The sequence below is a fragment of the Nocardioides sp. GXQ0305 genome, assembly GCF_050880345.1.
In the GTDB taxonomy this organism is placed as follows: domain Bacteria; phylum Actinomycetota; class Actinomycetes; order Propionibacteriales; family Nocardioidaceae; genus Nocardioides.
This window is the reverse complement of record NZ_JBNYXG010000006.1, coordinates 1-227181: the sequence shown is the minus strand read 5'-3', so window position 1 is coordinate 227181 and position 227181 is coordinate 1. Positions and strand designations below refer to the sequence as shown.

211 protein-coding genes, 4 tRNA genes, 1 rRNA gene and 1 riboswitch are annotated in these 227181 nt (G+C 72.7%); of the genes, 153 read left to right on the top strand and 63 right to left on the bottom strand.

Annotated features, from left to right (window positions below):
* Positions 1-133 precede the first annotated feature (133 nt).
* Positions 134-736: a CBS domain-containing protein gene (locus tag ACQ1X7_RS16340; RefSeq protein ID WP_432479285.1), complete on the top strand. Its 603-nt coding sequence runs from the start codon at positions 134-136 to the stop codon at positions 734-736.
* Between the two features lie 10 nt (positions 737-746).
* Here the strand turns inward: ACQ1X7_RS16340 and ACQ1X7_RS16335 are convergent, their stop codons facing one another.
* The 4 genes from ACQ1X7_RS16335 to ACQ1X7_RS16320 form a co-directional block, all read right to left on the bottom strand.
* Positions 747-1967 carry an MgtC/SapB family protein gene (locus ACQ1X7_RS16335; RefSeq protein WP_432479284.1) on the bottom strand — a complete coding sequence of 407 codons (1221 nt, stop codon included), beginning with the start codon at positions 1965-1967 and terminating at the stop codon, positions 747-749.
* A 27-nt stretch (positions 1968-1994) separates the two neighbouring features.
* Complete coding sequence (locus ACQ1X7_RS16330; RefSeq protein WP_432479283.1) at positions 1995-2888, bottom strand: universal stress protein; 894 nt, start codon at positions 2886-2888, stop codon at positions 1995-1997.
* Between the two features lie 121 nt (positions 2889-3009).
* Complete coding sequence (locus ACQ1X7_RS16325) at positions 3010-4038, bottom strand: class I fructose-bisphosphate aldolase (RefSeq protein ID WP_432479282.1); 1029 nt, start codon at positions 4036-4038, stop codon at positions 3010-3012.
* A gap of 35 nt (positions 4039-4073) precedes the next feature.
* Positions 4074-4364, bottom strand: coding sequence for a DUF1876 domain-containing protein (locus ACQ1X7_RS16320; protein ID WP_432479281.1), 291 nt, complete (start codon positions 4362-4364; stop codon positions 4074-4076).
* Positions 4365-4545: 181 nt separating this feature from the next.
* On the opposite strand from ACQ1X7_RS16320, the gene ACQ1X7_RS16315 reads away from it, so the two are divergent.
* The 3 genes from ACQ1X7_RS16315 to ACQ1X7_RS16305 all read left to right on the top strand — a co-directional run bounded on the left by ACQ1X7_RS16315 (position 4546) and on the right by ACQ1X7_RS16305 (position 7102).
* Positions 4546-5469 (top strand): universal stress protein, encoded by a 924-nt coding sequence (locus ACQ1X7_RS16315; RefSeq protein WP_432479280.1) that lies wholly within the window; start codon positions 4546-4548, stop codon positions 5467-5469.
* Between the two features lie 167 nt (positions 5470-5636).
* Complete coding sequence (locus ACQ1X7_RS16310) at positions 5637-6494, top strand: universal stress protein (RefSeq protein ID WP_432479279.1); 858 nt, start codon at positions 5637-5639, stop codon at positions 6492-6494.
* Positions 6495-6517: 23 nt separating this feature from the next.
* Positions 6518-7102 carry a hypothetical protein gene (locus ACQ1X7_RS16305; protein WP_432479278.1) on the top strand — a complete coding sequence of 195 codons (585 nt, stop codon included), beginning with the start codon at positions 6518-6520 and terminating at the stop codon, positions 7100-7102.
* On the opposite strand, the gene ACQ1X7_RS16300 is transcribed toward ACQ1X7_RS16305, so the two are convergent.
* Positions 7055-8092, bottom strand: coding sequence for a hypothetical protein (locus tag ACQ1X7_RS16300; protein WP_432479277.1), 1038 nt, complete (start codon positions 8090-8092; stop codon positions 7055-7057). The genes ACQ1X7_RS16305 and ACQ1X7_RS16300 overlap by 48 nt on opposite strands.
* 180 nt (positions 8093-8272) lie before the next feature.
* Here ACQ1X7_RS16300 and ACQ1X7_RS16295 point away from each other — a divergent pair, with 180 nt between their 5' ends.
* A complete protein-coding gene (locus ACQ1X7_RS16295; protein WP_432479276.1) occupies positions 8273-9985 on the top strand; it encodes a SulP family inorganic anion transporter in 1713 nt (570 codons plus the stop codon).
* 16 nt (positions 9986-10001) lie between these two features.
* On the opposite strand, the gene ACQ1X7_RS16290 is transcribed toward ACQ1X7_RS16295, so the two are convergent.
* Positions 10002-10670 carry a GAP family protein gene (locus tag ACQ1X7_RS16290; RefSeq protein WP_432479275.1) on the bottom strand — a complete coding sequence of 223 codons (669 nt, stop codon included), beginning with the start codon at positions 10668-10670 and terminating at the stop codon, positions 10002-10004.
* A 126-nt stretch (positions 10671-10796) separates the two neighbouring features.
* Here ACQ1X7_RS16290 and ACQ1X7_RS16285 point away from each other — a divergent pair, with 126 nt between their 5' ends.
* Positions 10797-12674, top strand: a complete 1878-nt coding sequence (locus ACQ1X7_RS16285; protein WP_432479274.1) for an alkyl/aryl-sulfatase — start codon at positions 10797-10799, stop codon at positions 12672-12674.
* 28 nt (positions 12675-12702) lie between these two features.
* Here the strand turns inward: ACQ1X7_RS16285 and ACQ1X7_RS16280 are convergent, their stop codons facing one another.
* The 6 genes from ACQ1X7_RS16280 to glnA form a co-directional block, all read right to left on the bottom strand.
* Positions 12703-12972: a DUF6510 family protein gene (locus tag ACQ1X7_RS16280; protein WP_432479273.1), complete on the bottom strand. Its 270-nt coding sequence runs from the start codon at positions 12970-12972 to the stop codon at positions 12703-12705.
* Positions 12965-13726 carry a ferredoxin reductase gene (locus tag ACQ1X7_RS16275; RefSeq protein WP_432479272.1) on the bottom strand — a complete coding sequence of 254 codons (762 nt, stop codon included), beginning with the start codon at positions 13724-13726 and terminating at the stop codon, positions 12965-12967. Before ACQ1X7_RS16275 ends, ACQ1X7_RS16280 begins: the two co-directional genes overlap by 8 nt.
* Positions 13719-14318: a sulfite oxidase-like oxidoreductase gene (locus tag ACQ1X7_RS16270; RefSeq protein WP_432479271.1), complete on the bottom strand. Its 600-nt coding sequence runs from the start codon at positions 14316-14318 to the stop codon at positions 13719-13721. Before ACQ1X7_RS16270 ends, ACQ1X7_RS16275 begins: the two co-directional genes overlap by 8 nt.
* 40 nt (positions 14319-14358) lie before the next feature.
* Positions 14359-15150 carry an MBL fold metallo-hydrolase gene (locus ACQ1X7_RS16265; protein ID WP_432479270.1) on the bottom strand — a complete coding sequence of 264 codons (792 nt, stop codon included), beginning with the start codon at positions 15148-15150 and terminating at the stop codon, positions 14359-14361.
* Between the two features lie 70 nt (positions 15151-15220).
* Positions 15221-18328, bottom strand: a complete 3108-nt coding sequence (locus tag ACQ1X7_RS16260; protein ID WP_432479269.1) for a M6 family metalloprotease domain-containing protein — start codon at positions 18326-18328, stop codon at positions 15221-15223.
* Between the two features lie 328 nt (positions 18329-18656).
* Positions 18657-20075, bottom strand: a complete 1419-nt coding sequence (glnA, locus tag ACQ1X7_RS16255; protein WP_432479268.1) for a type I glutamate--ammonia ligase — start codon at positions 20073-20075, stop codon at positions 18657-18659.
* A 186-nt stretch (positions 20076-20261) separates the two neighbouring features.
* On the opposite strand from glnA, the gene ACQ1X7_RS16250 reads away from it, so the two are divergent.
* Positions 20262-20633, top strand: a complete 372-nt coding sequence (locus ACQ1X7_RS16250; protein WP_432479267.1) for an RDD family protein — start codon at positions 20262-20264, stop codon at positions 20631-20633.
* Positions 20634-20712: 79 nt separating this feature from the next.
* Positions 20713-21537: an LppX_LprAFG lipoprotein gene (locus tag ACQ1X7_RS16245; protein ID WP_432479266.1), complete on the top strand. Its 825-nt coding sequence runs from the start codon at positions 20713-20715 to the stop codon at positions 21535-21537.
* Positions 21538-21542: 5 nt separating this feature from the next.
* Here the strand turns inward: ACQ1X7_RS16245 and ACQ1X7_RS16240 are convergent, their stop codons facing one another.
* From ACQ1X7_RS16240 to lipB, 3 genes are read right to left on the bottom strand one after another with little or no spacing between them, the layout of a single operon-like run.
* Positions 21543-22247 (bottom strand): DUF4191 domain-containing protein, encoded by a 705-nt coding sequence (locus ACQ1X7_RS16240; protein WP_432479265.1) that lies wholly within the window; start codon positions 22245-22247, stop codon positions 21543-21545.
* Positions 22248-22294: 47 nt separating this feature from the next.
* Complete coding sequence (gene lipA / locus ACQ1X7_RS16235; RefSeq protein ID WP_432479264.1) at positions 22295-23236, bottom strand: lipoyl synthase; 942 nt, start codon at positions 23234-23236, stop codon at positions 22295-22297.
* Between the two features lie 59 nt (positions 23237-23295).
* Positions 23296-24009 (bottom strand): lipoyl(octanoyl) transferase LipB, encoded by a 714-nt coding sequence (gene lipB / locus ACQ1X7_RS16230; protein WP_432479263.1) that lies wholly within the window; start codon positions 24007-24009, stop codon positions 23296-23298.
* Between the two features lie 71 nt (positions 24010-24080).
* On the opposite strand from lipB, the gene ACQ1X7_RS16225 reads away from it, so the two are divergent.
* Positions 24081-24632: a hypothetical protein gene (locus ACQ1X7_RS16225; protein ID WP_432479262.1), complete on the top strand. Its 552-nt coding sequence runs from the start codon at positions 24081-24083 to the stop codon at positions 24630-24632.
* Here ACQ1X7_RS16225 and ACQ1X7_RS16220 read toward each other — a convergent pair.
* The 3 genes from ACQ1X7_RS16220 to lpdA are packed head-to-tail and all read right to left on the bottom strand — an operon-like array spanning position 24578 to position 28795.
* Positions 24578-25468, bottom strand: coding sequence for a TIGR01777 family oxidoreductase (locus ACQ1X7_RS16220; protein WP_432479261.1), 891 nt, complete (start codon positions 25466-25468; stop codon positions 24578-24580). The genes ACQ1X7_RS16225 and ACQ1X7_RS16220 overlap by 55 nt on opposite strands.
* A 9-nt stretch (positions 25469-25477) precedes the next feature.
* Entirely contained in the window at positions 25478-27361 is a 1884-nt protein-coding gene (gene sucB, locus ACQ1X7_RS16215) for a 2-oxoglutarate dehydrogenase, E2 component, dihydrolipoamide succinyltransferase (RefSeq protein WP_432479260.1), read from the bottom strand.
* A 54-nt stretch (positions 27362-27415) separates the two neighbouring features.
* Positions 27416-28795: a dihydrolipoyl dehydrogenase gene (gene lpdA, locus ACQ1X7_RS16210; protein ID WP_432479259.1), complete on the bottom strand. Its 1380-nt coding sequence runs from the start codon at positions 28793-28795 to the stop codon at positions 27416-27418.
* A 120-nt stretch (positions 28796-28915) separates the two neighbouring features.
* On the opposite strand from lpdA, the gene ACQ1X7_RS16205 reads away from it, so the two are divergent.
* Positions 28916-29272: a hypothetical protein gene (locus tag ACQ1X7_RS16205; RefSeq protein WP_432479258.1), complete on the top strand. Its 357-nt coding sequence runs from the start codon at positions 28916-28918 to the stop codon at positions 29270-29272.
* Here ACQ1X7_RS16205 and ACQ1X7_RS16200 read toward each other — a convergent pair.
* Entirely contained in the window at positions 29269-30777 is a 1509-nt protein-coding gene (locus ACQ1X7_RS16200; RefSeq protein WP_432479257.1) for a leucyl aminopeptidase, read from the bottom strand. The genes ACQ1X7_RS16205 and ACQ1X7_RS16200 overlap by 4 nt on opposite strands.
* Positions 30778-30819: 42 nt before the next feature.
* On the opposite strand from ACQ1X7_RS16200, the gene gcvT reads away from it, so the two are divergent.
* The 6 genes from gcvT to ACQ1X7_RS16170 all read left to right on the top strand — a co-directional run bounded on the left by gcvT (position 30820) and on the right by ACQ1X7_RS16170 (position 35947).
* On the top strand, positions 30820-31941 hold the full coding sequence (gene gcvT, locus ACQ1X7_RS16195) for a glycine cleavage system aminomethyltransferase GcvT (RefSeq protein WP_432479256.1): 1122 nt from the start codon (positions 30820-30822) through the stop codon (positions 31939-31941).
* The gene (locus ACQ1X7_RS16190) at positions 31941-32195 is read left to right on the top strand and encodes a hypothetical protein (protein ID WP_432479255.1); all 255 of its coding nucleotides are present in this window, start codon (positions 31941-31943) and stop codon (positions 32193-32195) included. Before gcvT ends, ACQ1X7_RS16190 begins: the two co-directional genes overlap by 1 nt.
* A gap of 91 nt (positions 32196-32286) precedes the next feature.
* Positions 32287-33810, top strand: a complete 1524-nt coding sequence (locus ACQ1X7_RS16185; RefSeq protein ID WP_432479254.1) for a hypothetical protein — start codon at positions 32287-32289, stop codon at positions 33808-33810.
* A 16-nt stretch (positions 33811-33826) separates the two neighbouring features.
* Entirely contained in the window at positions 33827-34654 is an 828-nt protein-coding gene (locus ACQ1X7_RS16180; protein ID WP_432479253.1) for a PhzF family phenazine biosynthesis protein, read from the top strand.
* Between the two features lie 9 nt (positions 34655-34663).
* Positions 34664-35458: a thymidylate synthase gene (locus ACQ1X7_RS16175; RefSeq protein WP_432479252.1), complete on the top strand. Its 795-nt coding sequence runs from the start codon at positions 34664-34666 to the stop codon at positions 35456-35458.
* A 6-nt stretch (positions 35459-35464) separates the two neighbouring features.
* Positions 35465-35947: a dihydrofolate reductase gene (locus tag ACQ1X7_RS16170; RefSeq protein WP_432479251.1), complete on the top strand. Its 483-nt coding sequence runs from the start codon at positions 35465-35467 to the stop codon at positions 35945-35947.
* A gap of 3 nt (positions 35948-35950) precedes the next feature.
* Here the strand turns inward: ACQ1X7_RS16170 and ACQ1X7_RS16165 are convergent, their stop codons facing one another.
* From ACQ1X7_RS16165 to ACQ1X7_RS16155, 3 genes are all read right to left on the bottom strand, one after another.
* Positions 35951-36676: a class I SAM-dependent DNA methyltransferase gene (locus ACQ1X7_RS16165; RefSeq protein ID WP_432479250.1), complete on the bottom strand. Its 726-nt coding sequence runs from the start codon at positions 36674-36676 to the stop codon at positions 35951-35953.
* 123 nt (positions 36677-36799) lie between these two features.
* Entirely contained in the window at positions 36800-37267 is a 468-nt protein-coding gene (locus ACQ1X7_RS16160) for a WapI family immunity protein (protein WP_432479249.1), read from the bottom strand.
* Complete coding sequence (locus tag ACQ1X7_RS16155) at positions 37264-38898, bottom strand: CHAP domain-containing protein (protein WP_432479248.1); 1635 nt, start codon at positions 38896-38898, stop codon at positions 37264-37266. The genes ACQ1X7_RS16160 and ACQ1X7_RS16155 overlap by 4 nt, the downstream gene beginning before the upstream one ends.
* Positions 38899-39058: 160 nt before the next feature.
* Here ACQ1X7_RS16155 and dapA point away from each other — a divergent pair, with 160 nt between their 5' ends.
* From dapA to ACQ1X7_RS16115, 8 genes are all read left to right on the top strand, one after another.
* The gene (gene dapA / locus ACQ1X7_RS16150; protein WP_432479247.1) at positions 39059-39961 is read left to right on the top strand and encodes a 4-hydroxy-tetrahydrodipicolinate synthase; all 903 of its coding nucleotides are present in this window, start codon (positions 39059-39061) and stop codon (positions 39959-39961) included.
* Between the two features lie 13 nt (positions 39962-39974).
* On the top strand, positions 39975-41666 hold the full coding sequence (locus tag ACQ1X7_RS16145; RefSeq protein ID WP_432479246.1) for a ribonuclease J: 1692 nt from the start codon (positions 39975-39977) through the stop codon (positions 41664-41666).
* An 18-nt stretch (positions 41667-41684) separates the two neighbouring features.
* Entirely contained in the window at positions 41685-43472 is a 1788-nt protein-coding gene (locus ACQ1X7_RS16140) for a GAF domain-containing sensor histidine kinase (RefSeq protein WP_432479245.1), read from the top strand.
* Between the two features lie 86 nt (positions 43473-43558).
* Positions 43559-46144, top strand: a complete 2586-nt coding sequence (locus tag ACQ1X7_RS16135) for a DNA translocase FtsK 4TM domain-containing protein (protein ID WP_432479244.1) — start codon at positions 43559-43561, stop codon at positions 46142-46144.
* The gene (locus ACQ1X7_RS16130; protein WP_432479243.1) at positions 46144-47955 is read left to right on the top strand and encodes a helix-turn-helix domain-containing protein; all 1812 of its coding nucleotides are present in this window, start codon (positions 46144-46146) and stop codon (positions 47953-47955) included. Before ACQ1X7_RS16135 ends, ACQ1X7_RS16130 begins: the two co-directional genes overlap by 1 nt.
* Positions 47956-48010: 55 nt before the next feature.
* Positions 48011-49462 (top strand): 30S ribosomal protein S12 methylthiotransferase RimO, encoded by a 1452-nt coding sequence (gene rimO, locus ACQ1X7_RS16125; RefSeq protein ID WP_432479242.1) that lies wholly within the window; start codon positions 48011-48013, stop codon positions 49460-49462.
* A complete protein-coding gene (gene pgsA / locus ACQ1X7_RS16120; RefSeq protein WP_432479241.1) occupies positions 49462-50097 on the top strand; it encodes a CDP-diacylglycerol--glycerol-3-phosphate 3-phosphatidyltransferase in 636 nt (211 codons plus the stop codon). The genes rimO and pgsA (ACQ1X7_RS16120) overlap by 1 nt, the downstream gene beginning before the upstream one ends.
* A gap of 124 nt (positions 50098-50221) precedes the next feature.
* The gene (locus ACQ1X7_RS16115) at positions 50222-52984 is read left to right on the top strand and encodes an ExeM/NucH family extracellular endonuclease (RefSeq protein ID WP_432479240.1); all 2763 of its coding nucleotides are present in this window, start codon (positions 50222-50224) and stop codon (positions 52982-52984) included.
* Here ACQ1X7_RS16115 and ACQ1X7_RS16110 read toward each other — a convergent pair.
* Positions 52981-54756 (bottom strand): glycoside hydrolase family 15 protein, encoded by a 1776-nt coding sequence (locus ACQ1X7_RS16110; protein ID WP_432479239.1) that lies wholly within the window; start codon positions 54754-54756, stop codon positions 52981-52983. The genes ACQ1X7_RS16115 and ACQ1X7_RS16110 overlap by 4 nt on opposite strands.
* A 29-nt stretch (positions 54757-54785) precedes the next feature.
* Here ACQ1X7_RS16110 and ACQ1X7_RS16105 point away from each other — a divergent pair, with 29 nt between their 5' ends.
* Positions 54786-55268: a CinA family protein gene (locus ACQ1X7_RS16105; RefSeq protein ID WP_432479238.1), complete on the top strand. Its 483-nt coding sequence runs from the start codon at positions 54786-54788 to the stop codon at positions 55266-55268.
* 36 nt (positions 55269-55304) lie between these two features.
* Complete coding sequence (locus ACQ1X7_RS16100) at positions 55305-55592, top strand: helix-turn-helix domain-containing protein (RefSeq protein ID WP_432479237.1); 288 nt, start codon at positions 55305-55307, stop codon at positions 55590-55592.
* Positions 55593-55595: 3 nt separating this feature from the next.
* Here the strand turns inward: ACQ1X7_RS16100 and ACQ1X7_RS16095 are convergent, their stop codons facing one another.
* Together ACQ1X7_RS16095 and ACQ1X7_RS16090 are read right to left on the bottom strand one after the other, a co-directional pair.
* The gene (locus tag ACQ1X7_RS16095) at positions 55596-56390 is read right to left on the bottom strand and encodes a DNA-formamidopyrimidine glycosylase family protein (RefSeq protein ID WP_432479236.1); all 795 of its coding nucleotides are present in this window, start codon (positions 56388-56390) and stop codon (positions 55596-55598) included.
* The gene (locus ACQ1X7_RS16090; RefSeq protein ID WP_432479235.1) at positions 56383-60876 is read right to left on the bottom strand and encodes an ATP-dependent helicase; all 4494 of its coding nucleotides are present in this window, start codon (positions 60874-60876) and stop codon (positions 56383-56385) included. Before ACQ1X7_RS16090 ends, ACQ1X7_RS16095 begins: the two co-directional genes overlap by 8 nt.
* Before the next feature lie 84 nt (positions 60877-60960).
* Here ACQ1X7_RS16090 and ACQ1X7_RS16085 point away from each other — a divergent pair, with 84 nt between their 5' ends.
* The 12 genes from ACQ1X7_RS16085 to ACQ1X7_RS16030 all read left to right on the top strand — a co-directional run bounded on the left by ACQ1X7_RS16085 (position 60961) and on the right by ACQ1X7_RS16030 (position 72487).
* Entirely contained in the window at positions 60961-62085 is a 1125-nt protein-coding gene (locus ACQ1X7_RS16085) for a GNAT family N-acetyltransferase (RefSeq protein WP_432479234.1), read from the top strand.
* Positions 62086-62137: 52 nt separating this feature from the next.
* Positions 62138-62890 carry a phosphotransferase gene (locus ACQ1X7_RS16080; protein WP_432479233.1) on the top strand — a complete coding sequence of 251 codons (753 nt, stop codon included), beginning with the start codon at positions 62138-62140 and terminating at the stop codon, positions 62888-62890.
* A gap of 375 nt (positions 62891-63265) precedes the next feature.
* A complete protein-coding gene (locus tag ACQ1X7_RS16075; protein ID WP_432479232.1) occupies positions 63266-64516 on the top strand; it encodes an HNH endonuclease in 1251 nt (416 codons plus the stop codon).
* Between the two features lie 152 nt (positions 64517-64668).
* Complete coding sequence (locus ACQ1X7_RS16070; RefSeq protein WP_432479231.1) at positions 64669-65760, top strand: hypothetical protein; 1092 nt, start codon at positions 64669-64671, stop codon at positions 65758-65760.
* Positions 65761-65965: 205 nt separating this feature from the next.
* On the top strand, positions 65966-66904 hold the full coding sequence (locus ACQ1X7_RS16065) for an ABC transporter ATP-binding protein (protein ID WP_432479230.1): 939 nt from the start codon (positions 65966-65968) through the stop codon (positions 66902-66904).
* Positions 66904-67695 (top strand): ABC transporter permease, encoded by a 792-nt coding sequence (locus ACQ1X7_RS16060; RefSeq protein WP_432479229.1) that lies wholly within the window; start codon positions 66904-66906, stop codon positions 67693-67695. Before ACQ1X7_RS16065 ends, ACQ1X7_RS16060 begins: the two co-directional genes overlap by 1 nt.
* Complete coding sequence (locus ACQ1X7_RS16055; protein ID WP_432479228.1) at positions 67695-68489, top strand: ABC transporter permease; 795 nt, start codon at positions 67695-67697, stop codon at positions 68487-68489. Before ACQ1X7_RS16060 ends, ACQ1X7_RS16055 begins: the two co-directional genes overlap by 1 nt.
* A gap of 36 nt (positions 68490-68525) precedes the next feature.
* Positions 68526-69671, top strand: coding sequence for a class I SAM-dependent methyltransferase (locus ACQ1X7_RS16050; protein ID WP_432479227.1), 1146 nt, complete (start codon positions 68526-68528; stop codon positions 69669-69671).
* 21 nt (positions 69672-69692) lie between these two features.
* Positions 69693-69887, top strand: coding sequence for a DUF3046 domain-containing protein (locus tag ACQ1X7_RS16045; protein ID WP_432479226.1), 195 nt, complete (start codon positions 69693-69695; stop codon positions 69885-69887).
* Between the two features lie 186 nt (positions 69888-70073).
* Positions 70074-71126, top strand: a complete 1053-nt coding sequence (recA, locus tag ACQ1X7_RS16040; RefSeq protein WP_432479225.1) for a recombinase RecA — start codon at positions 70074-70076, stop codon at positions 71124-71126.
* Between the two features lie 49 nt (positions 71127-71175).
* Positions 71176-71766: a regulatory protein RecX gene (locus ACQ1X7_RS16035; RefSeq protein ID WP_432479224.1), complete on the top strand. Its 591-nt coding sequence runs from the start codon at positions 71176-71178 to the stop codon at positions 71764-71766.
* Positions 71767-71776: 10 nt separating this feature from the next.
* Entirely contained in the window at positions 71777-72487 is a 711-nt protein-coding gene (locus ACQ1X7_RS16030) for a GNAT family N-acetyltransferase (protein WP_432479223.1), read from the top strand.
* Positions 72488-72491: 4 nt separating this feature from the next.
* Here ACQ1X7_RS16030 and ACQ1X7_RS16025 read toward each other — a convergent pair whose 3' ends face one another.
* Together ACQ1X7_RS16025 and ACQ1X7_RS16020 are read right to left on the bottom strand one after the other, a co-directional pair.
* Positions 72492-73565 carry an S-adenosylmethionine:tRNA ribosyltransferase-isomerase gene (locus tag ACQ1X7_RS16025; protein WP_432479222.1) on the bottom strand — a complete coding sequence of 358 codons (1074 nt, stop codon included), beginning with the start codon at positions 73563-73565 and terminating at the stop codon, positions 72492-72494.
* A complete protein-coding gene (locus tag ACQ1X7_RS16020) occupies positions 73562-74251 on the bottom strand; it encodes an SDR family NAD(P)-dependent oxidoreductase (RefSeq protein ID WP_432479221.1) in 690 nt (229 codons plus the stop codon). Before ACQ1X7_RS16020 ends, ACQ1X7_RS16025 begins: the two co-directional genes overlap by 4 nt.
* A gap of 82 nt (positions 74252-74333) precedes the next feature.
* Here ACQ1X7_RS16020 and soxR point away from each other — a divergent pair, with 82 nt between their 5' ends.
* Genes soxR through ACQ1X7_RS16000 form a run of 4 tightly spaced genes read left to right on the top strand, consistent with a single transcriptional unit; the run spans position 74334 to position 76795 of the window.
* On the top strand, positions 74334-74813 hold the full coding sequence (gene soxR / locus ACQ1X7_RS16015) for a redox-sensitive transcriptional activator SoxR (protein WP_432479220.1): 480 nt from the start codon (positions 74334-74336) through the stop codon (positions 74811-74813).
* A gap of 7 nt (positions 74814-74820) precedes the next feature.
* On the top strand, positions 74821-75657 hold the full coding sequence (locus ACQ1X7_RS16010; protein ID WP_432479219.1) for a polyphosphate kinase 2 family protein: 837 nt from the start codon (positions 74821-74823) through the stop codon (positions 75655-75657).
* The gene (locus tag ACQ1X7_RS16005; RefSeq protein ID WP_432479218.1) at positions 75654-76418 is read left to right on the top strand and encodes a HipA family kinase; all 765 of its coding nucleotides are present in this window, start codon (positions 75654-75656) and stop codon (positions 76416-76418) included. Before ACQ1X7_RS16010 ends, ACQ1X7_RS16005 begins: the two co-directional genes overlap by 4 nt.
* Complete coding sequence (locus ACQ1X7_RS16000) at positions 76415-76795, top strand: DUF3037 domain-containing protein (RefSeq protein ID WP_432479217.1); 381 nt, start codon at positions 76415-76417, stop codon at positions 76793-76795. The genes ACQ1X7_RS16005 and ACQ1X7_RS16000 overlap by 4 nt, the downstream gene beginning before the upstream one ends.
* Position 76796: 1 nt before the next feature.
* Here the strand turns inward: ACQ1X7_RS16000 and ACQ1X7_RS15995 are convergent, their stop codons facing one another.
* The 6 genes from ACQ1X7_RS15995 to ACQ1X7_RS15970 form a co-directional block, all read right to left on the bottom strand.
* Positions 76797-77540 (bottom strand): sirohydrochlorin chelatase, encoded by a 744-nt coding sequence (locus ACQ1X7_RS15995; protein ID WP_432479216.1) that lies wholly within the window; start codon positions 77538-77540, stop codon positions 76797-76799.
* Positions 77541-77556: 16 nt separating this feature from the next.
* On the bottom strand, positions 77557-78300 hold the full coding sequence (locus ACQ1X7_RS15990; RefSeq protein WP_432479215.1) for a phosphoadenylyl-sulfate reductase: 744 nt from the start codon (positions 78298-78300) through the stop codon (positions 77557-77559).
* Positions 78297-78476, bottom strand: a complete 180-nt coding sequence (locus ACQ1X7_RS15985; RefSeq protein ID WP_432479214.1) for a hypothetical protein — start codon at positions 78474-78476, stop codon at positions 78297-78299. Before ACQ1X7_RS15985 ends, ACQ1X7_RS15990 begins: the two co-directional genes overlap by 4 nt.
* Complete coding sequence (locus tag ACQ1X7_RS15980; protein ID WP_432479213.1) at positions 78473-80203, bottom strand: nitrite/sulfite reductase; 1731 nt, start codon at positions 80201-80203, stop codon at positions 78473-78475. The genes ACQ1X7_RS15985 and ACQ1X7_RS15980 overlap by 4 nt, the downstream gene beginning before the upstream one ends.
* Before the next feature lie 256 nt (positions 80204-80459).
* Positions 80460-81839, bottom strand: a complete 1380-nt coding sequence (locus ACQ1X7_RS15975) for an FAD-dependent oxidoreductase (protein ID WP_432479212.1) — start codon at positions 81837-81839, stop codon at positions 80460-80462.
* The gene (locus ACQ1X7_RS15970; RefSeq protein ID WP_432479211.1) at positions 81836-82639 is read right to left on the bottom strand and encodes a calcium-binding protein; all 804 of its coding nucleotides are present in this window, start codon (positions 82637-82639) and stop codon (positions 81836-81838) included. Before ACQ1X7_RS15970 ends, ACQ1X7_RS15975 begins: the two co-directional genes overlap by 4 nt.
* Before the next feature lie 160 nt (positions 82640-82799).
* Between ACQ1X7_RS15970 and ACQ1X7_RS15965 the strand changes: the two genes are divergently transcribed.
* Both ACQ1X7_RS15965 and ACQ1X7_RS15960 read left to right on the top strand, forming a co-directional pair.
* Positions 82800-85718 carry a helix-turn-helix transcriptional regulator gene (locus ACQ1X7_RS15965; RefSeq protein ID WP_432479210.1) on the top strand — a complete coding sequence of 973 codons (2919 nt, stop codon included), beginning with the start codon at positions 82800-82802 and terminating at the stop codon, positions 85716-85718.
* Between the two features lie 27 nt (positions 85719-85745).
* Positions 85746-87182: a glycine hydroxymethyltransferase gene (locus ACQ1X7_RS15960; protein ID WP_432479209.1), complete on the top strand. Its 1437-nt coding sequence runs from the start codon at positions 85746-85748 to the stop codon at positions 87180-87182.
* A gap of 153 nt (positions 87183-87335) precedes the next feature.
* Here the strand turns inward: ACQ1X7_RS15960 and ACQ1X7_RS15955 are convergent, their stop codons facing one another.
* The gene (locus tag ACQ1X7_RS15955) at positions 87336-88985 is read right to left on the bottom strand and encodes an acyl-CoA dehydrogenase family protein (RefSeq protein ID WP_432479208.1); all 1650 of its coding nucleotides are present in this window, start codon (positions 88983-88985) and stop codon (positions 87336-87338) included.
* 17 nt (positions 88986-89002) lie between these two features.
* On the opposite strand from ACQ1X7_RS15955, the gene ACQ1X7_RS15950 reads away from it, so the two are divergent.
* The 4 genes from ACQ1X7_RS15950 to ACQ1X7_RS15935 all read left to right on the top strand — a co-directional run bounded on the left by ACQ1X7_RS15950 (position 89003) and on the right by ACQ1X7_RS15935 (position 95123).
* Positions 89003-89917 (top strand): YihY/virulence factor BrkB family protein, encoded by a 915-nt coding sequence (locus ACQ1X7_RS15950; RefSeq protein ID WP_432479207.1) that lies wholly within the window; start codon positions 89003-89005, stop codon positions 89915-89917.
* A 111-nt stretch (positions 89918-90028) separates the two neighbouring features.
* Complete coding sequence (locus tag ACQ1X7_RS15945; protein ID WP_432479364.1) at positions 90029-91024, top strand: potassium channel family protein; 996 nt, start codon at positions 90029-90031, stop codon at positions 91022-91024.
* Between the two features lie 130 nt (positions 91025-91154).
* The gene (locus tag ACQ1X7_RS15940; RefSeq protein ID WP_432479206.1) at positions 91155-94334 is read left to right on the top strand and encodes a M14 family zinc carboxypeptidase; all 3180 of its coding nucleotides are present in this window, start codon (positions 91155-91157) and stop codon (positions 94332-94334) included.
* A gap of 129 nt (positions 94335-94463) precedes the next feature.
* The gene (locus tag ACQ1X7_RS15935) at positions 94464-95123 is read left to right on the top strand and encodes a hypothetical protein (protein WP_432479205.1); all 660 of its coding nucleotides are present in this window, start codon (positions 94464-94466) and stop codon (positions 95121-95123) included.
* 4 nt (positions 95124-95127) lie between these two features.
* On the opposite strand, the gene ACQ1X7_RS15930 is transcribed toward ACQ1X7_RS15935, so the two are convergent.
* Genes ACQ1X7_RS15930 through ACQ1X7_RS15920 form a run of 3 tightly spaced genes read right to left on the bottom strand, consistent with a single transcriptional unit; the run spans position 95128 to position 98086 of the window.
* Positions 95128-95781 (bottom strand): hypothetical protein, encoded by a 654-nt coding sequence (locus ACQ1X7_RS15930; RefSeq protein WP_432479204.1) that lies wholly within the window; start codon positions 95779-95781, stop codon positions 95128-95130.
* Positions 95782-95807: 26 nt separating this feature from the next.
* Positions 95808-96296 (bottom strand): HEAT repeat domain-containing protein, encoded by a 489-nt coding sequence (locus ACQ1X7_RS15925; RefSeq protein WP_432479203.1) that lies wholly within the window; start codon positions 96294-96296, stop codon positions 95808-95810.
* A 14-nt stretch (positions 96297-96310) separates the two neighbouring features.
* Positions 96311-98086 carry a PLAT/LH2 domain-containing protein gene (locus ACQ1X7_RS15920; RefSeq protein ID WP_432479202.1) on the bottom strand — a complete coding sequence of 592 codons (1776 nt, stop codon included), beginning with the start codon at positions 98084-98086 and terminating at the stop codon, positions 96311-96313.
* Positions 98087-98428: 342 nt separating this feature from the next.
* Here ACQ1X7_RS15920 and ACQ1X7_RS15915 point away from each other — a divergent pair, with 342 nt between their 5' ends.
* A complete protein-coding gene (locus ACQ1X7_RS15915) occupies positions 98429-99853 on the top strand; it encodes a trypsin-like peptidase domain-containing protein (protein ID WP_432479201.1) in 1425 nt (474 codons plus the stop codon).
* 153 nt (positions 99854-100006) lie between these two features.
* A complete protein-coding gene (locus tag ACQ1X7_RS15910; RefSeq protein ID WP_432479200.1) occupies positions 100007-100285 on the top strand; it encodes a GlsB/YeaQ/YmgE family stress response membrane protein in 279 nt (92 codons plus the stop codon).
* A 34-nt stretch (positions 100286-100319) separates the two neighbouring features.
* Here the strand turns inward: ACQ1X7_RS15910 and ACQ1X7_RS15905 are convergent, their stop codons facing one another.
* From ACQ1X7_RS15905 to ACQ1X7_RS15890, 4 genes are all read right to left on the bottom strand, one after another.
* The gene (locus tag ACQ1X7_RS15905; protein WP_432479199.1) at positions 100320-100979 is read right to left on the bottom strand and encodes a LuxR C-terminal-related transcriptional regulator; all 660 of its coding nucleotides are present in this window, start codon (positions 100977-100979) and stop codon (positions 100320-100322) included.
* A gap of 454 nt (positions 100980-101433) precedes the next feature.
* Positions 101434-101508 (bottom strand) — tRNA-Val (locus tag ACQ1X7_RS15900).
* 28 nt (positions 101509-101536) lie between these two features.
* Positions 101537-101607 (bottom strand) — tRNA-Cys (locus ACQ1X7_RS15895).
* Positions 101608-101636: 29 nt separating this feature from the next.
* Positions 101637-101709 (bottom strand) — tRNA-Gly (locus ACQ1X7_RS15890).
* A 102-nt stretch (positions 101710-101811) separates the two neighbouring features.
* On the opposite strand from ACQ1X7_RS15890, the gene ACQ1X7_RS15885 reads away from it, so the two are divergent.
* The 9 genes from ACQ1X7_RS15885 to ACQ1X7_RS15845 all read left to right on the top strand — a co-directional run bounded on the left by ACQ1X7_RS15885 (position 101812) and on the right by ACQ1X7_RS15845 (position 109511).
* Positions 101812-102633, top strand: a complete 822-nt coding sequence (locus tag ACQ1X7_RS15885; protein ID WP_432479198.1) for an aminotransferase class IV — start codon at positions 101812-101814, stop codon at positions 102631-102633.
* A gap of 96 nt (positions 102634-102729) precedes the next feature.
* Positions 102730-103239: a PGPGW domain-containing protein gene (locus ACQ1X7_RS15880; RefSeq protein WP_432479197.1), complete on the top strand. Its 510-nt coding sequence runs from the start codon at positions 102730-102732 to the stop codon at positions 103237-103239.
* Between the two features lie 52 nt (positions 103240-103291).
* Positions 103292-103363, top strand: a tRNA-Val gene (locus ACQ1X7_RS15875).
* Between the two features lie 91 nt (positions 103364-103454).
* Complete coding sequence (locus ACQ1X7_RS15870) at positions 103455-103937, top strand: hypothetical protein (RefSeq protein WP_432479196.1); 483 nt, start codon at positions 103455-103457, stop codon at positions 103935-103937.
* Between the two features lie 76 nt (positions 103938-104013).
* The gene (locus tag ACQ1X7_RS15865; protein WP_432479195.1) at positions 104014-105348 is read left to right on the top strand and encodes an MFS transporter; all 1335 of its coding nucleotides are present in this window, start codon (positions 104014-104016) and stop codon (positions 105346-105348) included.
* Positions 105349-105404: 56 nt separating this feature from the next.
* Complete coding sequence (locus tag ACQ1X7_RS15860; RefSeq protein WP_432479194.1) at positions 105405-106169, top strand: hypothetical protein; 765 nt, start codon at positions 105405-105407, stop codon at positions 106167-106169.
* 84 nt (positions 106170-106253) lie between these two features.
* On the top strand, positions 106254-108269 hold the full coding sequence (thrS, locus tag ACQ1X7_RS15855) for a threonine--tRNA ligase (RefSeq protein WP_432479193.1): 2016 nt from the start codon (positions 106254-106256) through the stop codon (positions 108267-108269).
* Positions 108270-108292: 23 nt separating this feature from the next.
* Positions 108293-108832 carry an HIT family protein gene (locus ACQ1X7_RS15850; protein ID WP_432479192.1) on the top strand — a complete coding sequence of 180 codons (540 nt, stop codon included), beginning with the start codon at positions 108293-108295 and terminating at the stop codon, positions 108830-108832.
* A 133-nt stretch (positions 108833-108965) separates the two neighbouring features.
* Complete coding sequence (locus ACQ1X7_RS15845) at positions 108966-109511, top strand: hypothetical protein (RefSeq protein WP_432479191.1); 546 nt, start codon at positions 108966-108968, stop codon at positions 109509-109511.
* A 211-nt stretch (positions 109512-109722) separates the two neighbouring features.
* On the opposite strand, the gene ACQ1X7_RS15840 is transcribed toward ACQ1X7_RS15845, so the two are convergent.
* On the bottom strand, positions 109723-111714 hold the full coding sequence (locus tag ACQ1X7_RS15840) for an alpha/beta fold hydrolase (protein WP_432479190.1): 1992 nt from the start codon (positions 111712-111714) through the stop codon (positions 109723-109725).
* A gap of 67 nt (positions 111715-111781) precedes the next feature.
* On the opposite strand from ACQ1X7_RS15840, the gene pgsA (ACQ1X7_RS15835) reads away from it, so the two are divergent.
* Genes pgsA (ACQ1X7_RS15835) through ACQ1X7_RS15820 form a run of 4 tightly spaced genes read left to right on the top strand, consistent with a single transcriptional unit; the run spans position 111782 to position 114756 of the window.
* Positions 111782-112405, top strand: a complete 624-nt coding sequence (pgsA, locus tag ACQ1X7_RS15835) for a phosphatidylinositol phosphate synthase (protein WP_432479189.1) — start codon at positions 111782-111784, stop codon at positions 112403-112405.
* Positions 112406-112437: 32 nt separating this feature from the next.
* A complete protein-coding gene (gene pdxS, locus ACQ1X7_RS15830) occupies positions 112438-113370 on the top strand; it encodes a pyridoxal 5'-phosphate synthase lyase subunit PdxS (RefSeq protein WP_432479188.1) in 933 nt (310 codons plus the stop codon).
* Positions 113367-113963 (top strand): pyridoxal 5'-phosphate synthase glutaminase subunit PdxT, encoded by a 597-nt coding sequence (gene pdxT, locus ACQ1X7_RS15825; RefSeq protein ID WP_432479187.1) that lies wholly within the window; start codon positions 113367-113369, stop codon positions 113961-113963. Before pdxS ends, pdxT begins: the two co-directional genes overlap by 4 nt.
* Before the next feature lie 28 nt (positions 113964-113991).
* Complete coding sequence (locus tag ACQ1X7_RS15820; protein WP_432479186.1) at positions 113992-114756, top strand: YebC/PmpR family DNA-binding transcriptional regulator; 765 nt, start codon at positions 113992-113994, stop codon at positions 114754-114756.
* A 9-nt stretch (positions 114757-114765) separates the two neighbouring features.
* Here ACQ1X7_RS15820 and ACQ1X7_RS15815 read toward each other — a convergent pair whose 3' ends face one another.
* Positions 114766-116823 (bottom strand): PhoX family protein, encoded by a 2058-nt coding sequence (locus ACQ1X7_RS15815; protein ID WP_432479185.1) that lies wholly within the window; start codon positions 116821-116823, stop codon positions 114766-114768.
* Between the two features lie 211 nt (positions 116824-117034).
* Here ACQ1X7_RS15815 and ruvC point away from each other — a divergent pair, with 211 nt between their 5' ends.
* The 8 genes from ruvC to ACQ1X7_RS15775 all read left to right on the top strand — a co-directional run bounded on the left by ruvC (position 117035) and on the right by ACQ1X7_RS15775 (position 125445).
* Positions 117035-117559 (top strand): crossover junction endodeoxyribonuclease RuvC, encoded by a 525-nt coding sequence (ruvC, locus tag ACQ1X7_RS15810; protein WP_432479184.1) that lies wholly within the window; start codon positions 117035-117037, stop codon positions 117557-117559.
* Positions 117556-118152 (top strand): Holliday junction branch migration protein RuvA, encoded by a 597-nt coding sequence (gene ruvA, locus ACQ1X7_RS15805; protein ID WP_432479183.1) that lies wholly within the window; start codon positions 117556-117558, stop codon positions 118150-118152. The genes ruvC and ruvA overlap by 4 nt, the downstream gene beginning before the upstream one ends.
* 7 nt (positions 118153-118159) lie before the next feature.
* Positions 118160-119248: a Holliday junction branch migration DNA helicase RuvB gene (gene ruvB / locus ACQ1X7_RS15800; protein WP_432479182.1), complete on the top strand. Its 1089-nt coding sequence runs from the start codon at positions 118160-118162 to the stop codon at positions 119246-119248.
* Between the two features lie 67 nt (positions 119249-119315).
* The gene (gene yajC, locus ACQ1X7_RS15795; RefSeq protein ID WP_432479181.1) at positions 119316-119621 is read left to right on the top strand and encodes a preprotein translocase subunit YajC; all 306 of its coding nucleotides are present in this window, start codon (positions 119316-119318) and stop codon (positions 119619-119621) included.
* 3 nt (positions 119622-119624) lie between these two features.
* Positions 119625-121331 (top strand): protein translocase subunit SecD, encoded by a 1707-nt coding sequence (gene secD / locus ACQ1X7_RS15790; protein WP_432479180.1) that lies wholly within the window; start codon positions 119625-119627, stop codon positions 121329-121331.
* Positions 121331-122539: a protein translocase subunit SecF gene (secF, locus tag ACQ1X7_RS15785; RefSeq protein WP_432479179.1), complete on the top strand. Its 1209-nt coding sequence runs from the start codon at positions 121331-121333 to the stop codon at positions 122537-122539. The genes secD and secF overlap by 1 nt, the downstream gene beginning before the upstream one ends.
* Complete coding sequence (locus ACQ1X7_RS15780; protein ID WP_432479178.1) at positions 122536-123096, top strand: adenine phosphoribosyltransferase; 561 nt, start codon at positions 122536-122538, stop codon at positions 123094-123096. The genes secF and ACQ1X7_RS15780 overlap by 4 nt, the downstream gene beginning before the upstream one ends.
* 120 nt (positions 123097-123216) lie before the next feature.
* The gene (locus ACQ1X7_RS15775; RefSeq protein WP_432479363.1) at positions 123217-125445 is read left to right on the top strand and encodes a RelA/SpoT family protein; all 2229 of its coding nucleotides are present in this window, start codon (positions 123217-123219) and stop codon (positions 125443-125445) included.
* 289 nt (positions 125446-125734) lie between these two features.
* On the opposite strand, the gene ACQ1X7_RS15770 is transcribed toward ACQ1X7_RS15775, so the two are convergent.
* Complete coding sequence (locus ACQ1X7_RS15770) at positions 125735-126961, bottom strand: DUF349 domain-containing protein (protein ID WP_432479177.1); 1227 nt, start codon at positions 126959-126961, stop codon at positions 125735-125737.
* A gap of 71 nt (positions 126962-127032) precedes the next feature.
* Between ACQ1X7_RS15770 and ACQ1X7_RS15765 the strand changes: the two genes are divergently transcribed.
* The 4 genes from ACQ1X7_RS15765 to ACQ1X7_RS15750 are packed head-to-tail and all read left to right on the top strand — an operon-like array spanning position 127033 to position 132274.
* Positions 127033-127758 carry an MBL fold metallo-hydrolase gene (locus ACQ1X7_RS15765; RefSeq protein ID WP_432479176.1) on the top strand — a complete coding sequence of 242 codons (726 nt, stop codon included), beginning with the start codon at positions 127033-127035 and terminating at the stop codon, positions 127756-127758.
* A gap of 6 nt (positions 127759-127764) precedes the next feature.
* Positions 127765-129120, top strand: a complete 1356-nt coding sequence (hisS, locus tag ACQ1X7_RS15760; protein ID WP_432479175.1) for a histidine--tRNA ligase — start codon at positions 127765-127767, stop codon at positions 129118-129120.
* The gene (gene aspS / locus ACQ1X7_RS15755) at positions 129117-130916 is read left to right on the top strand and encodes an aspartate--tRNA ligase (protein WP_432479174.1); all 1800 of its coding nucleotides are present in this window, start codon (positions 129117-129119) and stop codon (positions 130914-130916) included. Before hisS ends, aspS begins: the two co-directional genes overlap by 4 nt.
* Positions 130913-132274, top strand: a complete 1362-nt coding sequence (locus ACQ1X7_RS15750) for a replication-associated recombination protein A (protein WP_432479173.1) — start codon at positions 130913-130915, stop codon at positions 132272-132274. Before aspS ends, ACQ1X7_RS15750 begins: the two co-directional genes overlap by 4 nt.
* Positions 132275-132276: 2 nt before the next feature.
* Here ACQ1X7_RS15750 and ACQ1X7_RS15745 read toward each other — a convergent pair whose 3' ends face one another.
* Positions 132277-133659: a flavin monoamine oxidase family protein gene (locus tag ACQ1X7_RS15745; RefSeq protein ID WP_432479172.1), complete on the bottom strand. Its 1383-nt coding sequence runs from the start codon at positions 133657-133659 to the stop codon at positions 132277-132279.
* A 273-nt stretch (positions 133660-133932) separates the two neighbouring features.
* On the opposite strand from ACQ1X7_RS15745, the gene ACQ1X7_RS15740 reads away from it, so the two are divergent.
* Entirely contained in the window at positions 133933-135141 is a 1209-nt protein-coding gene (locus ACQ1X7_RS15740) for a hypothetical protein (RefSeq protein WP_432479171.1), read from the top strand.
* A gap of 15 nt (positions 135142-135156) precedes the next feature.
* Here ACQ1X7_RS15740 and ACQ1X7_RS15735 read toward each other — a convergent pair whose 3' ends face one another.
* Entirely contained in the window at positions 135157-137880 is a 2724-nt protein-coding gene (locus ACQ1X7_RS15735) for a hypothetical protein (protein WP_432479170.1), read from the bottom strand.
* A 282-nt stretch (positions 137881-138162) separates the two neighbouring features.
* Between ACQ1X7_RS15735 and ACQ1X7_RS15730 the strand changes: the two genes are divergently transcribed.
* The gene (locus ACQ1X7_RS15730; RefSeq protein WP_432479169.1) at positions 138163-138732 is read left to right on the top strand and encodes a VOC family protein; all 570 of its coding nucleotides are present in this window, start codon (positions 138163-138165) and stop codon (positions 138730-138732) included.
* 423 nt (positions 138733-139155) lie between these two features.
* Here the strand turns inward: ACQ1X7_RS15730 and ACQ1X7_RS15725 are convergent, their stop codons facing one another.
* The 3 genes from ACQ1X7_RS15725 to ACQ1X7_RS15715 all read right to left on the bottom strand — a co-directional run bounded on the left by ACQ1X7_RS15725 (position 139156) and on the right by ACQ1X7_RS15715 (position 141327).
* A complete protein-coding gene (locus ACQ1X7_RS15725; RefSeq protein ID WP_432479168.1) occupies positions 139156-139692 on the bottom strand; it encodes a hypothetical protein in 537 nt (178 codons plus the stop codon).
* Entirely contained in the window at positions 139647-140510 is an 864-nt protein-coding gene (locus tag ACQ1X7_RS15720) for a DUF222 domain-containing protein (protein ID WP_432479167.1), read from the bottom strand. Before ACQ1X7_RS15720 ends, ACQ1X7_RS15725 begins: the two co-directional genes overlap by 46 nt.
* Before the next feature lie 118 nt (positions 140511-140628).
* Entirely contained in the window at positions 140629-141327 is a 699-nt protein-coding gene (locus ACQ1X7_RS15715; protein WP_432479166.1) for a dienelactone hydrolase family protein, read from the bottom strand.
* A gap of 61 nt (positions 141328-141388) precedes the next feature.
* Here ACQ1X7_RS15715 and ACQ1X7_RS15710 point away from each other — a divergent pair, with 61 nt between their 5' ends.
* The 17 genes from ACQ1X7_RS15710 (at position 141389) to ACQ1X7_RS15630 (ending at position 155472) form a co-directional block, all read left to right on the top strand.
* Positions 141389-141922, top strand: a complete 534-nt coding sequence (locus tag ACQ1X7_RS15710) for a hypothetical protein (protein ID WP_432479165.1) — start codon at positions 141389-141391, stop codon at positions 141920-141922.
* The gene (locus ACQ1X7_RS15705) at positions 141919-142212 is read left to right on the top strand and encodes a DUF6167 family protein (protein ID WP_432479164.1); all 294 of its coding nucleotides are present in this window, start codon (positions 141919-141921) and stop codon (positions 142210-142212) included. The genes ACQ1X7_RS15710 and ACQ1X7_RS15705 overlap by 4 nt, the downstream gene beginning before the upstream one ends.
* A complete protein-coding gene (gene alaS, locus ACQ1X7_RS15700; protein WP_432479163.1) occupies positions 142212-144923 on the top strand; it encodes an alanine--tRNA ligase in 2712 nt (903 codons plus the stop codon). The genes ACQ1X7_RS15705 and alaS overlap by 1 nt, the downstream gene beginning before the upstream one ends.
* A 12-nt stretch (positions 144924-144935) precedes the next feature.
* Complete coding sequence (gene ruvX, locus ACQ1X7_RS15695) at positions 144936-145394, top strand: Holliday junction resolvase RuvX (protein WP_432479162.1); 459 nt, start codon at positions 144936-144938, stop codon at positions 145392-145394.
* Positions 145391-146545: an endolytic transglycosylase MltG gene (gene mltG, locus ACQ1X7_RS15690; protein WP_432479161.1), complete on the top strand. Its 1155-nt coding sequence runs from the start codon at positions 145391-145393 to the stop codon at positions 146543-146545. The genes ruvX and mltG overlap by 4 nt, the downstream gene beginning before the upstream one ends.
* Before the next feature lie 3 nt (positions 146546-146548).
* Positions 146549-147364, top strand: coding sequence for a shikimate dehydrogenase (locus ACQ1X7_RS15685; protein ID WP_432479160.1), 816 nt, complete (start codon positions 146549-146551; stop codon positions 147362-147364).
* Positions 147361-148134: a prepilin peptidase gene (locus tag ACQ1X7_RS15680; RefSeq protein WP_432479159.1), complete on the top strand. Its 774-nt coding sequence runs from the start codon at positions 147361-147363 to the stop codon at positions 148132-148134. The genes ACQ1X7_RS15685 and ACQ1X7_RS15680 overlap by 4 nt, the downstream gene beginning before the upstream one ends.
* A 41-nt stretch (positions 148135-148175) precedes the next feature.
* Complete coding sequence (gene aroC, locus ACQ1X7_RS15675; RefSeq protein WP_432479158.1) at positions 148176-149354, top strand: chorismate synthase; 1179 nt, start codon at positions 148176-148178, stop codon at positions 149352-149354.
* Positions 149351-149860: a shikimate kinase gene (locus ACQ1X7_RS15670; protein ID WP_432479157.1), complete on the top strand. Its 510-nt coding sequence runs from the start codon at positions 149351-149353 to the stop codon at positions 149858-149860. The genes aroC and ACQ1X7_RS15670 overlap by 4 nt, the downstream gene beginning before the upstream one ends.
* Complete coding sequence (gene aroB / locus ACQ1X7_RS15665; protein WP_432479156.1) at positions 149857-150951, top strand: 3-dehydroquinate synthase; 1095 nt, start codon at positions 149857-149859, stop codon at positions 150949-150951. Before ACQ1X7_RS15670 ends, aroB begins: the two co-directional genes overlap by 4 nt.
* Positions 150948-151379: a type II 3-dehydroquinate dehydratase gene (locus ACQ1X7_RS15660; protein ID WP_432479155.1), complete on the top strand. Its 432-nt coding sequence runs from the start codon at positions 150948-150950 to the stop codon at positions 151377-151379. The genes aroB and ACQ1X7_RS15660 overlap by 4 nt, the downstream gene beginning before the upstream one ends.
* Before the next feature lie 77 nt (positions 151380-151456).
* Positions 151457-152206 (top strand): hypothetical protein, encoded by a 750-nt coding sequence (locus tag ACQ1X7_RS15655; protein WP_432479154.1) that lies wholly within the window; start codon positions 151457-151459, stop codon positions 152204-152206.
* Positions 152207-152225: 19 nt separating this feature from the next.
* Positions 152226-152759 carry a COG4315 family predicted lipoprotein gene (locus ACQ1X7_RS15650; RefSeq protein ID WP_432479153.1) on the top strand — a complete coding sequence of 178 codons (534 nt, stop codon included), beginning with the start codon at positions 152226-152228 and terminating at the stop codon, positions 152757-152759.
* A 57-nt stretch (positions 152760-152816) separates the two neighbouring features.
* Entirely contained in the window at positions 152817-153608 is a 792-nt protein-coding gene (locus tag ACQ1X7_RS15645; RefSeq protein ID WP_432479152.1) for an SIMPL domain-containing protein, read from the top strand.
* 34 nt (positions 153609-153642) lie between these two features.
* Complete coding sequence (gene efp, locus ACQ1X7_RS15640; RefSeq protein WP_432479151.1) at positions 153643-154206, top strand: elongation factor P; 564 nt, start codon at positions 153643-153645, stop codon at positions 154204-154206.
* A 9-nt stretch (positions 154207-154215) separates the two neighbouring features.
* A complete protein-coding gene (gene nusB, locus ACQ1X7_RS15635; RefSeq protein ID WP_432479150.1) occupies positions 154216-154626 on the top strand; it encodes a transcription antitermination factor NusB in 411 nt (136 codons plus the stop codon).
* Positions 154627-154662: 36 nt separating this feature from the next.
* Complete coding sequence (locus ACQ1X7_RS15630; RefSeq protein ID WP_432479149.1) at positions 154663-155472, top strand: DUF1206 domain-containing protein; 810 nt, start codon at positions 154663-154665, stop codon at positions 155470-155472.
* 1 nt (position 155473) lies between these two features.
* Here ACQ1X7_RS15630 and ACQ1X7_RS15625 read toward each other — a convergent pair whose 3' ends face one another.
* Positions 155474-156799 (bottom strand): aminotransferase class V-fold PLP-dependent enzyme, encoded by a 1326-nt coding sequence (locus tag ACQ1X7_RS15625; RefSeq protein WP_432479148.1) that lies wholly within the window; start codon positions 156797-156799, stop codon positions 155474-155476.
* Positions 156800-156851: 52 nt separating this feature from the next.
* Here ACQ1X7_RS15625 and ACQ1X7_RS15620 point away from each other — a divergent pair, with 52 nt between their 5' ends.
* The 5 genes from ACQ1X7_RS15620 (at position 156852) to ACQ1X7_RS15600 (ending at position 162404) form a co-directional block, all read left to right on the top strand.
* Positions 156852-158210 carry a dihydrolipoyl dehydrogenase family protein gene (locus tag ACQ1X7_RS15620; RefSeq protein ID WP_432479147.1) on the top strand — a complete coding sequence of 453 codons (1359 nt, stop codon included), beginning with the start codon at positions 156852-156854 and terminating at the stop codon, positions 158208-158210.
* Positions 158211-158281: 71 nt separating this feature from the next.
* Positions 158282-159502 carry a MinD/ParA family ATP-binding protein gene (locus ACQ1X7_RS15615; protein WP_432479146.1) on the top strand — a complete coding sequence of 407 codons (1221 nt, stop codon included), beginning with the start codon at positions 158282-158284 and terminating at the stop codon, positions 159500-159502.
* Positions 159503-159580: 78 nt separating this feature from the next.
* Positions 159581-160171, top strand: coding sequence for a bifunctional pyr operon transcriptional regulator/uracil phosphoribosyltransferase PyrR (gene pyrR / locus ACQ1X7_RS15610; RefSeq protein ID WP_432479145.1), 591 nt, complete (start codon positions 159581-159583; stop codon positions 160169-160171).
* Entirely contained in the window at positions 160168-161106 is a 939-nt protein-coding gene (locus ACQ1X7_RS15605) for an aspartate carbamoyltransferase catalytic subunit (RefSeq protein ID WP_432479144.1), read from the top strand. The genes pyrR and ACQ1X7_RS15605 overlap by 4 nt, the downstream gene beginning before the upstream one ends.
* Positions 161103-162404: a dihydroorotase gene (locus ACQ1X7_RS15600; protein ID WP_432479143.1), complete on the top strand. Its 1302-nt coding sequence runs from the start codon at positions 161103-161105 to the stop codon at positions 162402-162404. The genes ACQ1X7_RS15605 and ACQ1X7_RS15600 overlap by 4 nt, the downstream gene beginning before the upstream one ends.
* A gap of 55 nt (positions 162405-162459) precedes the next feature.
* Here ACQ1X7_RS15600 and ACQ1X7_RS15595 read toward each other — a convergent pair whose 3' ends face one another.
* Positions 162460-163086 carry a superoxide dismutase family protein gene (locus ACQ1X7_RS15595; protein WP_432479142.1) on the bottom strand — a complete coding sequence of 209 codons (627 nt, stop codon included), beginning with the start codon at positions 163084-163086 and terminating at the stop codon, positions 162460-162462.
* A 143-nt stretch (positions 163087-163229) separates the two neighbouring features.
* Between ACQ1X7_RS15595 and ACQ1X7_RS15590 the strand changes: the two genes are divergently transcribed.
* Complete coding sequence (locus ACQ1X7_RS15590) at positions 163230-163616, top strand: phage holin family protein (RefSeq protein WP_432479141.1); 387 nt, start codon at positions 163230-163232, stop codon at positions 163614-163616.
* Positions 163617-163629: 13 nt separating this feature from the next.
* On the opposite strand, the gene ACQ1X7_RS15585 is transcribed toward ACQ1X7_RS15590, so the two are convergent.
* The 4 genes from ACQ1X7_RS15585 to aqpZ form a co-directional block, all read right to left on the bottom strand.
* Complete coding sequence (locus tag ACQ1X7_RS15585; RefSeq protein ID WP_432479140.1) at positions 163630-164346, bottom strand: HAD family hydrolase; 717 nt, start codon at positions 164344-164346, stop codon at positions 163630-163632.
* The gene (locus ACQ1X7_RS15580; protein WP_432479139.1) at positions 164343-165272 is read right to left on the bottom strand and encodes an aminotransferase class IV; all 930 of its coding nucleotides are present in this window, start codon (positions 165270-165272) and stop codon (positions 164343-164345) included. The genes ACQ1X7_RS15585 and ACQ1X7_RS15580 overlap by 4 nt, the downstream gene beginning before the upstream one ends.
* Positions 165273-165562: 290 nt before the next feature.
* The gene (locus ACQ1X7_RS15575) at positions 165563-166195 is read right to left on the bottom strand and encodes a DUF3060 domain-containing protein (RefSeq protein ID WP_432479138.1); all 633 of its coding nucleotides are present in this window, start codon (positions 166193-166195) and stop codon (positions 165563-165565) included.
* Between the two features lie 57 nt (positions 166196-166252).
* On the bottom strand, positions 166253-166978 hold the full coding sequence (gene aqpZ / locus ACQ1X7_RS15570; protein WP_432479137.1) for an aquaporin Z: 726 nt from the start codon (positions 166976-166978) through the stop codon (positions 166253-166255).
* A gap of 154 nt (positions 166979-167132) precedes the next feature.
* Between aqpZ and ACQ1X7_RS15565 the strand changes: the two genes are divergently transcribed.
* Genes ACQ1X7_RS15565 through ACQ1X7_RS15555 form a run of 3 tightly spaced genes read left to right on the top strand, consistent with a single transcriptional unit; the run spans position 167133 to position 169724 of the window.
* Positions 167133-168044 carry a transporter substrate-binding domain-containing protein gene (locus tag ACQ1X7_RS15565; RefSeq protein ID WP_432479136.1) on the top strand — a complete coding sequence of 304 codons (912 nt, stop codon included), beginning with the start codon at positions 167133-167135 and terminating at the stop codon, positions 168042-168044.
* Between the two features lie 43 nt (positions 168045-168087).
* Positions 168088-168966, top strand: coding sequence for an amino acid ABC transporter permease (locus ACQ1X7_RS15560; RefSeq protein ID WP_432479135.1), 879 nt, complete (start codon positions 168088-168090; stop codon positions 168964-168966).
* On the top strand, positions 168966-169724 hold the full coding sequence (locus ACQ1X7_RS15555; protein ID WP_432479134.1) for an amino acid ABC transporter ATP-binding protein: 759 nt from the start codon (positions 168966-168968) through the stop codon (positions 169722-169724). Before ACQ1X7_RS15560 ends, ACQ1X7_RS15555 begins: the two co-directional genes overlap by 1 nt.
* Positions 169725-169747: 23 nt before the next feature.
* Here the strand turns inward: ACQ1X7_RS15555 and ACQ1X7_RS15550 are convergent, their stop codons facing one another.
* Positions 169748-170653, bottom strand: a complete 906-nt coding sequence (locus ACQ1X7_RS15550) for a hypothetical protein (protein ID WP_432479133.1) — start codon at positions 170651-170653, stop codon at positions 169748-169750.
* A gap of 182 nt (positions 170654-170835) precedes the next feature.
* Here ACQ1X7_RS15550 and ACQ1X7_RS15545 point away from each other — a divergent pair, with 182 nt between their 5' ends.
* The 23 genes from ACQ1X7_RS15545 (at position 170836) to ligD (ending at position 195744) form a co-directional block, all read left to right on the top strand.
* Complete coding sequence (locus tag ACQ1X7_RS15545) at positions 170836-172050, top strand: aminomethyltransferase family protein (protein ID WP_432479132.1); 1215 nt, start codon at positions 170836-170838, stop codon at positions 172048-172050.
* Positions 172047-173684, top strand: coding sequence for a phytoene desaturase family protein (locus ACQ1X7_RS15540; RefSeq protein ID WP_432479131.1), 1638 nt, complete (start codon positions 172047-172049; stop codon positions 173682-173684). The genes ACQ1X7_RS15545 and ACQ1X7_RS15540 overlap by 4 nt, the downstream gene beginning before the upstream one ends.
* 104 nt (positions 173685-173788) lie before the next feature.
* Positions 173789-174913, top strand: a complete 1125-nt coding sequence (gene carA, locus ACQ1X7_RS15535) for a glutamine-hydrolyzing carbamoyl-phosphate synthase small subunit (protein WP_432479130.1) — start codon at positions 173789-173791, stop codon at positions 174911-174913.
* Positions 174914-175037: 124 nt separating this feature from the next.
* Positions 175038-178343, top strand: a complete 3306-nt coding sequence (gene carB, locus ACQ1X7_RS15530; RefSeq protein ID WP_432479129.1) for a carbamoyl-phosphate synthase large subunit — start codon at positions 175038-175040, stop codon at positions 178341-178343.
* Between the two features lie 175 nt (positions 178344-178518).
* Entirely contained in the window at positions 178519-179565 is a 1047-nt protein-coding gene (locus tag ACQ1X7_RS15525; RefSeq protein ID WP_432479128.1) for a quinone-dependent dihydroorotate dehydrogenase, read from the top strand.
* Entirely contained in the window at positions 179562-180392 is an 831-nt protein-coding gene (locus ACQ1X7_RS15520) for a hypothetical protein (RefSeq protein WP_432479127.1), read from the top strand. The genes ACQ1X7_RS15525 and ACQ1X7_RS15520 overlap by 4 nt, the downstream gene beginning before the upstream one ends.
* Positions 180389-181210 carry a nitronate monooxygenase gene (locus tag ACQ1X7_RS15515; RefSeq protein ID WP_432479126.1) on the top strand — a complete coding sequence of 274 codons (822 nt, stop codon included), beginning with the start codon at positions 180389-180391 and terminating at the stop codon, positions 181208-181210. Before ACQ1X7_RS15520 ends, ACQ1X7_RS15515 begins: the two co-directional genes overlap by 4 nt.
* On the top strand, positions 181207-182043 hold the full coding sequence (gene pyrF, locus ACQ1X7_RS15510; protein ID WP_432479125.1) for an orotidine-5'-phosphate decarboxylase: 837 nt from the start codon (positions 181207-181209) through the stop codon (positions 182041-182043). Before ACQ1X7_RS15515 ends, pyrF begins: the two co-directional genes overlap by 4 nt.
* Complete coding sequence (locus ACQ1X7_RS15505; protein ID WP_432479124.1) at positions 182040-182486, top strand: hypothetical protein; 447 nt, start codon at positions 182040-182042, stop codon at positions 182484-182486. Before pyrF ends, ACQ1X7_RS15505 begins: the two co-directional genes overlap by 4 nt.
* Before the next feature lie 95 nt (positions 182487-182581).
* On the top strand, positions 182582-182911 hold the full coding sequence (gene mihF / locus ACQ1X7_RS15500) for an integration host factor, actinobacterial type (protein ID WP_432479123.1): 330 nt from the start codon (positions 182582-182584) through the stop codon (positions 182909-182911).
* Positions 182908-183498, top strand: a complete 591-nt coding sequence (gene gmk / locus ACQ1X7_RS15495) for a guanylate kinase (RefSeq protein WP_432479122.1) — start codon at positions 182908-182910, stop codon at positions 183496-183498. The genes mihF and gmk overlap by 4 nt, the downstream gene beginning before the upstream one ends.
* 29 nt (positions 183499-183527) lie before the next feature.
* Positions 183528-183881 (top strand): DNA-directed RNA polymerase subunit omega, encoded by a 354-nt coding sequence (gene rpoZ / locus ACQ1X7_RS15490; protein ID WP_432479121.1) that lies wholly within the window; start codon positions 183528-183530, stop codon positions 183879-183881.
* A gap of 12 nt (positions 183882-183893) precedes the next feature.
* On the top strand, positions 183894-185168 hold the full coding sequence (gene coaBC / locus ACQ1X7_RS15485) for a bifunctional phosphopantothenoylcysteine decarboxylase/phosphopantothenate--cysteine ligase CoaBC (protein ID WP_432479120.1): 1275 nt from the start codon (positions 183894-183896) through the stop codon (positions 185166-185168).
* Between the two features lie 72 nt (positions 185169-185240).
* Positions 185241-186443 carry a methionine adenosyltransferase gene (gene metK, locus ACQ1X7_RS15480; protein ID WP_432479119.1) on the top strand — a complete coding sequence of 401 codons (1203 nt, stop codon included), beginning with the start codon at positions 185241-185243 and terminating at the stop codon, positions 186441-186443.
* Positions 186444-186563: 120 nt separating this feature from the next.
* Complete coding sequence (locus ACQ1X7_RS15475; protein WP_432479118.1) at positions 186564-188582, top strand: primosomal protein N'; 2019 nt, start codon at positions 186564-186566, stop codon at positions 188580-188582.
* A gap of 28 nt (positions 188583-188610) precedes the next feature.
* The gene (locus tag ACQ1X7_RS15470; protein ID WP_432479117.1) at positions 188611-188772 is read left to right on the top strand and encodes a hypothetical protein; all 162 of its coding nucleotides are present in this window, start codon (positions 188611-188613) and stop codon (positions 188770-188772) included.
* A gap of 23 nt (positions 188773-188795) precedes the next feature.
* Positions 188796-189341, top strand: a complete 546-nt coding sequence (def, locus tag ACQ1X7_RS15465) for a peptide deformylase (RefSeq protein WP_432479116.1) — start codon at positions 188796-188798, stop codon at positions 189339-189341.
* Positions 189341-190267, top strand: a complete 927-nt coding sequence (gene fmt, locus ACQ1X7_RS15460; RefSeq protein ID WP_432479115.1) for a methionyl-tRNA formyltransferase — start codon at positions 189341-189343, stop codon at positions 190265-190267. The genes def and fmt overlap by 1 nt, the downstream gene beginning before the upstream one ends.
* A gap of 88 nt (positions 190268-190355) precedes the next feature.
* Positions 190356-191897, top strand: coding sequence for an OFA family MFS transporter (locus tag ACQ1X7_RS15455; protein ID WP_432479114.1), 1542 nt, complete (start codon positions 190356-190358; stop codon positions 191895-191897).
* A 31-nt stretch (positions 191898-191928) separates the two neighbouring features.
* Positions 191929-192357: an MmcQ/YjbR family DNA-binding protein gene (locus tag ACQ1X7_RS15450; protein WP_432479113.1), complete on the top strand. Its 429-nt coding sequence runs from the start codon at positions 191929-191931 to the stop codon at positions 192355-192357.
* The gene (locus tag ACQ1X7_RS15445) at positions 192354-193679 is read left to right on the top strand and encodes an RsmB/NOP family class I SAM-dependent RNA methyltransferase (RefSeq protein WP_432479112.1); all 1326 of its coding nucleotides are present in this window, start codon (positions 192354-192356) and stop codon (positions 193677-193679) included. Before ACQ1X7_RS15450 ends, ACQ1X7_RS15445 begins: the two co-directional genes overlap by 4 nt.
* A gap of 130 nt (positions 193680-193809) precedes the next feature.
* The gene (locus ACQ1X7_RS15440) at positions 193810-194754 is read left to right on the top strand and encodes a hypothetical protein (RefSeq protein WP_432479111.1); all 945 of its coding nucleotides are present in this window, start codon (positions 193810-193812) and stop codon (positions 194752-194754) included.
* A gap of 27 nt (positions 194755-194781) precedes the next feature.
* Entirely contained in the window at positions 194782-195744 is a 963-nt protein-coding gene (ligD, locus tag ACQ1X7_RS15435; RefSeq protein ID WP_432479110.1) for a non-homologous end-joining DNA ligase, read from the top strand.
* 12 nt (positions 195745-195756) lie between these two features.
* Here ligD and ggt read toward each other — a convergent pair whose 3' ends face one another.
* Positions 195757-197601, bottom strand: coding sequence for a gamma-glutamyltransferase (ggt, locus tag ACQ1X7_RS15430; protein ID WP_432479109.1), 1845 nt, complete (start codon positions 197599-197601; stop codon positions 195757-195759).
* Between the two features lie 96 nt (positions 197602-197697).
* Here ggt and rpe point away from each other — a divergent pair, with 96 nt between their 5' ends.
* The 8 genes from rpe (at position 197698) to ACQ1X7_RS15390 (ending at position 203800) form a co-directional block, all read left to right on the top strand.
* A complete protein-coding gene (rpe, locus tag ACQ1X7_RS15425; protein WP_432479108.1) occupies positions 197698-198369 on the top strand; it encodes a ribulose-phosphate 3-epimerase in 672 nt (223 codons plus the stop codon).
* 169 nt (positions 198370-198538) lie between these two features.
* A riboswitch (FMN riboswitch) is annotated at positions 198539-198682 on the top strand.
* Between the two features lie 79 nt (positions 198683-198761).
* Positions 198762-199823 carry a bifunctional diaminohydroxyphosphoribosylaminopyrimidine deaminase/5-amino-6-(5-phosphoribosylamino)uracil reductase RibD gene (gene ribD / locus ACQ1X7_RS15420; protein ID WP_432479107.1) on the top strand — a complete coding sequence of 354 codons (1062 nt, stop codon included), beginning with the start codon at positions 198762-198764 and terminating at the stop codon, positions 199821-199823.
* Positions 199823-200437, top strand: a complete 615-nt coding sequence (locus tag ACQ1X7_RS15415) for a riboflavin synthase (RefSeq protein ID WP_432479106.1) — start codon at positions 199823-199825, stop codon at positions 200435-200437. The genes ribD and ACQ1X7_RS15415 overlap by 1 nt, the downstream gene beginning before the upstream one ends.
* Positions 200434-201702: a bifunctional 3,4-dihydroxy-2-butanone-4-phosphate synthase/GTP cyclohydrolase II gene (locus tag ACQ1X7_RS15410; protein WP_432479105.1), complete on the top strand. Its 1269-nt coding sequence runs from the start codon at positions 200434-200436 to the stop codon at positions 201700-201702. Before ACQ1X7_RS15415 ends, ACQ1X7_RS15410 begins: the two co-directional genes overlap by 4 nt.
* Positions 201699-202184: a 6,7-dimethyl-8-ribityllumazine synthase gene (gene ribH / locus ACQ1X7_RS15405; protein WP_432479104.1), complete on the top strand. Its 486-nt coding sequence runs from the start codon at positions 201699-201701 to the stop codon at positions 202182-202184. The genes ACQ1X7_RS15410 and ribH overlap by 4 nt, the downstream gene beginning before the upstream one ends.
* A gap of 24 nt (positions 202185-202208) precedes the next feature.
* Positions 202209-202472, top strand: a complete 264-nt coding sequence (locus ACQ1X7_RS15400) for a phosphoribosyl-ATP diphosphatase (protein ID WP_432479103.1) — start codon at positions 202209-202211, stop codon at positions 202470-202472.
* Between the two features lie 49 nt (positions 202473-202521).
* Positions 202522-203364, top strand: coding sequence for an ATP phosphoribosyltransferase (gene hisG, locus ACQ1X7_RS15395; RefSeq protein WP_432479362.1), 843 nt, complete (start codon positions 202522-202524; stop codon positions 203362-203364).
* Positions 203348-203800 carry a PH domain-containing protein gene (locus ACQ1X7_RS15390; RefSeq protein WP_432479102.1) on the top strand — a complete coding sequence of 151 codons (453 nt, stop codon included), beginning with the start codon at positions 203348-203350 and terminating at the stop codon, positions 203798-203800. Before hisG ends, ACQ1X7_RS15390 begins: the two co-directional genes overlap by 17 nt.
* Here the strand turns inward: ACQ1X7_RS15390 and ACQ1X7_RS15385 are convergent.
* Positions 203790-204368, bottom strand: coding sequence for a uridine kinase family protein (locus ACQ1X7_RS15385; protein ID WP_432479101.1), 579 nt, complete (start codon positions 204366-204368; stop codon positions 203790-203792). The two genes, ACQ1X7_RS15390 and ACQ1X7_RS15385, sit on opposite strands and share 11 nt — an antisense overlap.
* A gap of 137 nt (positions 204369-204505) precedes the next feature.
* On the opposite strand from ACQ1X7_RS15385, the gene ACQ1X7_RS15380 reads away from it, so the two are divergent.
* Positions 204506-204967 (top strand): hypothetical protein, encoded by a 462-nt coding sequence (locus ACQ1X7_RS15380; RefSeq protein WP_432479100.1) that lies wholly within the window; start codon positions 204506-204508, stop codon positions 204965-204967.
* Between the two features lie 64 nt (positions 204968-205031).
* Here the strand turns inward: ACQ1X7_RS15380 and ACQ1X7_RS15375 are convergent, their stop codons facing one another.
* Positions 205032-206246 (bottom strand): amino acid deaminase/aldolase, encoded by a 1215-nt coding sequence (locus ACQ1X7_RS15375; protein WP_432479099.1) that lies wholly within the window; start codon positions 206244-206246, stop codon positions 205032-205034.
* On the bottom strand, positions 206246-206689 hold the full coding sequence (locus ACQ1X7_RS15370; protein ID WP_432479098.1) for a hypothetical protein: 444 nt from the start codon (positions 206687-206689) through the stop codon (positions 206246-206248). Before ACQ1X7_RS15370 ends, ACQ1X7_RS15375 begins: the two co-directional genes overlap by 1 nt.
* Before the next feature lie 111 nt (positions 206690-206800).
* On the opposite strand from ACQ1X7_RS15370, the gene ACQ1X7_RS15365 reads away from it, so the two are divergent.
* The 8 genes from ACQ1X7_RS15365 (at position 206801) to pheT (ending at position 214804) form a co-directional block, all read left to right on the top strand.
* Positions 206801-207313: an SseB family protein gene (locus ACQ1X7_RS15365; RefSeq protein ID WP_432479097.1), complete on the top strand. Its 513-nt coding sequence runs from the start codon at positions 206801-206803 to the stop codon at positions 207311-207313.
* Between the two features lie 266 nt (positions 207314-207579).
* Complete coding sequence (gene infC, locus ACQ1X7_RS15360; RefSeq protein WP_432479096.1) at positions 207580-208302, top strand: translation initiation factor IF-3; 723 nt, start codon at positions 207580-207582, stop codon at positions 208300-208302.
* 87 nt (positions 208303-208389) lie between these two features.
* Positions 208390-208584, top strand: a complete 195-nt coding sequence (gene rpmI / locus ACQ1X7_RS15355; protein ID WP_432479095.1) for a 50S ribosomal protein L35 — start codon at positions 208390-208392, stop codon at positions 208582-208584.
* A 58-nt stretch (positions 208585-208642) separates the two neighbouring features.
* Positions 208643-209026 carry a 50S ribosomal protein L20 gene (rplT, locus tag ACQ1X7_RS15350; RefSeq protein WP_432479094.1) on the top strand — a complete coding sequence of 128 codons (384 nt, stop codon included), beginning with the start codon at positions 208643-208645 and terminating at the stop codon, positions 209024-209026.
* 5 nt (positions 209027-209031) lie between these two features.
* Positions 209032-209844: a TrmH family RNA methyltransferase gene (locus tag ACQ1X7_RS15345; protein ID WP_432479093.1), complete on the top strand. Its 813-nt coding sequence runs from the start codon at positions 209032-209034 to the stop codon at positions 209842-209844.
* Positions 209845-209848: 4 nt separating this feature from the next.
* Positions 209849-210931 carry an ATP-binding protein gene (locus ACQ1X7_RS15340; RefSeq protein WP_432479092.1) on the top strand — a complete coding sequence of 361 codons (1083 nt, stop codon included), beginning with the start codon at positions 209849-209851 and terminating at the stop codon, positions 210929-210931.
* Positions 210932-211221: 290 nt separating this feature from the next.
* Complete coding sequence (gene pheS, locus ACQ1X7_RS15335) at positions 211222-212319, top strand: phenylalanine--tRNA ligase subunit alpha (protein ID WP_432479091.1); 1098 nt, start codon at positions 211222-211224, stop codon at positions 212317-212319.
* Position 212320: 1 nt separating this feature from the next.
* Positions 212321-214804 carry a phenylalanine--tRNA ligase subunit beta gene (gene pheT / locus ACQ1X7_RS15330; RefSeq protein WP_432479090.1) on the top strand — a complete coding sequence of 828 codons (2484 nt, stop codon included), beginning with the start codon at positions 212321-212323 and terminating at the stop codon, positions 214802-214804.
* A gap of 9 nt (positions 214805-214813) precedes the next feature.
* Here the strand turns inward: pheT and ACQ1X7_RS15325 are convergent, their stop codons facing one another.
* The 3 genes from ACQ1X7_RS15325 to ACQ1X7_RS15315 are packed head-to-tail and all read right to left on the bottom strand — an operon-like array spanning position 214814 to position 217484.
* The gene (locus tag ACQ1X7_RS15325; protein WP_432479089.1) at positions 214814-215680 is read right to left on the bottom strand and encodes a hypothetical protein; all 867 of its coding nucleotides are present in this window, start codon (positions 215678-215680) and stop codon (positions 214814-214816) included.
* Between the two features lie 7 nt (positions 215681-215687).
* Positions 215688-216656 carry an SDR family NAD(P)-dependent oxidoreductase gene (locus tag ACQ1X7_RS15320; RefSeq protein WP_432479088.1) on the bottom strand — a complete coding sequence of 323 codons (969 nt, stop codon included), beginning with the start codon at positions 216654-216656 and terminating at the stop codon, positions 215688-215690.
* A 24-nt stretch (positions 216657-216680) separates the two neighbouring features.
* The gene (locus ACQ1X7_RS15315) at positions 216681-217484 is read right to left on the bottom strand and encodes a maleylpyruvate isomerase family mycothiol-dependent enzyme (protein ID WP_432479087.1); all 804 of its coding nucleotides are present in this window, start codon (positions 217482-217484) and stop codon (positions 216681-216683) included.
* 99 nt (positions 217485-217583) lie between these two features.
* On the opposite strand from ACQ1X7_RS15315, the gene argC reads away from it, so the two are divergent.
* From argC to ACQ1X7_RS15265, 10 genes are all read left to right on the top strand, one after another.
* Positions 217584-218621: an N-acetyl-gamma-glutamyl-phosphate reductase gene (gene argC / locus ACQ1X7_RS15310; RefSeq protein WP_432479086.1), complete on the top strand. Its 1038-nt coding sequence runs from the start codon at positions 217584-217586 to the stop codon at positions 218619-218621.
* Positions 218618-219769 (top strand): bifunctional glutamate N-acetyltransferase/amino-acid acetyltransferase ArgJ, encoded by a 1152-nt coding sequence (argJ, locus tag ACQ1X7_RS15305; protein ID WP_432479085.1) that lies wholly within the window; start codon positions 218618-218620, stop codon positions 219767-219769. The genes argC and argJ overlap by 4 nt, the downstream gene beginning before the upstream one ends.
* Positions 219766-220695, top strand: coding sequence for an acetylglutamate kinase (argB, locus tag ACQ1X7_RS15300; RefSeq protein WP_432479084.1), 930 nt, complete (start codon positions 219766-219768; stop codon positions 220693-220695). Before argJ ends, argB begins: the two co-directional genes overlap by 4 nt.
* A complete protein-coding gene (locus tag ACQ1X7_RS15295; RefSeq protein ID WP_432479083.1) occupies positions 220692-221846 on the top strand; it encodes an acetylornithine transaminase in 1155 nt (384 codons plus the stop codon). Before argB ends, ACQ1X7_RS15295 begins: the two co-directional genes overlap by 4 nt.
* Complete coding sequence (gene argF / locus ACQ1X7_RS15290; protein WP_432479082.1) at positions 221843-222766, top strand: ornithine carbamoyltransferase; 924 nt, start codon at positions 221843-221845, stop codon at positions 222764-222766. The genes ACQ1X7_RS15295 and argF overlap by 4 nt, the downstream gene beginning before the upstream one ends.
* 2 nt (positions 222767-222768) lie before the next feature.
* A complete protein-coding gene (locus ACQ1X7_RS15285; RefSeq protein ID WP_432479081.1) occupies positions 222769-223302 on the top strand; it encodes an arginine repressor in 534 nt (177 codons plus the stop codon).
* 34 nt (positions 223303-223336) lie between these two features.
* The gene (gene argG, locus ACQ1X7_RS15280; protein WP_432479080.1) at positions 223337-224770 is read left to right on the top strand and encodes an argininosuccinate synthase; all 1434 of its coding nucleotides are present in this window, start codon (positions 223337-223339) and stop codon (positions 224768-224770) included.
* Positions 224770-226188 (top strand): argininosuccinate lyase, encoded by a 1419-nt coding sequence (gene argH / locus ACQ1X7_RS15275; protein WP_432479079.1) that lies wholly within the window; start codon positions 224770-224772, stop codon positions 226186-226188. The genes argG and argH overlap by 1 nt, the downstream gene beginning before the upstream one ends.
* A complete protein-coding gene (locus ACQ1X7_RS15270; protein WP_432479078.1) occupies positions 226178-226765 on the top strand; it encodes a DNA-3-methyladenine glycosylase in 588 nt (195 codons plus the stop codon). The genes argH and ACQ1X7_RS15270 overlap by 11 nt, the downstream gene beginning before the upstream one ends.
* 352 nt (positions 226766-227117) lie before the next feature.
* A 16S ribosomal RNA gene (locus ACQ1X7_RS15265) occupies positions 227118-227181 on the top strand; the annotation flags it as partial.

Here is a 227181-nt window from a genome sequence, read left to right as displayed (position 1 = left end):
CTCCACGGTCATCGTGGTCGGGGCGGGCACCCGTCAGACAGGGCCCTTGTGCCCGCCCGCGGGGCACCAAGGGCCCTGCCTCCGCCGGCGCGTCGGTCCGACACTGGGGGAACCGGCCGGTGAGGAGGCAGCGATGCTGGTACGAGACGTGATGAGTGCACCCGCGATCGGTGTCCGGGAGGAGACGAGCATCAAGGACGCCATCGAGCAGCTCGACCGGAACGACATCGCCGCGATGCCCGTGCTCGACGAGGACGGACAGCTCGTGGGCGTGGTCAGCGAGGCCGACCTCATCGGCGAGATGGTGGTGCCCGACCCGCGCGCGCACGAGGTCCCCGTCCGGCTGACCAAGGCGCCGCTGGGGGTCCGCGTCGCCGACGTCATGAGCACGCTGCCACTCACGGTCACCAGCGACACCGACCTCGCCCGGGCCGCGGACCTGATGACCAGCACGGCGGTGAAGAGCCTGCCGGTCGTCGACGGCGGCCAAGTCGTGGGCGTGGTCAGCCGGCGTGACGTGATCCGGCTCCTCGCCCGTCAGGACTCGCGGATCGAGGCGGACGTCGACGAGCTGTTCCGCCAGGCCGGACTCGACTGGTGGGTGACCGTGGAGGACGGGATCGCCACGGTGGACGGGCCGGCCGGGGACCGCGAACGTCGGCTGGCGGAGACCCTGGTCTGCACGGTGCCGGGCGCGATCGGGGTGCGCTGGGTGGAGGTCCCGGTCGCGGACTGATCCGGGCCGGTCAGCCGAGGGCGAGGCCCGCGGTGACCACGATCACCGCGGGCGTGAAGAGGAGCAGCAGGAGCCCGGCGAACCGCAGGCCTCCGGCGACGCCCGCGACCACCACCTTCCCCAGCGTGTTGGTGGCCAGTCCGGCGCCGATCGCCAGGAGGGCGGCCGACAGGGAGACCTCGCCCTCGTGGACCAGTGAGGCGAGGGCGACGCTGGCCCCGTGGACGTCGGCGAGCGCGGCCGTGGCCGTGGCCGCCACGGCGCCGCCCTCGCCGTACCGGTCCTGCAGCCAGATGGCCGCCGGCAGCACGAGCGAGATGACGCCCGCAAGCACCAGGGCCGGGACCAGGGCGAACGGACGCCCGCCCGGCGCCACGTCGCCCTCGGAGGGGTCGGAACGCCGCCCCAGCAGCCACGCCTCGACCCCGAGCACCGCGCCACCGGCCACGGCGGCCGGGACCAGCCGGATCGCCACGCGGGGCTCGGCGACGCCGGTGACCGCGACCAGCTGGACCAGGGTGGCGACGCTGGCGAGCAAGGCGCCCGCGAGGGCACCGCGGAGGGGTGCGGCCCCGTGACGCACCTGCGACGCCAGCACCCCGGTCGTGGCCGTGCCCGACACGAAGCCTCCCGCGAACCCGGTCACCAGCAGGCCGCGCCGGGCCCCGAGCATCCGGGTCGCGGCGTACCCCACCCACCCGATCGCGATGATCAGCACGACCAGCAACCAGATCCGCTGCGGCACCCAGACGCCGTACGGGCCGAAGCTGCCCTGCGGCAGGAGCGGGAGCACGATGAAGGCGGCGACGAAGAACTTCAGGGCGTCGGTGCGCTCCCGGTCCGTCACCGTCTCGCGCACGAACCGGTGCAGCGCGTCCCGTGACACCAGGAGCACCGTCATCGCGACCGCGAGCCCCGCCGCGAGCGCGGCCTGCCCGACTGCGAGCGCGCCCAGGCCGAGGGTGGCCACCGCCGCCGCCTCGCTGGTCAGGCCGGGGTCACGCGGGCGCGACCACCAGTAGCCCGCGACGACCAGGAGGGACACACTCGCGACCAGGGCCGCTGCGACGACCGGCTCGACGACGACCGCGAGCGCCCCGGTCAGGGCGATCAGGGCGAAGGTGCGGACGCCGGCGCTGCCACCGGGCTTGGAGCGCTCCCGCTCGGCGCCGACCAGCAGCCCGATGGCCAGGGCCACGGCGAAGGACTGCCAGAGGTCGATCTCGGCCACGACGCGCGACCGTCCGTGTGGAGACGATCAGCGGTCGGCCGTCGGCACCACGGCGACCGGGCACGACGCGTGGTCGACGACGGAGGTCGCGACCGATCCGAACATGACGGCCGACGCCGCACCACCGTGGTGGGCGCCGACCACGACGAGGTTCATCCGGTCGCCGAGCCGGACGAGGGCGTCGCCTGCGTGGCCGCGGGCCAGCTCGGTCCGGACGGCCACGTCGGGGTACTTCTCGCGCATGCCGGCCACGGCCTCCGCCATCAGCAGCCGCTGCTCCTCGACGGTCGGGTCGCGGTGGCTCACCAGGTGCGGGTCCGAGACCGCGGCGACCATGTCCTGGAACGCGTGCACGACGGTGAGCGGCAGGTCGCGCTGGGCGGCCTGGCGGAACGCGAACTCCAGGGGTGCGCGCGACCGCTCGGTGTCGTCGACGCCGACGAGCACCCCGCGGCGTACCAGACCGCGGTGGTGCGGACGGACGACCACCACGGGGCACTGGGCGTGCCGGGTGACCGCCACGCCCACCGAGCCGAGCAGCAGGCTGCGCACCGGTCCGCGGCCCCGGGAGCCGATGACGAGCATGGAGGCCTGCCCGGAGACCGCGAGCAGCAGGTCGCGCGGGTCCATGACCCGCATCAGGTCGTGCACCTCCAGGGCGGGGGCGTGCTGCCGGGCGGTCGCCCGGGCCTCGCCGAGCAGGCGCTGCGCGTCGGTCTCCACGGCCTCGAGGCCGATCCGGGTGTCGTGGCCCGCCTGGTCCATCCAGACCGCCCCCACCGGGTTGACGGCGTGGACGACGGTCAGGGGACGACCCTCGGTGCGGGCCTCGTCGGCCGCCCACGTGAGGGCCTGCTCGGCTCCCGGTGAGCCGTCCACGCCCACCGCGACGGTGCCGGTCGGGATGTCGTAGGTCTGCATGGCGCACGCCCCTTCGTCGGTTCGTGGCACCACGCTGTCGCAGCCTCGACGGGCGGGTCAGGGCTCAAGGGACCCACGGCGGGGGACCAACGTCCCGGTCCGCGGCCCCGCGGGCCACTGGTCACACGGTCGAGGCACTCGTCTCCATCGCGGACACGTAGCTGCCGTACCTCGCCGCTCCGTTGAGGCCCGCGCGGTGCAGCAACGCCGCCTGCGCCTCCTCCCGCCGGCCGTCGTCGCCGGCCCAGGCGCGGAGCACCGGGCCCTGGAGCGCCCGGCCGAAGGAGAAGCTGAGCTGCCAGGGCTGCGGCTGCTGACGGTTCAGGGCGTCGAGCCGCGCGGTCGCCTGCTCCTCGGTCATGCCTCCGGACAGGAAGACCACACCGGGAACCGCGGCGGGTACGGCGCGGCGGAGCACGTCGAGGGTCGCGGCGGCGACAGCGGTGTCGTCGGCCGGCTCGGGGCAGTCCGTGCCGGACAGCACCATGTTGGGCTTGAGCAGCGTCGCCTCGAGGACGACCCGGTGCCGGTCGAGGTGGTCGTAGACGGCATGCAGCACCCGCTGGGTGACCTCCGCACACCGGTCGAGGTCGTGGGTCCCGTCCATCAGCACCTCGGGCTCGACGACGGGCATGAGTCCGGCTTCCTGGGCGAGTGCGGCGTAGCGTGCCAGGGCGTGGGCGTTCGCCTCGATGCAGGCCGGCGAGGGCCGGCCGGGTCCGATCCTGAGGACGGCGCGCCACTTGGCGAACCGGGCGCCGAGCTCGACGTACTCCGTGAAGCGCTCGCGCAGGCCGTCGAGCCCGGCGGTGACGACCTCGTCCGGGAACCCCGCCAGCGCCTTGGTGCCGGCGTCCACCTTGATGCCGGGGATGATGCCCGCCTCGTGGAGCACGGCGGGGAACGGGCGCCCGTCGCCGGTGCGCTGGCGGATGGTCTCGTCGAAGAGGATCACGCCACTGACGAACTCGGCGAGTCCCGGGGTGGTGAGGAGGATCTCGCGGTAGCCCCGGCGTACCTCCTCGGTCGACTCCACGCCGACGGTCGCCAGCCGCTTGGCCATGGTGGGGGTGCTCTCGTCCGCAGCCAGGATGCCCTTGCCCGGAGCCACGAGAGCCCGGGCGGTGTGGCCGGTCGACCGGTTCGTCATCGATGCCGCCTCCGCCGGTGGGTCGCACATCCCCGTCAGGGGCCCTCGACCAGGTCCTCGGGAAGCACGGTCTCGTGGGTGACACCGCTGATGTCGTCCGCTGCGGCCATGAGGAGCTCATGGGCGAGGGCGGAGAGGGCGCGCGCGGTGGCGAGCTCGTAGCCGATCTCGGGGACGTCGTGGTCCCGCGGACTGAGCCGCGCGGTGCCCTGCGCGCTGAGGTCGGTCCGGGCATGCGCGTGCAGGGTGGCGGTCGCCGTGGACCGGCCGTCGACCTCGCCCACGAAGATGTCCACCCGCCACGTGTCCGCGGTCGCCTGTGTCATGGCCTGCTCCCTCCTGCTCGCGTTGCGCACGCGAGGAACCTCGTCACGATCCAGTGTCGACGTCCGGAGGCGGGAGCGACCGGGCCGGAAGGCCCGGACGCCCCTGTCGATGGGCCCTGCCGGGCCGTCGCGGGCCCTTCGACGATGAGGGGAAGCTGCCCCGTCGCCGAGGAGGCGCACCATGGTGAACCCTTCCAGCCCGGCACCTGTCGTGATCGGTGTCGACGGAGAACCCGGGAGCCTCCCCGCGATGCGCTACGGCACGGCCGAGGCACGCCGTCTGGGGGCCGCCACTCGCCTCGTGCACGTGGTGCCGGGGTACCTGCCGATCTCGACCTCGATGCCGTTCACCCCGGCCGAGCTCACGGAGGTCGGCGACCGGATCCTCCGGGAGGCGACCGCGACGGCTCGCGCCCTCGCGCCGGACCTGGCGATCGAGTCGTCGCTCCGGCAGGGCTCACGTACCCTCGAGCTGACTCGAGCCGCGGCCGACGCGTCGCTGCTGGTCGTCGGTCGTACCGACCGTTCGGTCCTCGAGCGGCTGGTCACGGGGACCACGGCCGTCTCCGTCGCGTCGCGGTCCGCGGTGCCCACCGTGTCCGTGCCGGGGTCGTGGCACGACGGCGCGATCCGGACCGTGCTGGTCGGGATCCGGTCGCACCACCACGCCGAGAAGCTCCTGGGTGACGCCTTCGACCTCGCCGTCACCCACGGAGCCCGGCTGCGCGCCCTGCACGCCTGGCGGCTCTCGAGCGAGTACGACGACGTCATCGCCAGCCGCACCCGAGAGCAGGAGTGGACCGAGCGGTCGCGCGAGGAGATGGAGCGCCTGCTGCGGCCGTGGCGGGAGATCCACCCCGACCTCCCGGTCGACGTGGAGGTGGTGCACGGTCACGCCGTCCATGCACTGGTGGCGGCCTCGCGCGACGCGGACCTGCTGGTCATCGTGCGGCGTCCGCGGGACATCCCGGCGCTGCGCCACCTGGGTGGCACCGGCCGGGCGGTGCTGCAGGCGGCCGAGTGCCCCGTGCGGGTCGTGCCACCCGAAGCCGCGGCTCCTCCCGGGTCGCAGCTGCGCCGGCGTGGCGCCCTGGCGACCCGCTGACGTCGAACCGGCGCCCGGGGGCCCGTTACGCACGGGGCGCGCCTCCCCGGGCGCCGGCCCGTCCGCGGCCCGTGAGCGGGACCATGGTCCCTCCGTCACCGCCCTCCGGCCCTGACCCGACCCGCGTCGCCACCGCGAGGCTGACCACAGGACGGAAGGAGCAGGCGATGAGGGAACAGACGATGACGCACCTGTGGACGGACCCGGACAGCGTGCCTGCAGGCACCATCTTGGTGGGTTGGGACGGGTCGTCCCCTGCGGCGCTGGTCTGGGCCGTGAGGCACGCCCGCGGCGAGCGCCGGCCGATCACGGTCGCCAAGGGTCTCGCCGCCCACGTCGCCGGCGACGTCGAGGTGTGGCCCGCTGAGGACGAGTGCCGAGCCGTCGCCGAGGGCATCCGGGCCGAGGCGCAGGTGGTGCTGGACGAGCACGGCCCGGGCACCGAGGTCCACGTCGTCGCGGCACCCGGGCAGTCGCGCGCCATGCTGAGGGCGCTGTCGCAGGACGCCGAGATGGTCGTCGTCGGGTCTCACGGACGGGGGCCGGTCGGCAGCAAGGTGCTCGGCTCCGTCAGTGTGGCCGTCGTCCGTGAGGCTCAGTGCCCGGTGGTGGTCATCAGGCCGCAGCACGACCCGGGCGAGCTCAGCCACGGCATCCTGGCGGCCGTCGACGTCGACGACGCGACGGCGTTGGCGGTCGTGGAGTTCGCGGTGCACGAGGCCTCGGTCCTCGGGCAGCAGCTCACGGTGGTGCACGCCGTACCCGAGGACGGGTCCGGCATCATCGTGGACAACGCCCGCCGCCAGCTCAGCGAGCTCCTCGCGGGAGTGCGCGAGAAGTACCCGGACGTGACCTGCCTGCCCGTCGTCCAGCGTGGACGCACCCACGACGTCGTGCTCGACCAGAGCCGTGACCGATACCTCACCGTGATCGGCAACCCGCGCCACCAGCGCCACCACGGGACCACCTCGGCCTCGCGCATCCTCGAACGCGCGACGGTGCCCGTGGCCGTCGTCCCTCTCTGACGGAGCTTCGGGGGAGCGTCGCCATGAGTAGCCACCGGACGCTCTGGCTCGTCGCCGTCGCCGGGACAGCGGGCACCGCGGTCGTCGGCAGCCTGGGGGCCATGGCCTGGGGCTCAGCGCTGCTGCTCGGCGTTCTGCTGGCGGTCTTCGGGGGCGCCTTGGGTCTGGCCCTGGGGCCTGAGCTGACGGGACGGGTCGGGCGTCCCGTCCTCGCCGGGGCCGCCCTGGCTGTCGCGACGGGGCTGAGCCTGGGGCTGGGGCACCTGATCGGCGGACTCCCGGCGCTCGGCGTGGTCGTCGCGCTGGGCGCGCTGTCTCCCTTCGTCACCTCTCGCGCCGCGCGAAGGCTGCGCGGTCGCGCCCTCCCCGGGCGGATCGTGGCGGCGGCGTCGGCCCCGCCGGGTGAGGCGCTGCGGCTTCAGTGGAAGGAGTCCGGCCGCCAGCTGGCCCTGGCCGCCACATCGTCGGAGCTGCTGCTCATCGTGCGGGTCCGGCAGCAGATCCTGGACGACCTCCTGGAGCGCTCGGGCGGCGTGCTTCCGGACTACGTGTGGAGCACCTCACCCGGCCGGGGTGGTGGTCCCGACATCGCCTCCCGGGGCTCCTGACCCGGCCCGACGTGTCGTCCGGTCCCTCCGGCGTCGCGACGTCCAGACGGCCGTCACCACCAGGAGGAGGCCGATGACGAGCAGCGCGAGCGGCGCGGCGAGTGCTCCCGGGAACCAGCGGTCGACGGCCTCCGGCAGGACGAGGAGGACGGCCACCGCGCCGACCGCGAGCAGGACCAGGTCGCTCAGCAGCACCGAGACCAGCACGACGAGCACGGCGCTCGCGAGGGCGAAGCCGACGCCGAGGTCGTACGCCATCGTGGTCGCCGCGCCGATCACCAGGGCTGCTGCGCCCAGGGCCATCGCGACCCGCGGCGGCCGCAGCGCGCCGCGCCACCCGAGCAGGGCCCAGCACGCGCCCACGCCCCAGATGCCGAGCCCCGGGAGCGCCTCGACGTTGCTCGCCTCGCTGATCAGGGCCACCGCGGTCAGCGCCAGGGCGACCATCATCGCGATCTGCTGCAGCAGGTGGGGGTGGACCCACCACAGGACGATCGCCAGCGCCGCGGCACCGCTGCTCGCGAGGAGCGCCACTCCCTCCTCGCGCAGCGACAGGGTCTCGTCGCCGAGGACCACCAGGAACCCGGCCGCCGCCCCGGTGGCGCCGACCCACAGCACCGACCGGAGCCGGGACGCGGCTCCGCCGAGACGCTGGGGAACCAGGGAGCCTCCGACGAGCAGCGCGACGGCCCCGGTGCCCGCGATCGCGAGCCGTGTCCCCGTGGGGAGGTCGGCCCAGTACAGGCCCGAGAGCAGGAGGGCGGCCACCACGACGATGACCCCGCCGAGGTAGCCCAGCGCCTCGATCGCGAGGGCCGTCGAGGGCGCTTCCGACCGGACGCGGACGAGGAGTCGGTGGTCGGCCCGCAGCATCGCCTCGGCCTGGTCGGCCGTGATCACCCCGTCTGCGCGCCACCGCTCCACCAGGGTGGCCAGCTCGACGGGCTCGGGGCGGGAGTCGGGCGACTTCCGTGCGTCCTCGGCCAGCACGGCTCCAGCGTGCTCGGCCCGGAGCCCCGGCCGCCACGGCCGGACGTCATCGCCGCCGGGTGACGTTGGTCCTCGGGGGTCGCCCGATCGGACCCTCTCCGGCGGTCGTGCACTCCACCCCGGACTGCCGCGACGACTAGCATCGAGGAGATTCGAGCCTCGAGCGTGCGGGAGGGTGGCGTGGCGGACGAGGGCGGGCTCGTGCGGACGCCACCGAGGTCGCTGGCGACGTTCCTCCCGATCACCGTCTGGATCCGTCGCTACCGGACCTCGGACCTGGGCCCCGACCTGACCGCCGGAGTCGCGCTGGCCGCGCTGCTGATCCCCGAGTCCATGGGGTACGCCGGCGTCGCCGGCGTACCTCCCGAGGTGGGGTTGTACGCGGCCCTCGGCGCCGTGCTCGCCTACGTGGTGACCGGGGGAACCTCCATCCTCGTCGTCGGACCGGCGTCCGCGGTGGCAGCGCTCTCGGCCTCGATCGTGGGGGACGTCGGAGGCGCGGACCCGGTGGTGCTGTCGGCGGCGCTGGCCCTGATGTCGGGCCTGCTGCTGGTCGTCGCGGGTGTGCTGCGGTTCGGGTGGGTCGTGAACTTCATCTCCGGGCCGGTCCTCCACGCCTTCGTGGCCGGACTCTCGATCTCGATCATCATCGGCCAGCTCGACGGCCTGTTCGGCGTGAAGGTCGACGCCGAGTCCGCCCTCGGCAAGCTGGTCGACGTGGTGCGCCACCTCGGCGAGTGGTCCGTCCCGACGGCGGTGGTCGGACTGGGTTCGGTCGCCACGATCCTGCTCCTCGAGCGCTGGCTGCCGCGGGTGCCCGCGGCGCTGGTCGTGGTCGCCGCGGGGGTGCTCCTGGTCGTGCTCCTCGACCTCCAGGACCGGGGGGTCGAGATCGTCGGGGAGATCCCGCGCGGACTCCCCGACGTCGGGATCCCGGACCTTCCGATCACCACCTGGCTGGAGCTGTTCGCCGGGGGCGCCGCGCTGCTGCTGGTCGGGTTCTCGGAGGGCTACGCGGCCGCGTCCAGCGTCGCGGCGGAGCGTGACGAGGAGGTCGATGCCGACCAGGAGCTCTACAGCAGCGGCATGGCGAACATCGCCTCGGGCGCACTCGGTGGCCTCGCGGTGTCGGGCAGCCTCTCGAAGTCCGCCGCCTCCTCGGCCGCCGGGGCCCGCACCCAGGTGGCCAACCTCACGGCGGGCGTCCTCGTCCTCGCCACCCTGCTCTTCCTCGGCCCGGTGTTCGAGCGGCTGCCCGAGCCGGTCCTTGCGGCCGTGGTGATCGTGGCGGTGCTGAGATCGGCGGATCCGCGGCTCCTCGTCGGAATGTGGCGGGTGAACCGGCTCGACTTCGCGGCTGCGTCGGCAACCTTCGTCCTGGTGCTGGTGTGGGAGACGCTGCCCGCGATGATCGTCGGCGTGCTGCTCTCCCTGGCGTTCGTCGTCCGGAGGGCCAGCTTCCCCGACGTCGTCGAGCTGCGCCCGGAGGCCGACGGCACCTACGGCCGGCTCGACGACCTCACGGGTGTTGCGCCGTCCCCGGGCGACGTCGCCGTGGTGCGCCTGGAGGCCCCCCTGATCTACGCCAACGCCGCGCGACTGAAGCGCGCCGTCCGCTCGCTCGTCCGGAGTCGTCCCCCCGTCCGTGTCCTGGTCCTGGACGGGGAGATGTTCTCCGACCTCGACACCAGCGGGGCCACGGCCCTCGAGGAGCTCGACGGCGAGCTCGCAGCAGCGTCGATCGAGCTGCGGCTGGCCCGCGTCCACACCCGTGCCCGCGACCAGCTCGAGCGCTCCGGGATCGCGGACCGCTTCCGCGGTCGGACGTTCCCGACGGTCCATGCGGCGGCCGGAATCGAGCCGCGCACCGGCGACGACGCCGCCGGCCCCTGAACCGACCGGCAACCCGTCACACGACCGTGAGCCCGTCGCCGACCAGCTTGGTGCCGATGACCAGCAGCAGCACCGCCATGATCGCGGCATTGTGCGCGACCATCCAGCCCTTGAGGTCGTCCAGGATCCCGGTGGCGCGGTCGCCGGTGGCCAGGTAGACGACGACCGGGGCGGCGACGCCCAGGCTGGCCACGACCGCGAACACGACCGAGGCCCCGACCGCGGCCCTGACGTCCCCCGGCGCGGCCGTGGCGATCGCGGCCCCGCCGGACACCGCCAGCAACAGGTTCTTGGGGTTGACCGCGCCGAGCAGTGCGGCCAGCCCGACCGCCTTCACGGGCGTGAAGGTGTCGACGGCCGCCATCCACGTCGGCGTCGGAGCCTGCGCGCCGTCCCGGGGCCGGCCCTGCCACCGCCGGACGGCGAGCAGCAGGAGCAGGGCGCCCAGCACGATCTTGACCCATCCGGTCCACGACGCAGGTGCGCCGTCGTCGTCGGCCGTGCCGGCCGCGAGCGCGACGACCAGGGCCACCCCGCCGACGGCGACGAACCAGGTGAGGACGAACGCGACGGCGTTCGCCCGCGCGCTGCCGCTCACCAGCATCAGCACCACGGCCACGATCGGCAGCGGGCTGACCATCACGCCCACCGCGATGGGCAGCGACTGTCCGATGGCCTCATTCACGCGGACCGTTCCTCCCGATAGCCGGGTCGCCCAGCAGGGGCGCCACCACCCTCGCGAGCGCCGCTGCTGCCGCTCGTCGCCCGAAATGGGTGATCGACAGCCGTGCTCAGGAGGAAGACTGCGAGCATGACGTCTCTCGCGGCCAGTCATTCCATCGTCGACCAGCAGCACGCCCTGCGCGAACGGTTGCCGTTCTCCGACACCCAGGACTTCGACGACGCCCGGCGCGGGCTCGTCGTCCCCATCGAGGAGCCGGTCCTCGCCGACGACGGGACGGTGCTCTGGGACAACTCCACCTACGACTTCCTCGAGGGCGAGTGCCCCGACACCGTCAACCCCAGTCTGTGGCGGCAGTCGCAGCTCTGCGCCATCGACGGTCTCTTCGAGGTCGTCGAGGGCATCTACCAGGTCCGCGGCATGGACCTGTCCAACACCTCGATCATCGAGGGCGACGAGGGCATCGTCGTCATCGACACCCTGCTCTCGGTCGAGACCGGGGCCGCCGCGCTCGCGCTCTACCGCAAGCACCGCGGCGATCGTCCGGTCAAGGCTGTCGTCGTCACCCACTCGCACGCCGACCACTTCGGTGGCATCAGGGGCTTCGTGACCCAGGAACAGGTGGACGCCGGTGCGGTGAAGATCTTCGCTCCCGAGGGGTTCACCGAGCACGCCGTCGCCGAGAACGTGTACGCCGGCACCGCGATGAACCGGCGCGCGGCCTACATGTACGGCGCGGCGCTGGCCCGTGGCCCGCACGGCGGCGTCGGTGCCGGTCTGGGCCAGACCATCTCGACCGGCACCGTCTCCCTGATGGAACCCACCGACGTCGTGAGTGAGACCGGCCACGAGGTGACGATCGACGGCGTACGCATGGTCTTCCAGATGGCCCCTGACACCGAGGCGCCCTCCGAGCTCCTTCTCTACCTGCCGGACTTCAGGGCGTTGTGCACCGCCGAGGACGCGACCCACAACCTGCACAACCTGTTGACCCTGCGTGGGGCTGTCGTCCGGGACCCGCACGGATGGAGCAAGTACCTCACCGAGACCATCGACCTGTTCGGAGCAGACGTCGAGGTCGCCTTCGCCTCGCACCACTGGCCCACCTGGGGCAACGAGCGGGTCGTGGAGTTCCTGGGTCTCCAGCGCGACCTCTACGCCTACCTGCACGACCAGACCCTGCGCATGCTCAACGAGGGTCTCACCGGCCCGGAGATCGCCGAGACCATCGAGCTCCCACCGGCGCTCGAGAGGGCCTGGTCCACGCGTGGCTACTACGGCTCGGTCAGTCACAACGTGAAGGCGATCTACCAGCGCTACCTGGGGTGGTTCGACGGCAACCCTGCCCACCTCTGGGAGCACACCCCGGTCGAGAGGGCGAGGCGGTACGTCGAGCTGGCCGGCGGCATCGACGCCCTCGTGGACGCTGCCCGGCGGGCCTTCGACGCCGGCGACTACCGATGGGCCGCCGAGACCGCCAACCACGCTGTCTTCGCCCAACCGGACCACGGCGGCGCCCGCGAACTCCTGGCCGACACCTACGAGCAGCTCGGGTACGGCTCGGAGAACGGCACGTGGCGTGACTTCTACCTCTCCGGCGCGACCGAGCTGCGCGACGGCCAGTTCGGCACTCCGACCGAGACGAACGCACCCGACGTGATCGCCCAGCTGACGCCAGACATGCTGTTCGATGCCCTGGCGATCCAGGTCGACGGGCCGGCTGCGTGGGACGAGGAGCTCAGCATCGACGTCGTGCTCACCGACACCGACGAGCGCTACCGGGTCCGCCTCGCCAATGGGGTGCTGACCTACAGTCCGCGCCCCCAGCGCGGCAGTGCCGACACGACCGTGACGACGACCCGTCGAGCCCTGCCGGCGCTGGCGAGCGGCAACCTGGCCCAGACGGGCATCGAGGTCACTGGCGACGAGTCGACGATCGGTCGCCTGCTCGGCGTCCTGCGGCCGGGTGACAAGAACTTCGCCATCGTCACCCCTGACGCTGACTGAGCCGCGCCGCTGCCCAGTGGACCTGGGCTCAGGAGGGCAGTCGCCAGGACGCCGAACCGGTGAGCTCGACCCAGGTGCTGTCGGGGGTCTCGACCACCCGCGCGAGCACCGTGTCGCAGCCGTGGCAGCGCACGACGACACCCGGGCCTCGCGCGTAGACGGCGAGGCGGGCGAAGACGTCCCGGTGGCCACACCCGGCACAGACCACCACGGCCGTGGTGACGTCGGCGGCGAAGACGGCGCCGAAGGCACCGGCGGCCGCGTTGCCGTCCAGGGCATCGGTCTCGCGGTCACTCATCAGCGCCTCCTGTGGGTCCGAACCGCTCGGTGCGGATCGTGGACGGGTCGTGTCCGAGCCCGACGAGCAGCGTCGCGACGGCCTCGACGAACCCGGTGGGGCCGCACACGAACGCACGCGCCTCCGGGGCAGCCTCGAGATCGGCCGCCGTCACCCGACCCGAGCCGCGGGGGTCCAGGGGAGGGGCCGAGCGGGTGTGCACGACCCGGACGTCGAGGGCGGGGTCCGCGCTGCTGAGCTCGTGCAGCTCGTGGGCGTAGAAGACGTGGTCCGGGCTGCGGACCGAGTAGACCAGCCGGAACGGCGTCCGGTCGCGGGCGGCACCACGGGCACGGAGCATCGACATCAGCGGGACGACACCCGAGCCGCCCGCGACCAGGAGCACCGGGCCGTCGCCGGGAGGCGACCAGACGAACCAGCCGCCCACCGGTCCCCGCAGCTCCAGGGCGTCGCCCGGCTCCATCACGTCGACCAGGTACGAGGAGACCTCGCCGCGGAGAACCCGCTGCACGGTCAGCTCCAGCCGCCCCGCCCGCGACGTCGACGCGACGGAGTAACTGCGCTGTGCGCTGTAGCCGTCCTCGGCCGTCAGCTTCACGTCGACGTGCTGTCCCGCCAGGTGGCCCGACCACCCCGGGACGTCCAGGACGAGGGTCCGGGCCCGCTGGGTCTCCCACCACGCGTCGACCAGTCGTGCCGGCAGCCAGCCCGTCGCGCGGCGAGCCGCCCGCGGCGCGGTGCCGGTCTCAGTCACCGACGTACCTCTGCTCCCGCCACGGGTCGCCGTACTCGTGGTAGCCGAGGCTCTCCCAGAAGCCGAGGCGGTCCTCGTCGTGCAGCTCGATCCGGTTGACCCACTTGGCGGACTTCCACAGGTACAGGTGCGGCACGAGGAGCCGTGCGGGGCCACCGTGCTCGGGTGGGAGGTCCTCGCCGTCGTGCTCGACGACGATCCACGCCTGGCCGTCCATCAGGTCCTCCAGCGGAAGGTTGGTGGTGTAGCCGCCGTACGAGTGCACGAGCGCGAAGTCGGCCTCGGTCTCCAGCTCGGCCAGCAGGGTGTCCAGCGAGACCCCTCGCCAGGTCGTCCCCAGCCGGCTCCACTTCGTGACGCAGTGGATGTCGGTGGTGAGCTCCTCGTGGGGGAGCGCCCTGAGCTCGGGCCACGTCCACGACGCCCGATCACCCGCGGGCCCGATCAGGTCGAGGCGCCACTCGTCCAGGCGGACGACCGGCGTCGGCCCGGCCGACAGCACCGGGAAGTCCTCGGTCAGGTACTGCCCCGGAGGCAGTCGGCTGTCCTCCGGCTCGCGTGACCGGCCGAAGCCCCGGCTGATGACCCCCATCGCTGCCTCCCCGCCCGCGCACCGGCGGGCCTCTCGCAACCTAGCGCGCCTGCTCGCGCGGCGGCACCTCGGCGGCCACCCCGCGGTCGAGCCAGTGGACCTGCGTGGTCGTCACGCCGGTGAGCGTACGGCGCGCCACGTCCTCCGGCTGGCTGAAGTGGGACCAGCCCTCGTAGTGCACCGGCACCGCCACGCGAGGGTTCGAGAGCGCGATCAGCTCGAGGGCGTCCCGGCTGCTCATGGAGTAGCGGAGGGGACCGGTGATCGGGAACCGGACGCACCCGAGGTGCACCAGCAGGACGTCGACGTCCAGGCCCGTCGCGGTCCGTCGTACGGCGTCGTGGAGGACGGTGTCACCGGTCATCCAGAGCCGGGTCGTGGTGCTGCTCCCGACGCCCAGGGCGAAGCCGATCACGGTGCCGGCGACCGGGCGGCTGAGCGGTGGCCCGTGGCGGCACGGCGTGGCGATCAGCGTCAGGTCGGGCCGTCCCGGTCGGGTGATCGTGGTGGCCTCGCCCGGCTCGAGACCGCGCACGTGCGGGTGCCCCAGGCGCCGGGCTCCCGGTCGGGTGGTCACCACGGTTCCGGCAGCCGTCAACGCCTCTCGCCCGAGGGCGTCCAGGTTGTCGGCGTGGTGGTCGTGGCTGAGCAGCACGACGTCGATCGGGCCCACCTCGTGGGGCTGCAGAGCCGGCCCCGCCGTCTTGGTCGAGGAGGTGCCCCACCCGAACCCGTACCGACGCCCCGGGGGGTCGAAGGTCGGGTCGGTCAGGATCCGCCAACCCTCCGTCTCGATGAGCACGGTGGGCCCACCGATGTGCGTGAGGCGCATGCAGGTGAGCCTGCCTGCCCGGCCGACCACGCGGACCACGTGGTCTGCGTAGTCGACGGGGAGGGACGTTCTAGCGACGGACGCGCAGCGAGTAGGCGTCGGACACCGAACGAGCGATCGATGTGCCCTCGAACTTCATCACCAGCGACTTCTTGCCAGGCGCGACCTTCGCCGCAGACACCCTGATCACGACCTTCCCGGACGCGACCGTGGCAGTGCCCTTCTTCTCGCCGGCCAGGACTGCGGTCACCTTGCCGCCGTCGGCCCACGGGCCGACCCCGAACTTCAGCACGATCGACGTGCCGCGCTTGACGCCGGCCTTCCGCTTCTGCGCGTTCTTGGCCGACTCGCTGAACGCGGGCACCGCCTTTCCGACTTCGCGCGCAGCGCTGGTGGCCGCTCCCGGCGACAGGCTGGGGCCGGTGCCGGTCACCCTGACCGTGAGCCGGCGACCGACGTCGGCCCGCGCCGGCGTGTACGTCGTCCCGGTCGCTCCCGGGATGGGAGCGCCGTTGCGGCGCCACTGGTAGTCAAAGTCGGTCACGCCGGGCCAGACGCCGGGGTTCGCGCGCAGCATCGAGCCGTACCGGGGCGTCCCCGTGATCGACGGCGGGGTGGTGGCCGCTGCGGGGGCGAACCCCCATCGCAGGGTGAACCCGGGCTCGCCGGCGTCGTACGGCTGGTGACCCACCGCGATGCGGTAGGTGGTGCCGGCGTTCGCGGTGAAGCTCACCCGGCTGCGCTTGTCGGTGCTGCTGACGTCGTTGTTCGACGCCACCTCGGTCAGCGACCCGACATTCGGGCCGGTGTAGACCGCGAGCACCGTGTCAGGCTCGGCGCTGCCCAGCGTGTCGAAGACGTACCTGCCCGCGGACGGGGCGGTCCACTCGTACCAGACCGACCCGGTGTAACGCAGGCCCGCGTGCTTCGGTTCGCCGTCATCGACGTCTGTCCACGAGTAGGCACTGTTGCCGGCGACGCTCCCACTTGTCCCGGTGATCGTCTCGGCGTCAGTGAAGAAGTCGTTGAGCGGGTAGGTGTAGATGGTCAGCCACATGTCGCCGCCGACGGGCGGCGCGGTGCCGGACCACCAGCCCCCGGCCTGGACGTAGTAGGTCTCGCCACCTTCGATGACGCGGGGCGTGAGGTAGGAGTACCCGGAGTTGTTCGCGGCCTCGTCGTTGCAGCCCCGAGCGGTGAGCGACGCGAGGTCCTCGCCCTGCCAGAGGTTGAGGACCGTGTCCAGGGGGCCGGTCGTGAATGCCTCGAACACCATGTCGCGCGGCGGGGTGACCTTGTACCAGACGGTCTTGCCCAGGTCGCAGTTTCCTTGGCTGGCTTCGGGTCCCTCGACGGTGGCGAGGTTGTTGTTGACCTTGTGCCCGAACTCGCCGAGCTCGGCGGTGATGGCGTCGGCGAACCCGTCGTTGCGGGGCGGTTGGTTGGCCGGGCCGGTGAACGTGGCCGTCATCGCCTGCCCGGGGTCACTGATGCCGGTGATGGACGCGCCGCTGGCGCTGCCGTCGTTCCAGTCGCTGTTCGGTGAGGTGGATGGACCGAAGCTGCGGTTGTTCTCGCTGCCGGGGAACAGGTCGCCGGGGTCGCCTTCGTTTCCGAGCTCGTCGAGCTGGTTCAGCCCGTCGGCTTCCTCGATGTCGACGATGCGGGCGCCGACGACGGTGTTGTCCTCGGAGGCTTCCTCGACGTGCATGACCATCAGGCCGGAGCCGGGCAACCCTGCGTCGTAGGTGCCGGGGGTCGCCTGCCGGTTCTCGATCAGGAAGTACTCGCCGGCAGCGGGAGCGGACCAGTCCCAGTCGTATCCGAACGGGTTCTGGCCGAGCGTGACCGCGTGGTCCGTCGTGGCGGTCCCGGCTGCGGCATTCAACGTGTGGGTCTGGGTTCCGGTCACCCTGGTCGGGGTGATCCAGCCCAGTGAAGCCCGGGACCAGGCGTCCATCATGATCGGCGTCTCACCGTAGAACTGGTCCCCTGGCACCTCTGCCCACTCGCCGGCAGCCATCAGGCTCCACATACCGACTCCCTCGGAGTCGTAGTCGTAGTCGTAGAGGTCGGGGAGACCGAGGTCGTGGCCGAGCTCGTGGACGATGATCCCGACGGTCGCCTGATGGTCGACGTGACTGGGGTCGCTGGCTCGGCGGTGGATCTCGCCGAACGTGGAGTACCCCCAGCCGCCCACGTAGGTGCCGTCCACCACGGGGATGTCGTCGTAGAAGAGGGTGCCGTTGTGCGCCCACACGTTCCTCGTCGGATCGGCGCGTCCGTAGGCAGCTTCGAGTCCGGCGGCCACCACCACGATGTGCAGCTCGGTGTTGTCGACCACGTCGTTGTTGTTGGTGTCGTAGGCGGCGTAGTCGACGTAAGGGTCGGCGGCGATGATCGCCTGCTTCGCCGCTTCCTTGTTGTCGGCGTTGTACTGAGATTGCTCCCAGCCGGGGTTGGGCATGTCCAGGTCTACCCAGCCGACGACGCCGTCGTCGGCGGTGCCGCTGGAGTCGTTGGCCGGGACGAAGTTGAGCTGGCCGAGGGAGGCTTGGTCGTAGTAGTCGCGCACGCTCCGGTCGGGTCCGAAGAACCGGTCGTGCCACTGGGCCGGGGTGGTGCCCAGGGAGTCGCGGTCGGTGAACTGGGTCAGGATCACCAACGTCGGTGCGTCGCCGAGAGCGGGAGCGGGCGCCGGCCCGCTTGCGGGCGCCATCGCCCGCGCGGGCACCCGCGTCTGCCCCGACAGCTCCCGGCCCCCGGGCGGCGTCGGGCGCGTCCCCTCATGCTGGGCCAAGGCCCGATTGATCTCGGCCTGGTCACGGAGGTGCTTCGCCACGGCGGGGGCGTCGTCTCCCGCGATGCGTGTGGACTTCGTGAGGGTGCCGTTCGGCCGCTGATGAGCGTAGACCCAGTACCCATCGGCGCGCTGGACGATGGTGTGGCCGGCCTTGGTCTCCAGTCCGTTGTAGTACTCATCGCCCCACTGTCGGGCGACGATCTTCTCGCCGTCAGGCTGGGTGAGGGTGACAGTGACGGGGGCGGCCTCGCCGGCGCTGGCAGGGCTCGAGGTGAGCGCGAGGGCGGCGAACGCCGCTCCGGCTGCGCTGGCGAGGTAGAGACCTGCTCTTCGTCGGTTCAGGCGGTGGCGTCCTTGGTCTCGACCGTCGGCCACTGTCGGGGCTGCCGTCGTTCCGCACATGCGCGCGTCCGTTCGTCCGAGGGCGCCCGTCGGGCTCCACAGTGGTCCGTCACGCAGTCCCGTCCAGCGCACGGAAACGCGTGCGTCCCGGCATCTTCACTCCGGATGCCGGTGAGGCAGCGGTGCGGTCGGGAAATCTCCCCCAGATTGGCGAAGCGCCTGCGACACCCTCATGACCGCTTCGTGCTGTGACGCGAGAGCAGGCGAACGTCCGCCTCCGCTCGCCCGGCGGCGATGACGAACGAGGCCCTCGCGTCATTGCGGGTCAGCGGCATGGCGGAGGCCTCGATCGACGGAGGTCCTAGATGTCGTAGTAGAGCTCGAACTCGTGCGGGTGCGGGCGCAGCTGCACGGGGGCGATCTCGGAGGTGCGCTTGAAGTCGATCCAGGTCTCGATCAGGTCGTGCGTGAACACGTTGCCCTCGGTGAGGAAGTCGTGGTCGGCCTCGAGGTTGTCGAGGACGGCGCCGAGGCTGGTCGGCACCTGGTCGATCTCGGCCATCTCGTCCGGCGGGAGCTCGTAGATGTCCTTGTCGATCGGCTCGGCCGGCTCGGTCTTGTTCTTGATCCCGTCGAGGCCGGCCAGCATCAGCGCCGAGAAGGCCAGGTAGGGGTTGGCCGACGGGTCGGGGAACCGCGTCTCGACCCGCTTCGCCTTCGGGTTGGCGCCGGTGATGGGGATCCGGACCGAGGCCGACCGGTTGCGCGAGGAGTAGACCAGCGAGATCGGCGCCTCGAAGCCCGGCACCAGCCGGTGGTAGGAGTTCACCGTCGGGTTGGTGAAGGCCAGCAGCGACGGGGCGTGCTCGAGGATGCCGCCGATGTAGTGACGCGCGGTGTCGGACAGGCCGGCGTACCCGGTCTCGTCGTAGAACAGCGGGTCGCCGTCCTTCCAGAGCGACTGGTGGACGTGCATGCCCGAGCCGTTGTCACCGAAGATCGGCTTCGGCATGAAGGTGACCGACTTGCCCGCCTCCCAGGCGGTGTTCTTGATGAGGTACTTGAACTTCATCACGTCGTCGGCGGCCTTGAGCAGCGTGTCGAACCTGTAGTTGATCTCCGCCTGGCCCGCGGTGCCGACCTCGTGGTGGGCCCGCTCGACGTGCAGCCCGCACTGCTCGAGGTTCTTGACCATGTCGGCACGCAGGTCGCTGTAGTGGTCGTAGGGCTCGACCGGGAAGTAACCGCCCTTGAACCGCGTCTTGTAGCCGCGGTTGTCGCCCTCCTTGCCGGAGTTCCACCAGCCCTCCGCGGAGTCGATGTGGTAGAAGCCCTCGTTCTCCGAGGTCGAGTAGCGGACGTTGTCGAAGATGTAGAATTCGGCCTCGGGAGCGAAGAACGCGGTGTCGGCCACGCCGGTCGAGGCGAGGTGGGCCAGCGCCTTGCGGGCGATGTTGCGCGGGTCGCGCGAGTAGGCCTCGCCGGTGATCGGGTCGTGGATGAAGAAGTTCACGTTCAGCGTCTTGGACCGGCGGAACGGGTCGACGTAGGCCGTCGTCGGGTCCGGGAACAGCGACATGTCCGACTCGTTGATGGCCTGGAAGCCGCGGATCGAGGAGCCGTCGAAGTTCAGGCCGTCGTCGAAGACGGACTGGTCGAAGGACGACACCGGGACGGTGAAGTGCTGCATGATCCCGGGCAGGTCGCAGAAGCGGACGTCGATCATCTCGACGCCCTCGTCCTGCACGTACTTCAGCAGCTCGTCGCTGTTTGCGAACATTCGTCCTCCTCGGCCGTCCCGATCGGGGGAGCGGCCACCAATTCTGTGCGGAACAAGATCCCGGTGCGGCTCTGCATCGGCTGGCCCGAAGGTAGGCAGGGCCGGTTTCCCGACCGTATCCCGTTTGTTTCGGCCGTGTTACGGGTGGCCGCCGCGGTCTCGCGGACCGGCCTCTAGGCTGGCGCGGTGACCGAGACCGCGAGCTGGCCGCGCCGCATGCTCGCACTCCTCGTCGACTGGGTGGCCAGCACCCTGGTGGTGGTGTTCGCGATCGGATGGGCCGGCTGGCTGGAGGACCGGGCCTCCGGCTTCTACGTCCTCGGCGTCTTCGCCCTGGAGTCGACGATCCTCACTGCCCTCGCCGGCGGATCGTTCGGCAAGCTGGCGACCCGGCTGCGGGTGGTGCGCGACGACGGGAGCGGGCGCCCGCTCGACCTGCTGCGCTGCCTGCTCCGGGCCGTCCTGGTGTGCCTGGTCATCCCGCCGCTGGTCTTCCGTCCCGACGGCCGCGGCCTGCACGACATGGCCGTCGGGTCACGCACGGTTCGGCTCGACTGACCACGGTGCCCATGGTCCGCGGGTTACGGTGGTGGCCAGTGCCGCGCACCCGACCCCGGCACCCGGAAACGGGGGAGACATGTCCGTCCACACCACTCTCGGCGTCGTACGTCGCCGCCTGGCCCTGGCGGCGATGCTGCCGGTCCTGGCGCTGACGGCGGCGTGCGGCGCGGACGAACCCGCCACCGACGCGGAGGGGTCCTCGGCGGAGTCGTCGGAGTCGTCGGAGTCGTCGGAGCCGGCCCAGAGCGGTGACCAGCCCTACGACGCCGAGTCGATCATCCCGGCCATGCAGGCGGCGCTCGGTGAGCAGACCTCCGCGCAGATGCGGATGCAGATGTCCGGTCAGGTCGAGATGTCGATCTCCGGCCAGATGGCGATGACCGAGGAGTTCGAGGACGGCGAGATGGAGCTCACCGTCGAGTTCCAGGGCCAGAGCCTCGAGATGAGGCAGGTCGACGGCCTGCTCTACATCTCCGGCGCGCCGATGACCCCGGCCGGCAAGTGGATCGAGATCGACCCGCAGGACGCCCAGAACCCGATGGCCCAGCAGTTCGCCGGCCTCACCAGGAGCGGCGACCTGAACACCACGTTCGACGCGTTCCGCGAGGGCCTCCAGGACGTCGAGTACGTCGGCGAGGAGGAGATCGACGGCGACACCACCCACCACTACGTGTTCACCGTCGACGCCGCGAAGGCCGCCGAGGCGCAGGGTCAGCCGATGCCGCCCGGTAGCCCCGAGCAGCTCACCTACGACGTCTGGCTCACCGAGGACGACCTGATGCGCCGCGTCTCCTTCGAGCTCGGCCCGGTGAAGGCCGTGATCGACGCGACCGACTGGGGCGCGCCGGTCGAGGTGGAGGCACCCGCGCAGAGCGACATCGTCGAGGGCCCCCAGGTCTGATCGGGTCAGCGACCGCGCATCTGGCCGCGCAGGCCCTTCATGCTGGTCGGTACCGGCCCCTTGGGGATCGGCATGTTGGAGCGGTTGGCGTCGATGGCGCGCAGCCGCCCACGGACGTCGGTGAGCTCGGCACCCTTGAGCGACTTGCCGAGCTTGTTGACGTGCTTGACCAGCTTGCGCAGCGGGACCTGGCCCTCGTCGTCGCCGACCACGACCAGGTGGATCGGGACCTCGGCGACCACGCGCTGGTGGCGGCGTTCCTCGGAGGCCATCAGGGTCTTCAGCCGGTGGGGGTTGCCCTCGCCGACGAGCACGATGCCGGGCGGCCCGACCACGCGGTGGACCATGTCCTGCTGCTTGGTGAACGCGATGAGCTGGTCGGTCTTCCAGCCCTTCCGCAGCGACGACAGCGCGCGGGCGGCGGCACCGGTCGTCCCCTCCATCTGGTCGTACGCCGACTTCTGGGCGCGGCGGCCGAACAGGATGACCGTGAACAGCAGGCCGAGCATCAGCGCGCCGACGATCGACATGATCAGGCTGAGCGTCCCGGACCCCGGCAGCACGGTGAACAGCCCGTAGCCCAGGGCCGCGCCCAGGACGAAGGCGCCGAGCAGCCACACCCCGATCCTCGGGTCGGTCCGCTTGGTCATCCGGTAGGTGGCCGCGATCTGCTGGCGGCGGGACATCTCCGAGGGGTCAGGCGTGGACATCGGTGCTCTCTGTGTCGTCCGGCGGGCGGCGCCGGGTCAGGCGGTTCTCAGGCGGGGGACGCAGTACGGGCGTCCATGGCCTGACGGTACAGCCGACCGGCCCGGTAGGACGAACGCACCAGCGGCCCCGACATCACGCCCGCGAAGCCGATCTCCTCGGCCTCGGCGGCGAGCTCGACGAACTCCTCGGGCTTGACCCACCGCTCCACCGGGTGGTGGCGCACGGAGGGCCGGAGGTACTGGGTGATCGTGACCAGCTCGCACCCGGCGTCGTGCAGGTCGCGCAGCGCCCGGGAGACCTCCTCACGGGTCTCGCCCATGCCGAGGATCAGGTTCGACTTGGTCACCAGGCCGAAGTCGCGGGCGGCCGTGAGCACGTCGAGCGAGCGGTCGTAGCGGAACGCGGGCCGGATCCGCTTGAAGATCCGCGGCACCGTCTCGACGTTGTGGGCGAGCACCTCGGGCCGCGACTCGAAGACCTCGGCGAGCAGGTCGGGCTTGCCGTTGAAGTCGGGGATCAGGTTCTCGACCCCGGTGTCGGGGTTGAGCTCGTGGATGGCACGCACCGTCTCGGCGTACAGCCACGCCCCGCCGTCGGGGAGGTCGTCGCGGGCGACGCCGGTGATGGTGGCGTAGCGCAGCTCCATGGTGCGCACCGACTCGGCGACCCGGCGCGGCTCGTCGCGGTCGAGCGGCTGGGGCTTGCCGGTGTCGATCTGGCAGAAGTCGCACCGGCGGGTGCACTGGTCACCGCCGATGAGGAACGTCGCCTCCCGGTCCTCCCAGCACTCGAAGATGTTGGGGCAGCCGGCTTCCTGACAGACGGTGTGGAGTCCCTCGGACTTCACGAGGTTCTGCAGGTGCTGGTACTCCGGACCCATCCTCGCCCGGGTCTTGATCCACTCGGGCTTGCGCTCGATGGGGGTCTCCGCGTTGCGGACCTCGAGCCGGAGCAGCTTGCGGCCATCAGGTGCGGGGGCGGTGGTCACGTCCGCCACCTTACGCGGGTGACCCAGCCCACCCGAATCGACCGGAGGGCCTGCCGAGGCTACGGAGAGACCAGCTGGATGCGCCCGGGCTCGGGGCGCGGGTCGTAGTCGGGGGTGGCGTCGTACGGCTCCCAGGCCAGGTACGACGACAGGTGCTCCTCGACCAGCGGGACCACCTCGGCCGGGGTGACGTCGCGGCCGAGCTCGGCGCTCAGCGTGGTCACGCCCGCGTCGGCGATGCCGCAGGGCACGAACCGGTCGTACCAGCTCAGCGAGACGTCGCAGTTGAGGGCGAAGCCGTGCATCGTCACGCCCCGGCTGACCCGGATGCCGAGGGCGGCGATCTTGCGCTCGGGACCGCGGTCGTCGGCGCGCAGCCAGACGCCGCTGCGCCCGGGGACCCGGGCGGTGGTGACGCCGAGGTCGGCACAGACGCGGATCAGCGCCTCCTCGACCCGGCGGACGTAGTCGACGACCTTGACGTGGTCAGGGAGCCGGACGATGGGGTACCCGACCAGCTGGCCGGGTCCGTGGAACGTGATCTTGCCGCCGCGGTCGACGTCGATGACCGGCGCCCCGCCCGGGTCGAGCGGTCGCTCGTGGGGCTCGGTGCGCTTGCCGCAGGTGAACACCGGCGGGTGCTCGAGCAGCAGCACGGTGTCGTCCCGGGTGCCCGCCACGACGGCCTCGTGGACCTCGCGCTGCAGGTCCCAGGCGGCCAGGTAGTCGACGGCGTGGTCGCCGAGGCCGGCGATGCGGTGGTCGAGGGGCACGCTGTGCAGCGTACCCCCGGGCCTGTGGACGACCGCCGACGCCGGCGCCCGGATCGGCCTACGTTGGCGGGGTGACGGCAGCCGCTCCCTCCCGGCGTCCCGTGGCCCTCGGGGTCGCGGTCGCGGCGCTGCTCCTGGTGGGCGCCGCGCTGTGGCCGGACGACGACCCGGCGCCCCGGTCGGCGGCCCCCGCGGCCGATCGCACGGCTCCGCTCGCGGTGCTGCGTGCCTGGGACGACGACCGCGCGGCAGCGTGGCGCGAGGGCGACCTGCGGGCGCTGCGCCGGCTCTACCTCCCCGGCTCGCGGGCGGGTGCGGCCGACCGCGCGATGCTGGCCTCCTACCTCGACCGGGGTCTGCGGGTCACCGGGATCCGGATGCAGGTCGCGGCGGCGGACGTACGCCGGGCGAGCGACGAGCGAATGGTGCTGCTGGTCACCGACCGGCTCGTGGGGGCCGAGGTCCGCGGCGGGGACGAGGCGGTGCCCCTCCCGGTCGACGGCTGGTCCCGCCGCCGGGTCGTGCTCGTCCGCACCGGGGATCGGTGGCGGGTCGGCGAGGTGACCGGTCAGGCCAGGGCCGACGCCATCACGGCGGCGGCGTCGGGGTCCTCGAACCGGTAGCCGAGGTCCAGCAGCGCTGCGGGCCGGAGGTCCATGGAGCGCAGCAGCTCCGGTGCGGCCGGCCCGGCGCCGACGGCCAGCACCCGGCGGGGGACCGCGAGGAACGCCGGCCGGTGAACCGTGCGGGCGAACGCCTCGGTGAACTCCGCGTTGGTGGGGGTCTCGGGGCAGCACACGTTGAACGGCCCGCTGGCCGTGTCGTGCTCCAGGAGCAGGGTGGCCGCGCCGACGAAGTCGCGCATCGACACCACCGGGAAGCGTTGCCCCCCGTCGCCGAGCCGGGTGCCGAGCCCGAGCCTGAACAGCGGCGTCAGGATCCTCATCGTGTCGCCGCCGCGCGCCAGCACCGGCGCGGTGCGCAGGACGCACACGCGGGCCCCCGCCTCGACGGCCGGGTCGGCGGCCGCCTGCCAGTCGCGGGTCACCCGGGTCATGAAGGCGTCACCGCGGCTCTCGCTGGCCTCGGTCACCACCTCCTCGCCGTGGTCGCCGTAGTAGGCGGTGGCGTTGTTCGCGAGGAAGGCGGGTGGCCGCTCGGCCCGGGCGATCGCCTCCGCCAGGACCCGCGTCGTCACGACCCGGCTGTCGTGGAGCGCGCGCTGCCACTTCTGCGTCTGCGGGATGCCGAACAGCCGCGACCCGGCCAGGTTGACGACCACGTCGGCGGCCTCGACGACCCCCTGGTCGAGCGAACCGGCGTACGGGTCCCAGGTCACCTCGCCGGGCCCCGGGTCCGGACGACGGGTCAGGCCGGTCACCGTGTGGCCGCGCGTCCTCAGCTGCGCGGCGAGACGAGTCCCCAGGAAGCCGGTCGCGCCGGCGATCACGACGTCCATGGCGCAGGCTCAGACCTCGAAGGTGCCGGTCTCCAGGCGCTGCTTGACCTCGCGGAGGAACCGGCCCGCGTCGGCGCCGTCGACCAGCCGGTGGTCGTAGGTGAGCGCCAGGTAGACCATGTAGCGCACCGCGATCGTCTCGCCGAGGTTCGGGTCGTCGATGACGACCGGACGCTTCACGACCGAGCCCGGCCCGAGGATCGCCACCTGCGGCTGGTTGATGATCGGGGTGTCCCAGAGGGCGCCCACGCTGCCGAGGTTCGTGATCGTGAAGGTGCCCCCGGACAGCTCGTCCGGACCGATCTTGTTGGTGCGCGTGCGCTCCGCGACGTCGGCGATCTTCTTCGCCAGCCCGGCCACCGAGAGGTCGCCGGCGTCCTTGACGACGGGCGTGAGCAGGCCCTTGTCGGTGTCGACGGCGAACGCCACGTGCTCGCGGTCGTAGTAGGTGACCTCGCCCGCCTCGGTGTCGATCGTCGCGTTCACCGCGGGGTGCTGCTTCAGCGCGTCGATCGCCGCCTTCGCGAAGAACGGCAGGTAGGACAGCTTCACGCCCTCGCGGGCCTGGAACTCGCCCTTCACCGAGTCGCGCAGCCGCGCGATGTTCGTGACGTCGACCTCGACGACCTGGGTCAGCTGCGCCGAGGTCTGCAAGGACTCGACCATCCGCTTCGCGATGATCTTGCGCAGCCGCGACAGCGGCTCGGTCCGGCCACGCAGCGGGCTGGCGGCGGCGGGTGCCTGCTCCGGCTGGGCGGCGGCCGGCTGCTCCGCCGGCGCCTCCTTCGCCTTCGCGGCGGCGTCGAGCACGTCCTGCTTCCGGATCCGGCCGCCCACACCGGTGCCGGTGACGGTGGTGAGGTCGACGCCCTGCTGCGCGGCCATCTTGCGCACCAGCGGCGTCACGTACGTCGACGGCTCCGACCGGTCCTTCGCCGGCTCCTCGGAGTGGCTGGGAGCGGCGGCGGTCGGCTGCTCCTGCTGGGGCTCCTCCTGCGCGGGCTCCTCCTGTGCGGGCTGCTCCTCCGCCTCGGGCTTCTCCGACTCGGGGGTGGAGTCACCGGGCGGAAGGTCTCCGGTCTCCTCGGCGACCTGCTCCTCCTGCTCGGCCTTCTTCTCGGCCTGCTCCTCGTCGGCCGGCTGGGCCTCGGGCGCGGCCTCGGCAGGCGCTCCCTCGCCGGACCCGATGACCGCGAGCTCGGCACCGACCTCGACGGTCTCGTCCTCCTGGACCTTGATCTCCTGCAGCGTGCCCGCCACGGGAGAGGGGATCTCGGTGTCGACCTTGTCGGTGGAGACCTCCAGCAGCGGCTCGTCGACCGCCACCTCGTCACCGACCTGCTTCAGCCACCGGGTCACGGTGCCCTCGGTGACCGACTCCCCGAGGGCCGGCAGCGTGACCGACGTACCACCACCGCCGCCACCCCCGCCGGACTGGCCGGAGTCGTCGGACCCCTGCTCGGCGGCCGGCTGCTCCTGCTGGGGCTCCTCCTCGTCGGGCTCCTCCTGGGGCTCCTCGGCTGCCGGCTGCTCCTGCTCCGGCTGCTCCCGCTCCTGCTCCTGCGACCCTTCGTCTTCGTCGCCCGCGTCGTCCCCCGACGACTCGGCCTCACCGGAGTCGGCGGACTCGCCGCCGGAGTCACCGGAGGACTCACCCTCGTCGCCGATCATCGCCAGGACGGCGCCGACCTCGACCGTGTCGTCCTCGCTCGCCTTGATCTCGAGCAGCGTCCCGGCGACGGGGGAGGGGATCTCGGTGTCGACCTTGTCGGTGGAGACCTCCAGCAGCGGCTCGTCGACCGAGACACTGTCGCCGACCTGCTTCAGCCAGCGGGTGACGGTGCCTTCGGTGACGGACTCCCCGAGTGCCGGGAGGGTGACTTCGGTGGCCATGATGGTGTCTGTCTTCCTTCGCGTCGGTCGGAGCAGTAGGTCGGTCGTGGGGGGTCAGGAGTGGGCGTGCAGTGCCTTCCCGGCGAGCGCCAGGTGCGCTTCGCCGAGGGCCTCGTGCTGGGTCGGGTGGGCGTGGACGAGCGGGGCGACGTCGTCGGGATGCGCCTCCCACCCGTAGATGAGCTGGGCCTCGCCGACCAGCTCGCCGACCCGGTCGCCGACCATGTGCACGCCCACCACCGGGCCGTCGGTGACGCGGACCAGCTTGACGAACCCCTGGGTGGCGAGGATCTGGCTCTTGCCGTTGCCGCCGAGGTCGTAGGTGAGCGACTCCACCGCGTCGGCGCCGTGGCGCTCCGCGGCCTCGGCCTCGGTGAGGCCGACCGAGGCGACCTCGGGGTGGGAGTAGGTGACCCGCGGGATGCCGGTCTCGTCGATGGCGGCGGGGTCGAGGCCGGCGATGTCCTCGGCCACGAAGATGCCCTGCTGGAAGCCGCGGTGCGCCAGCTGGAGCCCCGGGACGATGTCGCCGACGGCGTAGACCCCGTCGAGGTTGGTGCGGCACCGCTCGTCCGTGAGCACGAACCCTCGCTCCATGGCGACGCCCTGCTCGTCGTAGCCGAGGCCGTCGGTCACCGGGCCGCGGCCCACGGCCACCAGCAGCAGCTCGGCCTCGATCAGGTCACCGCCCTCGACGGTGACGGCGACGCCGTTCTCGGTGGTCTTGACGCTCTGGAACGGGGTGCCGGTGCGGAACGCGATGCCGCGCTTGCGGAAGGCCCGCTCCAGGGCCTTGGAGCACGCCTCGTCCTCGGCGGGGACCAGCCGGGGGAGGGCCTCGACGATGGTGACCTCGGCCCCGAAGCTGCGCCACACGCTGGCGAACTCGCAGCCGATCACGCCGCCGCCCAGCACGACCACCGAGCCGGGCATCCGGTCGAGGCGCAGCGCGTGGTCGGAGGTGACGACCCGCTCGCCGTCGACCTCGAGGCCGGGCAGGGAGCGGGAGTAGGAGCCGGACGCGAGGACCACGTGGCGGCCGGAGTACGTCGTGCCGTCGACGGTCACCTCGCGCCGTCCGGTGAGCCGTCCGGCGCCCTCGATGACGGTGATGCCGCGGCCCTTGATGAGCCCGGTGAGGCCCTTGAAGAGCCGGCTGACGACGCCGTCCTTGTAGGCGTTCACCCCGGTCATGTCGATGCCGTCGAGCGAGGCCTGCACGCCGAACTTCTCCGACTCTCGTGCAGCGTCGGCGACCTCGGCCGCGTGGAGCAGGGCCTTGGTCGGGATGCAGCCCACGTGGAGGCAGGTGCCGCCGAGGGGGCCTTTCTCGACGAGTCCGACGCTGAGGCCCAGCTGGGCCGCCCGGAGGGCACATGCGTAGCCGCCTGATCCCGCTCCGAGAACAAGGACGTCGAAGTCGGCCTGGGCCACGGGTCTCCCTCCGGTCGCGAGGGCCGCACGGTCGCGGCCCCGGCCCATCTTTGCACTCTTTCCGAGCGAGTCCACACCGCCCTACGGGCGACCCGACCGCCGATTGGGCACACTGGTCGCATGGGTCTCATGGACCGGTTCCGCCGACGGCCGAAGATGCGTCGTCCGTCCGGCGGCGCCCGCACCGGCTCGACCACAGTCCGCGCGTCCGACCGCATCGACGAGCAGCACCTGCACACCTGGGTGGGCGCCCGACGCGGCGTCGAGGGGTTCGTCGAGCCCCGCACGGCGGTCAGCGACGTCACCCTGCTGCTGGTCGCCCACGACGGCGAGTGGACCCGCCGCCGGGTGCCCTCGGTGCAGTGGGCCCACCAGTTCTGCAACAAGCACCACGTGCCGTCGTACGACGCGGCCGTGGTCGGCATCCCGCAGCGGATGCGCGACTACAACCGACGCAAGAAGGCCGGGGAGCCCTAGCGAGCCTTCGCGTCGGCGAGGGTTCGGGCGTACTCGACCAGCGTGGTGACGCCGAAGCCGGTCCCGCCGGGAGTGACGTGTCCGTACGCCGCGCTGGTGTGGAACGACGGCCCGGCGATGTCGAGGTGGGCCCAGGGGCGCCCGTCGGTGAACTCCTTCAGGAACGCACCCGCGTAGAGGCCCCCGCCCCACCGCACCCAGTCGTGCTGGAGCAGGTCGGCGATCTTGCTCGCCCTGACCCGCTCGGTGATCTGTTCGGGCAGCGGCATGTGCCAGTGGGCCTCGCCGGCGGTCGTGCCCGCGGCGAGCACGTCGTCGACGACGTCGTCGCTGCCCATCACGCCACCGATCCGGTCGCCGAGCGCCAGCACCATGTGGCCGGTCAGGGTGGCCACGTCGAGGATGACGTCGGGGTCGGCCTCGGTGGCCCGCACCAGGCCGTCGGCGAGGATCAGCCGGCCCTCGGCATCGGTGTTCATGATCTCGACGGTGCGGCCGCCGTACATGGTCAGCACGTCGCCGGGTCGGGTCGCGGTCCCCGACACCATGTTCTCGGCCATCGGCACGAAGGCGCTGACCTTCACCGGCAGCTTGAGGGCCGCGATCGCCAGCGTCGCCTGCACGACCGCCGCGGCTCCGGCCATGTCCGACTTCATGTCGGTCATGCTCTGGGCCGGCTTGATCGACAGTCCGCCCGAGTCGAAGGTGATGCCCTTGCCGACCAGGCCGAGGTGCGCCTTCGCACCGCGCGGCGCGTAGGTCAGCTCGACCAGGCGCGGGGGAGCGGAGGAGCCGCCGCCCACGCCGAGGATGCCGCCACACCCGAGCTCCGCGAGCTTCGCCTCGTCGTGCACGGTGACCTTCACGGTCGCCCTGCCCCGCCCCCTGGACGCCGTCCGGGCGGCGTCGGCGACCGCCTCGGCGAAGGCCGGTGGTCGCAGGTCGCCAGGAGGCGTGTTCACCCAGTCGCGGGTCTTCGCCACCGCTCCCGCCAGCACCTGTCCGACCTCGAAGGCCTCGGAGGCGGCGTCCTTGCGGGCGATCGGGCTGAGCACCGTCACGGTGCCGGGGGCGGTGTCCTTGGTGTCCTTCTTGTACGTCGTGAAGGCGTAGCCGCCGAGCGCGTAGCCCTCGGTCACCGCGCGCACCAGCCCGGGAGTGTCGGCGGGCAGCGCCAGCGCGACGGACGCGGCGTTGGTGACCGCCCGCGCCGCGGCACCGGCGGCGCGGCGCACGGACACCTGGTCGGTCTCGCGCCCGATCCCGACGAGCACCAGCAACGGCGACGACAGGGTGCCGCTGGTCGGCACCCGGTGCACGTCGCCGGCCTTGCCGGTGACGCCCAACGAGGCCAGCAGTGGCCGCAGCTTGCGGCCGTACGCCTTGCCGACGTCCTCGCCCCCGGGGGCCAGCACGGCCCCCTTGTCGCGCTGGAGGACGCCGACGACGACGGCGTCGGCCCGGGTCTTGGCGGGGTTCGCCGCGCGCAGCTGGTAACTCGTCACCGGGGCAGGATAGCCACCGGGGAGGACGGCTAGGGTCGGCCCATGAGCGATGCCGACCCGAGGGTCTCGCCCCTCCACGACCGCCACGTCGCGCTGGGGGCCAAGCTGGCCGGCTTCGGTGGTTGGTCGATGCCGCTGGAGTACGCCGCCGGAACCGTCAAGGAGCACACCGCAGTGCGCACCACCGTCGGACTCTTCGACGTCAGCCACCTCGGCAAGGCGATGGTGTCGGGTCCCGGCGCGGCCGCCCACGTCAACGCCACGCTCTCCAACGACCTCGGCAAGATCGCGCCCGGGCAGGCCCAGTACACCTTGTGCTGCGACGACGCGACCGGCGGCGTCGTCGACGACCTGATCGCCTACTACCACGACGACGAGCACGTCCTGCTGGTCCCGAACGCCGCCAACCACGCCGAGGTCTGCCGGCGGCTCCGTGAGGCCGCGCCGGAGGGCGTGCGGGTCGTCGACCACCACACCGAGTACGCCGTGCTCGCGCTGCAGGGCAGGCGGTCCGACGAGGTGCTCACCGCCGTGGGGCTGCCGGTCGGCCACGACTACATGACCTTCGTCGATGCGGCGTGGCAGGACGGCGGCAGCGACGTGGGCGTCGTGGTGTGCCGGACCGGCTACACCGGGGAGCGCGGCTACGAGCTGATCGTCCCGGCCGACGCCGCCGGGGCGCTCTGGGACGCGCTGCTGGCGGCGGGGGAGGAGCACGACATCCTCCCGTGCGGGCTCGGTGCCCGCGACACGCTCCGCACCGAGATGGGCTACCCGCTGCACGGCCAGGACATCACCCTCGACGTCACGCCGGTGCAGGCACGGCTCGGCTGGGCCGTGGGGTGGAAGAAGGACGCCTTCTGGGGCCGTGAGGTGCTGCTGGCCGAGAAGGAGAGAGGCCCCGAGCGGTTGCTGCGCGGCCTGCGCGCGGTCGGGCGGGGCATCCCGCGTCCGGGGATGCTGGTGTCGCTGACTCCGGACGTGCCGCTCTGCGAGATCACCTCGGGCACGTTCAGCCCCACGCTCCGCACGGGCATCGGGCTGGCGCTGGTCCCGACCATGGTGGACCCCGACGCCGAGGTCGGCGTCGACGTCCGGGGACGCCGCGAGGTGTTCCAGCTGGTCAAGCCGCCGTTCGTCGACACCAGCGTCCGGGAGGGCTGATGCTGCCCGAGCAACCGCCGACGTTCCGCTCGCCCGGTCCGTCCGAGCGCCCCTGGTGGTGGCGTCTCGAGGACTCCGTGGGCGAGGAGGTGTCGGTGCCCGGCGACCTCGCCGGCCAGCGCTTCGCCAGCCAGGCCGACGCGGAGTCGTGGGTCGGTGAGATCTGGGGCGAGCTCGCCGAGCACGGCGTCGACCAGGTCACGCTCTTCGAGCTCGACCGCCGGGTCTACGGCCCGATGTCGCTGCACGCGTGAGACTCCACGCATCCGGAGGCGCGTCGGCACCGAACCTCCGGTGGGTGCCGGCCTGCTGACAGCCGGCGGGAACGGCCGGAGGATGTGAGACATGCGCCGCGGTACCGAGTTCGCCACCTGGCTGGCCGCGCGCTGGCCCGCGCTGGTGCGGACGCTGGTGTTCCTCGGGCACCCGCAGTCGGAGGCCGAGCAGGTCGCCCGCGAGGCCGTGGCCCGGGTGCTGCCGGCCTGGGAGCGGGAGCGGCGCGACGGCGACGTCGACCTGCTCGCCTACCGGTCGCTGCTGGAGGAGCGGGGCCGCGTACGCCGACGCCGTGACGAACCCGGCGGCCCGCCACCCGAGGAGCCCGAGCTGCCGCCCGGCCTCGCCGACCGGCTGGAGCGGCGGCGCGAGCTGGAGGCCTACCTGGCGACGCTGCCCGAGCAGGAGCGGGTGCGGACGGTCCTGGTCCACGTGGCCGGTCTCGCCGACCACGAGGTCGACGACGTGGTCGAGGCGCCGGGCCCCACGCCGCCGCTCCCGTTCGGCGCGACGGACGTGCGTGACGCCTGCGAGGCGGTACCCGTCCCACCGGCGCCCGTGGCCGGCGTCCTGGCCCGCTCGCGCAGCCGGCGGCGTACGGCGTGGACCCGCGGTGCGGCGGTGGTGGGCGTGGTCGCGGTCGTGCTCGCCGCCACCACGTGGTGGACCTCCGGCGACGGCGGGAGCGAGCAGGGTGCGGTGACGACGGCGACCAACCCGATGCCGATCCCCTGGTACGCCGACGGCGTGCTCCACCTGGCCCGGGTGGAGGTCGAGGCCTCGGATGTGCAGACCCTTCTCACGGTGCCCGACGGGGTCGTCTACGGCGACGACGAGGGCCGGGTCGTCCACGTGGACGACTCCGGGCAGCAGCGCGAGATCGGCGAGACCGTGCCGGGCTCGCGGCTGGTCGTCGAGCCCGACAACGGCTGGGTCGCGTGGGCCGACCCGGGCGACGGCGACCCGGAGCTGGTGGTGCACGACACCCTCGCGCGGGCGGAGGTCGGTCGCCGGTCGCTCACGGCGCCGGGGGACAGCGGGGGCCAGCCCGTCGGCGACGACGGGCCGATCGCCATCGACGACGAGCGGATCTTCTACAGCTCACCCGACGGCGACTTCGCCTGGGAGCCGCTGATCGACGTGTCGTTCGCGCTGTCCGGGACCATGGTCGACACCGCCGAGGAGTCCCGGGTGACCCTCGCCGACGGCGTGCTCCGGGTGACGCCGCTGCCCTACCGGACGGGTGTCGCGATCGATGCCGACGACGCCCGCCTCACCCATGACGGCCGCTACGCGTTCGCGGTCCGCGAGTCCCAGTTCGACGTCCTCGAGATCTACGACGTCGAGTCCGGTCGCCCAGCCCCGCAGATGTACTCGCCCAGCGACCACGCCGTGGCCTGGTCCTACACCGACGGCACCTTCTACTTCGCGGTGCTCCACATGCTGCAGGACAAGACCTACCAGGACATGCTCCAGATGCCGTCGGAGGGCGACTACCGGCTCTACGAGTGCCGCCCCGACCGCGAGCCCGAGCCCTGCGTGAAGCTCGCGGAGGTGCCCGAGGAGGTGCCCGCGCCCGTCTTCCCGGGCTGAGACCTACGCTGCTGGGATGCGTGAGTTCCGGCAGGTCGACGTGTTCAGCAGCACCCCGCTCGGCGGCAACCCGGTGGCGGTCGTCCACGACGCCGCGGGCCTGGGCGACGAACGGATGCAGGAGTTCGCCCGCTGGACCAACCTCAGCGAGACGACGTTCCTGCTGCCGCCCACGACCGAGGAGGCCGACTACCGGCTGCGGATCTTCACCCCCTCGGTCGAGCTCCCGTTCGCCGGGCACCCCACCATCGGCTCGGCGCACGCCTGGCTCGAGGCCGGCGGGGTGCCGCGCTCGGGCGACCACGTGGTCCAGGAGTGCGGGGCGGGGCTGGTGCGGCTGCGTCGTACGGGCGGACGGCTGGCGTTCGCGGCCCCGCCGCTGACGCGGTCCGGGCCGGTCTCGGACGACGATCGGGCGGCGGTCCTGGGACCCCTCGGGCTCACCGACGACGACGTGCTCGACATGGCGTGGGTCGACAACGGCCCGGGCTGGGTGGGGGTGCTGCTCCGCGACGCCGACGCGGTGCTGGCGCTGGACCCCGACTTCTACTCCCTCCGCCACGACGTGGGCGTGGTCGGGGTCCGGTCCGGCGGCGACACGGCGTGCGAGGTGCGGGCGCTGTGCCCGATGGGCTCGGGCATCACCGAGGACCCGGTCACGGGCAGCCTCAACGCCGGCCTCGCCCAGTGGCTGGCCGGCTCCGTGCTGCCCACCTCGTACGTCGGGGCGCAGGGAACCGTGATCGGCCGGTCGGGCCGGGTCCACGTCGAGCAGGACGGCGACACGACGTGGGTCGGCGGCGACGCGCGCACGGTCGTCCGTGGCGAGGTGTCGCTCGACTAGGCTCGGCACATGCAGGTCTACCTCGATCTCCTCCGCCGGATCCTCGACGAGGGGGTCGAGAAGGGCGACCGGACCGGCACCGGGACGCTGAGCGTCTTCGGTCACCAGATGCGCTTCGACCTGGCCGCCGGCTTCCCGCTGGTGACGACCAAGAAGGTGCACACCCGGTCGGTCTTCGCCGAGCTGCTGTGGTTCCTGCGCGGCGACACCAACGTGAAGTGGCTGCAGGACCGGGGCGTCACGATCTGGGACGAGTGGGCCGACACCGACGGCGACCTCGGCCCCGTCTACGGCTACCAGTGGCGCTCGTGGCCGACCCCGTCGGGCGAGCACGTCGACCAGGTCGCCCAGCTGGTCGACAACCTGCGCCGCGACCCCGACAGCCGTCGCCACATCGTCTCGGCGTGGAACGTCGCCGACATCCCGCAGATGGCGCTCGCACCGTGCCACGCGTTCTTCCAGTTCTACGTCGCCGGCGGCCGGCTGTCGTGCCAGCTCTACCAGCGCTCCGCCGACGTGTTCCTCGGCGTGCCGTTCAACATCGCGTCGTACGCCTTGCTGACCCACATGGTCGCCCAGGTGACCGGCCTCGAGGTCGGCGACTTCGTGCACACCCTGGGTGACGCCCACCTCTACTCCAACCACCTCGAGCAGGCGCGGCTCCAGCTGACCCGGGACCCGCGGCCGCTGCCCACGCTGGTCCTCGACCCGTCGGTGACCGACATCGACGGCTTCGACCTCGACCACATCAGGGTCGAGGGCTACGACCCCCACCCCGGCATCAAGGCGCCCATTGCCGTCTGAGGCGACGTGACCACCCAGCGGGTCGTGCTGATCGCCGCCGTCGCGCGCAACGGCGTGATCGGCGCCGACGGCGCGATCCCGTGGCACCTCCCCGCCGACTTCGCCCACTTCAGGGCCACCACCACGGGCCACACCCTGGTGATGGGCCGGGCGACGTACGAGTCGATCGGTCGGCCGCTGCCCGGACGGACCACCATCGTGCTCACCCACGACCCCGCCTGGCGCGCCGAGGGCGTGCTGGTCGCCGCCTCGCTGCCGGCCGCCCTCGAGCTGGCCGCCGGCCTCCCCGGCGACGTCTACGTGGCCGGCGGCGCCCAGGTGTACGCCGCCGCCCAGGACCTCGCCGACGTGCAGCTCCTCTCCGAGGTCGACGCCGAGCCCGAGGGCGACACGTTCTACCCGCCCGTCGACCCCGAGGAGTGGCACGAGGCGTCCCGGGAGCACCACGACGGCTTCGACGTGGTGCGCTGGGAGCGGACTCCGCGGTAGCCCTCACCGTCCCCAGACGCTCACGTGGAGGGGCGAGGCGGGGGTGAACGGCTCGCGCCGCCAGCCGCCGTACCGCTCGCGCAGCGTCAGGCCGGCCACCCGGGCCATCAGGTCGAGCTCGGCCGGCGTGGTCAGCCGCTGCGCGATCGGCCCCATCCGGACGCCGTCCGCGGACAGCGTGACGTGGTTCTCCGACAGCAGCTGCGTGGTCGGGTCGAACCGGTTGACGTCGAGGACCACCTCGTCGCCGGTCACCCGCTCGGCCTCCACGAACTGGGTCCGGCCGAAGGTCTGCCACGGCACCGCGTTCTCGACGACGAACACGCCGTCGTCGTCGAGCCGGGAGGCGGCGTTGCGGAAGACGTCGACCTGGCCCTGCTGGGTGAGCACGTTCCCGATGGTGTTGAAGACGAGGTAGACCAGGCCGAAGGTCCCCTCGGGCGCCTCCGAGGCCATGTCGCCCCGGACGACCCGGACCCGCTCGCCCCCGGGCCTCGCGCGCAGCCGGTCGAGCATGGCCCGGCTCTGGTCGATGCCGCACACCTCGACGCCCGCGGCCGCCAGGGGGAGGGCGATCCGGCCGGTGCCGACGGCGAGCTCGCACGCCGGACGTCCGTCCGCGAGCGAGGCGAGGAACGCGACGGTGTCGTCCTCGTCCCCCCGCAGCTCGTCGTCGTAGCGAGCGGCCACGTCCGGGCCGAAGCTGCTCAGGGGGTCGAAGTTCTCCATGTGCGCAACCCAAAGGGCCCACGGAGCGTCGCCGCAACGAGTTTTCCGTCGCACCCGACGTCCGTGTCGTCGAAAAGACCTACCGGACGACCCAGATGTCGGGTACGACGAGGGGGCCGGGGGTCAGGCCGAGGCGGGCAGCGGGTAGCGCGCCGTGGCGTCCGCGCAGGCGTCGATCCACGCGTCGAGGTCCGCCGCGTCGAGCCCGCCGATGCGGAAGCGCAGCCGGCTGTCGCTGCCCGGCTCGTCGGCCAGGTGACCGACGGCGGCGAGCGAGCCGTCGACCTCGCGGGTGACGGTGAGGTCGATCCACTGCTCGCCGCTCTCGAGGACGGCGGAGCGGCGCAGGCCCGAGCGCACCGTCCGCAGCGCCTCGCCGAAGCGGTGCAGCTCCTCCACGCGCAGCGCCACCGCGACGTCGCCGCTGAAGCCGCCCACGTGGACGTGGACCGGGCAGACCAGCCACCCGGCGTCGGCGTCGACCGCGTGCGGGTGGAGTCGCCGGAGCACGTGCACCGAGAGGTGGTCGCCGCTCTCCGGGCCCAGGGCCAGGTGCGGTGACGTGGTGGGTCGGGAGGCCAGGAGGGTCACGATCGGTCCTTCGTTCGTCCGAGGGTGCGGCACCCCGCGTCGGGGAGGCACAGGGTGGGGCCGGCCGGGCGCGAGACCCACCGACCGTGGGGGAGCTTCCCGGGCAGGGCGCGAGGGCGCTCCCACTCGAGCCGGCGGACGTCGAGCGCGGTGCAGGTGGCCCGGCCGTCGACGGTGCGGCAGAACGACACGCCGCCCTCGGTGCCCACGAATGCCCGCGACAGCGGGTCGCCGGAGCTCGTGCGGGCACCGGTCGTGCGGGTGCGCCAGCCCTTCTCCGCCAGCACCGCGCAGCTGGCCTCGTCACCGACGGTGCCGCAGCGGACGGGGACCCCGGCGGTGGTCACCCAGCTGGCGTAGCCGGGCTGGGCGCGATCCTCGGACACGCGGTCGAAGCCCCAGCTCTGGGTGGCGAGGTCCAGGGGGAGGCAGGCGTCGGCGCCCGGGGACCCGGCCAGCACCCGGCAGAACCAGACCCGGCCGTCGTCACCGGCGAGGAACGCGCGGGTGTGGTCCAGGCCCCACTCGACCTGTCGGCCGGCCCTCACGGTCGTCCACCCGGCGAGGGTGCGCAGCCGGCAACCGACGCGCTGGTCGCGCTCGGAGCCGAGCCGCCCGCAGACGGCGGTGCTGTCACCGGCCGCGATCACCGACGCGCTGCCGGGAAGGAACCAGTCCTGCTGCCTGCGGGGCGGCGCGACGTGCTGGCTCAGCACGGTGGTCGCGGACGCCGAGACGTTGCCCGCGTCGTCCTGCGCGACGACCGAGTAGGTGTAGGCCTGTCCCGGCGAGGCCGTGCGGTCGACGTACGCCGCAGTGTCGGTGTCGGCGACCGGCACGCCGTTGCGCAGCACGCGGTATCCGGTGACGCCGACCTCGTCGGTCGACGCGCCCCACGCGAGCTCGACGTCGCCGTCCTCGCCGCGGGGCGCCGCGGCGAGACGGGTCGGCCGGGTCGGGGCGGTGGTGTCGGCGAGGTCCGTGACGCCACCGAGGTGCAGGAACCGGTCGGGCCAGCTGCTGTCACCCGGGTAGACGGTGTGCACCACGAAGCCGTTGTGCCCGTCGGTGTTCATCTCGGAGATCACGACGCTGCCGTCGGCGTTGACCTCCTCGACGTACGAGACGTGGCCCCGTGCGTACCAGCCGACGGCGCCGGTCGACGGCACCTTGTCGGAGGTGTAGCCGAGGCGCTTGGCGACCTTCGACCACTCCGAGGCGTTGCCCCAGTGCCGGCCCTCGAACCAGTTGCTGAACGCGATGCCGTTGCGCTGGCCGAGCCGGTAGGCGACCCACGAGGTGCACTGTCCCTGGAAGAAGCCGACGGAGTCGCTGACGCACCCGCCGGACGACACGTTGCTCTCGTCGCAGTCGAGGGCGGCCGGCCACGGGTAGCCGTAGGTGTCGTGCGCGAAGTTGGTGCCGGGGACGCCGGTCCACACCGGCTCCTTGTCGGGCTTCCCCGGCTTCCCGGGCTTCCCGTGCGCGCCCTGCGGGTCGGCCGGACCGGGGGCGGCGAACGTGGCCGACACCGGGACGAGCAGCGCAGCGAGCGCGACCAGGATGCCCATCGGCACCCGCCACCAGCCGGTGGTCGGTCGCGGCTCCGGCCGCAGCACAGCGTCGAACAACGTCGTTCCCCTCACGATGGAAGGCGCTCGAGCCCCCTGTGGAGGGGCTTCCCGAGCGCCGCGCGACCATGCTCAGGGAGCGGCGACGGCACGCGAGGCGGAACGGCGAAACATGGCCCAGACGGACTAGGAGGATCCCTCCAGCGGATACCCTGACCGCATGACCCGCCCTGTTGCCCCCGAGGCCCCGTTCGGCCGGGTGCTGACCGCCATGGCCACGGCCTTCGGCGACGACGGCTCGGTCGACCTCGACCAGACGGCGGCCATCGCCACCCACCTGGTCGACCACGGTCACGACGGCGTGGTCGTCAGCGGGACGACGGGGGAGTCACCCACCACCAGCCCGGCCGAGGCCGGTGACGTCCTCCGCGTGGTCCGCGAGGCCGTCGGCGACCGCGCCACGGTCGTCGCCGGCGTCGGCACCAACGTGACGGCCCACTCCGTGGAGCTGGCCCGGCAGGCGGCCAAGCTCGGCGCCGACGGGCTGCTCCTGGTCTCGCCCTACTACAGCAAGCCCGGACAGGCGGGGATGCTCCACCACTTCACCGAGGTCGCCCGCGCGACCGACGTGCCCGTGATGCTCTACGACGTCCCCGGCCGCACCGCCTCGCCCATCACCCTCGACACCTACGAGGCCGCGCGCGGGCTCTCCACGGTCATCGCGGTGAAGGACGCCACCGGCGACTTCGTCCGGGGCACCCGACTGGTCGACCTGGGCTACGCGGTCTACTCCGGCGACGACCACGCCAACCTGGGCTGGCTGGCCCACGGCGGCTGCGGGTTCGTGTCGGTCGCGGGCCACGCCGCCGGCGACGAGCTGGCGGCGATGGCGCGCGCCTGGTTCGACGGCGACGCCGCGGGCGCCCTGGAGGTCTACCGGAGGCTGCTGCCGGCGGTCGACGCGATGATGTCGGTACCCAACTACGGCGCGACCACCGCCAAGGCGGCGCTGCAGCTGCTCGGCGTGATCGACACCCGCGCGGTGCGGTCGCCGCTGCTCCCGCTGGACGACGACGAGGTGGCGACGCTGCGCGCCGGCCTCGAGACGTCCGGCCTGATCTGACGAGAGCGAGTACATGTCCCACCCCCACCCTGAGCTGTCCGTCCCTCCAGAGCTCGCCCCGGGAGCGCTGCGCGTGATCCCGCTCGGCGGCCTCGGCGAGGTCGGCCGCAACATGACCGTCTTCGAGTACGACGGCCGGCTGCTGATCGTCGACTGCGGAGTGCTGTTCCCCGAGGAGAACCACCCGGGCGTCGACCTGATCCTCCCCGACTTCGAGCCCATCCGGGACCGGCTCGGCGACGTCGAGGCGCTGGTGCTGACCCACGGCCACGAGGACCACATCGGCGCCACGCCGTTCCTGCTGCGCGAGCGCGGCGACATCCCGCTGGTGGGCTCCGAGCTCACCCTCGCGCTGCTCGACAGCAAGCTGCGCGAGCACCGGCTCAAGGAGACCGTCCACCACACGGTGTCCGAGGGCGACCGGATCGCCTTCGGGCCCTTCGACCTCGAGTTCGTCGCGGTCAACCACTCCATCCCCGACGCGCTGGCCGTCGCGATCCGCACCGGCGCGGGGATGGTGCTCCACACCGGCGACTTCAAGATGGACCAGCTCCCGCTGGACGGCCGGATCACCGACCTGCGGGCCTTCGCCCGGCTCGGTGAGGAGGGCGTCGACCTGTTCCTCACCGACTCCACCAACGCCGAGGTGCCGGGGTTCACCACCTCCGAGAAGGAGATCTCGCCGGTCCTCGAGCGGGTCTTCCACGAGAGCCGCGGGCGTCTGATCGTGGCCTGCTTCGCCTCCCACGTCCACCGGGTCCAGCAGGTCCTCGACGCAGCCGTCGAGCACGGCCGCAAGGTCGGGTACGTCGGCCGCTCGATGGTGCGCAACATGGCGATCGCCCGCGACCTCGGCTACCTCGACGTCCCGCCCGGTGTGGTGGTCGACGCCAAGGAGCTGGCCGACCTGCCGCCGGAGCGCCAGGTGCTGATCTCGACGGGCAGCCAGGGCGAGCCGCTGAGCGCGCTGAGCCGGATCGCCCAGCGCAACCACAACTTCGTCCACATCGCGGAGGGCGACACCGTCGTCCTCGCCTCCTCACTGATCCCCGGCAACGAGAACGCCGTCTACCGGGTCATCAACGGCCTGGCCCGCTGGGGTGCGCGGGTGGTCCACAAGGGCAACGCCCTGGTCCACGTCAGCGGCCACGCCAGCGCCGGTGAGCTGCTCTACTGCTACAACATCGTCAAGCCGCGCAACGTGCTGCCCGTGCACGGCGAGATCCGGCACATGCTGGCCAACGCGGCGCTGGCCCGGGAGACCGGCGTCCCGGACGAGCAGGTGGTGCTCGCCGAGGACGGCATCGTGGTCGACCTGGTCGACGGTCGGGCCCGGATCGCGGGGAAGGTCGAGTGCGGCTACGTGTTCGTCGACGGCTCCTCGGTCGGTGACATCACCGAGTCCGACCTGAAGGACCGGCGAATCCTCGGCGAGGAGGGCTTCATCTCTGTCATCGTGGTGGTCGACTCGGTCACCGGAAAGGTGTCGGGCGGCCCGGAGATCCATGCTCGGGGTTTCGCGGAGGACGATGCGACCTTCGACGAGATCAAGCAGCCGATCATCGATGCCCTGGACCGCGCGACGTCCGACGGTGTGGCCGACTCCTACCAGCTGCAGCAGACCGTGCGGCGGGTGGTGGGCCGGTGGGTCAGCAACACGCACCGACGCCGTCCGATGATCATCCCCGTGGTGGTCGAGGCCTGAACCCAGGGAAGGGGGAACATGACGCGGTCCGACACCTTCCACGCGGACGGCGTCCGGCGCCTCTTCGAGGTCACCCGCCGCGTCAGCGGCTCGACCGACCTGGCCGAGGTGCTCGAGGAGATCGCCACCGGCGTCGTCGAGGGCCTCGGGTACGGCGTCGCCGCCATCTCCCGTCTGGAGGGCGAGATCCTCGTGGTCACCGCCACCGGCGGGCCCGAGGAGCTCCGCGAGCAGCTGGTCGGACGGCGGACGCCGGCGTCGGTGATCCTCGAGGAGTTCAAGATGGCCGACCACTGGGGCATCCTGCGCTTCCTGCCCCACGAGCGGCTGTCGTCGGAGACGGCGGAGAGCCTGTGGGTCCCCGAGATGGAGGTCCGCGAGGACGACCCGGAGGCCTGGCACCCCCTCGACACCCTCTACGCCCCGCTGTACTCCTCCGCCGGGGTGCTGCTCGGCAACATGTCGGTGGACCTGCCCCCCGACAACCGGATCCCGGACCAGCAGGGGCGCGAGCTGCTCGAGATGTTCGTGGTGCAGGCCGGCCTGGCCCTCGAGCACGCGCAGCGCCGCGAACAGCTCAGCCGGCAGGTCCGGCTCGGCGAGGCGCTGAAGACGCTCGCCTTCGCGGTCCACCGCGACTTCGACGGTGGCCTGCGCGACGCAGCCCGCGCACTGTCCGAGGCGCTCGACGCGCCCCAGGTCTCGATCCGGTGCTTCCCCGACACGGTCGACGACCCCGCCGAGCACGCCGCGGGCTACCCCGACGGGCCACGGGCGCCGGCCCTCACCGTGTCCGGCATCCGGGCCGGGCTGCAACGACGGGCCACCCACGAGGTGCTCCGCCCCTTCGTGATCAACGTGGACCCGGAGCCGGGGGAGGCCGACGACGAGGCCGCCCAGCTGGTGCGCGACCACGTCGAGGGCCACGGCTGGGGCAGCTGCCTGCTGGCCCCGGTGGCCGTCGACCAGGAGGTCCTCGGCTACGTCGTGGTGCTGCGGACCGCCGAGCAGCCCCCCTTCGAGGACGACGAGGTCAACGCGCTGCACGAGGCCGGCCGCGAGCTCGGCCGGCTCGTGCTCGACGCCCGCGTACGCCGGACCGAGGTCCGCCTGGTCCGCGAGCTGCGCGAGCTCGACCGCTACAAGGGCGAGCTGATCGCCACCATCTCCCACGAGCTCAAGACGCCGCTCACCTCGATCATGGGCCACACCGAGCTGCTCGAGGACGCCGGCGTGCAGCCCACGTCGGTCGACGCGATCTCCCGCAACGCGGCCCGCCTCGACCGCCTGGTCTCCAACCTCCTCAACTACTCGCGGATGCAGGGGCGGCGGGAGCTGGAGCGGGCACCCGTCGACCTGGGCGAGATGTGCCGCGCCACCGTGGAGATGCTGAGGGTCCAGTCCGACTCCGCCGGCGTCGACCTGGTCCTCGACCAGCCCGACCACCCGGTGGTGGTGCTGGGCGACAAGGACGAGCTGCCCAAGGTGGTCGACAACCTGTGCAGCAACGCCGTGAAGTACACCCCGCGCGGCGGGCGGGTCGACGTCCGGCTCCACACCGACCAGGAGGCGGCCCACGTCGCCGTGACCGACTCCGGCCTCGGGATCTCGCGGCAGGACCAGGTCCACCTGTTCTCGGCCTTCCACCGCTCGACCAACCCCGACGCCCTCACCATCCCCGGCACCGGCCTCGGACTGGCCATCTCGCGGACCATCGCCGAGGCCCATGGCGGCACGATCTCGGTCGACTCCGAGCTCGGGCGGGGCAGCACCTTCACGCTGTCGGTGCCGTTCCCCGAGGACTGAGCCACCCGGCGGCGTCGCACCGATCCCCGAGACACGCACTCGTGTGATCCATGTGACTGGAGTGACCGTGGCCTAGCCTTCTCACCATGGCGACCCGTACGTCTTCCCCGCCGGGGTCGCGGAGCAGGAGCACGTCCTCGTCCCGGTCCTCCGGGAGCTCACGAGGGAGCTCCAGCTCCCGATCACGGAGTACCCGCAAGCCGACCACCAGCCGGAGCCGGACCACCAAGAGCTCGTCCCGCGGACGCAGCTCCACCCGGTCGCGCCGGCCCGCGCCCCGGGCCGTCCGCAACGGCACGGGTCCGGTCGCGCGCTCCTTCGGTGCGCTCGGGCGCGGCGCGGCCGCCACCTGGATGGCCACGGCCCACGGCGTGGGGGCCGGCGCCCGCAAGATCGGCGGCGCCGCGCGCGACCTCCAGCCCGAGCAGCGCCGTGACGGCGTCGGGCTGTTCCTGATCGGGCTGGCCGTCGTCGCCGCGGCCGCCGTGTGGTGGCAGCTCCCCGGCGGCGTCATGGACGCCGTCCGCACCGTCGTGTCGGGCTCGGTCGGGAAGGTCGGCTGGCTGGTCCCGGTGCTGCTCGTCCTCATCGGCTGGCGCAACATGCGCGACCCCGAGCACAACGGGCCGGCCGGCCGCCAGGTCATCGGCTGGCTCGCGTTCGGCTTCGGGTCGCTCGGCATCGTCCATCTCGCCAGCGGGAACCCGCAGCCCGAGCTCGGCGACGCCTCGCAGCTGCAGTTCGGGGGCGGCGCGATCGGGTTCGTGGTGTCGAGCCTGCTGCTCGACCTGCTCCGCTCGCCGTACGTCGTGGTGCCGGTGCTCGCCCTGATCGCGTTCTTCGGCGTGCTCGTCATCACCGCGACGCCGCTCTACCAGGTGCCGCAGCGGCTGGCGCACGCCCGCGACCGGATGCTGGGCCGCACCAGTGACCCCGCGGACGGCGCGGCCGACGTGACCCAACCGGTCCGCAGCCGACGCGGCCGGGCCGGGGACGAGGTCGACCCCGAGATGGGCGACCCGGCCTACGACTCCCCGGTGCTCTCCGACCGTGAGCTCAAGAAGCGTCGGAAGAAGGGCGAGCCGGTCGACGACGACCAGCCCACCGAGCCCACGCCCGTCGTGACCGACAAGGGCGGCGACCTCGAGCCGCCGCCCCACACGCCGATCCCGCAGCGGGTCGAGCAGCTCTCGCTGTCCGGCGACATCGCCTACTCGCTGCCCGCCAACGACGTGCTGCGCCCGGGCTCGCCCCACAAGGCGCGCTCCAAGGCCAGCGACGACGTGGTCGGCCGGCTCACCCAGGTGCTGGAGGAGTTCGGCATCGACGCGCAGGTGACCGGCTACACGCGAGGCCCCACGGTGACCCGCTACGAGGTCGAGCTCGGCCCGGCGGTCAAGGTCGAGAAGGTCACCGCGCTGTCGAAGAACATCGCCTACGCGGTGGCCTCCGCCGACGTGCGCATCCTGAGCCCGATCCCCGGCAAGTCGGCGATCGGCATCGAGATCCCGAACTCCGACAAGGAGATCGTCTCGCTGGGCGACGTGCTGCGTTCGGGCACCGCCCGCAGCGACCACCACCCGATGGTGTCCGGGCTCGGCAAGGACGTCGAGGGCGGCTTCGTGGTCGCCAACCTCGCGAAGATGCCGCACCTGCTGGTCGCCGGTGCGACCGGCTCCGGCAAGTCGTCGTTCATCAACTCGATGATCACCTCGGTGCTGATGCGCAGCACTCCCGACGAGGTGCGGATGATCCTCGTCGACCCCAAGCGGGTCGAGCTCAACGCCTACGAGGGCATCCCGCACCTGATCACCCCGATCATCACCAACCCCAAGAAGGCCGCCGAGGCGCTCCAGTGGGTCGTCCGCGAGATGGACCTGCGCTACGACGACCTCGCCAACTTCGGGTTCCGCCACATCGACGACTTCAACAAGGCGGTGCGCGCCGGCAAGGTCGAGGTGCCGGCCGGCAGCGAGCGGCAGCTGGCGCCGTACCCGTACCTGCTCGTCGTCGTCGACGAGCTCGCCGACCTGATGATGGTGGCCCCGCGCGACGTCGAGGACTCCGTCGTCCGGATCACCCAGCTCGCCCGGGCCGCCGGCATCCACCTGGTGCTGGCCACGCAGCGGCCGAGCGTCGACGTGGTCACCGGCCTGATCAAGGCGAACGTCCCGTCGCGGCTGGCGTTCGCGACGTCGTCGCTGGCCGACAGCCGGGTCATCCTCGACCAGCCGGGCGCCGAGAAGCTGGTCGGCCAGGGTGACGGGCTGTTCCTGCCGATGGGCGCCTCCAAGCCGGTGCGCGTCCAGGGCTCCTGGGTCACCGAGGCGGAGATCCACCAGGTGGTCGGTCACTGCAAGCAGCAGCTCGAGCCGACGTACGTCGAGGACGTGACCGCCGGGCAGCAGGCCAAGCGCGAGCTCGACGACGACATCGGCGACGACATGGACCTCGTGGTGCAGGCCATCGAGCTGGTCGTGTCGACGCAGTTCGGGTCGACCTCGATGCTCCAGCGCAAGCTCCGGGTCGGCTTCGCCAAGGCCGGCCGGTTGATGGACATCCTCGAGAGCCGCGGGGTCGTCGGACCGAGCGAGGGCTCCAAGGCGCGCGACGTGCTCGTGAAGCCGGACGAGGTCGACAGCGTGATCGCCACCGTGCAGGGGGAGGCCTGATGAGCAGCATGGGACCCGCGCCCGTCTTCGACGAGGCGCCGGACGAGCTCGACGACGACGACCACCGGGCGGCGCTGACCCTGGCCCCGGACTCCGTGGAGGTACGTCGCAACGCCGGCCTGGCCGCGCTGGTCGGCGGGCTGGCGTCCGCCGTCGCGATCGCCTACCTGGCCCGCGCGTCGGCCTCCGGCGCCGTGGTCGACTGGGTGCTCGCGGGTGGGCTGGCCCTGCTCGGGGTCGGTCACCTGGCCGCCCTGGTCGACGCCCGCACCCCGCTGCTGGTGGCCGACACCCAGGGCGTCCGGCTCCGGCTGGGCCGCGACTGGCGCGGACTGCCGTGGGGCGCGCTCAGCCGTGTGGAGCACACCCCGCGCCGCGGGCTGCTGCGCGACGGCCGCCTGGTGATGGTCGTCCGCAACCCGGCCCGCCTGGTGGAGGAGCTCGACCGCGCCGGTCGGCGGCAGTCGTGGCTGAGCCAGAAGCTGTACGGCGCGCCGTTCGCGGTGCCGCTCGGCCTCTCCACCCGCGTCCGCTGCGCCGACGGCGACCTGACGGCCGCGCTCACCGAGCTGGCGGCGGGCAGCAGCAAGGTCGTGGAGGTGCTGCCGGAGCAGGTCGACGACGAGGCCGAGGACGCAGCCGCGGAGCCTGTCGAGCCCGTCGAGGCCGTGCCCGCCGTGCCCGTCGAGGCCGTGCCCGTCGACGAGACCGACGACGCGCCGCGGCTGCGCGACCCGCGCCCCGGCCTGGCCCGGACGCTGACCCGGGTCGCCGGTCTCTGGCAGCGCACCCCGTCCGACGACCCCGAGGTGGAGGTGTCGGCCGCCGACACCGACGCCGACGACGCCACGCCGGCTCCGGAGCCGGTGAGCGACACGCCGAGCCCGCTGCGGGAGCCCTCGCCGGCGGTGCGGGCCGAGGTCCGCCGCGAGGCGGAGCCGGACGAGGAGGACCTGGAGGGCCGCGAGCTGCGGCGCCCCGGCAGCGTCAGCCTGGTCGAGGACACCGTGGTGTGGGGTGAGCGGGTCTCGCCGATCGCCCAGGCGGGTCACCCCGTCGAGCCGCTGCTCATCGACGACCACGCGATCCAGCCGGCCGACGACCCGGTCGTCGGGCCCGAGCTGCACGCGGCCCGGACCCGGCTCGGCCTGACCGTCGACCAGCTCGCGGAGCGCACCCGGATCCGGCCGCACGTGATCGAGTCGGTGGAGGTCGACGACTTCGCCCCGTGCGGCGGTGACTTCTACGCCCGCGGCCACCTGCGCACGCTCGCCCGGGTGCTCGGCATCGACGTCGCGCCGCTGCTGTCGGCGTACGACGAGCGCTACGCCGACGCCCCCATCAACCCGCGCCGGGTCTTCGAGGCCGAGCTGGCCACCGGCTCGCACGGCTCGATCCGCGGCACCCGTGGCGGGCCGAACTGGTCGGTCCTGGTGGCCGCCGTGATGGCGGTGGTGCTGGTCTGGTCGGTCGCCCGGCTGGTGATGGACGGCCCCGCCGAGGTGCGGGACACCCCGGTCCTCAACGGGTCCGCCGGGGTCGGCAACGGGCAGGGCAGGGCCGCACCCGAGGTGCCGGTCCGGTTGGTGGCCGAGGGCGGCGGTGCCCGGGTGGTCGTCCGCGACGGCACCGGCGCCGTGGTGTTCAGCGGCAACCTGGCCTTCGGGGAGACCCGGACCTTCCAGGTGTCGCCACCGGTGCGCGTGCAGACCTCCGACGGCTCGCTGACCGCGAACGTCGACGGCCAGGACCGCGGCACCCTGGGTGCCACGGGGGAGCCGGCGCAGGACATCTTCACCGTCACGGAGTGACGGTCTCCCTCCCGAATCGAGGCAGCCGCCCCCGACCCGGCATACTCGTCGGGTCATGACTGCACCCCTCTCCGTCGCCCTGGTGACCCTCGGCTGCGCCCGCAACGAGGTCGACTCCGAGGAGCTCGCGGGCCGGCTCGCGGCCGACGGGTTCCGGCTGGTCGCCGATGCCGACGTCGCCGACACCGTCGTGGTGAACACCTGCGGGTTCGTCGAGGCGGCCAAGAAGGACAGCGTCGACACCCTGCTCGAGGCCGCCGACCTGAAGGCCGAGGGCCGCACCCGGGCCGTCGTCGCCGTCGGCTGCCTCGCCGAGCGCTACGGCAAGGACCTCGCCGACTCGATGCCGGAGGCCGACGCCGTGCTCGGGTTCGACGACTACCCCGACATCGCGGCCCGGCTCCGCTCCATCGTCGCGGGCGAGGCCCACCACCCCCACACCCCCCAGGACCGCCGGCGGCTGCTGCCGATCTCGCCGGTCGAGCGGGCCACGTCGGTCGACGAGTCTGATCACAGTGTCCCCGGCCATTTCCTGAACAGCGGCCCCCGCGCCGTACGCCGCCGGCTCGAGGGCGGCCCGATGGCGCCGCTCAAGCTGGCCAGCGGCTGCGACCGCCGCTGCTCGTTCTGCGCCATCCCGAGCTTCCGCGGGTCGTTCGTGAGCCGGCGTCCGTCCGACGTGCTGGGCGAGGCGGCCTGGCTGGCCGGCCAGGGGGTCCGCGAGGTGTTCCTGGTCAGCGAGAACTCCACGTCCTACGGCAAGGACCTCGGTGACCTGCGGCTGCTCGAGACGCTGCTGCCGGAGCTGGCGGCCGTCGAGGGTATCGACCGGGTGCGGGTGTCCTACCTGCAGCCCGCCGAGACCCGCCCGGGGCTGGTCGAGGCGCTGGCCACGACGCCCGGGGTGGCGCCGTACTTCGACCTGAGCTTCCAGCACGCCAGCGGTCCCGTGCTGCGCCGGATGCGCCGGTTCGGTGACCCCGACTCCTTCCTGGCCCTGCTCGACCGGGTCCGCGACCACGCCCCGCTCGCGGGCGTCCGCTCCAACGTGATCGTCGGCTTTCCGGGCGAGACCGAGGCCGACCTGCAGGTGCTGTGCGACTTCCTGGTGGCCGCCCGGATGGACGTGACCGGCGTCTTCGGCTACTCCGACGAGGACGGCACCGAGGCGGCCGGCTTCGACGGCAAGCACGACGACGACGAGGTGCGCGCCCGGGTCGAGCACGTCACCGTGCTGGTCGAGGAGCTCACCGCCCGCCGTGCCGAGGAACGCGTCGGCGAGACGGTCGAGGTGCTCGTCGAGTCGGTCGCGGACGGTGACGACGGCGAAGTGGCCGGCAGCGGCGTCGTCGGCGTCGTCGGCCGGGCCGCCCACCAGGGCCCCGAGGTCGACGGCACCACTCTGCTGGCCGGGTCGTCGGCCCGCGTCGGCGAGCTGGTCCGCGCCGAGGTCGTCGCCAGCGACGGCGTCGACCTGGTGGCGCGCCCGGTGGGGGAGGGAGCCTGATGTCGGGCCTGACCGGGAGGAAGGGCAGCAACCTCAACCTCCCCAACGTGCTGACCGCCCTGCGCATCGTGATGGTGCCGTTCTTCGGCTACGCCCTGCTGCAGGACGGCGGCGACTCGATCACCTGGCGTCTGGTGGCGTTCGCGATCTTCGTGGGCGCGATGATCACCGACAAGATCGACGGTGACCTCGCACGCAAGCACGACCTGGTGACCAACTTCGGCAAGATCGCCGACCCCATCGCCGACAAGGCGATCACGGGGATGGCGTTCATCGGACTGTCGATCGTCGGCGACATCTGGTGGTGGGTGACGGTCGTGGTGCTGCTCCGCGAGTGGAGCGTGACGCTGCTGCGGCTCTCGGTCCTGAAGCACGTCGTCATCGCGGCGTCCGGCAGTGGCAAGCTCAAGACCGTGCTGCAGGCGATCGCGCTGTCCGGGCTGACCCTGCCGCTCCCGCACGGCGACGCCCACGGTGGCGCGTTCGACGTGTTCGGCGTCGTCGGCACGGCGCTCTTCTACCTCGCCCAGCTGGCCCTCGCGGGCGCGGTCGCGATGACGATGTGGTCGGGGTGGGAGTTCTTCCGTGACGTGTGGCGGCAACGGCACACCATGCGTGCGCGCACCGGCAACTAGGCACGAATTCGTCACCTGTTTGTCATCAACTGCTGCCCCGGATCTGCGCTGACCCCGGGTTAGGGTGTGGCCGCTTCCCTGCGCTCACACCCCCACCACCTCACCCGAAGGGCCGTCCGCCACCGTGTTCTCGACCGCCTCCCGTCGACGCGGAGGACTGATCTCCGCCACCGTCCTCGCGCTCCTGTCCACACCGCTCTCCGTGCTCGCCGCCCCACCGGCCGGAGCCGTCAGCCCGGACCTCGTGATCAGCGAGGTCTACGGCGCCGGCGGCAACTCCGGTGCGGTCTTCGACGCGGACTTCGTCGAGCTCTACAACCCGACCGCTGCTGCGGTCCCGCTCGACGGCCTGTCCGTCCAGTACCGCAGCCAGGCCGGCACCACCGGCAACGCGTTCCCGCTCAGCGGGTCCGTCGCGGCCGGCGAGCACTACGTGATCCAGATGAGCAACACCGGCGCCAACGGCGACCCGCTCCCCGGCGTCGACGCCACCGCGTCCCCGGCGTTCGCGATGAGCGGGAGCGACGGGCAGGTGCTGCTGCTGAACTCGACGACCGGCTTCACCGGCACCGGTGACGTCGCGGGCGACCCGGCCATCCGCGACATGGTCGGCTACGGCAACGGGGCCGCCACCTACGAGGGAGCCCCCACCGGCGTCGACCTGACCTCCGCCACGTCCGCCCAGCGTTACGACAACGTGGCCGACAGTGACGACAACGCGGCCGACTTCAGCGAGGCCGGCCCCACTCCGGGCGCGGGCATCGAGGCTCCGGACGACCGCACCGTCGCGGAGATCCAGGGCACGGGCGACGCCAGCCCGGTCGAGGGCGACTCCGTCCGCACCACCGGCGTGATGACCGCTCGCTACGCGACGGGTGGCTACCAGGGCGTCGTCATCCAGACCGGGGGCGCTCCCGCGACCCCGGACGCCTCCGACGCCGTCTTCGTCTACGCGCCGGACATCCCGCCCGGCGACCTGCCGCCGATCGGCACCTCCGTGGAGGTCGTCGGCGAGGTCGACGAGTACTTCGAGCTCACCGAGGTCAACGCCGAGAGCATCTCGGTCATCGACGACCTGGTGCCGGTGCAGCCGCTGAGCGCGCCGTGGTCCGACCTCGACTCCGACGTCGAGCGCGAGGCCCACGAGAGCGAGCTGGTGGCGCCGCAGGGGCCGTTCACGGTGACCGACTCCTACAACACCGACAACTACGGCGAGATCGGGCTCGCGTCCGGCACCGAGCCGCTGGTCACGCCCACCGAGGTCGAGGACGCCCAGACCGGTGACCCCGCCGGGGTGGCGGCCGAGAACGCCCGCCGCGCGATCACCCTCGACGACGGCGCGACGATCAACTTCCGCGACGCCGCCAACAGCGACACCCCCTACCCGTGGCTCACCCCCACCAACCCGGTGCGGGTGGGCGCCGCAGTCACCTTCCACGACGAGGTGCTGCTCGACTACCGCTTCGGCGAGTGGAAGCTCCAGCCCCAGCGGCGCGTCACGGGCGACGGCGCCGCGGTCGCCTCGTTCGAGAACACCCGGACCACCGCCCCGGGCGACGTGGGCGGCGACCTGCGCCTGGCGACGTTCAACGTCCTGAACTACTTCCCGACCACGGGTGTCGAGTTCGACGCGATGCCGGGAACGACGTGCACCTACTACCGCGACCGCGACGGCGAGCGGACGACGGTCAACTCGTGCACGCCCAACGGCCCGCGCGGTGCGGCCGACCCCGAGAACCTGGAGCGCCAGCAGGCCAAGATCGTGGAGGCGATCAACGCCCTCGGCGCGAGCGTCGTCTCGCTGGAGGAGCTCGAGAACTCCGCCAAGTTCGACAAGGACCGCGACTACGCCATCGGCCGGCTCGTCGACGCGCTCAACGCCGACGCCGGCGCCGGGACCTGGGACTTCGTGCCGACGCCGCCCCAGGAGGACCGGCCGACGGTCGACCAGGAGGACGTCATCCGCACCGGGTTCATCTACAAGCCGGCCGACGTCGAGCGGGTCGGTTCCTCGGAGATCCTCGTCGACGAGGTGAACTTCGACAACGCCCGTGAGCCGCTGGCCCAGGTCTTCCGTCCCGTGGGCGGCGCCGAGGGCAGCGAGTTCGTCGTGGTCGTCAACCACTTCAAGTCCAAGGGGTCGGGCGCCGACGACGGCACCGGGCAGGGCAACGCCAACCCCGACCGCATCGGCCAGGCCGAGGCGCTGAGCGCCTTCGCATCCGAGTTCGCGGCCGCCCGCGACGTCGAGGCCGTCTTCCTCGCCGGCGACTTCAACGCCTACACCATGGAGGACCCGATGCAGGTCCTCTACGAGGACGGCTACACCAACCTCGAGTCGACCACCGACCCGGGCGAGGCGTCCTACTCCTTCGACGGGATGTCGGGGTCGCTGGACCACGTGGTGGCCAACGAGGCGGCCGAGGCGCTGGTCACCGGCGTGGACATCTGGAACATCAACGCGGAGGAGGCGGTGGTCTACGAGTACAGCCGCTACAACGCCAACGTCACCCAGCTCTACGACGGCTCCAGCCCGTTCAAGGCCTCCGACCACAACCCGGAGGTCGTCGGGCTCGACGTGCCCGAGCCGGAGAAGGCCACGCCCACCATCGAGACCAGCCACGCGCCCCGGCAGGTGCGCGAGGACCGGACCCGGGCGACGCTCACGGCGAGGGTGTTCGCCGACGACGTCACCGGCACCGGAACGGTGACCTTCCGGTTCCGCCGACAGGTCCTCGCCACCCGGACCCTCGACGAGGCCGGCGAGGCCTCGGTGCGGCTCCCGACGTTCGGCCGCACCGGCAACAAGGAGATCAGGGTCCGCTACTCCGGCGACGACCACCTCGAGGCGGCCACGACGGTGCACGTCGTGCGGGTCGTCCGCTAGGAGGGTGAACGCAGCCGGAGGGCCGCCTGCACCAGCGCCAGGTGGCTGAACGCCTGCGGGAAGTTGCCCACCATCCGCTGCCCGGCGACGTCGTACTGCTCCGAGAGCAGGCCGACGTCGTTGGGCAGCAGGGCGCACAGCCGGTCCATCAGGGCGTGGGCGTCATCCGTCCTCCCGGCGGCCGCGTAGGCGGAGACCAGCCAGAAGGAGCACGCGAGGAACGGGTGCTCGTCGCCGCTGAGGCCGTCCACGCCCGAGGCGGTGCGGTAGCGCAGCAGCAGGCCGTCGCGCATCAGGTCCTGCTCGACTGCCGCGACGGTCCCGAGCACCCGCTCGTCGTCACCGGGCAGGAAGCCCACCAGCGGGATCATCAGCAGGCTCGCGTCGACCTCACGGGTGCCGTAGTGCTGGGTGAACGTGCCGCGACTGCTGTCGAAGCCCTTGGCGAGCACCTCGGCGTGGACCTCCTCGCGCAGGGAGCGCCACGTGTCGACCGGGCCGTCGAGCCCGTGCCGCTCCACTGCCTGCACGGCGCGGTCGAACGCCGCCCACACCATCACCCGCGAGTGCGTGAAGTGCTGCTGGGGGCCGCGCACCTCCCACAACCCGTGGTCGGGCGCGTCCCAGTGCGTCGCGAGGTCGTCGATGAGCACCCGCTGCAGGGCCCAGGCGTGCCGGTCGGCCGGCAGGCCGATGTCGCGCGCCTGGGCCAGCGCGATCATCACCTCGCCGAGCACGTCGGCCTGCCGTTGTGACACCGCGGCGTTGCCGACCCGCACCGGCCGGCTGCCGGCGTAGCCCGGCAGGTGGTCGAGCTCCCGCTCCGGCAGCTGCCGGCCGCCGTCGACGGCGTACATGATCTGCATGTCCTGCGGATCGCCCGCCACTGCGCGCAGCAGCCAGGCCCGCCAGTGCCCGGCCTCCTCGACGAAGCCGGCAGCGAGGAGCGACTCGAGGGTGAGGGCCGCGTCGCGGAGCCAGCAGTAGCGGTAGTCCCAGTTGCGCTCGCCGCCGAAGTCCTCGGGGAGGCTGGTCGTGGGAGCGGCGACGATGCCGCCGGTCTCGGCGAGCGTCATCATACGGAGCGTGACCAGGCTGCGCACGACCAGGTCGGCATGGGGGATGCCGGGCCCGCACCGCCCGGCCCAGCCCACCTGCTCGGTGCGGGTGGCCTCGATCGAGTCCTCCCAGCTGGGCGGTCCCGGGAGCTCGCGCCACGACTCGACCCACGTCGTCGAGAACGTCAGTGTCTCGCCCTCGTGCACCGTGAACTCGTCCGCGTGGCGGCCGTCGACGGCCCGGGGGAGTCGTGACCCGCTGAGCACCAGCTGGTCCGGACCTGCGACCGCGACGATGACCTCCTCGCCCTCCACCTCCGCCCGGCGGACCCACGGCCGCACCAGCCCGTAGTCGCAGCGCACGATCCACTCGTGGCGCATCCGCACCGACCCCGACACCCCGGTCACCCGGCGTACGACGTCGGCACGGTCGTCGCCGGTCGGCATCACGTCGAGCAGGGTGGCGGTCCCGGTGTCGGTGGTGAACGTGGTCTCCAGCAGCACCGTGTCGCCGAGGTAGCGCCGCGTCGACTCGTGGTCGCCGGCCGGTCCGAGCAGCCAGCGGCCGTGCCGCTCGTCGCCGAGCAGCGCAGCGAAGCAGGCGGAGGAGTCGAAGCGGGGCAGGCACAGCCAGTCGATGGAGCCGTCGCGGCCGACCAGGGCCGCCGTGTGCCGGTCGCCGATGACCGCGTAGTCCTCGATCGCCCCTGGCATGCCCCCCATGATGACCTACCGTCGGTGACATGGAGGTCGACGAGCTGCTGGGCGAGCTGCGGCGTCGGGGAGCGACGCTGGCGACGGCCGAGTCCCTCACCGGGGGTCGGCTCGCGGCCCGGATCACCACCGTGCCGGGAGCCTCCCGCACCTTCCTCGGCGGGGTGGTGGCCTACGCCTCCGACGCCAAGCAGCACTTGCTCGGCGTCCCGGCGGGGCTCGTGGCGCGTCATGGCGTCGTCTCGGCGGAGTGCGCGCGGGCGATGGCGGAGGGTGCCCGGGCTGCGCTCGGCGCCACCTGGGCGGTCAGCACGACCGGCGTCGCCGGGCCAGACGAGCAGGAGGGAAAGCCGGTCGGTACGGTCTTCGTCGGGGTGGCCGGCCCCACGGGGACCACCGTCGTCGCCCTGGAGCTGGTGGGTGACCGTGAAGCGGTGCAGGAACGCACCTGCCGGGAGGCCGTGTCGGCCCTCGGCGCCAGACTGCACGGGGAAGAACCCGGACTCCGGTAGCGTTGGGCTCAGACCACCCGGGAAGGAGAGACGCGCATGGTGCTGTTCCGCCGTCTGCTCGGCGACGTGCTGCGCGCCAAGCGGATGCAGCGCGGGCTGACGCTGCGCGAGGTCTCCGCCGAGGCCCGGGTGTCGCTGGGCTACATCTCCGAGATCGAGCGGGGCCAGAAGGAGGCGTCCTCCGAGCTGCTGGCGTCGCTGTGCGCGGCGCTCGACGTACCCCTGTCCGAGGTGCTCCACGACGTGTCGTCGCTGGTCGCCGTCGAGGAGACCGCGTCGCTGCCCGTCGAGGCGGGCCCGGAGGTCGTGGCCTCCGCGGCCTAGCGCCTACGCCGGCTCGGGCTGACAGCTCGGGCACCAGTACGACGCCCGCTCGCGGCCGGGCTCGCCCCGCATCGCGACCTCGATGGTGGTGCCGCACCGCAGGCAGGGCTGCCGGTCGCGCCGGTAGACCCACATCCGGCGGCCCTGCCGCAGGTCGCCGGTCGTGGACTGGTGGGGCCGCTCCTTGTTGAGGTCGAGCATCTGGTGAGCGCGCCGGACCAGGCGCAGCAGGTCGGGCACCTGCGCGACGGTGGTCTGGGGGTGCAACCCGCTCACGAAGCAGAGCTCGGCGAGGTACATGTTGCCGATCCCGGCCAGCCGGGTCTGGTCGAGCAGCGCCTCGGCGAGGGGGCGCGAGGGGTCCTCCTCGAGTCGGCGACACGCCTCGGCCTCGTCCCAGTCGGGGCCGAGCAGGTCGGGTCCGAGGTGACCGACCACGCCCTCCTCCTGGTCGCGCGGGAGCAGCTCGACGATGCCGAGGGAGAAGCCGACGGCGACCCGGTCACCGGTGGTGAGGACAACCCGTGCGGTGTGGCTGGGACGACGCCACCGCTGGCCGCGCAGGTAGCTGTGCCAGGACCCCTCCATCTTGAGGTGGGTGTGCAGCGTCCACGCGTGGTCGGTGTCGATCCGGGTGAGCAGGTGCTTGCCGCGGGACCAGGTGCCGAGCACCCGGCCTCCGCTGAGGTCGACGGTCGCGAGCTGGGGCACCCGGAAGTCGCTGTCGGCGAGCACGTGGCCGGCCAGCGTCCGGTCGAGGAGCCGGGCCGCGCGGTAGACGGTGTCGCCCTCAGGCACGCAGACGCAGCCCCCTCGGGGTGGCCACGAAGCCTGCGGCGGCGAGCGCCTCGCGCAGCGGCGTCGGCCCGGACCCGAGAAGCTGGGAGCCGTCTGCCTTCTCGACCGTGAGCCGCCCGAGCTGGCCACGCCGGGCCGCCGTCGCCAGCGCCTCGGCAGCGGGTGTGAGCAGGTCGGGCTCCTCGGACCAGGTCAGCAGCGTCCGACCGCCTCGCTCGACGTAGAGGACCAGCTCGCCGTCGACGAGGACGACCATCGCCCCGGCCTTGCGGCCCGGCCGGTGGCCGCCCTCGGCCGAGCCGGGCTCGGGCCAGCCGAGCGCGGCGCCGTAGGGGTTGGCCGGGTCGGTCGCGGCCAGGGCGACCGCGACCGGCTTGTCGTCGGGGCGCCGGTCGGAGAAGGTCCGGAGCCGGTCGACGGACCCGGCGGTCCCGAACTGGGCGGCGCCGAGACCGGAGACGAAGTAGCCACGACGGCAGCGGCCCGACTCCTCGAAGGCCGACAGCACCTTGTAGACCGCGGCGAAGCCACCGGGGGTGCCCTCGCTCTGCACCGCGCCGCGGGTGACCACGCCGTGCCGGTCGAGCAGCCGCTCGGCCAGCGCGTGGGCGCGCCGCGTGGGGTCGGTGTCGAGGTCGGGCAGCAGCGCCCACCGTCCAGCCGTGTGGGGCGGCCCGCTGCGGAGCACCCGTGGCCCGGGGCGACGGCTGCGGTGGCTGCCGCGCCCGCTGGTCGCCAGCGAGCGGAGCGGCGCCAGGGTGTCGTTGCCGATGCGCCCGGCCCACACCAGGTCCCAGAGCGCCGTGGCCAGGGCCGCGTCGTGGGGTGACTGCACGGCCTGGGCGAGCTGCCGGAAGAACCAGGCCCCGCCGGGGGCGAGGGCGTCGAGCACGGCCTGGTGCAGCTCGGAGTGCTCGAACGGGGCGTGCTCGGGCAGCGTGAGCGGCGCCTGGTCGGCGAGGTGGAGGGAGACCCAGCCGTCGGTGCCGGGGAGCGCGCCGTGGCCGGCCCACAGCACCTCACCGGTCGAGGTGAGCTCGTCGAGGTGGGAGGGCTCGTAGTCGGCCACCCGGGCCCCCAGCACCAGCGACTCCAGTGCGCTCGCCGGGACCGGGCACCCCGCGAGCTGCCCCACCACGGTGAGCACGCCGTCGACACCACGAGGCCTGCCGCCGACGTGTTGCCACGCGCCGAGGAACCGGGCCAGCGCCGGCGGCTCGACGGGCTCGATCTCCTGCCGGAGGCGCGCCAGGCTGCGGCGGCGGAGCCGGCGCAGCACTTCGGCGTCGCACCACTCGGTGCCGGAGCCGGACGGCCGGAACTCTCCGTCGAGCACCCGACCCTGGGCGGCCAGCCGCTCGAGGGTGAGCCGGACGACGGCGGTGCCGAGCCCGAGCCGGGTCGCGACCTGCTCGATGGTGAAGGGGCCGTGGGTCCGGGCGTAGCGCGCCGCCAGGTCGGCGAGGGGGTCGTCGACCGGGTCTGCGAAGACCTCCGGCGTCCCCGGCGGCACCGGCACGCCCAACGCGTCGCGGAGCCGGCCGACGTCCTCGATCACCGTCCAGTGCTCGTCGCCCGCGACCCGGACCTGCACCACCCGCCGGGTGTCGGCGAGCGTCTCCAGCCAGTCGTCGACGTCGGCGTCGTCGACGCAGCGGTCGCGGACCTCCGCGGTAGTGAGCGGGCCGAGCAGCCGGAGCAGGTCGGCCACCCCCTCCGCGTCCCGGGCCCGGCGGTCGGGCGCCAGACGCTGCAGCTCGGCCTCCACCTCGGCCAGCACGTCGGGATCGAGCAGCTCGCGCAGCTCGGCACGGCCCAGCAGCTCGGCCAGCAGCCCCTGGTCGAGGCTCAGGGCCGCGGCCCGCCTCTCGGCCAGCGGCGCGTCGCCCTCGTAGACGAACTGGGCGACGTAGCCGAACAGCAGGCTCCGCGCGTACGGCGAGGGCTGGGTCGTCGCCACGTCGACGACCGCGACCTCGCGCCGGTCGACCCGTCCCATCAGCGCCACCAGCCCGGGCAGGTCGTAGACGTCCTGGAGGCACTCGCGGACCGCCTCGAGCACCACGGGGAACGACGGGTAGCGGGCAGCGACCTCGAGCAGCGCGGCCGAGCGCTGGCGTTGCTGCCAGAGCGGGCTGCGACGGCCGGGGTCGCGCCGGGGCAGCAGCAGGGCGCGGGCCGCGCACTCACGGAACCGGCTCGCGAAGAGCGCGCTCGACCCGACCTCGCTGGTGACGATCTCCTCGACCTCGTCGGGCTCGAAGGTCACCACCTCGCCGGTGGGGGGCTCGGCGTCGGTGTCGGGGATTCGGACCACGATGCCGTCGTCGGAGGCCACCGCCTGGCCGTCGATGCCGTAGCGCTCGCGGAGCCGGGCGTTGATGGCCAGCGCCCAGGGGGCGTGGACGGGGGTGCCGAAGGGGGAGTGGACGACCAGCCGCCAGTCGCCGAGCTCGTCGCGGAACCGTTCGACCACGACGGCACGGTCGCTGGGCAGGGTGCGGGTCGCCTCGACCTGCTCGGTGAGGTAGGTGACCAGGTTGCCGGCGGCGTACGCGTCGAGGCCGGCCTCCTGCGCCGTCCGCTCGGCGTCGGCTGCCGGCATCGCGGCGAGCTCGCGGGTGAACGCGCCGACCGCCGCGCCCAGCTCGGCCGGGCGACCGAGGGCGTCGCCCTTCCAGAACGGCAGCCGGCCCGGGAGGCCCGGGGCCGGCGTCACGAGCACCCGGTCGTGGGTGATGTCCTCGATCCGCCAGCTGGTGGCGCCCAGCGCGAACACGTCGCCGACGCGCGACTCGTAGACCATCTCCTCGTCGAGCTCACCGACCCGGCGGCCCGCCCCGTCGCCGACGAGGTAGACGCCGAACAGTCCACGGTCGGGGATGGTGCCGCCGCTGGTGACCGCCAGCCGTTGCGCGCCGGGACGCCCGGTGAGCTGGCCGGTGACCCGGTCCCAGACGATCCGGGGTCGGAGCTCGGCGAACTCGTCGGAGGGGTAGCGGCCGCTCAGCAGGTCGAGCGTCGCGTCGTAGGCGCTGCGGGGGAGCGAGGCGAACGGCGCGCTGCGCCGGACCAGCGCGAACAGGGCGTCGACGTCGTGGGCCTCGACGGCCACGGCGGCGACGACCTGCTGGGCGAGGACGTCGAGCGGGTTGGCCGGGACCCGCAGGCTCTCGATGGCGCCCTCGCGCATCCGCTGCACGGCGACCGCGGTCTGGGCGAGGTCGCCGCGGTGCTTCGGGAACAGCACGCCGCGACTGGTCTCGCCGACCTGGTGGCCGGCACGGCCGACCCGCTGCAGCGCGCTCGCGACGCTGGGGGGCGACTCGATCTGGACGACGAGGTCGACCGCGCCCATGTCGATCCCGAGCTCGAGGCTGCTCGTCGCCACGACGGCCGGCAGCCGGCCGCGCTTGAGGTCGTCCTCGATCCGAGCCCGCTGCTCCTTCGACACCGACCCGTGGTGGGCCATGGCGAGCACCGGTGCGGATCCGTCTGATCTTCCCGACTGGGCCATGATCTCGGCGGGTGGGGTGCCGTCGTCGTCGGGCTCCACACCGGCTCGTTCGGCGGCGATCGTGTTGAGCCGGGCGGTCAGCCGCTCGGCCAGCCGCCGGGAGTTGGCGAACACGATCGTCGAGCGGTGGGCCTCGATCAGGTCGGCGACGTGCTCCTCGACGTGGGGCCAGATCGACTGCCCCCTCGATGGATCCCGCCCCGGGTCGTCGGTGGTGTCGTCGTACTCCTCGGGGGCGGACATGTCCTCGACGGGGACGACGACGCGGAGGTCCCAGGCCTTCTCGCTCGGCGGCGCGACGATCTCGACGGGCGCCTGCCCGCCGAGGAACCGCGCCACCTCCTCGTGGGGGCGGACAGTGGCACTCAGCCCGATCCGCTGCGCCGGCCGCTCCAGCAGGGCGTCGAGCCGCTCCAGGCTCACCGCGAGGTGGGCGCCACGCTTGGTGCCGGCCACCGCGTGGACCTCGTCGACGATGACCGTCTCGACCCCGCGCAGCGACTCGCGGGCCTGGCTGGTCAGCATGAGGAACAGCGACTCCGGCGTGGTGATGAGGACGTCCGGGGGCGCTGTCGTGAACCGTCGCCGGTCGGCCGCCGAGGTGTCACCGCTGCGGACGCCGACGGTCACTTCGGGCAGTTGTTCACCGAGCCGCTCGGCGGTGTGGCGGATGCCGGTCAGCGGCGCCCGCAGGTTGCGCTCGACGTCGACGGCCAGCGCCTTGAGCGGGGAGACGTAGAGCACCCGGCAGCGCTGCTTCCTCTCGGGCGGTTCGCTGGTGAGCAACCGGTCGAGCGACCACAGGAACGCGCTCAGCGTCTTGCCCGAGCCGGTGGGTGCCACCACGAGCGCGTGGCGGCCGTGGCTGATCGCCTCCCAGGCGCCCGCCTGGGCCGCGGTGGGCTCGGCGAACGCCGCCGAGAACCACTCCCGGGTGGGAGCGCTGAAGCGCTCGAGCGGCGACGTCACCCCGACATCCTCCCACCGCGCCCCGACAGCCACCCCAGCCGAAAGTGGGTTGGTCCCCGCGGACGCCGTCGGCAGACTGTGCCGGTGCGATTTCCCGACGACGTCCCGACGCTGACCGACGGCGAGGTGGTGCTGCGCGCCCACGGATCGGCGGACGTGCCCCGCATCGTGCAGCAGTGCCGCGACCCCGAGTCGGTCGCCTGGACCACGGTGCCCACGCCGTACGGCGAGGACGACGCCGCCGAGTGGCTCGGGACCGTGGTCCCGCAGGGCTGGGCCCGCGACACGACGTACTGCTTCGCCGTCGAGCACGCCGGCCGATTCGCCGGGTCCGTCGACCTGCGGATGCGCGGTGGCGGGGAGGCCGAGGTGGGGTTCGGGCTGCACCCGGAGGCGCGGGGGCAGGCGGTGATGCGGCGTGCGCTGGACCTGCTGCTCGACTGGGGGTTCGACCAGTGCGGGGTGGCGGTCGTCATGTGGCGGGCCTTCGTCGGCAACTGGGCGTCGCGCCGGACCGCGTGGTCGCTGGGCTTCACCTTCGGTCCCACGGTCCCGGACCTGCTCCCGCACCGGGGCGAGCGTCGCGACGGCTGGACCGGCTGGATCGGGGCCGGCGACCCCCGTCGGCCCCGTGAGCCGTGGCTGGTTCCTCCCGTGCTCGACGCCGGCCAAGTGGTGCTCCGGCCGTGGCATGAGGACGACGCCGCGGGGCTCGTCGAGGCGGCCGGCGACCCGGTGCTGCGCCGGTGGATCCCCGACTCACCGCTGCCGCGGTCGCTCGACGAGGTGCCGGCGTACCTACAGCGGGTGCGCCTCGGCGCGGCGACGAACCAGCGGGTGGCCTGGTGCGTCGCCGACCGGGTCACCGACGCCGTGCTCGGCAACGTCGCGGTGTTCGACTTCGAGGACGAGGCCGACGACCTGACCGCCCAGGTGGGCTACTGGTCCCACCCCGCCGGTCGGGGACGCGGTGCGATGACGGAGGCGCTGCGCGCTGCGTGCGACTGGGCGATGCGGCCCGCCGACGCCGGCGGGCTGGGCGCACGGCGGCTGTACCTGCTGACCTCGGGCCGGAACGACGCCTCACGACGCCTCGCCGAGCGTGCGGGCTTCGTCCACGTCGGCACCGAGCGGCAGTCCGCGCCCGTCGCCGGAGGCGGCTTCGAGGACAACGCGCTGTACGACCGGCTGCGCGGCGACGTGCGGTGACGCTCCCTGCGTGGCGCCGTCCGATCCGGCCGGGGGCGGGTCAGAATCAGCCATGGCCAGGGGCTGGGAGCTCGTCGACGGTGGCGTGACCCGGGTCGACGACCTGGTCCTGAAGCCGGCCCGACCGTGGACCGCGACGGTGCACCTCCTGCTGCGCCACCTGCGCGACGTCGGCGTCGAGCAGGTCCCCGAGCCCGTCGGCATCCGCGACGGTGTCCAGGCGTTGCGGTGGATCCCGGGCGACTGCGGCCCGGAGGCGTGGCGTCACCAGCGGGACGAGGCCGGCGTCCGGTCGGCGGGGGCGCTGCTCCGACGCGTGCACGACGCCACCGAGGGCTTCGAGGCGCCCGAGGGGGCCGAGTGGGCGGTGCGCCCCACGCCCGGCGCCACCGTCGTCACGCACGGCGACCCCGGGCCCTGGAACTTCGTCTGGCGCGACGGCGAGGCGGTGGCCCTGCTCGACTGGGAGTACGCCTCTCCGGCCCCGGCCTTGGACGACGTCGCGTACGCCGTCGACACCTTCGCCCCGTTCCGCAGCGACGAGGAGGCGCAGGAGGGCTACGGCTTCGACGGCCCGCCCGACCGGCTCGCCCGGCTCCGCTCCTTCAGCGAGGCCTACGGCCTGGGCGGCACGGCGGGCCTGGTCGACCGGGTGGTCGAGCGGCAGAACGCCACCATCACGCGGATCACCGACCTCGCCGAGCACGGCCACGAGCCCTGGGCGTCGTGGGTGCGTGCCGGCTACCTCGACGAGCTCCGCGGCCGGGTGCGGTGGACCCGCGAGCACCGGCACCTCGTGGAGTAGCGGACTGAACCCCCGATGGTGGGACTGGTCTTCCCGGGGTTGTGTGCCGGGCGCAGGTGAACTCACCGAGATCGGACGATCCTTGCGCCGCTGACTTGCTAGGGGGAGTAGGTGAAGCCCGCCGAACAGTCGGCGCACTGGAAGTGCTGGTCCTCGTCGACCCTTGCTTGGCCATGCCAGCCGTAGTTCCCACAGTTGGGGCACTCCATCAGGGTGCCCACACTGCCGTTGTCGTCCTGTCGCAGCATGTTGAGAACCCTAGGGAGGTATGCACCCCTCGGGCGCAAGTTTCCACAAGAAGGGGCGTCAGGTTGGCCGTCCACAGGTAACGAAGGACCATTGAGGAGCCGTTGACGTGGCGATACAATCGAACACGTGTTCGAGATACTCGACGCGGAGACGCTGCAGGGGCTGACGGTCGCCCTGGCCGCCGAGCCCGCGTGCTCGGACGACGCTGGGCGGGTCGCGGAGATCCGGGCGCTCGAGGAGCTGAAGAGTGCTGCCGAGGCCCGGCAGGCAGCCCTCGCGATCGAGCTGGCCGACTCGAGGGCGACGGCGCTGGAGGTGGCACTGGCCCGGCGCGAGTCCCACCACCACGGCCGCCGCCACCTCGGCCTCGCCCGCGTGGTGTCGGGGGAGATGCCGCACCTCTGGTCGGCCTGGCGGGCCGGTCGGATGAGCGAGTGGCGCGTCACCCTGGTCGCGCGCGAGACCGCGTGCCTGGCCCTGGCCGACCGGCAACGGATCGATGCCGAGCTCGCCTCCGACCCGTCCGGGCTCGAGGCGATGGGGGACCGCGAGGTCATCGGCTACTGCCGCGAGCGGGCCGCCGTCCTCGACACTGCTGCCGTCGTCGCCCGGCGCCGCCGGGCCGAGTCCGAGCGCTGCGTCACGATCCGGCCGGCGCCCGACTGCATGGTCTACCTGACGGCGCTGCTGCCCGTGGCGCAGGGTGTCGCGGCGTACGCCGCCCTGGCGCGGGCAGCCGACACCGCGCGCACGGCCGGTGACCCCCGAGGTCGAGGGCAGGTCATGGCGGACACCCTGGCCGCCACGCTCGCCGGCGCCGGACCCGAGCGTGTCGCAGGCCCAGCCACCGCCATCAACCTCGTGATGACCGACCGCACCCTGTTCGGCACGGCCGACGACCCGGCGCTCGTCGACGGCTACGGCGTCGTCGACGCCGACCTGGCCCGCGAGCTCGCTCACGGCGAACGGGTCTGGCTGCGCCGGCTGTTCGCCGACCCCGCGGCCGGGGTGCTCGTCGCCAGCGACTCCGCGGCCCGCCGCTTCCCGGCCGGGCTCCGACGGCTGGTACGGCTCCGCGACCGCCACTGCCGCACTCCCTGGTGCGACGCGCCGGTCCGCCACACCGACCACGCGATCCGCGACACCGACGGCGGGGCCACCAGCCTCCGCAACGGGCACGGGCTCTGCGAGTCCTGCAACCAGGCCAAGGAGACGACGGGCTGGAGTGCTCGCCCGCGGCCGGGGCCGGGGCACGTCATCGACGTCATCACCCCCAGCGGGCACGCCTACCGCTCACGGGCACCCGTTCCGCCCGCGTTCGTGAGCGGGAGGAGCCGCGCCGAGACGCTGCTCCACGAGGTAGCCCTCGCGGTGTGAGGGGGCTGGTCATCAATTCGCGGGATGTCTGACCCCCGGGGCTGGACCTAGCGTTGATCAGGGGGCAGGTGGCTGCCCGTTGGTCGCCCGGAAGGTGTCAGGACATGTACGTGCGTCAATCGATCCGTGCCGGGCGTAGGGCGGTGGTGCTCATGGCGGCGCTCGCTCTGGCGTTGCTCCCGCAGGCCGCTCAGGCCAGCGTGTCCGAGTCGACCGACTCGACGCCGCGGGTCAACGGGCCCGTCTACGCCATCGCCCAGGTCGGGGACCTCACCATCATCGGTGGGCAGTTCACCACCGTCGGTGGCAAGCCGCGGCTCAACGCCGCGGCGATCCGGGCGGACGGCACGCTCGATCCCAACTTCGTGCCCGACCCCGACGGGATCGTCCGGGCGGTGGCCGGATCACCGGACGGTTCGACGGTCTATCTGGGCGGGCGCTTCGACAGCGCTGGTGGAGCGGCGCGCGCCAACATCGCCGCGGTGTCCGCCACCAGCGGCGCCGTGCTGCCCGACTGGCAGGCCGACACGACCGGCGGCTCCCCGGGCATCCACGCACTCGCCCAGGCCGGCGACCGGCTGTACGTCGGTGGCTCGTTCAGCGGCATCGACGGCACGGTCCGCGCGTCGATGGTCGCGCTGGACACCGCTGGCAACGTGGTCTCCGGCTTCCGGTCGCGGGCCAACGGCCTCGTCCGCGCGATCCGGGTGTCGCCGGACACCACCAAGGTGTACGCCGGTGGCGCGTTCAGCAAGCTCGGTGGCGCCGACCGCCCGTACGGCATCGGGGAGATCCTGGCCACCAACGGCGACGCTACGGGCTTCAGCCCGAGCACGGGTGGGGCGCTCGCGATCACCCTGGGGCTGAGCCCCGACGGCTCGCGTCTCTACTTCTCGACACCGGACAACATGCTCTACGCGTACGACGTCGCCTCCAACGCACCGGCTTGGTCGCGCAAGTCGGCCGGAGACGTCCAGGCGATTGCGCCGTCTGCCACAGAGCTGTACGTCGGAGGACACTTCTCGCAGTTCACCATCGGCTCGGCCAAGGTCAAGCGGCACTTCCTGGCGTCCCTCAACCCGGGCGACGGCACCATGACGTCGTGGGACCCCGACCCTCAGGGCGGTGACAACGGTGTCTGGGCGATCACGCTCACGCCGACGGCACTGCTCGCCGGCGGCACCTTCACCACGGTGGACGGCGTCGAGCGGGTGCGGTTCGCACGGTTCCCCGGCACGCCCTGAGGGGAGGTGCCAAGTCGTCCTCGCACTGTGACGTCGCCGGGTTCAGCCCGGGCTCGGCGACTCCGAGGGCACCACCCCGGCCGGCCCCGGCGTACTGCTCGGGGGACCCGGAACCCCCAGATCCCGCTGCGGGCGGTGGCTGCCAGCCCGTCGCGTCGGCCGACGTCTGGGGCCGTGTCGGCGCCTCTTTGTACAGTCGACCATCGTGACCGACGCGATGATCTCGGCCGTGGGCCTGCGCAAGTCGTTCGGGGACTTCGAAGCCGTCAAGGGCATCGACGTCGACGTACGACGAGGTGAGGCGTTCGGCTTCCTCGGACCCAACGGGGCGGGCAAGTCCTCGGCGATGCGGATGATCGCCGCCGTGAGCCCGGTCAGCGGGGGAGAGCTGAGGATCCTCGGCATGGACCCCGCCGCCCACGGGCCGGCGATCCGGGGCCGGCTGGGCGTCTGCCCCCAGGAGGACACCCTCGACAACGAGCTCAACGTCTACGACAACCTCTACATCTACGGCCGCTACTTCGGCATCGACAAGGCCCTGGTGCGGGAGCGCGTCGACGAGCTGCTCGACTTCGTCTCCCTGACCGACAAGGCGACCTCGCGGGTCGAGGACCTCTCCGGCGGGATGAAGCGGCGGCTCACCATCGCCCGCAGCCTGGTCAACCGCCCCGACCTGCTGCTGCTCGACGAGCCGACGACCGGCCTCGATCCGCAGGCGCGTCACGTGCTGTGGGACCAGCTGTTCCGGCTCAAGCAGGCCGGGGTCACGCTGGTCATCACGACCCACTACATGGACGAGGCCGAGCAGCTGTGCGACCGACTCGTCGTCATGGACAAGGGGCTCATCGTCGCCGAGGGCAGTCCGCGCGAGCTCATCGACGCCCACTCCACCCGCGAGGTGGCCGAGCTGCGGTTCGGGGTGGCCCCCGAGGGCGACAGCAACGAGGCGATGGCCGAGAAGGTGGCGGACCTCGGCGACCGGGTCGAGGTGCTGCCCGACCGGGTGCTGGTCTACAGCGACGACGGCGAGGCCGTGATCGCCGGGGTCCACGAGCGCGGGCTCCAGCCCGCCGCCGTGCTCGTACGCCGTTCCACGCTCGAGGACGTCTTCCTGCGCCTCACCGGCCGCAGCCTGGTCGACTGATGTCCGCGCTCACCCTGACGGAGAGCCTCGGCCGCCAGTACGACTACTGGTGGACGGTCTACAAGCGGACCTGGAAGGCCAGCATCGTCGGCAGCTTCGTGAGCCCGCTGTTCTACGTGCTCGCGATGGGGGTGCTGCTCGGCGGCTTCATCGAGGGCGACCCCGACCAGCTCGAGGGCGCCACCAGCTACCTCGCGTTCGTGGTCCCCGGGCTGGTCGCCGCCCACGCCATGCAGGTCGCGGTGGGCGAGACGACGTACCCGGTCATGGGGATGATCAAGTGGCAACGGGTCTACGACTCGATGGTCGCCACGCCGCTGGCGATCCGCGACATCGTCGCCGGCCACCTGCTCTTCGTGCTGTTCCGGCTGGCCACGACGTGCGGCGTCTTCATGCTGGTGCTGACCCCGTTCGGCGTCTTCGCGACCTGGTGGGGGCCGGTCCTGGCGTTCCTCTCGCAGGTGCTGGTCGGGATGGTCTTCGCCTCCCTCGTCTACGGCTGGAGCGCGCGGCTGAAGAGCCCGTCCGGCTTCGGCGTGCTGTTCCGGCTCGGCATCTTCCCGCTCTTCCTCTTCTCCGGCGCGTTCTTCCCCGTCGCCAACCTCGGCGAGGTCGGCGCCTGGGTCGCCCGGCTCACCCCGCTCTGGCACGGCGTCAACCTGTCCCGGATGTTCTGCGTCGACGCCGTCGACTGGGGTCTCGCCCTGGTCAACGTCGCCGTGCTGGTGGCCCTGCTGGTGGTCGGGTGGTCCTGGTCGGTGTCCGGGCTGCAGAAGCGGCTGGTGAGGTGATGGCGACGACCGAGGTCGTCCGGCCCCTGGGGCCGTGGCAGGCGCTGCGGTTGCTGGTGCTGCGCAACTACATCACCTACCGCACCGAGTGGAAGCTGTTCCTGACCGGCTTCCTCGAGCCCGTCTTCTACCTCTTCTCCATCGGCATCGGGGTGGGTGCGCTCGTCGAGGGGTTCGAGATCAACGGCGAGCCCATCTCGTACGCCGCCTTCGTGGCGCCCGGGATGCTGGCCGCGTCGGCGTTCAACGGCGCGCTCATGGACTCGACCTTCAACGTGTTCTTCAAGCTGCGCTACGACAAGCTCTACGACCAGATGCTCGCGACTCCGCTCACCACCTCCGACATCGCGCGGGGCGAGATCGCGTGGGGCCAGCTCCGCGGCGCCAGCTACTCGGCCGCGTTCCTCCTCGTGATGTGGGCGATGGGACTGGTGCTGTCGCCGTGGGCGGTGCTGGCGCTGCCCGCCACGTTGCTGATCGGGTTCGCCTTCAGCGCGGTCTGCATGGCGCTCACCACCTACATGAAGAGCTGGCAGGACTTCGACAAGATCACCCTGGCCCAGCTTCCCCTGTTCCTGTTCTCGGCGACCTTCTTCCCGCTGTCCACGCTCCCGACCTGGCTGCAGTGGGTGGTCGAGGTGACGCCCCTCTACCGCGGCGTGGTGCTCTGCCGCGAGCTCACCACCGGGTCGATCACGTGGGCCAGCGGGGTGTCCGTCGTCTACCTCGTCGTCATGGGCCTGCTGGGCCTCGCCGTCGTACGTCGCCGGCTCGACTCGCTGCTGCTCACCTGAGCGCGACCGGTCGAACCCTGCTGGTTGGATGGCGCCATGACGATCGAGCCCGACACCAAGGACTGGACGTGGGTCCTCGACCGCCCGTGCCCCGAGTGCGGCTTCGACGCGCCCGGGCTCGACCGCGGCCGGGTGCCGCAGGCGATCCGCGACAACGCCACCCTGTGGGAGGTCGTGCTCGACACCGAGGACGCGGCGGTGCGGCCCTCGGCCAACGTCTGGTCGCCGCTCGAGTACGCCTGCCACGTGCGCGACGTCCACGAGTTGTTCCGCGAGCGGCTGGAGCGGATGCTGGGCGACGACGATCCGGCGTTCGACAACTGGGACCAGGACGACGCGGCCGTCCTCGGCGACTACGGCAGCCAGGATCCCGCCGCCGTCGCATCGGCCGTCGTCGCGGCGGCAGACCGCGTCGCGTCGGGCTACGAGGAGGTCGCCGACCAGCAGTGGCAGCGCACAGGCCGGCGCAGCGACGGGGCGAGGTTCACCGTCGACACCTTCGCCCGCTACCACCTCCACGACGTGGTCCACCACGCCCACGACGTCTCCCACATCACCAAGCGGGTGACGGTGGCGTCCTACGACGACTCGGCCGAGTCCTACCGCGACCACGCACCGGCGATGACCGAGGCGATCGAGGCCGCCCTCGAGCGGTTCGCCGCGGCGCTGCCCGCCGGCGCCCGGGTGCTCGAGGTCGGCAGCGGCGCGGGCCGCGACGCGGCCGCGCTCGAGGCACGGGGCCTCTCCGTGCGGCGAACCGACATCACGCCGGGCTTCGTCCGGCTGCTGCGCCTCGAGGGCCACCAGGCCGACGTGGTCGACCCGCTGACCGACGACCTCACCGACCCCGAGCGCGCCGACGACGCCGACGGAGGCCGGTACGACGGGGTGTGGGCCTCGGCCAGCCTGCTCCACGTGCGCCGCGAGGACCTCCCGGACGTGCTCGACAACCTCGCCTCGGCCACGCGCAGCGGGGGAGCGCTGCACCTCGCGGTCAAGGAGGGCGACGGGGCCCGCTTCTCGACCCACGGCAGCGTCGCGGGGCCGCGGCACTTCACCTTCTGGCGCGAGCGACCGCTCCGCGAGGTGCTGGCCGCCTCCGGCTGGGACGTCGTCGAGGTGGCCCGCAGTCCCGGGCAGGGGGGCGAGACCTGGCTCGACGTCGGCGCCCGGCGCCGGTGACGGCCCGATGAGGACGGCACGATGAGGCACACCGAGTTCTGGGCCCGGATGGACCGCGCGCTCGGCGCGGGGTACGCCCAGGTCTGGGCGGACACCCAGGTCATCGGCGCGCTCGAGGGACGCACCGTACGGGAGGCGCTCGACGCCGGGATCGAGCCGAAGCAGGTGTGGCGCGCGGTGTGGCGGGTGCTGGAGCTGCCGGACTCGGAGCGATGACCGGGGGCCCGCGACACGCGGGCGCGTCGTGCCGGTGATCGAACATCTGTTCGGCTAGCGTGTCGTCCACAGGTGCGACGCGGAGCGAGTTCTCCACAGCCCCCGGTCGGTCCGGGCCCGGTTGTCGGTGGCCCGCCCTAGCGTCGAAGGCGCACCTGCACCGACACGACACAGAGAGGCACCCACATGGCTGGTGGAGACCGCGAGAAGGCGCTGGACGTCGCCCTCGCCAACATCGAGAAGCAGTTCGGCAAGGGATCCGTGATGCGCCTCGGCGACGAGACCCGCGCGCCGCTGGAGATCATCCCGACCGGCTCCATCGCGCTCGACGTCGCGCTCGGCCTCGGCGGCCTGCCGCGCGGCCGGGTCGTCGAGATCTACGGCCCGGAGTCCTCCGGCAAGACGACGGTCGCCCTCCACGCGGTGGCCAGCGCCCAGCGTGCCGGAGGCATCGTCGCGTTCGTCGACGCCGAGCACGCGCTCGACCCCGACTACGCCAAGGCCCTCGGTGTCGACACCGACGCGCTGCTGGTGAGCCAGCCCGACTCCGGTGAGCAGGCGCTCGAGATCGCCGACATGCTGGTGCGCTCCGGTGCCCTCGACCTGATCGTCATCGACTCGGTCGCCGCGCTGGTGCCGCGGGCCGAGATCGAGGGCGAGATGGGCGACAGCCACGTCGGCCTCCAGGCGCGACTGATGAGCCAGGCGCTGCGCAAGATGACCGGTGCCCTCAACTCCTCCGGCACCACCGCGATCTTCATCAACCAGCTGCGGGAGAAGATCGGGGTCATGTTCGGCTCGCCCGAGACCACGACCGGTGGTCGGGCGCTGAAGTTCTACTCCTCGGTGCGGCTCGACGTCCGCCGGATCGAGACCCTCAAGGACGGCACCGACATGGTCGGCAACCGGACCCGGGTCAAGGTCGTCAAGAACAAGGTGGCCCCGCCGTTCAAGCAGGCCGAGTTCGACATCATGTACGGCAAGGGCATCTCCCGCGAGGGCGGCCTGATCGACGTCGGCGTCGAGGCCGGCCTGGTCCGCAAGGCCGGCGCCTGGTTCACCTACGAGGGCGACCAGCTGGGCCAGGGCAAGGAGAACGCGCGCACCTTCCTGCGCGACAACCCCGACCTCGCCAACGAGCTCGAGAAGAAGATCCTCGAGAAGCTGGGGGTCGGGCCCCAGGTCGACGCCCCGGGCGAGGAGCTGTCCGACGAGCCGATCGGGATCAATGACTTCTGACCGCGCAGCCGGCACGGAGGAACGACGGGCCGGTGTGGGCGCGGGCAGGTTGAGCAAGCGCTCGACCGAGCCTGCGAGGTCGGGACCGCGCGTCGAAACCGGAACGTCCGCCGGGTCTCCGGAGGACGTCGAGACGCTCGGTCCCGACGCTGACCCCGAGTCGGTCGCGCGGACCATCCTGCTCGACCAGCTCACCGGTCGCGCCCGCTCGCGCACAGAGCTGGCCGACAAGCTGCGCCAGCGGAACGTGCCCGACGAGATCGCCGCCCGGCTGCTCGACCGGTTCGAGGAGGTCGGCCTGGTCGACGACGCGGCGTTCGCCCATGCCTGGGTCAGCGGCCGCCACTCCGCCAAGGGACTGGCGCCGCGGGCGCTGGCCCAGGAGCTGCGGCGCAAGGGCGTCGACGACGACGTCGCCCGCGAGGCGCTCGACCGGGTGGACGACGACCAGCAGGAGGCGACGGCGCGGTCCCTGGTCCGCAAGAAGCTCCGCAGCCTCGAGCGGTTCGACGAGGCGACGCAGACGCGGCGGCTGGTCGGGATGCTGGCGCGCAAGGGATACCCGCCCGGTCTCGCCTTCCGGGTCGTGCGTGACGAGGTCGGCGCTGCAGACGACGACGTGGTGTCGCCCCTCGACTAGCCTCGCCGTCGTGGACGACGCCACGCACCTCACGATCCTCGACCGCGGGCACGAGCTGAGCGGCGTCGTCCGGGCCGGGGAGTCGTGGCTGGCGGCGGCCCGCCGTACCTGCGCGAGCCTCCACGTGGACCCGACGCCGATCGACCTCTCCGGTGAGGTCAAGCGGTTCCAGGTCGACCACGACCGCAAGGTGACCCTGCGGGCGATGGGGCGCGGCGACCTGCCGGACGTGGCCCGCTGGCGCGCCCAGGAGCACGTGGCGCGCTGGTGGGCCGCCGACGGCGAGCCCACCTTCGAGGCGGTGACGGCGCACTACGGTCCTGCCATCGACGGCATGGAGCCGACCCGGATGTGGGTCGCCGAGGCCAACGGGCGCTCGGTGGGCTTCTGCCAGGACTACCGGATCCGCGACCACCCCGACTTCGCGGCGCTGGTCCCCGACCCGGAGGCGGTGGGCGTCGACTACGCCGTGGGGGAGCCGTCCCTGGTCCACCGCGGCATCGGGACCGCCATGCTCTGGGCCTGGCTGATCAGCGCCCGGCGGCGCTACCGCGACGTCACCACCTACTTCTCCGCGCCCGACCACCGCAACGCCGTCAGCCTCCGGGTGCTCGCCAAGGTCGGGTTCGTCGAGGGGACCTGGTTCGACGAGCCGCAGCGCGACGGGTCGGCGGCCACGGTCGTGGGCTGCACCCTCGACGTCGCCCAGGTGGTCGGCTGACGGCCTAGGGCAGGAACACGCCGGCGTCGCCGAACTCGTGCCACCAGTAGCCTTCGCCCACCGCCTCGTCGTAGGCCCGTTGCGTGAGCTCGGCCCCCGCGACGGCCTCCACCAGCAGCAGGTGGCTGGCCTGGGGGTCGTGCCACCCGGTGACCAGGCCGGTCACGACCCTCGGCGGCTGCCGCGGCGTCACGACGCGCTCGGTCCAGCCGTGGCGGGCCTCCACCCGTCCGCTCGCGGCCACTGCCGACTCGAGGGCCCGGGTGACCGTCGTCCCGACCGCCACCACCCGGTGCCCGGCGTCGTGGGCGGCGTTGACCAGCCGGGCGGTGTGGTCGCCGACCTCGTACCGCTCCGGCTGCGGCGCCTCGCCCGCCTCCTGGGAGGACACGCCCGTGTGGAGGGTCACCGGCGCGACGGAGACGCCGCGCGCAACCAGCCGGGTGATCAGCGTCGCGGTGAAGGGCCGGCCTGCCGACGGCATCTCCGCGCTGCCGGGAACGGTGGCGAAGACCGACTGGTAGGCCTCCAGCGGATACGCGTGGTCGAGGTAGCCGTAGGCGATGGGACGACCGTGGGCATCCAGGTGCCGGGCCAACGGACCGGTGACGACGGCTCGCCAGAGCCGGGTGCCCTCGCCCGTGGGCGAGGACCCCGGCCGTGGGTACGGCGCCACGAGCTCGGCGGTGACACGCTCGGACGTCACCGGGACGGCTGTCAGCCGCTCGCCTCCGGGAGCGTCGAGCACGGCCCTCGACGCGTCGGGCGCCGTGCGCAGCTCGACCACCCAGCTGCCGTCGTCCAGCGGCGTCGCGACGTGCAGCACCCGGGCGCGACCGGCCGTGTCGACCACGTCGACCTGCCCCGCGACCGTCGCGGAGTTGTTGACGACCACGAGGTCGCCCGGCTCGAGCTCGTCGGCCAGGTCGGCGAACCGACGGTGCCGCACACCGTCCGGTCGGGCGACCAGCAGCCGCACGTCGTCGCGGGCAGCGCCGCGCTCCTCGGCGGGCCGGTCGGCGACGTGCTCGCCCGCCTCCGGGAACACGGTGGTGGGAGTCTCCTGGAGCAGCGTCACCGGCTCGCCACCTCCGTCGGGACTGCGAGGTCGGCGGCTCGGTAGCGCCCCGGGGGTGGCCGTCGGTCGAGGAGGGCGAGCAGGCTCGGGACGACCGTCTCCGGCTCGGGCCGGTCACTGATGTCCTCGCCCGGGAACGCGTCCTGGTGCATCCGGGTCCGCATGTCGCCGGGGTCGACGGCGTACGCCGTCAGCCCCTCCTCGGCCGCCAGCGTGAGCGTGAGGTGCTCGAGGGCGCTCTTGGTGGCGGCGTAGGCGCCCCAGGTGGGGTAGTGCTCGACGGCTGCGTCCGAGGTGACGCTGAGCACCACGCCGTCGCGGTCCCGCAGGGTCGGGAGCAGCGCCCGCGTCAGCTCCAGGGGCGCGGCCACGTTGACCTGCCACGCCGCGTGGAGGTCGGCGGCCGTGAGGTCTCGTACGGCGCGCATCGGTAGCGGACCCAGCGTGCTGGCGTTGTGGACCAGCAGGTCGAGGCCGCCGATCGCCCCGACCTCGCTGACCAGGGCGGCGCGGTGGTCCGGGTCGGCCACGTCGCCGACCACGGCCCGGACGCCGGGGGAGTCGATGCGGGCCAGGGTGTCGGGGGAGCGGCCGTCGGTGACGACGGTGACGCCGCGGGCGACGAGGGCGCGGGTCAGGGCCAGGCCCAGCCCGGCGGACCCGCCGGTGACGAGTGCGGTGTGCATGAGAGGTGTCTCCTCCTACGTCGGAATTCTCTCGTTGCTGCTAGTCTTCAAGTTGAAGTCAACTTGAAGTCAAGGAGAACTCGTGGACACGCGGGACCAGCTGACGATGAGCGAGGTCGTACGCCGGAGCGGGTTCGCCGCCTCGGCGCTGCGCTTCTACGAGGCCCAGGGCCTGGTCTCCGCCGGCCGCACGGGCGGCGGCCGACGCACCTACCAGCGCAGCGTGCTCCGGCGGCTGGCCTTCATCCGTGCGGCGAGCAACGTCGGGCTGACCCTGGCCGAGATCCGCGAGGAGCTCGCCCGTCTCCCGGACGAACGGACCCCGACCAGGGCGGACTGGCAGAGGATCTCCCGGCACTGGAGGGCGCGCCTCGACGAGCAGATCGAGGCGCTGGAGCGGCTCCGCGACGGACTGGACTCCTGCATCGGCTGCGGCTGCCTGTCGCTCCAGCGCTGCCAGGTCTCCAACCCCGGCGACGTCGCCGGGGAGTCGCGGACCGCGCCCGGCGCGGCGTTCCTGCCCGCGCTCCTGCGCCGGCCGGTCCCGGGCGATCCGACATGATGGGCGCATGAGTGACCTCCGCCTGCCCACCGGCCCGGTCGACCTCACGAGGCATGCGACCGACGCCACCCCCGGGTTCACGGCGGGCAAGTCGGAGGGGAAGCAGGCGCTGGCGGACCTCGGGGAGGAGCTGTCGGACCTGCAGGAGCGGCTCTTCGCGGAGGGTCGCTCGGGCTTCTCGCGCAGCGTGCTGCTGGTGCTCCAGGGCATGGACACCTCGGGCAAGGGCGGCGTGCTGCGCCACACCGTCGGCCTGATCGATCCGCAGGGCGTGCGGATCACCAGCTTCAAGGCTCCGACCGACGAGGAGCGGCGGCACCACTTCCTGTGGCGGATCCGGCGCGCCGTGCCGGAACCGGGGTACGTCGGCGTGTTCGACCGGTCGCACTACGAGGACGTGCTGGTCGCGCGGGTGCACTCCCTGGTCGAGCCGCGCACCGTCGAGAGCCGCTACGGGCAGATCAACGAGTTCGAGGCCGAGCTGGTGGAGTCCGGGACGGTGGTCCTGAAGTGCATGCTCCACATCTCGCCGGACACCCAGAAGGAGCGCCTCGCGGAGCGACTGGCGAACCCCGCGAAGCACTGGAAGTACAACCCGGGCGACCTCGACGAGCGGGCGCTGTGGCCGACCTACCGCGAGGCCTACGAGATCGCGCTGGAGCGGACCAACACCGAGGTCGCGCCCTGGTACGTCGTCCCGTCCGACCGCAAGTGGTACCGCAACCTGGCGGTCGGACGGCTGCTGCTCGACACGTTGCGCTACCTGAACCCGCAGTGGCCCGCCGCCGACTTCGACGTCGCGGCCGAGCAGCGCCGACTCGCCGAGGAGGAGCCGGTCCGGTGATCCCCACGGTGTCCGTCACGCGGTACGTCACGCCGCTGCGCGAGGGCGGCTCGCTGCCCGGCGTCGTCGAGGCCGACGACCTGGGCACCTACGTCTGCAAGTTCCGGGGTGCCGGCCAGGGGGTGCGGGTCCTGGTGGCGGAGGTCGTCGTCAGTGGGCTCGCCGAGCGCCTCGGCCTGCGCACGCCACGGCTCGCGGTGCTCGACCTCGACCCCGAGATCGCCCGGTACGAGGCCGACGAGGAGGTCCAGGACCTGCTCAAGGCGAGCGCCGGACGCAACCTCGGGATCGACTTCCTCCCGGGAGCCTTCGGGTACGACGGCTCCCACCCGCTGGCGCCCGGCGAGGCCGCCGGCGTGGTGTGGCTCGACGCGTTCTGCGCGAACGTCGACCGGAGCTGGCGCAACCCCAACCTCCTGGTGTGGCACGGCGACCTGTGGCTCATCGACCACGGGGCGTCGCTCTACTTCCACCACGGCTGGGGAGCCGGGGTCGGAGATCCTGTCCGGTTCGCTGCCCAGCCCTGGGACGGGTCCGACCACGTGCTGCGCCGGCACGCGGGCGACCTCGCCGAGGCCGACCGCGCGGCCCGCGCCCGGCTCGACGAGGCGACGCTCGTGGACGTGCTCGCCCAGGTGCCCGACGAGTGGCTGGAGCCGGTGCCCGGCGCCCACTCGCCCGAGGGGGTGCGGGCGGCGTACCTGGCCTTCCTCCTCGCCCGGCTCGCCTCGACGACCTGGCTGCCCGGAGCGGCCCGATGAGCCGGCTGGCCTACCAGTACGTCGTGCTGCGCTGTGTCCCGCGGCCAGATCGCGAGGAGTTCCACAACGTCGCGGTCGTGCTCTACTGCGAGGAGGAGGCCTTCCTCGACCTCGCCTGCCAGGTCGACGCGGGCCGGCTCGCCGCGCTCGACCCCCGGCTCGACGTCGACCAGGTCCGGGCCGGGCTCGCCCACGCGGCGGCTGTGTGCGCCGGCGAGGCCACGGCGGGCGACGCAGCGGGGGCCCCGCTGGGGCAGCGGTTCGGCCTCCTCACGGCGCCGCGCAGCACCGTGCTCCAGCCGGGGCCGGTCCACGGGGGCCTGACCGACGACCCGGCACGCCAGCTGGAGCACCTGCTCGAGCGGCTGGTGGGATAGGTCAGACCGGGACCAGCTCCACCGCGCCGACGGCGTAGCGGGCCAGCACGGTCCGCGCCAGCTCGGGGTGGGCGCCGAGCGGCTCCGACACCGCGACCGCGCCGGCCTCGAGCGCCAGCTCCCGGGCCCGGTCGGGCAGGAACCCGGGGGCGAGGAACAGCGATGCCACCGCGATGTGGCGGCGTCCCTCGACGCGGAAGGCCCGGACCGCCTCGCCGGTGGCCGGCGGCGCGGCCGACGCGAACGCCGCGGTGACGGGAAGCTTGTGGCGGGTGCCCCACAGCCGGGCCAGCCGGGCCACGGCCTGGTTGGCCAGGGCGTCGGAGGACCCGGCGGCGGCGACGACGAGCGCGTCGAGCTCGCGCACCCGCGAGGCCCTCAGCGCCTCGCGCATCCGCAGGTCGAGGATGTCGAGCAGCTGGGTGCCGAGCCCGAGGACGTCGGTGGCGCGGATCGAGAGCCCCTCGTGGCGCTCGGCCGCCTCGGCCACGGCCCGGGGCACGTCGACCTTCGCGTGGTAGGCCTCGCTGAGGAGCAGCGGCACGACCACGATCTCGTCGTGCCCCTTCCTCACCAGCCGGTCGACCACGGTCTGGAACGACGGACGGGACAGCTCGAGGAAGGCCTTCTCGATGGTGAGGTCGGGGCGCAGCGCCTTGACCTCGTCGACGAGGGTGCCGATCGTGGCGGCCGAGCGGGGATCGCGGCTCCCGTGGGCCAGGGCCACCAGTGCTGGTGCAGCCATGTCTGTTCCTTCTTCCTCAGTGGATTCCGCACTCGGTCTTCGACGTGCCGGCCCAGCGCCCGCTGCGCGGGTCGTCGCCGGCGGCGACCCTGCGGGTGCAGGGCCAGCAGCCGATCGACGGGTAGCCGTCGTGGACCAGGGGGTTGACGAGGACGCCGTTGTCCGCGATGTACCGCTCCACCTGCTCGTCGGTCCAGCGAGCGAGGGGAGACACCTTCACCTTGCCCTTCCGGGCGTCCCACCCGACGACCGGCGCCACCACGCGGTTGCGGGTCTCGGCGCGCCGCAGCCCGGTCGCCCAGGCGTCGTAGCCGGCGAGCGTGCGCTCCAGCGGCTGCACCTTGCGCAGCTGGCAGCACAGGTCCGGGTCGGTCTTGTAGAGGTCCTTGCCGTAGGTCGCGTCCTGCTCGGCGACCGACTGCTCCGCGGTGGCCGTGACCACCTCGAGCGGGAGCGTCGCCGCCACCGCGTCGCGCGTCCCGATGGTCTCGGCGAAGTGGTAGCCGGTGTCCAGGAACACCACGTCGGTGCCGGGGGCGACCTGCGACACCAGGTGCGCGAGGACGGCGTCGCCCATGGACGAGGTGATGCAGAACCGGTCGCCGAAGGTGGCCGCGGCCCACTCGATGATGTGCTCGGCCGGTGCGAGCTCCAGCTCGGCGCCGACGTGGGAGACCAGGTCGCGCAGCTGCTCGGGCGAACGGCCGTCGGTGTGCGTGCCGCGGGCGGCCAGCGCCTCGCGGGTGGTGGCGGCGGTCATGACACGCCCCCCGCCTGCTGCGGGCGCACCAGGCCGAGCATCTTCAGGCTGAACGCGCGCAGGCAGCCACGGCACTCCCATGATCCGGGAGGGCAGGACCCGTCGGGACCCTCGTGGGGCCAGAGGTCGGTCTCGCCGCAGTAGGGGCAGTGGAACGGCACGGCTCGTTCGCTCACGAGGCCACCTCCAGCGCGCGTTCGCCGCGCAGCAGCTCCTCGTCGGCCCGCTGCACCCAGTCGACGAAGGACTCGCCCTCGTGGCGCTCGGCCAGGAAGTTGCTGACGACGGTCGTGACGTAGTCGTCGAGCCCGGCGCTGGTGACCTTGTGGGCGCGCAGCTTGCGGCCGAAGTTGGCCTGCAGCCCGGTCGCGCCGCCCAGGTGCACCTGGAAGCCCTCCACCTGCTCGCCGTCGGACATGACCAGCTGGCCCTTGAGCCCGATGTCGGCCACCTGGGTGCGGGCGCAGGCGTTGGGGCAGCCGTTGACGTTGACGGTGATGCCCTCGGGAAGGACCGTGTCGAGGTCGGGGAAGCGGCGCTCCAGCTCGGCGACCAGGTCGCGGGCGCGGTTCTTGGTGTCGACGATCGCGAGCTTGCAGAACTCGATGCCGGTGCAGGCCATCGTGTTCCGGCGGAAGCCGGACGGACGGCCGGACAGCCCGATCGCGTCGAGACGGTCCAGCAGCGGGGCGACGTGGTCGGGGTCGACGCCGATCAGCACGATCTTCTGGTACGGCGTCAGCCGGGCGCCGGCGACGCCGTAGAGGTCCATCAGGTCGGCGAGCCGGGTCAGCATCGACCCGGACACCCGGCCGGCGGTCGGGGCGACGCCGACGTACCGCCGGCCGTCACGCTGTGGGTGCACGCCCACGTGGTCGCGGTGCCCGACCGGGGACCCCGGCGACTCGCAGCGGACCAGCTCGCGGCCGAGGTACTCGTTCTCGAGGACCTCGCGGAACTTGTCGGCTCCCCAGTCGGCGACGAGGAACTTCAGCCGAGCGCGGGAGCGCAGGCGGCGGTAGCCGTAGTCGCGGAAGATCGCGGCCACGCCCTCCCAGGCGTCGGCGACCTCGTCGATCGGGATCCAGACCCCGAGCTTCTGGGCGAGCATCGGGTTGGTCGAGAGCCCGCCGCCGACCCACAGGTCGAATCCGGGGCCGTGCTCGGGGTGGACGGTGCCGACGAAGGCCACGTCGTTGGTCTCGGGCGAGACGTCGTGGCTCGGGTGACCGGTCAGCGCCGTCTTGAACTTCCGCGGAAGGTTCGAGTACGCCGGGTTGCCCAGGATGCGCCGCTTGATCTCGGCCAGCGCCTCGGAACCGTCGATGATCTCGTCGGCGGCGACGCCCGCGACCGGGGAGCCGAGGAACGGTCGCGGGGAGTCCCCGCAGGCCTCGAGGGTGGTCAGGCCGACCGCCTCGAGCCGCTCCCAGATCTCGGGGACGTCCTCGATCCGGATCCAGTGGTACTGGATGTTCTCCCGGTCGGTCACGTCGGCCGTGTCCCGCGCGAACTCCTGACCGATGGTGCCGAGGGTGCGCACCGCCTCCGGCGTGAGCAGCTGCCCGTCGGAGCGGACGCGCATCATGAAGAACTCGTCGTCGAGCTCGTCCTCCTCCAGCATCGCGGTCTTGCCGCCGTCGAAGCCGGGTGCGCGCTGGGTGTAGAGGCCGAGCCAGCGGAACCGACCCCGCAGGTCCGCCGGGTCGATGGAGGCGAAGCCACGCTTGGAGTAGACGTGCTGGATGCGGGCCTGCACGTTGAGCGGGTCGTCGTCCTTCTTGGACTGCTCGTTCTTGTTGAGCGGCTCGGAGTAGCCGAACGCCCACTGGCCCTCGCCACGCTTGGGGCGCGGGACCTCCGTGCGGGTCGCCGGCTGCGCTGCGTATCGCAGGTCTGACATGGGGGAGTGGTCCTTTGACTGAAGGGCCCGCGCGCTGGTCCGGAGGGGATCGAGCGCGGAACGAGAGGTGCTGGGGCGGCGTTCAGCGGGGCCAACAGATCATGGCGTGCGTACGCATCAGGTCCACGTGGCGTCGTACCACGAGGTGCGCGTGCGTCGCAGCGGAGATCATGTCAAGAAGTCTCAGGGGCTGGACCACCTGCCCACAAACCGACATCTCGTGATGTGAGACGTGCGTCCAAAATACGGACAACCCTCACCCCGAGCCCGACCCCACAGGCTCAGGGCTCCTGGACCGGTCGGAGTCCCGCCCCCCGGCTGCGGGACCCCGCACGACGCTCCGGAGGACCCGGAGCACCACCCGCGGCCGCTGCAGGTCGGCCGGGGCGTCGACGAGGTGGTTGACCCGGAGGAAGGCGGTGGCCAGCTCGCGGTCGTGGGCCGCCGCCCCGACCAGCCGCCGGAGGTACCCGCTCGCCAGCCGCGCCCGCAGCGACGGGCGCCGGTCGGGCGTCGGACCCGCCGCGATCGCCCACGGCGTGTCGATGATCGCGGCGGCGCCCTCGTGGAAGCGCCGGGCGAGGCCGGTCACGCCCTCGGCGAGGCACCGGCCGAGGAGCTCGGCCTCCAACGCGGCCACGGACATGCCCTGGCCGTAGACCGGGTCGAACGCGCACAGCGCGTCGCCGGTGACCACCAGGCCGCGCGGGAACCGGGTCAGCTGCTCGTAGTGGCGGCGGCGGTTGGCCGGGAAGCGGTAGGCCAGCCCCTCGTCGAGCGGCACCAGCCCGTCGAGCAGGTCGGCCAGCACGGGAGAGGCCAGGGTGCGGGCCCAGGCGCGGTAGGCCTCGAGCTCCAACGGCGGGCGCTCGCCGTCACGGCCCACCAGGCACGTCATCAGGACGTCGTCCTCGTGGGCGATGGCGAGCCCGCCGCGGGGGAGCACGGGCGAGGCGGGCACCGCCGTCACCACCGGCTCGTCGGCGCCGCGCGGGTGCCGGAACGTCCGCGTGGCGTACCGCTTGTCGATCCGCCGCACGTCCTCGTGGGGCGCGAGGTAGCCGCGACGCTCCAGCCACTCCGGGGTCCGTGAGGTCCGGCCCGAGGCGTCGACCACGAGGTGCGCCGGCAGCAGGTGGGGCGTGCCGGAGTCGCGGTCGGTGACGATGACCCCGTCCACCCGACGCTCGTCCGCCGTGAAGGCGAGATCCAGCACCGAGGTGTGCTCCTGCACGGTGACAGAGGGGGACAGCAACCGGCGTCGGACGTACCACTCCAGCAACGGCCGGCTCACCCCGAGGGCGGGCAGGTCGGCACGTCCCGCGGCGAGCGGGTCGGGGCCGAAGTAGTAGCGGGCGTCCTGCTGCGCGTCGCCGAGCTGGGCACCGCGTGCCACCAGGTCGTCGGTCGTGCCGGGAAACATCCGCTCGACCACGGCCAGCCCGGACGACAGCAGCCCGTGGACGTGCCGGCCCTGCGGGACACCCCCGCGGTTGACCGGCAGGGCCGGCATCTCGTCCCGGTCGACCAGGGTGACGCGGTCGTAGTGGTCGGCGAGCGTGCGGGCAGCGAGCAGGCCCGCCATGCTGGCGCCGATCACCACGGCGCGGCGTTCGAGGCGGGCCATCTCGCTCACCCGACCGGCTTCAGGATCTTGCCGACCGTCCCCGGGACCCGGTCGAGCCAGACCCGGCGGAACTCGGGCTCGCTGTCGGTGAGGTCCGCGACCAGGGCACGGTCCTCCTCGGGGCTCGGGCAGTAGACCTGCTCGACGTCCTTCTGGCGCACCGTCACCACGGGGTTGCCGTTCACGTTGAAGCGCACCAGGAACTGGAACCCGAAGCCGGCCGACCGCGGGACCTCCACGATCGTGCAGCTGAAGGCGGGCAGGCCGTCGATGTCGACCCGCGGGATCCAGCGCTGGTCGGCGCGCGTGAGCAGCGGGTCGCCGTTGGCGTCCTCCACGAACGGCGCGAAGATCATGGTGTCCCAGGCCTCGTTGCCGACGAAGGCGTCGCTGCCGTCACCGGGCGCCCAGATGTTGATGTCGCGGCCCTCCCCGCCGATCAGGACGTCGCTGTTGGGGAGCGAGGTCTCGGGCCCGCCGACGAGGATGTCGGACTGCTCGCCGCCGAGGAGCGTGTCGTCGCCCTCCTTGCCGATCAGCAGGTCGTCGTTGGCCCGGCCGAAGAGCACGTCGGTGTTCTCCATGTGCTGCTTGGCCGTCACGCCCGGCGGCTGGATGAGCGGGTTGTCGGCGTTGTCGTCGTCCCCGCCGATGTGCACGTCCTTGCCGGGCGTCCCGGGGACGACCAGGGCCGCCGAGGTGGCCGCCGTGCCGCCGACGAGTGCGCCGACGGCGAGCGTGGCGCCGAGAGCGCGCCGGATCCGGCGCTGTCCCGGGCGGCTGGTGGTCGATGAGTAGGTGTGGGTCATCGCGTGGTTCCCCTTCGGTGTCGTTGGTGCGATGGCCGGGACGCTAGGAAGCCAGACGGTCACCCGACATCGGGAGGCCACCTCAGATCCGGGCCGGCCCACCTCAGACGGGCGTCGATGGAGGTGGCGGGGCCCGCCGTGGGGGGCGCATCATGGCCCTGTGGACCCGCGCTCCAGCGGAGAGCTCGTCGGACGCGAGGGCATCCTGCGGGACCTGTCGGAGGCGCTCGCTCGCTCGGCATCCGGGATCCCGACGGTCGTGGTGCTGTCGGGGGAGACCGGTGTGGGCAAGACCCGGTTGGTGCAGGAGTTCCTGGCCGGGGCGGAGGCCCTCTCACTGGCCGGCGCCTGCATCCCGGTGGCGGGTGAGCCGCTGCCGTACGCCGCGCTGGCGCAGGCGTTGCGCCAGGGTGGCGACGGTCTCGTGGACCGCGAGGTCCGGGGCTCGCCCGAGCTGGCCCGGCTGCTCCCCGCGGCGTCGGGCGACGCCGTACCGACGACTCCCGACCCGGGGTCCGAGGCGACGTCGCGGATGCGACTGTTCCAGGCGGTGCTGGGGCTGCTGGGGCGGGTGTCGGAGCACCGGCCGGTCGTCCACGTGGTCGAGGACGTGCACTGGGCCGACCGGTCGACCCTCGACCTGCTGACCTTCCTCGTCGGCAACCTGAACGACGAGCGGGTGCTGCTCCTGCTCACCCACCGCGACGACGCGCCCGACGAGTCCAGCGACCTCGCGTCGTGGCTGGTCGAGCTCGGCCGGATGGACGCCCGGACCGTGCGGGTGCCGAGGCTGGAACGGGACGACGCGGCGCGCCTCGTGACGTCGCTGGCGGGGGCGGTCCCGCCCGAGCGGCTCGAGGAGACGCTGGCGCGCTCGGACGGGAACCCCTTGTTCGTCGAGCAGCTGGTGATGGCGGGCGACGGACCGGGACAGCTGCCCGCGACCCTGCACGAGCTGCTCCGGGTGCGCGTCGAGGCCCTGCCCGCCGACACCCGTCGGCTGCTGCGCGCGGCGGCGGTGATCGGCCGGGTGGCCTCCGGACCGCTGCTCGCCCGCACCCTCGGCCGGCCGGTGGAGGACGTCGAGGACGCGTTGCGCGCCGGCCTGGCTGCCCGGGTCGCCGAGGTGCGTGCAGACGACCGGATCGGGTTCCACCACCCGGCGTTCCGCGAGGTCGTGTACGCCGAGCTGCTGCCCGGCGAGCGGACGAGGCTGCACCGGGCCGCCGCCGAGGCCCTGGAGGAGGAGGCGGACCCGGCCCCCGAGGTCGCGGGGGAGGTGGCTCGCCACTGGCACCTCGCCGGCGACCTCGAACGAGCGCTCGCCGCCTCCATCACCGCCGGGCGGGCCTACGAGCAGATGTACGCCTTCGGCGCCGCCGGGGCCAGCTTCGGACTGGCCCTGGAGCTGCTCGACCGGGTCGGCGACCCCCGGGTCGACCGGCTCGACCTCGCCGTGAGAGCGGCGTCGTCGGCCAGCGTCGTGGGCGACAACCAGGCCGCCGTGCGCCTGCTCCACGAGCAGCTGCACCGGGTCGCCGACCCCGCCCGACGGGCGGTGCTGCTGGAGCGACTCGGCGCCGCGGAGTTCGTCGCCGGGGACGTCGCGGCGGCGGAGACGGCGTACCGCTCGGCGACCGAGCTGCTCCCGGACGAGGAGGTGAGCGTCCTGTCCGCGCGCGTCCACGCCGGGCTGGGGCTGCTGGCGGCCGCCTGGTCCCGCCTGGACGAGGGCGAGGACGAGGCCCGCCGTGGGCTTGCGATCTCGTGCCAGGTGGACGCCCGGCGGGAGGAGGGCACCGCGCGGAACGCGCTCGGTCTCGTCGCCGCCTCGCGAGGCGACCTCGACACCGGGGTCGACCACCTGGAGGCGTCGCTCGCCATCGCCCGCGAGGTCGAGAGCCCCTTCGAGCTGGGCCAGGCCTACGTCAACCTGAGTCACGTGCTGGGCCTCGCGGGCCGGCTGGACCACGTGGTCGACCTGGCTCGCGGTGGGCTCTCCGAGCTCGACCGGTTCGGGCAGGACCGCCAGTTCGGGAGCCTGCTGCTGTGCAACGCCAGCGACGCGTTGATCAAGGCCGGGCGGCTCCCCCAGGCGGAGGAGCTGATCGGGCAGGCGCTCGGTCGACATCCGCGGGGCGTGATGGCGGCCCCGGTCCTGCTGCTGGCCGCGAAGCTGACCGTCGCCCAGGGGGACCTGCCGGCCGCGTGGGAGCGCTGCGAGCAGGCCCGGCTCATCATCGAGGCGGAGGGCGCTCCGCTCGGCTGGTGGCGGGAGGTCACCGAGACCTCCGCCGAGGTCGAGCTCTGGGCCGGGAGGCCGCAGGCGGCGCTGGAGATCGCGCAGGACGGACTCGCCGCGATCAGCGACACCGACGAAGCGGTGTTCGGCAGCGCGCTCGTCGGGCTGGGGCTGCGGGCCCTGGCCGACCTGGCCTTCGCCCACCGGGACGCGCGCTCGCGGCAGGGCCGGGCGCCGGCACGGCAGGAGCTGCTGGACGCCCGGGCGGCGGTCGGCGCCCTCCCCGGGTGGGCCGAGCTGCCCGAGACCCAGGCCCTCGACCGGCAGGCCGCGGCCGAGCTGGCCCGGCTGGACCTCGCTCCCGCTGCCGAGCCGTGGCGGGGTGCGGCCGCCGCCTGGGACGCGCTGGGCCGGCCGCTGCCCGCGGCGTACGCGCGGTGGCGTGAGGCCGAGGAGTTGCTCGGCGCGGGGGTGGACGTCGACTCGATCGGTGCGCTGCGTGCCGTCCACGACACGGCCCAGGGCCTCGGCGCCGCCCGGCTGGTGCAGGAGGTGGAGGCGCTGGCCGCGTTCTACCGGGTCGACCTGCTGCCACCCGCGGTGCCCGACCCCGGCCCGGACCCGCTGGCCGGCTACGCGCTGACGGCGCGCGAGAAGGAGGTCCTGGCCGCGCTGGCCGCCGGCCGGACCAACCGGGAGATCGCGGACGCACTGTTCATCAGCGTCAAGACGGCGTCGGTGCACGTGTCCAACATCCTGCGCAAGCTCGACGTCCCGGGGCGCCAGGAGGCGGCCCGGGTGGCCCACCAGCTGGGCTCGGGACGGGGACCGGCGTGACCCGTGGCTGGTCGTAGGCTGTCGGCCATGACCGATGCCCTCATCAGCAGTGCGTACTCCCAGATCCTCGAGGTGATCGGCTCGGTCGAGCCGCGGATCGCCGACGCCACCCGGCAGGAGCTCGCCGACCAGCGCGGGTCGCTGAAGCTGATCGCGAGCGAGAACTACGCCTCACCGGCCGTGCTCCTCACCATGGGCACCTGGTTCAGCGACAAGTACGCCGAGGGCACGATCGGCCACCGGTTCTACGCCGGCTGCCAGAACGTCGACACCGTCGAGACGGTGGCGGCCGAGCACGCGCGCGAGCTGTTCGGCGCGCCGTACGCCTACGTGCAGCCGCACTCGGGGATCGACGCCAACCTGGTCGGGTACTGGTCGATCCTGGCCCACCGGGTCGAGTCGCCCGGCCTGGAGAAGCTGGGCGCGAAGAACGTCAACGAGCTGTCCGACGCCGACTGGGAGTCGCTGCGCCACGAGCTGGGCAACCAGCGGCTGCTCGGCATGAGCCTGGACGCCGGCGGCCACCTGACCCACGGGTTCCGGCCCAACATCAGCGGCAAGATGTTCCACCAGCAGCAGTACGGCACCGACCCCGAGACCGGGTTGCTCGACTACGACGCGCTGGCGGCGAAGGCGCGGGAGTTCCGACCACTGATCCTGGTGGCCGGCTACTCGGCGTACCCCCGCCGGGTGGACTTCGCGAAGGTCCGTGAGATCGCCGACGAGGTCGGCGCGACCCTGATGGTCGACATGGCCCACTTCGCCGGCCTGGTGGCCGGCAAGGTCTTCACCGGCGACGAGGACCCCGTGCCCCACGCCCACGTCACCACGACCACGACCCACAAGTCGCTCCGCGGGCCGCGCGGCGGCATGGTGCTGGCCCAGGAGGAGTTCGCCCGCGATGTCGACCGCGGCTGCCCGATGGTCCTCGGCGGCCCGCTCTCCCACATGATGGCCGCCAAGGCGGTCGCCCTGGCCGAGGCCCGCACCCAGGAGTTCCGCGACTACGCCCAGCGGATCGCCGACAACGCCAAGTCGCTGGCCGACGGCTTCCTGAAGCGCGACGCCCGGCTGGTCACCGGCGGCACCGACAACCACCTGGTGCTGCTCGACGTGTCGTCGTTCGGCCTCACCGGCCGCCAGGCCGAGTCGGCGCTGCTCGACGCCGGGGTCGTCACCAACCGCAACTCGGTCCCCCAGGACCCCAACGGCGCCTGGTACACCTCCGGCATCCGGCTCGGCACCCCCGCCCTCACCACCCGGGGCTTCGGCCACGACGAGTTCGACGGGGTCGCCGAGCTGATCGTCGACGTGCTGTCGGCCACCGAGCCCGGCACCACCAAGGCCGGGGGGCCCTCCAAGGCGTCGTACGCCACCTCCGACGGGGTCGCCGGCAAGGTCAAGGACGCCGCCTCCGAGCTGCTCGCGAAGCACCCGCTCTACCCCGGTCTCGACCTGGCCTGACCCGGGCAGGCGCCTCATGAACGGATGATGCCGGTCGTGGTGCGGGAACTACTGATCCGGCATGGGTGGTTTCGAGACGGGCCTTGACGGCCCTCCTCAACCACCGGTGGTGCGGCTGCCTGCCGCACCTGTGTCGAAACCACCCAGGAGGACTCAGGCGACCGCCGGCGTCGCCCGGTCGAGCAGGAACCGCAGGTCGCCGCCGGCGAGGGCTCCGTAGGTGCCGTCGTGGCCCTCGGCCAGCCGGCTCGCGCAGAAGACGTCGGCGACCTCGGCCGGCGCGTGGCGTACCAGCAGCGAGCCCTGGAGGCACGTCGCCATCCGCCCCGCGAGGCGGCGTGCGGAGACCTCCATCGCCGCCGTGTCACCCAGCAGGGCGAGCGTGTCGTCGACGGCCCGGTCGAGTCGGGTGTCGCCGCCGCGCGCCCGTCCCACCTCGGTGATCCACGCGTCGAGCACCTCGGGCTCGCGGGTCAGGGCGCGGAGCACGTCGAGCGCGTTCACGTTGCCCGAGCCCTCCCACACCGAGTTGAGCGGGGCCTCGCGGTAGAGCAAGGGCAGTCCTGACTCCTCGACGTAGCCGTTGCCGCCGAGGCACTCCAGCGCCTCGGCGACCAGCCCCGGCGTCCGCTTGCAGACCCAGAACTTGGAGAGCGGCAGCGCGATCCGGCGCAGCGCCGCCTCGTGGGGGTCGGTGATCCCGTCGACGGCCGCGGCCAGTCGGACGGCCAGTGCGGTGGCGGCCTCGGCCTCGACCGCCAGGTCGGCGACGACGTTCTGCATCAGCGGCCGGTCGGCCAGCACGGACCCGAACGCGCGCCGGTGGGCCACGTGCCAGGCGGCCTCGTTGACCGCCCGCCGCATCAGGGAGGTGGAGCCCAGCACGCAGTCGAGCCGGGTGGCGGCCACCATCTCGATGATGGTGCGCACACCGCGACCCTCGTCGCCCAGGCGGTGGCCGAGGGTGCCGTCGAGCTCCAGCTCGCTCGAGGCGTTCGAGCGGTTGCCGAGCTTGTCCTTGAGCCGGACGACGTCGAGGGGGTTGCGGCTCCCGTCGGGCAGCACCCGCGGCACCACGAAGCAGGTGACGCCGCCGTCGGCCTGGGCCAGCACCAGGAAGACGTCGTTCATCGGCGCCGACGTGAACCACTTGTGGCCGTGCAGCGTGTACTCGCCGTCGGCCGAGGTCGGGACGGCCCTCGTGACGTTGGCCCGCACGTCGGAGCCGCCCTGCTTCTCGGTCATGCCCATCCCGGCGAGTGCCCCGCGCTTCCCGGCGACCGGCCGCAGTCGAGGGTCGTACGACGTGGAGGCCAACAGCGGCGTCCACTCCTTGGCCAGCGCGTCGTCGGCCCGGAGCGCGGGGACGGCGGCGTACGTCATCGAGATCGGGCAGCCGTGCCCGGGCTCGGTGTGCGACCACGCCATGAAGCCGGCCGCGCGCCGGACGTGGGCGTGCGGGCTGTCGGACTCCCACGGCGTCGCCGCCAGGCCGTGGCCGACCGCCCGCTCCATCAGCCAGTGCCACGAGGGGTGGAAGGTGACCTCGTCGATCCGGTTGCCGTAGCGGTCGTAGGTGCACAACCGCGGCGGGTTCTCGTTGGCGTGCATGCCGTGCTCGCGCGCCTCGGCGGTGCCGGCCTCGAGGCCCAGCGGAGTGAGGTCGTCGACGACCTCCGCCGATGCGTGACGGGTGACCGCGTCCACCAGCGCCCGGTCGCCGCCGACCACGTCGTGGCCGGCGAGCAGCGGGGCCTGGTTGGTGCTGGCGCGCCGCTCGGCTGCGCGGTCGGGGGTGTCCATGTCGTTACCGTAGACACATGCGCGACCTGCTGTGGCGGCTGATCGTCACCACGACCGGGTCGTGCATCCGCTACCGGGTGACCGGCCTCGCCGCCGAGGCGGCGTTCTTCGCGATCCTCTCGGTCCCGCCACTGGTCTTCGCGCTCGCCGGGGCGATCGGGTACGTCAGCGAGCAGTTCAGCCCCGCCGAGGTCGCCGAGGTCCGGCTGGCGGTGATCGACCTCTCCTCGCGGGTGCTGACCGAGGACGCGGTCGACCGGATCATCGTGCCGACCATCAACGACGTGCTGCGGCCGGGCCGGTTCGACGTGATCTCCCTCGGCTTCATCCTGTCGCTGTGGTCGGGCAGCCGGGCCCTCAACGTGTTCGTCGACACCATCACGATCATGCACGGCCTCGGTGGCCACCGCGGGATCGTGAAGACCCGCGCCCTGTCCTTCCTGCTCTACATCCTCGCGATCGTGACCGGGGTGTTCACGCTCCCGCTGGTGGTGGCCGGGCCCTCGCTCGTACGTCGGCTGGTGCCCGGGCAGCTGGACTTCCTGACCCAGTTCTACTGGCCGACCGTGCTGATCCTGTCGATCTGCTTCCTGGCGACGCTCTACCACGTCTCGGTGCCGGTCCGGACCAACTGGACCTTCAACCTCCCCGGCGCCACGTTCGCCCTGGCGGCCTGGATCTTCGGGTCCTTCCTGCTGCGCTGGATCCTGACCGAGACCGCGGCCGAGTCGGGCTCCATCTACGGCCCGCTGGCCTCCCCGATCGCGGTGCTCCTCTGGCTGTACCTGCTGGCGCTGGCCGTGCTGATCGGGGCGGCCGTCAACGCGGCGTTCGACGCGGTCTTCCCGCAGCAGGCGACCAGCCGGGCGCGGGTCGAGCTGGTGCAACGCCTCAAGCACCGGATGTCCCCCCGGCCGAGCCGGACGGACTAGCCTGATCGGGTGAGCGACGACCTCCTCGACGAAGCGGGACGACCCCTCGGCAAGGTCTCGCTCCCCGAGCAGGTGCGGTCGCCCTGGTGGGAGCTGGGCCGCCGGCTGCTGATGGCGGTCGGGATCCTGGTCGGGACGGTGCTGCTGGTCTACTTCGACCGCGACGGCTACGTCGACAACAACGACCCCACCAAGGCTGTGTCGTTCACCGACTCGATCTACTACACGACCGTCACGCTGAGCACGACCGGGTACGGCGACATCGCGCCGGTCTCCACCCCTGCCCGGATGGTCAACGCGTTCATCATCACCCCGGCCCGTATCGCGTTCCTGGTGCTGCTGATCGGCACCACGCTGGAGGTCCTGGCCTCACAGGGCCGTGACATGATCCGGGTCGCCCGGTGGAGGAAGAGCATGGGAGATCACGTCGTCGTCGTCGGCTACGGCACCAAGGGCCGCAGCGCGGTGGAGACCATCATCGGCAACGGACAGGACCGCGACCACATCGTGGTGGTCGACAGCGGCCAGGTCGCGCTCCAGGACGCCCACGCCGACGGCCTCGCGGTCGTCACCGGTGACGCCACGCGCCGTGACGTGCTGCGACGGGCGGGCGTCGGCCGCGCCAGCCAGGTCATCATCACCACCGACCGCGACGACTCCAACGTGCTCGCCACCCTCACCGTGCGCCAGCTCAACCCCGACGCGTGGATCGTGTCGGCGGTGCGTGAGCAGGAGAACGCGCCGCTGATGAAGCAGTCGGGCGCCGACTCGGTCATCACCTCCTCCGACGCGGTCGGCCGGCTGCTGGGCCTGTCGACGCTGTCCCCGACGCTCGGTTCGGTGATGGAGGACCTGCTGACGTACGGCGAGGGGCTCGAGGTCGCCGAGCGCGACCTGCTGGTCAGCGAGGTCGGTCAGCAGCCGCAGCAGCTGCCCGACCAGGTGATCGCCGTCGTCCGCGACGAGAAGGTCTACCGCTACTTCGACCCGGTCGTGACCCAGCTGGCCCGCGGCGACCGGTTGATCGTCGTCCGGCCGTCCAAGGAGCTGCCGTGGGCGCCCAGGCCCGGCACTCACGACGAGGACTTCGCCTCCGACGAGGCCTGATCCCCTTTCCGCATCCCTCGCTCCTCGAGGCTTGACAGGACTCGACCGGTGCACGAGATTGACCGGAGTCTCGGGCACCACAAAGTGGCGTGGTCCACGGGGGCCGTGCCCTCCACACCTGGGGTTCGCGATGCGCCGAGCAGTGCTGTCGATCGTCACCATCTCCGCTCTGGCCGCCGGCGTGCTGGCTACCGGGACCGCCGGCGCCGAACCACCCGGCGATCCCCGCGACCGTCTCGACGTGTACGTCGGGGAGCTGGACCCCGGTCAGGTGGACGCGGTGCTCGACCTCGGCGTCGACCGCCACGACGTCGAGCTCACCGCCGTCCCGGCCGACCGTGGCGAGAAGGACCAGGTCCGGCTGGAGACGATCCTGAGCGGGACCCAGGCGGCCCAGCTGCGGCGGCAGGGCATCGACCTGCGCACCAAGAAGGTGGCCGGCGGCCAGACCGTCGCCCAGCGCGCGACGGCGCTCGCCGCCGAGGGCTTCGAGGTCTTCAGCACCTACAGCGGCCCGGGCGGTCTCCAGGAGCAGTACGAGGAGCTCGCGGCCGCCCACCCGCGGATCACCAAGCCGGTGAGCATCGGCCAGACCGTCAACGGCCAGGACATCATCGCGGTGAAGGTGACCCGGAACGCCGACAAGGCCAAGGACGGCAAGCGTCCGGCCGTGCTGTACCTGAGTGCCCAGCACGCCCGCGAGTGGATCACGCCCGAGATGAACCGCCGGCTGCTGACCTACGTCCTCGACGGCTACGGCAGCGACCCGACGATCACCCGGCTGGTGCGGCAGAACGAGCTGTGGTTCGTCCCGGTCGCGAACCCCGACGGCTACGACTACACCTTCACGCCCGGCCAGCGGCTGTGGCGCAAGAACCTGCGGGACAACGACGGCGACGGTGTGATCACGACGAACGACGGGGTCGACCTCAACCGCAACTTCGCCACCAAGTGGGGCTACGACAACGAGGGGTCCTCGCCCAACCCCGCCAGCCAGACCTTCCGCGGCAGCGGCCCGAACTCCGAGCCGGAGTCGCAGGCGCTCGAGGACTTCATGGGACGCGTCGGCTTCGAGTTCTTCGTCAACTACCACTCGGCGGCCGAGCTGCTGCTGTACGGCACCGGCTGGCAGGTGGCGACGCCCACGCCGGACGACGTCATCTACGAGGCGATGGCCGGCGACGACGCCGACCCGGCCGTCCCCGGCTACGACCCGGACATCTCGGCAGAGCTCTACACCACCAACGGTGACACCGACACCCACATGACCGAGGAGTTCGGCACCCTCGGCTTCACGCCCGAGATGTCGACCTGCGAGGCCGCGTCCGACTCGGTGCCCGACGACGAGTGGGAGGCGATCGACTGCGGCAGCGGGTTCGAGTTCCCCGACGACGAGGAGCTGGTGCAGGCGGAGTTCGAGAAGAACATCCCGTTCGCGCTCTCGGTGGCCGAGTCGGCCTCCGACCCCGACGACCCGGAGTCGGTCGTCGGACGCACCGCCGAGGACTTCCGGGTCGACACCTTCGAGGTCTCCTACGGCGACCCGCAGACGGTGGCGGTGTGGGCCAAGCGTGCGCTGAAGGACCGCCGGATGCTCTACAGCATCGACGGCGGCCCGACCGTGGTCACCCAGGTCCGCGAGTGGGCCGGCGGTGAGCGCTACGGCGACGAGAACGACGACTACTACGCCGAGTTCCGCGGCCAGGTGAAGGGCGCCGACGTCGGGGACGAGGTGGAGGTCTGGTTCCGCGGCGTGAAGCGGGGCGAGGGGCCGGTCACCAGCGACTCCTTCACCTACACGGTCGAGTCCGACAGCGGCGACGACGTCCTGGTCATCGCCAACGAGGACTACACCGGCGCGAACCCGGAGTACCCGGCCGGCACCACCGCGCCGAAGTACGCCGACGCGCACGTCGCGGCGGTCGAGTCGGCGGGTTACACGACCGACGTCTGGGACGTCGACGCACAGGGCGTGCCGCACGACCTCGGCGTGCTCGACCACTACGACGCCGTCCTCTGGTACCTCGGGGACAACCGGATCACCATGGACCCCGAGGACGTGCTGACCAGCACGCCGTTCGGGGAGCTGCCGGACATCTCGGTGGCCGAGCGTCAGCAGTACCTCACACTGGCGGTCCGCGACTACCTCAACGCGGGCGGCAAGCTGGTGCACGCGGGCGAGACGGCCCAGTACCAGGGCCTGCCGGGGATCAGCACGTCGGTCGGCGGCCTCTACTACGGCCTGAACGGTGACCCCGAGGCCGAGTGCGTCATCTCGCCGCGGATCAACGGAGGCACCGACGGCTTCTTCGAGGACTGCCTGATCCTGGCCGACGACTTCCGGCAGTACTACCTCGGCGCCTTCACCCGCACCGACATCGCCGACCCGACCCGCGTCGACGGGGTCGCCCCGCCGCTCGAGGGCTTCGGCGCGGACCTCGGTGGCCCGGTGGTCGAGGGGGACAACCCACTCGACGAGGCCGGGGCCCTGCAGCCGACCAGCGACGTGCTCCCGGTCGACGAGTTCCCGCAGTTCGCCAGCCAGGGTGCTGCGCTGTACCCGCTGGAGGCGGGCAGCCCGTTCGCCCCGATCGAGGGAGACCGCTACGCCGGCGCGCTGCACGCGGATGCGTCGTACATGCGGCTGACCCGGACCGTCGACGTCCCGGCCGGGGCCACGAGCGCCGAGCTGCAGTTCCAGCTGTCGGCGGACATCGAGCCGGGCTACGACTTCGTCCTCGTGGAGGCGAGGAGCGCCGGCGGCGACGACTGGACGACGCTGCCGGAGCAGGGTGGTCTCACCTCGACCGACTCGCCCACGGAGTGCGAGGACGCGGACTCGTTCCTGCTGAACCTGCACCCGTTCCTCACCACCTACCTCGGCACCGACTGCAACGGCGCCGGGGCGACGGGGGAGTGGAACGCGATCCTGGACAGCACCCCGGGCTGGACCGACGTCTCCTACGACCTGTCCGGCCTGAGCGGGGAGGTCGAGCTGTCGATCACCTACGTGACCGACCCGAGCACCGGTGGCGTCGGCACGTTCGTCGACGACACCCGCGTCGTGATCGACGGGGTCGAGGACGCCGACGGGTTCGAGGACGCGACCAGCGTCTGGACGCGGGGCGGTCCGCCGGCCGGCTCGCCGCCGAACCAGAGCAACTGGCAGATCGGCGAGGTGCTCCTCCAGTCGTACGCGGCCACCTCGACCGAGGACACGCTGCTGCTGGGCTTCGGTCTCGAGCAGCTGACCACGGACGGCGAGCGCACCGACCTCGTGGGACGGGCCCTGGACGGACTGCTTGAGTAGCGACCCGTCGCGGGTGTGGCAGGTGAGTGCCACGAAGGTGGCGTGCCCCTGCTCGTGTGGGCTACGGTCATCCGTTGGGACATGGGGCCATCGAAACGGGACATGGGGCCATCGAAACCGGGGGGCACCATGTCATACGCACCGTCCGCGCACTCGATCCGGCGTCTTCTCGCCCTGGGAGCGGCGGTGGTCCTGTCGCTGGGACTGGTGGGGAGTCCGGCGGGCGCCACGGGGAAGCCCGACCAGGCCGGTGACTACTACCAGCGCCCGGCGCCGTACCACAACACCGGCACCTTCGACCCGGAGTGCGCGGACGTCGACGTCAGCGTCGCCTACGACTACCAGGGCGTCGACTCGGTGCGCGTCGTGAACGGCAGTGACGACCAGGCCTTCCTTCTCAAGGACCGCTTCCGGTTCGAGGAGATCTGGTCGGATGCGTCGACCGGCGAGGTGCTGCTCGTCTGGCGGGGCCGGTACCGCTTCCAGGAGGTGCGGGCCGACTTCGTCCCCAACTCCGACGTCCCCGACGACCTGGTGCCGCCCGAGGGCCTGGTCGGCCCGGTCTACCGCTTCACCGCGGTCGAGCGGGGCCACGACCGGCTGCGCGACGCCGACGGCCGGGTGCTCTACCGCACCGCCGGGCTCGCCGTCTACGAGAACCTGTTCGACACCCTCGGCGACCACCAGCCCGGGGGCACCAGCCTGAGCTTCGACGTCGTCAAGGTGGTCGGACCCCACCCGCTGATCGACGTCGACGTCTGTGACGTCGCAGCCGAGCAGGTGGGCTGAGCCCTCACGGTCCCGGCCGGCGGGTCGCCGCACGGCGGCGGATGCCGCGCAGCATGTCGCGTGACATGACGAAGTCGGCCGGGACGACGAGCGCGGCGGCGCCCACGGTGAGCCACCAGGGCCGGGTGCGGGCCCGCCACCGGAACAGCAGGCGGGTGCCGGGTCCGGACGCGGTGTCGACGGGGGTCAGCACGAACGCCCAGGTCCACCAGACGCCCGCGAGCCCCCGTTGACGCCAGGTCAGGGGGAGGTGGCTGGACGACGCGAGCACCAGGTGTTCCGCGGTCCGGACGTCGTGGACGACGAACCCGCACTCCGACGAGGGCGGTCCGTCCGGCACGAAGTCGCCCACCTCGAGCCGCTGGTACTGGGGCAGCACCCGGTCCGCGCTCGGACGGTTGTCCGGGAACAGGAGTGCGTCCACCCACCGTGCCGTGTACCAGCCGCCGCGGTGCCAGCCCACCTGCACGAGCCATGGCCAGACCTGCTCGGGGGGTGCCGGGATGGTGACCGCGTGGTTGGCGACGGTCTGCGGGTGGCGTACCAGCTCGTCGCCGGGCATCGGCCGGCGTCGTTCCTCGGGAGTCGAGCCGTAGGTCCGACCCAGCCACTGGAGGCACGCGAGGGCGCCGGCCACGGCCACGACGATGGTCCGCATCGTCCGGCAGCGCGGATACGCCGGGATCAGTCCGCCGACCGTTCGTCGAGAAGGAGGTCGACCTGTCGGCGTACGTCGTCCGTCGCGACCGAGGTCCGGAGGCGTCCGAGGGCCTCGTGTGCGTCGTCCCGGTCGATCCTGGCGAGCGACCGTGCGATGGCGGCGAGCTCCACACCGTCATCACAGTGCTCCGCACGGTCCGCGAGCACGGACACGGCTCGGTCGGTGGCGACGTCGCCGAGGGCGGCCGCCGCGCGCATCCGGTTCTCCAGGCGCCGGTCGTCGAGGGCGCCCGCCAACGTGTCGACCGCCTCGTCCGCCGGCCAGTCCCCGAGCGCGACGAGGGCGCGGGCCTTCAGGACGGCCGCCTCACCCCGGTCGGGTCCCCGGGCGCAGGCGCGCAGGCCCTCGAGCGCGACGTCTCCGAGGTCGCGGAGCCGCTGGCGGGTACGGTCGTCGAAGTGCTCGGCGAGCAGCAGCCGTCGCACCCGGTCGTCGAGCGTCGTCTCGGGCATGGGAGTCCCTCTCCTCACTCGGCGAGCGCCTGGGCGGCGTTGGCGTACGCGGTGGTGATCTCCGCCGTGGACAGCTGCACGGAGGTCTGGTCGGTTCCGTCGCCCATCATCAGGTCGACCTGTTCGGCGTTTGTGCAGGGGTCACCGTTGGCGTCGTCGCAGCTGTGCGGCAGACCGAGGAAGTGACCGAGCTCGTGGGCGAGCGAGACGGCCACGCGCTCGAAGTTGGGTCCGGTGTTGACGGTCAGGCCGCCGCGGGTGTCCTGCACCCACACGGCCGGGTCGTCTCCGCCCACCTGCCAGTTGCTCCCCGTGCCGGTGGCGCGCACGAAGTAGGCGTTGACCACGTCCTGCACGTTGTTGTCCGCCGCGACCGCCCGCATCGCGACGAAGCCGTCGGTGGAATCGGGCATCATCTGCGCGTTGGCGTCGGCCACGGCCACCTCGTCGAAGCTGACCACCCGGAACCGCACGCGCGCCTGAGTCCAGATCGCGTTCGCGGAGCCGCGGCGCTGCCGGTAGCTCGCGGTGTTGAGGTTGTCGAACAGCGTCGCCGAGGCGGTGGCGGTCCGGCCAGGTCGGATCGTGGTGTCGACGGTGCCAACGACCAGGTGGCACGCGACGGGGACCTCGAGGTCGAAGCCCCGGGCGGTCCATCGCAGTCCGTACTTCTCCGACGCGTCGTCCCCGCTGTCGAGGAACAGGTCGGCATCGCCGTCGAACAACGGCGTCGCGTCCGCGTTGACGAAGAGCCTCACGCGCCGCGGTCGCCACCCGTTCGTCCCGGTCTTGCGCAGCGAGAGGCGTCGGATGTCCGAGCGCTGCATCCCCGCGTGGGGCTCGAGCTCGAAGACGTCGGTGTTCCCGGACTCGAAGTCGTTCCTCGTCGGGTTGTCGAGCAGCCACTCCCTGGTCCCGATGTCGAGGTACACCTCGTCGTCCGTCGGCGAGTACCGCTCGGCGCCGGTGCGAATCTCGACCCTGAGCGCGGTGACCGGCGCATCGGGCTCGTCGGAGATCGGTACGGGCTGGGGATAGTCGGGGGCGGTCCACGTGAGGCCGTGGCGCAGCTGCGCACCCGGCCCGCCGTCCAGCCAGTGCGAGACGGTGCCCTCGTACAGCGGGCCTGCCACCTGGTCGGGGTCGTTCACCCAGACCAGGATCTCCTCGGGTCGCCACCCGTCGGTGCCGGTCTTGCGCAGGCCCACCTCTCGGATGCCGTCCATCCGCAGGTTCTCGATGTCTCGGATGAGGTAGGTCTCGAGAGCTCCGGGCTCACGGTCGTTACGGGTGCGGTGGTCGAGCTGCCACTCGCGCGTGCCCACGGTGAAGAACACCCGGTCGTCGGTGCCCGCGGGCTGCGGCGTGGCCGTCCTGGTCATCACCACGATGTCCCGCACGACCACGGCCCGGTCCGCGACGCGCGGCGGGAAGTCGGCAGCCTCCCACACCACCCCGGCGGTCTGGTGGGCGTCGCTGCCCTGGTCGAGCCAGATCTCGATGGTCCCGCGGTAGAGCTCGTCCCCGTTGACGGTCACCGTGATCCGCGACGGGCGCCACCCGTTCCAGCCGTTCTTGGTGAGCCCGATCTTGCGGATGTCGGAGGTGTCGAGCGCTGAGTTGAGCGTCAGGTCGAACGTGTCGGTGGCGCCCGGCCGGAAGTCGTCGCGTCCGACCCGGTCGAGGCGCCACTGGCGGGTGCCGATGTCGAAGAACACCTGGTCGTCGGTCCCCGCCGTCGGATCGGCGGCGGTGCGAACCTCGACGACCAGCGAGTCGACGGTCGCCATGTGGCATCTCCTTCGCGAGCCCGAGGTCGTCAGCGCGCGGGGGGAAACTCCACGGATACCACGGATCGCCCCCGGGGGCCAGTGATGCCGGGACCGTCGCGCATGTCCGCAGGTCACGTGGGACTTCCCCAAGATGGGCGATAGCCCCGATCGGCTCCTGCATCTAGCCTCGCATCACTATGCAGAACCCTTGGGGGAGGGGGCGTCATGAGGCGATTCGTGACCGTAGTGGGGTCGGTTCTGCTGCTGACGTGTGCGGGGGGGTCACCCGGCATCGCGGGAGAGACCGTCTCGCCGTCACCGAGCCCGACCGCGCCTACGGAGGCCAGCGGGGCCCCGGTGGTGACCCCGGAGCAGAAGATCGACCCGTACGTCCGCTCGTCAGTGGTCTATCTGACGATCACCTTCGAGGCGTGGCTGTACGACACCTACCAGGACCGGTGGCTGGTCACCAACAGAGCCGGTGAGGGCCTGTCCACCCCGGTCGGTGGCCAATGCACCGGCTACGTGGTGAATCCGGAGGGTTGGATCGCCACCGCCGGGCACTGCGTGTCCTACAAGGGGGAGGGGTACGTCGGCACCACTGTCCGTGACGCCTTCGTGGACCGGGCCACCGAGATCTCGCTGAGCAACGGCTACTGGCGTGGCATCAACGTCACCGAGTCGACGGTGCGCGCCTACTGGGACAAGTACCTGCGCACCGAGTCCTCCGACCGCACCGGGGCCACCGGCAAGCCGGACCGGTACGTCGAAGCCTGGTGGGGAGCGAACGTCTCCGGCCTGGAGGCCGAGGAAGGGGCCCCGGCGCGGGTGATGGAGTACTCGGAGTTCCAGCAGGGCGACGCGGCGCTGCTCAAGGTCAACGAGCCCGAGATGAACGCGCTGCTGCTGGTGCCGGGTGACACCGCGGTGGACGTCGGCACCCCGATCGGCTCTGTCGGCTACGCGGGCAGCGTGCAGGACGTCACTGACGCCGACTACCACCCCTCGATCAAGACAGGCACGATCTCGGCCCAGAAGACCACCGGTGACATCCCGGTCTACGAGATCGACGCCGCGGTCTCGCCCGGGATGTCGGGCGGGCCGACCGTCAACGCCGAGGGTCAGGTGGTCGGCACCAACTCCTTCGGCAACCGCAACGAGCCGCAGAGCTTCAACTTCGTGGGCACCAGCCAGCGGATCCTGGAGCTGATGGCCACCGAAGGCGTGGAGAACGAGCTGAGCCAGGACAGTCAGGACCTGCGGGTCGGCCTGGACGCCTACTTCGCCGGCGACAAGGAAACCGCGGTGACCATGCTCAGCGCGGTCAAGGAAGCCCAGCCCTCCAACGACATCGTGATCGACTACCTGGAGCGGGCACAGGCACTGCCCGACCCGCCACCACCTCCGGCGCAGGAGGACACCGGGATCCCGATGACATGGGTATGGGTCGGCCTCGCTGTGCTCCTGGTGCTGCTCGTGGGCGTCGCCGGATTCCTGGTGTACCGGCATCGGAACCGCACGCCTGCTCCGGTTCCCGCCCAGGTCCCCACCCCGCCCTCAGTCCCGGTGCAGTCCCAGGTCATTCCCGCCCCACCACAGGAGGCCGCGGTGGTGGCGGCAACACCGAAGGACGCGGGCGAACCCCTGGGGTTCGTCGCGCCCTTGACGACTGATACCCAGCCGATCGGGCCGATGGTGACCGCCGAACCAGTGTGCGGATCCTGTGGTCAGGGGGTGCCCGCGGGGCAGAAGTTCTGCGGCAACTGCGGGGCTGGCATGGCCTGATCGGTCGTCCTCTGTGACGCGGTCTGCTCCAGCAGCGCCGTCACGCTCGGGTCATGCCGTGGTTTGGGAATGGCGGCCAGGGGTACTTCTCCCATGGTCGTGACCGCGGCCCTGGGCTCTACAAGGGAGGGACCCACCATGTAAATCCTCGGTGTGCTCATCGCGGGCGTCATCATCGGCCTGCTCGGCAAGTTCGTGGCACCAGGAGACAAGGACAACATCCCGATCTGGCTCACGATCGTGTGCGGGATCGGCGGGGTCCTCCTCGGTTGGTTCGTGTACGACGCCTTCGGCGGCGACACCACTTCCGGTGTCGACTGGGTGCGCTGGATCGTGGCGATCCTGGTCGCGGCCGTGCTGGTCGTGATCGCCTCCACGGTCACGGGCCGGAACACATCCAAGACTGCGAAGATGAAGTCGAAACTGACGTGACGCGATCGGTGTCACAGCCGAGCTTCGCCGGCTGTCATTCGTCCCCCTCCGTGCGTGGCCCGTTCTCGAGTCCGTGGTGGACCCCCCACGCCACTGCCTGACTGCGTGAGTCGACGCCGATGCGCCGGTAGGCCGAGCGGACGTAGGTCTTGACCGAGTTGATGGAGAGGAACAACTGGTCCGCGATCTCTTGGTTGCTCGAGCCTCGAGTGATCAAGCGCAGTACATCGTGTTCTCGCGGTGTCAGCCCCGCGGTGCGGAGCTCGTCGAGCTCGGTCTCGCCGACGGCGCGGGCCGGGTTCGCGGTGAAGTCGGGAGCATCGATGCTCTCCGACCCGTGCAGGTCGCCCCAGGCGGCCGCTTCCACGGCGGCAGCGAACACCTCGGCTGAAGCGCCGAGCGAGACACACCCGTCGACCCCGTGCTCGAGAGCCACGTCCGCCAGGTCGGGGCGCAGGTCGCGTGTCACGGCGAGCACCGCGCAGTCGTGCTCCTTGACCAACTGGTCGAGCTGCCGACTGTCGTGCTCAGCGAGTGCCGCCACGTCGTAGAGGACCACGTGGGCCTCGTCAATGGCTGGGTCGGCGACCGTGCCGGCGCCGACGCTCAGGCCTGCCAGCTGCTCGAGCACCGCGACCAACCCGCTGCTGACGACTTCTTGATCGGCGACCACCATCACCCGGGTCGGATTCACGAGGAGATCCTAGACAGCACTGCCGCGTTGTCACGTGTGGGTCCCGTGGAACGCATATCTTCACAGGGCTCTGGGTACAGCTCTGCCGTTCGCCAGCGGGCACAATCCCCGTCGGATGAGCCCGTCCCCAGGCACGTCGTCCAGGACACCTGGGGTCGGCCGCAGGCTCCGGCCGCCTCATGGACTACGCACCTCGCGTACGGCCGGAGCCTGCGATCTGACGGCGGCCCCCACACTTTCGGAATCTCACTACTCCGGGTGAGGCTGCCGACTGCAGGGCTGGGGCACTGTTGGCAGTGCACCGGATCCCCTGTGACCTCACTCAAGGCTGTAGGGGAGTCATGGAACTCGGGGGTGGAACCCGTCGTTCGGGGGGGCGGCGGGGCCTGCGTGCAACGAAGGCCCCTCAGCCCGGCCGTGAGGGTCAGGCTGAGGGGCCGACCCGCGTGAACGCTGGTGGGCGATACTGGGTTTGAACCAGTGACCTCTTCCGTGTCAAGGAAGCGCGCTACCGCTGCGCCAATCGCCCGTGGTCTTGAGTTGTGGGTGGGTGCCCGAGGTGGGTACGGGATTTGAACCCGTGTAGACGGATTTGCAGTCCGTTGCCTCGCCTCTCGGCCAACCCACCGTGGAGGCCAATGCTGGTGGACCTCTCCGAGCGGACGACGAGGCTCGAACTCGCGACCTCAACCTTGGCAAGGTTGCGCTCTACCAACTGAGCTACGTCCGCTTGCGGACCGGCCCGGGGCCGGTGCGGTCAGAACAGTAGCCCATGCCCCCGACGGGTCAAAATCCGACGGGGGCCCTCGTGTCGGCTCCTAGAGTGAGGCCCATGCGCGCGTGGGTGAACGGCCAGATGCTGCCCGATCCGAGTGCCCCAGCGGTGGCGATCGACGACCACGGACTGACCGTCGGAGACGGTGTCTTCGAGGCGATCAAGGTCGTCGACAGCGTCCCGTTCGCGCTCACCCGGCACCTGCAGCGGCTCGCCCGCAGCGCCTCCGGGCTGGGCCTGCCGGACGTCGACGACGCCGCCGTACGGCGGGGTGTCGCCGCTGTCCTGGAGGGCGAGCCGATGCCCCTGGGGCGGGTGCGCATCACCTACACGGCGGGGCGGGCCCCGCTGGGCTCGCCGCGGGTCGGAGGCGAGCCCACGCTGGTCGTCGCGGCCTCGTCGATGGAGCCGGCACCCGAGACGACCGCTGTGGTGACGGTGCCGTGGCCCCGCAACGAGCGGGGGGCACTGGCCGGCCTCAAGACCACGTCGTACGGCGAGAACGTCCGGGCCTTGGCGTACGCCGAGGAGCGCGGTGCGAGCGAGGCCGTCTTCCCGAACCTGGCCGGTCATCTCTGCGAGGGCACCGGCACCAACGTGTTCTACGTCGTCGACGGTGAGCTGCGGACCCCCAGCCTGGCCAGCGGCTGCCTGGCCGGGGTGACGCGGGCGCTGCTCGTCGACTGGTGCGGAGCGGTCGAGGTCGACGAGCCGATCGAGGTGGCCGAGCGGGCCAGCGAGGTGTTCCTCGCCTCGACCACCCGCGACGTACAGGGCGTGTCGCGCTGGGGCGACCGTGAGCTCCCCGCGCCCGGACCGATCACCGCGGACGCCCGGGCCACCTGGGCGAAGCGCGAGGCCGAGCACCCCGACCCGTGAACCGAGCAGGGATGCGTGACACCTGTGGGCAATCTCCCGCTGCGCTTCGCCCGCCGGATAGGCTCGCAGCGTGAGCCGGGAGGGGGACCAGCGGTGGTGAGCAGTACCGCCAAGCGCGTCGTGCTCGAGACCTTGGGCTGGACGCTGCTCCTCCTCGGGGTGGCGGCCATCTTCCTCCCCGGCCCCGGGCTGCTCGGCATCTTCGCCGGCCTGGCCCTGCTGTCCCAGCAGTACGACTGGGCAGACCGTCGGGTCGAGCCGGTCAAGCTTCGGGCACTCAAGGGCGCAGCCGAGGGAGTGGCGTCGTGGCCGAAGATCACGCTGTCGCTGCTGGGGGTGGTCATCCTGGTGGCGTGCGGCATCCTCTGGATCGCCTACCCGCCCGCCCCCGGCTGGTGGCCGCTCTCCGAGGCGCTGTGGCTGCCCGGAGGCATGTGGACCGGCCTCACCCAGGTCGCCTCCGCAGGCATCGCGCTGGCGCTCATCGTCTACAGCTTCAACCGCTACCACGGTCGCCCCGACGAGATCCGCCGCCTCGACGAGGCGATCAAGGAGGCCGACGCGGCCGCGCGGCCGCGCAAGAACGCCGGGCAGACCACGGGCTGACGTCGGTTTCGTGGCCCGCTCGGTGGCGATGTAGAGTTCCCGCCGCACGCAGGGGCGATTGGCGCAGTGGTAGCGCGCTTCGTTCACACCGAAGAGGTCACTGGTTCGAACCCAGTATCGCCCACCCGAATTGTGTGGTCCTCCGTCCTGTCGCTGTGACGGATGCTCCGGAGCCTGGCCTCGCGCCCGGCTGGGCCAGGGGAGGGGTCACTGCCGTGTCCGAGGAGACGATGGTCCAGGTCGTCGAGACCGCCCTGCGCAAGCTCGGGGTGCCGGAACAGGTGGTCGCCGCCGGCCAGTTCATGCCGCGCGGCCACACGGGGAGCATGTTCGCCGGCGGGCTCGTCGGTGACACCCTGACGGGGTCGCTGGGCGGGCTGGCCGACTCCGTGGGGACGGCCGGTGGAGCGCTGGCCGGGATGCACATCCACGACGCGTCGTCCGGGCTCCCGGGCGGCATGCTGGTGGGCGTCACGGAGGCGCACGTGTGCGGCTTCGCGGCCGCCACCCGGCACAGCGAGGCGGGCGGGATCGTGTTCCGGGTCCCGCGCTCGGACCTGGAGGTGAAGGTCCACCAGCGGGTCAACGTCCGCGTCCTGGAGCTCATCGACACCACGAGCGGGTCCCGGATCGAGCTCGAGGGGAACCGGATCCCGCTGACGCACAGCAAGGACGTCATCGACGCCCTGACCTCGTGACACCCATTGACCCCCACCGGCGACTTCCCTAGGTTCGGGGTCACACTCGGGGGCTCGGTACTACTCGGGAGACCGCATGTCACAAGCACAGCGCACGGACGAGACGGCCAGACAGACCTCGGACATCAAGAAGGTCGCCGCCGCGAGCCTGATCGGTACCACGATCGAGTGGTACGACTTCTTCATCTACGGCACCGCAGCCGCCCTGGTGTTCCCCGCCCTGTTCTTCCCCTCCCAGGATCCGGTGACCGGCACCCTGCTGTCGTTCGCGACCTTCGGGGTCGGGTTCTTCGCGCGGCCGGTGGGCGGTGCGGTCTTCGGGCACTTCGGCGACCGCATCGGCCGCAAGTCGATGCTCATCGCGACGCTGACCATGATGGGGCTGGCGACGTTCGCGATCGGCATCCTGCCGACGTACGCCCAGATCGGGGTGCTCGCCCCCGTCCTGCTGACCGTGCTGCGCTTCATCCAGGGGCTCGGCGTCGGCGGGGAGTGGGGCGGCGCCGTCCTGATGGCGGTGGAGCACGCGCCGCCGGGCCGCCGCGGCTTCTACGGGAGCTGGCCCCAGATGGGCGTACCGGCCGGCCTGATCCTGTCCAACGCCGCCTTCCTCCTGCTCGCTGCGATGCCCGACGAGAGCTTCGAGGCGTGGGGCTGGCGGATCCCGTTCGTGTTCAGCATCGTGCTGGTCGCGGTCGGGCTGGTGATCCGGCTGAAGATCATGGAGAGCCCCGGGTTCGCCAAGGTCAAGGCCGAGAAGACCGAGGCCAAGGTGCCGATCGTGGAGGTGTTCAAGCACCACGCGAAGCAGGTGCTGCTGGCGGCGGGTGCCTTCATCATCATCAACTCGTACTTCTACATCCTGGTCTCCTACATCATCTCCTACGCCACCGCGCCGGATGTCGGCTTCTCTCGCGGCGAGGTGATCGCGGTGCTGCTGTTCTCGAGCGCGGTGACCTTCCTCAGCATCCCGGCCTGGGGTGCCCTCTCGGACCGGGTGGGGCGCCGGAGCCTCTATCTGATCGGCTGTCTCGGGATGGGGGTGTCCGCGTTCCTCGTCTTCTGGAGCGTGGATGCCGGGTCGCTGCTCGGGTTCGCCGTGACCCACACGCTCGCCCTCGCCGGGTTCCTCGCGATGGGCTACGGCCCGATGGCGGCGATGTACGCCGAGCTGTTCTCGACCCGGCTGCGCTACTCCGGTGCGTCGCTGGGCTACCAGGGCGGCGCGATCTTCGGCGGCGCGCTCGGGCCGATCGTGTCGGTCGCGTTGTTCGACGCCACCGGCACGTCGATGTCGATCGCGATCTACGTGTGCGCCATGGCCATCCTGTCGTTCGTGTGCATGTACGCCCTCACCGACACCCGCTCGGTCGACATCGACGCGGACACGCCCCTGGTGGGGTCCGCCTGACACCGGATGACTCCGCCACCCTCGCAGAACCGGCCCCTGCCTGATAGACACGACACATGGAGTGGCTGCTCGCGATCGCGGCCGCCGGGGGCGCGGGGGTGTACGGCGTACGCCGGCTGATCGCCGCGCGCGACGACCGGCGGCAGCGGGCCGTCGAGCTCGAGCAGGTCCGCAAGCTCGCCGACGAGGACGTCACGGTCTTCGGTGACCAGCTCCGACGCCTCGGCGACACCGTCGGCGAACGCACCCTGGACGAGGTCACCCACACCGACTACCAGACCGCGCTCGACGCCTACGAGCGCGCGAAGTGGGATGCGCCGCGGTTGTCGCACATCGACGAGATCAGCACCCTCGTCGACACCCTCGCCACCGGCCGCTACGCCATGGTCTGCGTCCGCGCCCGCCTCGCGGGCGAGCCCGTGCCGGAGCTCCGGGTGCCGTGCTTCTTCAACCCGCAGCACGGCCCGTCGGCCCGCGACGTGACGTGGACCAGCCCGCGGATCGGGACCCGCAGGGTCCCGGCCTGCACCCGTTGTGCGACCCAGCTCGCGGCCCGCGAGAAGCCCGAGGTGCGCACCGTGCAGATCGGCACCCGCAGGGTTCCGTACTGGGAGGCCGGGGCCCGCTTCCACCCCTACAGCCAGGGCTACTTCCCGTCCGACGCGGCGGCGGGCGGGGTCGCGATGGCGTGGATCTACACGGCCCCCGACCTCGGGTCCGCTCCCTACATGGACCACACCGGGTACGGCGGCGACGTCGGCGGCATCGACTTCGGCGGAGGAGGGTTCGACGGCGGCGGAGGCGACGGCGGCGGCACGTGACGCTCGTCGATATCGGCGTGAGCCCACCCACCGGGCACCGTTAGGCTCGACAGGTCCGCGAAGCCCGACCGAGGAGTCCCCATCGTGTCCGACATCAAGATCGCCGTGCTCGCCGGCGCCACCGGATCAGGGGCGCGCGAGGAGCGGACGGTCACGGCCGGCACCAAGGCGTGGGAGCTCTTCGCCGACGACAGGGACGTGGTGGCGGCCCGCGTCGCGGGCGAGCTGCGGGACCTGTCCCACGAGCTGGCCGACGGCGACGACGTCGAGCCGGTGGCGATCGACAGCCCCGACGGCCGCGACATCCTCCGCCACTCCACCGCCCACGTGCTCGCGCAGGCGGTGCAGCAGCTGTGGCCGGAGGCCAGGCTCGGGATCGGGCCGCCGGTCACCGACGGGTTCTACTACGACTTCGACGTCGCCGAGCCCTTCCACCCCGCCGACCTCGACAAGCTCGAGACCGCGATGCGCAGGATCATCAAGGAGAACCAGCGCTTCGAGCGTCGGGTCACCACCGACGCCGAGGCTCTCGACGAGCTGAAGGACGAGCCCTACAAGGTCGAGCTGATCGGTCTCAAGGGCGGCCAGGAGGCCAAGGGCGACGACGCTCTGCTGGATGCGGAGGGCGCCTCGGTCGAGGTGGGCGCCGGCGAGCTCACCATCTACGACAACGTCCGACGCAACGGCGAGGTCGCGTGGTCCGACCTGTGCCGCGGCCCCCACCTGCCGACCACCAAGCGGATCCCGGCGTTCAAGCTGATGCGGGTCGCTGCGGCGTACTGGCGCGGCGACGAGAAGAACCAGCAGCTGCAGCGCATCTACGGCACCGCCTGGGAGTCCAAGGAGGCGCTCGCCGAGCACCTCCACCGGCTCGAGGAGGCCGAGAAGCGCGACCACCGCAAGCTCGGCCGCGACCTCGACCTCTACTCCTTCCCCGACGAGCTCGGCTCCGGCCTGGTGGTCTTCCACCCCAAGGGCGGGGTCATCAAGCGCGAGATGGAGGACTACGTCCGGCGGCGCCACATCGAGGAGGGCTTCCAGTACGTCGGCACCCCCCACATCAGCAAGGACGGGCTGTTCCACACCTCCGGTCACCTGCCGTACTACGCCGACACCATGTACCCGCCCATGAAGATGGAGGGCGCGGAGTACCGGCTCAAGGCGATGAACTGCCCGATGCACAACCTGATCTACCAGAGCCGTGGCCGGTCCTACCGCGAGCTGCCGCTCCGGCTGTTCGAGTTCGGCGGCGTCTACCGGTTCGAGAAGTCCGGGGTGGTGCACGGTCTCACCCGGGTGCGCGGGATGACCCAGGACGACTCCCACTCCTACGTCACCAAGGAGCAGGCGCCCGACGAGGTCAAGCACCTGCTGGGGTTCGTGCTGTCGCTGCTGCAGGACTTCGGCCTCGACGACTTCTACCTCGAGATGTCGACCCGCGACGACCGCAACAAGGACAAGTTCATCGGGTCCGACGACGACTGGGCCGAGGCGACCGAGGTGCTCGAGCGCGCCGCCGTCGAGACCGGCCTCGAGCTGGTGCCCGACCCCGGCGGCGCAGCGTTCTACGGCCCCAAGATCTCGGTGCAGGCACGCGACGCGATCGGCCGCACCTGGCAGCTCGCCACCATCCAGTACGACTTCAGCCAGCCGAAGGGCTTCGGGCTGGAGTACCAGGCGGCCGACGGCTCGCGCCAGCAGCCGGTGATGATCCACTCCGCCAAGTTCGGCTCCATCGAGCGGTTCATCGGCGTCCTCGTCGAGCACTACGCCGGCGCGTTCCCGCCCTGGCTGGCGCCGGTGCAGGTGCAGGGCATCCCGATCGCCGAGCGGCACCACGACTACCTCCAGGAGGTGGCCGACCAGATGCGGGCGATGGGCCTGAGGGTCGAGGTCGACGACTCCGACGACCGGATGCAGAAGAAGATCCGCAACGCCCAGGTCCAGAAGGTGCCGTTCATGGTGATCGCCGGCGACGACGACGTGGCCGCCCACGCGGTCTCCTTCCGCTACCGCGACGGCCACCAGGAGAACGGCGTCCCGGTCGACGAGGCGATCCAGCGGGTCGCCAACGCGGTCGCCACCAAGGGTCAGGTCTGAGGGCTGCTCCTAGAGTTGCGTCCATGGCCGATGATGTCGTGCGCCAGGACGGGGCGGGAGAGCCCGATCAGCTGGAGAGACTCTGGACGCCGTACCGGATGGCCTACGTCCGCGGCGACGAGCGCCCGTCGGGCACGGGCGAGGAGGAGTGCCCGTTCTGCCGGATCCCGACTCGCGACGACGAGGCGGGCCTGGTGGTCCACCGCGGCGACACGGCGTACGTCGTGCTCAACCTGTTCCCGTACGCCGCGGGGCACCTCATGGTCTGCCCCTACCGGCACATCCCCGACTACACCGACACCACGGATGCCGAGCTGGTCGAGATCGGGCAGCTGACCAAGCGGGCGATGACGGTGCTGCGGTCGGTGTCGCGGGCCGAGGGCTTCAACATCGGCATGAACCAGGGGCGGGCCGGGGGCGCCGGCATCCGCGCCCACCTGCACCAGCACGTCGTGCCCCGGTGGGTCGGCGACGCCAACTTCCTGCCGATCATCGGCCGCACCCGCACGCTGCCGCAGCTGCTGGGCGACACCCGGGAGCTGCTGGCCTCGGCGTGGGGCTGATCACTCCGCAGGCACGCCAAAATCGGCGATGCGGGTCCGCTCCTCCCGCCGCTACCGTGGTCAGTTGATACTTGGTCGGCCGCCGCGAGGGTCGGTCATGGGGGGCTCTGTGACCGAGGCGACAGGGGGACCCATGAAGATCCGACGAGCGATGACAGGGGCCCTGGCCACGGCGGGGCTCGCGTGCGCCACGGTGGCGCCGATGCCGACCGCGCAGGCGGTCAAGCCGCACAAGGAGACCATCAGCGAGCCCTACTCGTTCGTCGCGGAGGACTACTGCGGCATCGAGGACGAGGTCGTGATCGAGGGGTTGTTCGAGTCGGTCCTCCAGATCCACAGCCGTCGAGGCGTCGACTTCTACACCGAGCACCAGGTGGTCACCGAGACCCACACCCTGGGCGACGTCACGGTCACCCGGGTGTCCAAGCCGATGTTCAAGGACCTCAAGATCGTGGACCTCGGCGACACCCTGCTGATCACTGTCCTCGGCACCGGGCCGGAGTCGACGTACGGGCCGGACGGCAAGGCGATCTCCAGGAACCCGGGCCAGTTCCGGTTCCGGATCGAGGTGGACGAGGAGACCGGCGAGGAGATCGAGGGATCGTTCACGGTGCTCAAGGAGTCGACCGGCAGGACGGACGACTTCTGCGCGGACGTGCTGCCCGTGCTCATGGGGTGAGGGACGCCCGCCGTCTCAATCCGGGAAATTGCGGATGCGCAGGAGGGGTCCGGCGTCGTAGTCTCCGAGCAGAGCTCGACCGCGGGGGGCGGTCGAACTGTGTGGAGGGGGACACATGCGGATCCGCAAGAGCTGACGCCGCTCATCGGCGCTTCGAGACCGGGGTCCGCCCGTGCGGGTCCCGGTTTCGCCTGTCTCGGGGCGGAGCTCCTCAGGGCGCGGGCAGCCGCAGCCGCACCGGCCGGCCGCCGATCCGTCCGCGGAGCCCCGCCTCAGCTCCCCACTCACGGGTGTCCCAGCCGCCGCGGAGACGGCCCGTGACGGCGCCGGCCAGGGTCAGCTCGACGCGCACCCTCTCGGCGTACCGGTCCCACACCGCGGTGCCGCTGACCGCGAGGTCCCGCACCTGCCGGACGCCGTCCAGCCGGAACCGGACCACGCGACCGCCCCGGTAGGTCCAGGTGCCGCCCCGAAGCCCGACCCCGTGGCCGGAGTAGTTGTTCCACCAGCGGTCGAACAGGTCGACGACCGTGTCGGCCGCGGCGGCGCCCGCGCGCCGGACCCGGAGTGCCGCGTCGCCCCGCGCCGCGCGGACGTCGGCCAGCCGCACCGGGAAGACACCCGGGGTGCGGATCGGCTCCACCTGCTCGGCGCACGCGCGCCGGTCGGCGTCGGGCTGGGTCTCGGGTTCCCGGACGAAGGCCCGCATGATCCGCACCGCGCAGTCGTCGGTGTCGCCGATCGCGGTGACGTGGAAGCTGTTGCGGACCTCCACCATCGTGGCGTCCGGGAACTGGTCGACGACCATCAGCCCCTCGGCCGGGGTGGTGATCGAGTCGAGCTCGCCGACCAGGACCAGCACCGGGACGTCCGGGTACGCGCCGCCCGGCGGCCGCACCGGGCCGGCAGGGTTCGAGGCAGGCGCGGTCGGCCAGCGCGTGCACCAGTCCAGGCCCTGCCAAGCCGAGCGCGCGTACTCCCGCACGGTGAACGGCGCGAAGGTGTCGGGAGCCCGGCGGGTCCGTCGGCGCAGCGCCTGCTCGAGCGCGTCCTCGCGGGCCTTCCCCGGCGGCAGGGTCATCGGGTAGACGGTCGGGTAGTCGTGGCACGACACCGCGGCCTCCAGCCCGCCGCTGTAGAACCGGGCGGCCCCGGAGTCGGTGCCGCCGCCCACCGCCTCCGCCACCAGGCGCAGCAGCGGTGCCCGGTCACCCCGCAGCGCGTTGCGCATCGCTGCGGTCATCTCCCGGTAGAAGGACGGGGTGTACGTCGCCGCGAACGCGACGCTGACCAGGTTCCTCGGGGAGACCCGCACCCGCATCCGGCGCCCGTCCGCATCGTGCGACCAGCCCCGCCACGGCTCCTCCCGCACCCGGTCGAGGACCCGCTCGAGCGTGGTCAGGAACGGGGCACCCTCCCGCCGACAGGCGGGCGAGCGCGAGCACGCGAGGTCGAACGCGGTGCGCATCGTGGGGGGTGAGGTGGGGTACCAGCCGGTCTCGCCGTACGTCGGGTAGGCGGCGTCGAGCACCACCGAGCGCACCAGGTCGGGGTGCCGGCCGGCGAACACCTGGGCGAAGAAGGTGCCGTAGGAGTCGCCGTACAGGTCGACGCCGTCGAGTCCGAGCCGTTCGATCACCGCGGCCAGGTCGTCGGCGGACCGCTCGGTGGAGTAGTCGTCGGCGAGGTCGCCCAGGGTGCGACCGCACCTGCCGGCGGCGACGGCGAAGCGGGTCCGGAGGTCCTGCATGCCCGGGCAGTCGATCGGCTCGGAGCGTCCGGTGCCCCGCTGGTCGAGGAGCAGCAGGTTGCGCCGTCGCATCAGGCCGTCGTACATCCGCACGTACGACGTCCCGGACGCCGTGGTCGCGTAGCCGGGTCCGCCCTCGCGGGCGACGAGCGTCCCGGTCGCCGGGCCCTGCCGGGCCGGGACGAAGGCGAACCCGACCCGGACCCGGCCGGCCGACGGGTCGTCGGGGTCCCACCTGCGGCGGACCGACCCGCACAGCGCCCGGGCGACCACCCGGCACGGCCGCAGCGTCAGGTCGCCGACCTCCACGCGACCCTCGACCGCTGTCGGGCCGGACTGGCGGCCGGGGGCGGGGGAGGCGTCCGCCGTCCGGCCCACCCCGGCCAGGAGTCCGAGCAGGCAGGCCGTGGCGACGAACCACCCGAGCGCGCGGTTCCGGCCACGGACGCTCACCGGCACATCATGGAGGGCGGTGCCACGAGTTGTCACGGAGACCGCCGCGGGTAGCCTGCGGGCCACCATGTTGGACCGGTTCAAGCAGTTCTGGCAGGGCGTGGTCCTCGCGCCTTTCGTCCGGCTGTTCCTCAAGCTCGGGATCAGCCCCGACGTCGTGACCCTCGTCGGCACCCTCGGCGTGGCCGCGGGGGCGCTCGTGTTCTTCCCGCTCGGCCTGCTCTGGCAGGGCGTCCTGGTGATCACCTGCTTCGTCTTCAGCGACCTGATCGACGGTCAGATGGCGCGGCTGAGCGGGCGGACCTCGAAGTTCGGGGCCTTCTGGGACTCCACCCTCGACCGGATCGGGGACGGTGCGGTCTTCGGCGGGCTGGTGCTCTACTTCGCCGGCCCGGGCGACGACTACCTCTACCTCTGCGTGGCGCTCTGGTGCTTGGTGATGGGGTCGGTCACCTCCTACTCCCGCGCCCGCGCCGAGTCGCTCGGGATGGACGCACGCGGCGGGCTCGCCGAGCGGGCCGACCGACTGGTGGCGATCCTGGTGCTCACCTTCTTCGGCGACGTGCTCGGCCTCCCGATCCTCTACGAGGCCACGTTGTGGGTGCTGGCGCTGGCGAGCACCTACACGGTGGGCTACCGGGTGCTCAAGGTGCGGCGGCAGGCGCTCGCCGAGGGACCGCTCCCCGAGTAGGGCGCCGGGCGCCGCCGCCGTACCATTCAGGCATGGCCGAGAGCAGCACACAGCACCCGTCCCCGGGCACTCCTGAGCAGGCACCCCACACCGGGACGTCGCGCGTCAAGCGCGGCATGGCGGAGATGCTCAAGGGCGGCGTGATCATGGACGTCGTCACCCCCGAGCAGGCGAAGATCGCCGAGGATGCCGGCGCGGTCGCCGTGATGGCGCTGGAGCGCGTGCCGGCCGACATCCGGGCGCAGGGCGGCGTCTCCCGGATGAGCGACCCCGACATGATCGACGGGATCATCGAGGCCGTCTCGATCCCGGTGATGGCCAAGGCCCGGATCGGTCACTTCGCCGAGGCCCAGGTGCTGCAGTCGCTCGGCGTCGACTACGTCGACGAGTCCGAGGTGCTGACCCCGGCCGACTACGCCCACCACATCGACAAGTGGGCGTTCACGGTGCCCTTCGTCTGCGGGGCGACCAACCTGGGCGAGGCGCTGCGCCGGATCACCGAGGGCGCGGCCATGATCCGCTCCAAGGGCGAGGCCGGCACCGGTGACGTCTCGAACGCCGTCACCCACATGCGGACCATCCGCGCCGAGATCCGCTGGCTCAGCGGGCTGGTCGACGACGAGCTGTACGTCGCGGCGAAGGAGCTGCAGGCGCCGTACGACCTGGTCAGGGAGGTCGCCGAGGCCGGCACGCTCCCGGTGGTGCTGTTCACCGCCGGCGGCATCGCCACGCCCGCCGATGCGGCGATGATGATGCAGCTCGGTGCCGAGGGCGTCTTCGTCGGGTCCGGCATCTTCAAGTCCGGCAACCCCGCCGAGCGGGCCGAGGCGATCGTGAAGGCGACGACGTTCTACGACGACCCCGACGTCGTCGCCAAGGTGAGCCGCGGGCTGGGCGAGGCGCTGGTCGGGATCAACGTCGAGGACGTCCCGGCGCCCCACCGCCTCGCCGAGCGGGGCTGGTGAAGCAGCCCACGGTCGGCGTCTTCGCCCTGCAGGGCGACGTCCGGGAGCACCTCCAGGTGCTCGACGGGCTGGGCGTGCGGGCGATCGGCGTACGCCGGGCCGCCGAGCTCGACCGGTGCGACGCGCTGGTGCTGCCCGGTGGCGAGTCGACGACGATGGCCAAGCTGGCCCGGACCTTCGACCTGCTCGAGCCGATCCGCAAGAGGCTCGCCGACGGGATGCCGACCCTCGGGACCTGCGCCGGCATGATCCTGCTCGCCGACCGGATCGAGGACGGCGTCGCGGGCCAGGAGACCCTCGGCGGGCTCGACGTCACCGTCCGGCGGAACGCCTTCGGCCGCCAGGTCGACTCCTTCGAGGGCGACATCGCGTTCGAGGGCCTGGACCGGCCGGTCCACGCGGTGTTCATCCGGGCGCCGTGGGTCGAGCAGGTCGGCAAGGGCGTCGAGGTCCTCGCGCGCGTGGCCGACGGTGAGGCCGCCGGTAGGATCGTCGCGGTCCGGGAGCGGCACCTGCTGGCGACGTCGTTCCACCCCGAGTGGGGCGGCGACGACCGGGTGCACCGGCTGCTCGTGGACCTGATCCCAGACTGACGACCGAACGAACGTAGACGGGAAGCGCATGTCCGGCCACTCCAAATGGGCGACCACGAAGCACAAGAAGGCGGTCGTCGACGCCAAGCGCGGCAAGCTGTTCGCCAAACTGATCAAGAACATCGAGGTCGCGGCCCGGATGGGCGGCGGCGACCCGGCCGGCAACCCCACGCTCTACGACGCGATCCAGAAGGCCAAGAAGTCCTCGGTACCCAACGACAACATCGACCGCGCGGTCAAGCGCGGCTCCGGGGCCGAGGCGGGCGGCGCGGAGTACCAGACGATCATGTACGAGGGCTACGGGCCCTCGGGCGTCGCGATGCTCATCGAGTGCCTGACCGACAACCGCAACCGGGCGGCGATGGAGGTCCGGACCGCGATGACCCGCAACGGCGGGTCATTGGCCGACCCCGGCTCGGTGTCGTTCCTGTTCAACCGCAAGGGCGTCGTGCTGGTGCCGGTCGACCAGGAGGGCCGCACGGTCTCCGAGGACGACGTGCTCGAGGCGACCCTCGAGGCCGGGGCCGAGGACGTCAACGACCTGGGGGAGGCCTTCGAGGTGATCTCGGAGGCCGGCGACCTGGTCGAGGTCCGCACCTCCCTCCAGGCCGCCGGCGTCGACTACGACTCCGCCGAGGCCCAGTTCGTGCCCGACCTGCAGGTCGAGCTCGACAAGGACGCCGCCGCGAAGGTGTTCCGGCTCATCGACGTCCTCGAGGACCTCGACGACGTGCAGAACATCTACGCCAACTTCGACGTCCCCGACGCGGTGATGGCCGAGCTGGACGCCTGAGGCCGGCGCCTACTTCTCGTAGGCCACCACCACCGACGGCCTCGGGAAGCCCTCCCGGTCCGGCCAGGTGCTCGTCGGGTTCTCGAACGTCGCGCCGCTGGTCTCGCCCGGGTGCTGCGGTGCCAGGAACACCGACCTCTGGTCGTCGGAGATGAACGGGCCGCAGCACTCCGCGCCGTACGGCACGGTCGCGAACTGCTGGACGTGGCCGCGCTCGGGTCCGGACGTCGGCACCCGGAACAGGCCGTCGTTGGAGCCGAGCACGTTCCCGTCGGTCGAGATCCACAGGTTGCCGACGGCGTCGAAGGCGACGTTGTCGGGGCAGCTGATCGGGCTGACCTGCTCCTTGGGGTACCCGGCGAAGTAGGTCTCGGGCGCCTGCGGGTCGCCGCACACGAGCATCAGCCGCCAGAAGAAGGTGCGGCCCGCGTGGTTGTCGTTCGCGGCCTCGAGCTCGAGCACGTACCCGTTCCGGTTGCCGTTCTGGGTCACCAGCGGCGCACCCAGCGACGGACGGGTCTGCGACTGCCACAGCGGGTTGGCCTCGTCGGTCTCGGCCTCGGTGTCCCGGTTGGAGTTGTTGGTGAGCGCGCAGTACACGCGGCCGGTGACCGGGTTGACCTCGACGTCCTCGGGCCGGTCCATCTTGGTCGGGGCGACCTGGTCCGCCGCCAGCCGGGTGTCGATCAGCACGTCCGCGACCGACATCCCCGGCACGAACGACTCGGTGTCGCTGGTCAGCGGGATCCAGGTCCCGGAGCCGTCGTACTTCCCGTCCTCACGGCCGTCCCCCCGGAACCGGGCGACGTACAGCGTGCCGGTGGTCAGCAGCCGCATGTTGCGGCGCCGGGCGCGGGGGCCCTTCCTCGGGTCGTAGGTGCCGGCCGAGACGAACTTGTAGAGGTAGTCGAACCGCTCGTCGTCGCCCATGTAGGCGACGACCTGACCGGACTCCGCGATGGTGACGTTCGCGCCCTCGTGCTTGAACCGGCCCAGCATGGTCTGCTTGCGGGGCGTGGACGCGGGGTCGTAGGGGTCGACCTCGACGACCCACCCGAAGCGGAAGGGCTCGTGCGGCTCCTGGGTGAGGTCGAACCGCGGGTCGACCTCGTCCCACCGGCGCTCGGAGACGCCGTTGACGCCGTAGCGGTCGTACGACGCGACGTAGCGGGCGTCCCGCGCTCCCGAGGCGTGGAAGTACTGGTTGAAGTTCTCCTCGCCCGACAGGATCGTCCCCCACGGTGTGCGACCTCCGGCGCAGTTGTTGAGCGTCCCCTTGACCCGCCTTCCGGTCGGGTCGGCCGCGGTCCGGAGGCGGTCGTCGCCGGCCGCGGGGCCGACGAGCCGGAAGTCCGAGCCGGTGTGGAGGCGACGGTTGAGCCGTGCGTTGCCCGGGCTCTTCGGCACCCACGACCCCGTCGCGGCGCCCCGGCGCAGCTCCACCACCGACATCCCGTGGGAGGCCATGGCGATCCGCTTGACGGTCGCGGCGTCGTACCGGCCGGTCGGGAACATCAGGTTCTCGTCGGTGTACTCGTGGTTGGTCACCAGGACCGCGTGCCCGGAGTTGCCGTCGGGGTGGGGGAGCACCCCGACGTAGTCGTTGTTGTAGCCGAACTGCTGCTCGGCCGCCTCGGGGGTCTGGTTGTCCACGTCGAACGGCGGGGCGCCGGCCGTCATTTGGTCGCCCCAGCTGATCACCACGTCGGCCCGGAAGCCGCTCGGCACCGTCACGTCGTCGAAGTCGTTGGGCTCCACCGGCGTGAACACCCAGGTGCCGGCGGTGGTGCCGGCCACGGCCGCCGCCGCGAGGGGAGCCTGGGACACCAGGCCGGTGACGCCCAGGAGGCCGGCGCCGGCACCGAGCTTCAGGAGCGAGCGGCGGGCCAGGGCGTGCTCGGCGACCTCGCGGAACTCGGGGTTGTCGCTGGTGTTGGGCACCGGCTGGTCGCAGGCGTTGCCACAGCGGAACAGGCAGGTGAGGTGGCTGCGCGAGCCGTGACGTGTGGTCGGCGTCAGCGGGAGCAGCGGGCGCGCGTCGGTCGGGCGGCTGGGGGTGAGGGTCATCGGTCCTCCGGGCGTCGGGACGTGGGTGTACCTGCGGCACTGTCCAGAGGGCAGGGGAGGGGACGGTGAAGCCGACGTGAACGAGGTGGGAACGTGTGGCGGGCAACGGACGACCCGGCGGCGGTCCGCGTGTCGCGCCCGACTCCGCCGTCCCGTCCCCGTAGCGTGAGGCGAACACGTGTTCGGACGACGACGGACGGAGAGGTGACGGATGCGCGTGCTCGGCATCGATCCCGGCCTGACCCGCTGCGGCCTGGGGGTCGTCGAGGGCTCCGTCGGCCGATCGCTGCGGCTGGTCGACGTCAACGTGCTGCGGACCTCCGCCGACCTGCCGGTCGCGGAGCGGCTGGTGACCATCGAGCGGGGCATCGACGCCTGGCTCGACGACTACCGGCCCGACGCCGTGGCCGTGGAGCGGGTGTTCGCCCGGTCCGACTCCAGCACGATCATGGGGACTGCCCAGGCCAGTGGTATCGCCCTGGTCGTCGCCGCGCGGCGCGGCCTGCCCGTGGCCACCCACACCCCCAGCGAGGTCAAGGCCGCGGTATCCGGCAGCGGGCGCGCCGCCAAGGCGCAGGTCGGGGCGATGGTGACCCGGATCCTGCGCCTCGACGCGCCGCCCAGGCCCGCCGACGCCGCTGACGCCCTCGCCCTGGCCATCACCCACATCTGGCGCGGTGGCGCCCAGGCCCGGATCGACGCCGCGCTCCGCGCGGCCGGAAGGAGCACCGCATGATCGCCTTCGTCCGCGGCGAGGTGACCGACGTCGGCCTCAGCTCGGCCGTCGTCGAGGTCGGCGGGGTGGGCCTGGAGGTCATGTGCACCCCCGGCACCCTCGCGACGCTCCGCACGGGCCGCAGCGCGACGTTGCCGACCAGCATGGTGGTGCGCGAGGACTCCCTGACGCTCTTCGGCTTCCTCGACGACGACGAGAAGCAGAGCTTCGAGCTGGTGCAGACCGCGTCCGGCGTGGGGCCCAAGCTCGCCCAGGCGATGCTCGCCGTCCTCTCGCCCGACGACCTCCGTACGGCGGTGGCGGCCGAGGACGTGAAGACCCTCACCCGGGTGCCGGGGATCGGCCAGAAGGGTGCCCAGCGGATCATCCTGGAGCTGCGCGACCGGATCGGCGCCCCCACCGGAGTCCGGCCCACCGGCGCCCCGGCGTCTCAGGCCGACTGGCGCGGCCAGGTCCAGGAGGGCCTGGTGGGCCTCGGCTGGTCGGCCAAGGAGGCCGACAAGGCGGTCGACGCGGTCGCCGACCAGGCCGGACACCAGCCCGACGTCGGTGCGCTGCTCCGGGCGGCCCTCCGTACCCTGAGCAAGGCGTGACCGGCCGATGAGCGACCCCGACGTGCAGCTGTCCGCGGCCGAGGAGGCCCACCTGGAGCGGCTGACCGCCGCCGAGGCCGAGGGTGACGAGCGCGCGGTCGAGGCGGCGCTGCGGCCCCGCACCCTCGACGAGGTCATCGGGCAGGGCCGGGTACGCGCCCAGCTCGGGCTGGTGCTCGAGGCGGCCCGTCGCCGCGAGCGGGCCCCCGACCACGTGCTGCTCTCCGGGCCACCCGGCCTCGGCAAGACGACGCTCGCGATGATCATCGCCTCCGAGATGACCACGCCGCTGCGACTGACCAGCGGCCCGGCGATCACCCATGCCGGCGACCTGGCCGCGATCCTCTCCGGGCTCAACGACGGCGACGTCCTGTTCGTCGACGAGATCCACCGGATGTCGCGGCCGGCCGAGGAGATGCTCTACCTCGCGATGGAGGACTTCCGGGTCGACGTCGTGATCGGCAAGGGCCCCGGCGCCACGGCCATCCCGCTGGAGATCCCGCCGTTCACCCTGGTCGGGGCCACGACCCGCGCCGGCCTGCTGCCCGGACCGCTGCGCGACCGGTTCGGCTTCACCGCCCACCTCGAGTTCTACGAGGCCCACGAGCTCGACGAGATCGTGGGTCGCTCCGCGGGGCTCCTCGGCGTCGAGCTCACCGACAGCGGCTCCGCCGAGATCGCCTCGCGGTCCCGCGGCACCCCGCGCATCGCCAACCGGCTGCTGCGGCGGGTCCGCGACTACGCCCAGGTGCGCGCCGACGGCGTGGTGACCCTCGACGTCGCCCGCAAGGCGCTCGATCTCTACGAGGTCGACGAGTCCGGGCTCGACCGGCTCGACCGGGCGGTCCTCGACGTCCTGTGCCGGCGCTTCGGCGGCGGCCCCGTCGGCATCTCCACCCTGGCGGTCGCCGTGGGTGAGGAGCGCGAGACCGTCGAGGAGGTCGCCGAGCCCTTCCTCGTCCGCAGCGGCCTGCTGGCCCGTACGCCGCGCGGGCGGGTCGCGACCCGGGCGGCCTGGGAGCACCTCGGCGAGGCTCCTCCGCGGGACGACGGGGGCGACGCGCCCCTGTTCGACCCGTCGTCGTTGGAGGAGTGACCGTCGGCCCCGACGGGGCGGTCGTTACACTTCCGGCCGGTCCCTACCCACGCGAAAAGGTTGCGTCGTGAACGACTTGGTGTCCCTCCTGCCGATCATCGGCATCGTCCTGCTGTTCTGGCTGCTGCTCATCCGGCCCCAGGCCAAGCGACAGAAGGCCCTGGCCGCCCTGCAGGGCGGTCTCGAGCCCGGCAACGAGGTGATGCTGTCCGCCGGCCTGTTCGGGGTGATCGAGCGCATCGAGGAGGACCGGATCCACCTGCGCATCGCCGAGGGCGTCACCATCGAGGTGGCCCGCGGCGCCGTCAACACCGTCGTCCCGCCCGCCACCCCCACGACCGGGCCGACCACCGAGACCACTCCCGGCGAGTGACCGGTGGCGCGTGACTCGCGGCGTCCCGGGCGCACCCTGATCGGCTTCTTCGCCGGTCTCGCGCTCGTCTTCGGGCTGGTCGCGCTGGCCGGGTCCTGGACCCCCACGCTGGGCCTGGACCTCCAGGGGGGCACCCGGATCACGCTGATCGCCGAGGGGTCGCCGAGCGAGGACAACCTCGCGGAGGCCGCGTCGATCATCGACCAGCGGGTCAACGGGTCCGGCGTGTCCGAGGCGGAGGTGACGACGCAGGGCAACGAGTTCGTCGTCGTCGAGATCCCCGGCACCAGCCGGCGGGACCTGGTCGAGACCGTCGAGCGGCAGGCGCAGCTGCGGTTCCGGCTGGTGGCCTGCTCCTCCGCCGACAACCGTTGTGGGGGCGCCGCACCCTCGCCCGGCACACCCGGCACGCCCGGCCAGACCCCGGGCAGCGCTCCGAGCGCTCCGGTCGCGCCCGAGGACACCGGGACGCCGAAGGGCCCCGACAACCGTCCGCCGGTCGGGTTCGGCACCTCGCCCGGGAAGCCCGGCAAGAAGTCCGACGAGAAGTCCGGTTCGCCCAGCCCGTCGGGGGAGCCCTCGGAGCCCGCCCAGCCGGGTGGTGCGGAGGGCGTCGACCCGCTGGTGTGGGTCGACAACCCCGACCCCGCCTCCGTGCAGGCGTTCCAGGACTACGAGTGCCCACCAGCGGGCGAGACCGCTCTGGTCGAGGACGACCCGGACAAGCCGCTGGTCACCTGCGACGACCAGGGCATCAAGTACCTCCTCTCGACCGCGATGATCGAGGGCACCGACCTCCAGTCCGCGGAGGCCGCCGTACCCCAGCAGCAGGTCGACTGGGTGGTCACGCTCGACTTCGACAGCGACGGCACCGAGACCTTCACCGAGATCTCGCGCGCGCTCTACAACACCGGCAAGCAGTTCGCGATCGTCCTCGACGGGCAGGTGATCTCCGCGCCCACGATGGACGGGATCATCACCAACGGTCGCGCCGAGATCAGCGGCAACTTCGACGAGCAGAGCGCCACCAGCCTGGCCACGAGCCTCAAGTACGGCGCGCTGCCGATCGCGTTCGAGCCCAACCCCCCGGTGGAGACCGTCGGTCCGTCGCTGGCCGGCAACCAGCTCACCGCAGGCCTGCTGGCGGGCGGCATCGGGCTGCTGCTGGTGATGGTCTACTGCCTGCTCTACTACCGCGGCCTGGGCCTGGTGGTGCTGGCGTCGCTGGTCGTCGCGGCCGCGGCGACGTACGGCCTGGTGCTCCTGCTCAGCGAGACGGCCGGGTTCGCGCTCTCCCTCCCGGGCATCGCCGGCCTGATCGTCGCCGTCGGCATCACCGCCGACTCCTTCATCGTCTACTTCGAGCGGATCCGCGACGAGATGCGCGACGGCCTGTCCATGCCCAGCGCCGTCGAGGCGGGGTGGAAGCGCGCCCGCAACACCTGCCTGGCCGCCGACACGGTGTCCCTGCTGGCGGCCGTCGTCCTCTACATCTTCGCGGCCGGCGTCGTGAAGGGCTTCGCGTTCGCGCTCGGCCTGGCGACGCTGATCGACCTCGCGGTCTTCTTCTGGTTCACCCACCCGATGGTGTCGTGGCTGTCCCGGTTCCGGTTCTTCAGCGCGGGCCACCGGCTCTCCGGACTGAGTGCGAGCACGCTGGGGGTCGACGAGCGGCCCCGACGCGGCGTCGTCGCGGGCGGGCGGGCCTGATGGGACGCCTCTCCCGCCTCGGCAACGACCTCTACACGGGGCGCCGCTCGATCGACTTCGTCGGCCGCCGTTGGCTCTGGTACACCCTCTCTGGGGTCATCGTGGTGGTCGCGGTGCTGGGCCTGTCGCTGCGCGGCCTCGACTACGGCATCGAGTTCACCGGCGGCGCCGAGTACCGCGTCAACCTGCCCGCCGAGCAGGTCACCCAGTCCGAGGTCGACGACCTGCGCGAGGCCGTGGCCGCGACCGGCATCGACGACGCAGCGTCACCCGTGGTGACGACGTCCGGCAGCGAGGCCATCCTGGTCCAGACCCAGCCGCTCACCACCGCCGAGAGCGAACAGGTCGTCGACGCGATCCTCGAGCAGACCGGTGCGGGTCCCGACGCGCTGTCGCAGTCCGAGCTGGGCGCCAGCTGGGGCGAGGAGATCGCGCAGCGGGCCCTGCTCGGGCTGGCCGTGTTCCTGGTCCTGGTCGTGCTGTTCATCTGGGCGTACTTCCGGCAGTGGAAGATGTCGCTCGCCGCCCTCGTCGCGCTCGCGCACGACGTGCTGATCACGATCGGCGTCTACGCGCTCTCGGGGTTCGAGGTGACGCCGGCGACCGTGACCGGCCTGCTGACGATCCTGGGGTTCTCGCTCTACGACACGGTCGTGGTCTTCGACAAGGTGCGAGAGAACACCAAGGCGATGAAGCAGACCCGGATGACCTACGCCGAGTCCGCCAACCTCGCCGTCAACCAGACCCTGGTGCGCTCGATCAACACTTCGGTCGTCGCGCTCCTGCCCGTGGGCGCGATCCTCTACGTGAGCGTGGTCCAGCTCGGGTCCGGCAACCTCAAGGACCTCGCGCTGGCGCTCTTCGTCGGCATGGCCGCCGGCACCTACTCCTCGATCTTCATCGCCACGCCGCTGCTGGTGCACCTGAAGTCGGGCGAGGACGACGTCAAGCTGGCCGAGAAGCGGGCCAGGGCCCGGCGGCGCGCGATCGACGCCGACCCCTATGGCGGCCGGACGCCGTCCGGTCGCCGCGACCCCGTGACGGCGCCCGACGACGCGGCTCCGGCCGGAACCGGCAGCGGGAAGCGCCCGACGGCCTCCGGCCAGGGCCGGACCGCCCCACGCCCACGCTCCGACGTCAGCCGGAGCGCTGCGTCCGGCCGCAACCAGCCCACCCGCCGCCCGCGGTCCCAGAGAGGCAAGCGATGAGTGCCCACGACCACGCCCGGCGGGTGGCCCGAGCCGCCCTCGCCCGGAGCGTCATCGACGTGCCCGACTTCCCCGAGCCGGGGATCGTCTTCAAGGACATCAGCCCGCTCCTGGCCGACCACGACGCCTTCACCGCCGTCATCGAGGCCCTGGCCGCCAGCGGCCGCGACGGGTCGGGAGCGACCGTCGTCGACAAGGTCGTGGGGATGGAGGCGCGCGGCTTCATCCTCGCCGCCCCGGTCGCGCTGTCGCTCGGATGTGGCTTCGTGCCGGTCCGCAAGGCCGGCAAGCTGCCGCGCGAGACCCATGCGGTGTCCTACGCGCTCGAGTACGGCGAGGCGACCCTCGAGCTCCACCGCGACGCGATCAGCCCCGGGGAGCGGGTGCTGCTGGTCGACGACGTGCTCGCGACCGGTGGCACCGTCCACGCGACGACGCAGCTGGTCGAGCAGTGCGGCGGCACCACCGTCGGCGTCGCCGTGCTGATGGAGCTCGGGTTCCTCGACGGCCGCGCAGCCGTCGGCGACGTGCCGCTCGACAGCCTGATGACCATCTGAGCAGCCAGCGGGTACGGCCGTAGACTGGCCAGCATGACCGAGGACCAGTCGACGGCGGTCGAGCAGACCGCACCCGCGGCGCCGGAGCCGACCGCGCCGTCGTCGACGTCCGCCCGCAGCATGCGGGCGCGGCTGGCCCGGATGGGCACCCGCAGCCAGCCGCAGAACCCCGTCCTCGAGCCGCTGTTCCGCGCCGTGCGGAACAACCACCCCAAGGCCGACCTGGGGCTGCTGGAGCGGGCGTACACCACCGCGGAACGGCTCCACGACACCCAGATGCGCAAGAGCGGCGACCCCTACATCACCCACCCGCTCGCGGTCACCACGATCCTCGCCGACATGGGCATGACCGAGCCGACGCTGGTCGCGGCCCTGCTGCACGACACGGTCGAGGACACGCCGTACACCCTCGACGAGCTGACCCGCGACTTCGGCGAGGAGGTCGCGCTGCTGGTCGACGGCGTCACCAAGCTCGACAAGGTCAAGTACGGCGACTCCGCGCAGGCCGAGACCATCCGCAAGATGATCGTCGCGATGTCGCGCGACATCCGGGTGCTGGTGATCAAGCTCGCCGACCGGCTCCACAACATGCGGACGCTGCGCTACGTCAAGCGCGAGGCCCAGGAGCGGACCGCCCGCGAGACCCTCGACATCTACGCCCCGCTGGCCCACCGGCTCGGCATGAACACCATCAAGTGGGAGCTCGAGGACCTCGCCTTCGCGACGCTCCACCCCAAGATCTACGACGAGATCGTCCGGATGGTCGCCGAGCGCGCCCCGTCGCGCGGCCAGTTCCTGGGGCAGGTGATCGCGCAGGTCGAGGAGGACCTCAAGGACGCCAAGATCAAGGCGAAGGTGACCGGCCGGCCGAAGCACTACTACTCGATCTACCAGAAGATGATCGTCGGCGGCCGCGAGTTCTCCGACATCTACGACCTGGTCGGCATCCGGATCCTCGTCGAGAGCGACCGCGACTGCTACTCCGTCCTCGGCATCCTGCACTCCCGCTGGAACCCGGTCCTGGGCCGGTTCAAGGACTACGTCGCGATGCCGAAGTTCAACATGTACCAGTCGCTGCACACCACGGTGATCGGGCCGCAGGGCAAGGCGGTCGAGCTGCAGATCCGGACCTTCGCCCAGCACCGCCGCGCCGAGTACGGCGTCGCGGCCCACTGGAAGTACAAGGAGGACGGCCGCAACGGGGTCGACACCGACCGGGCCGGCGACCTCGACGACATGGCGTGGATGCGGCAGCTCCTCGACTGGCAGAACGACGTCGAGGACCCGGGGGAGTTCCTGGAGTCGCTGCGGTTCGAGATCAACCGGGCCGAGGTCTACGTGTTCACGCCGCGGGGTGACGTGATCGCGCTGCCGACCGGCGCCACCCCGGTCGACTTCGCGTACGCCGTCCACACCGAGGTGGGGCACCACACGATCGGCGCCCGGGTCAACGGTCGGCTGGTGCCGCTGGAGTCGACGCTCGACAACAGCGACGTGGTGGAGATCTTCACCTCGAAGTCGCCGACGGCCGGTCCCTCACGCGACTGGCTGACCTTCGTGAAGTCGCCGCGGGCCCGGTCGAAGATCCGGCAGTGGTTCACCAAGGAGCGGCGCGAGGGCGCGATCGAGGACGGCAAGGACCAGATCGCCAAGCTGGTGCGCAAGGAGGGGCTGCCGCTGAAGCGGCTGCTCTCCCACGAGACGCTGACCCTGGTCGCGCTCCACTTCAAGCTGGCCGACGTGACGGCGCTGTACGCAGCGGTCGGCGAGGGCAACCTGAGCGCCCAGGCGGTCGTCCGCCGGGTGATCGACCTGCACGGCGGCGACGACGGGGCGGCCGAGGACCTCTCGGAGGCCGTCACCATCACCGGGCGGTCGCGCAGCACCGCGCAGACGGCCGGCGACAGCGGCGTGATCGTCAAGGGAGCGCCCGACGTGTGGGTCAAGCTCGCCAAGTGCTGCACGCCGGTGCCGCCCGACGACATCCTCGGCTTCGTCACCAAGGGCGGCGGGGTGTCGGTCCACCGCAAGGACTGCACCAACGCGGCCAACCTGCTCGGGCAGCCCGAGCGGCTGCAGGAGGTCGAGTGGGCGCCGACGGGCCAGTCGATGTTCCTGGTCAACATCCAGGTCGAGGCGCTCGACCGGGCGCGACTGCTCTCCGACATCACGATGGCGCTCTCCGACGCCCACGTGAACATCCTCAGCGCCCAGCTGACCACCACCCGCGACCGGGTGGCCAAGAGCCGGTTCAGCTTCGAGATGGCCGAGTCCAAGCACCTCGACAACGTGCTGCGCGCCGTCCGCTCGGTGCCGGGCGTCTTCGACGCCTACCGCGTCACCCAGTGACCTGGTGTGACCCTGGAGCGACCCTGGTGTGACGTAGTCCATCTGGGTGGGTGTCTGGACCACCGACCGTCCATACCTCCCCGATTCGCCACACCGGCGCTGGCGGGCGGTCCTAGTGTCGTCGACACCTCCCTCCCCGACACAGCGGGCCCCCCAGGGAAGGCGCCGCCCCCCGTGGCGCTTCTCCAGAACCGCTGACCAGCTGGGGCGGTACGGCGGAACCGGGCATGGTCCGCCGTACCGCCCTCAGCGGGAGCCGCGACGAGACCCCGGCGGGCCGGAAGCGGACCTAGCCCCCGTAGTCGGCGGACGCGCGACGGGCCATGTCGAGGAACGACTGGCGCGAGGCGAGGTTGTCCTCCAGCTCCTGCACCCGCTTGGCGTCGTCGGCGGCGCGGGCGGCGGCCAGGTCGGCCTCGATGACGGCGATGGCGGCCTCGAGCTTGGACACCATGTCGTCGGCCCGTGCGGACTTCTCGGGGTCGGTGCGCTTCCACTGCTCGTCCTCGGCGGAGCGGATCTGCTGCTCCACCTTGCGCAGCCGTCCCTCGAGCTCCTTGATCCGGTCGCGGGGGACCTTGCCGGCGGCCTCCCAGCGCTCGGCGATGTCGCGGAAGGACTTCTTGGCGGTCTCGAGGTCGTCGACGGGCACCAGCTTCTCGGCCTCGACCAGCAGTCCCTCCTTGACCTCGGCGTTGGCGGTGAACTCCCGGTCGAGCTCGGCCTGCACGGCGTCGCGGGCGCCGAAGAAGGTGTCCTGGGCGCCGCGGAAGCGCTGCCACAGCTGCTCGTCGACCTCGCGCGGCGCGGGCCCGGCCGCCTTCCACTGACGCATCAGGTCACGGAACCGCCCCGCGGTGGGACCCCACTCGGTGGAGTCGGCGAGCTCCTCGGCCTCGGCGGCGAGCCGCTCCTTGACGACCCGGGCCGACTCGCGACGCTCGTTCTGCTCGGCGAAGTGCGCCTTGCGATGGCGGGTGTAGGTCGTGCGGGCGGAGGAGAACCGACGCCAGAGCGCGTCGTCGGACGCCCGGTCGATCCGCGGCAGCGACTTCCACTGGTCGAGCAGGTCACGCAGCCGGTTGGCGCCGCCGCGCCAGTCGGTGCCCTCGGCGATCTTCTCGGCCTCGGCGGCGATGGCCTCCTTGGCGCTCTTGGACTCGGCCGCGCGCTGCGCCTTCTCCTCCTGCCGCGCCTTGCGCTGGCTGGCGAGCACGGGGGAGAGGGCGTCGAGCCGGCCGCTGAGCGAGGCCAGGTCGCCCACCGCGTTGGCGTCGGTCACCTGAGCGCGCACCGTCTTGATCGCCTCGGCGGCCTCCTCGGGGGAGAGCACCCCGGAGTTGACCCGTTGCTCCAGCAGCTGCACCTCGAGGGCCAACGCCTCGTAGCGACGGGTGTAGAACGCCAGCGCGTCCTCCGGGGACCCCGCGGGGTACTGGCCGACGGGTCGCTCGCCGTCGGCGGTCCGGACGTAGACCGTCCCGTCCTCCCCGACTCGACCCCACTCGTGGCTCATCACCCCACCATGCTAGTCAAGGGCACGACGCCGATGACCGGCCACGTCGGGTCGGTCGATAGTGTGCGGGGGTGTTCATCGCCGGCTTCCCCGCAGGTCCGTGGGGCACCAACTGCTACGTCGTGGCGACCGGCGCCGGCGCCGAGTGCGTCGTGATCGACCCCGGCAAGGACGCCGCCGACGGCGTCGCCGAGGTGGTCCGGGAGCACCGGCTCAAGCCGGTGGCCGTCGTCGCGACCCACGGCCACCTCGACCACGTGTGGTGCGTGACCCCGGTCGCCGGCGCGTACGACGCCACCGCCTGGATCCACTCGCGCGACCGGCACCTGCTGACCGACCCGCTGGCGGGGATGAGCAGCGAGACCCGCGACATGATGCCGCAGCTCCTCGGGGGGCGTGAGCACCAGTGGCGGGAGCCCGACGACGTCCGCGCCCTCGATGACGCCATGACCCTCGAGCTGGCCGGGGTCACCTTCACCGTCGACCACACTCCGGGCCACACCGAGGGGTCGGTGACCTTCCGGACGCCGTACCCCGACCAGGCCGAGGTCAGCGAGGTGATGTTCTCCGGCGACCTGCTCTTCGCGGGGTCGATCGGCCGCACTGACCTGCCCGGGGGCGACCACCCGACCATGCTGCGCAGCCTGCGCGACAAGGTGCTGCCGCTGGCCGACGACGTCGTCGTGCTGCCGGGCCACGGGGAGCAGACCTCGATCGCGCGTGAGCGCGCGACCAACCCCTACCTGCTCGAGGTGGCCGACACCGGCGCCGCCGGCCGGGTCATTCGGGGGTTGTGACCGCTCATGGCCCCCAGGATCAGCCCGCTCAGCGGGTTCCCCGAGCTGCTGCCCGCCGCACGCGCGGTCGAGCGGCAGGTGATCGCGTCGCTGTCCCGCAGCTTCGAGCTCCACGGCTTCGCCAACATCGAGACCCGCGTCGTCGAGCCGCTCGACCGGCTGGCCAAGGGTGGGGAGATCGACAAGGAGATCTACGTCCTGCGGCGGCTGCACGCAGCCTCTGAGGACGACGACGCTGCACCCCACGAGGGCCTCGGCATGCACTTCGACCTGACGGTGCCGTTCGCCCGCTACGTCCAGGAGTTCGCCGGCCACCTCGAGTTCCCGTTCCGGCGCTACCAGATCCAGCCGGCGTGGCGTGGTGAGCGTCCCCAGGAAGGGCGCTACCGCCAGTTCACGCAGGCCGACGTCGACGTCGTGGGCCGTGACGAGCTCCCGTTCCACCACGACATCGAGGTGATGCGGGTGATGGTGCAGGCCCTCGACGCCCTCCCGCTGCCGCCGCTGTCCTTCCAGTTCAACAACCGCAAGCTGATCCAGGGCTTCTACCGCGGTCTCGGCCTCCCGGACGTCACGGAGGCGATCCGGGTCATCGACAAGCTGGACAAGCTGCCGGCCGAGGAGGTTGCCGGCCAGCTGGTCGAGCGGGTCGGCGCAACGGCCGAGCAGGCCGAGCGGTGCCTCGCGCTGGCCTCGATCCGGGTGCCCGACACCTCCTTCGTCGAGCGGGTGCGCGACCTCGGGGTCGACGACGACCTGCTCGAGGAGGGCCTGGCCGAGCTCGCCGCCGTGGTCGAGGGCTGCTCCCCGGATGCCGGCGACGGCGTCACCGTCGAGGCCAACCTCCGGATCGCCCGCGGACTCGACTACTACACCGGCACCGTCGTCGAGATCTTCATGAGCGGCTACGAAAGGCTCAAGTCGGTGGGCGGCGGCGGACGGTACGACGCCCTCGCCAGCGACGGCCGCACGACGTACCCGGGGGTGGGCGTCTCGTTCGGCGTGTCCCGCACCCTGCTGCCGTTGATCTCCGACGGCGTGCTCGCCGGGAGCCGACCGGTGCCCAGCGCCGTCCTGGTGGCGCTGGCCGACGAGGGGTCGCGCCCGGCCGGCGACGCGGTGGCCGCCGCGCTGCGGGACCGGGGCATCGCCTGCGAGGTCGCTCCCAGCCCGCAGAAGTTCGGCCGCCAAATTCGTTATGCAGAACGCCGTGGCATCCCGTATGTGTGGTTCCCCGGCCCGGACGGCCACGAGGTGAAGGACATCCGCAGCGGCGACCAGGTCGCCGCCGATCCGGACACCTGGGCCCCGCCCGCCGAGGACCTCAGCCCCCAGATCGTCATGAAGGAGCAGCACCCGTGATCCGCACCCACGACGCCGGCACCCTGACCGCCGCCAACGTCGGAGAGATCGTCACCCTCGCCGGATGGGTGGCCCGCCGGCGCGACCACGGCGGGGTGGCGTTCCTCGATCTCCGGGAGGCCAGCGGCGTGGTGCAGGTCGTGGTCCGCGACGAGGCGGTTGCGCACAGCCTGCGCAGCGAGTTCTGCCTCAAGGTCACCGGTGAGGTGGTGGCCCGCAAGCCGGGCAACGAGAACCCGAACCTGGCCACCGGCGACATCGAGGTCGTCGCCGCCAGGGACGGAGGCGTCGAGGTGCTCAGCGCGTCCGACGTCCTGCCGTTCCCGATCGACGAGTACCTCGAGGTGGGAGAGGAGGCGCGGCTCAAGCACCGCTACCTCGACCTGCGCCGGCCGGCGCCGAACGCCGCGCTGCGGCTGCGCAGCAAGGTCAACAAGGCGGCCCGCGACGTGCTCGACGCCCACGACTTCGTCGAGATCGAGACCCCGACGCTGACCCGGTCGACGCCCGAGGGTGCGCGCGACTTCCTGGTGCCCGCGCGGCTCCAACCCGGCAGCTGGTACGCCCTGCCGCAGAGCCCGCAGCTGTTCAAGCAGCTGCTCATGGTCGCCGGGATGGAGCGGTACTACCAGATCGCGCGTTGCTACCGCGACGAGGACTTCCGCGCCGACCGGCAGCCCGAGTTCACCCAGCTCGACGTCGAGATGAGCTTCGTCGACCAGGACGACGTGATCGCGCTGTCCGAGGAGATCCTGGTCGCGCTCTGGAAGCTGGTCGGGTACGACGTCCCGACCCCGCTGCCGCGGATCACCTACGCGGACGCGATGGCCCGCTACGGCTCCGACAAGCCCGACCTGCGGATGGGCCAGGAGCTCGTCGACTGCACCGAGTTCTTCGCCGACACCCCCTTCCGGGTGTTCCAGTCGGCGTACGTCGGCGCCGTGGTCATGCCGGGCGGGGCCTCCCAGCCGCGCAAGCAGCTCGACGCCTGGCAGGACTGGGCGCGGCAGCGCGGCGCCAAGGGGCTGGCCTACATCCTCGTGCAGGACGACGGCGAGCTCGGGGGCCCCGTCGCGAAGAACCTCTCCGAGGCGGAGCGGGCGGGGATCGTCGCCCACGTCGGCGCCCAGCCGGGCGACTGCGTCTTCTTCGGCTCCGGCCCGGTGAAGGCGACCCGGGCCCTGCTCGGCGCGACCCGGCTCGAGATCGGGCGGCGATGCGGCCTCATCGACGAGGACGCGTGGAGCTTCGTGTGGGTGGTCGACGCCCCCCTGTTCGAGCCCGCCGACGAGGCCACGGCCGCCGGCGACGTGGCCGTGGGGTCGGGCGCCTGGACCGCGGTCCACCACGCCTTCACCTCACCGCAGGACCTCGACGGCTTCGACGCCGACCCCGGTAACGCGCTGGCGTGGGCCTACGACATCGTCTGCAACGGCAACGAGATCGGCGGTGGGTCGATCCGTATCCACCGCGAGGACGTCCAGAAGCGGGTCTTCGAGGTGATGGGCCTCGGTGCCGACGAGGCCCAGGAGAAGTTCGGCTTCCTGCTCGACGCGTTCCGCTTCGGCGCCCCGCCGCACGGCGGCATCGCCTTCGGGTGGGACCGGATCGTGGCCCTGCTGGCCGGGACCGACTCGATCCGTGACGTCATCGCCTTCCCGAAGTCCGGCGGCGGATTCGACCCGCTGACCGCGGCGCCCGCGCCGATCACGCCGGAGCAGCGCCGTGAAGCAGGTGTCGACGCTCCTCCACAGGCGCCGGAGGCGCGCCCGGCGGAGGAGTCGGCAGGGGAGTGAGCGACGACGCCGGGCTGTTCGACGTACCGGGTGCCGCGGCCACCCCGGGCAGCGGCTCGCTCGGCGCGAACACGCACGCCTCGGCACCGCTGCCGGTACGGATGCGGCCCCGGACCCTGGACGAGCTGGTGGGCCAGGAGCAGCTGCGGGCACCGGGCTCGCCCCTGCGGCAGCTGATCGAGGGCGACCAGGCGACGTCGTTGCTGCTGTGGGGGCCGCCCGGCACGGGCAAGACCACCATCGCAGGGATCGTCAGCCAGCAGACCGACCGGCGCTTCGTCGAGGTCTCGGCGGTCTCCGCCGGCGTCAAGGAGGTGCGGGCCGCGATCGACGCCGCCCGCTCCGAGCTGACCCGGGGAGGCCGCGAGACGGTGCTGTTCGTCGACGAGGTGCACCGGTTCAGCAAGGCGCAGCAGGACGCGCTGCTGCCCGGCGTCGAGAACCGCTGGGTCACCCTGGTGGCCGCCACGACCGAGAACCCGTTCTTCAGCGTGATCTCGCCGCTGCTCTCGCGGAGCCTGCTGCTGCGGCTGCAGCCGCTCACCGACGACGACGTGCGGTCGGTGATGGAGAGTGCGCTCGGCGACGAACGGGGGCTGGCCGGCGCCTACGCGCTCGACGAGGACGCCCGCGAGCACCTGGTGCGGCTGGCGGGCGGCGACGCGCGCCGCTCGCTGACCTACCTCGAGGCCGCGGCCCGGGCGGCCGCGGCCCGCGACACGTCGCGGATCGACCTCGAGTCGGCGGAGGCGGCGGTCGACCAGGCCGCGGTGCGGTACGACCGCCAGGGGGACCAGCACTACGACGTCGTGAGCGCCTGGATCAAGTCGATCCGCGGCTCGGACGCCGACGCCGCGCTGCACTACCTCGCCCGGATGATCGAGGCGGGGGAGGACCCGCGGTTCATCGCGCGGCGGCTGGTGGTCCACGCCAGCGAGGACGTCGGTCTGGCCGATCCCACGGCCCTGCAGGCCGCCGTCGCCGCGGCGCAGGCGGTGCAGCTGATCGGCATGCCCGAGGCCCGGATCAACCTCGCGCAGGCGACGATCCACCTCGCGGTCGCGCCGAAGTCGAACGCCGTCATCACCGCCATCGACGCGGCGCTCGCCGACGTGCGCGCGGGCAAGATCGGGCAGGTCCCGGCCCACCTGCGCGACGCCCACTACCGCGGCGCCGACGACCTCGGTCACGGGAAGGGCTACGTCTACAGCCACGACGCGCCCTACGGCATCGCCGAGCAGCAGTACGCCCCCGACGTGGTGCTGGACGCCCGCTACTACCGGCCCACCAACCTGGGCGCCGAGGCCGCCGTCGCCGAGCGGTGGGCGCGGATCCGCACGCTGGTGCGCGGCGACTGACCTCAGCCGGTGCCCGCCGTCCGGCCCAGGGTCACCGCGGGCGCGCCGAGCAGCCGCTTGGCCTCGCGGATGCCGCTGGTCATCGCCCCGTCCGCGTACCCGAGGCGCGCACTCTGCGTGTGCTCGCCGGCGAACAGGAGGCGACCGCCGACGGGAGTGCCGAGGCGGTCGACGTCGGCATCGGAAGAGTCCGGGGTCACGTGCGTGTAGGCGCCTCCCGTGAACGGGTCGTCCGCCCAGCCGGTCACCGCGACCGCCAGCGGCGTGGGGCACGGGGCGCCGAGCACCGCGGCGAGCTGGTCGGTCACCCACTGGACCGCTCCGGCAGGCCAGGGCGCCGAGACGCGCCCGGTGGCGGAGTGGAACACGTGGCAGGCCAGCACCGGCCCGGCTCCGAAGGCGTCGAGGTCGAAGACCCATGCGGCGGGCTGGGTGGGGTCCGGCGGGAAGAGGACGACGTGCGACCACCCGGTCTCGCGCCAGAAGGGCTCCGCGAATCTCAGGACGACCTTCTCGTAACGGCCGAACCCGAGCCGGGACACGAGCTGTGCCCGCTCGGGGGGCAGCGGCGGGGTGAAGGTCAGCCGCCCGCTCTGGAGGACCCCGAGCGGTACGGCGACGACGACGTGGGAGCCGGTCTCGGTCTCGCCGGACTCCGAGGTGACCGACACCCCCTCGTCGGTCACCTCGACTCCCACCACCGGCTGCTCGAGGCGCACGTCGAGCCCGGACCCCATCGCGTCCACGACGGCGGCGTACCCGGGGCGAGGCAGGTCGCCGAAGTAGTCGTCGTCGTACTCGTCCTGGGTCCAGAGCCACCGCAGCGACTGCTGCTCGGCCGCCCCGGCGGCGTCCGCCTCGACGCTCGCCCGCAGGGCCTGTCGCGCCCGCCGCAGCCGCCTGCCTGCGAGGCCGCTCGTCGCCAGGAACGCCTCGATCCCGTCGGTCGCGGAGGCGTCGGCGCCGAGCTGCCGCCGCAGGTCCCCGAGGGCCGCGGTGAAGTCGTCGAGGTCTCCCGCCAGGGTCTGCTCCGCCTCGGTCGGGTCCAGCCACTGCCGGGTGGCGACGTCGTACGCCGTCAGGGTCGGCAGGGGGTTCCCGGGGTGGCAGTCGACTCCCGCGAGCTCCGCGAAGCGGCGCAGCGGATTCCCCGACGGGTGGTGCAGCCAGGAGCCGCCGAGGTCCACCGGCGAGCCCGCCAGGTCCACGGTGTGCAGCCGCCCACCCATCCGTGGCCGCGCCTCCAGCACCGCGTAGTCCACGCCCGCCTGGTGCAGCGCGTTGGCGACCGTCAACCCGGCGATGCCCGCACCCACCACCAGCACGCGGCGTACCGGCTCCTCGATCCCGCCCGGGACCTCGGCACTGCCGTCGTCGAAGCGCACCGGCCCAGCGTGCTCCGTGGGGGCCTCACCCCGCTACCGGCCGTCCGCCGGTGGTGTCGACACCACCTGCGAATCGTGATCGGGCTGCGGCCCGGCGCGAGTTGCCCTATGCTCACGCGGCAACGGGTTCTCGGGGCACGCCGTCTGGCTCTGCCTTTGTGGGGACGGAGCACCCGTCCTGCTGCGGGGGACAGGCACAACTGCAGTACCTACCCCCACAGGAGTTGTCGAATGTTCCCGTCACTGTCCCGCCGAACCCTGCTCGGAAACGTCATGGCCGCCCGCCAGGCCCCCCAGCCACAGGCCGCCGCCGCCGCGAGTGCGTCCACGTTCCTCGACGTCGACGCCCAGTTCGGCGGCAACGTGGCCGCCGCCGTCGCCGAGGCCGAACGGTCCGGCGGCCGCTCGCCGGTCGTGTGGCTCGGCCCCGAGTACGCCATCTCGAAGACCATCGAGATCACCCGGCCGGTGTCGATCCGGGGCGGAGGCAAGGCCGGAACCCGCTTCAGGCACGCGGGCTCGTTCACCGGGCCCATCTTCCGCACCTCCCAGCTCAAGCGGAACGGTCAGTGGGAGTCGACCGCCCGGAGCGCCCCGATCACCACGTTCGACCCGGACGTGGACGACGGCGGCGTCGAGTTCCGTGACTTCTCCATCGTCGACGACGACCGCAGCACGCCCGGCCGGATGGGCATGTACCTGATGAGCGTGGACGACATGTGGATGAGCAACGTGTCGTTCGGCTACCTCACCGGCACCGCGCTCAAGCTCGGAGCCGACGAGGCCGACAAGCGCGCCACCTCACCGCGCTCGGGCCGGGTCCGGGAGTCCAACTTCGACCGGATCAACGTCTACCGCTGCGGGTCCGGCTCCCCGACCGGCTCCCCCGACGTACCCGCCCTCATCGTGCAGTCGGCGGCGGGGGAGGGCGACGGCTCCAACCAGTTGTTCTTCACCAACCTCCGCTTCGTCTACAACGAGGGCCGGATGCTGATCAGCGGCCGGGACGACGCGAACTCGCTGCGGCGCCTGATGTTCCGCGACACCCAGCTGCACGCCCTCGCCGACAACGCGAGCTGGTCACCGACCAAGTTCTTCCCGTTCGACATGGTGACGCTCGAGGGCGGGGTCCGCGAGGTGTTCTTCGACGGCGTGTTCATCAACGGTGGCAAGGCCGGCACCGCCGGCTGGGCCATGAAGGGCAGCTCGCTCACCAGCCAGACCCCGAAGCGGCTCGTCCTGCGCAACGTGAACGTCGTCAACACCGCCGGCGACCTGGTGCGGGTCGAGAAGGGCGACTCGGTGGCCGTCGACGGCACCAGCCTCGGCTCGGTCGGAGGCAAGATCATCAGGAACCAGGCCGGCTCCGGTCTGGCCCGCTACTACGTCCACGAGCTCGGCATCAACTCGCCCAGCGGGAAGAGCTCCGGGCTCACCGGCAAGGGCGGCTTCTTCCACTCGGGGCTCCAGGTCGACGCGTAGCAGGGCCTCCGCCGGTCAGTCGGCCACGCGGATCGTCCGCACGACCCGCTTCCCGCCGACCCGGACCCTGAGGGTCACCCGCTCGGTCCCCTCCCGTGCCGTGTCGGCCCGGGTGGGGATCGAGAGCGTCGCCGAGCGGTGGCCGGCGCGCACCCGCTCGACCAGGTACGCCCCGGCCCGGTGCAGCGGCCGGCGGGGGTCGGAGGCCTCGGCGTAGTGGCGCTCGAGCCAGCGCCCCGGGACGTCGCCGACGGCGAGCCGCCGACCGGGACCCTGGCCGCGGACGACCTGCGCCACGGCGTACAGGTCGTATCCGGTGGCGTCCGACAACGAGATCCGGGCCGTGACGGCCCTGCCCTCGCGCACCCGCCTCGGAGTCGTCACCCGCACCCGGGGTGCGGGGTCGTCGTCGCGCAGCACCAGCCGCCCGTCGTAGCGGTCGGTCATCGCCCCCCGGACCGGGAACGCGGAGAAGCTGGTGACCCTCCGGTCACCGTCGTCGACGGTGTTGCCCGTGTACTCGTAGCGGATCGAGCCCTCGGTCTGGCCGGGGGCGAGGTCGACGCGCAGCCGCTCCCGGGAACGCCAGGACTCCCAGTCGAGCACGCCGACGGTCAGCTGGGCCGCGCGGGTGCCCGGGTTGGCGACCGTGAACGGCAGCCGCGCCACCGAGACGCCTCGCCGGTCGCCCTCGTCGACGGTGACCGAGCCGAGGCTCACCACCGGCAGCCGCCGCTCGGGAACGGCGGCCAGCGCGCCGGGGGCGGAGCCGACGTCGAGGATCCACAACCGACCGTCGGAGCTGTCGCCGATCACGTCGACCTGGGTCACCTGCGAGAGGTCGATGCCGGTCGCGGCGCCGGGGTCGGCGACGACGGCCTGGGCCCAGCGCTTGGCGACCCGGCGGTCGACGGGGAGGGCGCGGACGTACCCCTCGCCCTCGGGGGTGATGACGGCCGAGTCGCCGTGGGCGTCGGTCAGCCGCAGCCTGATCCGGACGTCGCCGAAGGCCGGGTCGACGATCGAGCGGAGCTCGAGCCGGCCGCTGGAGAGGTCGAGCGGCTCGTCGAACACCAGCCCGCCGGTCTGTCCGGCCTCGTCCCAGGTCATCTCCAGCTCGCGACGGGGCGGGGCGAACTCGCCGGCGTCGTACCAGTGGGGGACCTGGCCGTAGAGCCGTCCGGTGCGGCCGCACGCCGAGACCGAGCCCTCGGAGAGGATGCCCTGGCAGAACGACGTGTCGGCACCCGAGGCCAGCGACAGTCCGGTGTCGAGGGCCGGCCGCCGCAGCTCGCGGCCCCCGCCGATCGCGTGCGAGCGGACGTCGGCCGCGCCGATCGACGGTGGGTGCACCACCGACCCGTCGAACAGCGGCAGGAACTCCTGGGCGTCGTCGGCGAACAGCTGGGCGGCGCCCGCGACGTAGGCCACGCCCACGTCGCGCTGGTCGGCGGCGCTCAGCCGGGTCGGTGAGTCCGAGCCGCACAGCCCGCTCCGACCGGACCAGTCGTCCCAGGCGGGAGCCTGCGCGAGGCCCGGGGTCCACTCGGTGTTGAAGAAGTTGTGGTTGGCGCCGAGCACCATCACCGAGCTCTTGAGGGAGGTGTCGTCGTCGGCGAGGTCGCGGGCGCTGTCGGTGAACCGCTGGCCCTGCAGGTCGAAGACGTCGCCGTCGCAGTAGGGCAGCACCGTCACGGTCGGGACGTACGGCGCGGTCTGGGTGCCGAAGTCGGTCGGGGCCAGCAGCACCTGGCCCACCACCCGGTAGGGGGCGTCGAGCGGGATCTGGATGGAGGCGCGGTTGACGCCCTCACCACCGCGGCTGTGACCGACCAGGACGACCCTCGAGAGGTCGACCTGGTGGTCGGCCGCGAGCTCCTCGCTCCAGTGGTCGAGGTGCCGCTGCACGATCTGGGCCCGGGCGTCGGCCCCGCCGTCGGAGAGCCGGAAGTCCTGCGCGTTGATGCCGTTGACCCGCACCGACACGGTCGCGAAGCCCTGCGAGGCGAGCACCTGCTGGATGTAGTCGTAGCCGAGGTGGCTGGGGATCTCCTCCAGCGGCGGCCGGCACGGCCACTTCCACTCGCTCCCACCCGAGTCGGTGGGGTCGTAGCAGTAGGAGTGCCGGCCGTGGAGGAACAGCACCAGCGGCCGGGGCCCGGTGTCCGCGGTCGGGGCCGGCTCGACGACGTGTCCCACCATCTCGATCGGCTGGCTCATCCGCGGCAGCGTGACCGGGTCGAGCTCGTAGTCGCTGGTCACCACGTCGTACTGACCGGGGTCGGCGGGGTCGTCCGCCAGCCGGGCGGTGCGCCGCGGAGTGGTCGCCGGCGCGGCGGCGTCGGTCCGGTCGACGCCGGCGTGGTCGAGCCGGTCGCCGGACAGCACCACGTCGAGGTCCGCCACAGCGGGACGCTGGTCGGCCCGGACCTCCGACACCACGGTCCGGCCGTCGGCGTCCACGACCGGTACGCCGACGGGGACGCCGTCGAGCACGATCGTCGGCCGGTCGGAGGTGACGGGCAGCCGCCGCGGCGCGCGCCAGCTGACCTCGAAGGTGCCCGCTCCGGTGCGGGTGACCTGCCACCGACCCGTCCCGTGGTCGGCCGCCTGGGAGGCCGCTCCCGGCGGCGGCGGAGCCGCCACGGAGCTCCCCGGTGCCGCGCTGAGGCCGAGCGCGCCGACCAGGGCGGCGGCAAGCAGCGTACGGACCTGGCGACGACGAGGACGAGCGAGCATGCGGGTCTCCTTGGGTGCGGTCTCATGACTCAGACGCGCAGGACACCCGGTTGGTTGGCCCGGCTTGCGCGATCCCGCTTGGTTCGGCACCCGGGGCACCTGGTGGAGTCACCGCGGCCGCCCGTCCACTCTCGGCCGCGACCACGACCCGACGCTGCGCCACTCGTCACGGGAACGGGCCTGCCGGCGTGAGTCGCGCTTGCAGCCTGACCATCGCTCCCGCCCGAAGCGAGCCGCTGAGCGGCATGTCCCTGCGTTTGTGCGGTCGATTGGTGTCACTGGGTGACCGCGATCGACCGCACTATCGGCGGCATGATCGGGCGGTTCGTACAGTCCTCGCGTGCCGGGTCGTCGAACCGGACGGCTGGTGCCGTCGAGACCGGCGGCTTCAGACCCCCCACCAGCACCCTCGATTGGGATGAGCCCTTCTATCGTCGGTCCATGACCACTCGACTGAACCCCTACCTGAGCTTCGCGAGTGATGCCTCGGCCGCCCTGGCGTTCTACCAGGACGTGTTCGGCGGCGATCTCACGATCAACCACTTCGGCGACTTCGGCACCGACGACCACGGCATTGGCGACCAGGTCATGCACGGCCAGCTGGAAACAGCGTCTGGCCTCACGCTGATGGCCGCCGACATGCTGCCGGGCGAGACGTTGCGGCCCGGGAACAACCTCGCGGTCAGCCTCGGCGGGGACGACACCGAGGAACTGCGCGGCTACTGGCAGGCGCTGTCGGACGGAGGGACCGTGACGGTCGAGCTGGCCACCCAGCCGTGGGGCGACGAGTTCGGGATGTGCGTCGACCGGTTCGGGACCTCGTGGCTGGTCAACATCGCCGGGGGCGGCTGACCTACCCGATCCGCGCTGCGCCCGGTCGGACAGGCTGTCCGTCGGTACCGCAGGTCGGCGATGCCGCGGCCGGCGGCAGTCCCCTTGCGCTCGAACCTCGTCACCGGCCGCTCGGCCCAGCGATCGACCACGCTAAGACGGCCCCGCAGGTGTGCAGTCATAGGCACGACCGGCGGCAGTAGCGTGCGCCTGATCGCGCGCGCAGAGCGCCATGAGCGCGCTGTCTCCACGGCGATCCCCGGCCACGCCGAGTCGTGTGCCTGAGAACGGTCCATGGGTCGTCCTCAGGCACACGGGGCGAGAAGAGCCGACCGCTCATCGGCTGCGGGCGGTTGCGGCCCCATCGGGACACGTCCAGTGAGAGTCGCCGGGGCGCTGGCATGCCATTGGCCCCGCCCGGGGTGGGCGGGGTGTAGGGCGGGGTCAATCTCGGGGCGGTGGCCGGCGGTCGACGGAGACGTCGCGGGTGCCGGTGTGGTCACGGAGGAACCGGTAGCCGTGGGGCGAGCGCCACAGGTAGGTCCCGGGCTCGAGGACCGTGTAGGTCCAGCCTGCGTGCGTCTTGAGTCGATGGTGGGTGCGGCACAGCGGCGCCAGCCGACAGGCGCAGGTCTGCCCGGGCGGGCCGCCGGGGTCGTAGGGCGTCACGTGGTCGGCGTCGCAGCCGTGCCCGTCGGGTCGGAGTCGCCGGGCCGGACGCGTGCAGTGGGGGAACACGCACGTGTGGTCCCGCAGCGCAATCCGCTCGGCGATCCGGTCGGGGACCTCGTAGGCGTCGACGTGGACGTGGTCGGCCAGGTCGATCACCGGCTTCACGACCAGGTCGGTCTCGGGGCGGCCGCACCACTCGCGGATGGTCTCGACGGTGACCGGGGACCTCGTGTTCTCGCACCGGCCGACACCCTCCCCGCCGGTCAGGGCGGCCTCGGTGAGGTGGAGGTGGAGCACCGTCTTGCGCACCGGGGGTTTCGAGGCTCGCTGCGCTCGCACCTCAACCTCCGGGACCAGGTCGAGGGTGAGCTGGCGGCGGGCGAGCTCGCCGGCGGCCAGGGAGCGGCAGCGTCGAGGGACTCCGCGCAGCCGAGGTCGGCCAGCTGGCCGGCGATGCCCCGGATGGCGTCGTCCAGGTCCAGGGGGTCGGCGAGGTCCAGCTCCCCGGAGACCAGGCTGGTGCCGGCGAAGGAGACCTGGTCGTGGTCGATGTCGAAGTGCCGACCGTCGGCGGCCCGGCGGCGAGTCTCCTCGGCGGTCTCGGGCATGCACCGGGCCACCGCCTCGTCGACCAGCCGGTCCAGCTGGGCCGGACGAATCCGGCTCGCGACCGGAGCGACGTGACGGTCCACGAACCCGGCTGCCTCCACCGACAGGGCCCGGCCGATGGTCTGGTCGGCGACTCGGCGCGCCTTCCACGCTGCCAGCGACCCGGTCGTGACCTGGGCCCAGAGCCTGGGGAGGCGGTAGCGCAGCTCCAGGGCGTGGCCCAGGTAGTACTTCCCCGCCTCGGTGCCGAGACCGACCGCGGCGGCGAACTCGGCGACGCAGAACTCGGCCACCAGCGGCGCACCCGGACCGGCCAAGCCGACCGGTGCCTCCCCGCCTCCCCGGAGCCGGTAGGACTCCGCGTCGTCGACGGTCTCGGCCGGATGGATGACCGCCCACTGCACCGCTGCCTCCAGCAGCCGTCGCTCCGCCTGATCGGCCACGGTGCGCTGCTCCCGCGCGAAGGCCAGGACCCCGGACGCGGTGTCCGGGAGCGCGGCGGTCGCGGTGCTGGTCATGGGTCCATCCAAGCCGAGACCACCGACAATTCCGGGGCCGGAACCGTCTTCTCCACAGGGACCTCAGTCCACGACGAGGAGCTCAGCTGCAGCGGTTGGCGGAGGTCGCCGAGCCGGATCAGGTCGGCAGCTGCTCGTGCAGGAACGCGAGGGTCGTCACCCAGGCACGTCGCGACGCCCCAGGGTGGTGGAGCACGAAGTCGTCGTTGTCGAAGGCGTGGTTGGCGCCGTCGTACAGCTCGACGCGGGCGGGCCGGCCGTCGGCGGTCACGGCCTCGGTGATCGCGGAGACGGTGCCGCGGTCGAGGTAGTCGTCGGCGGTCCCGAAGTGGTGGAGGCTCGGGCAGGTCACCCGAGGGGCGAGGTCGAGCAGCTGGGGGATCGCGGACCCGTAGTAGCTCACCAGCACCGCGGGCTCCACCTCGGCGGCCACGTTGAACGCCAGGCCGCCACCGAAGCAGAAGCCGACCACTCCCGGTGCCCCGCGCACCTGGTCGAGGCGGGAGAGCGCGTCGTACGCCGCCACCGCGTCGGCGACGGTCGTCTCCCAGTCCAGCTTCCCCGCCAGCTCCATCGCCCGGTCGACCGCGCCGGCGGCCTGCTCGTCCACCACCTGCTGGTCCAGCCGCCAGTACAGCTCCGGGGCGAGGACGACGTAGCCGGCCGCGGCCAGGTCGGCCGCCCGTCGCTGGACGTAGCCGCTGACGCCGAAGATCTCCTGGAGCAGCAGCAGCCCCGGTCCGCGGCCGGCCTCGGGAAGCCACATGTGTGCGGGCATGTCGCCGTCGGAGGCTGGCACGAGGATCTGCATGGTCATGTGCCCACCCTGTCGTCCCGGGGCGGATCGCGGCAACGCCGGACCGATAGGGTCGTTCCCCATGACGTGGGAGTGGTCGGCGCTCGTGGGGCTCGCGCTGGTGGCGCTGGTCCTGCTGGTCGCGCTCGCGCGGCTGCGGCGTCGTACGGCCCGCGACATCGAGGCCGCCCACACCGAGGCGGCCGAGCTGCGAGCCCGGCTCGACCGGCTCGAGCACGACCGTGCCGGGCCCGAGCGCACGCCAGTGCCCGACGAGCGCGAGTACACCATCACCCGGGTCGGTGATCCCTCTCCGGAGGTCGAGTCCTTCGAGACGGGCGCAGAGCGCCCTCCTCCGGAACCTCCGGCCCAGCTGGAGCGCGCGGTCTTCGCCGACCACCTCCTGCGCGAGAGCGTGATCCGGCTCGGCTCGCTGGCCCACGGCGTACGCCGGGCGCTGGACGCCGAGACCCGCAACCGGATCCGTTTCGAGATGCGGCGCGAGGTCAAGCGGGCGCGCAAGCAGCGTCGGGCAGAGCAACGTGAGGCCTACCGCGAGTGGCAGGCCCGGCGGCGGGCCGACGTGGGGGACGACGACCTGCGGGAGACCGCATGAGACGAGGACTCTGGTTCCTGGCGGGCGCCGGGGCCGGCGTCTACGGCATGGTCCGCGGGCGTCGGGCCGCCGAGGCGTTCACCGCCGAGGGGCTGCACGACCGGGTGAGCGCCCTGTTCCTCGGCGCGCGGCTGTTCCGCGACGAGGTCGCCCAGGCGGCGTCCGACCGGGAAACCGAGTTGCGCGAGCGGTTCGCGGTCGTGCCCCATGGAGTACCCGAGCTGGGTTTCGAGACGGGCGCTGCGCGCCCTCCTCAACCACCGGAAGAGTCGAAGGAGAGCACCCGCTGATGGACACCGCCGAGATCCGACGCCGGTTCACGGCCCACTTCGAACGGGCCGGCCACACGGCGGTGCCGTCGGCGTCGCTGCTGCTCGACGACCCCAACCTGCTGTTCGTCAACGCCGGCATGGTGCCCTTCAAGCCCTACTTCCTGGGGCAGGAGACGCCACCGTACGACCGCGCGGTGAGCGTCCAGAAGTGTGTCCGCACACCCGACATCGAGGACGTCGGCAAGACCACCCGGCACGGCACGTTCTTCGAGATGTGCGGGAACTTCTCCTTCGGCGACTACTTCAAGGAGGGGGCCATCGAGCTCGGCTGGGACCTGGTCACCCGGTCGATCGAGGACGGGGGCTTCGGCCTGGCCGAGGACCGGCTCTACCCGTCGGTGCTCGCCGGGGACGACGAGGCGCTCGAGCTGTGGCAGAAGGTGACCGGGTTCCCCGAGCACCGCATCGTCAAGCTCGGTCCCAAGGAGAACTACTGGTCGATGGGCGTGCCCGGACCCGGCGGCCCGTGCTCGGAGATCCTCTACGACCGGGGTCCCGCCCACGGTCCGGAGGCCGACTGGGAGGCCATGGGGACGGCCATGGACCCCGCGCTCGAGGACCGTTACCTCGAGATCTGGAACCTGGTGTTCATGCAGGACGAGCTGTCGGCGGTGCGGTCGAAGGAGGACTTCGACATCGCCGGCTCGCTGCCGAAGAAGAACATCGACACCGGCATGGGCCTCGAGCGGGTGGCGTACCTGCTCCAGGGCCGGCAGAACATGTACGAGATCGACGTCATGTTCCCCGTGATCGAGAAGGCGATGGAGCTGACCGGACGGCGCTACGGCGCCGGCGGCGAGCAGGGCCACACCGACGACGTCCGGTTCCGTGTCGTCGCCGACCACGTGCGCTCCTCGATGATGCTGATCAGCGACGGCGTCACGCCCGGCAACGAGGCCCGCGGCTACGTGCTGCGCCGGCTGCTGCGGCGGGCGGTCCGCTCGATGCGGCTGCTCGGCTACGAGGACCGGGCGCTGCCGGAGCTGCTGCCGATCTCCCGCGACAAGATGGCGGAGACCTACACCGACCTGCACCGCGACTGGGACCGCATCTCCGCCGTGGCGTACGCCGAGGAGGACGCCTTCCGGCAGACCCTGCGCGCCGGCACCGCGATCTTCGACCTCGCCACCACCGAGGTGAAGCAGTCCGGCGGCTCGCAGCTGTCCGGCGCCAAGGCCTTCAGCCTGCACGACACCTACGGCTTCCCCATCGACCTCACCCTCGAGATGGCCGGCGAGCAGGGCCTGAGCGTCGACGAGGAGGGCTTCCGCCGGCTGATGACCGAGCAGCGCGACCGCGCCAAGGCCGACGCCCGCGCCAAGAAGGGCCAGCACCGTGACGCCACCGCCTACCGGGAGGTCGCCGACGGTCTGGGCCGGCCGGTGGAGTTCACCGGCTACGGCGAGGTCGTGACCGAGGGGTCGGTCCGCGGCATCGTCACCCCGTCCGGGACTGTCGAGTCCGCCCGTGAGGGCGACGAGATCGAGCTGGTCCTGGACCGGACGCCGTTCTACGCCGAGGGCGGCGGGCAGCTCGCCGACCAGGGGGTCATCGAGCTCGGCAACGGCGCCCGGGTCGAGGTGCGCGACGTGCAGTCGCCCATCACCGGCCTGATCGTGCACCAGGCCGTGGTGGTGTCCGGTGAGGTCACCCTGGGCGTCGACGCCCACTCGGTGGTCGACGTCGCGCGGCGCCGTTCGATCTCCCGCTCGCACACGGCGACCCACATGGTCCACAAGGCCTTTCGCGAGGCCCTCGGCGACACCGCCACCCAGGCCGGGTCGGAGAACAGCCCCGGCCGGTTCCGCTTCGACTTCTCGGCGACCGGCGCGGTGCCCGCGTCGGTGATGGCCGACGTGGAGGCGCGGGTCAACGACCTGGTGCTCGACGACCTGGCCGTGCACGCCGAGATCATGACCCAGGAGGAGGCGGTGAAGTCCGGCGCGATGGCGCTGTTCGGTGAGAAGTACGGCGACGAGGTGCGCGTGATCTCCGTCGGCGACTGGGCGCGCGAGCTCTGCGGCGGCACCCACGCCCCCCGCTCCGGACAGCTCGGGGTGATCAAGCTGCTGGGCGAGTCGTCGATCGGCTCCGGCGTACGACGCGTGGAGGCCCTGGTCGGCAACGACGCCTACCGGTTCCTCGCGCGCGAGCACGTCCTGGTCGCCCAGCTGTCCGAGGCGCTCAAGGTCCCCTCCGAGCAGCTGCCCGAGCGGGTCCACGACATCGTCGATCGGCTCCGGGCCGCCGAGAAGGAGATCGAGAAGGTCCGCGTGCAGCAGCTGCTCGGCACCGGCGCCGAGATCGCCGACCGGGCGGCCGACGTCGCAGGCGCCAGGGTGGTGGCCCACCGGGCCGACGGCGCCGGCGGTGGCGACGTGCGCCAGCTGGCGCTCGACGTCCGCGGTCGACTCCCCGCCGGTCAGCCCGGGGTGGTGGTCGTGATCGGGACCGCCGACGACAAGGTGTCGGTCGTGGCCGCCGTCAACGACGCGGCCCGCGAGCGAGGCCTCAGCGCCAACGCGCTCGTCGGGACGATCGGCCCGCTGGTGGGCGGCCGAGGAGGAGGCAAGGACGACCTGGCCCAGGGCGGCGGCAGCGACGCGTCGCGCGTCGACGAGGCCCTCGCCCTGGTCGGCTCCGAGGTCGGCCGCGCCCTCGGCGCCTAGGACGCCGGCCTGATGCGCCACGGCGTACGTCTCGGAATCGATCCCGGGGACACCCGGGTGGGGGTGGCCCGCAGCGACCCCACCGGCTTCCTCGCGACCCCGGTCCAGACCCTGCGCCGCGGGCAGGGCGACCTGCGCCGCCTGGCTCGGCTGGTGGCGGAGGAGGACGTGGTCGAGGTCGTCGTCGGCCTCCCTCGGTCGCTCTCCGGCGGCGAGGGCCCCGCGGCCGTGAAGGTGCGGGAGTACGCCGCCCGGCTGGCCGAGCGCGTCGCGCCCGTCCCGGTACGCCTGGTCGACGAACGTCTGACCACGGTTTCGGCGGAGGCTATGCTGCGCGACCGGGGGAAGAAGGGCCAGCAGCGTCGGGGGGTCGTCGACCAAGCGGCCGCGGTGCTGATTCTTCAGCACGCACTGGACACCGAACGCACCACGGGTGTGCCCCCCGGGGAACCCGTCGAGAGGGATGGATGAGTGACGAGCTGACCGAGTCCCCACTCAGGGACATGCGACCCGAGGGTGGCCGCCGGCGCAAGAAGCGCCGGGGACGCAGCATCCCGGGCTGCCTGGCCGTGCTGGTGGCACTCGCCGTCGTCGTGGGCGGCCTCTGGTTCGGCATCAACCGTGGCGTCGACTTCATCCGTGACCAGTTCGCCGATCCGGCCGACTACCCCGGGCCCGGCACGGGCAAGGTCTTCTTCGAGGTCGAGGAGGGTGACTCGATCGCCGCGATGGGTCGCGGCCTGAAGGACGAGGGCGTGGTCGCATCGGTGGAGGCGTTCATCAACGCGGCCGAGGCCGACCCGGAGTCGACCACCATCCAGGTCGGCTTCTACAAGATGCAGAAGGAGCTGCCCGCGGAGGATGCCCTCGAGGTGCTGCTCGACCCCGAGAACATCCTCAAGAACACCGTCACCGTGCCCGAGGGGCTGCGGGTCGACGACATCCTCCCGATCCTCGCCAAGAAGACCGACTTCTCCGTCGAGCAGTACCAGAAGGTGCTCGACAACCCTGCCAAGCTCGGACTGCCCGACTATGCGGAGGGTGAGGCCGAGGGCTACCTGTTCCCCTCGACGTACGACTTCGGGCCGCAGGAGACGCCGACCACGATCCTGACCGCGATGGTCGACCGGTGGCGGCAGTCGGCGGAGGAGTCCGACCTGGAGGCCCGGGCCGAGGAGCTCGGCTACACGCCGCACGAGCTGATGACGGTCGCCAGCCTGGTGGAGTCCGAGGCGGCGCGGGAGGAGGACCGCGGCAAGGTCGCCCGGGTGATCTACAACCGGCTCACCGGCGACGAGACCGACGGCCTGCTGCAGATCGACGCGACCGTCAACTACGCCGCCGACAACGACCTCGGTGCGGTGCCGACCACCGAGGACCTCGAGATCGACTCGCCCTACAACACCTACCAGAACCGCGGGCTGCCACCCGGTCCGATCGAGGCGCCGGGCGATGCGGCGATCGCCGCGGCGGCCGACCCCACGGACGGCGACTGGTACTACTACGTGACGGTGAACCTCCGCACCGGGGAGACGAAGTTCGCCGAGACCTACGACGAGTTCCTGACCTACAAGGACGAGCTGCGCGAGTACTGCGCCACCGAGTCGCAGGGCGCCTGCTGAGCGATGCCTGCGGCCCTGCACTGCGCCGTCGTGGGTGATCCCATCGGCCACTCGCTGTCCCCGACCCTCCACCGGGCGGCGTACACCTCGGTGGGGCTGGACTGGAGCTACGACGCGGTGCGGGTCCCGAGCGGCGGGCTCGCCCGGTTCGTGGCGGGTCTCGGTGCTGACTGGCGCGGGCTGTCGGTCACCATGCCGCTGAAGCGGGAGGCGCTGGCGCTGGGGGAGCCGGTGACCGACCGGGCGCGGACGGCGGGCTCGGCCAACACGCTCGTGCGCCGGGCCGACGGCTGGCTGGCCGACAACACCGACCTCCCCGGGGCCGCAGCCGCGGTCCGGGAGCGCTGGGACGGGCCGGTGAGGTCGGTCACCGTCCTGGGCGGTGGTGCCACCGCGGCCTCCGCGGCGCTGGCGATGTGTGACCTGGGGGCCCGCGAGGTCAGGCTGCTGGTGCGCTCCCCGGAGCGGGCGGCGGCGACCGCCGCCCTGGTCCGCCACCACCCGGCCCTGCCCGTGGTGAGCGTCGGGGACCTCGACGGGCCGGTGATCGGCGACGTCGTCGTGTCCACGGTGCCCGCCGAGGCGCAGACCCCGGACCTGGTGGCGCGGTGCCGTGACGTCCCCGTCGTGTTCGAGGTCCGCTACGACCCGTGGCCCACCCCGGTCGCGGCTGCCGTCGGCGGCCGGGTGCTGGTGTCCGGGCTGGACCTGCTGGTCCACCAGGCCGCCGAGCAGTTCGTGCTGTTCACCGGCGTGCCGGCACCGTTGGCGGAGATGCGCGGCGCCGGCGAGGCCGCGTTGTCGCGGGGTGCCCGGTGACCTGGCTGCTGCCGGTCGCGTGCGCGGCGGCAGCCGGTCTCGGCGGGTTCCTCGTCCCGTGGCTGGTGGGCCGGCTGCCCGAGCCCGTCCCGCGGGACACCGCGTCCGAGCAGCCTGAGGAGGACGAGGGCGACGGGGATCCTGCCGAGGAGCCCGAGGCCGACCCGGAGCCGCCGAAGATCCCGTACGCCGAGCTCGCGACCCGGCCCGGCCTCGGCTGGCGCTCCGCCCTGGCCGGCGCCGTCGCCGGGGCGATCATCGGCGCCTCGGTCGGACCCGACTGGTGGCTCGTCGTGCTGGTGCCGCTGGTCCCGGTGTGCGTGGCCCTGTCGTTCATCGACTGGCACACCAAGCTGCTGCCCACCCGGCTGGTGCTCCCCGCGACGGCGTACGCGCTGGTGGCCGTCGTGGTGGGCTGGGCGGTCACCCAGCAGACCGACGACCTGGTGCGGGCGCTGTTGGGCCTGGTCGTCGCGCGCAGCTTCTTCTGGGTGCTGTGGTTCATCCACTCCGCCGGCATGGGCTTCGGCGACGTCCGGCTGGCGGCGCTGCTGGGCGTCGGCCTCGGACACCTGGGCTGGGCCGAGCTGCTGACCGGCATGTACGCCGGGTTCCTCGTGTTCGGGCTGCCCGGCGTGCTGCTCGCGATCGTGCGTCGCGACCGCCGACTGCTGCGGACGGCGTTCCCCTTCGGCCCCTTCATGCTCCTCGGCGCCCTCGTCGGCGTGGTCACCGGCCCGTGGATCGCGTCCTATCTCGCGTGGGGCTGACGCCGTCCGGCCCCCGTCCCGCCCCATGACAGACTTCCGCCATGCTGCGCTGGCTGACCGCGGGTGAGTCCCACGGCCCCTCCCTGGTCGCGATCCTCGAGGGGCTGCCCGCCCACGTCGCGATCACCTCCGACGACCTCGTCGACGCGCTGGCCCGCCGCCGGCTGGGCTACGGCCGCGGCGCCCGCATGAAGTTCGAGCAGGACGAGGTCACCATGGTCGGCGGCGTGCGCCACGGGCGCACCCAGGGTGGACCGGTGGCGATCCAGATCGGCAACACCGAGTGGCCGAAGTGGGAGCAGGTGATGGCGGCCGACCCGGTGGACCCCGCCGTGCTCGAGGGGCTCGCCCGCAACGCCGCGCTGACCCGGCCCCGGCCCGGGCACGCCGACCTGGTCGGCATGCAGAAGTACGCCTTCGACGAGGCCCGCCCGGTCCTCGAGCGCGCGTCGGCCCGCGAGACCGCCGCCCGGGTGGCGCTGGGACGGGTGGCGACCAACTTCCTCGAGCAGTCGGTCGGCGCGCGCGTGGTCTCCCACGTCGTCGAGCTGGGTGGCGTGCCCGCCCCGTCCGGCATGGTTCCCGGTCCCGACGACGTCGAGCGGCTCGACGCCGACCCGGTGCGCTGCGTCGACCCGGAGGCCAGCGCCGAGATGGTGGCCCGCATCGACCGCGCGCAGAAGGACGGTGACACCCTCGGCGGGGTCGTCGAGGTGGTCGTGCACGGACTGCCCCCGGGTCTCGGCTCCCACGTCCACTGGGACCGTCGGCTCGACTCCCGGCTGGCCGGTGCGCTGATGGGCATCCAGGCGATCAAGGGCGTCGAGGTGGGCGACGGGTTCGAGCTGGCCGCGACGCCGGGCTCGGAGGCGCACGACGAGATCGTGCGGTCCGAGGAGGGCCTGCGCCGTACGTCGGGCCGCTCGGGCGGCACCGAGGGCGGGATGTCGACCGGCGAGGTGCTGCGGGTCCGGGCCGCCATGAAGCCGATCGCGACCGTCCCTCGTGCCCTGCGGACCGTCGACGTGGCCACCGGCGAGGAGGCCACGGCCCACCACCAGCGCTCCGACGTGTGTGCCGTCCCGGCCGCCGGCATCGTGGCCGAGGCGATGGTCGCGCTGGTGCTGGCCGACGCGGTGGTCGAGAAGTTCGGCGGTGACTCGGTCATGGAGACCCGCCGCAACGCGGAGTCCTACCTCGACACCCTGAGGTTCAGGTGACCGGCCCCCGGCTGGTGCTGGTCGGACCCATGGGCGCGGGCAAGACCACGATCGCGGGCCTGGTGGCCGATGCATGGGGCGTCCCGGTGCGCGACACCGACGCCGACATCGTCGCCGGCGAGGGCCGCAGCATCGGCGAGATCTTCGTCGACGACGGCGAGGAGAGGTTCCGGGCGATCGAGGCGGCGGCCGTGGCCGAGGCCCTGGCCACCCACGAGGGCGTGCTCGCGCTCGGCGGCGGCGCGGTGCTCGACGAGAAGACCCGGGAGGCCCTGGCCGGCCGCACGGTGGTGTTCCTGCGGGTCGGGCTGTCCGACGCGGTGAAGCGGGTGGGGCTCGGCTCCGGCCGCCCGCTGCTGCTCGGCAACGTCCGCGCCCGGATCAAGACGCTGCTCGACGAGCGGACCCCGATCTACGAGTCGGTGGCGACCCACGTCGTCGACACCGACGGCCGGACCCCCGACGAGGTCGCGGCCGACGTCCGCCGCCTGCTGGAGGCGTCATGACCGCGACCGTCATCCACGTCGGCGGCGCGTCGCCGTACGACGTGGTGGTGGGCCGGGACCTGGCCGACCGCCTCCCCGGCCTGCTGGGCGACCGGGTGCAGCGGGTCGCCGTCCTCTACTCCGACCAGCAGGCCGAGCTGGCCCAGCCGCTCGTCGACTCGCTGGTCGCCCACCACGACGTGCTCGCCCTCGGGCTGCCCGACGGCGAGGCCGCCAAGACCGCGCCGGTGGCCAACGACTGCTGGGAGGCGCTGGGGGAGCGGGGGTTCACCCGCTCCGACGCCGTGGTGACCTTCGGTGGCGGCGCGGTGACCGACCTCGGTGGGTTCGTCGCCGCCACCTGGCTGCGCGGCGTCGCGGTCGTGCACGTCCCGACCACGCTCCTCGGCATGGTCGACGCGGCCGTCGGCGGGAAGACGGGCATCAACACCTCCTCCGGCAAGAACCTCGTCGGGGCCTTCCACGAGCCCGCCGGCGTGCTCTGCGACCTGGCGACCCTCGACACGCTGCCACGGGCCGACCTGGTCGCCGGGCTGGCCGAGGTCATCAAGTGCGGCTTCATCGCCGACCCGCGGATCCTGGAGCTGGTGGAGGAGACCGACCCCGAGGCGCTGACCCCCGGCTCGGCGGTGCTGCGCGAGCTGGTCGAACGTGCGGTCCGGGTGAAGGTCGACGTGGTCGTCGGCGACCTCCGGGAGACCGGCGCCGGCGACGGGGTCGGCCGCGAGCTGCTCAACTACGGCCACACGCTCGCCCACGCCGTCGAGCGGGCCGAGGGCTACCGGATGCGGCACGGCGACGCGGTCGCCATCGGCTGCGTCTATGCCGCCGAGCTGGCCGGCCTCGCCGGGCTCCTGGACCCCACGACCGTCGAGCGGCACCGCCAGGTGCTGCAGCGGGTCGGGCTGCCGACGACGTACGCCGCCGCCGGGTTCGAGGAGCTGTTGGCGACGATGCGGGTGGACAAGAAGGCGCGCGGGTCGCAGATCCGCTTCGTCGCGCTCGAGGGCCTGGGTCGGGCGGTCGTGCTGGAGCCGACCGACGACCAGCTGCGGGCGGCCTGGGAACGCATCGGAGGAGGAGCGGCATGAGGGTGTGGGTGCTGAACGGGCCGAACCTGGGTCGGCTCGGGCGTCGGCAGCCCGAGATCTACGGCACCACGACCCACGACGAGCTCGCGGAGCTGTGCGGGCGCTGGGGCCACGAGCTCGGCCTCGAGGTCGAGACCCGGCAGACCAACCACGAGGGCGAGATGCTCGACTGGCTCAACGAGGCCGCCGACCTCTCGGTGCCAGTGGTCCTCAACGCCGCCGCGTGGACGCACTACTCGCTGGCCCTCTACGACGCCTGCGCCCAGCTCACCGGGCCCCTCGTCGAGGTGCACATCTCCGACCCCAAGCAGCGCCCCGAGGAGTTCCGGCACACCTCCCACGTCGAGCCGCACGCCCTGGCTACCGTCGCCGGCCAGGGGATCGACGGCTACCGGCAGGCCCTCGAGATCGTCTCCCGCTCGTCCTGACAGCGCGGGCGGCGGGCTTCCTCGACGCCGGGGCCGGGTGCTGCCACACTGCTGCCCGCACGACAGGGGGACGAGGCATGACGGTGACGACGGCGCCAGGGCCGGAGCAGACGGGCCACTGGGTGCGCGACGAGCTGGTCGCGGGCGCGCGGACCCTGGGGACGATCTCGGCCGTCGGCGTGCTGGCCGGCTGGTTCGTCGTCGGGGTGCTGTCGCGGCTGGCGATGCTGCTGCTCGCGATCCTCAACCCGGTGGCCACGGGGGTGACCAGCGACGACGGCTTCGTGATGGGGCAGTTCACCCTCAGCGGGTCGCTGAACCTGCTCTTCCTGGCCGGGACGCCCCTCGGCCTGCTCGGCGCCGGGCTGTACGCCGCGGTCCGCGGCCTCCGGATCGGCCCCGCGTGGTTCCGGCTGCTCTCGGTGTCGGTGGGCGCGGGCCTGGTGGTCGGGTCGCAGCTCGTCCACGTCGACGGCGTCGACTTCCGGCTGCTCGAGCCGCTGTGGCTCGCCATCGGGCTCTTCGTGCTGCTGCCGATCGTCTTCGTGGCGGTCCTCAGCGCGGTCTCGGAGTGGCTGCTGGCCCGCCCGGTGCCCACGCCGCTGGTCGTGGCGGGCCTGGCGGCCTGGCTCGTGGTGTTCCCGCTGCTCCCGCTGGTCGCGGCGCTGGCGATCGGCCTGGTCGGGTTGCGGCTCGTCGACCGCACGGCCGTCGGCCACCGCGTGCTGGGCTCGCCGGTGGGACCGTGGGTGCTGCGCGCGGCCCTGGCAGTGGTCTTCGTCGCGGCCGTGGTCGAGCTGGTCGGTGACGTGACCACGCTGGCCTAGCCCCTCGTACGATGGCGGCATGCGCCGCGCCGCGTGGGTGGTCCTGGTCCTGGTGGTCGCCGCCTGCGGTGCGCCGGAGTCCGACCCCGAGGCCGACCCGGACGCCGGGGAGACGAGCTCGTCCCCCTCGCCGACCCCCACCGACGAGCCGTCCGCGTCCCCCACGCGGCGGAAGCCGCGCCCCGACGCGAAGCCCGGCACGGCAGTGACCCTGGGAGACAGCCCCTTCGGCCAGATGCTGTTCGACGACCGCGGCCAGGCGATCTACCTCTTCGAGCCGGAGGCCGACGGGCGACCCGCCTGCTACGGCGAGTGCGAGACGGCCTGGCCGCCCGTGCTGACCAAGGGTCAGCCGGTCGCGCAGGCGGGACTCCGCCAGGGCCTGCTGGACGTCGTCGAGCGGCGCGACGGCTCACGACAGGTCACCTACGGCGGCTGGCCGCTGTACTTCTACGCGCACGAGGACCCCGGCGAGGTGCTCTGCCACGACGTCGTGCTGAACGGCGGCCTCTGGCTGGCCGTCGGCGCGGACGGCAGGGCCCTCCCGACCTGACGGGAACCGGACCGGCCCCGGGGTCGTCCCATCGCCGATCGAGGAGAGGCGGACGACATGGACCGGAAGGTGACGGTGAGCGTGAAGGGGCTGCTCGTGGCCGCCGTGGCGCTGCTCGCACTGCTCACGGCGTACCTGCTCGGCGGTGCGGGCAACGGTGCCCCGGCGCCGGCGCAGGCGGCCCCCGCGCCGGCGGAGGGGTCGGGCACCGAGGACGCCCGGACGCTGCGGATGGTCGGCACGGGGGAGGCCACGGTCGTGCCGGACATGCTCGGGTTCACCCTGTCGGTGACGGCGAAGCAGCCGGACCTCGACGACGCGCTCGACGGGGCGAACGGCACCATGCGGAGGGTGCTCTCCGCGCTGCGCGAGCAGGGGGTGCACGCGGCCGACGTGCAGACCAGCGGTCTGCAGATGTACCCGGAGTACGACTACCCCGCCTACGGCCCGCCCGTGCTCACCGGCTACCGGGTCACCCAGCGGGCGCGGGTCACCGTGCACGAGCTCGCCGACGGGGGCGAGGCGGTCAGCACGGCGGTGGAGACCGGTGGCAACGGGGTCCGGGTCACCGACGTCCGGCTCGGGGTGTCCGACCCGGAGGCGGCGCTCGACCGCGCCCGGGACGCCGCCGTCGAGGCCGCCACCGGCAAGGCCGAGCAGTACGCCGCCGCCACCGGGCAGACGCTCGGCGAGGTGCTCGGCCTGCGCGAGCTGGGCGGCGGACGGACGCCCCGCCCACAGCCGGTCCTCGAGTACAAGGCGGCCTCGCGGGACCTGGCCTCGCTCCCGGTGAGAGCGGGCCGAGACGACCTCGAGGTCAGGGTCGAGGTGCTCTGGGCCTTCGAATAGGAGGTCGGCCCGGCCGACGGATAGCCTCGGGCGCATGGCGACGACGAACGACCTGAAGAACGGCATGGTGCTCAACCTCGACGGCCAGCTCTGGCAGGTCATGTGGTTCCAGCACCACAAGCCCGGCAAGGGCGGCGCGGTCGTGCGTACGAAGCTCAAGAACGTCGAGAGCAACAAGACCGTCGACAAGACGTTCAACGCCGACGTGAAGGTCGACGTCGCGAGCGTCGACAAGCGGACGATGCAGTACCTCTACAACGACGGCACCTCCTACGTCTTCATGGACACCCAGAGCTACGAGCAGCTCGAGGTCGACCCCGCCATCGTGGGCGACGCCAGGAACTTCCTGCTGGAGAACGGCGAGGCGATCGTGGCCACCAACGAGGGCCGCGTCCTCTACATCGAGCTGCCCGCGTCGGTCGAGCTGGAGATCACCTTCACCGAGCCGGGCGTCGCCGGCGACTCGGCCACCGGCCGGACCAAGCCGGCCACGCTCGAGACCGGCCACGAGATCCAGGTGCCGCTGTTCATCACCCAGGGCGACCGGGTCAAGGTCGACACCCGCGACAGCTCCTACCTCGGCCGCGTGAAGGGCTGACGTCGGCGCGTGCCTGCCAGGAGCAAGGCCCGCAAGCGGGCCCTCGACCTGTTGTTCGCCTCCGAGCTGAGGGGCGAGGACCCCGTGGTCGCCCTCGACCGCGCCGTCGCCGAGGGGGAGGGGCCGACCAACGACTACACCGACTTCCTCGTCCGCGGGGTGGCCGAGCACCGCGAGCGCATCGACGAGCTGCTCTCGGCGTACGCCCAGGGCTGGACGCTGGCGCGGATGCCGGCCGTCGACCGCAACGTGCTGCGGATCGGCGCATTCGAGGTGATGTGGGTCGACGACGTCCCCGACCCGGTGGCGGTGACCGAGGCCGTGGCGCTGGTGCGCGACCTCTCCACCGACGAGTCGCCGGGCTTCGTCAACGGGGTCCTGGGCGCGCTGCTGCGCAACAAGGAGTCCCTGACCGGGTGAACCGGAGCCGACCCCGTCGGCCCTAGGGTTCCCGTCATGGGAGAGATCCAGAACACAGCGCAGCGCGCCCGGAACAGCGACGTCGTCGACCACGCCGTCCGCCCCGGTCTCGTGGCCTACGGGCTGGTCCACCTCGTCGTGGGGTGGCTGGCGCTGCAGCTGGCGTTCGGCGGCGGCGCTGGATCGGCGTCCAGCACCGGTGCCGTTCGTGCGCTCGCCCGGCAGCCTTTCGGGGAGGTGCTGGTGTGGCTGGTCGCCCTCGGCATGATGCTGCTGGTGCTCTGGCAGCTGTGGGAGGCGGTCGCCGGCCATCGGGGCCTCGACGACCGGACCCGGCTCCGCAAGCGGCTGGCCTCGGTCGGCAAGACCCTCGTCTACGGCTACATCGGCGTCACCGCGATCAGCATCGCGACGGGATCGGGGTCCTCGGGCGGCGGCACCGACTCGATGACCGCGAAGGTCATGGCACTCCCGGGGGGTCAACTACTGGTAGGGCTGACCGGTGCCGTGATCATCGGGGTCGGCGGATACCTGGTCTGGAAGGGACTGAGCGAGAAGTTCCGCGAGGACCTCACGGCTCAGGGCGAGAGCGGGGACACAGGCACCGCCGTCGTGCTGTTGGGAAAGGCCGGCTACGCGGCCAAGGGGACAGCGCTCGGTGTGGTCGGGCTGCTGTTCGGCTATGCCGCGGTCACCCACGATGCGAGGAAGTCCGGCGGGCTGGATCAGGCTCTCCAAGAGGTGCTCGACCAGCCGTTCGGCCCCTATGTCCTCGGCGCGGTGGCCGTCGGCATCGGCTGCTTCGGCCTGTTCTGCTTCGCCCACGCCCGGTACCTGTCGCGGTGACTCAGACCAGCCCGGACACCGCCTGCACCGCGGCGTCCACCTCCTCCGGGCTCGTGACGATGCTCGGGCCCAGCCGCAGGTAGGACTGCCGGTACGGCGTCGCGCTGGCCACGACGCCCTGCTCGCGCAACGCCGCCACGGCGTCGGCCGGGAGCATCCCGCGGACGTCGACGCAGACGATCCCGGCCGACACCTCGGGGTCGCGCGGGGTCACGACCCGGATGCCGTCGACCTCGGCGAGCCCCTCCTTGAGCGCGGACGCCTGCTCGACGGTGCGGGCCACGACCCGGTCGCGGCCGATCCGCTCGTGGAACGCGAACGCCTCGGAGAGCGCCCACCGGTGCTCGAAGTCGTGGTAGCCGCCGGGCGTCATCCGCTGGGCCTCGCCCGGCCCGGAGAACGTCGGGATCAGCTCGGTGAGCGGCTGCCAGTCCCGCCCCCACAGCACGCCCGTCCCGCGCGGACCGAAGAGCCACTTGTGGGTCCCGGCGGCGAGGAAGTCGCAGCCGAGGTCGGGCAGGTCCACGTCGACCGCCGCGAAGCCGTGCACCCCGTCGACACAGAACCGGATCCGCTCGGACCCCGACCGGTCGCGGTTGGCCTCCGCGACGACCGCGGCGATCTCGGTGATCGGCAGGCGCACGCCGGTGCCGGAGTGGACCCACGTCACGGCGACGACCCTGGTGCGATCCGTGACGGCGTCCGCCAGCCGCGAGGTCAGCTGGTCGACGGTGGCCGTCGCCGGGTCGTCGTAGAGCGTGGTGGGCCGCAGCCCGGCGCCGGTGCGGAGGGCGAGCAGTCGCAGCGCGGCCTCGGTCGAGTAGAAGTCGTGGGTCGTGGTGAGCACCTCGTCGCCGGGCGCCAGGTCCAGCCCGCCGTACATCAGCGAGATGCCCGTCGTGGTGCTGTCGGTGAGGGCGAACTGGCCGGGCGAGCCTCCGGCGTACGACGCCGCCGCCCGCCGGACCGCCTCCTCCAGCGCCTGGCCCTCCAGGAGCGCCGCCTCGGTGTCCGTGTCGAGGCGGGCCCGGTGGTGGTCGATCGCGGCCGACACCTGGGCGGTGTGCGGGGAGAGCACGAACGCCGCGAACTGGGCCCGGTCGGTCGGGAGCGGGAACTGGTCGCGGACCGAGCTCCAGTCCCGCGGGTCGAAGTCCGGGACGTCGAGGTCGCCCCGACCCGGCATCGCGGCCGCCGAGGTGGATGCCGACGTGGAGGGGGTGTCGCCGGCCGGGGCCGGGTCCCGCCCGGAGGTACAGCCGGCCAGGGCGCCGGCACCGCCGGCCAGGCCGACGCCGAGCAACGCCCGGCGGCTCGTGGTGGTCATGGGCCATGGTCGCCCAGCCGGTGACTCTTGACGAGGCTGACAGGGTGGCCGCATGACTCGGCACGAGGTGGACGTGGTGGTGCTCGGACTCGGCCCGGGCGGCGAGTACGCCGCCCAGAAGCTCGCCGAGGCGGGGCTGCAGGTGGTCGGCGTCGAGCGCGACCTCGTCGGAGGGGAGTGTCCGTTCTACGGCTGCATCCCGTCGAAGATGATGATCCGCGCCGCCGATGCGCTCGGCGAGGCCCGGCGGGTGGATGCCCTCGCCGGCCACGCGGAGGTCACGCCCGACTGGGGTGCGGTGGCGACCCGGCTCGACAAGCAGGCGACCAACCACTGGAGCGACGACTCCCACGTCGAGCGGCTGGAGGCGGCCGGGGTGGGGATCGTGCGGGGAGAGGGACGGCTCACCGGCCCCGGGACGGTCCGGGTCGGCGACGACGAGTACGTCGGCGCTCGCGGCGTGGTGCTGAACGTCGGGACCTCGCCGGCCGTGCTCCCGATCGACGGGCTGGCGGAGACGCCGTACTGGACCAACCGCGAGATCGTGAAGGCCACCGAGCTGCCGGCCTCCTTGGCCGTCATCGGCGGCGGGACGATCGGCTGCGAGCTGGCCCAGGCGTTCTCCCGGTTCGGGTCCGAGGTCACCGTGCTGGAGGCGGGCGATCGGCTGCTCGCCCTGGAGGAGCCCGAGACCAGCGAGCTGGTCGGCACGGTCTTCCGCGAGGAGGGGATCCGGGTGGAGCTCGGCCTCAAGGTCGAGCGGGTCGACCACGACGGCGGCCGGTTCAGCCTGGCGACCGACCGCGGGACGGTGGAGGCCGACCAGCTCCTCGTGGCGGCGGGCCGCTCGCTCAACCTGCCCGGCATCGGCCTGGACACCGTCGGCCTGGACCCCCGGGCGTCCGCGGTCGACACCGACGAGCGGATGCGGGCCGGCGACCGGCTCTGGGCGATCGGCGACATCACCGGCCACGGGGCCTTCACCCACGTGTCGATGTACCAGGGCGAGATCGCCGCGCGCGACGTGCTGTCGCAGCCGGGCTTCACCGCCGACTACCGGGCGGTCACGCGGGTCACCTTCACCGACCCCGAGGTGGGTGCGGTCGGGATGACCGAGCGGCAGGCCCGCGACGCCGGCCTCGACGTGCGGGTGGGCCACGCCGACCTCGCCGAGTCGAGCCGGGGCTGGATCCACCAGCAGGGCGCCGCCGGGCTGCTCAAGCTGGTGGCCGACGCCGAGCGCGGGGTGCTCGTCGGGGCGACGTCGGTGGGTCCGAGCGGCGGTGAGGTGCTGGGGTTGCTCGCCCTCGCGGTGCACGCGGAGGTGCCCCTGGAGCGGGTGGCGTCGATGCACTTCGCGTACCCGACGTTCCACCGGGCGGTGGACGTCGCGGTCACCTCGATCCTGTAGACATCCGCTCTTCTGGGTAGTCTGCCGGGAAGGCCACCAGCCCCCCGGGGTGGTCCCAGGAGGATTCTCTGATGTCCCACATGCCTGCCCCCCGTCAGGGTCCGGCGCGGCGCCACGACCCGTTGCCGCCGGCGGACGACCCGCTGAACGGACCGCTGACCCCGCCCGAGCCGGCCCCGCAGCCCCCGGCCCAGCCGGCCCCGGTCGCCCGGCCCCAGGCCCGGCCCGACGCCCAGACCCCGACCCCGACGCCTCGGCGGGCCGCTCCTGCGCCGGCGCAGCCGGTCGCGGGCCCGGAGGGGCCCGAGCGTCCGTCGTGGGCCGACGAGCCCGCCCCGGAGCCCGAGGTCCCGCGCTTCGTGTCGGCCACCGACTTCCTGGAGCGCCGTACCGAGAGCGCCGGGTACGGGCCGCCGACGTGGGGCTGGCGGGGCAGGGTGCACCGCTGGAGCGGCGGCACCATCAGCCCGCAGATGGGGTCGGAGGAGAAGCAGCACGCCCGCGACCGTGCGGCGATCCAGCGCGCGTTCGACGGGCCCCGCACCATCGTCTTCCTCAACCCCAAGGGCGGCGCCGCCAAGACCACCAGCGTCCTGGTCGCCGGCTACACGTTCGGGACGATCCGGGGCGGCGGCGTGGTGGCGTGGGACAACAACGAGACCCGCGGCACGCTCGGCATCCGCGGCCACCGGTCCGGCCACGGCAACACCACCCGCGAGCTGCTCGAGGACCTCGACCGGTTCAACGACGTCTACCAGGCGCGGATCGGCGACCTCGGCGCGTTCGTCCGCGCCCAGGGTGACGCCCACTTCGACGTCCTCGCCTCCGACGAGCGACCCGACGTCACCGGCACCATCAAGGCCACCGACTTCACGGCCGTCCACCAGCTGCTCGAGCGGTTCTACCGGCTGATCCTCGTCGACACCGGCAACAACATGCGGGCCGAGAACTGGCTCGCCGCCGCCGAGACGGCCGACCTGCTGGTGGTGACCACCACGGTGCGCGAGGACACCGGCTACTCCGGGCTCTGGATGCTCGACGCGTTGCAGGACGCGGGCTACCAGGACCTCAAGCACAAGACGATCACGGTGATGTCGGAGCCGTCCTCGCACGTCGACGAGCAGCTCGCCCAGGACATGGCCGACGTCTACGAGCAGCGCACCAAGGCCGTCTTCCGGGTGCCCTACGACCCCGCCCTGGTCCCGGGCTCGGTCATCCCCTACGAGCAGCTGACCGACGACACCCGGATGGCCTGGGTGCGCGCCTGCGCGGCGATGGCGGGACAGCTCTGATCGTGGGGTAGTGTCGCCGGCGATCGACATCCTTTAACGAGCCGTCCCGTGAGGCGGAGAAGGAGGTCCGCGGCGCAGATGCCTGCCCCTCAGACGCAGTCCGAGGCGGTCCCCGACCCGGGTCGCACCGTCCTCGACCAGACCGACATCGCGCGGGCGCTGACCCGCATCTCCCACGAGATCCTCGAGCGCAACAAGGGTGCCGACGACCTCGTCCTGCTCGGCATCCCGAGCCGCGGCGTGCCCCTGGCCCACCGGGTCGCCGAGCGGATCGCCTCCGTCGAGGGCCGGGAGGTGCCGGTCGGGTCGCTCGACGTGACCATGTACCGCGACGACCTGCGGCTCAAGCCCGCCCGCACCCTGCTCCCGACCGAGATCCCCTCCGACGGCATCGACGGCCGCACCGTGGTGCTGGTCGACGACGTGCTGTTCTCCGGCCGGACCATCCGGGCGGCCCTCGACGCGCTCACCGAGATCGGCCGGCCCGCCGCCGTACGCCTCGCGGTGCTGGTCGACCGCGGTCACCGCGAGCTGCCCATCCGGGCCGACTTCGTCGGCAAGAACCTCCCGACCTCGCTGGTCGAGCGGGTGCGGGTGACGGTCGCGGAGACCGACGGCACCGACGCGGTCACGATCGAGGGCACCTCCGACGAGAGGGGGACGCGGTGAGGCGCCACCTGCTGTCCGCGGCCGACCTGGACCGCGACGACGCCCAGACGGTCCTGGAGACCGCGGCCGAGATGCTGGCCCTGGCCGACCGCCCGATCAAGAAGCTGCCGGCGCTGCGCGGCCGCACCGTGGTCAACCTGTTCTTCGAGGACTCCACCCGCACCCGGATCTCCTTCGAGGCCGCGGCCAAGCGGCTGTCGGCGGACGTCATCAACTTCGCCGCGAAGGGCTCCTCGCTGTCGAAGGGGGAGTCGCTGAAGGACACCGCGCTCACCCTCGAGGCGATGGGCGCCGACGCGGTGGTGGTCCGGCACGGAGCCTCCGGCGCCCCTCACCGGCTGGCCCACTCGGGGTGGGTCCACGCGTCGGTGCTGAACGCCGGCGACGGCACCCACGAGCATCCCACCCAGGCGCTGCTCGACGCGTTCACGATGTGGCGCCACCTCGGCGCGCTCGACGGCCGACGGGTCGCGATCGTGGGCGACGTGCTGCACTCGCGGGTGGCGCGCTCCAACGCGCTGCTGCTGCAGACGCTCGGCGCGGAGGTGACGCTGATCTCGCCGCCGACGCTGCTGCCGGTGGGCGTGGACACCTGGGGGGTCGAGACGTCGTACGACCTCGACGCAGTGCTGCCCAAGGCCGACGTCGTGATGATGCTGCGGGTCCAGCGGGAACGGATGCAGGGCGGGTTCTTCCCTACCCCGCGCGAGTACTCCCGCCGCTACGGCCTCGACGCCCGCCGGATGGCGACGCTCCAGGACCACACGATCGTGATGCACCCGGGCCCGATGGTCCGCGGCATGGAGATCACCGCGGACGTCGCCGACTCCGACCGCTCGGTCATCGTCGAGCAGGTCACCAACGGGGTCGCCGTCCGGATGGCCGTGCTCTACCTGCTCCTCAGCTCCGACACCCCGGAAGGCGACGACGAGTGACCACCTACCTGATCAGGGGCGCGGCCGTCCTCGGCGGCGAGCCCACCGACCTGCTGCTGCGCGACGGGATCGTCGCCGAGATGGGGAGCGGCCTCGACGCCGACGGGGCAGAGGTCGTCGACGCGACCGGGCTGGTGGCCCTGCCGGGCCTCGTCGACCTGCACACCCACCTGCGCGAACCCGGGCGCGAGGACGCCGAGACCGTGCTGTCCGGGACCCAGGCCGCCGCGATGGGCGGCTTCACCGCCGTGCACGCGATGGCCAACACCGACCCGGTCGCCGACACCGCCGGCGTCGTCGAGCAGGTGTGGCGGCTCGGCCGCGAGGGCGGCTACTGCGACGTGCGCCCGGTGGGCGCCGTCACCGTCGGGCTGGCGGGGGAGCGGCTGGCCGAGCTCGGCGCGATGGCCGACTCGGCCGCGCGGGTGCGGGTGTTCTCCGACGACGGCAAGTGTGTGAGCGACGCGGTGCTGATGCGGCGGGCGCTGGAGTACGTCAAGGCGTTCGACGGCGTCGTCGCCCAGCACGCCCAGGAGCCGCGGCTGACCGAGGGCGCCCAGATGAACGAGGGCGAGCTCTCGGGTCGGCTCGGCCTCACCGGCTGGCCGGCGGTCGCCGAGGAGGCGGTCATCGCCCGCGACTGCCTGCTCGCCGCGCACGTCGGTTCCCGGCTGCACGTGTGCCACGTCTCGACCGCCGGGTCGGTCGAGGTCGTCCGTCAGGCCAAGGCTCAGGCGAAGGAGCAGGGGGGCTGGGACGTCACGGCCGAGGTGTGCCCCCACCACCTGCTGCTCACCGACGAGCTCGCCGCGACGTACGACCCGATCTACAAGGTCAACCCGCCGCTCCGCAGCGCCGCCGACGTCGAGGCTCTCCGCGCCGGACTGGCCGACGGAACCCTCGACGTCGTCGCCACCGACCACGCCCCGCACCCCCACGAGGACAAGGACTGCGAGTGGGCGGCGGCGGCGTTCGGGATGCTCGGCCTCGAGACCGCCCTCTCGGTCGTGCAGGAGACGATGGTCGATCCCGGGCTGCTCGACTGGGCGGGTGTCGCGGAGCGCATGTCGCAGGCGCCGGCCCGGATCGGCCGGGTCTCCGACCAGGGACGGCCGATCGCCGAGGGCGCCCCGGCCAACCTGGTGCTCTACGACCCGTCGGCGCGGGGCGTGGTGGAGGCCTCCGCCTCCGCCTCGCTCTCCCGCAACACCCCGTACGCCGGCCGCGAGCTGCCCGGCCGCGTGGTCGCCACGTTCCTGCGTGGCCGGCCGACGGTGCTCGACGGCAAGCTGCAGTAGGACGGGCGGCCGGGCCCGCCGCCCGGCACGCGAGGCTACTGAGCCGGCTCGACCCTCAGTCGATCACCCCGCACGCCACGCGGGCACCGGCGTCACCGGTCGCCAGGGTGGTCGCGTCCGGCCCCGGCACGCCGGCCGTGGAGTAGCGATCGGGAATGTTGGCCAGGTTGTCCGGGCCGGCGTGGACCATCACGGCCGAGCCGTCGGCGTCCTGCAGCTCGGCCAGGCCGAACCGGTCGGTCGTGAACTGCGCGGAGGCCCGGCCGTCGTCGGTCACCAGCAGCGGCGGCATGTCGCCCGCATGGTCGCCGTGGTCGGTCGCGCCGCCGGTGTAGTGGCCGCCCGCCGTGGTGAACGGACCGGCCGGCGCGTCGGCCTCGCAGAGCCCGATCGCGTGGACGTGGAAGCCGTGGAAGCCCGGGGTCAGCCCCGCGGCGCGGCCTGACACCCGCACCGTGTCGTCGTGCTGGGTCAGGGTGACCCGGCCGACCTTCGCCCCGTCGACGCCCTTGAGCGTCACCCGGAGGACGGCGTGGCCGGCACCGGCCTGCTGGTGGTGGCCGGCGTGGCTGCCGGCGTCGACGTTCCCGGCAGCGCCGGTGACCGTCGTGGCGGCCGCCGCCGTGCACAGCGCCAGGGCTCCTCCGACGGCGATCCAGCGCGCGCGTGTACCTGTGGACATGATGCTCCCCCTCATCCGGTTGGCAGGTCCGGGTGGCGCAGCGGTCGCCTCGGGTCGGCCGGGGCGGCCGTCGGTCCCCGACCTTCGAAATTGCTCCCGTGGCGCGGCGCTGTCAAGGGGTCGGACCGGAGTAGCGTTGGTCCATGATCCGACTGCTGCTCTCGGTCGTCATCCAGCTGCTCGCCAACGCGCTGGGCCTGATCGTCGCCGCGTACTTCCTGGACGGCATGACGCTCACCGGGCCGGCCTTCCTCATCGCCGTGGTCATCTTCACGCTCGTCTACGCGATCTCCCAGCCTCTGTTCACCCAGATGGCGATGTCCCGCGTGCCCGCACTCCGGGGCGGGGTCGCCCTGATCGCCACGCTGGTGGGGCTGGTGGTCACGGCGTGGGTCAGCGACGGGCTCAGCATCGAGGGTGCGGAGACCTGGCTCGCCGCGACCGTGATCGTGTGGCTGGTGTCGCTGGTGGGCGTGCTGCTGCTGCCGCTGGTCCTGGTCAAGAAGCGCGTCGAGGAGAAGCGCGGCTGAAGGTCAGGAGCCCTCAGGGGTGGATCCGGAGCGCCCGCAGTCGCTCGTACGCCGGCCGGCAGGCCTCCGCGACGCCGGCGTCGTGGGACGAGAGGTCGACCTCACGCGGGCGGTACGGGGCGAACCCCGTCGACGCCCACACCGCGTCGTACCAGTGGGGAGCCCAGATGCCGTCGGAGTCGCGCGGCCCGGCCGGCCAGGCCAGCATCCGGTCGGTGAACGGGAGGCCGAGCCAGTCGCACAGCCACCGCAGGTGGGCCTCCGGGTCCCGGAGGAAGTCGGCGGCGTCGATGACCGGTGGCTGCGCGTCCAGTTGGTCGAGCAGATCGACCTGCTGCAGCAGCCCGATGTCGTCGGGCTCGCAGGCCTCGCGCGACTTCACGTACGACGCCACCACCTCGACCGGGTCGCGGATGAGCATGACGTTGCGGAGCCCCCGGGCCCACGCCAGGTCCTGACCGGGCGCGAGGTGGTGGGTCATCAGCTTGGCGTAGTGGACGGTGCGACCCGCCGGCAGCGGCGCCAGGAGGCCGGCCACGACCTGGTCGACGTCGGTGGGCTGGGACGCGATGACCTCGTCGCGGGCGGGGTGGTCGAGCCCGGTGCGCGCCAGGAAGGCGGCGTAGAACGGCTCGTCGACCACGACGGTGTCCGGTCGGTTCTCCCAGGACCGCATCATCGCGGTCGAGATGTTGCGCGGGCCGCTCCACATCGCGACCCGGACCGTCACGGCGCCACCCGGCCCGCCACGTCGCCGGCGACGTGGTCGGCGTACAGGGCCTGGAGCCGCTCGACCATCGGTCCGCGGGCGCCGGTGCCGATGGTGCGGCCGTCGACCGTGCGCACCGGGACCAGCCCGGCGAAGGTGCCGGTGACGAACGCCTCGCGGGCCGAGTAGACGTCGGTGAGGCTGAACGTGGTCTCGCGGGCGGGGATGCCGGCGCGTCGGCAGACCTCCAGCACGTTGCTGCGGGTGATGCCACTGAGGCAGAACCGGCCGTCGGAGGTCCACACCTCGTCCTGCGGGGTGACGATGAAGAAGTGGGTGGAGTTGCAGGTCGCGACGAATCCGTGCGGGTCGAGCATGAGTGCCTCGTCCGCGCCGGCGGTGTAGGCCTGGATGCAGGCGGCGATGTCGTTGAGCTTGCTGTGCGCGTTGAGCTTGGGGTCGAGGGTGTCGGGCGTGGCGCGGCGGACGTGGGTGGTGAAGAGCGTGATGCCCTCGGCCAGGGTCGCGGGCATCGGCTCCTTGTGCTCGGCGATGATCACCACCGTCGCGGGGCCCACCGTGACGCGCGGGTCCTGGTACGGCGTCGACTTCACGCCGCGGGTGACCATCAGCCGCACGTGGACGCCGTCGCGCATCTCGTTGGCGGCGAGGGTGCCGTAGATGGCGCGGGTGAGCTCCTCGCGGGTCATCCCGATGTCGAGCACGATCGCGGCGGCTCCCTGCCACAGCCGGTCGAGGTGGGCGTCGAGGAAGGCGGGGTGCCCGTCGTGGACGCGCAGCCCCTCCCACACGCCGTCGCCCAGGACGAACCCGGCGTCGAAGACCGAGACCACCGCCTCGGCGCGCGGGCGGAGCTCGCCGTTGACCCAGATCAGGACCCCGGCGTTGCGGGGGTCGTCGGCGTGGTCGTGGGTCCCGTGAGCCATACCGGCCACCCTAGGGGCGGCTGCTGCTCACGCGGCACGGGCGGCGATCGAAGTACCGCAGCGGGGGCAGTGACGGCCGGTGCAGAGGTCCAGATCCTGGCCGCACGCGCAGGTGTCGAGGCGGCGTTCGCGCGGCTCCAGGGGGTGGAGCGTGGCCCAGGCCTGTCGCTCGGTGGTCATCGTCGTCACCTCCCTCGGCGGTGGTTCGGAGCGGTGGCTCCGGCGGATGTGCTGTCGAGGAGGTGGACCCGGCGCAGCGGCAGGATTCATCGCGCAGCAGAGGGGAGCCGTCAGCGGCGTCGGACGCGGACCCGGTTGCGGTTCCCGTCGTCGTGCACGGCCGTCCGGCCGGCGCGGACCCGGACGGAGTTGTCGTCGCCCGAGACGGCCAGCGAGTCCAGGTGGCGGTAGCGCAGCGTGTTGTGGTCCCCGCCCACGGAGGCGTCGTAGCCGCGGCCGGTGGTGCGGAGGGCGTTGTGCGAGCCGGGGACCCGGGCCCGGGAGACGCGGTCGGCCGTGACCGTCGCACGACGGGCAGTGATCTGGGCGCTCTCGACCAGTCCCTCGACCGCCACGGTGGTGCGCGGCGAGGCGACCCGCAGGACCCGGACCGCGGCCGGCCGGACCTCCTGGTTCCGGCCCCGCACGACCAGGGTGTCGACCGACTTCGTGACGACGGTGTTCCCGTGCCCCCGGACCACCACGCGGGTCGCCGTGGGGATCCGCACGACGGCGTCGTCGGCGAGCACCGAGACCCTGCCGCAGGTGCCGTCGAGGTCGTAGGTGAGGCCGTCCCAGCGGAGCTCGACGGGTCCGTGGGAGCAGTCGACCGGGAGGGGGAGCACGGCCTCCGCGGTCGCGGCGGGCAGGCCGAGGGCGACGAGCAGGCCGGCGGTGACGGTGGCGAGACGACGGCGGGACACGGTGGGCTCCTTCTGCCATACCTTCAGTACGTACCGCGAGTATGGCAAGGGCCGGGCTCAGCCCTCCGTGGCCTCCTCGAGCGGTGCCGCGTCCTGGCCCCCGAGCAGCAACACGTAGGTGGCGCCGGCGATCACGCCGCCGACGATCGGCGCCAGCCAGAACGCCCACAGCTGCATGATCGGGTCGGCGCCCGCGAACAGCGCGGGGCCGGTCGACCGCGCCGGGTTCACCGAGGTGTTGCTGACCGGGATGCTGATCAGGTGGATCAGGGTGAGCGAGAGCCCGATGGCGATCGGCGCGAAGCCCTTGGGTGCCCGGGTGTCGGTGGCCCCCAGGATGACGTAGAGGAAGAACGCGGTGAGCACCACCTCGACGACCAGCACCGCCATGAGGGAGTAGCCCTCCGGGGAGAGGTCCCCGTAGCCGTTGGTCGCGAAGCCCGACTCCTTCGCACTGAACCCGTCGAGGCCGCTGGCGACGACCCACAGCACCGCCGCACCGGCGATCGCGGCGACCACCTGGGTCACGACGTACGCCGGGACGTCCTTCCACCCGAACCGCTTGGCGGTGGCCAGCCCGATCGTGATCGCAGGGTTGAAGTGACCGCCGCTCACGTGCCCGACGGCGTAGGCCATCGTCAGCACCGTGAGCCCGAAGGCGAACGAGACGCCGAGGAACCCGATGCCGACGTCGGGGACGCCGGCGGCCAGCACGGCGGCGCCACAGCCGCCGAAGACCAACCAGAAGGTGCCCAGGAACTCCGCTCCCAGGCGCTGCGCCATCGTGTGACCGTTCATGTCGGTCCTCCGGGGTGTGGGGGGACAGCACCTCATGATGACCGACCGGGCCCGTCGGCGGTAGAGGCCGTTCGACCCTGACCAGCGAGGGGTCCCCTCTGGCACAATCCGACCACCGACACGTCCCGGAGGTGGCGCCATGCGCATCCGTTCCCGCCTCGTCGCCGTGCCCACGGCGCTCCTGGTCTCGCTTCTGGCCGCCTGTGGAGGTGGCGGCGACAGCGCCGACTCCGACGACGGGAGCAGTGAGCCCGCCGCGTCCGGCGAGGGCGTCTGCGCGGGCGAGACCACCGACCTGCTCGCGGAGGTCTGCGAGGAGGGGGTGCTCACCGTGTCCACCGACCCGGCGTACCCGCCGCAGTCCAGGCTCAACGAGCAGACGGGTGAGTACGAGGGCTTCGACATCGACGTGGCGACCGAGATCGCCACCCGCCTCGGCGTCGAGGTCGGCTGGGAGACGCCGAGCTGGGACGTCATCACGGCCGGGAGCTGGAACGGTCGCTGGGACACCACGGTCGGCTCGATGACGCCCACCAACGACCGGCAGGAGGTGCTGTACTTCACCGAGCCGTACAACTTCGTCCCCGCCGTCGTCGTCGTCCAGGCCGACAACGACGAGGTCACCGACATCAGCACCGACCTCGACGGCGCGACCATCGGGGTCTGCTCCGGGTGCACCTACGAGCAGTTCCTGAACAAGGAGCTCGACATCGAGGGCTACACCTTCGACTTCGTCATCGACGACGCCGACGTGTCCGGTTACGACACCGACACGACGGCCCTGCAGGACCTCGCGAACGGGCGGGTCGACGCGGTGATCACGTCGGTCACCACGGCCCAGGGCTACATCGACGAGGGCAACCCGGTGAAGATCGTGGGCGACCCGGTGTTCAACGAGCCCCTGTCGGTGGGCTTCGACAAGAGCTCCGACCCGTCGTCGGAGAGCCTCTACGAAGCGGTCGACGGGATCGTCGCCGAGATGCACGAGGACGGCACCCTGTCGGGCATGGCCGAGGAGTGGTACGGCATCGACACCACCTCGCAGGAGTGACGGCGAGCACCATGGGCGGGGGGCCGGCACACGCCGGAGCGCGATGAGCGACTTCTGGGAGCGGCTGCAGCTCGCGTCGGCGCGGATCCCCTTCGGCGCGAAGAACGCCGCCGTCTGGGTCGCGCTCTTCGCCCTGATCGGCTTCTTCGGCAGCGCTGCCGGCTTCGACGTGCAGTGGATCCGGGACAACCTGCGCTACATCCTCGGCGGGCTGCCGTACACCGCGGCGATCGCGGTGGGCGGGATCGTCCTGGCCATCGTGCTGGCGCTGCTCGGCGCGCTGGCCCGGCTCTCCCGCAACGCCGTCGCGTACGGCGTCGCCGGCTTCTACGTGTCGTTCTTCCGCGGTACGCCGCTGATCGTGCAGATGTTCCTGATCTACCTGGCCCTGCCCCCGGTCGGTCAGAACCTCGCCGAGAAGTACACCTGGCTGCCCGAGGGCTTCGACGAGGTGCTGATCCTCGAGGCCGCGACCGCCGGCACCATCGCCCTCGGCCTGAACTACGGCGCCTACATGACCGAGATCTTCCGGGCCGGGATCCAGTCGGTCGCCGGCGGCCAGGGCGAGGCCGCCGACGCGCTCGGCATGAAGTACCTCCAGAAGATGCGCCGGGTGGTGCTGCCGCAGGCCTTCCGCGTGATCATCCCGCCCACCGGCAACGAGTTCATCGCGATGATGAAGGACACCGCCCTGGTGTCGTTCCTCGGCGTGACCGCCGCCAGCGCCGAGATCTTCCGCCGCTCCCAGCTGGTCGGCAAGGCGGACTTCAAGAACCTCGAGGCGTACGTCGCCGTCGCCCTGATCTACTGGGCCCTCACCGTGCTCTTCACGTTCTTCCAGGGCCGCCTCGAGGCCCGCGTCGGCCGAGGCTACGACCGAGAGCACGTCGTGCGCGCGATGCAGGCCCAGGAGCCGCACTGATGGCGCGCGACGTCGTCGTCCGGCTGGACGGGCTGCACAAGAGCTTCGGCCACCTCGAGGTGGTCCGGGGCGTCGACCTCGAGGTGCACCGCGGCGAGGTCGTGGTGGTGTTCGGGCGCTCCGGGTCGGGCAAGTCGACGGTGCTGCGCTGCGTCAACTTCATCGACGACCCCACCGCGGGCTCCGTCGAGGTGGCGGGCATCCGGCTGGAGGGCGGCTACCGGACCCGGCGCAAGCGCGAGCAGATCCGCCGGCTCCGACTGCACGTCGGGATGGTGTTCCAGCAGTTCAACCTGTTCCCGAACATGACCGTCCTCGACAACGTCACCTGCGCACCGCGCTGCGCCGGCCGCGGGACGGACGAGGAGATCGTCCGGCGCGCCGAGGACCTGCTCGACCGGGTCGGGCTGGCCGACAAGGCGGCGGAGCACCCGATCCGGCTCTCCGGCGGCCAGCAGCAGCGGGTGGCGATCGCCCGGGCGCTGGCCATGGAGCCCGACGTGATGCTCTTCGACGAGCCGACGTCCGCCCTGGACCCCGAGCTCACCGGCGAGGTGCTGTCGGTGATGAAGTCGCTCTCCACGGAGATGCACATGACGATGATGGTGGTGACCCACGAGATGGGCTTCGCCCGCGAGGTCGCCGACCGGATGGCGTTCTTCCACGAGGGCCGGATCCTCGAGGAGGGCCCGCCCGACCAGCTGATCGGCTCACCGGCGCACGAGGAGACCCGGGCCTTCCTGGACGCCGTGCTCTGACTCCCACGCCGGGGTCCCGCCTCTCAGCGGCGCACGACGACGACCTCGTACTCCGTCGCGGTCGGTGGGAAGCCGGTGTCGAACTTCGCGTTCGCGACGGCCAGCTTGCCGCCGAGGCGGGCCACGGTCGTGGGGAACTGGAACAGCGGGCTGGTGACGGTTCCCTCCAGCTCGCCGGCCCGGAAGCCACGCTGCAGGCTCCACACGCTGATCCGGTTGTCGGCGTTCTGAACCGCGTACAGCTCGCGACGCTGGAGGAGGATCCCGTCGACGTTCGGGACGCTGACGCCCGCGATCGTGGAGCTGTCACCGGTCGAGGCGTCGACCAGGTTGAGGAGCCCGGTGGCGGAGTGGGCGACGATGAGCTTCTCGCCACGCTCGACCGCCTGGATGCCGTTGTTGTTGAACGCGCCACTCAGGTCGGCGGCCGGGCCGCTCAAGGTCAGTGTCGTGACGTCATCGGAGGGCGCGCCGTCGACCATCGGGACGAAGTACAGGAGCGCCTGGGCGGAGTCGGTGAACCAGGCGCCGTCCTTGGTCAGCGCGACGTCGTTGATGAACGTCGGCGTCGGTGGAGTCTGGAACTGGTACGACGTCACGGGAGCACCGGTCCGGGTGCTGTAGACGTAGCCCTGTCCCGTGGGGCCGCCGGCCACGAAGAGCAGCTCGGCGGACTTGCTCGCCTTCATGCCGGCGGCGAAACGGCCGTCAGGGGCGTCGATGAACTTCTCGGCCGACCCCTGCTTCCTGCCGCGGAAGACGTCGCCGGTCAGCAGGTCCCCGGCGAAGAACGTCGACCCGTTGAAGCGGGCGACGCCTTCGGTGCCCGTGGCGCCCGGTAGCACGATCGCCCGGTCCTCGTCGTCGGCGGCGGCCGGTGCCGTCAGCGCCGCCATCGCGACCAGGGCCGTCAGGACGGCACGTGTCACGGATCTTGTCGGAGTGGTCATGGCGGTTGCCTCCCTCTCGCGGCCAACCGCCCCATGCCCTGCCGCGTCGTCGGTCTTCCCCCTAGGGTCTGTCCGCGCGGGGGATGGCACAAGGGCGGGTGACGTTTGAACGGCGATTCAGTAGCATCGTCGGGCGGGGCAGCCCGGGGGAGGAGACCGAGATGATCCGGACGACGCCGTTCCACGCGCGGCTCACCGAGCTCAACGACCAGCACCTCTACACGCACTGGTCCGGCCACCTGTCAGCGCTGCGTTACTCGAGCGCGCCGAAGCACGAGTACTTCGCGGTGCGCAACGGGGTCGGGGTCTTCGACACCTCACCCCTGTTCAAGTGCCGGATCACCGGGCCGGACGCGGAGGCGTTCCTCGCCGGCCTGATGGTGCGTGACGTCGCGGCCTGCCGCCCCGGACGGGCGGCGTACACGCTGTGGTGCGACGACCGGGGGTACGTGCGGGACGACGGCGTGGTCTTCCGGCACGGGGAGCGGGAGTTCCTGCTCACCTCGGCCCGACCGGTGCTCGGCTGGCTGACCGACCACCGGCACCGGATGCGCGTCGACCTGGAGGACGTCACCGACGAGCACGGGATGCTCGCGGTCCAGGGTCCGCGGTCGCGCGACGTGCTCGCCGCGCTGGTCCCGGAGGTGACCGACCTGCGCTACTTCGGCGTCGTGGAGGCCAAGGTCGGCTCCGTGCCCGTCGTCGTGTCCCGCACCGGGTACACCGGTGACCTCGGGTTCGAGCTGCTGGTGCCGGCCGAGGACGCGGTGCCGGTGCTGGACGCCGTCCTCGAGGCCGGCCGGCCGCACGGCCTCCGGCCGTTCGGCGAGGACGCGCTGATGACGCTGCGGATCGAGGCCGGGCTGCCGCTGGGCGACATCGAGTGGCACGACAGCCGTACGGCGTGGACCGACCACGACCGGGTCACCCCGAAGGAGCTGGGCCAGGGCTGGATGCTCAAGGGCGTGCGCGACGGGACCCGCCGCTTCGTCGGCAGCCAGGCGATCCGGCGCGAGCTGGTCGACGGCACCTCGCGCTGGGCCACGACCGGCATCGTCGTCGACTGGGCCGACTGGGACCGGCTGCACCGCGACGCGGGCGAGCTGCCCACCAAGGACCCCGAGCAGCTCGGGTGGGAGCAGTGGCTGCGGGCCGACGCGGAGGGGGTGGGCGAGCAGGTGGGCTACGTGACCAGCTTCTGCTACTCGCCGGTGCTGCAGCGACACATCGGCCTGGCGCGGGTGCGCCCGGGCCTCGCCGACCCCGGCACGGTCCTGCACATGGAGACCACGCTGCACCACGGCACCCACATGGTCGCCGTGACCACCGCCCGCCTGCCCTTCTTCAACCCCGCCCGAAAGACGGCCACGCCATGACCGACCCCAGCCCGACGTCCACCCCGACGTTCAGCCCGACCGGGCGCACCGCCACGTCGTACGACGCCATCGTCGTCGGCGGCGGCCACAACGGCCTCACGAACGCCGCCTACCTCGCCAAGGCCGGCCTGCGCACGCTGGTCCTCGAGCAGCGCCACCTCGTCGGCGGCGCGGCCATCACCGAGGAGCTGCGTCCCGGCTTCTCGTTCACCACGTTCTCGTATGCGCTCAGCCTGCTGCGGCCGGAGATCATCCACGAGCTCGACCTGGTCGAGCACGGGTTCATGCCGCTGATGATGCCCGGCGACTTCCACCCGACCGGCGACGGCGGCTACCTGCTCTTCGGCGACGACGAGGAGCAGAACGTGCAGATGATCCGGCGTCACTCGCGCCACGACGCCGACGCCTACACCCGCTACAACTACGACGTCGACCGGGTCATCCAGACGGTGCGGCCGCTGTTCGACAACCCGCCGCCGAACATCTTCGGCAGCGACCCCGAGGACCAGGCCGACGTGGCCTGGCTGCTCAAGCACCTCGGCAGCGTGGACCGGAGGACGATCCACGACACCGTCCGGATGCTCACCGGGAGCGCCGCCGACCTGCTGGACGACTACTTCGAGTACGAGCCGCTCAAGGGCTACCTCGCGTCGTCGTCCAACATCGGCCACCAGATCGGTCCGATGGCCGGTGGATCCGGGCTGGTGCTGCTCTACCACAAGATGGGGGAGCACGACGGGCACCTCGGCGCCTGGGCCTTCCACAAGGGCGGCAACGGCGGCTTCACCCAGGTGCTGGCGCGCGCGGCCCAGGCGTACGGCGCGGAGATCGAGCTGGAGGCCCGGGTCTCCTCCTTGCTCACCCGGGACGGCCGTGCCACCGGCGTCGTGCTCGCCGACGGCACCGAGCTGACCGCGCCCGTCGTGGTCTCCGCCCTCGACGCCCGCCGTACCTTCCTGGAGCTGGTCGACCCGCGTGAGCTGCCCGACGACCTGGTCGACGACGTCCGCCGCACCCGCTACCGCGGCACGTCCGCCAAGGTGAACTTCGCCCTCGACGGGATGCCGGAGTTCCCCGGCCTCGCCGGTGCGGCCCCGTTCGGCGGGTTCATCAACATCGGCCCGACGCTCGAGTACCTCGAGCGGGCCTACGACGCCGCCAAGTACGGCTGGTACTCCGACCGGCCGTTCATCGACGGGGCCCTGCAGTCGGTGATCGACCCCGACATGGCGCCCCCGGGCAAGCACGTGCTGTCGTGCTTCGTCCAGCACGCGCCGTACCAGCTGCGCGAGAGCGACTGGGAGACCGAGCGGGACGCGTTCGGCGACAAGGCGCAGGCGGTGCTCGAGGAGCACTTCCCGGGCTTCGGCGACCTGGTCCTGCAGCGGGAGGTCGTCACCCCGCCCGACATCGAGCGGCTCACCGGCCTGTCCGAGGGGAACATCTTCGCCGGCGAGTTCCTCGCCCCGCAGATGTACTTCTTCCGCCCCTCGCCGGGGTGGAGCCGGTACGCCACCCCGATCGAGGGCTACTACCAGTGCGGGTCGGGCACCCACCCCGGCGGCTGCGTGATCGGCTCGCCCGGCCGCTTCGCCAGCCAGCGGATCCTGCGCGACCGGACCCGGGGCCGGTAGCGGCCTGCCGGTACCGGAACGGGGCCGGACCGCTGATAGGGTCGGGCCCGATCGACATCCTTTAACGATCCGTCCCGTGAGGCGGAGAAGGAGGTACGACTGAGGTGGAGCCTGCCCCCGCGATCCTCGTCCTCGAGGACGGCCGCACCTTCCGCGGCCACACCTACGGCGCCGTGGGCGAGACCTTCGGCGAGGCGGTGTTCTCGACCGGCATGACCGGTTACCAGGAGACCCTCACCGATCCCAGCTACCACCGGCAGGTGGTGGTGATGACCGCCCCCCACGTCGGCAACACCGGCATGAACGACGACGACCCCGAGTCGTCGCGGATCTGGGTCAGCGGCTACGTCGTCCGCGACCCGGCCCGACTGCCGTCGAGCTGGCGCTCGCGCCGCAGCCTCGACGACGCGCTGCGCGACCAGGGCGTGGTCGGGATCTCCGGCGTCGACACCCGGGCCCTCACCCGTCACCTGCGCGAGCGGGGCGCGATGCGGGTCGGCATCTCCTCGGTCGAGACCGACCCGGACGCGCTGCGCGACCGGGTGCTGGCGTCGTCTCCCATGGTGGGGAGCGACCTCGCGGCCGAGGTCACCACACCAGCCCCGTACGTCGTGCCGGCGGTGGGGGAGAAGCGCTTCACCGTCGCCGCGCTCGACCTCGGCATCAAGGCGAACACCCCGCGGATGCTGGCCGAGCGCGGGGTCGAGGTGCACGTGCTGCCGGCGACCGCGTCGCTCGACGATATCCGGGCCGTCGGCGCGGACGGGCTGTTCTTCTCCAACGGCCCGGGCGACCCGGCGGCCACCACCAGCCAGGTGGAGCTGCTCCAGGGCGCACTCGCGGCCGGCGTGCCCTACTTCGGCATCTGCTTCGGCAACCAGCTCTTCGGCCGCGCGCTCGGGTTCGGCACCTACAAGCTGACCTACGGCCACCGCGGCATCAACCAGCCGGTGATGGACCGGACCACCGGCAAGGTCGAGGTCACCGCCCACAACCACGGCTTCGCCGTCGACGCGCCGCTGGACGAGTCGACGACCACGCCCTTCGGCGAGGCCACGGTCTCCCACGTCTGCCTCAACGACGACGTCGTCGAGGGCCTCGAGCTGCGCGACGACGCCGGCGCGCTGCGCGCGTTCAGCGTGCAGTACCACCCGGAGGCCGCCGCCGGCCCCCACGACGCCGCCTACCTCTTCGACAGGTTCACGGATCTCCTGGAGGCCGCCCGATGAGCACAGGGTTGAGTTGGGCGCGCCTCTCGGTTGACGTGGGGGTTGCGCACACAGCGCAGCGAGGCGCACCCAACACAACGTGCCCCTCCTCGTCGCTTGGCGGGTTTCGGAAGGAGCGTGGCTGATGCCGCGGCGAGATGATCTGCAGAGCGTGCTGGTGATCGGGTCCGGCCCGATCGTGATCGGGCAGGCGTGCGAGTTCGACTACTCGGGCACCCAGGCGTGCCGCGTGCTGCGCCAGGAGGGGCTGCGCGTGGTGCTGGTCAACTCCAACCCGGCGACGATCATGACCGACCCGGAGTTCGCCGACGCGACGTACGTCGAGCCGATCACGCCGGACTTCGTGGAGAAGGTGATCGAGAAGGAGCGCCCCGACGCGCTGCTCGCGACGCTGGGCGGCCAGACCGCGCTCAACACCGCGATCGCGCTCGACGAGAGCGGTGTCCTCGAGAAGTACGGCGTGGAGCTGATCGGTGCCTCCATCGAGGCGATCAACCGCGGCGAGAACCGTGAGTCCTTCAAGCAGATCGTCGAGCGGCTCGGCGGCGAGGTGGCCCGCTCGGTCATCTGCCACACCACGGACGAGCTGCTGGCCGGGGCCGACGAGCTCGGCTACCCGCTCGTCGTACGGCCGTCGTTCACGATGGGCGGCTCCGGCTCGGGGATGGCCTTCGACGAGGCGGACCTGCGTCGCATCGGCGGCGGCGGGCTCACGGCGTCCCCGACCAGCGAGGTGCTCCTCGAGGAGTCGATCCTCGGCTGGAAGGAGTACGAGCTCGAGGTGATGCGCGACCGGGTCGACAACGTCGTCATCGTCTGCTCGATCGAGAACCTCGACCCGATGGGCGTCCACACCGGCGACTCGATCACCGTCGCGCCCGCGATGACGCTGACCGACCGCGAGTACCAGCACCTGCGCGACCTCTCCATCGGCATCATCCGCGAGGTCGGGGTCGACACCGGCGGGTGCAACATCCAGTTCGCCGTCAACCCCGACGACGGCCGGGTGGTGGTGATCGAGATGAACCCGCGGGTCTCCCGCTCCAGCGCGCTGGCGTCGAAGGCGACCGGGTTCCCGATCGCCAAGATCGCCGCCAAGGTCGCGATCGGCTACACGCTCGACGAGATCCCCAACGACATCACCACCCGGCCCGACGGTCAGAGCACGCCGGCCAGCTTCGAGCCGACGCTCGACTACGTCGTGGTGAAGGTGCCCCGGTTCGCGTTCGAGAAGTTCCCCGGCGCCGATCCCGCCCTCACCACCCACATGAAGTCGGTCGGCGAGGCGATGGCGATCGGGCGCAACTTCACCGAGGCGCTGCAGAAGGCGCTGCGCTCGCTGGAGAGCAAGGACGCGCCGTTCGACTGGAGCCACCGGCACATCGAGCTCGACAAGGAACGGCTGCTGGCCGAGGCGGCGACGCCCCACGACGGCCGGCTGCGGGTCGTGATGGACGCCATCCGGGCCGAGGCCACCCCTCAGGAGGTCCACGACGCGACCGGCATCGACCCGTGGTTCGTCGACCAGCTGTGCCTGCTCAACGAGGTGGCCCAGTCGCTGATCAACGCCCCCGAGCTGACCCCCGGGCTGCTGCGGCTGGCCAAGCGTCACGGCTTTTCCGACGCCCAGCTCGGCCGGATCCGCGACCTCGACGAGGCCGTCGCCCGCGGGGTCCGGCACGCGCTCGGCATCCGGCCGGTCTTCAAGACCGTCGACACCTGCGCCGCCGAGTTCGCCGCGGCGACGCCGTACCACTACAGCTCCTACGACGAGGAGACCGAGGTCGCCCCGCGCGAGCGGGCGGCCGTGGTGATCCTCGGCTCCGGGCCCAACCGGATCGGCCAGGGCATCGAGTTCGACTACAGCTGCGTGCACGCCTCCCTCGCCCTGAGCGAGGCCGGGTACGACACGGTGATGGTCAACTGCAACCCCGAGACCGTCTCCACCGACTACGACACCTCCGACCGGCTCTACTTCGAGCCGCTCACCCTCGAGGACGTGCTCGAGGTGGTCCACGCCGAGCGGCAGGCGGGCCCGATCGCGGGCGTGATCTGCCAGCTCGGCGGACAGACCCCGCTCGGCCTGGCACAGGGGCTCGCCGAGGCCGGCGTCCCGATCGTCGGCACCACGCCCGAGGCGATCCACCTCGCCGAGGAGCGCGGCGCCTTCGGCCGGGTGCTGGCCGAGGCCGGGCTGCCGGCGCCCAAGCACGGCATGGCGGCGTCGTTCGACGAGGCGCAGCAGATCGCCCACGAGGTCGGCTACCCGGTGCTGGTGCGGCCGTCGTACGTCCTGGGCGGCCGCGGCATGGAGATCGTGTACGACGACGCGGCGCTGGAGTCCTACATCGGCCGGGCGACCGCCATCAGCCCGGAGCGGCCGGTGCTGGTCGACCGGTTCATCGACGACGCGGTCGAGATCGACGTCGACGCCCTCTTCGACGGCGAGGAGCTCTACCTCGGCGGCGTGATGGAGCACATCGAGGAGGCCGGCATCCACTCCGGCGACTCCTCGTGCGCGCTGCCCCCGATCACGCTCGGCGCCACCGAGGTACGCCGGATCCGCGACGCCACCGAGGCGATCGCCCGCGGTGTGGGTGTGCGCGGGCTGATCAACATCCAGTTCGCCCTCGGCTCCGACGTGCTCTACGTCCTCGAGGCCAACCCGCGTGCCTCCCGGACGGTGCCGTTCGTCTCCAAGGCGACCGCGGTGCCACTGGCGAAGGCCGCGGCGCGGGTGATGCTGGGCGAGCCGATCGCCTCGCTGCGGGCGGCCGGCGTGCTGGCGGCCGAGGGCGACGGGGGAGACCTGCCGCCCGACGCCCCGATCGCGGTGAAGGAGGCGGTGATGCCGTTCAACCGCTTCAAGACCCCCGACGGGCAGACCGTCGACACCGTGCTCGGCCCCGAGATGCGCTCGACGGGCGAGGTGATGGGGTTCGACGGGTTCTTCGGCCGGGCGTTCGCGAAGTCGCAGGCCGCGGCATACGGCCCGCTGCCGACCCGCGGCCGGGTGTTCGCGAGCATGGCCAACCGCGACAAGCGGACCATGATCTTCCCGATCAAGCGGCTGGCCGACCTCGGGTTCGAGGTGCTCGCCACCCAGGGCACTGCCGAGGTGCTGCGCCGCAACGGGATCGACGCGCAGGTGGTCCGCAAGCACTTCGAGGGCGAGGGCCCGGACGGCGAGCAGACCACCGTGCAGCTCATCGCCGCCGGCGAGATCGACCTGATCGTCAACACGCCCCACGGCACCGGCTCCGGCGGCGCGGTCCGCACCGACGGGTACGAGATCCGCACCGCCGCCGTCCTCGCCAACGTCCCCTGCATCACCACCGTGCAGGGCCTCGGCGCCGCCGTGCAGGGCATCGAGGCGATGCGGGCCGGTGAGATCGGCGTCCGGTCGCTCCAGGACTGGGCCGCCCGTTGACCGGCTCCGCCCTCCGTGGTCGAAGCCCTGCGTCGGTGCGGGGGTTTCGAGGCTCAGGCCCGGGGGGCCTTCGCACCTCAACCTCCGACGGGGGCCGTGCGCGCCATCGGAGCTTGAGGTGCGGGGCCGGCCACGGCCGAGCCTCGAAACCCCGGGACCATGGGCAGGGCCAGGCATGACGGTGTACGACCTCCTGTTCCGGCACGCACTGGCCCGGGTCGACCCCGAGCGGGCCCACCACCTGGGCTTCCGGGCGGTGCGCGCGGGGAGGCCCCTGCTGGAACGGCTGCCCCACGCCGACGCGCCGGTGAGGGCGATGGGACTCACGTTCCCGCACCCGCTCGGCCTCGCCGCCGGCTTCGACAAGAACGCCGAGGGGATCGACGCGCTCGCCGCCCTCGGGTTCGGGCACGTCGAGGTCGGCACCGTGACCGGCGAGCCGCAGCCGGGAAACCCGCAGCCCCGGCTGTTCCGTCTTGCCGACGACCGGGCCCTCGTCAACCGGATGGGCTTCAACAACGACGGCGCCGCGGTCGTGGCCCACCGGCTCGCCTCGCGGCAGCGCTCGCGCGGGGACCGTCCCGGGCCGGTGCTGGGGGTCAACATCGGCAAGACCAAGCTGGTGCCCGACGACGACCAGCCGGCGGTCGAGGCCGACTACCGCAAGAGCGCCCGGCTGCTCGCGCCGTACGCCGACTACCTGGTCGTCAACGTGTCCTCACCGAACACCCCGGGGCTGCGCAGCCTGCAGGCGGTCGACCGGCTCGCCCCGCTGCTGGACGCGGTGCGCGACGAGGCCGACCGGGCGGCCGGCGACCGCCGCGTGCCCCTGCTGGTGAAGATCGCGCCGGACCTCGCCGACGACGACGTGTGCGCGGTCGCCGACCTGGCGCTGGACCGTGGCCTCGACGGGATCATCGCCACCAACACCACGACCTCGCGCGCCGCGCTCGCCAGCGACGTGGCCCAGGTGCAGCGGATCGGTGCCGGCGGCCTCTCGGGGCAGCCCCTGCGGGCCCGCGCGACCGAGGTGGTGCGGCTGCTGCGGGAGCGGGTCGGCCCCGACCTCGCCCTGGTCGGGGTTGGCGGCATCACCACCGTCGACGACGCCCGCGAGCGGCTGGCCGCAGGGGCGACGCTGCTGCAGGCCTACACGGCCTTCGTCTACGAGGGTCCGTTCTGGCCGCGGCGCATCGTCCAGGGGCTGCGGGGCGACCGATGACGAGCACCGTCCTCGAGCGCACGCCGCTGCACGTCACGGGCGAGCTGCTCTCGTCGCGCCGGATCGGTGCCCATCACCACGTCACCCTCGTCGCGCCCGGGGTGGCGGAGCGGTTCCGCCCCGGCACCTTCGTCGCCGTCACCACGGGACCGGAGCGGCTGGCCCGCCGCGCCTTCTGGATCCACAAGGTCAAGACCTCGGGTGGCTACGGCGCGACGCTCGAGCTGGTCGTCGAGCCGCGCGGTGCCGGCACCTCCTGGCTGGTGTCCCAGCCTGCAGGCACGCCGCTGGCCGTCACCGGCCCCCTCGGCCGCCCGTTCGCGCTCCCCACCGAGCCGGTGGCGTGCCTGCTCGTGGGGGAGGGGTACGCCGCCGCGCCGCTGTTCCCGCTGGCCGAGCGGCTGCGCGAGCGCGACTGTCCCGTCAGCCTGCTCGTCGCCGGCTCCGACGAGGCCGACCTGCTCTCCGCGCTGGAGGCCCGGCGCTCGGCCCGGGCGGTCACGGTCGTCACCGCCGACGGCTCGGTGGGCCGGCGCGGCACGGTCGCCGACGTCGTCGACGAGGTGCTCCAGGGCGCGGGTGCGGCCGTGGTCTACGCCGCCGGGACGATCCCGACCCTGCACGCGGTGGCGTCGGCCGCCGAGCAGGCCGGCGCCTGGAGCCAGGTGGCGATCGAGCAGCCGCTGACGTGCGCGACCGGCCTGTGCCACGGGTGCCCGCTGCCGGTGGTCGGCGAGAGCGGGTCACCGCGGTTCGTCCGCGCCTGCGCCGACGGACCGGTGCTGCGCGGCGACCGGGTCGTGTGGGACGAGCTGGTCGGCCCATGAGCCTGGACCTCCACGCCCCGGTGATGGTCGCCGCCGGATGCGGCGGCACCGGCCGCGAGCTCGCGGCGTACGGCGCGCTGGCCGACCTCGGCGGCTTCGTCACCCGCTCGATCACGATCGCGGCCCGGCCCGGTGGGCCGGGCCCCCGGGTCCTGGAGACGCCGTCGGGCCTGGTCCACGCCGTGGACCTCCAGAACCCCGGCCTCGACCAGTTCCTCGCCCTCGAGCTGCCGTGGCTGGTGCAGCAGGACGCCCGGGTGTTCGTGTCGATCGTCGGCCGCACCCTGGGGGAGTACGCCGAGCTCGCCCGCCGGCTGGGCCGGGCGCCGGGCATCGCGGGGATCGAGGTCAACCTCTCGCCGCCGGACGCGTCGGCGGCCGGCGTGTTCGACGTCCGGGAGCCGTTCCACGCGGCCTCGGTCGTCGCGGCGGTCCATCGCGACCTCCCGCGCGGCACGCCCGTGCTGGCCAAGCTCCGCAGCGACGTGCTGCGCGTGGCCGAGAGTGCCCGTTCGGTGCTGGACGCGGGTGCCGACGCGGTGGTGGTGGGCAACGCGCTCCCCGCGGCGATGCCCGACGGGCGCCCCGCCGGACTGAGCGGCCCGGCCACCCGGCCGCTCGCGCTGCGGTGCCTGGTCGAGGTCGCCGCTGCGGCGCCCGGTGCGACCGTCGTCGCGTGCGGCGGGATCGGGTCCGCCGAGGACGCCCGGGCCGCCCTCGACAACGGCGCGAGCGCCGTCCAGGTCGGCACCGCCCTGCTCCACGACCCCACCACCGCCCATCGGCTGCTGGCCGAGATGGAGGAGATCACGGCATGACCGTCCCCGAGCCGTTCGGCGCCCGGCTGCACCGGACGATGGCCGAGCGCGGCCAGCTCTGCGTCGGCATCGACCCCCACGCCGCGCTGCTCGAGGAGTGGGGCCTCCCCGACGACGCGTCCGGCCTGGAGCGGTTCGCGCTCGGCGCGGTCGAGGCGGTCGCGCCGCTGGTGCCGGTCGTGAAGCCGCAGTCGGCCTTCTACGAGCGGTTCGGGAGCCGCGGCGTGGCGGTCCTCGAACGGGTCGTCGCCCGCGCCCGGGAGGCCGGCGCCCTCGTGCTGCTCGACGTCAAGCGCGGCGACATCGGCTCGACCACGCAGGCGTACGCCGACGCCTACCTCGACCCGACGTCCCCCCTCTGCGCCGACGCGGTGACCGCCAGCCCGTACCTGGGCTTCGGGTCCCTCGACCCGCTCCTCGACACCGCCCGCCGCCACGGCGGCGGCGTGTTCGTGCTGGCGCTCACCTCCAACAAGGAGGGCCCCGAGGTGCAGCACGCGGTCGGCCCCGACGGCCGCACCGTGGCCGGAACCGTCCTCGACCGGCTGCGCCACCTCAACGCCGGGGCGGAGCCGCTGGGGTCGTTCGGGGCCGTCGTCGGCGCCACCATCGGCGCCACCGAGGAGCCGCTGGAGATCAACGGGCCGCTGCTGGCTCCCGGGTACGGCGCCCAGGGGGGTACCGCCGCCGACCTGCGCCGGATCTTCGGGACCGCCGCGCGCGCGGTGCTGCCGAGCACCTCGCGCGAGGTGCTGCGGCTCGGCCCGGACCCCCGCGCCCTGGCCGACGCGTGCCGGCGGGCGGGCGAGGAGCTGGCCGAGGCGCTGGCGTGAGGAGGGCCGCGCTGCTCGCCGGGTGCGCGCTGGTCCTCGCCGGCTGCGGCGAGCCCAGCGCCGAGGAGGTCCGTTCCGACTACTGCGCCACGGTCGAGGAGAAGCAGCGAGCACTGAGCGATGCGCTCGCCGATCGGTCGCCGACCGCGCTGCTCGACGCGCAGCCGATCTTCGCCGACCTGTCCGCCGCCGCCCCCGGAGACATCGCGGACGAGTGGCGGGTCGTCGTGGAGGCCGTCGAGGGGCTCGACGAGGCGCTCACCGACGCCGGCGTCGACCCCGCGACGTACGACCCGGACGAGCCGCCCCCCGACCTCACCCGCGAGCAGCGGGAGGCGATCGAGCGGGCCGCTGCGGAGCTGCTGAACCCCCGCACCCAGGAGGCCGTCGCGGCGGTCGACCAGCAGGCTCGTGACGTGTGCCGGACGCCACTGTTCCAGTGACGCGACGCCGGCCGCGCCGATTGCAGGTGGCGAGGCCGGATGGCTAGATTGACCCAACCTGACCCGCCGAGCCCTTCGAAGGGAACAACTGACCCGTGGCCCTGCCTCCTCTCACACCCGAACAGCGTGCCGCGGCCCTCGAGAAGGCCGCCGCCTCCCGACGGGAACGGGCCGAGGTCAAGAGCCGGCTGAAGCATTCCGGCGCCTCGATCTCCGAGGTGCTGCGCGAGGGGGAGCGCAACGAGGTCATCGGCAAGATGCGGGTGCTCGACCTGCTCCAGGCGATGCCCGGCCTCGGCAAGGTCCGTGCCCGCCAGGTGATGGAGCGGCTCGGGATCGCCGAGAGCCGCCGGGTCCGCGGACTCGGCGCCAAGCAGGTCGCCGCGCTGCAGCGCGAGTTCGGCGTCCAGGACTCCGGCAGGTGACGGGGGCCGGCGCAGGCCGGTCCCGGCTGGTCGTGCTCGCCGGCCCCACGGCGGTCGGCAAGGGCACCGTCGCGGCCAGCGTGCGCGCCCACCACCCGGAGGTGTGGATCTCGGTCTCGGCGACCACCCGCCCGGCGCGACCCGGTGAGGTCGACGGGGTGCACTACCGGTTCGTCGACGACGCCGAGTTCGACCGGATGGTCGCCGAGGGCGAGCTGCTCGAGTGGGCGGTGGTCCACCGGGCCGCGCGCTACGGGACCCCCCGGCAACCGGTCGAGGAGGCCCTCGCCGCCGGTCGGCCGGCGTTGCTCGAGATCGACCTGCAGGGCGCCCGCCAGGTCCGTGCGTCGATGCCGGACGCCCTCTTCGTCTTCCTCAAGCCGCCGTCGTGGGAGGAGCTGGTCCGCCGGCTGACCGGACGCGGCACCGAGACCGCCGCCGACCAGGCCCGTCGGCTCGAGACCGCGAGTGAGGAGCTGGCCGCCGAGGAGGAGTTCGACGTGACCATCGTCAACCACGAAGTTCACGCTGCCGCGGAGGAGTTGGTAGCCTTGATGACACCTGTCCGGGGGCACGAGAGCCCCTGATCCCCGATCACCCCAGCGAGGCTTCACGCGTGTCTGCTCCCACCATCGCCGCCGAGGGCGTCACCAACCCCCCGATCGACGAGCTGCTCACCAAGACCGACAGCAAGTACAAGCTGGTCCTCTACAGCGCCAAGCGCGCCCGCCAGATCAACGCCTACTACTCGCAGCTGGGCGAGGGCCTGCTCGAGTACGTCGGCCCGCTCGTCGACACCCACGTGCAGGAGAAGCCGCTGTCGATCGCGCTCCGCGAGATCAACGACGACCTTCTCACCTGCGAGGACGTCGACCCGGCCGAGCTCGCTGCCGAGGAGGAGGCCCGCAAGCAGGCCTCCCTCGAGGCGTCGTTCGGCTCGGGTGCCCCGGGTGCGCCTGCGGGCGAGTGACCTGACGGGTCGATGACCACCCACGACGAGGCCGTTCCCCCTGCCGGGGAGCGGCACTCTGTCGTCTCGGGGGCGAGGCCCCGGGTCGTGCTCGGGGTCACCGGCGGAATCGCGGCGTACAAGGCGTGCGAGCTGCTGCGGCTGCTCACCGAGTCGGGCCACGACGTCACCGTCGTCCCGACCGAGTCGGCCCTGAGGTTCGTGGGTGCGCCTACGTGGGCCGCGCTCTCGGGCAAGCCCGTCCACACCGGCGTCTGGGACGACGTCCACGAGGTGCCCCACGTCCGGATCGGCCAGTCGGCCGACCTGGTGGTGGTCGCCCCCGCCACGGCCGACCTGCTGGCGAAGGCCGCCCACGGGCTCGCCGACGACCTGCTCACCAACACGCTGCTGACCGCGCGCTGCCCGGTCGTGCTCGCGCCGGCGATGCACACCGAGATGTGGGAGCACGCCGCCACGGCTGCCAACGTCGCCACCCTGCGCGAGCGCGGCGTGGTCGTCGTCGAGCCGGCCGAGGGTCGGCTCACCGGCGCCGACTCCGGCAAGGGCCGGCTGCCCGAGCCCGCCGAGATCTTCGAGCTGGCGCTCGAGGTGCTGGCCCGCGGCGTCCCCCGCGCCGACCTCGCCGGCCGCCGCGTCGTGGTCTCGGCAGGCGGGACCCGGGAGCCGCTCGACCCGGTCCGGTTCCTCGGCAACCGCTCCTCGGGCCGACAGGGGTACGCCCTCGCCCGCGCCGCCGCCTCGCGCGGCGCCGAGGTCACCCTGGTCAGCGCCAACGTGTCGCTGCCCGACCCGGCCGGGGTCAAGGTGGTCCGGGTCGAGACGACCGGCCAGCTCCGCGACGCGGTCGTCGGTGCCGCGGCCACCGCCGACGCCGTGGTCATGGCGGCGGCGCCGGCCGACTTCCGGCCCGCCTCGGTGAGCGGCAGCAAGATCAAGAAGGCCGGCGACGGGTCGGCCGCCCCCCTCGAGCTGGAGCAGAACCCCGACGTCCTCGCCGAGCTGTCCCGCGACCGGGTCCGGCCCGGGACCATCATCGTCGGCTTCGCCGCCGAGACCGGCGACGACGCCGGCGGGGTGCTCGACCACGCGCGCGACAAGCTGGCCCGGAAGGGCTGCGACCTGCTCGTCGTCAACGACGTCAGCGGGGGAGCGGTGTTCGGCAGCGACGACAACCAGGCGGTGATCCTGGCGGCCGACGGCTCGGTCGTCGAGGTGCCGCTCGGCACCAAGGCGGCCCTCGCCCACGTCGTGTGGGACGAGGTCGCCCGGCGATTCGGGACCTGAGACCCCCGTCCCGCATGCTGGTCCACCAGTAAGGTGGTCGAACCTGTTCTGCCCAACGAGAGCGAGCTGCCCGTGCCTGGACGCCTCTTCACCTCCGAGTCGGTCACCGAGGGCCACCCCGACAAGATCGCCGACCGGATCAGCGACACCGTCCTGGACTACCTCATGGAGCACGACGACGACCCCGCCAACCTCCGTACGGCGGTGGAGACGCTGCTCACCACCGGCCTGGTGGTCGTCGCCGGCGAGGTCCGGACCACGGCGTACGCCCCGGTCGCCGAGCTGGTCCGCGAGGCGATCCTCGAGATCGGCTACGACTCCTCCGAGAAGGGCTTCGACGGCACCACCTGCGGAGTCCAGGTCGCCATCGGCGCCCAGAGCCTCGACATCGCGGCCGGGGTCGACGACGGCCACGAGGCGCGGGTGGGCTCCTCCGACGACGAGCTCGACCGGCGCGGTGCCGGCGACCAGGGCCTGATGTTCGGCTACGCCAGCGACGACACCCCCGAGCTGATGCCCCTGCCGATCGTGATCGCCCAGCGGCTCTCGCAGCGGCTGACCGAGGTCCGCAAGGACGGCACGCTCGGCTACCTGCGGCCCGACGGCAAGACCCAGGTCACCATCGAGTACGACGCCGACGACCGCCCCGTGCGGGTCGACACCGTGGTGCTGTCCACCCAGCACGCCGACGACGTCGAGCACCCGACGCTGGAGGGGGACGTCAAGAAGCACGTCATCGACACCGTGCTCGACACCTTCGACATCCCCTCCTCGGACTACCGGCTGCTCGTCAACCCGACCGGCAAGTTCGTGGTCGGCGGCCCGATGGGCGACGCCGGCGTGACCGGACGCAAGATCATCGTCGACACCTACGGCGGCATGGCCCGCCACGGTGGCGGCGCCTTCTCCGGCAAGGACCCCTCCAAGGTCGACCGGTCCGCCGCGTACGCCATGCGGTGGGTGGCCAAGAACGTCGTAGCCGCCGGGCTCGCCCGCCGCTGCGAGGTCCAGGTCGCCTACGCCATCGGCAAGGCCGCGCCCGTCGGCGTGTTCGTGCAGACCTTCGGCACCGGCGTGGTCTCCGACGAGGAGATCCAGCGGGCCGTGCTCGAGGTCTTCGACCTCCGGCCCGCGGCGATCATCCGCGACCTCGACCTGCTGCGGCCCATCTACGCCATGACCTCCGCCTACGGCCACTTCGGTCGCGAGCTCCCCGAGTTCACCTGGGAGCGCACCGACCGGGCCGAGGCGCTGAAGGCGGCCGTCGGTCGGTGAGGGCGGTCGGTTTCCCCGCCCAGGCGGGGAAACCGGAGGTTCGGGACCGAAACTTCCCGCGCCAGCCTCCAGACTCGCGCACGAACCTCGCCCGTCACCGGCCCCTGCTAGACAACTGTCATGCCCAGGTCCGACGGAGAGCCGGAGATGCTGCCCGGACTCCGGGCGACCGTCGCCGACTCGAGGGCGAAGGCGGCGGCCACCCGGCGACGCAAGGCCGCCGAGGCCGAGCCCGCCGCCACCGACCCGGTCGCCCGGGTGCTGGTCGACCTGCCGCTGGCCCACCTCGACCGGCCCTTCGACTACCTCGTCCCCGCCCACGACGCCGACGCGGCGGTGTCCGGCGCCCGGGTGAAGGTGCGCTTCGCCGGGCAGGACGTCGACGGCTTCGTCGTCGAGCGGGTGGCCGCCTCCGACCACGGCGGGCGGCTGTCGCCGTTGCGACGGGTGGTCAGTGCCGAGCCGGTGCTGCTCCCTGAGATCGTCACCCTCGCCGGTGCGGTGGCGGAGCGGTGGGCGGGCTCCCGGGCCGACGTGCTGCGGCTGGCCGTGCCGCCCCGGCACGCGACCACCGAGGCGAAGCCGTCGCCGCCCCCCACCGGACCTCCCGCGGCGCGCCGCGAGCCCGTCGCCTGGGCCGGGCACGACCACGCCGAGGCGTTCCTCGGCCACCTGGCCGAGGGGGGCTCGCCCCGCGCCGTGTGGGCGGCGGCCCCCGCCACCGACTGGCCGGCGGCGCTCGCCGACGCCGCGGCGGCGGCGTACGCCTCGGGTCGCGGCGCGCTGCTCGTCGTCCCCGACCGCCGTGACGTCGCCCGTGTCGACGCGGCGCTCACCGCAGTCCTGGGCGAGGGCCACCACGTCACGCTGACCGCCGACGCCGGGCCCGCCGCCCGCTACCGCGACTTCCTCGCCGTCGCGCGAGGCGCACGCCGGGTCGTGCTCGGCACCCGCGCCGCCGTCTTCGCGCCCGTGCACGACCTGGGACTGGTGGCGGTGTGGGACGACGGCGACGACCTGCTCGCCGAGCCCCGTGCGCCCTACCCCCACGCCCGCGAGGTGCTGCTGCTGCGCGCCGAGCAGGAGGGGTGCGCCGCCCTGGTCGGCGGGTTCGCCCGGAGCGTCGAGGCCCAACAGCTGCTGCGCGCGGGGTGGGCCCGTGAGATCGCGGCGTCTCGCGCGACCCTGCGCGGGCGGGTGCAGGTGTCGGTCGCCGAGGCCGGGGAGCGGGAACACGGCGCCCGCCTGCCGCGGGCGGCCTACGACCTGCTGCGCACCGCCGCCCCGCAGGGCCCGGTGCTGGTGCAGACGCCACGGTCCGGCTACGCCCCCAGCCTCGCCTGCGAGCGTTGCCGTACGCCGGCCCGTTGCGCGACCTGCGCCGGCCCCCTGGCGCTCACCACCGCCACCCAGCCACCGGCGTGCCGATGGTGCGGCACCACGGCGCCCGGCTGGACCTGCGCGGCCTGCGGCCACCGGGGCCTGCGGGCCCCCGTGCTGGGCGAGACCCGCACCGCCGAGGAGCTCGGCCGTGCCCACCCCGGGATCCCCGTGCTCACATCCGCCGGCGACCAGGTGCGGTCCACGGTCCCCGACCGGCCGTCGATCGTGGTCGCGACCCCGGGCGCCGAACCGGTGGCCGAGGGCGGCTACACCGCCGTTCTGCTGCTCGACACCTGGCTGCACCTGGCGCGCGCCGACCTGCGCGCCGAGGAGGAGGCGCTGCGCCGCTGGGTCGACGCCGCCGGCGCGGTGCGCCCCGGCGGCCGGGTCGTCGCCGTCGGTGCCGCCGACCACCCCGCGCTGCAGGCCCTGGTCCGCTGGGACCCTGCCGGGTTCGCCGAGCGGGAGGCAGCCCAGCGGGCGGAGGCCCACCTGCCCCCGGCCTCCCGGCTGGCCACCGTCACCGGCACCCCCGGGGCGGTCGACGACGTCCTGACCCTGCTGGCCGCGCCCGACGGCACCGAGGTGCTCGGCCCGGTCCCCGTCGGCGACGAGGGCGACGAGGTGCGAGCGGTCGTCCGGGTGCCCCGCCGCCTCGGGGTCGAGCTGTCCGCGTCGCTCGCCGAGGTGCAGCGCGTCCGGTCGGCCCGCAAGCTCGAGGCGGTCCGGGTGCAGGTCGACCCGTTCTCCCTCTGACCCGGCATCGGCCGCCCATCCTGCTCGCATGTTCACCCGGCTGCTCGGTGACCTGCCGGGCTCGCAGCTGCGCATGGGTGGGCAGGCGACGTGGACGCTGACGGTGCACCGGCCCATCCCGGACGGCTCGCGGATCCGGGCTGTCGGCACCACCCGCCGTCCCGACCCCACCGGCGTACCGGCGCCCTGAGCGGCCCTCACTACACTTCCCCGGTGGCCATCCGACCCATCCGCCTGTTCGGCGACCCGGTGCTGCGCCAGCGCGCCGCCGAGGTCGTCGACTTCGACCGCGAGCTGCGCACGCTGGTCGCCGACCTCACCGACACCATGCTGGAGGCGCCCGGTGCGGGGCTCGCCGCGCCGCAGGTGGGCGTCGGGCTGCGGGTGTTCACCTGGCACGTCGAGGGGGAGCTCGGCCACCTGGTCAACCCGGTCCTCGACCTCTCCGCCGAGGAGCAGCTCGGACCCGAGGGCTGCCTCTCGATCCCCGAGCTGACCTTCGACTGCCGACGCGCCCTCTCGGTCGTCGCGAAGGGCTTCGACCTGCACGGCGAACCGGTGACGATCGAGGGCAGCGAGCTGCTGGCGCGGGCGATCCAGCACGAGACCGACCACCTCGACGGCGTGCTGTTCGTCGACCGCCTCGACGCCGAGCAGCGCAAGGCCGCCATGAAGGCGATCCGTGAGTCGGAGTGGTTCGGCCTGGACCGGCCGCCGGTCAAGGTCAGCCCCCACGCCACGCACGGACTCGGCCTCTGATGCGGGTCGTCTTCGCGGGGACCCCCGAGGTCGCCCTCCCGTCGCTGGAGGCCGTCGCCGCCAGCCGCCACGAGCTGGTCGGGGTGGTCACCCGGCCCGACGCCCCGGCCGGGCGGGGCCGGCGGCTGGTCGCCAGCCCGGTCGCCCAGCGCGCCGAGGAGCTCGGGGTCCGGGTCCTCAAGCCCGACCACCCGCGCGACCCCGAGTTCCAGACCGCGCTGCGCGAGCTGGCGCCCGACTGCTGCCCCGTCGTGGCGTACGGCGCCCTCCTCCCGCAGAGCGCCCTCGACATCCCACGCCACGGCTGGGTCAACCTGCACTTCTCGGTGCTCCCCGCGTGGCGGGGTGCGGCCCCGGTCCAGCACGCGCTGTGGGCGGGCGACGAGGTCACCGGGGCGACCACGTTCCGCATCGTGCAGGCGATGGACGCCGGACCGACGTTCGGGGTGATGACCGAGGCGATCCGGCCCCTGGACACCGCCGGCGACCTGCTCGGCCGGCTCGCCGAGGGAGGCGCGGGACTGCTGGTCGCCACCCTCGACGGCATCGACGACGGCTCCCTCGAGGCCCGGCCCCAGCCCGACGACGGGATCAGCCTGGCACCCAAGATCACCGTCGACGACGCCCGCGTCGACTGGACCGAGCCCGCCGCCGCCGTCGACCGGAGGGTCCGGGCCTGCACCCCGGCGCCGGGCGCCTGGTCGACCCACGAGGGCGAGCGGATCAAGCTCGGTCCGGTCGTGCCGGATCCCGACCACCCCGCCCTGGCGCCCGGCGAGCTGGCGGTCACCAAGCGTGCGGTGCTGGTCGGGACCGGCACCGACCCGGTCCGGCTGGGGGTCGTCAAGGCGTTCGGGAAGCGGGAGATGGCAGCGCCCGACTGGGCACGCGGCGTACGCCTGGAGTCCGGCGCCCGGTTCGCCTGATCCTCCTTCCGGGGGAGCGTGGCCCACGTCACGGTCGGCTAGGGTGGCGGGGATCGTTGAAGGCTGGACTGTCTCGGGAGGTCCCCTCATGGCCGTGATGAGCGTGCTCGACCGCGAGCACACCGTCGCCCCCCACAGCTACAACCGCTGGCTCATCCCGCCGGCGGCCCTCGCCGTCCACCTGTGCATCGGGCAGGCGTACGCGACCAGCGTCTACAAGGTCTCGATGGTCGAGCACTTCGACACCTCGCAGACCGCGATCGGGTTCGTGTTCTCGATCGCCATCGTGATGCTCGGCCTGTCCGCCGCCGTGTTCGGCACCTGGGTCGACCGGGTCGGCCCGCGCAAGGCGATGTTCACCGCGGCGTGCTGCTGGTCGGCGGGCTTCCTGGTGGGTGCGGCCGGGATCGCCACCGGCCAGCTCTGGCTCCTCTACCTCGGGTACGGCGTGATCGGCGGCATCGGCCTGGGCATCGGCTACATCTCGCCGGTCTCGACGCTCATCAAGTGGTTCCCGGACCGGCCGGGGCTGGCCACCGGCATGGCGATCATGGGCTTCGGCGGCGGTGCGATGGTCGCCGCGCCCGCGTCGCGCCAGCTCATGGGGTTCTTCGACTCCGGCTACGACCCCGCCGACCCGGCCTCCGTGGCCGACGGAGCCGGCCTCACCGGCCTGTTCATCAGCCTCGGCATCATCTACTTCGCGATCATGATGATCGGTGTCGCCAACATCCGGGTCCCTCCGGTGGGGTGGCAGCCCGAGGGCTTCGACCCCGCGTCGGAGACCGAGAAGAAGATGGTCACCGACCACGACGTCTCGGCGGCCAACGCGATCCGGACCCCGCAGTTCTGGCTGCTGTGGACGGTGTTGTTCTGCAACGTCACCGCCGGCATCGGCATCCTCGAGCAGGCCCAGCCGATGATCCAGGACTTCTTCCGCGACGGGACCGGCGGCGCCTCCGCCATCACGGTCGCGGCCGCCGGCGGCTTCGTCGGCGTGCTGTCGCTGTTCAACATGGCGGGCCGGTTCGTGTGGTCGAGCACCTCCGACCACATCGGCCGCAAGCCGATGTACATGATCTACCTCGGCGTCGGCATCATCCTGTACGTGCTGCTGGCCCTGGTCGGGCCGAGCGCCACGGTCCTGTTCGTGCTGATCGCGGGCATCATCATCTCCTTCTACGGCGGTGGGTTCGCGACCGTGCCGGCGTACCTCCGCGACCTGTTCGGCGTGTTCCAGGTGGGCGCCATCCACGGGCGGCTGCTGACCGCGTGGGCGGCGGCGGGTGTCGCCGGGCCGCTCATCATCAACGGCTTCCTCGACAGCGCAGGCGGCGCCGGCACGCTGGCGTCCGAGGCGTACCGCCCGGCCCTCTTCACGATGGTGGGCGTCCTGGCGGTGGGCTTCGTGGCCAACCTCCTGATCCGGCCGGTCGCGTCGCGGTTCCACGAGGACCTGACCGACCACCACGCCGAGGCCGCCAGCGAGCGCGCAGCCGTGATGGCGGAGGAGACCGAGCTGACCCCGGCCAGCACCCAGGCCCGGCTCGTGTTCTCGTGGGGCGTGGTCTCGCTGCTGCTGGCGTACGGCGTCTACCAGACGGTCGTGACCGCGCTCAACCTGTTCTGAGGGGCCGCCTGCCGCTCGCTAGCCTGAGGCCATGGGCAGGCCAGCGACCCCGGACGACGTCGACCGGATCTGCGGCGAGCTCCCGGACACCGAGTTCGGCACGTCGTGGGGCGACCTCCCGACGTGGAAGGTGCCGCGCGGCGGGAAGGGCAAGATGTTCCTGCTCTACCGGATGCCCCACCGGACGGCCGTCGATCCCGCGACCGGCGAGATGTACGACGACCTGGTGGTGATCCTGACGCCGACCGCCGCCGAGAAGCAGGCGCTGGTCGACGACCCTGCGACTCCGTTCTTCACCATCGACCACTTCCGCAGCTACGACGCCGTGCTGGTGCAGCAGTCCCGGCTCGGTGAGCTCGACGTGGAGGAGCTGCGCGAGATCATCACCGACGCCTGGGCCAAGCGGGCTCCGAAGCGGCTGGTGCGCGAGCACCTGGGAGACACCGGGTCCCCGCGATGACCGACGCCGCACGGCTGGCGGCGTACGACGTCCTGCGGGCGGTCCGCACCGACGACGCCTACGCCAACCTGGTGCTGCCCCAGGTGCTGCGCCGCCACCGGCTGACCGGGCGCGACGCCGCGTTCGCCACCGAGCTCGCCAGCGGGACCCTGCGGCGGCAGGGCAGCTACGACGCCGTGGTCGACGCCTGCCTCGACCGCGGGAAGGTGCAGCCGCGGGTGCGCGACGTGCTCCGGCTCGGCGCGCACCAGCTGCTCGGCATGCGGGTGGAGGACCACGCCGCGGTCAGCGCGACCGTCGACCTGGCCCGTGCCCGCGCCGGGCCACGGTCGGCAGGGCTGGTCAACGCCGTGCTGCGCCGCATCGCCGCCGACGACCTCGACACCTGGCTGGCCCGGGTCGCGCCCGACGCGACAGACGACCCGGTCGGCCACGCCTCGGTCGCGCACAGCCACCCGCGGTGGGTCGTCGAGGCCTTCGCGGAGGCCCTGGGGGAGCGGCGCACGGAGCTGCCCGAGCTGCTCGCGGCCGACAATGCGCCGCCCCGGGTGGTGCTGGTCGCGCGTCCCGGCCGGGCCGACGTGGCCGAGCTCCCCGGTGTCCCGACCGCCCTGTCGCCGTACGGCGTGGTGCTGGAGGGCGGCGACCCGGGCTCCGTGCCGGCGGTGGCCGAGGGGCGGGCCGGGGTGCAGGACGAGGGCTCGCAGCTGGTCGCGCTCGCGCTGGCGGAGGCGGAAGTCAAGGGCGAGGACCGGCGCTGGCTCGACCTCTGCGCCGGTCCCGGGGGAAAGGCCGCCCTGCTGGCCGCGCTCGCGGCCGCGCGGGGCGCGCGACTGGTCGCCAACGAGGTGCAGCCGCACCGGGCCGAGCTGGTGACGCGGGCCCTCCGGGGAGCCGACGGGGTCGAGGAGGTGACGGTCCACGACGGCACCACACCGCCGTGGCCCGCGGGATCCTTCGACCGGGTGCTGGTCGACGCCCCCTGCTCGGGGCTGGGCGCGCTGCGACGCCGGCCCGAGGCCCGGTGGCGCCGCCGGCCGCAGGACCTCCGTGAGCTGGTGCCGCTCCAGCGCATCCTGCTCGGCGCGGCGGTCGACCTGGTGAGGCCCGGCGGGGTGGTGCTCTACGCGACCTGCTCGCCCGTGGTCGCCGAGACCTCCGACGTGGTGTCCTCGGTGCTGGTGGGCCGCGACGACGTCCGGCTGGAGCCGGTGCCCCTGGACCTCCCGGACGCGCCGGGGACGCTCGCGGGGACCGTCCAGCTGTGGCCCCACCGGCACGGCACGGACGCGATGTTCCTGGGGCTGCTGCGACGCGTGTGACGCATGTGGCGTCCCGTCACCGAAGTGTGTCCGAAACCTGCCCAGTGTCGGGGTTGGAGGCCCACCACCCGTGCGGTCCAATGAAGAGAGGCCCCGGTGCCCCGGCACCGGTTCACAGGGAGGGTCGGCCATGCGGCGCGCAGCAGTGGTGCTCCTGCTGGCCCTCGGCCTGCTCTGGCCGACGTCCGCGGTCGCCGACGACGTCGTCGTCGTGCCCGGCACGTCCTTCCCCGCAGGGGCCACCTACCTCAGCTGGTTCGGGTGCGCGGGGCTGTACGGTCCCGCCGCGTCGGGCCCCAGCGCCACGGTGGGGAAGGACGACGCCGCACCCCTGGGCTCGCGGGCCACCCGGCTGGCGATGCCCGCGACCGGACAGGCCACCGGCCCGGTGACCCGGGTCGACGACGTCGCGGCCGCCACCCTGTCGATGTGGGTACGCCCGCAGTCGGGCGGCCTGGGCGTGGCGCACGTCTGGTACGTGTCGGCCGAGCTCGACGAGGGTGAAGTGTGGGCCGGACGTGCCGACCTGACCGCGACCGCCGGCGAGTGGCAGCAGGTCCGGCCGTCGGCGGCGACGTACCGCTGGACGCGCCTGGAGGCCGCGACCGGCCAGGTCCTGGAGCGGCACGGTGAGGCGACCCTCGCCCGCTTCACGCGGGCCCACGGCAGCGGCCCCGGCTACCTGCTGGCCGGCTTCGGGTGCGACGGGTCGCGGTTCCAGCTCGACGGCGTCGGCGCCGGCAGCACCACGTTCGACCTCGAGGGCTTCCCCGTCACCACCAGCATCGAGGCGTCGCAGGGCCAGGTGGCACCCGGCGCCGAGGTCACGCTGACCGGCCGGACGCTCGACAGCGCCGGGGTCGCCACCGGCGCTGCGCTGGTCCTGGAGGCCAGGCCCGCCGGCGCTCCCGGCTTCAGCCCGGTCCGCGAGCAGCCGTTCGCCGGTGGCGTGGACGGTGCGGTCGTCGTCACGGTGACGCCCGACCGGACGACCGACTACCGGTGGTTCCGGCCCACCACCGGCTACGCCGACGCCGGCCGGTCGCCGGTGACGACGGTGCGCGTCGGCCCCTGAGCCGTGCCGGTGCCCTAGGTTGACGCCATGGCGTCGCCGTTCACCGAGGTCGAGGTCGATGACCGTGTGGTCAAGGTGACCAACCCCGACCGGGTCTACTTCCCGGAGTCAGGGGCGACCAAGCTCGACCTCGTCGAGTACTACCTCGCCGTGGGCGAGGGGATCGTCAACGCGCTCTACGAGCGGCCCTGCATGCTGCACCGGTTCCCGAAGGGCCTCGCCGGCGACAAGGTCCACCAGAAGCGGCTCCCCGCGGGCGCGCCGCCGTGGGTCGAGACGGTGCGCCTGCACTTCCCGCGCTGGAACCGGACCGCCGACGAGCTGTGCGTCACCGAGCTCGGGTCGGTGATCTGGGCGGTGCAGATGTCGACGGTGGAGTTCCACCCCTGGAACAGCCGGCGCGCCGACACCGAGAAGCCCGACGAGTGGCGGATCGACCTCGACCCCGGCCCGCTCTCGGACTTCGCGCAGGTGCAGCGGGTCGCCGGCGTGGTCCACGAGGTGCTCGACGAGCTCGGCGCGGTGGGCTACCCCAAGACGAGCGGCAGCAAGGGACTGCACGTCTACGTGCGGATCCGCCCCGACCACGGGTTCGCCGACGTACGGCGCGCGGCGCACGCGTTCGCCCGCGAGATCGAGCGCCGGGCACCCGACGACGTGACGACCGAGTGGTGGAAGAAGAACCGCGACCCCCACCACCTGTTCGTCGACTACAACCAGAACACCCGGGACCACACCATCGCCGCGGCGTACTCGGTCCGGGGCCTGCCGGACGCGCGGGTCTCGACCCCGGTCCGCTGGGACGAGGTGCCCGACTGCGACCCGCACGACTTCACGATCTTCACGGTCCCGCCGCGGTACGCCGAGCTCGGCGACCTGCACGAGGGCATCGACCGTGACGTCTTCGACATCGCCCCGCTGCTGGAGTGGTCCGACCGCGACGCCGCGGAGGGCGAGGCGCCGCCGGAGGCCGACCCGGCCGACGTGTGACCAGAGTCGGGGTCAGCGCTCCGCGGGGGCCGGCCGCACGACGTACGCCGCACCGCCACCGCGTCGACGGGGCTCGGCGACCGCGGTGAGCCGGCCGTCCGGGCCGATGCCGATCGCGGTCGCGGCGCCGATGTCGGAGGCGCTCGTCAGGCCGTCGCCCGACGGCGTGAGCTCGTGCCCGTAGGCCTCCAGCGCCGCGCCGTACTGCTCGATGAAGGCGGGTTCGGCGGTCACCGACGGAGTGTTGCGCTGGGAGGCCCGGGGAGCCGCCATCGCCTCGGGCAGCGGCATCCCGCGGTCGACGTGGTTGAGGACCAGCTGCAACACGGTCGTGATGATGGTCGAGCCGCCGGGTGAGCCGAGGGCGAGGACCGGCCGGCCGTCGTCGAGGATGATCGTCGGCGACATCGAGGAGCGCGGCCGCTTGCCCGGCTGGATCCGGTTGGGGTCGTCGCGGTCGTACTTCAGGGAGAAGTCCGTGAGCTCGTTGTTGAGCAGGAACCCGCGGCCCGGGACGACGAGGCCGGACCCGCCGGTCTGCTCGATGGTGAGCGTGTACTCGACCACGTCGCCCCACCGGTCGACGACGGTGAGGTTGGTGGTCTCGAGGTTCTCGTGGTCCTCGGCGACCGCGCCGCTGCGGCCGGTCGCGTCGCACTCGCCGTCGTACTCGGTGACGTCGCCCGCCGGCACCGGCTTGGTCGCCGCCTGGTCGGGGTCGAGCCGGCAGGCCCGCTCGGCGGCGAACGTGTCGTCGAGCAGCTCGGCGACGGGGACGTCGACGTACGCCGAGTCACCGAGGTAGGCCGCCCGGTCGGCGAACGACAGGGCGCTGGCCTCGAGGTAGTGGTGGAGGGCCTCGGCGTCGTCCATCGCGGCGACGTCGTACTGCTCGAGGATGTTGAGGGCCTCGCCGACCCCGGTGCCGCCGCTGGACGAGGGCCGCATGCCGTGGACCTCCAGGCCGCGGTAGTCGCTGACCGTCGACGGCTGGTCGCGGACCTGGTAGCCGGCGAGGTCGTGCCGCGTCATCGATCCGGGCGGGACGGGCAGGTCGGTGCCACGCACCGTCGGCGGGTCCTGCACGGTCCGCACGATCTCGCGGGCGAGCGGGCCCGTGTGGAGCGCGCGTCGCGGTCCGAGCCGGCCGATCCTCGCCAGCGTGTCGGCGAGGTCGGGGTTGCGGAAGGTCGAGCCCACCCGGGGGGCCCGACCGCGCGGCAGGAACAACGCCCGGGTGGACCGGATCGCCGAGAACCTCTCCTCGTTGTCCAGGGTCTGCTGCCGGAACGTCGGGTCGACCACGAAGCCCCGGCGGGCCAGCCGGACCGACGGCTGCAGGGTCCGGTCCAGCGACCACGTGCCCCACCGCTGCAACGCCCGCCGCCAGGTCTCGGCGGTGCCGGGGACCCCGACGGAGACGCCGCTGGTGACCAGGTCGGGGAAGAACTCGTAGGGCTCCCCGGTGTCGGGGTCGATGAAGGCGTCGGGCCGGATGCGGTCGGGAGCGGTCTCGCGGCCGTCGATCGTGCGGACGTCCCCGGTGCGGGCGTCGTAGTGGACGAAGAACCCGCCGCCGCCGATCCCGGCGCTGTACGGCTCGGTGACCCCCGCGGCCGAGGCCATCGCCACGGCGGCGTCGGCCGCGTTGCCGCCGCGGCGCAGCACGCGCAGCCCGATCCGGCTGACGTAGGGGTCGACGCTGCTGACGGCGCCCCCGGTCCCGACGCTCGTCGGGGTCTTCGGCGGGGGCTCGGGGGCTGCGGGAGCCGCCCCGGCGGGCGGCCCGGACAGAGTGGCGGTGCCGAGCACCAGGGCCGCGATGGCGGCGACGCGGGCGGCGGGGGTCCGAGACATGGGGGTGCCTTCCGAGAGGTGACACCCCACCCTGCGTCCCGGCGGCCCCGGATGTCGAGCACCCCGGCGGGTGAGGCCCGTGGGAGGATCCGGGCCGTGGGCCCTCCCAAGACACCGCAGATCACGCCGAGCATCCTGAACGCCGACTTCGCCGCCCTCGGTGCCGAGGTGGGCCGGATCCCGAGCGCCGACTGGGTCCACGTGGACGTCATGGACAACCACTTCGTCCCCAACCTGACCTTCGGCCCGACGATGGTGGAGGCGCTGACGAAGGCGACCGACGTACCGCTGGACGCCCACCTGATGATCGAGGACCCCGACCGCGAGGCGCTCGCCTACGTCGAGGCCGGGGCGGGGTCGGTCACCTTCCACGTCGAGGCGTCCTCGGCGCCGGTGCGGCTGGCCCGCGAGCTGCGGGGGCACGGCGCCCGCGCCAGCATGGCGCTCAAACCGGCGACGCCGATCGAGCCCTACGAGGACCTCCTGGCCGAGCTCGACATGGTGCTCCTGATGACCGTCGAGCCCGGCTTCGGCGGCCAGAAGTTCCTCGACCTGGTGCTGCCCAAGGTCCGGCGTGCCCGCGAGCTGCTCGACCGGCACGGTCTCGAGACCTGGCTGCAGGTCGACGGCGGGGTGTCGCTGGAGACCATCGAGCGCTGCGCCGAGGCCGGTGCCGACGTGTTCGTGGCCGGGTCGGCGGTGTTCTCGGCCGAGGACCCCGACCGGATGGTCGCGGCCCTGCGCAGCGCCGCCCAGTCGGTCGGCTGAGCTCGTCGTACCCGACATCGGTGCTGTCCTGGGCCGTTCTGACGACACCAGTGTCGGGTGCGATAGCCGGGCCCGTCGCGAACCGGCCCCTGTGGGCGACCTCACGACCCGCAGCGCGCGCCCCGGGAGTACGCTCGGAGGCAGCAAAGAGCCACTGTGACCACAGTGCTCGCGTGCTCTGGGGGCGGTGGAACTCCGCACCGGCGGTGACAGTCCGCGACCCGGCCGTGAATCCCGTGAGGGAGGAACGGGCGGTTGACCAGGTGGAACTCCTGGACCGACGGTCAAAGTCCGGATGAGAAGCAGCACGCGGCGCCGGTGTCCGGACCCGTCCGGCCGCCGGTCGCGCACCCTCCCCCTGCGTCCGCGGGCCCGGACCGGAAGAGGGGGAGATGACCTTCACCGCCGCCGAGCACGACGCGATGCGGCGCGCCCTCGCCCTGGCCGCGACGCCGGGCGTCCCGCACGGGCCCAACCCGCGGGTGGGGTGCGTGCTGCTCGACGCCACCGGGAACGAGGTCGCCGAGGGGTTCCATCGCGGTGCGGGGACACCCCACGCCGAGGTCGACGCCCTCGCCACGGCCGGCGACGACGCCCGCGGGGCCACGGCCGTGGTCACGCTGGAGCCGTGCAACCACACCGGCCGCACCGGCCCCTGCGCGGAGGCCCTGGTCGCCGCGGGCGTCCGGCGGGTGGTCTTCGCCCAGGCCGACGACAACCCGGCCGCGCAGGGCGGCGCCGCCACGTTGGCCGCCGCCGGCGTCGACGTCGAGGGGGGCCTGCTCGTCGACGAGGCGCGGGTCCTCAACCGGGCGTGGACCTTCGCCGTCGAGCACGGCCGTCCGTTCGTCACGTGGAAGTTCGCCACCACGCTCGACGGGCGCAGCGCCGCCACCGACGGCACCAGCCGGTGGGTCTCCAGCCGGGCCGCGCGCCTCGACACCCACCGGTTGCGCGGTGAGTGCGACGTGGTGCTGGTCGGGACCGGAACTGTCGCCGTCGACGACCCGCAGCTGACGGTGCGCGACGAGGTGGACGAGCCGCTGCCCCACCAGCCGCTCCGCGTGGTGATGGGGGAGCGGGACCTGCCGGCGGACCGGCGGGTGTTCGACGACGTCGCCGAGACCGAGCACCTGCGCAGCCGCGACCCGCGGGCGGTGCTCGAGCAGCTCTACGCCCGCGACCGGCAGCACGTCTTCCTCGAGGGCGGTCCCACGCTGGCCGCCGCCTTCCTCGCCGCGGACCTGGTCGACGAGGTCGTGGCGTACGTCGCCCCGATGCTGCTCGGCGCCGGCCGCCCCGCGGTCGGTGACCTGGGCGTGGAGACCATCGGCGACGCCCTGCACCTCAGGGTGACCGACGTCCACGTGCTGCCGGCCACCGGGCAGGACGGCGCGGGCGGGGAGGACACCAACGTCCGGCTCACGCTCACCCGACGAGGGAGGGATCGCTGATGTTCACCGGCATCGTGGAGGAGCTCGGCACCGTCGCGGCCCTGGACGACCTGGGGGACGCGGTCCGGATCACCGTCGGGGCGACGACCGTGCTGGAGGGGACCGCCCCCGGCGACTCGATCTCGGTCAACGGCTGCTGCCTGACCGTCGTCGCCCTGCACGAGGACTCCGGCGACGGGGGCCGCTGGACCGCCGACGTGATGCAGGAGACCCTCGACAAGACCGCCCTCGGGGACGCCGTCCCCGGCGACCTGGTCAACCTGGAGCGGGCGGTCACCCTCGAGACCCGGCTCGGGGGGCACGTCGTGCAGGGTCACGTGGACGGCGTCGGCACGGTCGTGCGCCGCAGCCCCAGCGAGCACTGGGACCTGGTCGAGATCTCGGTGCCGGACGGGCTCGGCCGCTACCTGGTCGACAAGGGGTCGGTCACGGTCGACGGCGTCAGCCTGACCGTGGTCGAGGCGGGCCACCACAGCTTCACGGTCAGCCTGATCCCCGAGACCCTCGGCCGCACCACGCTCGGGAGCCGGGCCGTCGGTGACCGCGTCAACCTCGAGGTCGACGTGCTCGCCAAGCACGTGGAACGCCTGCTGAGCTGGAAGGACGAATCATGAGCGCCCAGGGCCACCGGGACCCCACCCTCCGGCTCGACACCATCGAGCGGGCGATCGCCGACGTCGCCGCCGGCAGGCCCGTCGTCGTGGTCGACGACGAGGACCGCGAGAACGAGGGCGACATCATCTTCGCCGCGAGCAGGGCGACGCCGGAGCTGATGGCGTTCACGATCCGCCACTCCAGCGGCGTGATCTGCGTGCCGATGCCGGCCGAGATGCTGGACCGGCTGGAGATCCCGCTGATGACGCCCCACAACAAGGACCGGCTGCGGACGGCGTACACCATCTCGGTCGACGCCCGCGACGGCGTGACGACCGGGATCTCCGCCGCCGACCGCGCCCACACCGCCCGGGTGCTGGCCGACTCCGCCACGGAGCCGTGGGAGATCACCCGACCCGGCCACGTCTTCCCGCTGCGCTACCGCGAGGGCGGCGTGCTGGCCCGGCGCGGCCACACCGAGGCCGCCGTCGACCTGGCCCGCCTGGCCGGGCTCACCCCCGCCGGCGTGCTGGTCGAGGTGGTCAACGACGACGGCACCATGAAGCGGGGCCACGAGCTGCGCGAGTTCGCCGACGAGCACGGCCTGGCACTGGTCTCGATCGACGACCTGGTCCGCTACCGCCGACGCCACGAGGTGCTGGTCGAGCGGGTGGCCGAGACCCGCCTGCCCACCAGGCACGGTGACTTCACCGCCTACGGCTACCGGATCGCCGTCGACGACGGCGAGCACGTGGCCCTGGTCCTCGGCGAGGTCGACGGCGAGGAGGCGGTGCTCACCCGGGTCCACTCCGAGTGCCTCACCGGGGACGTCTTCGGCAGCCGTCGTTGCGACTGCGGCCCCCAGCTCGAGGAGGCCCTGGAGCGGGTGGTGGCCGAGGGCCGCGGCATCGTGGTCTACCTCCGCGGCCACGAGGGCCGCGGCATCGGCCTGGTCGCCAAGCTCCAGGCGTACGCGCTCCAGGACGGCGGCCGCGACACCGTCGACGCCAACCTCGACCTGGGCCTGCCGGCCGACGCCCGCCACTACGGCGCCGCGACCCAGATCCTGCGCGACCTGGGCGTCCGCAGCGTGCGGCTGCTGACCAACAACCCGGACAAGACCTCCAGCCTGGAGGACTACGGTGTGCCGGTGAGGGCGCGGGTGCCGCTGACGCCGCACCCCAACGACCACAACCTGGCCTACCTGCTCACCAAGCGGGACCGGATGGGCCACGACCTCCCCGACCTGGAGGGCAGCGCGGAGATGACCGGAGGGACCTCGTGAGCGGAGCCGGAGCACCCGACCAGCGACCCGTCGACTGCCACGAGCTCCGGGTGGCGATCGTCGCGGCGTCCTGGCACGAGACCGTGATGGACGGCCTCGTCGAGGGGGCACGACGCGCCTGCCGCGACTACAAGGTCGAGGAGCCCCACCTGGTCCGGGTTCCCGGCACCTTCGAGCTGCCCGTCGTCGCACAGGCCCTGGCCGCCCAGGGGTACGACGCGGTCGTGGCCCTCGGCGTGGTCATCCGCGGGGGCACCCCTCACTTCGAGTACGTGTGCCGGGCCGCCACCGACGGGTTGCTCCGGGTCGGGCTGGACCACCAGACGGCGATCGGTTTCGGCGTGCTCACCTGTGACGAGGAGGAGCAGGCCCTGGACCGGGCCGGCCTGGACCGTTCGCGGGAGGACAAGGGCTACGAGGCGGCGGCCGCGGCCCTGACCACCGGGCAGACGCTGCGGTGGATCCGCCGCGGCTACGCCTGACCGGTGGGCCTAGGCTTGACCGGTGTGAAGACCTTCGAGGACCTGTGGGGCGAGCTGGCCGCCAAGGCCGTGGACCGGCCCGCAGGGTCCGGCACCGTGCAGCAGCTCGACGCCGGCGTCCACGCCATCGGGAAGAAGCTGGTCGAGGAGGCCGCGGAGTCCTGGATGGCGGCCGCGCACGAGACGCCGCAGCGGGCGGCCGAGGAGATCAGCCAGCTGCTCTACCACGCGCAGGTGCTCATGCTCGCCTGCGACCTCACCCTCGACGACGTCTACGCCCACCTGTGAGGAGCACCCGATGACCAGCCGTGCTGCCTCCTCCGGCGGGGCGACCCCGATGCTCCGCGTGGCCGTCCCCAACAAGGGCGCGCTCTCCCAGGCCGCCCAGGAGATGCTGCGCGAGTCGGGCTACCGGCAGCGCCACGACTCCAAGGAGCTGACCCTCCTCGACGTCGAGAACGGCGTGGAGTTCTTCTACCTCCGGCCCCGCGACATCGCGCTGTACGTCGGCGAGGGCACCCTTGACGTCGGCATCACCGGACGCGACCTGCTGCGCGACTCCGGCGCCAAGGCCGAGGAGGTGATGGAGCTCGGCTTCGGGACCAGCCGCTTCCACTTCGCCGGACCGGCGGGGACCTACTCCGGCGTCGACGACCTCGCCGGGACCCGCATCGCGACGTCCTACGTCGGCATCGTGCGCTCGTTCCTCGAGCAGCGCGGCATCGAGGCCACCGTGACCCGGCTCGACGGCGCCGTCGAGTCCAGCATCACGCTCGGGGTCGCCGACGTGATCGCCGACGTCGTCGAGACCGGCAGCACCCTCAAGGCCGCGGGCCTCGACACCTTCGGCGAGGTGGTCCTGGAGTCCGAGGCGGTGCTCGTCACCCGCGGCGGCGAGGCACCGGCGGGCTTCGAGGTCTTCCGGCGCCGGCTCGAGGGCGTCCTGGTGGCCCGGACCTACGTGATGATGGACTACGACATCCCCGAGTCGGCCGTCGCGGACGCGGCTGCCCTCACCCCCGGCATCGAGAGCCCGACGATCTCCCCGCTGCGCCGCGAGGGCTGGGTCGCGGTGCGGGTGATGGTGCCCCGCGCGGGGTCCCAGCGGTTGATGGACGAGCTGTGGGAGCTCGGGGCCCGCGGGATCCTGGTGACCGACATCCATGCCTGCCGCCTCTGAGCCGGTCGCCGGGCCGGACCTGCCGCACACGTGGCGTCCGTTCGGCGTCCGGATGGCCGGGATCCTGTTCGGGACCCTGCTGATCGTGGTGGTCGCGTTCGCCTGGTTCGCGTTCGATGACGAGACCCGGGCGCGGTTCTCGCCCTTCCAGCGCGGCACCGTGGTCGTCCTGGGGCTGCTGTTCTACTCGGTCGGCTACGCGATGGCCCGCTCGCGGGTGGTCGCGGAGCGCGACCGGCTGGTCGTGGTCAACGGCTACCGCCGCCGCGAGTACGAGTGGGCGGAGGTGCTCGCCGTCCACCTGCCGCCGGGCGCGCCGTGGGCGGTGCTCGACCTCGCCGACGGCACCAGCCAGCCCGCCATGGGGATCCAGGGCTCCGACGGGTCGCGTGCCCAGCGGGCGGTCCGCGAGCTGCGGGCGCTGCTCACCGGGTGACCCGCGGCGGGCGCCGGCCGGTCCCGTCGACCACGAGGTCGGCGCGCTCGCGGGTGCGGTGCTCGGCGAAGAGCTCCTCCTCGGCGCCCGCCCAGGCCGCCCAGTGGGGCGCGAACGCCTCACCGTCCCGCTCCAGCCCCCGCCGCATCCGCAGGTCGTACGGCGCCTCGACCCACACCAGCACGGTGGCCCTTCGTGCGGCGGGAAGGGACCCGGCCCCGACCCCCTCGAGCACCAGGAGCGGTACCGGGTCGACCGGCACCTCGTCGGTGAACCGTCCGGCGTGCCAGTCGTAGAGGCGGGCGTGCCCGCTCCGGCCCCGGGCGAGCGGCTCGAGCAGCTCCTCTAGCGTCCCGGGGAGGCCGGGCAACCCGTCCCAGCCCGCGAGCAGGTCGTCGGTGTGGAGCACCGGCGCGGTGGCCTGCTGGCCCATCGCTCCGGCCAGGGTGGACTTCCCCGACCCGGCCGGTCCGTCGACGCAGACCAGCCGGGTGGTGCCGAGGGTGGGTGTCCTCTGTTCGGCGAGCTCCAGGACGGCGCGCGCCGCCGCTGACGCGTCGTTCCGCACGCGGCTCAGGATAGGTGGGCGGTTCGCCGGACACGGACGCGGGAGCCGACCTAGACTCGCGGCGCCGGTGCGTGCCCGAGTCCCCGTCGGTGGTGGCGCCGTCGTCCGATCATCCGTGTCTCGAGGAGGAACTCACCATGCACGCCCATCGCACCCGACTCGCCGTCGCCGTCGCCGCGCTCGCCACCGCGGCCTCGCTGGTCACGGCCGCGCCCGCCGGCGCCGCGCCGTCCAGCGCCCCGCCGGCCAGCGTGTCCTCACCCAGTGCCGAGCCGGCCGCCGCGGCCCGGGCCCGGGGCAGCCAGCCGCGGTTCATCAGCATCCGCGGCATCGAGCCCCGCACCAACCGGTTCTTCATCAAGGGACGGGTGCGGCCCTCCTACGAGAACCGCCAGGCAGTCATCCAGCGTCGGGTCGGCCGGACCGGCCGCTGGAACGCGTGGGACACCTTCCGCACCAACGGCCAGAGCCGCTACCGCGAGCGGGTCTCGGCCCTTCGCCGCCCGGGCCGGGTCTACTACCGGGTCAAGGTGAACGGCAGCGGCAACTACCGGAAGTCGTTCTCCGGGAGCGTGTACATCCGCACCTTCCGCGCCTGACCCGCTCGCCCGCACCGACGGAGCCCTCGCCCGACGGCGGGGGCTCCGCTCGTTGCGCTCCGGCTCAGAACGCGAGCTCGAGACCGCGGTAGGTCTCGACCGCGTCCACGAACGCGTCCCCCTCGAGCAGCTGCACGGTCCGGGTGTGCTCGAACAGCTCGCCGGCCTTGGCGTGCCGGAACCACACCAGGTCGCCGATCCGGAGGTGGGCGGCGCCGGGACCGGTCAGCGGTGTCTGCACCTCGCCCGCTCCCTCGAGCCCGGTCAGGTGCAGCGCGGGCGGCACCCACGGCGTGGGCAACCGGTCGCGCCCGCTGGCGCCTGAGGCGACCAGTCCGCCGCCGTGCACCGTGGCCACCTGGGGGGAGGGGCGGCGGACGACGGGAACGGCGAAGAACGCTGCCGGGCGCGGGGTGAACGACTGGTAGTGGTCGAAGAGCGTGGGCGCGAGGAGCCCGGAACCGGCGGCGACCTCGGTGACGACCGGGTCGGCGGCGGCGGTCTCGACCGAGCCGGAGCCACCGGCGTTCCAGAACTCCAGGTCGACCTCGCCGGCCAGCGCCTCGGCCACCTCGCGGCGGCGGACCTCCAGCTGGGCCTGGGAGGCCTGCTTCAGCCCGCGCACCAGCAGCGAGCGCACCTTCTGCGTCGGGACCACGTCGGGCAGGCCCGCGACCTGCCCCTCGTAGGTCATCACGCCGACCAGCCGGAAGCCGCGACGCTCGCAGATCGTCCGGGCCAGCCCGACCACGTCGGGAGGGTCGTGCAGCGGGGAGCGTTTGGGGCCGACGTGCTGGCCGCCCACCCGCAGGCCGGCGTCGACGTCGATCGCCACCCGGACCGGCACGGCGAGCGACCGGCGGACCGCGTCGACGGCGTCGAGGTGGGCCACGTCGTCGACCATCAGCGTGATCGCCGCCGCCGCGGCCGGTGAGGCCACCAGCTCGGCGAGGGCGCCGGCGTCGACGCTCGGGTAGGCCACCACCACGTCGTCGGTCACACCGTGCTCGTGCAGCCACAGCGCCTCGCGCAGCGTGAACGCCAGGACGCCGTGGAACGCATCGTGGGCCAGGGCCCGGCGCAGCAGCGCCGGGACGCGGACCGACTTCGAGGCCACCCGGATCGGCGTCCCGGCCGCCCGGCGGGCGAGGTCGTCGGCGTTCGCGTCGAAGGCCTCGAGGTCGACCGCCATCAACGGGGTCGGGAGCGGTCCGGCCGCGTCGGTCGCCGCGGCCAGCCGGCGCCCCAGGTGACGGCGCTCGGCGGAGGAGGGCGGCATCAGGTGATCCCGCGCCGTTTCAGGATCTCCTCCACGTCGGACAGGTCGTCGTCGAGGAGCGGCTCGCCCTTCTGCTCCCCGGCCGGGAGCGCCTTTCGCGAGGCGCGGGTCTCGCGTCCGCTCCCCGACGACGCCGGGGCACCGGCGCTGCGGCGGCGGATCGCACCGGAGGTGCCGAGCAGCAACACCGACAGGCCGGCCAGCACGATGCCGGCCCAGACGACCGGGCTGAGCACCAGGCTGGTGGCCCAGTCGGCCACCGACGTCCCGATCTCGGTGAACATCTCGAGGGTCCCGGTGAGGTAGGCCGCCGGCGGCAGCAGGGTCAGCCCGGCCCCCCGGAGACCCGAGGCCACGCCCCGGTGACGGAACGCGTACCACGTCCAGGCGGCGCCCACAGCCGTCAGCACGGCGGTCAGCGCCGTCCAGGTCACCTCGTCCACGGAACCAGCCTGACACACCCACCATGCGGAGGTTGAGGTGCGAGGCGCGCCAGCGCCGAGCCTCGAAACCCCCGCACCGCTCCGGGGCGGAGACCACGGGACAATGGGACGGTGACCGACGAGCGCGCCCGTGTGATCCCGGACCCGGGGTTCGGCGACGACGACGGCTCGGCCGACCCGGCGCTCACCACCGCGCTCACGTCGTACGCCGCGAGCACCGTCGGCCTCGCCGACGTGCTCGGCGTGCTGCAGGATGCCCGGCTGCTGGTCCCCGTCGTCGCAGTGTTGGGCGAGGCCGCGGTCGACGTGCAGGGGCTGGCGCGCGACAAGACCAGTGACATGGCGGCGGTCCTGGTGGCCCGACCCGACGGCCGGCGCGGGCTGCTCGCGTTCAGCGGCCAGGCGACGCTGCGGCGCTGGGACTCCGGAGCGAGACCGGTCCCCGTGACCGCCCGGCTGGCAGCCCGCGCGGCCCTCCAGGAGGGCGCCGACGCGCTCGTCGTCGATCTCGCAGGACCGGCGTCCGCGGCCGTCACCGGCGACCACCTGCAGGCCCTCGCGGCCGGTTGGCGGCTCACGCGGGTGGGGGAGCGCAGCGGCTGGATTCGACCCGCCGGGGAATGAGCCGCTAAGGTTCTGCGTTGACCGATCAGTCCCGACCTTCCCGGACACCCGGGCGAGAAGGGACGGATCCTGCAAGCGGGGACCACCAGCAGCACGTCTCCCACCCGCACCGACCGCGACAGGTCGTCGGGTTCCGGTCACGACAGCCACCGGCTCGCCGGTGGAGGTCGGCGACATCCACCACCGGGTGAGGTGCCGCGACTGGCTTCCGCTTGTTGTTCAGCGGGAGCCTTCTTGCATTTCAGTCTCCGGGCCGTGCGTGCGGTGTGGGACGGGGGAGCAGGCAGGAACCCACCGCCAAGCACACTGGAGGACACATCAGCACCGAGCTGCGCATCAACGAGCGGATCCGGGTTCCGGAGGTCCGGCTCGTGGGCCCCAACGGAGAGACCGTGGGGATCGTGCCGACCGACCAGGCACTCAAGCTGGCCCAGGAGGCCGACCTCGACCTCGTCGAGGTGGCTCCGATGGCCAGGCCGCCCGTCTGCAAGCTCATGGACTACGGGAAGTTCAAGTACGAGAACGCCCAGAAGGCCCGTGAGGCTCGCCGCAACCAGACGAACGTGGTCATCAAGGAGATGAAGCTCCGGCCCAAGATCGACACGCACGACTACGAGACCAAGAAGGGTCACGTCGTGCGGTTCCTCAAGGCCGGCGACAAGGTCAAGATCACGATCATGTTCCGCGGTCGCGAGCAGCACCGCCCCGAGCTGGGGTTCCGGCTCCTCCAGCGGCTGGCCGAGGACGTCGACGACCTGGGCTTCGTGGAGTCCTCGCCCAAGCAGGACGGCCGCAACATGACCATGGTCCTCGGACCGCACCGCAAGAAGGCCGACGCCAAGGCGGAGGCCAAGGCCGAGAAGGAGAGCCGGGCCGCCGCTCGCGCCGCCTCCGAGGCCGAGGAGGCCGAGTACCGCGCCTCCCACCGGCCCGGCGGGAAGAAGGAGCGGGGTCGCTCCGAGAACCTCGACCCCGAGATCGACGCCTGACTCTCGGAGGTTGAGGTGCGAGGCCGTCCGCGGCCGAGCCTCGAAACCCCGGACCAGAAGCAGACCGCAAGAGAGAGAGCGAAGAAGATGCCGAAGAACAAGACGCACTCCGGTGCCAGCAAGCGCTTCCGGGTGACCGGGTCGGGCAAGATCCGTCGCCAGAAGACCGGCCTGCGCCACAACCTCGAGCACAAGCCGTCGAAGGTGACCCGCCGGATGTCCGGCACCACCGAGGTCGCCAAGGCCGACGTCAAGCGCGCCAAGAAGCTGCTGGGTCGCTGACCCCCGTCCCCCTGTGGCCGGTGACGGCCACCCACCAGTGTGATCAAGGAGTAACGACATGGCACGCGTCAAGCGCGCAGTGAACGCCCACAAGAAGCGCCGGACCACCCTCGAGCGGGCCTCGGGCTACCGCGGGCAGCGCTCGCGCCTCTACCGCAAGGCCAAGGAGCAGGTCACCCACTCGCTGGTCTACAGCTACAACGACCGGCGCAAGAACAAGGGCAACTTCCGGCGGCTGTGGATCCAGCGGATCAACGCCGCCGCGCGGGCCCAGGGGATGACCTACAACCGCTTCATCCAGGGCCTGAACCTGGCCGGCGTCGAGGTCGACCGCAAGATCCTCGCCGACCTCGCTGTCAACGACACCGCGGCGTTCAACCAGCTCGTCGAGACTGCCAGGGCCGCGCTGCCCGAGGACGTCAACGCCCCGAAGGCCTCCTGACCCCGGTGCAGCCCCTGGCCGCGGGCAGTGCTCGCGTCAAGGAGGCACGCAGGCTCAGCCGCCGTCCGGCCCGCGCCGAGCGGCGGCTGTTCCTTGCCGACGGCCCGAAAGCCGTCGAGGGTGCCCTCGGCACCCTGATCGAGGACGCCGGCCCGCCGCTGGTGGTCGAGGTGTTCGCCACCCCGGCGGCCACGACGTCCTTCCCGGCCCTGGTCCGGCTCGCCGACTCCTACGGCATCCCCTGGACGCTGGTCGACGACCGCGCCATCGCCGGGTTGAGCGACAGCGTCACGTCCGCCGGCGTGGTGGCGGTGTGCCGGTTCCTCGACCGCCCCGTCGACGACGTCGTCGGTGGCGGTGACCTCGTCGTCCTGGCCGCCGACGTGCGCGACCCGGGCAACGCCGGCACCCTGGTCCGCACGGCCGACGCGGTCGGCGCCACCGGCGTGGTGCTGGCGGGCCACTCCGTCGACGCCTACAACCCCAAGACCGTCCGGGCCACGGTCGGCAGCCTGTTCCACCTGCCGGTGGCGCTGGCTCCCGACCCCGCCGCGGCGGTCCGGTCGGCTCGCGCCGCCGGCCTGACCGTGCTGGCCGCGGACGGCGCCGGGGAGGTCGACCTGTTCGCCGCCGACGAGCTGGTGCGGGGCCCGGTCGCCTGGCTGTTCGGCAACGAGGCCTGGGGGTTGCCCGCCGAGCTGGCGGCGCTCGCCGACCACCGGGTGGCCATCCCGATCCCGGGTCGGGCCGAGAGCCTCAACCTCGCCACCGCTGCTGCGGTCTGTCTCTACGCCACGTCCCGCGCGCGACTAGGGTGACTGCGTGGCCCAGCCCCCCGTGACCAGTCGCATCGGCGATTCCCGGGGGCGGCTGCGCCAGCTCGCCGATGCCTACCCCGACGGGATCCTGGGGGCCACCTCCGACGGCGTGGTGACCATGGTCAACGCGCAGGCGGCCCGGATGCTCGACGTGACCGCCGACGAGGCGATCGGCGCGCCCTTGGTCGAGGTGCTCCGGCTGCAGGACAACGACGGGCGCTCGTGGCTCGAGCTCAACCGGCCCTTCGCCCGCTTCTCCATCCGCAGCGGCGTCCCCGAGCAGAGCTGGCTGACTCCCGGCGGCGAGGAGGTGCTGACCACCGCGCGGCTGCTGCGCGACGAGGAGAGCTCCGAGATCACCGGCCTGGCGGTCAGCCTCCGCAGCGGCCGGGGCCGGGCCCGGCTGGACCGGGAGCGGTCCGACCTGGTCGCGACCGTCGCCCACGAGCTGCGCTCCCCGCTGACCGGGGTCAAGGGGTTCGTGCAGGCGATGCTCAACCGCTGGGACAAGCTGAGCGACGAGCAGAAGAAGCTGATGCTCACGACCGTCCACTCCGACTCCGACCGGCTGAGCCGACTCATCGCCGAGCTGCTCGACGTGGCGCGGATCGACACCGGCCGGCTGTCGCTCTACTCCCGGCCCTGCGATCCCGACGTGCTGGTCGGCCGGGTGGTCGAGTCGGTCCGCGCCGGCACCGCCCGCACCATCCACTACACCCCCGCGGACGGGCTGCCGCAGATCGGGGCCGATCCCGACAAGTTCACCCAGGTGGTGACCAACATCGTCGAGAACGCCGTCCGGCACGGTGACGGGGTCGTCACCGTCACCCTGGACCCGCGCGACGACCCCGAGGAGCCCGGGATCCGGCTGGTCGTCGAGGACGAGGGCGACGGGATCCCCGAGGAGATGCGCCGACGCGTGTTCACGAAGTTCTGGACCGGTGGCGTCCGTGGTGGCTCCGGCCTCGGGATGTACCTCGTCAACGGCCTCACCCGCGCCCACGGCGGCAGCATCACCCTGGGCGACGCCGACCACGGGGGAGCCCGGGTGGTCATCGAGTGGCCCGCGGCCGCGGAGCCCGACTAACCGCCCACCTGGATAGGTGGACGCCGAAATCACCGTCTGCGGGTTCGCAGTGGTGATTTCGGCGTCCAAGTATCGGTCCCGGCCCCACGGCCCGGGTCGCGTATGCTGGCGGCGTGCAGCACAGCAGGCGATTTCTGCGCCCCGGGCCCGGTCGGTCCGGGAGCGTGCGGCAGCCGTCATCCGGCCGCGCCTGACTCCTGCCCGCGCCGGACCCGGGGAGTGACCCCACGGTCGAGCCTGTCCGTCCCGCCCTAAACTTCTGCGGGTCCGCACCCGCGCGAAAGGGAGCCATGTCCGGCCCCAACACCGACTACGACCCGGTCCGGGTCTCCGCCCTCGACGAGGAGCACGTCACTGCTGCCCGCGACGCGGCCATCGCCGCGATCGAGGCCGCGTCCGACCTGGCCGCCCTCAAGCAGGTCCGGCTCGACCACGCCGGGGACCGGTCACCCCTGGCCCTGGCGAACCGCGAGATCGGCGCGCTGCCGCCGCAGGCCCGCAAGGAGGCCGGCCAGCGGGTCGGCCGCGCCCGCGGCGAGGTCACCCAGGCCCTCGCGTTCCGGACCGAGGTGCTCGAGGCCGAGCACGAGGAGCGGATGCTGGTCGAGGAGGCGGTCGACGTCACGCTCCCCGTCGAGCGGGCGCCGCGCGGCTCGCGGCACCCGATCACCACGGGCGCCGAGCTGATCGAGGACATCTTTGTCGCGATGGGCTGGGAGGTCGCCGAGGGCCCGGTCGTGGAGGCGGAGTGGCTGAACTTCGACGCCCTCAACCTCGGCCCCGACCACCCCGCGCGGACCATGCAGGACACCTTCTGGGCCGAGCCCGCGGACCACCACCTCGTGCTGCGGACCCACACCTCCCCGGTGCAGGCGCGCACCATGCTCACGAAGGAGCCCCCGATCTACGTGGTGTGCCCGGGCCGGGTGTTCCGCACCGACGAGTACGACGCCACGCACAGCCCGATGTTCCACCAGGTCGAGGGCCTCGTCGTCGACGAGGGCATCACCATGGCCCACCTCAAGGGCACGCTCGACCACTTCGCCTCGCGGATGTTCGGCGAGGGGATCGCGACCCGGTTCCGGCCGTCGTACTTCCCGTTCACCGAGCCGTCCGCCGAGGTCGACCTGCGCTGCTTCGTCTGCCGCGGGGTCGACTCCGACTCCTGCCGCACCTGCCGGGGCGAGGGCTGGATCGAGTGGGGCGGCTGCGGCGTGGTCAACCCGCGCGTGCTGGTCGCCTGTGGCATCGACCACGAGCGCTACACGGGGTTCGCGTTCGGGATGGGCATCGACCGGACGCTGATGTTCGCGACCGGAGCGGCCGACCTGCGTGACTTCTTCGAGGGCGACGTCCGGTTCTCGTCCTCCTTCGGAACGGAGATCTGACGTGCGTGCCCCCGTGTCCTGGATCCGTGAGTACGTCGACCTGCCCGACGACCTCGACCCGGCCAAGCTGGCCGAGTCGCTCACCGACCTCGGCCTCAAGCTCGAGGCGCTCGAGCAGCCCGGTGAGGCGATCACCGGTCCGCTCGTCGTCGGCCGGGTGCTGACCATGGAGCCCGAGCCGCAGAAGAACGGCAAGACCATCAACTGGTGCACCGTCGACGTCGGTGACGCCAACGGGTCCGGGGAACCCCAGGGCATCGTCTGCGGGGCCCACAACTTCGCCCCCGGCGACCTCGTGGTCGTCGTGCTGCCCGGCGGGGTGCTACCCGGCGGCTTCGAGATCTCGGCCCGCAAGACCTACGGACACGTGTCGGCCGGCATGATCTGCTCCGCCCGCGAGCTCGACCTCGGCGAGGACCACGACGGGATCATGGTGCTGCCGCCCGGCGCGGGAGAGCCGGGCGACGACGCCCGCCCGGTGCTGGGCCTCGACGAGACCGTCATCGAGCTCGAGATCAACCCCGACCGGGCGTACGCCCTGTCCCTGCGGGGTGTCGCCCGCGAGGCGGCGCTGGCCTACGACGCCCCCTTCCGCGACCCGGTCGCGCGGAGCGTGCCGCCCGCTGACGACCGGGGCTTCCCCGTGAGGGTCGAGGACCCCGCCGGCTGCCCGGTCTTCGTGGCTCGCACGGTCTCCGGCTTCGACCCGGCCTCGCCGACGCCGGAGTGGCTGGCCCGTCGGATCCGGCAGGCCGGCATGCGCCCGATCTCGCTGGCCGTCGACGTCACCAACTACGTGATGCTCGAGACCGGCCGCCCGATCCACGGCTACGACGCCGACAAGGTCCGGGGCGCCCTCGGCGTCCGCCGCGCCCGTGAGGGCGAGCGGCTCACCACGCTCGACGGCCAGCCCCGCGAGCTCGACACCGAGGACCTCGTGGTCACCGACGACTCCGGGATCATCGGCCTCGGCGGCGTGATGGGCGGCGAGGACACCGAGATGTCCGACTCCACCACCCGCGTCCTGGTCGAGGCGGCCCACTGGGACCCCGTCTCGATGTTCCGCACCGGTCGCCGCCACCGGATCACCTCCGAGGCCGGCAAGCGCAACGAGCGCGGGGTCGACCCCACCATCTGCGAGGCCGCGGCCGACCGGGTCGTCGAGCTGCTCACGACGTACGGCGGCGGGACCGTCGAGCCCGGCCACACGGTCGTGGGGGAGCCCCCGGCCCCGCCGCGGGTCACCCTGCCGTCGGACCTGCCGGAGCGGGTCACCGGCGTCGCGATCGACGAGGCGACGGTGACCCGCTGCCTGGCCCGGGTCGGGTGTGACCCGGTCGTCGTCTCGGACGGCCTGGTGACCGCAGAGGTGCCGCCGTGGCGGCCCGACCTGACCGACCCCTTCGACCTGGTCGAGGAGGTGATCCGGGTCGTCGGGTACGACCACGTGCCGTCCGTGCTGCCCCCCGCGCCGAGCGGCGGCGGCCTGACCCGACGCCAGCGGCTCCGGCGGCGGGTCGGGCGGGCGCTCGCGGGGGCCGGCCTGGTCGAGGTGGTGAGCTTCCCGTTCATCGGCGACCACGAGCTCGACGCGCTCGGGCTGCCGCCGGACGACGAGCGGCGCCGGCTGCTGCGGCTGGCCAACCCGCTCTCGTCCGAGCGGCCGTCGATGACGACGACCCTGCTGCCCGGCCTGCTCGACGCGGCCGCCCGGAACGTCGGGCGGGGCACCTCGGACCTGGCTCTCTTCGAGCTCGGGACCGTCACCCTGCCCCACGCGGGCCAGGGCACCCAGATCCTCCCGGTGGACGCTCCGCCCGGCCCCGACGAGCTCGAGGTCCTCGTCAAGGGACTGCCAGACCAGCCGCTGCACCTCGGCGTCGTGGCCTCCGGCCACCGGCTCCCGTCCGGCTGGTGGGGTCCGGGCCGGGACGTGGAGTGGTCCGACGCCCTGGCGGCGGTCCGGGAGGTCGCCGAGGCGCTGCGGGTCCCGCTCGAGGTGCGGTCGGGCACGCGCGCTCCCTGGCACCCCGGCCGCTGCGCCGAGGTGGTCGCCGGCGGCGCGGTCGTGGGCTGGGCCGGTGAGCTGCACCCGCGGGTGTGCACCGCGTGGGGCGTGCCACCACGCACCGTCGCGGCGGAGGTCGACCTGGACCGGCTGCTCGAGCTGGCCCCCGACGACACGGTGGCGCCGTCGCTCTCGCACTACCCGGTCGCCAAGGAGGACGTCGCGCTCGTCGTCGACGCCTCGGTGACGGTGGCCGAGGTCGAGGCGGCGCTGCGGGAGGGGGCCGGCGAGCTGCTGGAGTCGGTGCGCCTGTTCGACGTCTACACGGGCAGCCAGGTCGGCGAGGGCCAGAAGTCGCTCGCGTTCGCCCTGCGGTTCCGCGCCCCCGACCGCACCCTCACCGAGGGCGAGGCCGCCGCGGCCCGCGACGCCGCGGTCGCCCTGGCGGCCGAGCGCTGCGGCGCCGTGCAGCGCTGACCACCTCCGTCAGCGGGTGGGCGGCGGGAGTGCCCGGCGGATGATCCGCACCAGGCGGGTCGGTGCGGGGGTCCAGGGCTCCCGGTCGGACGCCTCCCAGGCGTACGCCGGCGTGGACCCGCTCACCAGCTCGCGCAGGTCGGGGATCCCGAGCTCCGCGGCGGACCACTCGTACAGCGCGGGGAGGCGCGGTGAGACCACGCCCAGGTCGAGGAGCCGTCCCACGGTGTGCTCGCCTGCGATGTAGTCGTCGAGGTCGCCGGACAGGGGGTAGGTGTCCGGCAGGACACGCGACACCGACAGGAACAGTCCGGTCATGGCGCGCCGCGGGTCACCGAGCCAGCGCGCGGCGGGCGCCAGCCGGGCGAGGGCGAGCCGGGGTGCCGCCACCAGCGCGTGCGCGTACAGCAGCCGGACGAGCACCAGGTTGAGGAAGAAGCGCTCCACCCGGTTCTCGCGCTCGGCGAGCTCGCGGTGCTCGAGATAGGCGGTGACGATCGTCGTGTTGTGGGCCCGGTACCACCGCTCCACGGACGGCTGCCGTGCGAAGTCGGCCGACACCGCGACGCTCGCCGAGGAGGGCGGTCCCGCATGACCGAGGACGAGCAGCCGCGCCTCGCAGGTGTCGAGCAGCAGCCGGCCGTTCACCGCGCGCCACCACGGGCTGCCCGGGCGCTCGCGGTCGACCGGGTCGAGCAGACCGCGGTCGACCTGCCAGCCCATGAACGCCGTGGCTGCCCGCCGGTAGCGCCGGTGCAGTGGCGGGCTGCCCGGCAGGGGGAGGTACGAGGACGCGAGCAGGTCCAGCCGGGCCGTCGGGGAGTCGGCGACCTCCGCCACCCGCGCCGCGGCGAGCCTCGCCGCCCCCGCGGTCATGGCCGGCTCACGGCTCCCGGGGGAGGTCCAGGCTCGTGGCGACCCACTCCCACATCCGCTCGACCCGGTCGGGCGTGCTGCGGGTCCTGCGGGTCAGCGCGACCGGCCGCTGCCGCCGGTCGTGCCAGAGCGTCCCGCCCTCGGGTGCCGGCTCCACCGCGGAGAGCCACACGGTCGTGTCGGCGCCCTGGTGCAGGTCGCGCAGCACCGGGCCGGTGATCGCGTGGAAGCGCGGAAGCGACTCCAGCACGCCCGGCGTGTCGGCCCACCCGGGGTGGGTCGCGTAGACCCTGAGGGCCTCCCACCGTCGCTGCAGCACCGGAAGCAGCTCGACCTGGGCGCGCTTGCTGCGGGCGTACGCCGTGGTGCCGGAGTAGGCGTCGCGGACGTAGTCGGGGTCGTCGTCGCGGAGCCGCTGGGCGTACATGCCGCCGGAGGTGACCATCACGACCCGGGTGCCGTGGCCGGCGAGTCCGGCGAGCAGCCGTTCGGTGAGCAGCACCGGGGAGAGGACGTGCAGCGCCATCGTCAGCTCGTGGCCCTGCGGTGACTCGGTGCGGGTGGCCGGCAGGGCGCCGGCGTTGTGGACCAGGGCCGCCAGCGGCAGGTCGGCGGCGGCCAGGTCGTCGGCCAGGCTGCGCACCGCGGCGAGGTCGGCCAGGTCGCACACGTGGAGGGTGAAGGAGTCGCCGTGCTCTGCTGCGAGCCCGGCCCGGACCGCCTCGCCCTTCGCCGCGTCGCGCACGACGAGGTGGACGTGGGCGCCGAGCCCGGCGAGCTCACGGGCGGTCTGGGTGCCGAGCCCCGAGGACGCCCCCGTGACGACGGCGTGCCGTCCGTCCAGCGCGCCGGGCTCCGGGTCGGCCGGCCAGCCCGGCAGCCGGCGCCGGACGGCGTACCCGACCCGGCTGTAGCCGGGAGCGATGGTCCGGTCGAGGGCGTTGTCGACCAGGGACTCCAGGCGTGACGTCGTCATGCCCCGACTGTAGGCAGCGGGCCCTCAGGTGATCGGCTGGTGGATGACCCGCCGGAACCGGTCGACGATCTCGAGGTTGCCCGCGAGGTGGATGTCGGCCCCGTCGCCGCGGCGCCAGAACCGCAGCAGCAGCACGTCGGACGGGGCGCTGATCACGGCGTCGGGCTCGACGCCGGGGGCGTCGACGGCCGCGATGTCCTCCTCGTCGTAGACCGTCCCGTCGTCGGGGTCGGTCCCGGAGAAGTGGCCCAGCTGGACCCAGACCGACTCCCCGGTGTCGGTGACGTCGACCCGGATCCAGTGGGGCAGGCCGCTGAAGGTGCCCCAGGCGGGGCCGCCGCCGTACATCACGGCCAGCACCTCGTCGACGCCGTCGGTCGCCAGGGCGGGGTCGATCGGCGCCGGGGTGGCGCCGGCGGCCAGCTCGGCGTCGACCCGGTGGATCAGCGCCTCGTGGGCCTGCCGGCGGAAGGTGAAGCCCACCGTCTGCTCCGAGGCCCACGTCCAGGCCTCGTCGGCGGGGTCGGCGTCCCGCAGGGCCGACACCAGGGCCGCCGACCGGTCGTCGAAGAGCGCCAGCAGCTCGTCGTACGACGAGGGGCGGGTGGGCTCCTGGTGGCCCTCGCGGGGATGCTTCGGGCGGTTGGTCACCACCCACGCCCAGAAGTCCTGCACCTCCGCGCCGAGGTGCCACAGCAGGTCGGCCGCATTCCAGTCCGGGCAGCTCGGCACCCGCGCCCTCGGGTCGCAGTCGGCCAGCACGTCTCGGAAGCGTCGCGACTCGGTCTCGAGGTGGCCGAGGTACTGCTCGAAGGAGAGACGGGTCATGCCCCGAACGTTGCCACCTCCGGGCCGTCGGTGCACCCGTGGATTTCGCCCACCGACCCCGGCGTGCGTCGTCATGCGTTGCGCTGTATGGTCATGCACATGCCAGTCACCGTCGCCGTCGCCGGCGCCAGTGGGTACGCCGGTGGGGAGGTGCTGCGGCTGCTGCTCGGCCACCCCGACGTCGAGATCGGCGCCCTCACGGGCGGGTCCAACGCGGGCGAGTCCCTGGGCGTGCTGCAGCCCCACCTCGGCCCGCTCGCCGCCCGGGTCCTCGCCCCGACCACCCCCGAGACCCTCGCCGGGCACGACGTCGTCGTGCTCGGCCTGCCCCACGGCCAGTCCGGGCCGATCGCCGCCCGGCTCGGCAGCGCCTCACCGGGCACCGTCGTCATCGACTGCGGGGCCGACCACCGGCTCGAGGACCCCGCGCTGTGGGCCCGCTTCTACGAGGGCGACCACGCCGGTTCCTGGCCCTACGGGCTCCCCGAGCTGCCCGGCCAGCGCGAGCGGCTCCGCGGTGCGACCCGGATCGCGGTGCCCGGCTGCTACCCGACCGTCTCCACCCTCGCGACCGCCCCCGCCCTGGCCGCCCGGCTCGTCGAGCCCGACGTCGTCGTGGTCGCCGCGTCCGGCACCAGCGGCGCCGGCAAGGCGGCCAAGCCGCACCTCCTCGGCAGCGAGGTGATGGGGAGCGCCAGCGCCTACGGGGTCGGCGGCGTCCACCGGCACACCCCGGAGATCGTCCAGAACCTGTCCCGTGTCGCCGGCGGCACGGTCGGTGCCAGCTTCACGCCGCTGCTGGTCCCGATGTCGCGCGGCATCCTCGCCACCTGCTCCGCCCCGCTCGCCGACGGCGTCACCGCCGACGACGCGCGGGCGGCGTACGAGAAGGCGTACGCCGACGAGCCGTTCGTCCGGCTGCTGCCCGAGGGCCAGTGGCCGCAGACCCAGTCGGTCCTCGGCTCCAACGCGGTCCACCTCCAGGTCACCGTCGACGAGGCCGCCGGCCGGCTGGTCGCCGTCGGTGCCGTCGACAACCTGGCGAAGGGCACCGGCGGCGCGGCCGTGCAGTGCCTCAACCTCGCCCTCGGGCTGGGGGAGACCACCGGCCTCTCGACCGTGGGACTGGCACCGTGAGCGTCACCGCCCCCGCTGGCTTCCGGGCCGCCGGGGTGGCCGCCGGGCTGAAGAGCACCGGCGCCAAGGACGTCGCACTCGTCGTCAACGACGGCCCCCGCCACGACTCGGCCAGCGTCTTCACCGCCAACCGCTGCAAGGCCAACCCGGTCCTCTGGTCGGAGCAGGTCGTCCAGGACGGCGTGGTCCGCGCGGTCGTCCTCAACTCCGGCGGCGCCAACTGCTACACCGGCCCCGACGGCTTCCGGACGACCCACGCGGTGGCCGAGCAGGTCGCGGGCCACCTCGGCATCGGCGCGGTCGACGTGGTCGTCTGCTCCACCGGGCTGATCGGCCTGGCCAACGACCGCGACCAGGTCCTCGCCGGCGTCGACGCGGCGTACGCCGGCCTCGGCGCGGACGGCGGGGACGACGCCGCCGCCGCGATCATGACCACCGACTCGGTCAGCAAGCAGGTCGTCGTCGACGGGGGCGGCTGGTCGGTGGGCGGGATGGCCAAGGGCGCCGGCATGCTGGCCCCGCAGCTCGCGACCATGCTGGTGGTGCTGACCACCGATGCCGTCGTCGACGCAGCGGACCTCGACAAGGCCCTGCGGGCGGCCACCCGGGTGAGCTTCGACCGGCTCGACTCCGACGGCTGCATGTCGACCAACGACACCGTCACCGTGATGGCCAGCGGGGCGAGCGGGATCACCCCGGCGACCGGCGACCTCACCGACGCGTTGACCCGTGCGTGCACCGACCTCGCGATGCAGCTGCTCGCCGACGCCGAGGGCGCCGACCACGAGATCGCGATCACGGTCCTGGGCGCCGCGACCGAGGACGACGCGGTCGACGTCGGCCGGAGCATCGCCCGCAGCAACCTGTTCAAGGCCGCCGTGTTCGGCAAGGACCCCAACTGGGGACGGGTGCTGGCCTCGATCGGCACCACCGGGGCGGCGTTCGACCCCGCCGACCTCGACGTGGCCATGAACGGGGTCTGGGTGTGCCGGTCCTCCACCCCGGCGGCCGACCCCGCGACCGTCGACCTCGACGGGCGCCAGGTCAGCGTCACCGTCGACCTCAAGGCCGGTGACGCCCGGGCCACCGTCTGGACCAACGACCTGACCCACGCCTACGTCCACGAGAACAGCGCCTACAGCTCATGAACGACACCATCCGCCTCGGCGACCACCACGCGGTCGCGACGTCCAAGGCCCACGTCCTCGCGGGGGCCCTCCCGTGGCTGAAGCGCTACCACGGCAAGGTCGTGGTGGTGAAGTACGGCGGCAACGCCATGACCGACGAGACCCTGAAGCAGGCCTTCGCCGAGGACATCGCGTTCCTGCGCTTCGCCGGCTTCCACCCCGTCGTGGTCCACGGCGGCGGGCCCCAGATCTCCTCGATGCTCGACCGGCTCGGGATCGAGTCGGAGTTCCGGGGCGGGCTACGGGTCACCACCCCGGAGGCCATGGACGTGGTCCGGATGGTGCTGGTCGGCCAGGTGCAGCGCGAGCTGGTGGGGCTGGTCAACGAGCACGGCCCGCTCGCCGTCGGCCTCTCGGGTGAGGACGCCGGTCTGTTCACCGCCAAGCCCGCCAACACCATCGTCGACGGCGAGGAGGTCGACCTCGGCCTGGTCGGCGAGGTCGCCTCGGTCCGTCCGGAGGCGGTGCGCGACCTGGTCGACGCCGGGAGGATCCCGGTCATCTCGAGCGTCGCCCCCGACGCCGACGGCACCGTCCACAACGTCAACGCCGACACGGCGGCCGCCGCCCTGGCGATCGCGCTGGGCGCCGAGAAGCTCCTGGTCCTCACCGACGTCGAGGGCCTCTACCGCGACTGGCCCGACAGCGACGACGTGATCAAGGAGATCAGTCCCGAGGCGCTCTCGGAGCTGATGCCCTCCCTGGCCAGCGGGATGGTGCCCAAGATGCAGGCCTGCCTGCAGGCCGTCAGCGGCGGCGTCGCCAAGGCCACCGTGGTCGACGGCCGCGAGCCGCATGCCGTCCTGCTCGAGCTCTTCACCGACGAGGGCGTCGGCACCCAGGTGCTCCCCGGCGTCCCCACCAAGATCAGGAAGGCTCACGGATGACCCTGCGAGACCAGTACGCCGGCGCCCTGATGAACACCTTCGGCCCTCCGCGCCTGGCGTTGGTGCGGGGCCAGGGTGCCCACGTGTGGGACGAGGACGGGCGCGAGTACGTCGACCTCTTCGGCGGCATCGCCGTCAACGCGCTCGGCCACGACCACCCCGCGCTCGTCGAGGCGGTCACCACCCAGCTGCGGACCCTCGGCCACGTCTCCAACTTCTTCACCACCGGCCCCCAGGTGGAGCTGGCCCAGCGGCTGCTGTCGCTGCTCGGCGCCGACGGCCGCGTGTTCCTCACCAACTCCGGCACCGAGGCCAACGAGGCGGCGTTCAAGCTGACCCGCCGCACGGGTCGCACCCACCTGGTCGCCGCCGAGGGCGCCTTCCACGGCCGGACGGTCGGGGCGCTGGCGCTCACCCACAAGCCCGCCGCGCGGGAGCCGTTCGAGCCGCTGCCCGGTGAGGTGACGTTCGTCCCCTACGGCGACTCCGAGGCGCTGGCAGCCGCGGTGACCGACGAGACCGCCGCCGTGGTGCTCGAGCCGGTGCAGGGCGAGGCCGGGGTCGTGGTCCCGCCCGAGGGCTACCTCGCCGACGCCCGCCGGATCACCCGTGACCACGGCGCGCTGCTGTGGCTCGACGAGGTGCAGACCGGCATCGGCCGGACGGGGGAGTGGTTCGCCCACGACACCGTGCTCGGGGCCGACGTCGTGACCCTCGCGAAGGGCCTCGGCGGCGGGATCCCGATCGGCGCGTGCGTCGGGTTCGGGGACGCAGGCGCGCTGCTCGGCCCCGGCAGCCACGGCACCACGTTCGGCGGCAACCCGGTGGCCTGCGCGGCCGCGCTGGCCGTGCTCGACACCATCGAGAAGGAGGGACTGCTCGAGGCGGCCACGACGCGTGGCGCCCAGCTCCGGGACGCGGTGGCCGCGGTCCCTCAGGTCACCGGTGTCGAGGGGCGGGGGCTGCTGCTCGGCGCCCAGCTCGCCGCCGAGACCGCCGCCGAGGTGGTCACCCGGGCCCAGGACCGCGGCTACCTGCTCAACAACACCGGGCCTGCGCGGCTGCGGTTCGCGCCGCCGCTGACCGTGGCCGAGGCCGACCTGACGGCGTTCGGCGCCGCCTGGCCGGAGATCGCGGAGGTGCCGGCATGACCCGCCACTTCCTGCGTGACGACGACCTCGGCCCCGACGAGCAGGCCGAGGTGCTCGCGCTCGCCGCCGAGATGAAGCACGCGCCCCACCAGCGCCAGCCGCTGGCCGGCCCGCTCACGGTGGCGACCATCTACGACAAGCCGACGCTGCGCACCCAGGCGTCGTTCTCCTCCGGTATCGCCGAGCTCGGCGGTCACTCGATGCTGGTCGACGGGCGGCTGGCCGGGATCGGCGAGCGCGAGTCGGTGGCCGACGTCGCGCGGGTCCTCGGCCGGCAGGCGTCCGCGATCGTGTGGCGCACCTTCGCCCAGTCGTCGCTGGACGAGATGGCGGCCCACGCCGGGGTCCCGGTCGTGAACGCGCTGACCGACGACTTCCACCCCTGCCAGCTGCTCGCCGACCTGCTGACCCTGCAGGAGCACCGGGGCGCCCTCGCCGGCCAGACGGTCGCGTTCGTCGGCGACGGTGCCTCCAACATGGGCAACTCGTGGGTGCTGGCGGGCGCCACCGCCGGGATGCACGTGCGCATCGGCGCACCGCAGGGCTATCTCCCGGGCGGGGCCGCCGCCGCCAGGGCCGAGGAGCTCGCGGCCACGACCGGCGGCTCGATCACGCTCACCCACGACGCCCACGAGGCCGTGGCCGGGGTCGACGCGGTGGTCACCGACACCTGGGTCTCGATGGGCAAGGAGGGCGAGTCGGAGGCCCGCACGACCACCTTCTCGCCGTACGCCGTGACCGAGGAGCTGTTCGGCGAGGCCGCGGACGACGCGCTGTTCCTCCACTGCCTGCCGGCCTACCGCGGCAAGGAGGTGGCGGCCGGGGTGATCGACGGCCCGCGCTCCGTGGTGTGGGACGAGGCCGAGAACCGCCGCCACGCCCAGAAGGCGATCCTCGCCTGGCTGCTGGGGCAGGGATGACGATGACCGACAGCTTCGACACCGCGCTGCGCCCCACGACCAAGAACGCCCGCCACCAGCGGATCGTGCAGCTGGTGACCACGCGTGAGGTGCGCTCGCAGACCGAGCTCGCCGACCTGCTGGCGGCCAGCGGCCTGCACGTGACCCAGGCGACGCTGAGCCGCGACCTGGTCGAGCTCCAGGCGGTGAAGGTCCGCGGCGCCTCCGGCGCGCTGGTGTACGCCGTCCCGGGCGAGGGCGGGGACCGACGACCCGCGGCACCCGGCATGAGCGCCGCCACCGCCCAGCGGCTGGCCCGGCTGTGCAACGAGCTGCTCGTCAGCGCCGAGGCCACCGCCAACCTGGTGGTGCTGCGGACCCCGCCGGGTGCCGCCCAGTTCCTGGCCAGCGCGTTCGACAAGTCCGCGCTCCCCGACGTGCTCGGGACGATCGCGGGCGACGACACCGTCCTGGTGATCGGACGCGAACCCGCGGGCGGCGAGGCGCTCGCCCGCCGCTTCCTCGCGCTGGCCGAGTCCCATCCTCCCGCCGGCTGAGCCGGCACCCCGAACCAGTGAGGAATCCCCTTCCGTGAGCAAGGTCCTGACCTCCCTTCCCGCCGGCCAACGGGTCGGCATCGCCTTCTCGGGCGGCCTCGACACCTCCGTCGCCGTCGCCTGGATGCGCGAGAAGGGCGCCGTCCCCTGCACCTACACCGCCGACATCGGGCAGTACGACGAGCCCGACATCTCCGGCGTCCCCGGCCGCGCCCTCCAGTACGGCGCCGAGCTGGCCCGCGCCGTCGACTGCAAGCGCACCCTCGTCGAGGAGGGCCTGGCCGCGATGACCTGCGGCGCATTCCACATCCGCTCCGGCAGCCGCGCGTACTTCAACACCACCCCGCTCGGCCGCGCGGTCACCGGCACCCTGCTGGTCCGCGCGATGCACCAGGACGGCGTCGACATCTGGGGCGACGGCTCCACGTTCAAGGGCAACGACATCGAGCGGTTCTACCGCTACGGCCTGCTCGCCAACCCCGAGCTGCTCATCTACAAGCCGTGGCTGGACGCGGAGTTCGTGCACGAGCTCGGCGGCCGGCACGAGATGAGCCAGTGGCTCACCGAGCGCGGACTGCCCTACCGCGACTCCCAGGAGAAGGCCTACTCCACCGACGCCAACATCTGGGGCGCCACCCACGAGGCCAAGACCCTCGAGCACCTCGACGTCTCGCTCGAGACCGTCCAGCCGATCATGGGCGTGAAGTTCTGGGACCCGGCCGTGGCGATCGAGCCGGAGGACGTCACGGTCCGCTTCCGCGGTGGTCGTCCGGTCGCGATCAACGGCACGACGTACGACGACCCGGTGGCCCTGGTCCACGAGGCGAACACGATCGGTGGCCGCCACGGCCTCGGCATGTCCGACCAGATCGAGAACCGGATCATCGAGGCCAAGTCGCGCGGCATCTACGAGGCGCCGGGCATGGCGCTGCTCTGGATCGCCTACGAGCGGCTGCTCAACGCGATCCACAACGAGGACACCCTCGCCAACTACGCGCTCGAGGGCCGCCGGCTCGGACGGATGCTCTACGAGGGGCGGTGGCTGGACCCGCAGGCGCTGATGCTCCGGGAGGGGATCCAGCGCTGGATCGCCTCGCTCGTCACCGGCGAGGTGACGCTGCGGCTGCGCCGGGGCGAGGACTGGACCATCCTGCGCACCGACGGGCCGGCGTTCTCCTACCACCCCGACCGGCTGTCGATGGAGCGCACCGAGAACGCCGCGTTCGGCCCGACCGACCGGATCGGCCAGCTGACCATGCGCAACCTCGACATCGCCGACTCCCGCTTCAAGCTCGAGCAGTACGCCGCCCAGCCGCTCGACGAGGGCCAGGTGCTCGTCGAGAACGGAGCGCTGCTCGGCGAGATCGAGCGCGGCGGTGGTGACCGGATCGCCCGCAACCCCGCGGCCGAGGCAGACGAGAGCGACCAGGCGCTGGACCATGCCGCCATGGAGTACGGGACGGATTGATGTCGGTCCGGAGGACGAACGAGGGCGCGCTCTGGGGCGGCCGGTTCGCGGGCGGGCCCTCGCCCGAGCTGGAGGCCCTGTCCCGCTCCACCCACTTCGACTGGCGACTGGCGCTCTACGACATCGCGGGCTCCCACGCCCACGCCAAGGCGTTGCGCGCGGCGGGCTTCCTCACCGAGTCCGAGGAGGCCGAGATCCACCGGGGGCTCGACGTGCTGGCGCAGCGCTGCACCGACGGCGAGCTGCGTCCCGCACCGTCCGACGAGGACGTCCACGGTGCGTTGGAGCGGCTGCTGCTGGACGAGGTCGGGCCCGAGGTGGGCGGCCGGCTCCGCGCGGGGCGCAGCCGCAACGACCAGATCGCCACCCTGTTCCGGTCCTACCTGCTCGACCACTCGGTGGCGCTGCAGGGGATGGTGCTCGACCTGGCGGAGGCGCTGGCCGAGCAGGCGCGCGGCCACCTCGACGTGATCATGCCCGGGCGGACGCACCTCCAGCACGCGCAGCCGGTGCTGCTGGCCCACCACCTGCTGGCGCACGCCTGGCCGCTGCTGCGCGACGTCGGGCGGCTCGAGGACTGGCGGCGTCGTACCGAGGCCGAGTCGCCGTACGGCTCCGGAGCGCTGGCGGGCTCCAGCCTGGGGCTGGACCCCGAGCTGGTCGCGGCCGAGCTCGGCTTCTCCGGGTCGGCGGCGAACTCGATCGACGGGACGTCGTCCCGGGACTTCGTGGCCGAGCTCGCCTTCGTGACCGCGATGATCGGCGTCGACGTGAGCCGGCTGGCCGAGGAGGTGATCCTCTGGTCGACCCGCGAGTTCGACTTCGTCGAGCTGCACGACTCGTGGTCGACCGGGTCGAGCATTATGCCCCAGAAGAAGAACCCGGACATCGCCGAGCTCGCCCGCGGGAAGGCGGGCCGGCTGGTCGGGAACCTGGCCGGCCTGCTCGCGACGCTCAAGGGACTGCCGCTGGCCTACAACCGGGACCTCCAGGAGGACAAGGAGCCCGTCTTCGACTCGCTCGACACCCTCGAGCTGCTGCTCCCCGCCATGACCGGGCTGGTCGGGACGCTGCGGTTCAACGCCGCCCGGATGGCCGAGCTCGCGCCGCAGGGCTTCTCCCTCGCCACGGACGTCGCGGAGTGGCTGGTCCGCGAGGGCGTGCCGTTCCGCGTGGCCCACGAGCTGGCGGGTGCGTGCGTACGCCGCTGCGAGGAGCTCGGCGTCGTCGACCTCGCCGAGCTGACCGACGACCAGCTGGCGGCGATCGCACCGCAGCTGACACCTGCCGTCCGGGAGGTGCTGACGGTGGAGGGCTCGGTCGGCTCCCGCACCGGCCGCGGCGGCACCGCCCCCGAGCGGGTGCGCGAGCAGCTCGCGGAGCTCACCGCGTCGATCGAGGGGCACCGTGGCGACTGACCTGGGTGCGCTGCTCGGCGGCGACGTGCTGGAGGTCGCGCCCCGGCTGCTGGGAGCGGTGCTCCGCCACGGCGAGGTGGCGCTCCGGCTCACCGAGGTCGAGGCGTACGACGGCGACGACGACCCCGGGTCCCACGCCTACCGCGGCCGCACGGCGCGCAACGCGGTCATGTTCGGGCCCCCCGGCCACCTCTACGTGTACTTCACCTACGGCATGCACCACTGCTGCAACGTCGTCGCCGGCCCGGAGGGTCGCGCGAGCGCGGTGCTGCTGCGGGCCGGCGAGGTCGTCGCGGGGCTCGACGTCGCCCGGGCGCGGCGGCCGGGTGCCCCGGACCGCGACCTCGCCCGAGGCCCGGCCCGGCTGTGCCGCGCGCTCGCGATCGACCGGGAGCACGACGGTGCCGACCTGTCGGTCCCGCCGCTGACCCTGGTGGCCTGCGAGCCGGTCCGGCACGTCGAGGCCGGGCCGCGCGTCGGCCTCCGCGGCGCCCCCGACCGGCCCTGGCGGTTCTGGATCCCGGGGGAGCGCAGCGTGAGCAGCTACCGGCCCGCAGCGCCCCGTGGCCGCCCGTGAGAGGGCCGGCGGGATCGGATTTGAGAGGCCGGCACGGGCGCTGCTAGAGTTGATCCTCGTTGCGCACGCGACCCCGGACGGGGTCATCCGCGCAGCGACGGATGGCTGCGGCCCCGAGTTGACGGGCCGGAGCGCGACCGGTAAGTTTTTGCAGGTTGCCCCAACACCGGCCCGTGAGGGTTGGGTTGAGCGTGTCTGATGTTTGAGAACTCAACAGTGTGTCATTTAGTCGATGAATTGATTTGTGTGCCCTGTCAATGGCTGGCCTGTTTGGGTTGGTTGTTGTTTGGGTTTTGATGATGATTCTGGCTTTTTGTCAGGGTTTGTTGTCGGGATTGTTTTTTGTAGGTTTTCTACGGAGAGTTTGATCCTGGCTCAGGACGAACGCTGGCGGCGTGCTTAACACATGCAAGTCG

Bases quoted from the DNA above. Each gene is read 5' to 3' on its own strand.
- ACQ1X7_RS15540 (WP_432479131.1), top strand. From the start codon at position 172,047: ATGACCGACCCCAGCCCGACGTCCACCCCGACGTTCAGCCCGACCGGG.
- ACQ1X7_RS15515 (WP_432479126.1), top strand. From the start codon at position 180,389: ATGAGCCTGGACCTCCACGCCCCGGTGATGGTCGCCGCCGGATGCGGC.
- ACQ1X7_RS16245 (WP_432479266.1), top strand. From the start codon at position 20,713: ATGTCCGTCCACACCACTCTCGGCGTCGTACGTCGCCGCCTGGCCCTG.
- secF (WP_432479179.1), top strand. From the start codon at position 121,331: ATGGGACGCCTCTCCCGCCTCGGCAACGACCTCTACACGGGGCGCCGC.
- ACQ1X7_RS15595 (WP_432479142.1), bottom strand. From the start codon at position 163,086: ATGTCCACAGGTACACGCGCGCGCTGGATCGCCGTCGGAGGAGCCCTG.
- ACQ1X7_RS15320 (WP_432479088.1), bottom strand. From the start codon at position 216,656: ATGACGACGTCACGCCTGGAGTCCCTGGTCGACAACGCCCTCGACCGG.
- ACQ1X7_RS16315 (WP_432479280.1), top strand. From the start codon at position 4,546: ATGGTGAACCCTTCCAGCCCGGCACCTGTCGTGATCGGTGTCGACGGA.
- ACQ1X7_RS16070 (WP_432479231.1), top strand. From the start codon at position 64,669: ATGGCGGCGCTCGCTCTGGCGTTGCTCCCGCAGGCCGCTCAGGCCAGC.
- ACQ1X7_RS15950 (WP_432479207.1), top strand. From the start codon at position 89,003: ATGCGCGACCTGCTGTGGCGGCTGATCGTCACCACGACCGGGTCGTGC.
- ACQ1X7_RS15565 (WP_432479136.1), top strand. From the start codon at position 167,133: ATGCGCATCCGTTCCCGCCTCGTCGCCGTGCCCACGGCGCTCCTGGTC.
- ACQ1X7_RS16045 (WP_432479226.1), top strand. From the start codon at position 69,693: ATGAGGCACACCGAGTTCTGGGCCCGGATGGACCGCGCGCTCGGCGCG.
- ACQ1X7_RS15375 (WP_432479099.1), bottom strand. From the start codon at position 206,246: ATGCCGCCCTCCTCCGCCGAGCGCCGTCACCTGGGGCGCCGGCTGGCC.
- ACQ1X7_RS16190 (WP_432479255.1), top strand. From the start codon at position 31,941: ATGCTGCCCGAGCAACCGCCGACGTTCCGCTCGCCCGGTCCGTCCGAG.
- ACQ1X7_RS15945 (WP_432479364.1), top strand. From the start codon at position 90,029: ATGGCGGTCGGGATCCTGGTCGGGACGGTGCTGCTGGTCTACTTCGAC.
- ACQ1X7_RS16145 (WP_432479246.1), top strand. From the start codon at position 39,975: ATGTCCCACCCCCACCCTGAGCTGTCCGTCCCTCCAGAGCTCGCCCCG.
- ACQ1X7_RS15970 (WP_432479211.1), bottom strand. From the start codon at position 82,639: ATGACCCACACCTACTCATCGACCACCAGCCGCCCGGGACAGCGCCGG.
- sucB (WP_432479260.1), bottom strand. From the start codon at position 27,361: ATGGCCACCGAAGTCACCCTCCCGGCACTCGGGGAGTCCGTCACCGAA.
- dapA (WP_432479247.1), top strand. From the start codon at position 39,059: ATGACCCGCCCTGTTGCCCCCGAGGCCCCGTTCGGCCGGGTGCTGACC.
- ACQ1X7_RS15850 (WP_432479192.1), top strand. From the start codon at position 108,293: ATGGCCGATGATGTCGTGCGCCAGGACGGGGCGGGAGAGCCCGATCAG.
- ACQ1X7_RS16135 (WP_432479244.1), top strand. From the start codon at position 43,559: ATGGCGACCCGTACGTCTTCCCCGCCGGGGTCGCGGAGCAGGAGCACG.
- ACQ1X7_RS16175 (WP_432479252.1), top strand. From the start codon at position 34,664: ATGCAGGTCTACCTCGATCTCCTCCGCCGGATCCTCGACGAGGGGGTC.
- hisG (WP_432479362.1), top strand. From the start codon at position 202,522: ATGCTCCGCGTGGCCGTCCCCAACAAGGGCGCGCTCTCCCAGGCCGCC.
- ACQ1X7_RS15845 (WP_432479191.1), top strand. From the start codon at position 108,966: ATGAAGATCCGACGAGCGATGACAGGGGCCCTGGCCACGGCGGGGCTC.
- ACQ1X7_RS16180 (WP_432479253.1), top strand. From the start codon at position 33,827: ATGCGTGAGTTCCGGCAGGTCGACGTGTTCAGCAGCACCCCGCTCGGC.
- ACQ1X7_RS16220 (WP_432479261.1), bottom strand. From the start codon at position 25,468: ATGGACGTCGTGATCGCCGGCGCGACCGGCTTCCTGGGGACTCGTCTC.
- ACQ1X7_RS15650 (WP_432479153.1), top strand. From the start codon at position 152,226: ATGCGCCGCGCCGCGTGGGTGGTCCTGGTCCTGGTGGTCGCCGCCTGC.
- gcvT (WP_432479256.1), top strand. From the start codon at position 30,820: ATGAGCGATGCCGACCCGAGGGTCTCGCCCCTCCACGACCGCCACGTC.
- mltG (WP_432479161.1), top strand. From the start codon at position 145,391: ATGAGTGACGAGCTGACCGAGTCCCCACTCAGGGACATGCGACCCGAG.
- ACQ1X7_RS15885 (WP_432479198.1), top strand. From the start codon at position 101,812: ATGCGCGCGTGGGTGAACGGCCAGATGCTGCCCGATCCGAGTGCCCCA.
- ACQ1X7_RS16000 (WP_432479217.1), top strand. From the start codon at position 76,415: ATGAGCCGGCTGGCCTACCAGTACGTCGTGCTGCGCTGTGTCCCGCGG.
- argC (WP_432479086.1), top strand. From the start codon at position 217,584: ATGCCAGTCACCGTCGCCGTCGCCGGCGCCAGTGGGTACGCCGGTGGG.
- rimO (WP_432479242.1), top strand. From the start codon at position 48,011: ATGACTGCACCCCTCTCCGTCGCCCTGGTGACCCTCGGCTGCGCCCGC.
- ACQ1X7_RS16050 (WP_432479227.1), top strand. From the start codon at position 68,526: ATGACGATCGAGCCCGACACCAAGGACTGGACGTGGGTCCTCGACCGC.
- ACQ1X7_RS15655 (WP_432479154.1), top strand. From the start codon at position 151,457: ATGACGGTGACGACGGCGCCAGGGCCGGAGCAGACGGGCCACTGGGTG.
- ruvX (WP_432479162.1), top strand. From the start codon at position 144,936: ATGCGCCACGGCGTACGTCTCGGAATCGATCCCGGGGACACCCGGGTG.
- ACQ1X7_RS15925 (WP_432479203.1), bottom strand. From the start codon at position 96,296: ATGCCCGAGACGACGCTCGACGACCGGGTGCGACGGCTGCTGCTCGCC.
- ACQ1X7_RS15735 (WP_432479170.1), bottom strand. From the start codon at position 137,880: ATGCTCGCTCGTCCTCGTCGTCGCCAGGTCCGTACGCTGCTTGCCGCC.
- ACQ1X7_RS15475 (WP_432479118.1), top strand. From the start codon at position 186,564: ATGCCCAGGTCCGACGGAGAGCCGGAGATGCTGCCCGGACTCCGGGCG.
- ACQ1X7_RS16330 (WP_432479283.1), bottom strand. From the start codon at position 2,888: ATGCAGACCTACGACATCCCGACCGGCACCGTCGCGGTGGGCGTGGAC.
- ggt (WP_432479109.1), bottom strand. From the start codon at position 197,601: ATGTCTCGGACCCCCGCCGCCCGCGTCGCCGCCATCGCGGCCCTGGTG.
- ACQ1X7_RS15710 (WP_432479165.1), top strand. From the start codon at position 141,389: ATGACGTGGGAGTGGTCGGCGCTCGTGGGGCTCGCGCTGGTGGCGCTG.
- ACQ1X7_RS15705 (WP_432479164.1), top strand. From the start codon at position 141,919: ATGAGACGAGGACTCTGGTTCCTGGCGGGCGCCGGGGCCGGCGTCTAC.
- pgsA (WP_432479189.1), top strand. From the start codon at position 111,782: ATGTTGGACCGGTTCAAGCAGTTCTGGCAGGGCGTGGTCCTCGCGCCT.
- ACQ1X7_RS15555 (WP_432479134.1), top strand. From the start codon at position 168,966: ATGGCGCGCGACGTCGTCGTCCGGCTGGACGGGCTGCACAAGAGCTTC.
- ACQ1X7_RS15715 (WP_432479166.1), bottom strand. From the start codon at position 141,327: ATGACCATGCAGATCCTCGTGCCAGCCTCCGACGGCGACATGCCCGCA.
- ACQ1X7_RS15520 (WP_432479127.1), top strand. From the start codon at position 179,562: ATGACGAGCACCGTCCTCGAGCGCACGCCGCTGCACGTCACGGGCGAG.
- ACQ1X7_RS15940 (WP_432479206.1), top strand. From the start codon at position 91,155: ATGCGCCGAGCAGTGCTGTCGATCGTCACCATCTCCGCTCTGGCCGCC.
- ACQ1X7_RS15525 (WP_432479128.1), top strand. From the start codon at position 178,519: ATGACGGTGTACGACCTCCTGTTCCGGCACGCACTGGCCCGGGTCGAC.
- ACQ1X7_RS16060 (WP_432479229.1), top strand. From the start codon at position 66,904: ATGTCCGCGCTCACCCTGACGGAGAGCCTCGGCCGCCAGTACGACTAC.
- ACQ1X7_RS16280 (WP_432479273.1), bottom strand. From the start codon at position 12,972: ATGAGTGACCGCGAGACCGATGCCCTGGACGGCAACGCGGCCGCCGGT.
- ACQ1X7_RS16100 (WP_432479237.1), top strand. From the start codon at position 55,305: ATGGTGCTGTTCCGCCGTCTGCTCGGCGACGTGCTGCGCGCCAAGCGG.
- ACQ1X7_RS16270 (WP_432479271.1), bottom strand. From the start codon at position 14,318: ATGGGGGTCATCAGCCGGGGCTTCGGCCGGTCACGCGAGCCGGAGGAC.
- ACQ1X7_RS15990 (WP_432479215.1), bottom strand. From the start codon at position 78,300: ATGACCGCCGCCACCACCCGCGAGGCGCTGGCCGCCCGCGGCACGCAC.
- pyrR (WP_432479145.1), top strand. From the start codon at position 159,581: ATGCCTGCCCCTCAGACGCAGTCCGAGGCGGTCCCCGACCCGGGTCGC.
- ACQ1X7_RS15470 (WP_432479117.1), top strand. From the start codon at position 188,611: ATGTTCACCCGGCTGCTCGGTGACCTGCCGGGCTCGCAGCTGCGCATG.
- ACQ1X7_RS15625 (WP_432479148.1), bottom strand. From the start codon at position 156,799: ATGACCACCACGAGCCGCCGGGCGTTGCTCGGCGTCGGCCTGGCCGGC.
- ACQ1X7_RS15865 (WP_432479195.1), top strand. From the start codon at position 104,014: ATGTCACAAGCACAGCGCACGGACGAGACGGCCAGACAGACCTCGGAC.
- ACQ1X7_RS15620 (WP_432479147.1), top strand. From the start codon at position 156,852: ATGACTCGGCACGAGGTGGACGTGGTGGTGCTCGGACTCGGCCCGGGC.
- ruvB (WP_432479182.1), top strand. From the start codon at position 118,160: ATGAGCGACCCCGACGTGCAGCTGTCCGCGGCCGAGGAGGCCCACCTG.
- rpmI (WP_432479095.1), top strand. From the start codon at position 208,390: ATGCCGAAGAACAAGACGCACTCCGGTGCCAGCAAGCGCTTCCGGGTG.
- ACQ1X7_RS16320 (WP_432479281.1), bottom strand. From the start codon at position 4,364: ATGACACAGGCGACCGCGGACACGTGGCGGGTGGACATCTTCGTGGGC.
- ACQ1X7_RS15560 (WP_432479135.1), top strand. From the start codon at position 168,088: ATGAGCGACTTCTGGGAGCGGCTGCAGCTCGCGTCGGCGCGGATCCCC.
- ruvC (WP_432479184.1), top strand. From the start codon at position 117,035: ATGCGCGTGCTCGGCATCGATCCCGGCCTGACCCGCTGCGGCCTGGGG.
- ACQ1X7_RS15660 (WP_432479155.1), top strand. From the start codon at position 150,948: ATGAGGGTGTGGGTGCTGAACGGGCCGAACCTGGGTCGGCTCGGGCGT.
- ACQ1X7_RS15815 (WP_432479185.1), bottom strand. From the start codon at position 116,823: ATGACCCTCACCCCCAGCCGCCCGACCGACGCGCGCCCGCTGCTCCCG.
- ACQ1X7_RS16110 (WP_432479239.1), bottom strand. From the start codon at position 54,756: ATGCCAGGGGCGATCGAGGACTACGCGGTCATCGGCGACCGGCACACG.
- ACQ1X7_RS16240 (WP_432479265.1), bottom strand. From the start codon at position 22,247: ATGTCCACGCCTGACCCCTCGGAGATGTCCCGCCGCCAGCAGATCGCG.
- pheS (WP_432479091.1), top strand. From the start codon at position 211,222: ATGTCCGGCCCCAACACCGACTACGACCCGGTCCGGGTCTCCGCCCTC.
- ACQ1X7_RS15980 (WP_432479213.1), bottom strand. From the start codon at position 80,203: ATGTCAGACCTGCGATACGCAGCGCAGCCGGCGACCCGCACGGAGGTC.
- recA (WP_432479225.1), top strand. From the start codon at position 70,074: ATGGCTGGTGGAGACCGCGAGAAGGCGCTGGACGTCGCCCTCGCCAAC.
- ACQ1X7_RS15590 (WP_432479141.1), top strand. From the start codon at position 163,230: ATGATCCGACTGCTGCTCTCGGTCGTCATCCAGCTGCTCGCCAACGCG.
- ACQ1X7_RS15930 (WP_432479204.1), bottom strand. From the start codon at position 95,781: ATGCGGACCATCGTCGTGGCCGTGGCCGGCGCCCTCGCGTGCCTCCAG.
- ACQ1X7_RS15960 (WP_432479209.1), top strand. From the start codon at position 85,746: ATGACCGATGCCCTCATCAGCAGTGCGTACTCCCAGATCCTCGAGGTG.
- ACQ1X7_RS15440 (WP_432479111.1), top strand. From the start codon at position 193,810: ATGCGGCGCGCAGCAGTGGTGCTCCTGCTGGCCCTCGGCCTGCTCTGG.
- ACQ1X7_RS15720 (WP_432479167.1), bottom strand. From the start codon at position 140,510: ATGACCAGCACCGCGACCGCCGCGCTCCCGGACACCGCGTCCGGGGTC.
- aqpZ (WP_432479137.1), bottom strand. From the start codon at position 166,978: ATGGCGCAGCGCCTGGGAGCGGAGTTCCTGGGCACCTTCTGGTTGGTC.
- ACQ1X7_RS16205 (WP_432479258.1), top strand. From the start codon at position 28,916: ATGGGTCTCATGGACCGGTTCCGCCGACGGCCGAAGATGCGTCGTCCG.
- argF (WP_432479082.1), top strand. From the start codon at position 221,843: ATGACCCGCCACTTCCTGCGTGACGACGACCTCGGCCCCGACGAGCAG.
- ACQ1X7_RS15780 (WP_432479178.1), top strand. From the start codon at position 122,536: ATGAGTGCCCACGACCACGCCCGGCGGGTGGCCCGAGCCGCCCTCGCC.
- ACQ1X7_RS16285 (WP_432479274.1), top strand. From the start codon at position 10,797: ATGACGTCTCTCGCGGCCAGTCATTCCATCGTCGACCAGCAGCACGCC.
- alaS (WP_432479163.1), top strand. From the start codon at position 142,212: ATGGACACCGCCGAGATCCGACGCCGGTTCACGGCCCACTTCGAACGG.
- ACQ1X7_RS16265 (WP_432479270.1), bottom strand. From the start codon at position 15,150: ATGCGCCTCACGCACATCGGTGGGCCCACCGTGCTCATCGAGACGGAG.
- argH (WP_432479079.1), top strand. From the start codon at position 224,770: ATGTCGGTCCGGAGGACGAACGAGGGCGCGCTCTGGGGCGGCCGGTTC.
- ACQ1X7_RS16130 (WP_432479243.1), top strand. From the start codon at position 46,144: ATGAGCAGCATGGGACCCGCGCCCGTCTTCGACGAGGCGCCGGACGAG.
- ACQ1X7_RS16140 (WP_432479245.1), top strand. From the start codon at position 41,685: ATGACGCGGTCCGACACCTTCCACGCGGACGGCGTCCGGCGCCTCTTC.
- ACQ1X7_RS15410 (WP_432479105.1), top strand. From the start codon at position 200,434: ATGAGCGCCCAGGGCCACCGGGACCCCACCCTCCGGCTCGACACCATC.
- aroB (WP_432479156.1), top strand. From the start codon at position 149,857: ATGACCGCGACCGTCATCCACGTCGGCGGCGCGTCGCCGTACGACGTG.
- ACQ1X7_RS15685 (WP_432479160.1), top strand. From the start codon at position 146,549: ATGCCTGCGGCCCTGCACTGCGCCGTCGTGGGTGATCCCATCGGCCAC.
- ruvA (WP_432479183.1), top strand. From the start codon at position 117,556: ATGATCGCCTTCGTCCGCGGCGAGGTGACCGACGTCGGCCTCAGCTCG.
- ACQ1X7_RS15920 (WP_432479202.1), bottom strand. From the start codon at position 98,086: ATGGCGACCGTCGACTCGCTGGTCGTCGAGGTTCGCACCGCCGCCGAT.
- ACQ1X7_RS16055 (WP_432479228.1), top strand. From the start codon at position 67,695: ATGGCGACGACCGAGGTCGTCCGGCCCCTGGGGCCGTGGCAGGCGCTG.
- argB (WP_432479084.1), top strand. From the start codon at position 219,766: ATGAACGACACCATCCGCCTCGGCGACCACCACGCGGTCGCGACGTCC.
- ACQ1X7_RS15445 (WP_432479112.1), top strand. From the start codon at position 192,354: ATGACCGACGCCGCACGGCTGGCGGCGTACGACGTCCTGCGGGCGGTC.
- ACQ1X7_RS16165 (WP_432479250.1), bottom strand. From the start codon at position 36,676: ATGGAGAACTTCGACCCCCTGAGCAGCTTCGGCCCGGACGTGGCCGCT.
- ACQ1X7_RS15615 (WP_432479146.1), top strand. From the start codon at position 158,282: ATGTCCCACATGCCTGCCCCCCGTCAGGGTCCGGCGCGGCGCCACGAC.
- ACQ1X7_RS16105 (WP_432479238.1), top strand. From the start codon at position 54,786: ATGGAGGTCGACGAGCTGCTGGGCGAGCTGCGGCGTCGGGGAGCGACG.
- ACQ1X7_RS15955 (WP_432479208.1), bottom strand. From the start codon at position 88,985: ATGGACACCCCCGACCGCGCAGCCGAGCGGCGCGCCAGCACCAACCAG.
- ACQ1X7_RS15935 (WP_432479205.1), top strand. From the start codon at position 94,464: ATGTCATACGCACCGTCCGCGCACTCGATCCGGCGTCTTCTCGCCCTG.
- ACQ1X7_RS15450 (WP_432479113.1), top strand. From the start codon at position 191,929: ATGGGCAGGCCAGCGACCCCGGACGACGTCGACCGGATCTGCGGCGAG.
- ACQ1X7_RS15325 (WP_432479089.1), bottom strand. From the start codon at position 215,680: ATGACCGCGGGGGCGGCGAGGCTCGCCGCGGCGCGGGTGGCGGAGGTC.
- coaBC (WP_432479120.1), top strand. From the start codon at position 183,894: ATGACCACCCACGACGAGGCCGTTCCCCCTGCCGGGGAGCGGCACTCT.
- ACQ1X7_RS15315 (WP_432479087.1), bottom strand. From the start codon at position 217,484: ATGACCCGTCTCTCCTTCGAGCAGTACCTCGGCCACCTCGAGACCGAG.
- ACQ1X7_RS15580 (WP_432479139.1), bottom strand. From the start codon at position 165,272: ATGGCTCACGGGACCCACGACCACGCCGACGACCCCCGCAACGCCGGG.
- ACQ1X7_RS15545 (WP_432479132.1), top strand. From the start codon at position 170,836: ATGATCCGGACGACGCCGTTCCACGCGCGGCTCACCGAGCTCAACGAC.
- ACQ1X7_RS15455 (WP_432479114.1), top strand. From the start codon at position 190,356: ATGGCCGTGATGAGCGTGCTCGACCGCGAGCACACCGTCGCCCCCCAC.
- rplT (WP_432479094.1), top strand. From the start codon at position 208,643: ATGGCACGCGTCAAGCGCGCAGTGAACGCCCACAAGAAGCGCCGGACC.
- ACQ1X7_RS15770 (WP_432479177.1), bottom strand. From the start codon at position 126,961: ATGAGCCACGAGTGGGGTCGAGTCGGGGAGGACGGGACGGTCTACGTC.
- ACQ1X7_RS16305 (WP_432479278.1), top strand. From the start codon at position 6,518: ATGAGTAGCCACCGGACGCTCTGGCTCGTCGCCGTCGCCGGGACAGCG.
- ACQ1X7_RS15630 (WP_432479149.1), top strand. From the start codon at position 154,663: ATGGGAGAGATCCAGAACACAGCGCAGCGCGCCCGGAACAGCGACGTC.
- ACQ1X7_RS15390 (WP_432479102.1), top strand. From the start codon at position 203,348: ATGCCTGCCGCCTCTGAGCCGGTCGCCGGGCCGGACCTGCCGCACACG.
- ACQ1X7_RS16080 (WP_432479233.1), top strand. From the start codon at position 62,138: ATGGCCAGGGGCTGGGAGCTCGTCGACGGTGGCGTGACCCGGGTCGAC.
- ACQ1X7_RS15380 (WP_432479100.1), top strand. From the start codon at position 204,506: ATGCACGCCCATCGCACCCGACTCGCCGTCGCCGTCGCCGCGCTCGCC.
- ACQ1X7_RS15295 (WP_432479083.1), top strand. From the start codon at position 220,692: ATGACCCTGCGAGACCAGTACGCCGGCGCCCTGATGAACACCTTCGGC.
- ACQ1X7_RS15285 (WP_432479081.1), top strand. From the start codon at position 222,769: ATGACCGACAGCTTCGACACCGCGCTGCGCCCCACGACCAAGAACGCC.
- ACQ1X7_RS15645 (WP_432479152.1), top strand. From the start codon at position 152,817: ATGGACCGGAAGGTGACGGTGAGCGTGAAGGGGCTGCTCGTGGCCGCC.
- pdxS (WP_432479188.1), top strand. From the start codon at position 112,438: ATGGCCGAGAGCAGCACACAGCACCCGTCCCCGGGCACTCCTGAGCAG.
- ACQ1X7_RS16310 (WP_432479279.1), top strand. From the start codon at position 5,637: ATGAGGGAACAGACGATGACGCACCTGTGGACGGACCCGGACAGCGTG.
- ligD (WP_432479110.1), top strand. From the start codon at position 194,782: ATGGCGTCGCCGTTCACCGAGGTCGAGGTCGATGACCGTGTGGTCAAG.
- ACQ1X7_RS15860 (WP_432479194.1), top strand. From the start codon at position 105,405: ATGGAGTGGCTGCTCGCGATCGCGGCCGCCGGGGGCGCGGGGGTGTAC.
- ACQ1X7_RS15740 (WP_432479171.1), top strand. From the start codon at position 133,933: ATGGCCGCCCGCCAGGCCCCCCAGCCACAGGCCGCCGCCGCCGCGAGT.
- ACQ1X7_RS15995 (WP_432479216.1), bottom strand. From the start codon at position 77,540: ATGGCTGCACCAGCACTGGTGGCCCTGGCCCACGGGAGCCGCGATCCC.
- ACQ1X7_RS16325 (WP_432479282.1), bottom strand. From the start codon at position 4,038: ATGACGAACCGGTCGACCGGCCACACCGCCCGGGCTCTCGTGGCTCCG.
- ACQ1X7_RS16010 (WP_432479219.1), top strand. From the start codon at position 74,821: ATGAGTGACCTCCGCCTGCCCACCGGCCCGGTCGACCTCACGAGGCAT.
- aroC (WP_432479158.1), top strand. From the start codon at position 148,176: ATGCTGCGCTGGCTGACCGCGGGTGAGTCCCACGGCCCCTCCCTGGTC.
- ACQ1X7_RS16020 (WP_432479221.1), bottom strand. From the start codon at position 74,251: ATGCACACCGCACTCGTCACCGGCGGGTCCGCCGGGCTGGGCCTGGCC.
- glnA (WP_432479268.1), bottom strand. From the start codon at position 20,075: ATGTTCGCAAACAGCGACGAGCTGCTGAAGTACGTGCAGGACGAGGGC.
- pyrF (WP_432479125.1), top strand. From the start codon at position 181,207: ATGACCGTCCCCGAGCCGTTCGGCGCCCGGCTGCACCGGACGATGGCC.
- fmt (WP_432479115.1), top strand. From the start codon at position 189,341: ATGCGGGTCGTCTTCGCGGGGACCCCCGAGGTCGCCCTCCCGTCGCTG.
- ACQ1X7_RS16340 (WP_432479285.1), top strand. From the start codon at position 134: ATGCTGGTACGAGACGTGATGAGTGCACCCGCGATCGGTGTCCGGGAG.
- ACQ1X7_RS16185 (WP_432479254.1), top strand. From the start codon at position 32,287: ATGCGCCGCGGTACCGAGTTCGCCACCTGGCTGGCCGCGCGCTGGCCC.
- ribD (WP_432479107.1), top strand. From the start codon at position 198,762: ATGACCTTCACCGCCGCCGAGCACGACGCGATGCGGCGCGCCCTCGCC.
- ACQ1X7_RS15415 (WP_432479106.1), top strand. From the start codon at position 199,823: ATGTTCACCGGCATCGTGGAGGAGCTCGGCACCGTCGCGGCCCTGGAC.
- ACQ1X7_RS15820 (WP_432479186.1), top strand. From the start codon at position 113,992: ATGTCCGGCCACTCCAAATGGGCGACCACGAAGCACAAGAAGGCGGTC.
- ACQ1X7_RS15775 (WP_432479363.1), top strand. From the start codon at position 123,217: ATGCGGGCGCGGCTGGCCCGGATGGGCACCCGCAGCCAGCCGCAGAAC.
- carB (WP_432479129.1), top strand. From the start codon at position 175,038: ATGCCGCGGCGAGATGATCTGCAGAGCGTGCTGGTGATCGGGTCCGGC.
- pgsA (WP_432479241.1), top strand. From the start codon at position 49,462: ATGTCGGGCCTGACCGGGAGGAAGGGCAGCAACCTCAACCTCCCCAAC.
- efp (WP_432479151.1), top strand. From the start codon at position 153,643: ATGGCGACGACGAACGACCTGAAGAACGGCATGGTGCTCAACCTCGAC.
- hisS (WP_432479175.1), top strand. From the start codon at position 127,765: ATGGCCCCCAGGATCAGCCCGCTCAGCGGGTTCCCCGAGCTGCTGCCC.